This is a genomic window from Pseudomonas sp. Z8(2022), assembly GCF_025837155.1.
Classification (GTDB): domain Bacteria; phylum Pseudomonadota; class Gammaproteobacteria; order Pseudomonadales; family Pseudomonadaceae; genus Aquipseudomonas.
Window position 1 is genome coordinate 2,989,512 of sequence record NZ_CP107549.1, and the last position, 223,480, is coordinate 3,212,991.

A 223,480-nucleotide genomic window follows, 5' to 3' on the forward strand; every position below is an offset into this window, starting at 1 on the left:
AGTTAGGGGGATGGCATATTGCCCACATCCTGACGTCAAAAAAATAGCGAAATGCAAAAACTGGTCGGACCAGCTGGAAATTGCCGACGAACAATCAACAAAAAACCCGCCGTAGCGGGTTCTCTGGTTTCAGCAGGCGGTCACTTCTTGCCCAGCTTCTTCAGTTCTTCGTCACGCAGCTCGCGGCGCAGGATCTTGCCGACGTTGGTGGTCGGCAGTACGTCGCGGAACTCTACAGCCTTGGGCACCTTGTAGCCGGTGACATTGGCGCGCATGTGCTCGACCACCTGCTCCTTGGTCAGGCTCTCGCCCGGCTTGACCACGACGAAGACCTTGATCGCCTCACCGGATTTTTCGTCCGGCACACCAATGGCCGCGCACTGCAGCACGCCCGGCAGGGTCGCCAGCACGTCTTCCAGTTCGTTCGGATAGACATTGAAGCCGGACACCAGAATCATGTCCTTCTTGCGGTCGACGATACGCAGGTAACCGTCTTCCTGAATAAGGCCGATGTCACCGGTCTTCAGCCAGCCTTCAGCATTGAGGATTTCATCGGTGGCTTCCTGGCGCTGCCAGTAGCCCTTCATCACTTGCGGGCCCTTGATGCACAGCTCGCCGATCTCACCGATAGGCAGTTCCTGGCCGTCATCACTGATGATCTTGGCCTGAGTCGAGGGCAGCGGAATGCCGATGGTGCCGAGCTGGATGGCGCTGAACGGGTTGACCGTGGCCACCGGGCTGGTCTCGGTCATGCCGAAGCCTTCGCAGATGGCGCAGCCGGTGACTTCCTTCCAGCGCTCGGCCGTGGCCAGCTGCAGCGCCATACCGCCGGAGACGGTGAGTTTCAGGCTGGAGAAGTCCAGCTTGCGGAAGTCCTCATTGTTGCACAGGGCGACGAACAGGGTGTTGAGGCCGACGAAGCCGGTGAAGCGATACTTGGTCAGATCCTTGACCACCGACGGCAGGTCGCGCGGGTTGGTGATCAGGATGTTGTGGCCACCGATCAGCATCATCGCCATGCAGTGAAAGGTGAAGGCGTAGATGTGGTACAGCGGCAGCGGCGCGATCAGGACTTCGCAGCCCTCCTCGAGGTTGGCACCCATCAGCTCCTTGACCTGCAGCATGTTGGCGACCAGGTTGCGATGGGTGAGCATGGCACCCTTGGCCACGCCGGTGGTGCCGCCAGTGTACTGCAGCACGGCGACATCGGAGTTGTTCGGGTTGGCCTCGCTGAAGCTCTGGCCGCGACCCTGCGCCAGGGCGTCATTGAGCTTGATGGCCTGCGGCAGGTTGTAGGCCGGAACCATCTTCTTCACGTGCTTGATCACGGCATTGACCAGCAGGCGCTTGAAGGTGGGCAGCATGTCGCCAACTTCGGTGACGATCACGGTCTTGACGCCGGTCTTAGGCACCACCTGTTCGGCCAGGTGGGCCATGTTGGCCAGGCAGATCAGCGCCTTGGCGCCGGAGTCATTGAACTGGTGTTCCATCTCCCGCGCGGTGTACAGCGGGTTGGTGTTGACCACCACCAGGCCGGCGCGCATGGCACCGAAGACCACGACCGGATATTGCAGGACGTTGGGCAACTGCACGGCGATGCGATCGCCGGGCTTGAGATCGGTGTGTTTCTGCAGGTAGGCGGCAAAATCACCGGAGAGCTTGTAGACCTCGCCATAGGTGAGCGTCTTGCCCAGGTTGCTGAAAGCAGGCTTGTCGGCGAAACGTTGGCAGGACTCCTTCAGCACCGCGAGGATATTCGGGTACTGATCGGGATTGATTTCGGCAGCAACGCCAACGGGATATTTGTCCTTCCAGAAGTTTTCGGTCATGGAAGCCCACTCCTAAGCAACAGCTGATCTTCACCGCGCCAAGGCGGTTGTTTGTTTTGTGTTTAGCTCGCTTTACCGCTGGCCCAGGGCCCGGAAGCGCGCCGAGAGTAGCAGCTTTGCCAAAGGCTAACCAGCACCAAACATGGCCGTAACAGTCGAAAAAGTGACCACAAAACACAGAAAAGTCACGAACGTGCTTTCCCGGCGAAGCCCCGGATAATGCCTCTAGCTCGCATATTGCAGCGTCTGCAGCCTAGCGCGTACGCGTGATCCACGCAGTGCAGTGGTGCATGAAACAGGCACCGGCGGTTACGAAATCACAACAATTGGGCTGCCGATGGCAGCGGGGACGGGAAAGCCCCTCCCCGGCAGCGGGAAGGGGCTTTGGAGTCAGGCGATGTCGCGCAGTTCGCGACGCAGGATCTTGCCGACCGGGGTCATGGGCAGCGAATCCCTGAAGACGATGTGCTTGGGTACCTTGTAGCCGGTGAAGTTTTCCTTGCAGTAGGCCTTCAGCTCTTCCACGGTCACGCCGCCATCACGCGGCACCACGAACAGCTTGACCACTTCCCCGGACTTTTCGTCCGGCACGCCGATGGCCGCGCAACTGGCGACCTTCGGATGAGCCATGACCACGTCTTCGATCTCGTTGGGGTACACGTTAAAGCCCGAGACGATGATCATGTCCTTCTTGCGGTCGACGATACGCACGAAACCGTCCGGGTCGATCACGGCAATGTCGCCGGTCTTGAACCAGCCTTCGGCGTCGAGCACTTCGGCAGTGGCTTCCTCGCGCTGCCAGTAGCCCTTCATCACCTGCGGCCCCTTGATGCACAGCTCGCCCCGTTCGCCGGTCGGCAACTCGTTACCGTCATCATCGATCACCTTGAACGCGGTGCCCGGCACAGGAATGCCAACCGTGCCCAGGCGCGCCTTGTCGCCGTAGGGGTTGGTACTGGCCACCGGCGAGGTCTCGGTCAGGCCGTAACCTTCCACCACGGTGCAGCCGGTCACTTCTTGCCAGCGTTCGGCGGTCGCCTTGACCAGCGCGGTACCGCCGGAGTTGGTGACCTTGAGGTGGGAAAAATCGAGGTTCTTGAAGTCCGGATGATCCATCAGCGCGACGAACAGGGTGTTCAGGCCCAGCAGCGCGGAGAACTTCCACTTACCCAGCTCCTTGACGAAGCCCGGGATATCGCGCGGGTTGGTGATCAGCACGTTGTGGTTGCCGTTGACCATCATGCACATGCAGTTCGCGGTGAAGGCATAGATGTGGTACAGCGGCAGCGGCGCGATCATGATCTCCTGGCCCTGCTTCATCAGCGGCGTGCCGTCCGGGCCGAGCTGCGACAGGCAGGCGTCTACCTGCAGCATGTTGGCCACCAGGTTACCGTGAGTGAGCATCGCGCCCTTGGCCACGCCGGTGGTGCCGCCGGTGTACTGCAGCACGGCGATATCGTCGTGACCGACCTTGACCGGTGCCAGCGCCTGACCCTGACCCTGCTTGAGCACCTGTTTGAACGGGATGGCCTGCGGCAGATGGTAGTCGGGCACCATCTTCTTGACCTTTTTCACCACGGTGTTGACCAGCCAGGCCTTGAGGCCCGGCAGCAGGTCACCCATCTTCGCTTCGATCAGGTATTCGATCTCGGTATCCGGCAGCACTTCCTGCACCAGCTTGCCGAACATGTTCAGGTACACCAACGCCCGCACACCGGCATCCTTGAACTGATGACGCATCTCGCGGGCGGTATACAGTGGGTTGGTATTGACCACGATCAGCCCGGCACGCATGGCACCGAACACCGCGATCGGATACTGCAGCACGTTGGGCATCTGCACCGCGATGCGGTCGCCCGGCTTGAGGTCGGTATGTTTCTGCAGGTAGGCAGCAAAGGCTGCGGAGAGACGATCCAGCTCAGCATAGGTCAGCGTGACACCAAGGTTGCTGAAGGCCGGGCGGTCGGCGAAGCGCTTGCACGAGCGCTCGAACACTTCGATCACCGACTTGTAGCTGGACAAGTCGATGTCGTTGGGCACGCCAGGGGCGCGTTTGTCGTTCCAGAAATCAGGTTGCATTGTTGTTATCCCCTTGACCTGAATATGCGATCCGGAAGCCTGAGAGTGCCACCGGGGCTGGGCCGGAACTTATCAGCTCGACAACGCCAGGCAAATACCCGAGGGCGGTCGATAGACCGCATGAATCTTTACCATGCTTTTCCACCGATTCGGCGGTATCTGGGCTATAAGATAGCCTCAGCCAATCAGGAAGGCCCCGCCATGCCCCGCATGCTGCTCGCTGCGCTACTCGCCTTGCTCGCCTCGCCGCTAGCCGCCGAGCCGCGCCTGGCTTCGGTGGAGTACCCGCCCTACAGCACCAGCGACCTCCCTGACGGCGGGGCCCTGGTCGAACTGACCCGGCGTGCCTTCGCCACCCAGGGCTACCAGCCACAGATCGACTTCAAGCCCTGGGCGCGGGTGCGCGCGGAGCTCGGCAGCGGTGATTTCCAGGGTGCCCTGGCGCTATGGCCAAAGGAAATAGAGGAAGAAGGCCTGATCGCCTCGCAGCCGCTGTTCTACAGCCGCCTCGGCGTGTTCGTACGCACTGACGCCCCACAACCGTTCCACAGCGTGGCCGACCTGCGTGGGCGGCGGATCGGCGCCGTGCGCGGCTACGGTTACCCTGACCACGTGCGCCAGGCAGGTCTGGATCTGGAGGAGGCGGTCAGTGACATCAACAACCTGCGCAAGCTGGCCGCCGGGCGCTTCGACATGGTGCTGGTGGAGCAGCAGGTCGGCGAGTACCTGGTGACCCGTGACGAACACTTGCGCGGCCGCCTGCAGTGGCAGGAGCCGGAGCTGGCAACCATCCCGCTGATGGTCGGCTTCGTTGCGCCACGCCCGGGCGAGCCGGACTGGGCTGCGGTATTCGAACGCGGCCTGCGCGAACTGCAGGACAGCGGCGAGCTCCGGCGCATCCTCGAGCGCCACGCCAGTTGGCGTTAACGGCCCTTTGCCTGGCTCCATCGGCCATGCACAATGCCGCGACTCCATCCGGGTACGAAGGATCGCCATGCACCAGCACACACTGTCGATAGCCGCCAGCGACGGCACCCCGCTGCACCTTTATCACTGGCACGCCGACGTTCCGCCCAAGGCGGTGGTGATGATTTCCCACGGTATGGCCGAGCACGCTGCGCGCTACGCCCGCCTGGCCGAGCAACTGGTGCGCGAAGGCTACGCGGTGTACGCGCTCGACCAGCGCGGCCACGGCCACACTGCCGAAAAAGGCGTGCTCGGCCACTATGCCGACGAGGATGGCTGGGACAAGGTGGTCGGCGACCTGGCCACGCTCAATCACCATATCCGCCAACAGCACCCGAGCGCGCCGATCTTCCTGCTCGGCCATAGCATGGGCAGCTACATCGGCATGGCCTATCTGCTGGGGCACAGTTGCAGCCTGCAGGGCGCCGTACTGTCGGGCTCCAACTATCAGCCCGTGGCGTTGTACAAGGCTGCCCGCCTGATCGCCGGTTTCGAACGCTGGCGCCTGGGTCCCAAGGGGCGCAGCAAGGTCATCGACTTCCTGTCCTTCGGCTCGTTCAACAAGGCCTTCAAACCCAACCGCACGGCCTTCGACTGGCTCAGCCGCGACCCGGCGGAAGTGGACAAATACGTGACCGATCCGCTGTGCGGCTTCGTCTGCACCACACAGTTGTGGTGTGACCTGCTCGATGGCCTGCAGTACATCACCCCGACGGCCAATCTGGCGCAGATCGATGCCGACCTGCCGCTGCTGGTGATCGGCGGCTCACGCGACCCGGTCAGCGACGGCAAGCGCCTGAGTGATCTGGCAGGCGCCCTGCGCGAGGCCGGCGTGCGCGACGTGCAACTGAAGATTTATCCCGAGGCCCGTCATGAGTTGCTCAACGAGAGTAATCGCGACGAGGTCACCACCCACCTGATCGACTGGCTGCAGCAGGCGCTGAGCCAGGATCGAAGCCCAATCAAGGAGTGTCCATGACCCAGGTAACCAACATCCCCTACGAGGCCCTCGAAGTCGGCCAGCAGGCGAGCTTCGAGAAACAAGTCGAAGAGCGCGACGTGCAACTGTTCGCCGCCGTCTCCGGTGACAACAACCCGGTGCACCTGGACGCCGCCTTCGCCGCCGAGACTATGTTCAAGGAGCGCATCGCCCACGGCATGTTCACTGGCGCCCTGATCAGCGCCGCCATCGCCTGCAACCTCCCCGGCCCGGGCACCATCTACCTCGGCCAGCAGCTCAAGTTCACCCGCCCGGTGAAGCTCGGCGATACCCTTACCGTGAAGCTGGAAGTGCTGGAAAAACTGCCGAAGAACCGCGTGCGCATCGCCACCCGCGTGTTCAACCAGGACGGCAAGCAAGTGGTCGACGGCGAAGCCGAAGTGCTCGCCCCGAGCGCCGAGCAGACCGTGACCATGCCGCCGATGCCGCAGGTGACCGTAAACTGATGCGCTGCAAGCTGGTGCGCGACAGCTCTGGCGCGCACCACTTTTGTTCTATGCTCACAAACCCTGAGCGACCTGGCGCTATATAAGTGCATTTCTTTGTGCGACTTGCACAAAACCCTTTGACCATCCCGCCAAGCAGCCTGCCGTGCTGAATTCTGGCACGCCCCCTGCTATCGCCAAGGCCTCACCCTCTTACCGGAGCCAGGTCCATGAGCAATGTCACCCCCGATAGCGACTACCCCCTGAGCGAGGTGCCCAACGGCGCGCGCAAGGGGCTGTTCTCCACCGCCATCCTGTTGTTCGGTTTCACCTTTTTCACCGCCACCATGTTCGCCGGCGGCAAGATCGGCATGGCCTTCGATTTCACCACGCTGATCTGGGCGGCAGTGATCGGCAACCTGCTGCTCGGCCTGTATGCCGCAGTGCTGGGCCTGATCGCCTGCCGCAGCGGCCTGAATTCGGTACTGATGGGGCGTTTCTGCTTCGGTGAGGTGGGCAGCAAGCTGTCCGATATGCTGCTGGGCTTCACCCAGATCGGCTGGTACGCCTGGGGCACGGCGACCATCGCCATCGTCCTGGTGAAGATCCTCGGCCTGCCCGAAGGCCTGACCATCCCGTTGATGGTGCTGTTCGGCTTCGGTTTCTGCCTGACCGCCTTCGTCGGCTACAAGGGTCTGGACCTGCTCTCGCGCATCGCCGTACCGGCCATGCTGGTAATGCTGGTGGCCTCGCTGTGGATCGCCACCCGTGATATCGGCGGCCTTGCCGGTCTGCTCGCGGTCGAGCCCTCGGAGAGCATGAGTCTGAGCGTGGCCATCACCCTGGTGTTCGGCACTTTCGTCAGCGGCGCCACCCAGGCCACCAACTGGACGCGCTTCGCCAAGAGCGGCCGGGTCGCGGTGCTGGCCAGCATGGTCGGCTTCTTCATCGGCAACGGCCTGATGATCATTGCCGGAGCCTATGGCGCGATCGTCTACCAGCAACCGGATGTGGTCGAGGTGCTGGTGCTGCAGGGGCTGTCCATGGCCGCCGTGGTCATGCTGTTCCTCAATCTTTGGACCACCCAGGACAACACCATCTACAACTTCGCTGCAGCCGGCTGCAACCTGCTGCGCACCGGCAAGCGCAAGACCGTGACCCTGGCAGGTGCCGGTATCGGCACGCTGCTGGCCATCGGCGGCATGTACGAGATGCTGATTCCCTTCCTGATCCTGCTCGGCTCGATCATTCCGCCGATTGGCGGCGTGATCATGGCCGATTTCTTCTACGGCCACCGGTCGCGCTATCCGAAACTGGCCGATGTGCGTCTGCCGGCGTTCAACTGGGTCGGCCTCGGCGCCTACCTGATCGGCGCGCTGAGCGCCTACTTCTCGCCCTGGATCGCCCCGCTGGTAGGTATCGCCGTGGCGGCCGTGACCTATGTCGTGCTGTTCGAGGCAAACAAGGCACTGGTTGGCCGTCAGCAGGTCGCTGGCGCGTGAGTCTGACCGTCGCCGACGTACTCGCCCTGCCCGGCCTGGCCAGCATGCACCTGCGTGCCGGCCAGGCCGGGCGCGACAATGCCGTGCGCTGGCCCTATGTGGCCGAGAACGAAGGCATCGCCGACTGGGTGATGGGCGGCGAACTGATCTTCGTCACCGGCATCAACCACCCGCGCGACGAAGCCAACCTGCTGCGTCTGGTACGAGAAGGCCATGAACGCGTGGTCGCCGGCCTGGTCATCCTCACCGGCGCCGAGTTCATTCAGAGCATCCCACCCAGCGTCATCGCCGAGGCCGAGCGCCTGAACCTGCCACTGATCGAGCAGCCCTACGCACTGAAGATGGTGGTGGTCACCCAGGCCATCGGCACCGCGCTGGTGCAGGCGCAGCAGCTCGGCCGCTCGCGCCAGCACGTGCTGGAACAGGTGCTCGACGGCGACTACCAGTCGCTCGAGGTGTTGCTGCAACGCGGCGACAGCCTCGGCCTGGCACTGCACGTGCCGCGTCAGGTGGCACTGCTGCGCCTCGACGGCAGCGAGCAACTGTTCGGCGACCTGCCGGACGAAGACGCCGAGCGCCAGCTGCAGAGTCGCCAGCAACTGCTGCAACGGCGCCTGGAACAATGCCTCGGCGAACTGGGTGACGTGCTGCCACTGGTCAGCCAGGGCCGCCACTGGATTGCCCTGCTGCCCTGCAGCGATGCCCACGCCGAAGCACGCAACCGTCAGGCCATGACCACGCTGCTCGATGAGCTGCGCCCGCAACTCGGCCCACTGCGCCTGTTCCTCGGTCTCGGCAGCGCCGGTTGCGATGCACCGCGCCTCGCCCAGGGGCTGGGTGAGGCACGCCAGGCCCTGAGCGTGGCGCAGCGCTTTCCCGAGCGCCTGGGCCTGTGCAGTTTCAATGAGCTGGGCGTATTGGAATTGCTCGGTGCGATTCGCGACCGCAGCCTGCTCGATCGCTTCGTCGAACGCGTGGTCGGCCCGCTGATCGGCGATGACTCGCGCCATCAGCCGGTACTGATGCCGACCCTGGAAGCCTGGTTCGCCGAGAACGGCAACCTGGCCCTGGCCGCGCAACGCCTCAATGTTCACCGCAATACCCTGAGCTACCGTCTGCAGCGCATCGAAGCGCTGACCGGCTGCTCGTTCGAAGACCCGCACGACCGCCTGAACATCAGCGTCGCGCTGTTGATCCGGCGCCTGTCGTCGCCTGCCTGAGAGGAACCAAGATGATCATCCACAACGCCCGCCTGCGCGGCCGCGATGGCCTGCACCGCATCACCCTGGACGGCGAGCTGATCGCCCGCATCGAGCCGCAGCAGAACGCCCCCGTCATCGCCGCTGGCGACCTGGACGCGGCCGGCAACCTGGTGGTGCCGCCCTTCGTCGAGCCGCACATTCACCTCGACGCCACCCTCACCGCCGGCGAGCCGGCGTGGAACATGAGCGGCACGCTGTTCGAGGGCATCGAGCGCTGGGCCGAGCGCAAGGCGCTGGTCACCCATGACGACACCAAGACCCGCGCCAAGAAGACCATCGACATGCTGGTCGACCACGGCATTCAGCATGTGCGCACCCACGTCGACGTCACCGACCCGACTCTGGCCGCGCTCAAGGCCATGCTCGAAGTGCGCGAGGAAACCCGCCACCTGATCGACATGCAGATCGTCGCCTTCCCGCAGGAGGGCATCGAGTCCTTCGCCAATGGTCGCGCGCTGATGGAACAGGCCATCGAGCTGGGCGCCGACGTGGTCGGCGGCATTCCGCATTTCGAGAACACCCGCGACCAGGGCGTGTCGTCGATCAAGTTCCTCATGGATCTGGCCGAGCGCACCGGCTGCCTGGTGGACGTGCACTGCGACGAGACCGACGACCCGCAGTCGCGCTTTCTCGAAGTGCTGGCCGAAGAAGCCCGCGTGCGCGGAATGGGCGCACGTGTCACCGCCAGCCACACCGTGGCCATGGGCTCCTACGACAACGCCTACTGCTCCAAGCTGTTCCGCCTGCTGAAGATGAGCGGCATCAGCTTCATCTCCTGCCCCACCGAGAGCATCCACCTGCAGGGGCGTTTCGACACCTTCCCGAAACGCCGCGGGCTGACCCGCGTGGCTGAACTGGATCGTGCCGGGATGAACGTGTGCTTCGGCCAGGATTCCATCGTCGACCCCTGGTATCCGCTGGGCAACGGCAACATCCTGCGCATCCTCGAAGCCGGCCTGCATATCTGCCACATGCTCGGTTACGAGGATCTCAAGCGCAGCCTGGACCTGATCACCGACAACTCGGCGCGTGCCCTGGCCCTCGGTGAGCGTTACGGTCTGGAAGCGGGCCGTCCGGCCAACCTGCTGATCCTGTCGGCGCCGGACGATTACGAAATGGTACGCAGCCAGGGCCACGCGCTGGTGTCGGTGCGCCATGGCAAGGTGCTGATGCGCCGCACCCCGGCCAGCATCGAGCGCGCCTGACGCTCAGATGAGGAAGGAGCTGTAGCCGCGATAACCTCCATACGGATCGCGGCTAAAGCCGCTCCTACACGTCTACTTTTCCGCATGCTGGGGTCACGTCGTCGCTCAAGCCATTCCTTGGCACATCGCCCAGTTTGATCCCCCATAAACGGCAGAAGAGCAAACAGCATAATCCTCATGCAAACAGCGACCGTGGGAGCGGCTTCAGCCGCGATTACCCATAAAAAGCTCGCGGCTGAAGCCGCTCCTACAGAAGCGAGGCGCCCTACTGCAGGCGCACGCTGGCGGTCATGCCGGCGCTCAGCACCGTACCCTCAGGGATCCGGTCGAGCCTGATACGCACCGGAATGCGCTGCGCCAGACGCACCCAGTTGAAGGTCGGCTCGACATCGGCCAGCAATTGCCCGTCCGGGCTGGCGTTGCGGTCGGTGATACCACGGCTGATGCTTTCCACCTCGCCGCGAATCTGCTGGTCCCCGCCCATCAGCCACACCTCCACCGGGGCGCCAACCTGTATGCGCGGCAACTTGGTTTCCTCGAAATAGGCCTGTACGTAGAACGACTGGGTGTCGACCAGCGCCATCACCGCCTGCCCGGCATTCACGTAGTTACCCTGCGCCAACACCAGATTGGTGATCTGCCCATCGCGAGGGGCGTGCACTTCGCTGCGTGCCAGATTCAGCTCGGCCATGCGCAGATCGGCCTGTGCTTCACGGTATTCGCTGCGCGCCATCTCGGCATTGATCTGCGCGTTCTCCAGCAGCTCGGCACTGATAGCCCGGGCACCCAGGCGGGAACGGCGCGAAGCTTCGTGCTCGCGCAGGCTCAACTGCTGGCGGCGAATGTCCGCGACCGCCCTGGCCTTCTCCACCGCCGCCTGATAGCGGTCGCGATCGATGGTCATCAGCAGATCGCCCGCCTTGACCTGCTGGTTGTCGCGCACCTTGAGCTCCACTACCCAGCCGGACACATCCGGGGCGATGGTCACAACATCGGCGCGCACACGAGCATCGCGCGTCCAGGGCGAGTACATGTATTGCTGCCAGATCCAGGAACCGGCGAAGATCGCGGCGGCAACCATGGCCAGGGTGACGCCGACGCGGATGGTCGAACGCATGCTTTTCTCCTTACCGTCCCAGCACAGCGATCACCGCCGCCAGGACACAGACATACAGGGCACAATCGAACAGGGCTTCGTGCCAGATCCAGCTCGCCAGCCCGACGCGCTGCAACCCCAGGCGCAACACACCGGTCAGCAGCAACGCCAAAAGCGCGTAAGCCGCCATCGGGCTGAGCAATACGCCGCCCAGCGACCATTCATGCAAACCCATGGGCTTCTCCCTTCAGATCACACCAGTGGCGCCAGCCGTTGTGCAGCTGCAACAGCGCTGCCTGGGCCAGACGCCTATCCACACTCTGGCTGCAGCTACGCAAGACCTTCAGCAACTCGGCCACCGGCTCGTCGAGTAACCGCTCGTGCGCAGGCGCCGGGCCTCGCGCCAACGCCTCCTCCAGGTGACGCAGAAAGCGCTGCTGAGCCTGCTGCAGGGCCTCATCGGCATTGGCCAGGCATTTGCGCAGGTGCAGCAGCTCGTCGCCCAGATCGAGACCGGCCACGCCATCGTCCCAGCGGTTGCGCGTCCGATCCGGCCGCGCCGGATAGTGTCGCGCCAGCTGGATCAGGCGATCGGCCATTCGCCCGCCGAACCAGTTTTCGGCACGCCCCGGATCGCGCCGGGTCAGACGCCCGAGATCGTCCAGAATCGCCTGCATCAAACGCCGGCCATGCCAGACCGGATCGCGCAGTACCACCAGCTTGAAGGCCATCACCGCGCAGCCCACTCCGATCAGCATGCCCGGGACCTCGTTGAGGAAGAACTCGACGTTGTAGCCGACTCCCGGTGCGGGCAGGCAGAGCACGATGAAATGCAGGCAGAACGAGGTCGAAGTCGCCGCCGTCGCCGGCCTGGCCATGCCCAGCACACCGACGAACAGCGGCACACCGAGCACCAAGCAGAGCATCACGAAGCCATCGATCTGCGGCATCAGAATCTGCCCGACGAAGAACGCCACCGGCAGTGCGAAGAAGATGCCACGCAGAAACATCATGCCGATCTGCGGCGCAGCTTCGAGCCGGGCAAACAGGCTGCACACCACACAGGCCAGCAGCAGTGCGCTAGTAGCATGAGGCCAGCCGGTAGCCAGCCAGAAGGCTGCCAGGACAAGAAAGGTCAGCGCACTGCGCGCCCCATACACCAGCGCACTTTGCCAGTCGTAATGCCAGGACAGGGCTCGCGGCGCATCCGCCGGCGCCCTGCCCTCCTCGACGGCACGCAGGGCACGGGTGGCATCCTCGATACGAATCAGCAGCACCATCAGCCTGTCCAGACACAGTTGCTGAGCGCTGCTCAGCGTATGCTCCTGGCCCGCCTGGCGCAGTTGCTCGACCAACACCTGCAAACCTTCCGGATGCTCCTGCTGCAGGCGCTCGCCCACCTCCTGCAGCCAGGGTGCGACGTCCTGCGTCTCGGCGCTGCTCAACTGCCGCGCCACACCACGGGCCAGGCGCAACATGCCGAGCAGATCGCGACTCAGCACCCGCAGTGCAACGGCGCGCTGACGACCACGCGCGCCCTCGAACCAGGCATGCTCTCGCTGGGCATCCACGGCGACGATGCGCGCCAGTACTTCCAGCAGACCTTGTCGCGTCTGGGTTTCCCCGGTCAGCGCCTGGCGCGCCGCCGTTACGCCAGCCTGCCAGGCGTCGCGAGCCTGCCGGACCAGCTGCCGTTCGACGCGCTGCGGCCAGAGCAGCGCACTACTCAGGGTCGCGCAGATGATGCCCAGGCAGATTTCCGTACAGCGGGCGATGGCTTCATCGAAGATCACCTGGGGCTTGCCAACAGCGGGCAAGGCAATGATCGCGACCGTGTAGCCGGCGAGCACGAAGGAATACGACCAGGCACTGCGCAACATGGTCGAGGAAGCCGTGCACAGTCCCAGCCACAAGGCGAATGCCGGCACGAACAGCAATGGTGCCTGGGCGAACAGCCCCATCATCACCACGGCCATGAAGGTTCCGACCAGAGTGCCGAGCAGTCGCGCCAACCCCTTTTGCACCACCATGCCGGACAACGGCTGGGCGACGATGAACGCTGTCATCAGCGCCCATTGCGGCTGCTCCAGACCGAAACGCAGTGCGCACCACAACGCCAGACCGCCGCCGAGCAGGGTCTTGATGGCGAACTGAATGGCTTGCGAGCTCGGTGCAAGGAACACCAGCAGGGAATCACGCACGACGGCTACCTGAATGAATCTCAGCTCTGAACATAGCTGCAGCGATTGGGTTACGCTTCCGTGTGAAGCGCAATTATTAGCTAGCTAACTATTTATGTCCAGCAGGTCTATTCGTAAAGACCAGCAGAGTGCTGGTGACCTAAAAGCCAACAGCCAGATCATGGAGACAAAAAAAGGGCGACCTAAGTCGCCCGAATTGCCTTGCGTGCCCAGTGAACTGGAAGGATCAGCTCTGCTTGCGCTTGTGAGCATCCTTCCAGATGAAGTAACCAACACCCCCGAAGAACGCGACCATCAGAAGAACGGTGCCGACTCCGGCGAGTACCACTGTATCGACGAACATGGCTGCCTCCTGTTGTGCCTGTCTGTCTGGGATGGCTTCAAGTTATCAGTGCTGACGGGCGAAAAATTGACCTGGATCAATGGCTGGCAAGCAGGCGCGACCGGGTCTGGGGGAATACTGACCCAGGTCAAGAAACGGAGGGGTACGGAGGCAGAAAGCGGCTGGGCAGCCGCACGAGACGGGAACTGCGGGGCGTTCAGCGCTTCTTCGGCTTGCCCTTGGACTTCTTCTTGGTCTTGCCCAGCGGCAGCACCTGCTCGAACACCTGGCGCATCTCGTTGAGGCGTTTGTCGTTGAGGTCGTGGATACGCTTGTCGCGCTCGGCGGCGAAGTCGATCAGCTTGTCGTCATTGCTCATAGCGGAAACCGGATCAGGCGAAAGGTCAGATTCAGGCGTGGCGCGCAGGCTTGGCGCGTCTTCGCCACTTGATGTTGCCAATGATGCTGGGTCGGCCCACGCATGACCAGTAGCGAGGCGTGTTCCAGCGTCAGCGAATGCTCGATACGCGTGCTGCCAACGCGGCGCAGGTCAAAACGCCGGTTGCCGCCCAGGTTGAGCGAGGCGATCAGCGGATCGCGCCCCAGCTCCGGCTCGGCATCGCTGTGCCAGCCCATGGAGTCCTGGCCGTCGCGGTAATAGTTGAGCAGCACGGCATTGAGCGGCTGGCCTACCTCCCGCACGATTCGCTGACGAATCTCGTCGAGCAGCGGCGTCCAGGGCAACGGCTCGTGCAACTTTCCGGAATAGCGATAGCGTGCCCCGCTATCGCCATACCAGGCGGTCAGCCGTGGCGTGCGGTGATAACGCCCGTGGATGAACAACTCCGGCTGTTGCCAGGGCGTCTGTTCGACCAGCGCGCGCAGCCAGCTGTCAGCCAGGGCGGTATCCACCCAATCGGGTAGATAGTCCAGCTCGGCATCGGCAAGTGCAGGCAAGGGGTCGGTGAACAGCATGGAGAGCTAGGAGCAGGAGAAAGAAAGGAGTGTCTCAGACTTCCACATCCACCCAAAGTCCCTGTCGCGGCAAATCCCCCAGGGCCTGCTCCACATCCTCCGGTTCGGCCTCGGCCAGCTGCTGCGGGGTGTAGCCTCGCCGTTGCCGACGGCGCTGCTCCTCGCGCAGCAATTCCTCGGTTTCCCGCGGGTGCCGCTTGTCCAGGCTCAGCGCACTCTCCTTGGCGCTCTCCTCGGCCGGTGTCACCGGAGGAATATCGGGCTTGGGCTTGATCACGTCCTGCGTGGCAGTGACCGGCGCCAGGCTGTGGGGAATAGGCGGCAGCACGTTTCAGCACCTCCTTTGGTCAGGCTGTCGGCCTTGTCACCCGCGACTTTAGCCTGCGCTCGCTACACTTTCGACTGATGAGCGCAACGATAGTGCCGTGACCGCTTTGGCCGCGGCTCGGCATCCGTTACCATAGCCGGCTTTTTCACGCGGGAGACAGGCATGGCGCAGTATCAACCGGGGCAACGCTGGATCAGTGACAGCGAAGCGGAATTGGGTCTGGGAACCATCCTCGCCGAGGACGGCCGACTGCTCACCGTGCTCTACCCGGCCACCGGCGAAACCCGCCAGTACGCAACGCGCAATGCCCCGCTGACCCGCGTGCGCTTCGCCCCGGGTGACGAGATCACCCATTTCGAGGGCTGGAAGCTCACCGTACAGGAAGTCGAGGATATCGACGGCCTGCTGGTCTACCACGGCCTCAATGCCCAGCATCAACCGGTCACCATGCCGGAAACCCAGCTATCGAACTTCATCCAGTTCCGCCTGGCCAGCGACCGCCTGTTCGCCGGCCAGATCGACCCGCTGTCCTGGTTCGCCCTGCGCTATCACAGCCTGGAGCACAACAGCCGTCTGCTGCAGTCCTCGCTGTGGGGTCTGGGTGGCGCGCGTGCCCAGCCCATCGCGCACCAGCTGCACATCGCCCGTGAAGTGGCCGATCGGATAGCCCCGCGCGTATTGCTGGCCGACGAAGTAGGTCTGGGCAAGACCATCGAAGCCGGTCTGGTGATTCATCGCCAGCTGCTCTCCGGGCGCGCCAGCCGCGTGCTGATCCTGGTACCGGAGAACCTGCAGCACCAGTGGCTGGTGGAGATGCGCCGACGCTTCAACCTCGACGTCGCGCTGTTCGACGCCGAGCGTTTCATGGAAAGCGACGCCAGCAACCCCTTCGAGGATTGCCAGTTGGCGCTGGTCGCCCTGGAATGGCTGAAGGACGACGAGAAGGCCCAGGACGCACTGTTTGCAGCCGGCTGGGACCTGCTGGTGGTCGACGAAGCCCACCACCTGGTCTGGCACCCGGGACAGGCCAGTGCCGAGTATTCGCTGGTCGAGCAGCTGGCCGAGGTCATCCCCGGCGTACTGCTGCTCACCGCTACCCCGGAACAGCTCGGCCAGGACAGCCACTTCGCCCGCCTGCGCCTGCTCGACCCGGCCCGTTTCCATGACCTGGAAGCCTTCCGCGCCGAAAGCAGCCAGTACCGCCCGGTGGCCGAAGCGGTGCAGGAGCTGCTCGACCTGGGCAAGCTCAGCACCCAGGCCCGCGACGCAATCGGCAGCTTCCTCGGCGATGAAGGCCGCGATCTGCTCGACGCCGTCGACAGCGGCGACAACGACGCCCGTGCCCGTCTGGTGCGTGAACTGCTGGATCGCCATGGCACCGGCCGCCTGCTGTTCCGCAACACCCGTGCTGCCGTGCAGGGCTTCCCCGAGCGTGAACTGCACCCCTACCCGCTGCCGAGCCCGGATGAGTACCTGGAGCTGCCGCTGGGCGACCATCCCGAGCTGTACCCGGAGGTCAGCTACCAGGCGCAGGACGAGCTCGACGACGAACAACGCTGGTGGCGCATCGACCCGCGTGTCGAGTGGCTGATCGACACCCTGAAGATGCTGAAGAAGTTCAAGGTACTGGTGATCTGCGCCCACGCCGAAACTGCACTGGATCTGGAAGACGCCCTGCGCGTGCGCTCCGGCATCCCGGCCACGGTATTCCACGAGGGCATGAGCATCCTCGAGCGCGACCGCGCGGCAGCCTACTTCGCCGACGAAGAGTTCGGCGCGCAGGTGCTGATCTGCTCGGAAATCGGCTCCGAAGGCCGCAACTTCCAGTTCGCCCATCACCTGGTGCTGTTCGACCTGCCGGCGCACCCGGACCTGCTCGAACAGCGCATCGGCCGTCTCGACCGTATCGGCCAGAAACACCGCATCCAGCTGCACGTGCCCTATCTGGAGAACAGCCCGCAGGAGCGCCTGTTCCAGTGGTACCACCAGGCGTTGAACGCCTTCCTCGCCACCTGCCCCACCGGCAACGCCCTGCAGCACCAGTTCGGCCCGCGCCTGCTGCCGCTGCTGGAAAACGGTGACGACGCCCAGTGGCAACAACTGGTGGACGAAGCCACCGCTGAACGTATTCGCCTCGAAGGTGAGCTGCACAGCGGCCGCGACCGCCTGCTGGAGCTGAACTCCGGCGGTGCCGGCGAAGGCGAGGCGCTGGTCGAGGCCATTCTGGAACAGGATGACCAGTTCACCCTGCCGATCTACATGGAGGAGCTGTTCAACGCCTTCGGCATCGACAGCGAGGACCACTCCGACAATGCCCTGATCCTGCGCCCCAGCGAGAAGATGCTGGACGCCAGCTTCCCTCTGGGCGACGACGAAGCGGTGACCATCACCTACGACCGCGAGCAGGCCCTGGCCCGCGAGGACATGCAGTTCCTCACCTGGGAACACCCCATGGTGCAGGGCGGCATGGATCTGGTGCTGTCCGGCTCGATGGGCAACACCGCAGTGGCACTGATCAAGAACAAGGCGCTCAAGCCCGGCACCGTGCTGCTGGAACTGCTCTACGTCAGCGAAGTGGTCGGCCCGCGCAAGCTCCAGCTCGGTCGTTTCCTGCCGCCGGCAGCGCTACGCTGCCTGCTCGACGCCAACGGCAACGACCTGGCACCCAAGGTCGGTTTCGAAACGCTCAACGATCAGCTCGAAAGCGTGCCGCGCGCCAGCGCCAACAAGTTCGTCCAGGCCCAGCGCGACGTGCTGGCCAAGCAAATCAACGACGCCGAAGCCAAGGTCATGCCGCGCCATATCGAGCGTGTGGCCGAGGCCAAGCGTCGCCTGATCGCCGAACTGGACGAGGAACTGGCACGCCTTATCGCCCTGCGCGCGGTCAACCCGAGCGTACGCGACAGCGAGATCGACGCCCTGCGCGAGCAGCGCGAACAGAGCCTGGCGATGTTCGACAAGGCTGCCCTGCGTCTGGAAGCGATTCGCGTACTGGTCGCGGGTTAAGCACGCCTGCCTTGTAGGCGCAGGCGCCACACGCAGCGATCGTTGGCACCGAAGAAACTGGTGCCAACGATCCAGGCAGCCTCGATAGCTGCAGATTCAGCGGCCACTGCGGCCCGAACAACACTCTCCTATCGGCCAAGGCCCCGCGCCACTTTCTTCTGCACGAACGCTCCGGCTTGCCCGGATGCTACCGGTGAGAGTGACGGCACGATCCGCCACTCGATTTGGCATCCCCCGCATTGGCAGCCGTACGGTCGCTGGGCATAGTCGCGCACTCGAACAAAAAGATGGAGTGTCGCTATGCGATGGTTGCTGCTCGGCCTGGCAGGTGCCGCGGTCTTTATCTACGGCCGGATCACTGGCGACGCACAGCTCAGCCTGCTGACCAAGGGTATCCCGGTAATCGCCATGCTGCTTTGGCTGCGCCAGGCGCCGGCCGGCACCTATCGACGCTGGATCGGTATTGGTCTGCTGTTCTCCCTGGCGGGCGATCTCCTGCTGGACTGGCCCGGAGACCTGTTCGTCTTCGGCCTCGGCGCGTTCCTGCTCGGTCACCTGGCCTATCTGCGTGCCTACTGCTCCGACAGCCGGCAGCCTGCCCTGCCAGCCCTGCTGCTGGCACTGGCTGCAGGCGGCACGATGTTCGCCGTGCTGGCCAGCAGCGGTCTGGGCGCCCTGATGATTCCGGTGGCCTGCTATGCCACGGCGATCAGTCTGATGCTCTGGCGCGCTCTGGCTCGCATCGGCGTTGCACATCTGCAGCCGCGCTCAGCCTGGCTGGCCGGCGGTGGCGCCGCCCTGTTCGTGCTGTCCGACAGCCTGATCGGCATCAACCGCTTCGTCGTCAGTTTCGATGCTGCCCCCTACGCCATCATCCTCACCTACTGGATCGGCCAGTGGGGCATCACCGCCTCGGCCTTCCAGCGCACCAGGGCCTGATCGGTGCGGCGGGCAGTCGGTAAAGCCTGACTATCACCCACTCCTGGCCAGGCCTTTTACGAAAAGTGCCTAGGCTCGGCCATGCTGCATTGAAAACAGGCACAGGATGCTCAACTTGTAAAGTCGGGCACGACTCCAGCCGCTTCTCGCCTGTTTTTGCCTTGCCCGACCTTCGCTCGACGGCTTTTCCTACAAAGCCTAAAATGCCGGCCTTTTCCGCTACCCGTTGCGACTGCCGTGAGCCAAGAACCCGATCGTCTATTCGCCCAGCCTCTGTCCGAGGTGCCCGACTTCGTCTTCAACGAGGACGTGGTAAGGGTCTTCCCCGACATGATCAAGCGCTCGGTACCCGGCTACCCGACCATCGTCGAGAACATCGGCGTTCTCGCCGGCCAGTTCGCCCAGCCGCACACCACACTGTATGACCTCGGCGCTTCGCTCGGCGCGGTAACCCAGGCGCTGCGCCGCCACGTGCGTGCCGATGGCAGCAAGGTGATCGCCGTGGACAACTCCCCGGCCATGGTCTCACGCTGCCGCGAATACCTGCATGCCCAGGACGCCATGTTTCAGGAGCTGCTCCCCGCAGAGGTGATCGAGGCCGATATTCTCGCCCTCGATCTGCAGCCCACCTCGCTGGTCACGCTCAACTTCACCCTGCAGTTCATCCCACCGGAGCGACGCCTGGAACTGCTCACGCGCATCCACCAGGCTCTGCTACCGGGCGGCGCGCTGATTCTCTCGGAGAAACTGCGTTTCGAGGACAGCGCCGAGCACGACCTGCTCACCGAACTGCATGTCGCGTTCAAGCGCGCCAACGGCTACAGCGAACTGGAAATCGCCCAGAAGCGCAGCGCCATCGAGAAGGTGATGTTGCCCGACAGCCTTGAGCAGAACCGCGAACGTCTGCTGGCCGCGGGCTTCAGCAAGGTTGTTCCCTGGTTCCAGTGCCTCAATTTCGCCTCATTGGTAGCTCTGCCATGATGCGTGATCTGGACCTCGATGCCCTGCTGGCACAACTGGCCGGCACGGCGCTGCAGGATTGGGCATCTGGTCTGCCCGGCCAGCTCGATGCCAAACTGGCTATCGGTCATGGCGACCTGGCGCGCTGGTATGGCGCCGTGCAGGCTCTGCCGGACCTGCCGGTGAGCGAGGTGGAACTGGCCCAGCGCTTCGCCTTCGGCGGTGCCTGCGACGAGGCCACACGCGCGCAGTTGAAAACCGCCCTGCAGGGGCTGATTCCCTGGCGCAAGGGCCCGTTCGAGCTGTTCGGCGTGCATATCGACACCGAATGGCGCTCCGACTGGAAATGGCAGCGCGTTGCACCGCATCTGGATCTGGCCGGCAAGCGCATCCTCGACGTCGGCTGCGGCAACGGCTACTACATGTGGCGCATGCTCGGTGCAGGCGCCGACAGCGTGGTCGGTATCGATCCCAACTGGTTGTTCCTCTGCCAGTTCCTGGCGATGAAACGTTATCTGCCGGATCAACCGGTATGGCATCTGCCACTGGCCTTCGAGGAGCTGCCGGCCAAGCTGCAAGGCTTCGACACGGTATTTTCCATGGGCGTGCTCTACCACCGCCGCTCGCCCATCGACCACCTGCTCGATCTGAAGGATGCCCTGGTCAGGGGCGGTGAACTGGTGCTGGAAACCCTGGTGGTCGAAGGTGATGCCGAGCAGGTTCTGGTGCCCGAAGACCGTTACGCGCAGATGCGCAACGTATGGTTCCTGCCTTCGGTACCGGCCCTGGAACGCTGGCTGCGCCGCGCCGGCTTCGAGGACGTTCGCTGCGTAGACGTCAGCACCACGTCGGTAGAGGAACAACGCGCCACCGAGTGGATGCGCTTCCAGTCGCTGCCCGAGTTCCTCGATCCGGCCGACCACAGCCGTACCGTCGAAGGTCTGCCGGCACCGACCCGCGCAGTGCTGATCGCGCGCAAGCCCTGAGCTGAATCAACTCGCCAAGGCTCGCATCAGGATATGCTCATGACTCGCGCCCACTTGCGAGTCAGATGATGAGGACGGCCACCCTACTCCTGCTGTTTTCATGGATGTTCCCCAGCCCGGTACTGGCCTTGCAGCTCTACACCGAGGAATATCCGCCCGTCAGCTTCAGCCATCAGGGCCAGCCCTCCGGCATGGCCGTCGAGGTGGTTGAGGAGCTGCTGCGCCGCATCGACCAGAAAGCCAGCCTGCAGGTAGTGCCCTGGGCCCGTGCCTACCACATCGCCCGGACGACGCCCGGCACCGCCATCTTCCCTACCATGCGCACCAGCGAGCGTGAGCCGCTGTTCAAGTGGGTCGGTCCGATCATTCTGGCGCGCGACAACTTCTATGCTCTGCGGGGCTCGGGCATCGTCATCCATAGCCGCGAAGAACTGGCCGCATTTCGGGATATCGCCGTCCCGCGCGACTGGTTCAGCTATCAGGAGCTGAAGGCCGCCGGCATGCGAAACCTGCTGGGGGTGAATGAGCCGGCGCAGATGTTCCGCCTGCTGCGCAGTGGTCGGGTGCCCCTGATCGTGGCGGACAACCTGAGTTTCTACGCACGTGGCGAAGCCGCGGCACAGGTCGACTATCTCGGTCTGAACGAGGTCGAGGTGGCCTTCCCCTACCGCGAATCCTACGGCTACATCACCTTCTCGCTCGAAACCGACGACGCGCTGATCCGCCGCTGGCAGGATGCCCTGGATGAAATGAAGCGCGACGGCAGCTTCAGCCGTATCCACCACCATTGGCTACCGGGCGCAGAGGAACCGGGGCTGCGCGAACCGGACTGGCCAACAATCGCACCAGCGTTCAAGGCGCCCTGAAAGGTCCTGGTCGCGGTAGGCAGCGGCCATGATCAGCACCTTCGTCTGGCCACTGCCTGCGTGAAACCGACAAACAGCGCATTGCCCATTACGGCCAATGGACATTACCGCCCGCGCAACCAGTAAGCCCGCCGCCGTGCGATCAGTCGCAGCGGCTCACTTGCGCCCTGCGTCACCACCGCACGGGCACTACCCAGGCGAATGCGCCCCTCCATATCCTGCCTCAGTAGACGACGCATACGCCGGCGCCAGAACCAGGCCCCGACCCAGTCGACGATGGCGTTCTGCAGGTCCAACGGCCACATGGCCGGCATGTAGAACTCAGGCATGGGCGGATGCGATTTGTCGTGCTTGCTCGAACTGTTCATGACCTTTCCTCCATTTCGCTGCCGGCCTTTACCGACTTGCGATCAGGATGAAACGCGCCTATCGTTTAAACAAACGACAAATATCAAACCAACAGTTAATTAATATTTAACAACAATGAATATGACAACCTCCCTGCCACTTCTCGAAAGCGATGTGCTGCGCACCTTCGTCGCAATCGCCGATAGCGGCAGCTTTACCCGTACCGCTGTGCAGGTATTTCGCAGCACGGCTGCCGTCAGCCTGCAGATCAAGCGCCTGGAGGAGACCCTCGGTCAGCGCCTGTTCACCCGCGAAGCCAGGCGCGTGCAACTGACTGCCGAGGGCGAGGTACTACTGTGCTACGCCAGGCGTCTGCTCAAGCTCAACGAGGAAGCGGTGGCACACTTTCTAACCCCGACGCTGAGCGGCCGCGTGCGCTTCGGCACACCGAACGATATCGGTGACCGCGTGCTACCTGGCGTACTGACCCTGTTCGCCCGTAGTCATCCAGCCGTGGAAGTGGAGGTCAACGTGGGGCGCAGCGTGGACCTGGTGGCCAAGCTGGATGCCGGCGAACTGGATCTGACCCTGATCAATGCCGGCAATGACGGCCTGGACGACGCGCGCGGCGAAGTGATCTATTCCGAAGAACTGGTCTGGGCCGGCCGCGATGGCGGCCTGGCCATGCACCGATCACCACTGCCACTGGCGCTGGCCAACCCGGGCTGTGCCTGGCGCCGCACCGCCCTCGATGCGCTGGATCGCCAGGGCCTGAGCTACCGCGTCGCCTATTCCTGCGAACAGTGTGCGGGACAGGAAGCGGCGATGACCGCCGATCTGGCGATCGCGCCCTTCCCACGCAGTCTGGTCAAGCCACCGTTACGTCGGCTCGGTGCGGAACAAGGTCTGCCCGCGCTCGGTGAGTACCATATCAAGCTGATTCGTGGTCACCGGAGTGACGATGCCATCGAGGCGCTCGCCACACAGATGACTCAGGCGTTCGCGCAGGGCTGAGAGCACCGCGCTGTGGGAGGCGCTTCAGCGGCGATGCGTTACAGGAAAGTCGCGGCTGAAACCCCTCCCACAAGGTCTGCTAACCGCGATCGGCCGCCGCCACGATCAGCGCCTTCATCTCGGCGACGGCCTGCTTGAAACCGACGAACAGTGCATGGGCGACGATGGCGTGGCCGATGTTCAGCTCGTTGATACCGGGAATCGCCGCGACGGCCTCGGCGTTGTGGTAGTGCAGACCATGCCCGGCGTTGACGATCAGCCCGTGGTTCAGACCGCAGGTGACGCCATCGCGAATACGCGCCAGCTCCTGCGCAGCTTCTTCGGCGGTATGCGCATCGGCATAACGACCGGTGTGCAGTTCGATGGCCGGTGCTCCGACGCGCATGGCCGCCTCAATCTGCCGCTCTTCGGCGTCGATGAACAGCGACACTTCGCAGCCTGCCAGGGACAGACGCTCCACCGCTGCCGCGATGCGCGCCTCCTGCCCGGCGACATCCAGACCGCCCTCGGTGGTCAGCTCCTGACGAGTTTCCGGCACCAGGCAGACATGCGCCGGGCGAATCTGCTCGGCGAAACCGAGCATGAAATCGGTGACGCCCATCTCGAAGTTCATCCGCGTCTGCAACACATCGGCCAGTACGCGCACGTCACGATCCTGAATGTGGCGACGGTCTTCGCGCAGGTGCACGGTAATGCCGTCGGCACCGGCCTCTTCGGCGTCCAGCGCGGCCTTGACCGGGTCCGGATAGCGCGTACCGCGAGCCTGGCGCAGGGTGGCGACGTGGTCGATGTTCACGCCGAGCAGAATACGATTGGCCTCAGTCACGCTTGGACTCCTTGAGCGTCATGAAAAGTTCGCGGCTGACCAGGGGCCTGCCGCCGAGATGGGGTGCCAGAGCCTGGCGCATCAGGCGCTTGGCCGCGGCCAGCGCACCCGGCGTCTGCCAGTCGGCTTCGGCCATGGCCAGCAGTTCGCGCCCCTGAAACACGCCAGGCTGCAGTTGTACCACCGGCACCAGACCGATGTCCTGCTGCCAGCGATACAGCGCCGTAGGGTCGATGGGTTGTTCATGCTGGTCACGATCCAGGGCGAAACCATAGCCCAGCTCGTCCAGCAGGCGCCATTCGAATGCACGCAGCAGCGGCTCCAGCGCTCGGCCGGCCGCCAGCGCCTGCAGGGTCAGACCGTAGTGTTCGAGCATTGCAGGGTGCGGATCTTCGGCCGGCAGCAGGCGAATAAGCAGTTCGTTGAGATAGAGACCGGAGAACAGCGCCTCACCGGACAGCAGCAGCGGGATACCGGCGCTTTCCAGACGGCCGACGGTCTTCAACTCACCGCGCCCGCGCAGCTCCAGTTCCAGCGGGGCAAAAGGCCGGGCAATGCTGCCTACCTTGCCGCGTGCTGCGCGCAGCACCGCACGGACGCGCCCCTGGGCGGTGAAGAAATCCACCAGGGCACTGCTTTCCTTGTACGGGCGACTATGCAGAACGTAGGCGGCAGAGGTCATGTGGATAACCGCCAGAATGCGCCATGAGCAACGTTGGAGGTGCGCACGGCGCCCCGATCAGTCCAGGTAACCCAGCGAACGCAACGCGCGTTCATCGTCGGACCAGCCACCTTTGACCTTGACCCAGAGATTGAGCATCACCTTGGAGTCGAACATGGTTTCCATGTCCTTGCGCGCATCCTGGCCGATGCGTTTGATGCGCTCGCCCTTGTCGCCGATGATGATCTTCTTCTGCCCGTCGCGCTCCACCAGGATCAGGCCGTGGATATGCAGGATGCGACCCTCCTGCTTGAACTCCTCGATCTCCACGGTGATCTGGTACGGCAGCTCGGCACCGAGCTGGCGCATGATCTTCTCGCGAATCAGCTCGGCCGCCAGGAAGCGACTGGAACGGTCGGTGATCTGGTCTTCCGGGTAGAAATGTTCGGATTCCGGCAGACGCTCACCCACCAGTTTCTCCAGGGTGTCGAGGTTCTGCCCCTGCAGCGCGGAAATCGGCACGATCTCGGCCTGCGGCAGCTGCTCGGCCAGCCAGTTCAGGTGCGGCAGCAGTTCACTCTTGTCTTCCAAGCGATCGGCCTTGTTCACCGCCAGCAGGATCGGGCACTTGACGTGCTGGACCTTCTCCAGCACCAACTGGTCCTCGTCGGTCCAGCGCATGCGGTCAACCACGAACACCACCACGTCGACGTCCTTCAGCGCGGTGGATGCGCTGCGGTTCATGTAGCGGTTGAGCGCCTTGTCGTTGTGCTTGTGCAGGCCGGGCGTGTCGACGTATACGGCCTGAACCTCGCCCTCGGTCTTGATCCCGAGCATGTTGTGGCGGGTGGTTTGCGGCTTGCGCGAGGTGATCGCCAGCTTCTGTCCGAGGATGTGGTTGAGCAGCGTCGACTTGCCCACGTTGGGCCGGCCGACGATGGCGACGTAGCCGCAGCGGGTCACAGGTGCATCAGTCATTGCCATTCTCCACCCCGAGGGCGATCAGTGCCGCAGCCGCAGCGACCTGCTCGGCGATACGCCGGCTGCCGCCCTGGCCCAGGGTCTTTTCATTGAGCAGGGCCACCTGGCACTCGACCATGAAGGTACGGCAGTGCGGCTCGCCCTGAACGTCCACTACCTCGTAACGAGGCAGTTCGCAGGCACGTGACTGCAGGAACTCCTGCAGTCGCGTTTTCGGATCCTTGTTGGTGTCGACCAGGGTCAGGCCGTCCAGCTCGCCGGTCAGCCAGTCCAGCACACGCTCGCGCGCCGCATCCATCCCGGCATCCAGATAGATGGCTCCGATCAGCGCCTCCAGGGCATCGGCCAGGATCGACTCACGGCGAAAACCGCCGCTTTTCAGCTCACCGGAGCCCAGGCGCAGGTACTCGCCCAGCTCGAAGCCACGAGCCAGCACGGCCAGCGTCTCACCTTTGACCAGGCGTGCGCGCAGACGCGACAGCTGGCCCTCACGGGCCTGCGGGAAGCGCTGGAACAGCGCCTCACCGGCTACGAAATTGAGAATGGCATCACCGAGAAATTCCAGCCGCTCGTTGTTGCGGCCAGCGAAACTGCGATGGGTCAGGGCCAGGACCATCAGGTCCTGATCCTTGAAGCTATAACCGAGCTTGCGCTCGAGGCGGGACAGATTGGGGCTCACGGCATCCGTACACGAAATTCTTTGTCGAAATTCACCACCAGATCGAGGTTCTCGATCAGCGGCTCGCGTTTTTCATATTTGAGGTGGACGCGGAACTCGTTGTTTTCCACCTTGACCTCCAGAGCGTCGCGCATGTTCAGGTCACGAATGTTGTTGACCTGCATACCCTTGCTGACGTGGTTGTAAAACTCGCCGACGGTGCGTACATCCGCCGCCTTGTCGGTTTCCACCGATGTAATGATCTTCTCCATGGACATGTAGTCCAGGTAATGCGGCAGCACCTTGAAGCCAGTACTGGCGAAGAATGCCACCACCGCCAGAACCACCAGCCAACCCAGAATGGAAAGCCCCTGCTGCGAGCGCGCGAAAGTCATGTATATCCCCAATAGACAGTCTTGTTGAAAAGCCTTGCGGCTAGACTATTTATAGCCTGCGGCGCTGTGTTGAACAGCGCGCCAGTGCTCAATGAATCACGCCGACACGAGAGAAATTGGGCAGATTGCCGGTCTTGGGCTCCGGCCAGCTCATCCAGATGGCGAAGGCCTTGCCGACGATATGATCGTCCGGGACCATGCCCCACAGCTCCTGAGGGATATGACGATCACGCCAGTAACGGCTGTCGTTGGAGTTGTCACGGTTGTCGCCCATCATGAAGTAGTGCCCTTCCGGCACCACCCACTGGCCACCGGGCTCGCGGCGCATGCGAGTCATTTCCTTGCGGATGGTGTGCTCGACCTGGCCCAGACGCTCCTGATAGAGCATCGCGCTACCCAGGCTGCCAGCTTCTTCGCCGATCAGCTTCTCGGCCACCGGCTCACCATTGACCAGCAGGCGCTTGCCCTGGGTGTACTCGATACGATCACCCGGCAGACCCACCACCCGCTTGATGTAGTTGATGGTCGGATCGCTGGGGTAGCGGAACACCATCACATCGCCGCGCTGCGGGTTATCCACCTCGATCACCTTGGTATCGATCACCGGCAGGCGAATGCCATAGGCGAACTTGTTCACCAGGATGAAATCACCCACTTCCAGGGTCGGCTTCATCGAACCGGAAGGAATCTGGAACGGCTCGACCAGGAAGGAACGCAGCACCAGCACGATGGCCAGTACCGGAAAGAAGGATTTGCCGTACTCGACTAGCAACGGCTCCTTGCTCAGGCGCTCCAGCACCCGGTCATCAGGATCGTCGACCCGCCCCTGGTAGGCTGCAATCGCCGCACGGCGGCGCGGAGCCAGCAGAATCAGATCGATCAGGGCCAGGAAGCCGCAAACGGCAACCGCGATAACCAACAGGAGCGGGAAATTGATCGACATAGAGCCTTAGCTATCCAACCTGAGCACAGCGAGGAAGGCTTCCTGTGGAATTTCCACGTTGCCGACCTGCTTCATGCGTTTCTTACCGGCCTTCTGCTTCTCGAGCAGCTTCTTCTTACGGCTCACGTCGCCACCGTAACACTTGGCCAGTACGTTCTTTCTGAGCGCCTTGACAGTGGTCCGCGCGATGATCTGGCCGCCAATGGCTGCCTGGATCGCCACGTCGAACATCTGCCGAGGAATCAGTTCCTTCATCTTCTCGGTCAACGCGCGGCCCTTGTAGGCCGCGTTGTCACGGTGAACGATCAATGCAAGGGCATCGACCTTGTCGCCGTTGATCAGCACGTCCAGCTTGACCAGATTGGCCGACTGGTAGCGGTCGAAATGATAGTCCAGCGACGCATAGCCACGGCTGGTCGACTTCAGGCGATCGAAGAAGTCCAGCACCACTTCGTTCATCGGCAGGTCATAACGAACCTGAACCTGAGAACCGAGGAACTGCATGTCGCGCTGCACGCCGCGTTTCTCGATGCACAGGGTGATGACGTTACCCAGGTGTTCCTGAGGCACCAGGATGGTCGCGGTGACGATCGGCTCGCGGAAGTCGGCCACGGACGAAACGTCCGGCAACTTGGAGGGGTTGTCTACCGTGATGGTTTCACCCGTTTTGAGCTCGATCTCGTAGATCACGCTCGGCGCGGTGGTGATCAGATCCAGGTCGTACTCGCGCTCCAGGCGCTCCTGGATGATCTCCATGTGCAGCATGCCGAGGAAGCCGCAACGGAAGCCGAAGCCCAGAGCGTCGGAGCTTTCCGGCATGTACTGCAGCGACGAGTCGTTGAGGGTCAGCTTCTGCAGAGCATCGCGGAAGTCCTCGAAATCGTCGGAGCTGACCGGGAACAGGCCGGCGTAGACCTGCGGCTGGATCTTCTGGAAGCCCGGCAGCACTTCAACCTCGGGAGTCGAGGACAGGGTCAGGGTATCGCCGACCGGCGCGCCGTGAATGTCCTTGATGCTGGCGATGATGAAGCCCACTTCGCCGGCCTTGAGGTCTGCGGTGGCAGTGTGTTTCGGAGTGAATACACCGACGCTGTCGACCAGGTGCACCTTGCCAGTGGACTTGACCAGAATCTTGTCGCCCTTCTTGACGCGCCCCTGGCGTACACGCACCAGCGAGACAACGCCCAGATAGTTGTCGAACCAGGAGTCGATGATCAGAGCCTGCAACGGAGCGTCGATCTCGCCCTCGGGCGCAGGGATGGTATGCACCAGACGCTCGAGCACCTCGTCCACGCCCATGCCGCTCTTTGCGCTGCAGGCCACGGCGTCGGTAGCGTCGATGCCGATGATCTTCTCGATCTCTTCCTTGACGCGGTCCGGGTCGGCCTGGGGCAGGTCCATCTTGTTCAGCACGGGCATCACTTCCAGGCCCTGCTCGATGGCGGTGTAGCAGTTGGCAACCGACTGGGCTTCCACGCCCTGACCTGCGTCCACCACCAGCAGCGCGCCCTCGCACGCCGCCAACGAGCGCGAAACCTCGTAGGTGAAGTCGACGTGGCCGGGGGTATCGATGAAGTTCAGCTGATAGGTCTTGCCGTCCTTCGCCTTGTAGTGAAGGGTGACGCTATGGGCCTTGATGGTGATGCCGCGCTCACGCTCAAGATCCATGGAGTCCAGTACCTGAGCCTCCATTTCACGCGCGGCAAGACCGCCGCACATCTGGATGAAACGGTCAGCCAGGGTGGACTTGCCGTGGTCGATGTGGGCAATGATGGAAAAATTGCGGATATGACTCAGGTCACTCACGGATCAACACTCAAAGAAGGCACAGGCAAGACGCTTGCCGAAAATAGCCGCGGATTGTACCCGATCCCTCGCGACCGCGTCACGCCTGCTCAGCACTGGTGCAGAGACGAAGAAGGGCGCCCGAAAGCGCCCTTCTTCAACATCCGCCGGATTACTCAGCCAGCTTGAAGGTGATGAAGCTGGCTCGCCCCTGACGCAGCACACGCATGGATACCGAACGGTTCTTCGGCAGCTCCTGCGCCACCTGAGTGAAGGTGCGAGTGGAATCGATAGCCTGATTGTTCAGGTGAGTGATCACGTCGCCAGGACGCAGGCCGATCATGGCCGCAGGACCATTCAGCACCTCCTTGACCACGACGCCGCCCTTCAGGTCGAGACCTTTCTTCTGCTCGGCCGTCAGTTCGACCACCGTCACACCCAGGCGATTGCTGCTGCGCTCACCGCCCTGCGCCGGACCCGACGCGGCCAGCTCCTGTCCCTCTTCCGGCAACGTGCCGACGGTGACGCTGAGTTTCTTGCGCGAACCGTCACGCACCACATCCAGCTCTGCCTTCTGTCCCGGCTTCAGTCCGCCGACCAGATGCGGCAGATCGGCGGACATGATGATCGGCTTGCCATTGAGGTTGAGAATCACGTCCCCCACCTGCAGGCCACCTTTGTCTGCCGGACCGTCTTCCAGCACCTGGGCAACCAGTGCGCCGGCCGGCTTGTCCAGACCGAAGGATTCGGCGAGGTCCTTGTTCACTTCCTGAATCACCACGCCAAGCCAGCCACGAGTGACCTTGCCGTCGGCCTTGAGCTGATCGGCCACCTGCATGGCCACTTCCATCGGAATGGCGAAGGACAGCCCCATGAACCCACCGGAACGGGTGAATATCTGCGAGTTGATGCCCACGACTTCCCCTTGCAGATTGAACAGCGGGCCGCCGGAGTTACCCGGATTGATCGCCACATCGGTCTGGATGAACGGCACGTAGCTGTCGCTCGGCAGGTTACGCCCCTTGGCACTGACGATACCGGCGGTCACCGAGTGATCGAAACCGAACGGCGAACCGATAGCCAGCACCCATTCGCCAACCTTCAGGTCATCGGCCTTGCCCAGGCGCACTACAGGCAGGTTCTTGCCTTCGACCTTGAGCAGCGCGACGTCGCTGCGCGGATCGGCACCAATCAGCCTGGCTTCCAGCTCGCTGCGATCGGACAGACGCACGATGATCTCGTCGGCATCGGCAACCACGTGGTTGTTGGTCATGATGTAGCCATCCGGCGAGATGATGAAGCCGGAGCCCAGTGACTGCGCTTCGCGCTGGCGACCGCCCGGATTGCGCGGCATCTGCGGAATGCTGCGCTCGAAGAACTCGCGAAACATCGGCGGCAGACCTTCGAGATCAGGCAGGCCCGGCTGGCCGGCAACGGCACGCTCGGGCATCTTCTGCCGGGTACTGATGTTGACGACCGCAGGCGAAGCTTCCTCTACCAGATCGGTAAAATCAGGCAGGCTGGCCTGGGCCAGCAGGCTCTGCCCCCAGAGCAAGGCAACCGCCAGCAGCAGTGCAATGGACTTGAGTTTTCTCATCGAACTACGACTCCCCATGTAAAAACTCGGACACTCTCAACCCGCCGCTGATACAGGCACCAGCAGCGTACGTAGGACAACAGGTTGCAAGAAGGGGTTCTCGGCGACGCGAGCAGCACGCCAGCGGACCATCAGCCAAGTGGCGGACAGGCCCAGCAGGCCACAGAGAATCACCTGCGGCTCGGAAAGGCCCAGGCCGTCCGCCAGCAGTGCAGCAGCGAACAGGCCGAGAAGCGGAAGCAGATAAACCAGCAGGGAACTGCGCACCAGCAGATCTTCGCGCACACCAATGATCACGGTATCGCCAACCGCCAGCTGCATCTGACTGAGCGCGCGGACGTAACCGCGCTGCCGCCCCACACCCAGGCGATCCATCAGCCCCTGGCCACAGGCGGCATTGGCCGAACAGCTCGAACAGGTGCTCTTGCGCAATGTCTCGACCCAGACAGCGCCGGGCTCGAGCGCCACTACACGCCCCTGTTCTTCGATCATTGGCTGGCCTGTTCAGGCACTCCGGCACGCATGGACAGCGCGATACGCTCTGCGGTTCCCAGAGGAATTTCACCGACCACGGTCACCATCACGTCACCGGTATTGGTACTCATCCGCCGCGAGACGGCCACGGTCGGACCCAACTGGCTGCGCGCATCGTCGACAACGCTGCCGTTGAGGGGCTCGATGAAAACCGAAAAACGCGCCAGACCATCGCCATACATCAGGTAGGCGACAGCTTCTTCGGAAGCAGGATCCCGACGCAGCTGCGCCGTAGCGAGGGTAAAGCCCGGCGGCAGCCAGTCCGAGCGCCAACTGCCCTCAGCCATGCTGTCGGCTGCACGCAAGCGCACCGCACGACAGGCAGAACTGGGCTGCATGGCGTTCTCAACAGGGGTAGACGTGTCCAGCTGGGCGAACTGAAAGCGCTCCAGAAGCTGGCCACGCTCATTCAGCAGCAGGGATTTGAGAGGCAGGCCGGCTTCCCGGTCGAGGTAAAGTTCGAAGCCGTAACGATGCTGATCCTTGGGCTCAAGCACCAGTACATCAGCCGGGCGATTGGCAATGCGCGACTGGCCGGCAACACGCATGTTGTACCAGTTGCCCAGCTGCTCTGCGTCCAGCTGACGGGCAGGCCAGGCCTGCCCTTCACTGACCTGGTCGGCCAGCGAGCCCGTGACGCACTGCGCCTGACCATCGACTTTGAGTACTTCCTGCGCCGGGCCGTCGAGCTGCAGAAGACGCTCGCGAATCTGCCCCCCCTCTTCCACCCGATGCCATACGGCATGAGTGGAGAAACTGCCATTACGCTCATAGATGAACGTGCCCTGAAAACTTTGCTGACGCTCCGCCGCGGCAAGGCGTCCAAGCAAGTCCTGCACTTCAGAGGCCTGCACCGGCAATACCAGCAGACCTCCAAGCAGGCAGAGGGGAATCGCGCGCATGTGACTCCTTAGCGCTTAGCGGTTTTCCAGGCTCGCAGCACGAGCATAAGGCAGAGCGGTTTCACCGGTACCCATCACGGCTTCCTGCGCATGCTGGCGCAGATAGTTCGGCAGGCGCTGCTCATGCCAGCTGGCAGTGCCGACCTGGGCAGGTTCACCAGCTTCTTCGCTGCTGCGATAGCCGGCGAGCAACGCTGGCCCCTGCACCTGCGGTACCGAGAGTACCGGAGAAGCATCCTGTTGAGCCAGCTGAGCGCCGCTCAGGTCATCCTGATTGTAAAAACGCACCCCAGCCAGCACAGCAACGGTCACCGAGGCCGCCACGGCTACTCGCCCGACGCTGCGCCAGATCGGCGTCTTGCGCGCCGGAATGGCTTCGTCGGCCAATGCCGCGGAAACCGCAGATGCGATGTCCAGTTGCGGTACCAGCAACTCACGGTGCATGGCTGCACGGGCGATCTGGTAACGCGACCAGGTGCCACGCAGCTCGCCATTCTCGCTGGCTGCGAGCACACGTCGCAGTTCCAGTTCGTCCGCTTCGTTATCCATCACCGCGGACAGCGATTCCTGCAGGGTTTCACGACTCATGGTGTTCCTCTCTTGGCTGTCGCCGCTGCCTTAGGCTTCCTGCAACAGAGGTTGCAGGGACTTATCAATAGCCTCACGTGCACGGAAAATCCGCGAACGTACCGTACCTACCGGACACTGCATGACGCTGGCAATGTCCTCGTAACTCAACCCTTCGAACTCGCGCAAGGTCAACGCCGTACGCAGGTCGTCCGGTAGCTGGGCGATAGTTCGATGCACAGTGGCTTCGATCTCGTCGCGCAGCAATGCCCGTTCCGGTGATTCGATGTCCTTGAGGGCATGATCGCCGTCATAGAACTCCGCATCATCGCTACTGACATCACTATCTGGCGGCCGCCGACCGCGGGACACCAGATAATTCTTCGCCGTGTTGATGGCGATGCGGTACAGCCACGTATAGAACGCACTATCACCGCGAAAGTTTCCAAGCGCCCGGTAGGCTTTTACAAACGCCTCCTGAGCGACATCCTGTGCCTCGTGAGTGTCGTGCACGAATCGCACGATCAAACCAAGGATCTTGTGCTGATACTTCAGCACCAACAGATCGAAGGCACGCTTGTCGCCACGCTGCACTCGCTCGACCAGCTGCTGATCATCTTCCTGGGTTAGCATGCATTCTCCTCGTTACGCCTGGAGAAGGTTTGCACCCGTAAGCGAATCAGCTTGCCAAGATAGACTCGGGCCTTACGCAAAAGTTCTCCCCTCCAAGCAAGCTTCCTGCAGAGTTTTCATTTCTCTGGCTGGAATGGCCTCAGCGAAACCCTTCGCTGACGCAGATAATCTTATCGCCGCTCATTTCCACATCTTCCGCTGACTTCAGATGCAGGCACGCGCAGGCGCTCTCCCTTATATGGGCGACCTTCTATGGAACCTTAAAGACTAAAAAAGTTCCCGAGCACGGCGGTCGGTCATAAGCTGGCTATTGTGCCGGTGCCCCTCTCTATATACTAGGGCTCGCTTTCACGCGGAAAACGGACATGAGCCACCACTTCCAGCACGATGTTCTGGTCATCGGCAGCGGCGCTGCCGGCCTGACCCTCGCCCTCACGCTGCCGCCCCACCTGCGCATTGCGGTCTTGAGCAAAGGCAACCTGGCCAATGGCTCGACCTATTGGGCACAGGGCGGCGTGGCAGCAGTGCTGGACGACACCGACACGGTCGAATCGCACGTTGCCGATACCCTCAATGCCGGTGCCGGGTTATGCCGTGAGGACGCCGTGCGCTTCACGGTAGAACACAGCCGCGAAGCCATCCAGTGGCTGATCGATCAGGGCGTGCCCTTTACTCGTGACGATGAAACGGCACGTGAGGACGGCGGCTTCGAGTTTCACCTGACTCGTGAAGGTGGTCACAGCCATCGGCGCATCATTCATGCCGCCGATGCCACTGGCGCGGCGATTTTCAATACGCTGCTGGAACAGGCCCGCAAGCGCCCCAATATCGAGCTGCTGGAACAGCGCGTTGCCGTCGACCTCATCACCGAGCGCAAGCTGGGGCTCGATGGTGACCGCTGCCTGGGCGCCTACGTGCTGGATCGCAGCTGCGACGAAGTGGACACTTTCAGCGCGCGCTTCGTGATTCTCGCCACCGGTGGTGCGGCCAAGGTCTACCTCTATACCAGCAACCCGGACGGCGCCTGCGGGGATGGCATTGCCATGGCCTGGCGCGCCGGCTGCCGCGTCGGCAATCTGGAATTCAACCAGTTTCATCCCACCTGCCTGTATCATCCGCAGGCCAAGAGCTTTCTGGTCACCGAAGCCGTTCGCGGTGAAGGCGGCCTGCTCAAGCTACCCAATGGCGAACGCTTCATGCAGCGCTTCGACGAACGCGCCGAACTGGCGCCACGCGATATCGTCGCTCGTGCGATCGACCATGAGATGAAGCGTCTGGGGATAGATTGCGTCTACCTGGACATCAGCCACAAACCGGCCGACTTCATCAAGAGCCACTTCCCTACCGTTTACGAACGCTGCCTGGGTTTCGGCATCGACATCACCAGGCAGGCCATTCCGGTCGTGCCCGCGGCGCACTACACCTGCGGCGGCGTAGTGGTCGATCAGCAAGGCCGCACGGATGTGCCGGGGCTGTATGCCATCGGTGAAACCAGCTTCACCGGCCTGCATGGTGCCAATCGCATGGCCAGCAACTCGCTGCTCGAATGTTTCGTCTACGCCCGTTCGGCCTGCACCGACATCGTCGCCCGGCTGGACGAAGTAGCGATGCCCACTGCCCTGCCGAGCTGGGACGCCAGCCAGGTGACCGACTCCGACGAGGACGTGATCATCGCCCACAACTGGGACGAGTTACGGCGGTTCATGTGGGACTACGTCGGCATCGTGCGGACCAACAAGCGCCTGCAGCGCGCGCAGCATCGGGTACGTCTGCTGCTGGACGAAATCGACGAGTTCTATTCCAACTACAAGGTCAGTCGCGACCTGATCGAGCTGCGCAACCTGGCACTGGTGGCCGAGCTGATGATCCGCTCGGCCATGCAGCGCCATGAAAGTCGCGGCCTGCACTACACCCTCGATTATCCCGAGCAACTGACCGAGGCACGCGACACTATTCTGGTGCCGACGCCCCAGGCTCAGCCCAGCGTCGCCGGCTGAACTTCAGGCGCAAGCGCAGGCGCCGGTGCTGCTCCGGCGCCAATGCGTCGCGAGCGATGCACACCCCGCGACTGAACCTTTGCCCCGGCAGTCGATAGCGCAGCACCACTGCCAGCGGCAACGCCAGGCTGTCCGGGTGCAACTGCACCGCCTGCCAGCCGGCTTCAGCACTGTACAGATGCCAACCGAAGGCATCACGACGCAGCCCGGTGATGGCGCGTGGCGCAGTCAGCAAGAGGTGGCGCGGCAACACCCAGGCCGCATGCATCAGACAGGCCAGGGATAACAACAGCTGCAACCAGAGGGGAATGTCGGCCAGCCAGGGCGCCGGCAAAGCCAGCGCCAGGACCGATAGATAGAGCCTCAGCAGCCAGCGTGATGGCTGCCAGCGGCACTCGAAGGCATCACTTGGGTTGGACACGATCCAGAATCATGCGCACGATGTGGCGCAGGTCGGCATCCTCGGGCTCGCCGCGCTGCATGAACCAGCCGAACATGTCCTGATCCTCGCACTCCAGCAGCTTGCGGTAGCGCGCCTGATTCTCTTCATCCAGGGTCGGGTACACCTCCTGGACGAAAGGCACCAGCAGTACGTCCAGCTCCAGCATGCCACGACGGCTATGCCAGAACAGGCGATTCAGTTCACTTTGCTCAACCATGCAACGGACTCCTCGAACGAGGGCCGCAGTATAACGGCGAATTGCCTCGCTGTTGACCATGACGCAGTGCAATTGCGCTGACAAGCCCCTATCGCGCCCACTATGATGACGCCCCTGACCTTTATTCAGTGATTCGATTTGCATCATGGCCGATAGCGCTTACTTCACCCTTCTCGATCACGAAGGCCTGCTCGCCGTACGCGGCGTGGATGCGGCCAAGTTTCTGCAGGGCCAGGTAACCTGCAATCTCAATTACCTGAGTGCCAGTCAATCCAGCCTCGGCGCCCGCTGCACCCCCAAGGGCCGCATGCTGTCCAGTTTTCGTATCGTCCCGGTGGAGGACGGCTACCTGCTGGCCATGGCCCGCGAGCTTGTCGAGCCGCAGCTGGCCGACCTGCAAAAGTACGCCGTGTTCTCCAAGTCCAGGCTCACTGATGAAAGCGCCGCCTGGGTACGTTTCGGCCTGTCAGGCGGTGATGCCGCGCTGAACGAGCTCGGCCTGCAACTGGACACCACCGGCGATGCTCTGACCAGCACCGGCCAATTGCTTGCAGTGCGGCTGAGCGACGGCCGCGCCGAACTCTGGGCGCCGGGCACCGAAGCCGAGACACTGCAAAGCCGCCTGGCTACGCTGCTGCCGCAGGCGCCGCTTAACGACTGGCTGCTGGCTCAGGTCCGCGTAGGTGTCGGCCAGGTGTTCGGCGCCACGCGAGAGCTGTTCATTCCGCAGATGATCAACCTGCAGGCCCTGGGCGGTGTGAGCTTCAAGAAAGGTTGCTACACCGGCCAGGAAATCGTCGCGCGCATGCAGTACCTGGGCAAACTCAAACGCCGACTGTACCGCCTGTGCCTGCCCGGTACGGCACTGCCGGCTGTCGGTGTCGAGTTGTTTTCCCCCGTTCATGGTTCCAGCGTCGGTGAAGTGGTGCTGGCGGCCCAGGCCGGCGAGGCCATCGAGCTGCTCGCAGTCCTGCAAGAGGATGCCGTGAACGACGGTCGCATTCATCTGGGCAGCAGCGATGGCCCGACGCTGACCCTGCTCGATCTGCCCTACCAGCTGGATGCCGACAAGGAAATCCAGCGCTGACTCCCCCCGGCGCCGCTTCGAATCCCTAAGAGAATCACTCATGAGCAAGCTTGCTGAAAAAGTCCAACAGGAACTGATCCACGCCATCGAGAACGATGAGCTGGTGCTGCCCACACTGCCCGAGGTGGCACTGAAGGTTCGCGAGGCCGCCGAAGACCCGGATGTCGGCATCCCGCAGATCAGCAAGGTGATCGGCAACGACGCCGCTCTGACCGCACGCATCATCAAGGTGGTCAACAGCCCCCTGCTGCGCAGCAACAAGGAAATCACCGACCTGCAGATGGCCGTCAGCCGTCTGGGCATCAACTACACCTGCAACCTGGCCACCGGCCTGGCCATGGAGCAGATGTTCCAGGCCACCAGTGACGTGGTCGACCGCAAGATGCGCGAAGTATGGAACAAGAGCACCGAAATCGCCGGTATCTGCCACGTACTGTGCCGCCACTACACCCGCCTGATGCCGGATCAGGCCACCCTCGCCGGCCTGGTCCATCAGATTGGCGTGCTGCCGATCCTGACCTATGCCGAAGAGCACAACGAGTTGCTGGCCGACTCCATCAGCCTCAACCATGTGATCGAACAGATCCATCCGATCATCGGCGACAAGATCCTGCGCACCTGGGAATTCCCCGAGCCCATCGCCATCGTGCCCAGCCAATACCTGAACTTCGCCCGCGACTCGGCCAAGGTCGACTACGTCGACATCGTCCAGGTCGCCACCCTGCAGAGCTATCTGGGCAGCGAGCACCCCTACACCCAGCTGGACTGGAGCACCGTGCCGGCTTTCGCCAAGCTCGGTCTGGACCCGCAGGTCGACATGCAGGCCGATGAAGATCTCTCCGCCGCCATGGAAGCGGCCATGAGCATGCTGCAATAAAAGCACCGCACCAGGGATAGCAGATGCCTCTATTCAGGTCATGCGCCTGAGCAAGTAGAGGCCATGCGTTATGCATTCGTCCTGTTCGGCAGCACGCAAGCGGCCGAACAGGGATGCCTGACGCTTGACTGGAAGGCTGCCCAAGACCTGCGCATTGCCGGTATACGAGCCACTATGGCTCGCCCGCTGCGGGGGGAAACTCGACACGCACCCGCAGACCGTGCGGCAACGCCTGATGCAGGCTGACCCGGGCCTGATGCGCTCGACAGATCTCGCCAACGATGGCCAGGCCCAGACCGGCACCGCTGCCCTGGTTACTGCGCCTGTAGAAACGCTCGAAGACCTTCTCGTGCTCGGCCTCGGGAATGCCCGGACCATCGTCCTCGACCTCCAGCACGGCCGGCGCCAGAGTGCGGATGACCAGATTGCCTCCGGCCGGCGTATTCGCCAGCGCGTTATCCAGCAGATTGTTCAGCAGCTCGTTGAGCAGCGTCGGCTCACCGTCTATCCATACGGATTGATCAGCCTCCAGCGCCAGCGCGACGCCACGGGCATGCGCCAGCGGCGCCATGGCCAGGCCCAATTCGCGAGCCAGCTGGCTTAGGTCGATGCGCTGCGCTCCACCTTCGGCAATGGCCCGCGCCCCGCTTTCGATCCGAGCCAGGGAAAGCAATTGATTGGCCAGCGAAGTCAGGCGATCGCCTTGCTGCGCTACCTGCTCCAGCGTGCTGCGCCACTCCTCGGGCTGTTCGGCACGCAACCCCAGGGCGATCCGCGCCTTGAGCGCCGCCAGTGGGGTGCGCAGTTCATGGGCCGCATCGGCAATGAACTGCGATTGCCGCTCGAACAACCCTCGCAAACGTTCGTTGAACTGATTCAGGGTTTCCACAAGAGGCAACACCTCACGCGGCAGGCCGCTGTCCGGCAGCGGCTGCAGGTCGTCGCTGGCTCTTTCGGCCACCTCCCGGCGCAATGCCTCCAGGGGGCGCAAGGCCAGGTTCACGGCCAGCCATACCAGCAACAGTGAGCTGATCGACAGCAACCCCATACGCCACAAGGTGCCAACCAGTAGCTCGCGCGCCATGCGTTCGCGCGCCCCCTGGGTTTCCGCCACGCGAATCTCGGCAATGCCGTTGAGCTGCGGCTCGCTGACTGGCTGCAGCAGACTGACCACCCGCACCCCCTGATTGCGATACTCGGCATCGTAGAAGTGCGCCAGGGCCGGGTAATCGTCGGTGCGCGGTGTCCCCGGCGGAGCAGGCGGCAGATCTTCGTAGCCGGACATCTGATTGCCCTGCAGATCGAGCACCTGATAGTAGATGCGCCCGGCGCTGTCGTAGGCAAAGGTATCGAGTGCCACGTAGGGAATATTCGCGCGCAGCCGGCCGTCATCGGCGTGCAGGCCATCCGCCACGGCTCGCGCCGACGCCAGCAGCGTACGGTCATAAGCCGTATCAGCTGCACGACGGGCGCTCCAATAGGCGGTGAGACTGCTCAGCAACAGGATCAGCGACAGCAGCAGTGCCAGGCGCCGCAACAAACGCCCGCGCAGGCTGACGCCACGGCTCATGCCTCGACCGTCTCCAGCAGGTAGCCAAGCCCGCGGAAAGTGACGATACGCACGGTACTGCCTTCGAGCTTCTTGCGCAGGCGATGAATGTAGATCTCGATGGCATCAGGGCTGGCGTCCTCGTCCAGGCCGAACACCTGCGCCGCCAGCTGTTCCTTGCTCATCACCCGACCCGGCCTGGCGATAAGCGCCTCCAGCACGGCCTGCTCACGGGCCGTCAGACCGAGCGCTTCGCCGCGCAGACTGAAGCGGCGCGCACCGAGGTCGTAGACCAGATCGCCACAGCGCTGCACCTGCTCGCCACCGAGCACGCTGCGCCGAAGCAACGCCTTGACCCGCGCTTCCAGCTCGGTCAGCTCGAAGGGTTTGGCGAGATAGTCATCGGCGCCGAGATTGAGACCATGCACCCGATCCCTGACCTCGCCGCGCGCGGTCAGCATCAGTACCGGCAGGGTCTGACCACGGTCACGCAGGCGCGCCAGCACGGCGAAACCATCCAGACGCGGCAGGCCGATATCGAGAATCGCCAGCGCATAGTCCTCGCTGGAAAGTGCCAGATCGGCGGCCACGCCATCGTGCAGCACATCCACCGTCCAGCCGGCCCCCTTGAGCGCCTGGGCCACGCTTTCCGCCAATTGCGGGTGGTCTTCGACCAGCAGAATCCGCACCACCACCTCCAGCTGCACCATCCTCAGATGGCGCGCAGTTTAGCGCCGTAACCGCGACTGTGAATTGCCCAAGTGCCAAAGCAGGTCCTGTGCGCCGCTTTCGGTGGGCCAGTCCGCATCCCTGAAATCTGCCACGGAAAACTTTCACAGGTGAAAGGCTAGTGAAAGCTTGCCCTCATAGCATCGCTGCCAGGTGGCTCGATCCACCCGCTCGAGCGACCTGGCAGTGGTGCCAGGCCGTTACAAGAACAAGAATGGAGACCACATGATGCACGCAGCCTCACGCCAGGCCCTGCCGCCTGTACGCCTGCTCTGCCTGGCCATCGCCGCTACCGGCGCAGCCCCTCTGGCCAATGCAGCCTTCATCGAAGACAGCAGCGCCAGCCTCACCGCTACCAACATCTATTTCAACCGCGATTTCCGCGAAGATCCGGGTCAGAACAAGCGTGAAGAATGGGGCCAGGGCTTTCGCCTCGACCTGCAGTCCGGCTTCACCGAAGGCACCGTCGGCTTCGGTGTCGATGCCATGGGCCTGCTCGGCATCAAGCTCGATTCCGGCCGCGGCCGCACCGGCACCGACCTGCTGCCTGTGCATGACGACGATCGCTCCGCTGACGAGTTCAGCCGCCTGGGGCTGACCGCCAAGGTCAAGGTCTCGGCAACCGAATTCCGCTATGGCTCGCACGTTCCCGAGCTGCCCGTGGTCAAGGCCAGTGACAGCCGCCTGCTGCCACAGGTCTTCGAAGGCGGACTGCTGACCTCCTCCGAACTCAAAGGCCTGACCTTCACCGGCGGCCGCCTCGACAAGGTCATCGACCGTGCGTCGACCGACGACGAGGACATGGTGCTCAACAGCAAGAACCGCCGCTTCGCCGGCGGCATCAGCGCTGACCACCTTGACCTCGCAGGTGTCGACTACAAGTTCGCCCCGGGGTTTACCGGCCGTTACTACTTCGCCGACCTGGACGACATCTATCGCCAGCACTTCCTCGGCCTGCTCACCAGCCACAAGCTCGGCGCCGGCACCCTGAGCAGCGACCTGCGCCTGATCTACAGCCGCGACAGCGGCGCAGCCAAAGCCGGCAAGGTCGACAACCGCGCGGTCAACGCCATGGTCAGTTACGGCATCGGGGCGCACAAGTTCGGCCTGGGTTTCCAGGACATGAGCGGTGACACCGGCTTTGCCTATATCGATGGCAGCGATCCGTTCCTGATCAACTTCGTGCAGATCAACGACTTCGCCAACGCTGACGAACGTTCCTGGCAGGCCCGCTACGACTACAACTTCGCCAGCATCGGCGTTCCCGGCCTGACCTTCATGACCCGTTACATCCGCGGTGACGACGCCCGGATCGCCGGCTCCAACGAGCGCGGTGGCGAGTGGGAACGTGACATCGAATTCAAGTACGTGGTGCAGAACGGGCCGCTCAAGGACCTCTTCGTACGCGTACGCAACGCCAGCTTCCGCTCCGACTTCGCCCGCGATGCGGACGAAAACCGTGTCATCGTCGGCTACACGCTGCCGATCTGGTAACCCACAATAAGATTCGCGAGGAGAACCCAACCATGAAAACTGCCATGATCCGCGCCGCTGTCGCCGCCTCCTGCCTGGCCTTCACCGGCCAGTTGCTGGCCGCCGAACCAAAGCGCCCCGAATGCATCGCCCCGGCAGCCCCAGGCGGTGGTTTCGACCTGACCTGCAAGCTGGCGCAAAGCGCGCTGGTGGACAGCAAACTGCTGTCCTCGCCGATGCGTGTGACCTACATGCCGGGCGGCGTTGGCGCCGTGGCCTACAACGCGGTGGTCGCACAGCGCCCGTCCGAAGCCGGCACCATCACCGCTTTCTCCAGCGGCTCCCTGCTGAACCTGGCGCAAGGCAAGTTCGGCCGTTTCGATGAGAACGCGGTGAAATGGCTGGCCGGCGTTGGCACCAGCTATGGCGCCCTCGCCGTGCGCAGCGATTCGCCGTACAAGTCCCTCGACGATCTGGTCGCTGCCATCAAGGCGGAACCCGGCAAGGTGGTGATCGGCTCCGGCGGTACCGTTGGCAGCCAGGACTGGATGCAAACCGCGCTGATCGCCCGCGCTGCCGGTATCGATCCGCGCCAACTGCGTTATGTGGCAATGGAAGGTGGTGGTGAACTGGCTACCGCCCTGCTCGGCGGTCACATCCAGGTCGCCAGTACCGATATCTCCGACTCCGTGCCGCACATCGAAAGTGGTGACATGCGCATCCTCGCGGTGTTCTCCGACGAGCGCCTGCCGGGTGAAGTGGTCTCGAAGATACCGACCGCCAAGGAACAAGGCTACGACGTGACCTGGCCGGTGATCCGCGGCTTCTACGTTGGCCCGAAAGTCAGCGACGAAGCCTACGCCTGGTGGAAGAACGCCTTCGACCAGCTGCTGGCCTCGGAAGACTTCGCCAAGCTGCGTGAACAGCGCGAGCTCTACCCCTTCGCCATGACCGGCGATGAACTGGATGTCTACGTCAAGAAGCAGGTCGTTCAGTACAAACAACTGGCTCAGGAATTCGGCCTGATCCAGCAGTAACCCGCCAGGGCGCCAACACCTAGCGGTGTTGGCGCTCTGGCAGTTTCCGCAACCCGCAAATCACCAACCGCCTGGAGCTTCGTGCTCACGGGCTGGCGTCGTTCACGCCAGGAAACCCGGCAGGCAACACAACACCACGAGGATTTCCTCATGTACCAACGCATCTTCGGCATCATGCTGTTGCTCTGCTGCCTGGGCCTGGCCGCCACCGCCTGGGGCTATCACGCGCCGTTCTCCTACGAACCTGTCGGGCCTCGCGCCTACCCGCTGCTGCTGCTGGCGCTGATGGGGCTCGGCGCCCTCTACCTGATCGCCAAGCCAGCCAGCGCAACGGTGGAGCATGACGAGCCGCCGCTGGATCGCCACGTACTGAGCAAGGTCGTTGGCTGCGTGGTGATTCTCAGCATCTACGCCGCCGTGTTCGAACTCCTCGGGTTCATTCCGGCAAGCATCATCTTCGCCATCGCCATGGCCCGCCTGTATGAAGGCTCCTGGAAGGTCAGCGTGATCGCTGGCGTGGCACTCGGCGTCGGTCTGTATCTGCTGTTCGACAAAGCCCTCGACGTACCCCTGCCGCTCGGCATCCTCGCCGCGCTGGAGAATTAATCATGGATACCCTCAGCTATCTCGGTCAGGGCTTCGGCGTCGCCCTGAGCCCCTACAACCTGCTCACTGCCCTGTGCGGCACCCTGATCGGTACGGTCGTCGGCCTGCTTCCCGGCCTGGGCCCGATCAACGGCGTGGCGCTGCTGATCCCCATCGCCTTCGCCCTCGGTCTGCCGCCGGAAACCGCGCTGATCCTGCTGGCGGCCGTGTATCTGGGCTGCGAGTATGGCGGCCGTATTTCCTCGATTCTGCTGAACATCCCGGGCGAAGCCTCGGCCGTGATGACCACCCTCGACGGCTACCCGCTGGCACGTCAGGGTAAAGCGGGCGTTGCCCTGTCCATCTCCGCCTGGAGCTCTTTCGTCGGCGGCCTGATCGCCACCTGCGGTGTGGTCATCTTCGCCCCGCTGCTAGCCAAGTGGGCGGTAGCGTTCGGCCCTGCGGAATACTTCGTGCTGATGGTGTTCGCCATCACCTGTCTGGCCGGCATGGCCGGCAACAAACCGATGAAAACCGCCATTGCCTGCTGCATCGGCCTGTTCCTGTCCTGCGTCGGCATCGACTCCAACAGCGGCGTGTATCGTTTCACCTTCGGCAGCCTCGGTCTGGCCGACGGCATCCAGTTCGTGGTGCTGGTGCTTGGCCTGTTCTCGGTCAGCGAAATCCTCGTCCTGCTCGAGCGTAGCCACCATGGCCAGAAAGCCATCGAAGCCAGCGGTCGCATGCTGTTCAATCTCAAGGAAGGCGCTTCGGTACTGGGCACCAACCTGCGCAGTGGCAGCCTCGGTTTCATCCTCGGCATCCTGCCGGGCGCAGGCGCTACCCTGGCCAGCGCCGTAGCCTACATGAGCGAAAAACGTCTGGCGCACAAGGACAACAAGTTCGGCAACGGCGATCTGCGAGGCCTGGCTGCTCCGGAAACCGCCAACAGCGCTTCGGCCTGCGGCTCCATGGTGCCAATGCTGACCCTCGGCGTACCGGGCTCGGGTACCACTGCGGTGATGCTCGGCGCGCTGACGCTGTACAACATCACTCCCGGCCCGCTGCTGTTCCAGAACCAGCCGGACATCGTCTGGGGTCTGATCGCATCGCTGTTCGTCGCCAACGTCATGCTGATCGTGATGAACATTCCGATGATCAAGATCTTCACCAAGATCCTTGCCGTGCCTTACTGGGCACTGGTACCGGCCATCGCCATCATCACCTCGATCGGTGTCTACGCAGTACACGCCACCACCTTCGACCTGTTCCTGATGATCGCCATCGGCGTCGCCGGCTACATCCTGCGCAAGCTGGATTTCCCACTGTCGGCCATTCTGCTGGGCTTCATCCTCGGCGGTCTGATGGAGCAGAACCTGCGTCGTGCACTGTCAATCTCCAACGGCGAGCTTGGCATCCTGTTCGCCAGCCCGATCACCTGGGGCGTGTGGACCCTGATCGTCGGCATGATCGCCCTGCCCTTCTACCGCAGCTGGCGCAAGCGCAGCCAGCATCAGGCAGAAGTGGCTGACGCCGCCTGAGGAAGATGCGTGTCCCTGAGCATCGCTTCCTTTAACCCACGCGGCTGGTGGCCTACGCCACTGGCCGGCGCGTTGGGTGGTTATCTGGCCAGCCTGGCCGGCTGGCCTTTGCCGTGGATGGTCGGCTCGCTGCTGGCAGTGATCGGCTTGCGCTGCCTGGCCAATCGCGCCTTCAGTGAACTGCCGGGCGGACGCAAGGCCGGACAATGGCTGATTGCCAGTAGCATCGGCCTGCACTTCACCAGCGACGTGCTGCAACAGGTCGTCAGCCATCTGCCGGTGATCGTGATGGGCGCATTCGGCACGCTCCTGCTCAGCCTGATCGGCATTGCGATCCTGCGCCGTTCCGGCGTCGACCGCGCGACCGCCTTCTTCGCCAGCATGCCTGGCGGCGCCAGCGAAATGGTCAACCTGGCCCTGCGCCACGATGCGCAACCCGCACGTGTGGCGGCGGCTCACAGCCTGCGCCTGCTGCTGGTGGTACTGCTGATTCCGGCGCTGTTCACCTGGGGCCTGCCCGAGGTCAGCGCTCCCCCTCGCGCCCCAACGGACTGGAGCTGGCTGCTCGGCCTGCTCGCTGCCGGCGCCGTGCTGGCGGTGTTCTGGGGACGACTGAAACAACCCAACCCCTGGATGCTCGGTCCGCTGGTCACCTGTGCCGTGGCCAGCGCCAGCTTCGACCTGCGTCTGGGTCTGCCACAGGGCGTGGGCCAGCTTGGCCAATGGCTGATCGGCTGCGCCTTGGGCTGCCACTTCGATCACGCCTTCTTCCGCAGCGCACCGGGCTTTCTCGCCCGCGTGCTGGTTTTCACCCTGCTCGCCATGCTGGCAGCCGCCATGCTGGGTGAAGTCATGGGCTGGCTGGCCGGCGAAGATCACCTTTCACTGATGCTCGGCATGATGCCCGGCGGCATCACCGAACTATGCCTGACCGCCGAAGCCCTCCAGCTGTCGGTCGCGCTGGTAACTGCCCTGCAGGTACTACGGTTGTTTCTGGTGATGTTTCTCGCCGAGCCCTTGTTCAGGCTCTGGTGCAAGAGCCACGCTTAGCCCGCCTCGTGCGGGCTTTTTCATGGCAGGCTGTGGCGCCGACATACGCTGCCAGGGAGCAGCACAGAGCCGGCGGCTGTCGTCTACCAGGAACGAGCTTCTACCACTGCAGTTGCAGCTGGCTGGCAAACTCGCGCGTCTGGTGATTGAGCGGATCGACGAAGCGCAGACCACGCGCCAGCAACTTCAGCGGCTTGCTGTAGTCATCCGGCAGGTTGCGTGACTCCAGCAACTGCGGATAGAAGTCGTCGCCGACTATGGGCGCGCCGAGCCCGGCCAGATGCACACGCAGTTGATGCTTGCGCCCGGTTACCGGCGACAGGCCGTAACGCCACAGCTCGCCACGCTGCTCGATGACCTCGATCAGCGTCTCGCTATTGGCCTCCCCGGCCACCTGCTGCATGCGGAAGAAGGGCTCTCCGTCGACCATTCGTGAACGGTGCAGGTAGGGAAACTGCAGCTGCGGCAACGCGGGTGCGATGGCTTCGTAGCGTTTTTCCACGGCACGCTGGCGAAACAGCGCCTGGTACTGGCTGCGGCTGGCCGGGTTGACCGAGAACAGCACCAGACCGGCAGTCAGCCGGTCGATACGGTGGATCGGTACCAGGTCCGGATTGCCGGTGCGCTTGATCAGCCGGGCCAGCAGGGTCTGCTCGACATACTCACCCGCCGGCATCACCGGCAGGAAATGCGGCTTGTCGGCAACCAGCAGATGCTCGTCCTGCCAGAGCACCTGCTCGACGAACGGAATTGGCGTCTCGTTGGGCACCTCGCGGAAATAGCGCACCTTGAGCCCGACGCGATAGGGATGCGCGGCATCGATGGGCGCGCCAGCCGCGTCCAGCACACGCCCGCGCACCATACGCTGCAGCCAGGTAGCGCGATCAATGGCGGGAAAGTGATCGCAAAGACAATCGAGCACCGTGTCCCAGTTGCCCTGTGGCAGATGAAGGGTGCTGGGGCGCATGACGGAACTGGGCATCGCAGAAGGAGCTCGATCGGACTGGAGGGGCGAATTAGGCCGCACTCGCGGTACTCAGTCAAAGCAAACGGCTTGAGCCAGGGCCGCGCTGTGGCTATGGTGGCCGCTCGAATCCGGAGAGACCCATGTCCATCACCCGCTCCCTGCTCACCAGCGTTGCCCTACTCCCGCTACTGGCCGCCTGCCAGGTCTACACCGGCAAACCGGAAGGCCCGCCCGCTGCCACACGTCTGCAGGGCCAGGTACAGGTCGAGAATGGCCAACTGGTCTTCATGCCCTGTCAGGAGCAGCGCCGCTTCGTGTTGCTCAATGGCGAGGCTGGCACTGTCGAGCGTGAGGCCAGGCAGCTCGCCCGTGATGGCCAGAGCAGCCTGTTCGCCGACCTGGCCGGGCAACTGGGCGGCAGTCAGGGCAAGGGCAGCGATGGCAGCTTCGGGGTCAGCCAGGTCTATCGCCTGCAGGGTGAAGGTCTCGGCTGCGACGACCTCAACTTCAAACGTCTGACCCTGCGCGCCAGTGGCAACGAGCCGTTCTGGCAGCTGGAAGTCGGTAGCAAGGGCCTGGTACTCAACCGCCCCGAGCATGAGCCGCTGGCGCTGCCCTATCTGGAAGAGCAGCTACCGGACGGCCGCCTCAACTTCAGCAGCGAAGCCAACGGCCAGCGCCTCGATCTGTGGGTTGCCCCGCAGCGCTGCGTCGACGACATGAGTGGCGCCGTCAATCACCTCAGCGCCGAGCTGCGTCTCGACGGCCAGGTGATGCGTGGCTGCGCACACTTCGGCGGCGCGCGTAACTGACCGTTGGTCTGTGGGTGATCCTGCGCAGGGTCACCCGCACGAAGCGTGCGACCGCGCTAACCGCTAGCCCAGACTGCCGGCGAAACGCCGCGCATAATCTTCCCGCTCGAAGGCCTCGACCACGAAGTCGATGAAGCTGCGCGTCTTGCCCGGCAGCAACTGACGGCTGGGGTAATACAGCGACAACGCGCCGGCATCCGCCCACCAGCGCGGCAGCACCCGCACCAGCTCGCCCGACTCCAGCCAGGGCAACACATCGGGCACGGCAAGCATCGCCACCCCCAGGCCCAGCAGCGCCGCTTCTCGCACGGCCGTAGGATCATTGACCACGATGGTTTCTCGCATCGCGGCGGCCACCTCATCGCCCTGCACGGTGCGCATGTTCCAGGTGCGGATACGCCCCGAAGAAAGGGAGCGCATGACGATGCCATCCAGCTCGATCAACCCCGAAGGATCGGCTGGCAACGGGTTACGGGCCAGATAAGCGGGCGAAGCGAAGGCGATGACATGCAGCGCAGCCAGCGTTCGGGCAACCACGCCAGTTGCCAGTTCGAAGCCACCGCCAATGGCCGCATCGTAACCTTCGGCAATCAGATCGACCGCACGGTTCTCGAAGTGCCACTCGGGCCTTACCCGGGGATAGCGCTGGAGAAACTCGGGCAATAGCGGTAGCAGGTAATCGAGCCCGAAAGATGGCGCCACGCTGATCTTGAGCACACCGGCCGGCTGGCCATCATCGGCGGATACTGCGGCGATGGCGTGCTGCAGGGACTCCAAGTTGTCGCCGATGGCATTGAGGAACGTCTCCCCGGCCTCGGTCAGCGTCAGCTTGCGTGTCGAGCGCTGGAATAGCCGTACGCCCAGGTTGCGCTCCAGCATGGCGACGTTGCGGCTCACCGCTGCCGGTGTCAGAGCAAGGCGGCGTGCAGCCGCCGAGAAGCTGCCGCTCTCGGCGCTGCGCACGAAGGATTCAAGATTGGTGAGCGTTTCCATCAGCCGATCTTAAATAGATACTTGAAGATAATCCAAATGATTAGCCGCTAATCAAAGAGAAATGAAAACGCGATAGTCACTCCACCGAATTTCTCGGCAATCAAACGGAGTGAACCATGAGCAACGTAACTTCTTCCCCAACCCTTCCCCTGTCCGGCAAGACGGCTCTGGTAACAGGCGGCTCTCGCTCAATCGGCGCGGCTATCGCCAAACGCCTGGCCGCCGACGGTGCCCAGGTTGCCTTTACTTACAATGGCTCGCCCCAACAGGCCAAGGAAACCGCAGCGGCCATCGAGTCGACAGGGGGGCGCGTGCTGGCGATCCAGGCAGACGCAGCCGATCCCGAGGCCGTGCGTGCCGCCGTCGCGCAGACGGTAGAAGCCTTCGGCGGCCTCGACATTCTGGTGAATAACGCCGGTGTCGGCGTGTTCAGTCAGTTCGAAGAAACCAGCTTCGAGGATTACCAGAAGATGCTCGCGGTCAACGTGACCGGTGTCTTCGTCGCCACCCAGGAAGCGGTAAGGCACATGCAGGCAGGCGGTCGTGTCATCCACATAGCCAGCTCGGTCACCAAGTACGCAGGTGTGCCCGGACTTGCCGCATACAGCCTGACCAAAGGCGCCGTCGCCGGTTTCAACCGCAGCCTGGCACATGATCTGGGGCCACGCGGTATCACGGTCAACAGCATCCACCCAGGGCCAGTGAACACCGACATGAACCCGGCCGATAGCGAGGTTGCCCAGCTCCTGACGTCTCGCATGGCAGTGGGTCGCTATGGAGAGCCACACGAAATTGCCAGCCTCGTGGCATTCATCGCCAGCCCGCAAGCCTCGTTCATTACCGGTGCGGACATCCTCGCTGATGGCGGGTTGACCTCCTGAGTGCGCCGGGGCAGGCCACTCAGCCTGCCCCATGGTTTACGACACCTCAGTCTCAAGGAGCCCCGGCATGAGCAAATTGTCCTCTATCGGCATCATCGGTGCCGGTCATATCGGCGTGGCCTTCGCTCGCGCCCTGGCGCGTCGGAACATTCCGGCAATCCTCGCCAACAGCCGCGGGCCAGAGAGCCTGCAAGGCCTGGTACAATCCATCGGCCCGAGCATCCGTGCCGGCACCCGTGAGCAGGCGGCAGCGCAGTCCATCGTGTTGGTCGCGGTGAACTGGTCGAAGCTGCCAGCCGCGCTGTCCGGGCTGGCGAACTTCGCCGGGCGTATCGTCATCGACAGCAATAACCCGATCGAAGCTCCGCTGTTCAACCCTATCGATCTGCATGGCCGCACCTCAAGCGAAGTGTTTGCCGACCTGGTGCCGGGCGCCCATGTGGTGAAGGCGTTCAATCACCTGAACCCCAGACTGCTCATCGCCGATCCCGCCGAGCGCGGCGGCCGGCGTGTGCTGTTCCTGGCGGGTGACGACAATTGCGCGAAAAACCAGGTCAGCGCACTGATCAATGAGCTGGGCTTCGTCGCTATCGACCTTGGCAAGCTGGTCGAAGGTGGGCGCCTCACGCAATTTCCCGGTGGACCGTTACCCTCGCTCGAACTGGTGCAGTTCGGCTGAGCTAACCGGAGACGAAAAAGAAGGATTCCATCATGCCCCATACCGATTCATCCGCTACTGACATCCGATCCATGTCAGCTGCGTGGTGGGCCGTCATCTCTCTTGCCCTGGGCGCCTTCGGGCTGGTGACGGCGGAATTCCTGCCGATCAGCCTGCTTACGCCCATGGCGACCGAGCTGGGGACGTCCAACGGCATCGTCGGCCAGACCATTACCGCTACGGCGGTGGTCGCGGCATTTGCCGGCCCGCTCGTGGTGCTGGGTGCCGGCCGGCTGGATCGCCAGAAGATCGTCTGGGGACTGATGGTGGTGCTGGTGCTTTCGAGCATTCTTTGCGCCTGTGCCTCGACCGTCGCCGACCTGCTGATCGCACGCGGCCTGCTGGGCTTCGCCCTGGGCAGCTTCTGGGCCATGATGACCGCACTGGCCCTGCGTCTGGTGCCGCCTGACAAGGTGCCGAAGGCCATCTCGATCATCCTCATGGGCATCTCGTTCGCCACGGTGTTCGCTGCGCCGCTAGGGGCCTTTCTCGGAGATCTGTGGGGCTGGCGGATGACCTTTCTCGCCGCATCCGGCATCGGCGTGGTGGCGCTGGTGATCCAGATGCTGACCCTGCCCAGACTGCCGACTGACACCGCGCCGAACCTGGCTTCGTTCCGAGCCGCATTGTCGCGCCCCTCGGTCGCCACCGGCCTCGCTTCGGGATTGCTGATCATTTCCGGGCACTTCGCCGCACTCACCTTTATTCGCCCCTTTCTCGAGGAAGTACCGCGCCTGGACGTGGCCACCGTTTCGCTGGCTCTGCTGGCATTCGGTGTCTGCGGTTTTCTCGGCAATCTGGTCGGAGGCTTCGTCGCTGCGCGCAGTCCGGCCTGGGCCGTTACCAGTTGCTCGTTCATGATCACCATCATGGCGCTCGCCCTGGCACTGTTCGGCACACAGGCGGAAGTCGCACTCGTGGCGACCGCCCTCTGGGGCTTCGCCTTCGGTGCCTTCCCGGTGTCGATCTCGGTGTGGAATGCGCGCGCAGCCGCCGATAACGCCGAAAGCGCCGGCGCATTGCTGTCCTGCACCTTCCAGGTGGCCATCGCTGCGGGCGCCGTGCTGGGAGGGCTGATTATCGACGCTCTCGGCGCACGGGCGGTGATTCTCTATGCCGCGGTCGCCACCCTGGCCGGCGCCACCCTGATGTTCACCCGCGGCCGGGCGCTGGAAAGACGCTAGCGCAACGCCCTGACTGACCTACTATCACCGGGCCTACTGCTCGACGAGCCAGCCCCTTTCCTCCAGTGAATCCCGTACAATCGCCGCCCTTCTTTACCTTGCCGGATCACCACCGGCCAACCAGGACACTGCCATGATTCGTCTGACCGAACTGAAACTGCCCCTCGACCATGCCGATGACGCCTTGCGCCCGGCCATCGCGCAGCGCCTGGGCATCGCCGATGCCGACCTGCTGGACTTCAGCGTGTACAAGCGCAGCTACGATGCGCGCAAGAAGTATGGCGACATGCCGTTCATCTACACGGTCGACTGCGAGGTAAAAGACGAAGCGGCACTGCTGGCTCGCCTGGGCGCTGACAAGCATGTCGGCCCGGCGCCGGACATCACCTACAAGCCGGTCGGCAAGGCCGACCTGCCGCTGGACGAGCGTCCCATCGTGGTCGGTTTCGGCCCCTGCGGCATCTTCGCTGCGCTGATCCTGGCTCAGGCCGGTCTGCGCCCCATCGTGCTGGAGCGCGGCAAGGAAGTGCGCCAGCGCACCAAGGACACCTGGGGCCTGTGGCGCAAGAACGTGCTCGACCCGACTTCCAACGTGCAGTTCGGTGAAGGCGGCGCCGGCACCTTCTCCGACGGCAAGCTGTACAGCCAGATCAAGGACCCGAACCATTACGGGCGCAAGGTGCTGGAAGAGTTCGTCAAGGCCGGCGCACCGGACGAGATCCTCTACGTCAGCAAGCCGCATATCGGCACCTTCCGTCTCACCGGTGTGGTCGCCACCATGCGCGAGGAAATCAAGGCCCTGGGCGGCGAAGTGCGCTTCCAGCAGCGCGTCAGCGACCTGCTCATCGAAGACGGCCAGCTCACCGGCGTCGTGCTGGAAAATGCTGAACAGCTGCTCAGCCGTCACGTGGTGCTGGCCCTCGGCCACAGCTCGCGCGACACCTTCCGCATGCTCCACGCCCGTGGCGTGTATCTGGAAGCCAAGCCCTTCTCCGTGGGTTTCCGTATCGAGCATCCGCAGTCGCTGATCGACCGTGCACGCCTGGGCAAGTACGCCGGGCACCCGAAACTCGGCGCCGCCGACTACAAGCTGGTGCACCACGCCAGCAACGGCCGCTCGGTCTACAGCTTCTGCATGTGCCCGGGCGGCACGGTGGTCGCGGCCACCTCCGAACCCGAGCGCGTGGTCACCAACGGCATGAGCCAGTACTCGCGCAACGAACGCAACGCCAACGCCGGCATCGTCGTCGGCATCACTCCCGAACAGGACTACCCGGGCGGCCCGCTGGCCGGTGTGGAACTGCAGGAGCGCCTGGAGTCGCACGCCTACGTGCTCGGCGGGCGCAACTACGAGGCGCCGGGGCAGCTGGTCGGAGACTTCATCGCAGGCAGACCGTCTACTGCTCTGGGTGAGGTGCAGCCGTCCTACAAGCCGGGGGTGAAACTGGGTGATCTGGCGCCGTCGCTGCCGGACTTCGCCATCGAAGCCATCCGCGAGGCCCTGCCGGCCTTCGGCAAGCAGATCAAGGGTTTCGACCTGGCCGATGCGGTGCTCACCGGCATCGAGACGCGTACTTCCTCGCCAGTGCGCATCACCCGTGGCGATGACCTGCAGAGTCTGAATCTCAAGGGCCTGTATCCGGCCGGCGAAGGTGCGGGCTACGCCGGCGGCATTCTGTCGGCCGGGGTCGACGGCATCCGCGTGGCCGAAGCCGTGGCCAAGGACATGCTCGGGCTGAATCGCTAAGCAGCGCTGCCCGGCCGGACGTCAGCGACCTGGCCGGGCCCTCTGAAGCGAAGCGGCAGCACTATCGCGGCGAACGCCACGCTGTAAAGCACCCATGCAAACAGCATCTGCGCAGCAGCGAGCAGGATAATGGCTATCCGCCGCCGCGCCATCAACGAACACGCTCGAACGTGTCGGAAATTACCTGACAGTGAATCAGTGATCATCCTCCCACGGCTGACCACGGGTCTGCTCGGTCAGCTCGACCTTCTGCTGCATCGCCGCCCTGGACAGGATATGCGCGCTGACCGGTGCGGTGATGAACAGGAACAGGGTGATCAACAGCTCGTGAATGCTGATGTTGCCGGTATGCTGAGCGAAGAACAGTATGGATGCGATCAGCGTACTGCCGACGCCCAGCGTGGTGGCCTTGGTCGGGCCATGCAGGCGGGTGAAGAAATCCGGCAGGCGATACAGACCGATGGCACCGATCAGGGCGAACAGGCTGCCCAGGATCAGGCAGGCGCAAATCAACAGTTCCAGCCAGAACGGCATGGTCATTCCCCCTTAATCGATGATGTCGCCGTGCAGCAGATGTTTACCTACTGCAACCGTGCCAACGAAGCCCATCACCGCGATCAGCAGCGCTGCCTCGAAGAACAGATCCGATGCCAGCCAGATGCCGAATAGCACGATCAGCGCCAGCGCGTTGATGTACAGGGTATCCAGGGCCAGGACCCGGTCGACGATGCTCGGACCTTGCACCAGGCGCGCGACATTGAGCAGCATGGCCAGCGAGAGGATGCCCATGCACAGAAAGACTACGTTCTCGAGCATTCGAAAATCTCCAGCAGCGGCGTTTCGTAACGGCTCTTGACCTCGGCAATCAGCACGTCGCGGTCCGGTACGTCGAGCCCATGCAGCAATAGTGTCTTGTGGTCGGAGCTGAGGCCGGCAGAGACCGTGCCCGGGGTCAGCGAGATGATGCAGGCCAGCGCAGACAGGACAAACTCATCCTCGATCTCCACCGGCACTTCGACGAACGCAGGGTTCAGTCGCGATTTGGGGCCCAGCACCAGCCTCACCACCTGCAGATTGGCTACGACGATGTCGTAGAACACCTTGCCGATGAACAGCAACAGCCCCAGCGGTTTGCGCACCCGCGGTACGCTCAGCAGAAAATCACCACACAGGTTGACGATGGCCCAGGCAAGAAACAGCCCGAGCAGGAGCTGCCCCAGGCTGAAGGTGTTGACCAGAAACAGCCAGAGCACGGCCAGCACCAGGATCATCCGCGGGTGGGGGAAGAAACGCCTCATGCTGCACCTCCGGCGATGATCGACAGATAGGGTTGCAGATCGAGCAATTGCGCCGCGGCCGCCTCCAGATAGGCAAGGATGGGCCTGGCAGCAATCAGCAACAGCGGGCTGGCCAGCAACAGGCCCAGCGCAGCCAGCAGGCTGATGCGGTCAGCCGGCTCGGCTTGGGACGGCGAGGCATCCGCGCCATGCCCCAGCCAGAACAGGCTGGTACCGGCACGACTCAGTGCCACCAGCGTCAGCAAGCCGCCAATCAGTACCACCGGCCACAGGCTCCAGGCCTGCCAACCCGGCTCCACTGCCTGCAGCAACAACATCTTGCCGAGGAAACCGGAGAAAGGCGGCAACCCGGCCACGGAAATGGACGCGAAGAAGAACATGCAGCCCAGCGCCAGCGGCTGACGCAGCACGCGCTCCTGCTGCAGATCACCGCCTGCGCTGTCGCGCTGGGCAACCACCAGGCCGGCCAGCAGGAACAGCGCACCGCTAACCAGCGTGCTGTGCAGCATGTAATAGAGCGCAGCACTCAGCGCCGCGGCATTGCCGATGGCGAAGCCGGCCAGCAGAGTACCCACCGAAACCACCACCAGATAAGCCAGCAGCGCCTGCAGTTGTCGCGCACCCAGAGCGCCAATCACGCCGAAGGCAATGGTCGGCAGTGCCAGCCACCAGAGCAGTTCGTGGCCGAAATTGGCCAGCGGCCCGGCCTGCTCACCGAATATCAGGGTGAACACGCGGACGATGGCGTAGAAGCCGACCTTGGTCATGATCGCGAACAGGGCCGCCACCGAAGCGGGCGCAGAGGAATAGGCCCGCGGCAACCAGAAGCACAGCGGCAATACCGCGGCCTTGAGACCGAAGACGATCAGCAACAGGTAGGCGGCAGCCTTGATCAGTGGCGCGTCGGCGACATCGACGCTGACCACCTTCAGCGCCAGGTCCGGCATGTTCAGGGTCCCGGTCAGGCCGTACAGCAGACTGACGCCGATCAGGAAGAACGACGACCCCAGCAAGTTCAGCACCACGTAATGCACGCCCGCCCTGACCTGACTGGCACGGTTGCCATGCAGCAACAGCGCGTAGGAAGAGATCAGCAGGATCTCGAAGAACACGAACAGGTTGAACAGATCCGCGGTGAGGAAGGCACCGTTGATGCCCAGCAGCTGGAACTGGAACAGGGCATGGAAGTTCGGCCCGCGCTCGTCCTCGCCACGGCAGGCGTAGATCAGCGCCAGGCTGGCCAGCAGCGCGGTAACCAGAAGCAATGCAGCATTGAAGCGGTCGAGCAGCAGCATGATGCCGAATGGCGCTGCCCAGTTGCCCAGAGCGTAAACCTGCAACTGCCCTGCCCCGGCCAGCACCACCAGGTACGCAGATACCGGCAGCTGGGCCAGGCAGCCCACCAGCGAAATACCCCGCCGGACCCCGCGCGACCAGCCATGACCAATCAGCAGCAACGCGCCGAAGAACAGCGGCAGGAGAATGGGAAGGATGATGGCGTGACTCATGCGCGCGGCTCCTCGCCATCGACGTGATCGGTTTTCAGCTCACCCAGCCCACGCAGGGCCAGCACCACGACGAACGCCGTCATGGCGAAGCCGATAACGATCGCGGTCAGCACCAGCGCCTGCGGCAGTGGGTCACCGTACTCGGCACTCTTGCCGATCACTGCCGGCACGCCCGTACCGAGGCGGCCCATGGAGAAGATGAACAGATTGACCGCATAGGAGATCAGGGTCAGCCCCATCACCACCGGGAAGATCCGCGCGCGCAGCAGCAGGTAGACGCCGCTGGCAGTCAGCACCCCGAGGGTGATTGCAAATAATGCCTCCATATCAGATGACCTCCTTGCACGACTCGTCCTGACTGACATGGCCGATGTTGGAAAGAATCAGCAGGGTCGCACCAACGACCGCCAGGAATACCCCGAGATCGAAGAGGATGGCGGTAGCCAGTTCGATTTCGCCGATCAGCGGAATATGGAAATGGCCGAACGCCGAAGTCAGGAACGGCGAGCCGAACGCCCAGCTGCCCAGACCGGTCAACCCGGCGATCAGCACACCCCAGCCGGCGGTGGCGTGATAGCTGAACCTCAGGCGCTCCTGGGTCCAGGTCACGCCGTGAGAGATGTATTGCAGAATCAACGCCACCGAGGTGATCAGACCGGCGATGAAGCCGCCACCCGGCAGGTTGTGGCCGCGCAGGAAGATGAATGCCGAAATCAGCAGTGCCATGGGCAGCATCGCACGCGACAGGTTGTCGAGAATCATCGGGTGGGCATCGGTCGACCATGGCCGACCATTCTTGTCGTGGGTCGGGTGCGGCAGATGCAGACCATGCAGTAGCGCGTAAATGCCGATGGCGGCGATCGCTAGCACGGTGATCTCGCCCAGGGTATCGAAGCCGCGGAAGTCCACCAGAATCACGTTGACCACATTGGTACCGCCACCGCCGGAGACGCTGTTCTCGAGGAAGAACGACGAGATGCTCTGGTAGGGACGGGTCAACACCGCATAGGTCAGCATCGCCACCATGGTACCGCTGCCCAGTGCCAGAACCAGATCGCGCAAGCCACGCAGGCTGCTGGACTCGGCCGGGGTGCGGTCGGTCATGAAATACAGGGTGAGGGTCAGCAGGATAATGGTCACCACCTCGACCGACAGCTGGGTCAGCGCCAGGTCCGGGGCGGAGAAACGGGCGAAGGCCAGCGCCACCATCAGCCCCGCGCCGCTGAGAATCATCAGAGCGACCAGGCGGCGACGGTGGAAGACCACGGTGAGCACTGCCGTCACCATCAGAATCAGCATGCCGGTGACAGTCAGCAGATCGATCGGCGTCATCGGCACACTGCCGCTCAGTTGCTCCAGCGGCGACAAGGCGATCACCGTCAGGGTCAGGGCACTGCCGAGCATCCAGGCCAGGTAGCGCTGCAGCGAGCCGCTTTCCAGGCGGCTGGTGATGCGCACGGATAGGCGGGTCGCGTAACGCACCACCTGATCGAAGACATCCTTGGCATCCAGATTGGGCAAGCCTTCATACCAGCGGAACAGCGGCTTGCGGCAGATATAGACGATGATGCCGCCGAACAGTGCGATGAAGCTCATCAACAGCGGCAGATTGAGGCCGTGCCAGATGGACAGGCTGTACTCAGGCACTTCGCCGCCCAGTGTCGCAGAGACAGCAGCGGCCAGCAGCGGCGCCACCGTATAAGCCGGCACGACACCCACCAGCAGGCAGAGGAACACCAGCACCTCTACCGGCACCTTCATGTAGCGCGGCGGCTCGTGCGGTGGGTACTTGGGCAGGTCGATCGGTTCCCCGTTGAAGAACACGTCATGGATGAAGCGCAGCGAGTAGGCGACCGAGAACACGCCGGCCACGGTCGCAGCCGCCGGAATTACCCAGTTGAAACCACCCAGCAGGTGCTGGTGCAGGGTTTCGGTAAAGAACATTTCCTTGCTCAGGAAACCGTTGAGCAGCGGTACGCCAGCCATGGCCGAAGCCGCTACCATCGCCAGCACCGCCGTATGCGGCATGTACTTCCACAAGCCGTTGATGCGCCGCATATCGCGAATGCCGGTCTCGTGGTCGATGATGCCCGCCGCCATGAACAGCGAGGCCTTGAAGGTGGCGTGGTTGATGATATGGAACACCGCAGCCACCGCAGCCAGCCGGGTATCCAGGCCGAACAGCAGGGTGATCAGGCCCAGGTGGCTGATAGTCGAATAGGCCAGCAGGCCCTTGAGATCATGCTGGAACAGGGCCATGCAGGCGCCCACCAGCAGTGTGGCCAGGCCGGTCAGGCTGACCATGTAGAACCACCACTCGGAACCAGCCAGCGCCGGGTACAGGCGCGCCAGCAGGAATACCCCGGCCTTGACCATGGTCGCCGAGTGCAGATAGGCCGACACCGGCGTAGGCGCCGCCATGGCGTGCGGCAGCCAGAAGTGGAACGGGAACTGCGCCGACTTGGTGAACACCCCCAGCAGCACCAGCACCAGCGCTACCGGATACAGCTCGTGCGCCCGGATCGCATAACCGGCCGCCAGCACCTGGGACAACTCGAAGCTGCCGACGATGTGACCGATCAGCAGGATGCCGGCGAGCAGCGCCAGACCGCCACCGCCGGTGATTGCCAGGGCCATGCGCGCGCCCTTGCGGGCCTCGGAACGCGAACCCCAGAACCCGATCAGCAGGAACGACGACAGGCTGGTCAGTTCCCAGAACATCAGCATCAGCAGCAGGTTTTCCGACAGTACCACGCCGAGCATGGCGCCCATGAATAGCAGCAGGAAGGCGAAGAAGCGCCCCATCGGCTCGGTCTTGGCCAGATAATAGCGGGCGTAGAGGATGACCAGCAGACCGATGCCGAGAATCAGCAGCGCGAACAGGAAGCCGAGGCCATCGAGACGCAGGCTGAGGTTCAGCCCCAGATGCGGCAGCCACTCCAGCTTGACCCGCAGCACCTCTCCGGCGAACACCGCGGACTGCTGGTTGAACAGCAGTACCAGCGCCACGATGGGCGCGAGAGCCGCAGCAGCGGCACAGGCCGAGCGTCCGAGCCGGTCGGCAAGCACCGGCAGAAACAATCCAAGAAATGGCAAGGCGACAATCAGCGCAAGCGCCATCGGAAAACCCCTTATGCAGGCACGTCAGGTGATGCGGTTTCATCCACAGGATTGGAGTCGAGACTCCCTGACGGTGATATTCCATGCACCACAACGAATCAGCTAAGTCGTTGTCGGCACAAGCATAACGGGCGATTATCCATAACTATCAACGCAACGTCATGCATTGAGTTATCGTCACACACACTTGGTTACGCATGTCCATAACGCGATGCCGACAATCGCCCCACCACTATAGCCGGACAAAAAAAAGCCGGAGCAGCATCGACTGCTCCGGCTCCTGTACGAGGATCAGTGAGAGACGCGGCTGGTACCGTTGACGGTCATGACGCGCACGCGCTCACCGACGCGGAACACCTGGTTCGGCTCGACTTCCTGCACATAGGCACGCATGGTGCCATCGTCCTCACGTACGGTGATTTCCACACCCTGGGTACGGGTCAGGCCTTCCTCGGCTGCGGCACCCAGCAGGCCACCGGCGACGGCACCGACCACCGCCATCACGGCGCTGCCTCGACCACCGCCCAGCCCGCTACCGCCTACCCCGCCGATCACCGCACCGGCGCCAGCTCCGATCGGAGTCTTGGTACCTTCGATCTTCACCGGACGCAGCGACTCGATGGTACCCATGCGTACCGTTTGCACCGCTCGGGCCTCGTCACGACTGTAGGTGTCACCAGTCAGACTGGACTGGCAACCGCCGAGGGCCAGCAGCGCGGCCAGCGAGGTAATGAGCAGAGTAGGTTTACGCATAGCAATTCCTCCTGAAGTGTCGTAATCCATTAGACGCCGGACGCGCGCAACTGTCACGACAGAACCTTAACAATTGTTAAGTCAGACAGACCGAGTTCAGCCGGGTTCGTCCCGTCAGCCCCGGGCGAGACGCCAGAGCCTGGCGATATCCGTGGCGCGCGCCTGCAGTTCGCCCGCCGCGCCGGCCATCGCCTGCTCCAGCGACAGCGGTCCCGGCGCCAGGCTGAACGCGGCTTCGATACCTGCCTCGTACAACGCCTGATAGTTGTCGCCCAGGCTACCGGCCAGGGCGATAACCGGCACCCCGGCCTCGCGCGCCACACGCGCGACACCGACGGGGGTCTTGCCGTGCAGGGTCTGGGCATCCATGCGCCCTTCGCCGGTGATCACCAGATCTGCATTCTCCACCGCCGCGGCCAGGCCAGAGAGTTCGGCTACCAGTTCGATACCGGAACGGAAGCTAGCCTTGAGAAAAGCACGGGCTGCGAAACCCAACCCGCCAGCTGCACCGACACCCGGAAACTCAGCGTGATCCTCGCCCAGCGTGGCAGCTGCGACACGGGCGAAACGTCCGAGCGCCATGTCGAGCTGGGCGACATGTTCAGGCGTCGCCCCCTTCTGCGGGCCGAACACGGCAGAAGCGCCGCGAGGGCCGCACAGAGGGTTGTCGACATCGGCGGCGACCTCGATCTGCACCTTCAGCAGGCGCGCATCAAGACCGCTCGGGTCGAGCTGATCGAGATTCGCCAGGGCAGCACCGCCTGGCGATAGCGGGTTTCCCTGAGCATCGACAAAGCGCATGCCCAGCGCCTGCAGCAGACCGAGGCCGGCATCGTTGGTAGCACTGCCGCCCAATCCGAGAATGATGCGTGTGGCGCCGGCGTCCAGTGCCTCGCGAATCAGCTCGCCTGTGCCGAAGCTGCAGGCCCGGCGAGCGTCGCGCTGCTCACGCGGCACCCAGTGCAGGCCGCTGGCGGCCGCCATCTCGACCACCGCAGTGCCCTGCCCCAGCCAGCCCCAGTGCGCCGTCACCGGTTCACCCATGGGGCCGCGTACCCGGCATTCGCGACGCTCGCCACCCACGGCGGCCAGAACCGCATCCACCGTTCCCTCGCCACCGTCGGCCATGGGCCGGAGCAGGCACTCGGCATCGGGGAACACCTGCAGCCAGCCTCGGGCGATGGCAGCAGCCACGTCGGGTGCGCTGAGGCTCTCCTTGAAGGAGTCGGGAGCGATGACGATTTTCATGATCGGAACCTCGAAAGGAGGCAGGCGACCTCTGGTCGCCTGCCGATATAGCGGATTACAGCAGAATCAGGCTGAGCAGCCAGACGGTGATCATGCCGGCGACACCCTGGATCAGGGTCGCGACGGTTTGCGCACGGTAAGCCGTGGAAACCTTCATGCGGCTGAACTGGGTAACCACCCAGAAGAAGCTGTCGTTGGCGTGGGAAACGGTCATCGCGCCGGCCCCGATGGCCATCACGGTCAGCACGCGGCCCATCTCGCTGTCCAGGCCCAGTTGACCCAGCAGCGGCGCCACCAGCGCCGACGTGGTGACCAGCGCCACCGTCGTCGAGCCTTGCGCGCTCTTCAGTGCGGCAGCCACCACGAACGGCATGAACAGGCCGATACCCAGCGCCGACAGCGTGGTCCCCAGATAGTCGCCAAGCGGAGTGATCTTGAGGATCGCACCGAAGGCACCACCGGCGCCGGTGATCAGCAGAATGGGCGCGGCGGATACCAGGCCCTCGGCCACGAAGTCGTGGAATTCCTGACGTTTGTCAGCGCTCTTGAGCAGCGTGCAGGCCAGCGCCAGGCCGACCAGTAGCGCAGCAATCGGCTGGCCGAAGAAGTTCAGCAGAGCGAACAGGATGCCCTCGCCGAACGGCTTGCTGGGGAACACGGCGATGGAACCCAGGCAGATCAGCAGGATCGGCACGAAGATCGGCGCAAAGGCCTGGAAGGCACTGGGCAGCTTGCCGTAGCGCGCCTTCAGCGCATCGAAGTCAACCTCGTCGGCGAGCAGCTCGCTCGGCGCCTCTTCCAGCAGGTCGTGATCGTTCTGCTTGAGGAAACGGTTGGCCCACAGCATACCGGCCAGCGCCGTGACCAGCGCGACCACCAGACCCACGGCGATGACCAGACCCAACGAGGTTTCCAGCCCCAGGTTGCCGGCAGCAGCAATCGGCCCGGGCGTCGGCGGCACGAAGGTGTGGGTGGCGTACAGGCCCGTGGCCAGAGCCACGCTCATGGCCACCACGGAAACCTTCATCCGCGCCGCCAGTGCATTCTTCAGCGAGTTGAGAATGACGTAGCCGGAATCGCAGAACACCGGAATGGAAACCAGGTAGCCGATGATCGACATGGTCAGCGTCGGGAAGCGCTGGCCCAGCAGGCGGATAACCGTCTCGGCCATGGTAATGGCGGCGCCACTGCGCTCCAGGATCACGCCGATGATGGTACCCAGCGCGATCACGATACCGATGTAACCAAGAATGCCGCCGAAGCCAGAGGCGACGGTCTTGAGAATTTCACCGGCAGGCAGTTGATAGGCGAAACCGGCGATGATCGCGGCGCCCAGCAAGGCAAGGAAGGGATGCAGCTTCAAGCGAGTGGTGGACAACACGATGAACGCGATAAGCGCCACCAGAATCAGGACCAGGCTCATGACCAGTCTCCTCGTTGTTGTTATGACCGGACGCAGTATCCGGCGGGAAATGCCGACAGGCAGGCCATTGTGGCTCAGGCTCCGCCAGCAGACCCTGTGCGGCCGCACCAAAAGATAAGAGGCCCGAACGAGCCGTTTTGTTCAGGCGCACAACGCCGAGAATCAGGAATACTCGTCACCCTGCACATCCAGCAGGCCGAGTCCGAGCGATAACTGCAGGCGCTGCTCGAAGCTGTTGAGGTCGAGCCCGCTCAGTTCGCCGATGCGCTCCAGGCGATAACGCAGGGTGTTGCGGTGGATACCCAGCGCCCGGGCGCAACTCTGCACCTGACCGTCGTACGCGCACCAGGCCTCCAGGGTGGCACGCAGACTGCCTTGCACATCCTGGGCGAGCACCTGGCGTAGCGGCGCCAGCCAGCCCTGCAACAGCCAGCTGTGGCGCTGGGCATACAGCAGCGTCGGCAGACGCAGCTCTTGCAGATAGAGCAGACGACGCAGGGGAAAACGGGCCTGGCCGTAGGCCTGCAAATCACGCAGCACCAGGCTCGCCTGGCGTAGTTCGGCAAGATCGCCCAGCGGGTCACTCAGCGCCACAGAACCTATCCCCCAGTCACGCTCATCGGCCTGACTCAACCAGGCCTGATCGTCGCGGCTGATGCTGTAGGGCCGGCACCAGAGCAGCTCGTGACGCCCCAGCGGGGCCACCAGGTGTTCGCCCTTGCCACCGAGCGCAGCCAGCAGACGGGCCTGGCGCGGCAGCGGATCACCCTCTTCCGCCAGCCGCAGCAGACACATCTGCCTCGGCCAGCTCAGATTCAGTCCCAGACGCTCGGCTTCCGCCTCCAGGCCGGACAAGCTCTGTTGCGGGTCGAGCAGTTGGCGCAACCAGGCTTCCTGCTGATGCCGCTGCCAGTGCCGCTCGGCCTGCAGCACGCGGTGCTCGACCAGCATTTCTGCGGCCATGCGCACCAGTTCGGCATAGGGTCGTACCACTTCGGGATCGCCTGTAATGCCGAGTACGCCGATCAGTTGCTCGGCATGGCGCAACGGCAGGTTGACCCCGGGTTTGACACCACGCAGGCAGGCCGCGGCCTGGGCATCGATCTCCACGACGCGACGATTGGCCAGCACCAGCTGCGCGCCCTCATGGCGGGTATGCAGCCGACTGGGGTCGCCACTGCCGATGATCATGCCCTGCGCATCCATCACGTTGATGTTGTACGGCAGGATAGCCATGGCGCGGTCGACAATATGCTGCGCCAGGGTGGAGTCGAGTTCGAGCATCGGGAACGGCCTCGCGAATGAGGTCGCCATTGTAGGCCGTTGGACAGGCCAATGCGCTGGAGAGCCCGAGCAATCCTCGGGCTACTGCAGACGTTTCACTCGGCGCTTGGTTGCTCGACGCTGCCTACGGCCGTGTCATTCGCCGGCACTTTCGCCTTGGCCTGGTTACGCCGGGCTTCCATGCGATGCCGCCTGGCCTGCTGCCGGGCGTGCAACGCCTGCCCGGCCGTCACCACACCAACGGGTTGGCCTTGCAGGTCCAGACGCGGCGCGTTCTCGGTCATCGCAGACCAGTAGCGCCCGCCGCGACACCAGGCGGCAATACCCAGCTTGAGCTGCTCAAGGCTGATGCCGAGCAGCGATAGATGCTGCTCGGCATCCTTGAGGATGCCCTCTTTCAACGGCACCTTGGGCGCGGGGTTGACCGGGAAAGCCAGAGGGAAATGCTTCTGCAGCCGCCAGATCGCTTCGACAGCCGGATCCTGCTCGCGCGCCTTGGCTTTTTGCGGCGGCTTGGACTTGCGCTTTGGCGGCTTCGCGTTTTCGGTCTTTACCTGCTCTTTTTCAGCCCGCAGGCGGTCACGTAGCTCGGCTAGTTGTTCAAAACCCATTGTTCGATTCACAGCATCCCGGTTGATTCGTGGCGCAAGGGTATCTTATGTGCTGGTTTCGTACAGCCCTATTGCTAGCTGGCTTGCCCGACGGTTGTTAAGAGCAGGGGCCGCAAAGCTTGTTGCCGTGCGCCTTCCAGACAACGCAGGCATCCCGACACACCCTGCCAATCGCCGCTCAGAAGGCCTGGTGGAAGCCCGCGAACCGCTGTCCGCTATCTCCGCCAGAGATTAAGGCGCCAGCCGTTCGCGAATCCAGGCTTCGCCCTGCAGCCGATAGTTGAGGCGGTCATGCAGGCGGCTCGGCCGGCCCTGCCAGAACTCGATGCGGTCCGGCAGCAGGCGATAGCCGCCCCAATGTGGCGGGCAGTGCGGAGCCTGATTGAGGAAGCGCTTTTCGGTCTCCACCATCAGGTCTTCCAGCTCGGCGCGGTCCCGGATCACCCTGCTCTGCGGCGAGGCCCAGGCACCGATGCGGCTGCCCAGCGGGCGGACCTGGAAATAACCGTCGGATTCGGCAGCTGTGACGCGCTCCACGCGCCCTTCAATGCGCACCTGGCGCTCCAGGCTGGGCCAGAAGAAGGTCATGGCGGCAAACGGACAGGCCGCCAGCTGACGGCCCTTGGCGCTGTCGTAGTTGCTGAAGAAGGTGAAACCGCGTTCGTCGAGGCCCTTGAGCAGCAGGACACGACAGTGGGGGCGCCCCTGTTCGTCGACGGTGGCCAGGGTCATGGCGTTGGGTTCGACCGGCAGTTGCTCGGTCTTCACTGCGTCATCGAACCACTGACGAAACAGGGCAAAGGGATCCAGCGGCGCCTGGGCTTCGCTCAGACCGTCGCGGGTGTAGTCACGGCGCATATCGGCCAGGGTTTGGGTCATGGCAGTTCCTCAGAACAGGGCCGGAAACCAATCCGTCTGGTTACCGGCGCCTGCCCTCGCAATGTGGAAATGCCTGCAAGCTTACTCCGACTTGCCCACTTTTCCTTGATCTGCAGCAGCTACCTTGGGTGCGTCCTTGAGCTCCGCCTTGGCCGGCTGGCTGTACTTGGCGACCAGGCCCTGCATGGTGTCACGCGAAGTCAGGAGAATTTCCACACGGCGGTTCAGCGCACGACCGGCGGCGCTGTCATTGGCGGCACGCGGCATGTCGGACCCCAGGCCCATGACCTGCAGGCGGTTCTGCTTGAGGCCGCTCAGGCGGAAGATCGAGGTCACGGCGCGCGCGCGCTGCTGGCTCAGATCGCGGTTCAGCGCTGCATCGCCACTGCTATCGGCATGACCGAGAACCACCACCGCGATATCTTCATCGGCTTCCAGCAACTTGGCGACGCGGGTGATCGGACCCAGGCTGGCCGGCAAAAGCATATGCGGACGGTCCGGATTGAAGGAGCTCTGCACCGGAGCCGTCACCACCAGAAGATTTTCCCGACGCTCGAACTCGAACTGGCTGCCCTTGACCGCGTCGCGCAGTTTCGGCTCGTACTCGTCCAGCCAGGCGCGAGTGACCTGAGGCGGCGGCATGACGGCCGGTTTGGCGACTCCCTTCTTTTCCGAGCCGGCGCAACCTGCGATCAGCAGGCAGCAGGTAAAGGCAAAAATCTTGTTGGCACGCATGTAGCCCCCGAGGTCACACAGATCTAATGGTCGATTCGTTATGGTTGCAACTGAACGATTGGCGCGAGTTTAGCCGTTCAATCAGATACAGTCCGCAATCTGGCGCGCAAGTTTCTGCGCACGGGGGTCCATCAAGACGAACGGTCCTAGATTGTTGATCACAAAGCCGAATGCCACATCCCTTTCGGGGTCGGCAAAGCCGCTTGAGCCACCTGCACCAGGGTGGCCGAAGGCTTTTGCTCCCATGCCATAGGTGGCGTTGGCAACGTCGGCCTGATCGAGCATGCAGCCGAGGCCGAAACGCGTACGGGTCAGCAGGGTCCTGTCATCGCCGACGCTGTGCTCACGGGTCATCTCGTCGAGCAGATCACCATCGAGCAGGCTGCCATCGAGCAGACCGGCATAGAAACCCGCCAGGCTCCGCGCGTTGCCATGGCCGTTGGCGGCCGGCTGCTGCATGCGTCGCCATTCCGGTTTGTTGGTGCTGGTCATGATCGATGGCGGATTGGTGAACGAGCGCGTGCTCATGGCGCTGGCGTCGGTCATCATCACCTTGAGCAGGCGCTGCGCGGCAGCATCACCGAGATTGCCCTTGCCGCGGGCGATATGGGCGACGCGGTGAAATTCGCCATCGGCCAGGCCGACATGAAAATCCAGCCCCAGCGGCCTGGAGATGCGCGCCGCGATGCTGTCGCCCGGGCCGCGACCCTCGACCCGGCGGATCAGCTCGCCGATCAGCCAGCCGTAGGTGATCGGCGCGTAGCCATGGCCCTCGCCCAGCGGCCACCAGGGTTCTTCGGCCGCCAGCGCGCCAGTCATGGTCTGCCAGTCGTACAGTGCCTCGGCAGGCAGCATCTGACGTAAAGCCGGCAAGCCTGCCTGATGGCAGAGCAGATGACGCACGCTGATGCGCTCCTTGCCGGCAGCGGCGAACTCGGGCCAGTAGCGCGCCACGGGAGCGTCCAGATCGAGCTTGCCCTCGCCCACCAGTTGCAGGGCCACGACCGCCGCAAAGGGTTTGGTACAGGAGAACAGATTGGCGATGGTGTCGCTGTGCCAGGGCTGCTGGCCATCCTTGTCCATCACCCCGCCCCACAGGTCGACCACGGTTTCACCGCCGACCTTTACGCACAGGGCCGCGCCCCGCTCCTGCGCATCGTCGAACAGTGCGGCGAATGCATCTCTCACCGCTTCGAAGCGCAAGTCGAAATAGCCCTGAATCTGCACGCTGTTCTCCCGTTTCACTGCTTGGCCAAATGCGGCCGATGATAGTGGCCGCTTATCATGCAGTGTTCTTGAACCTCATGAAATAGCGCCCCGCCTGGCTCACCACACGGGAATCCTCATCGACGCGACCATTGGCACGGGTACCGGCCTGCACCTGCCGCCCGGGCTACAGCCTGGCGCAGCAGGGGCAGCGAACAGCAGCGTCAGTCGATCTGCCGCCGAAACGGCGGCAAGGCATTGAGGATGGCCTTGCCATAACGCTGGGTCACCACGCGCCGGTCCAGCAGGGTGATGGTGCCGCGGTCGGCCTCGGTACGCAGCAGACGGCCACAGGCCTGCACCAGGCGCAGAGAGGCGTCCGGCACGGCGATTTCCATGAAGGGGTTGCCGCCGCGAGCCTCGATCCACTCGGCCAGCGCCGCTTCCACCGGATCGTCCGGGACGGCAAAGGGAATCTTGGCGATCACCACATGCTCGCAATAGGCGCCGGGCAGGTCGACACCCTCGGCGAAACTGGCCAGGCCGAACAGCACGCTTTCCTCGCCCGAGTCGACACGCGCCTTGTGCTTGTTCAGGGTTTCCTGCTTGGACAGGCTGCCCTGGATGAACACCCGTTTGCGCCAGTCACGGTCGAGGCCATCGAATACGTCCTGCATCTGCTTGCGTGACGAGAACAGCACCAGCGAACCACGGCTGCCGGTCACCAGATCCGGCAGATCGCGGATGATCGCCGCGGTGTGCGCCGCAGCCTCACGCGGATCGGCCTTCAAGTCCGGCACTCGCAGCAGGCCTGCATCGGCGTGATGGAAGGGGCTCGGCACGATGGCGGTAACCGCCACCTTGGGCAGACCGGCGCGCATGCGGTAACGATCGAAGGTGCCCAGCGCGGTCAGTGTGGCGGAGGTCACCAGGCAGCCATGGGCGACGTTCCACAGGTTGCGGCGCAAGGTCTCGGCGGCCAGGATCGGGCTGGCATTGACCTCGATATCGAACAGCGCGCCGCTCTCGGCCAGGGTCAGCCAGCGCGCCATGGGCGGGCTCTCTTGCGGATCTTCGGCGGTGAAGGCCTGCCACAACTCCCAGTTGCCCTTGGCGCGTGCCATCAGGCTCCCGAATAGCGGATACCACTCCTCGGCCTGGTGACTGGCAATGCCCACGGCACCCTCGCCGTCCATTGCCTCCTTGAGGAGCTCGGTAACGCCGGTGAACAGATCGTTGAGCTTGGAGAAGCCCTTTTTCAGCTCCAGCCCGAGCTCGGTCAGATGTTCCGGCACCACGCCCCCGACGAAGCGATGGCGCGGCCGCTCGCGCCCTTCCATGTCCTCGCCGGCCTTGAAATCGGCGATCTCTTCACAGGCAGTGAACATGAACTGCTGCTGGGTCTTCAGTTCGCGTGCCAGCTCCGGCACCTGCTCGATCAGCCGGCCGAGATCGCCGGGCAGCGGATTCTGCGCTAGCAACTTGGTCAGGTTCTTGTCGATCTGGGTCAGCCAGTCAGCGGTCGAGCGCAGCCGGGTGAAGTGGGCGAAATGGCCGATCGCCTTGTCCGGCAGGTGGTGACCTTCGTCAAACACGTAGATGGTCTCGCGCGGGTCGGGCAGCACGGCGCCGCCGCCGAGCGCCAGGTCCGCCAGCACCATGTCGTGGTTGGTGACGATCACGTCGACCTTGCCCATGCCCTCGCGGGCCTTGTAGAAGGCGCACTGCTGGAAGTTCGGACAATGGCGGTTGGTGCACTGGCTGTGATCGGTGGTCAGTTGCGCCCAGCGGCTGTCTTCCAGCTCCTCCGGCCAGCTGTCGCGGTCGCCGTCCCATTTGTTGCCGGCGAGTTTCTCGATCATCGCGGTGAACAGCTTCTGGCCCTGCTCATCGACATCGATGCGAAAGCCTTCTTCCTCGAACAGTTGCGCGGTGGCGCTCTGCGCGGCTCCGTCCTGCAGCAGATGGTCGAGCTTGGACAGGCACAGGTAGCGACCACGGCCCTTGGCCAGGGCGAAGCTGAAGTTCAGCCCGCTGTTGCGCAGCAGATCCGGCAGATCCTTGTGCACAATCTGCTCCTGCAGCGCCACGGTGGCCGTGGCGATCACCAGGCGCTTGCCGGCGGCCTTGGCGGTGGGAATGGTGGCCAGACTGTAGGCCACCGTCTTGCCGGTACCGGTGCCCGCCTCCACCACCACCACAGCGGGGTCGCCGAGGCGCTTGCCCTCGTCGTCGCTCCGGATGGTTCCGAGCACCTTGGCGATCTCGGCGATCATCAGGCGCTGGCCGTAACGCGGCTTGAGCGACTTGGCCTCGAGAAAGCGCGAATAGGCGCCCTGGATCTGGGTCTTGAGTTCGGTACTGAGCATGGATTCTGAAACGAAAAAGGCTGGATAAATTTTCAGTATTCGCGGAGCGGCCGCTATCATAGCGCGCCAATCGATCCGGCGCAGACTCGCGTACCGATCGAACGCAATGAACTGCCAAACGGCCCGATGGAGACGCCACATGACACCCTACGCACCGCTCTATGCCTTACACCTGCTGGCCGCCGTGATCTGGGTCGGCGGCATGTTCTTCGCCTGGATGATCCTGCGCCCGACCGCGGTCGAAACGCTGGAGCCGCCCGCACGGCTGCGCCTGTGGCTCGGTGTGTTCAAGCGCTTCTTCGTCTGGGTCTGGCTGGCGGTAGTGGCCCTGCCGGTGACCGGCTTTGGCATGGTGCACATGAGCTACAGTGGCTTCGACGCAGCACCGCGCTACGTGCACATCATGATGGGGCTGTACCTGGTGATGCTTGCCCTGTTCCTGCGTATTCAGGCGCTGCAACTGCCGGAACTGCGGCGCGCCGTGGAGGCCGAAAACTGGCCGGCAGGCGGCGAAGTATTGGGGCGGATTCGCAAGGTAGTGGGCAGCAACCTGCTGATCGGCCTGGCACTGATCACGCTGGTGGCCATGCGTCCTTCATTCTGAGTGGACGGCCTTCGTCTGCTCCGGGCAAACGAAGGCCGCTGCGATCTAGAAGCGCAACACCTGCATGGCGCCACTGCGCCCCGCGGTCCCCTCACGTCCAGGCTGGCCAGGTTTGCCGTCCGGGGCACCCTCTACGCCGTAAAGCAGACAGCCCTTGGCTGCGCCGCCACGACCGGGCCGACCCGCCGAACCGGCTGCGCCGCCAGCGCCGCCATCGAGCAGCACCTGCAAGCGTTCGACCTCGACATAATGCGGCACTTCCAGCGTTACCTTGCCGCCGGCAGCCCCATCCTGGCCATCGGTGCCATCCTGCCCGTCGTAGCCCGCGCTGGCCTGGCCCCAAGTGCAACCGCCCGGCTGACCATGCGCACCATCAAGGCCGGCGTAGCCCGGTGTACCCTGACCACCTCGCACGTCCAGCGTCAACGACTCGAACGTCAGCTTGTGCAGCTTGAGGCTGATCTCACGCCCCGGCGTCGCTGGCCGGGTATAGGTACCGGCGGCGCCCTTGGCGCTGATCCAGGCACCGGCACCGATATCGGCGTCGGCGATTTCCAGACGCAGCGGCTGCTCGCTCGGCGCTACACCGATACGGGCCTCACGCCCCATCAGCAGCTCGCCGATACGTAACTCCGTGACCGTGGCGGGAATCATCAGGGTTGCCTGATCCGCCACTTCCAGGCGATCGAGCTGCAGGCTGCTGCTGGCAACGGGCAGACGCATCAGGGTATTGGAAGGCACCTGCACCTGGGTACCGGCCAGCGCGGTACCGGCACACAGACAAAGCAGCAGAGCGAGATTACGCATGTGCAGCCTCCCCGACGGACGCTGCAGCCGCACTATCAGGCTGTTGCACGACCTTCAGCGGATACAGGTGAAAAATGCCGAACAGCAATACCTGCACACGGTCCAGCCAGGGACTGGCGCGACCAGACAGAACGCTGGAGAACAGCCACAACTGCACGCCATGCAGTAGCGAAAGGAAGGCTGCGAGCACGTAGACAAGCTGCTCGAATGGCGCCCCCAGGCGTTTGGCCAGCGCCGCGCCGAACACCAGCCAGAAGACCAAGGCCAACGCCTTGCCCATGATCAACAATGCTTTCATCCCCGCCCTCGCACCTGGTTTTTCTAATAGCGCAGCACGTTAACCGGTCGCAGCGTGGACCACCAGAGTGGAAGACCATTTTCATGATTCAACGTATCACCACTGAAAAGGGCGCACCCCAGGCCGAATGGCCAGGGGCACGCCGCCCTGCGTCAACGGGAAACGTGCAACTCCACACGGCGATTCTGAGCGCGTCCGGCGTCGCTGCCATTGTCCGCCACGGGTTGACTCTCACCCCGCCCTTCGGTGCTGAGCTTGTCGGCAGGTACGCCCTGGGCAACCAGAAAGTCGGCAACACTGCGTGCACGGCGCTCGGACAGCCCCTGGTTGTAGGCATCAGAGCCAACGCTGTCGGTATGCCCGACCACCTTCACCGCGACCAGGCTGGCACCGGTCAGACGCGTACTGACATCGGCAAGCAGGCGCTGCGCATCGGCTGTCAGATCAGCAGAATCGAAGGCGAACAATACGTTGCCGAGATCGCTCAGGACGATGACCTCATTCTGCACCGGCGTCTCCATAACCGGCTCGGTCGCGACGCTGGCGGGGTACTGCGGTAACGGACAGCCGTTATGACCGACCGAGGTCCCGGCAGGCGTGCCGGGGCAGCGGTCACGACGGTCGAACACTCCGTCGCCATCCTCGTCGCCGTCCTGCGCATAGCAGATGATGGTGCCCAACAGAGCGCCGGCGACCGCGCCGCCTGCCGCCCAGGTAGAACTCTCGATTGCACCGAGGCCGCCACCGGCCAAGGCTCCAATCGCACTGCACAGGGGCCAGTTCCCCTGGTTGAGCGGCGCGTCTCCCGTACTGGAAGTCGTGGCACAACCCGAGAGAACACTGCTGACCAGGAGAAAGGGTAGAAGCTGGATTCTCATGGTGGTGTCTCCTGTGATACCGGCATGTTGCCGGTATCACAGGAGTAAAGACGGCGGCTGGAATTCACACAAGAAAAGGCCCGGCCGGTGAGAACCGGCCGGGCCTGCGTCGTTGATGCGGTAAGGCAGAAGCGCCTTACGGCTGAGCTTCGACCTCGGCCTCTACACGACGGTTGATTGCGCGACCCTCGGCAGTGGCGTTGTCGGCAACCGGACGGCTCTCGCCATAACCCACTGCCTGCACACGACCGGACTCGACACCGTACTGATTGACCAGAACGTCGCGAACGGCGCTGGCGCGGCGCTCGGACAGGCCCTGGTTGTAGGCATCGCTACCGACGGAGTCGGTGTGACCTTCAACCACGGTGCTGGTCTGCGGGTACTGTTTCATGAAGTCAGCCAGGGCCTTGATATCGCCATAGCTTTCCTGTTTGACCTGAGCCTTGTCGAAGTCGAACTTGACGTCCAGCTCGACGCGAACGGCCTCGGCCGGCTCGGCCACGGCGACTTCCTCGACCACGACTTCTTCGACAGCAGCAACCTGTTGCGCTTCGGCACCATGTACCCAGCAGTAAGCGGCGCCAAGACCGGCACCCAACAGTGCACCACCACCAGCCCAGCTGGAGCTTTCGATTGCCCCTAACGCTGCACCACCTACACCGCCTACCGCCGCGCAAGTGGGCCAGTCGGTTTTCTGCAGACCGGCGCAGCCGGTCAGCAAGGTACTAGCCAGAATCAGGGGGACTGCGTTCCTTGTGATACTCATAACTTTAGGTCTCCAATGTTCATCGGCCCATAACCGACTCGATAGTAGTAAAGACTGGAGTTGTTCAATCCGCCAGTTGTAAGAACTTCTGCGGATAATTTTCTATCACTCTAGGCCTGATACTGACGCCACGTTAGTCTTTGCAGACTTTTCGAGGAAGTTCGATGACCGCCAGCCTTAGCACCCGTACTCCACAGCAGGCAATTGCCGCACTGCTTGCCCGCTACACGCCCGAGAAACTGCTGTTGCTCGGTGCCAGCGAACTACCCGCAGTCAGCGCTTTTCGCAATGCCCACCCGCAGTGTCAGGTCACCACTGCACCTGCTGCTCCCCTGGCGCCGGAACTGGCCGCACAGCGCTTCGACCTGGCACTGCTGGTCGACTGCCTGGAGCACTTACCCAAGCGCGATGGTCTGCAACTACTGGGCGGTATCCGCAACCTCAACGCCAGCCGGGTCGCCGTATTGCTCGACCTCAAGGCGGGTGATTGGCAGGAAACCGACCTGTTCGCACTGGCCATGCAGGCCAGTGAGCAGTTCCAGCGCGAGGGACAGACCCTGCATCTGTTCACCTATGATCTGCTCGATTACAAGCAAGTTCCCGACTGGTTGAATGCAAAGTTCTGGGCCAATCCACAAAACTTCGGCAAATACTGGTGGTAACGAGATGAACCCACTTGATCCCCACTGCCCCTGTGGCAGCGGCAATCCGCTCAGCCAGTGTTGCGGCCACTACCACGCAGGCACACCCGCGCCCAGCGCGGAGTTGCTGATGCGCTCGCGTTACAGCGCCTATGTTCTGGGCCTGGTGGACTATCTGGTGGCCACGACCCTGCCCGCCCAGCAGCAGGCGCTCGACCGTGAAGCGATGGCCGTCTGGAGCGCACAAAGCACCTGGCTGGGGCTGGAAGTGGAAGGCAGTGAAGTCTTCGGCGGCAAACCCGAACATGCCCAGGTCAGCTTCGTCGCCCACTGGCATGACGAGCATGGCGAACATCGTCATCGCGAATGCTCCGCCTTCGTTCAGGTGGATGGACGCTGGTATTTCCTCGATCCGACCGTATCAATGAAGGTTGGGCGCAATGACCCCTGCCCCTGTCAGGGCGGGCAGAAGTTCAAGAAGTGCTGCGCGCCCCATCTGAAGGGCTGACTGGCGTCGGACGCACTTTCTGCTTGAGTTGAATCGTCCTTCGGGGACACTCGACAAGGAGAAAGCCATGCACAAGAAAAGTGGTATCGCTCTCGTTTTGGCCAGCCTGCTGACTGGTTGCGCCAGTCAGCCTGGAGGGCTGCAGGGAGAGGCACTGGATCTGGGGGACAGCCAGCGCGTCAGCCGTCTGTTTGCCTACCCCAACAACTGCAGCGTGATCTGCTACCGCGACTGGACGCTGGAGCAGACGGTGGAGCACTACCTGCAACAAAGTCTGACCCGCGACGGCTACCCGCAGGCCAGCGTACGCGTCAAGCGCGATGGGAAACGCGTACACGCTTACTTCGAAGGTGTACCTGCCGAGTACGCCAAGCCCCTGCGGCAATTGCTCGACACCGGCGATCTGGCCTATCAGGGCGCCAGCCAGCTCAACCGTGACGGCAAGTGGCAGTACAACTGGTACTTCTTCCTGCCACTGGGCATGGCCCTGGAGAACCGCAAGAGTGTCGAACTGCTGCATTTTCCGCCGGACTACTCGCTGACCCAGGCTCAGGACTACCTGCGCTCGAGCACCACCGATCGCTGGGCCGACCTGCTCAGCTACAACGGCATTGCGCCGGAGCAGACACCGGCCTACCAGACCATCGTCGACATCGCCCCCATTGCCGCCCCGGCCAGTGCCGGCAGCGCTCTGGAAGGCGTGTACGGTTATTTCAGCGACTACCAGCGGCGTATGGTCGCTGAGCTCAGCGCCAGCTCGGACGGTACCAGCCTGCCGATGGTGGCCTTCGGCAGCCCAGTGCGCAGCTGGATCAAGCAGCAGTACGGGGTGAACCTTTCCGTCCTGGGCCTGGGTCAGGTCGATGCGACATCCGAACGGCAGGTTGCCGTACTCGGCGCCAACCACCCCAGCTACATCTGGTATGCCGCCGACCCGGCCAACAACAATGGCAGCGAGGATGCCGCCAACGCGGCGGGGATCAAGGTCATGGGGCAGGATCTGAGCGCCGCCTGCTGGCAGGCCGGCATGGGCCGGCAACCAACGCGTGATGCGCAGCAACTGCTCAGCGCCTGCACCCAGAAATGGCAGATGACGGAAAAACTGCAAACCTGCGAGCTGTTCTTCACCAGCGTACGCCATCTCAAACCGGAGCAGGCGCAAGACAAATGCAAGGCGGGCTAACCGCACCCGATGCAACAACGCCGTGGCTACCTGCGTAGCTCACGGCGCAGCTTCCCTGCGCGCGGTCAGTCCTGCAGTTTCAGATGCGAGGTATCCGGCGCGGGAGCCGGAGGCGCTGCCTTCGCCTGGCCCATGTCGCTGCCCACCGGCGCCAGGCTGAACTGCGAAAGGTCGACCCGCGGCGCTTCGGCCTCGGGCCTGGCGTCCTGCAGATCACTGCCCACCGGGGCGATACCGAAATCCGGTGCATCCACCTCGCTGAAAGCAGCCATGTACTCATCACGCGGTGCGACCTGCAATCGCCCCGGGCTGGCCGCAACCGGCTTGGGCAAAGGGGCCGACGGAGCCGGTACCGGGTCGGCTGGCGGTGGGGGTGCCAGTTCGACCTCCTCGATCAGCATGTCCATATCGACAACCTCGACACGCGCACCGGCCCGCTCGAGGGTCGCACGGTATTTTTCTGCCGCAGCGGCGTCGAGGTTGTTCTTGATCACGATGCGACGCCCGGAGAACAACTGGGCGATACGCTGAGTATCGGCCTGGAACAACTTGGCCAGATTGGCCTTGACCAGCTCCGGCTGTGCCCCCGGCACCAGTTGCCCGGAGAAGGCGATCTCGTAGCGACTCATGGTCACACTCCTGTCCTATTCGCCGCTCAGTATGGCGCAGGTTCCCTCGCCCTGACACTGCAGGCTTCTCATCCATGCCATTGCGATCAACCAATATGCCGAGCCATGAAGCTGTCATCAGGAAAATAATGCCTGCCCACCCGTTGCAGCCAAGCGCTTGCTTGTTACACTGGGCCGCAACGGGGGTATGAAATGTTTTATCAGGCGCAAATGATAAGAATTACCAGCCTATTGATGCTTTTCGGCCTGTTTTCGGGCCTGACAGGATGCTCCACCTGGATGACAGGTGGCTTCAAGGACCCGGACGTCCAACTCATCAAAGTTGATGTGATCAAGGCCAGGCTGCTCGAACAGGAGTTCAGCCTGCGCTTTCGGATCGACAATCCCAACGGGGTCAGCCTGCCTGTGCGCGGGCTGAACTATAACGTGCACCTCAACGGCATCCAGCTGGCCGAAGGTCACTCCAGCGAGTGGTTCACGGTGCCCGCTCACGGTCATCACACCTTCGATGTGCCGGTACGTACCAATCTCTGGCGCCATGTGCGGCAGATCGTCAAGGCGCTGGAAAAACCCGATGTACCGATTCGCTACAGCCTCAAGGGAGAAGTGAAAACCGGCATGTTGTTCGGCCGCAGCGTGCACATGGCGCGCAATGGAGAGATAATTCCCGGCGATTTCATCCCCGAATAACCTGCACGAGTAACACCATGAGCAACGAACCTCACGTCCACGGCCCCGACTGCAACCATGACCACGATCATCACGATCACGGCCATGTGCACGGCCCGCACTGCAATCACGGCCATCAGGAGCCGGTACGCAACGCGCTGAAGGATGTCGGCCGCAATGACCCATGCCCATGCGGCAGCCAGAAGAAATTCAAGAAATGCCACGGTGCCTGAACCGCACATGGATGCTCTGCCCCTCCTCCTGCTACTGACCGGCCTGCTGCTGATCGCAGCCCTGGCGGCCTATGCCTGGCACCTGTGGCGCCGGGTGTGGGCCAATCAGCGTGCCCGCGACGAAGCGCAACAGGAGCGCCAGCAGCGCATCGGCGGCGACCTGAACATCCTGGCCAGCAGCCTGCTCGACGAGCAGCTGCCGCTGATCGAGGGCGCCATTCGCATCAAGGTCCTGCTCGACAACTTTGACAGCACCCTGAGCAACGACAGCCGCTGCCAGGTCTTCCATACGCTGTTCGAAGCCACGGCCGACGTGCCCACCCACGCGGCCTGGAAGGCATTGGACAAGTCGCAGCGGCGCCGCTTCGAGAAGCGCTTCAATGAGCTGGAGCTGCAACACAAGGCCGCCGCGCGTACAGCAGCTCGCTGGCTGCTGGATGAAGGGCTGAAGGGGTCTCAGGCGATCGGCTGAGGGCTCTTGCCAGGCACCAGCCGCCTCATTACCTTGGCGCCTTTGTGACCGGTTGCTGCGCGACCGGCCTCGCCTGTTCGCATACCAAGGATATTCGCCATGCGCACGCTGGCCTGCCTGACTCTCGCTGCCTCCCTGACCGGCCTCGCCGGCTGTCAGTCCCTGCTCAACAGCCGTTACGCCGACAGCGTGCCACCTACCCGTGGCGTCGAACGCATTCAGGGCGTGGCTGAAAGCGCATCGGTAAGGCGCAATGCGCTTGGCATGCCGCTGATCGAGTCGGGCACCTTCCACGACGCCCTGTTCACCCTGGGTTATGTGCATGCCGGTGATCGTCTCAGTCAGATGGTCGGCATGCGCCTGTTGGCCCAGGGTCGTCTGGCGGAGATGACCGGTCCGGGCGCACTGGAAATGGACCGGTTCATGCGCGCGGTCAATCTGAAGAAGAGCGCGGACATTCTCTACGCCGACGCCTCGCCCCGCCTGAAACGCTTCTTCGAAGTGTATTCGCGCGGTGTCAACGCCTACCTGTTCCGCTACCGCAATCGCCTGCCGATGGACCTGGCCGAATCCGGCTACCGTCCCGAATACTGGAAACCCGAGGATTCGGTTCTGCTGTTCTGCCTGCTGAATTTCGGCCTCGCGGTGAACCTGCAGGAAGAGATCGCTGCGCTGACCCTGGCCCAGCAGGTGGGCACCGACAAACTGCCCTGGCTGCTGCCGATCTACCCGGACGAACCACTGCCCTTCGTCGAAGCAGAGAAGCTCGCTGGGCTCGACCTCAAGGGGCAGTTGCCAGGCCTGCAGGCGATTTCCCGTACGGCGGCGCAGATCGCCGAACAGCACATGCTCGGCGTCGCCGCCTCGAACAACTGGGCTATCGCACCGCAGCGCAGCCGTGGCGGCATGAGTCTGCTGGCCAACGACACCCATCTGCCACTGAGCATGCCGTCGCTGTGGAATTTCGTACAGATCCGCTCGCCCAAGTACCAGGCTGCCGGTGTCTCCCTCGCAGGCGTACCGGCGGTGGTGGCCGGCTACAACGGCAAGCTGGCCTGGGGCATGACCATGGTCATGGGCGATAACCAGGACATCTATCTCGAACGCATCAGACGCGAGGGCAGCCGCCTGATGTACCAGGCCGACGGCAAGTGGCTGCCGGTCACGGAGCGTCAGGAAACCTTCTTCATCCGCGGCCAGCGCCCGATCCGCGAAACGCTGTACGAGACCCGCAACGGCCCGCTGCTGAATTCGGTGGTCGGCGAACGCAAGCACATGCTGCAACCTCTACCGTTGCAGAGTGGTTACGGCCTGGCGCTGAAGACCACGCAGTTCGAGCGTGATAAGAGCCTCGACGCCTTCTTCGATCTGTCGCGCGCACAATCGGTGGATCAGGCCTTCGAGGCGACTCGCGAGATCCGCGCCATGCCGCTCAACATCGTATTCGCCGATGCCCAGCACATCGGCTGGCAGGTTACCGGCCGCTACCCGAATCGGCGCGAAGGACGCGGCCTGCTGCCTTCCCCAGGCTGGGACGAGCGCTACGCCTGGGACGGCTTCGCCGATCCGATGCTGCATCCCTACGACCAGGACCCGCCGCAAGGCTGGCTGGGCACCGCCAACGAACGCAGCGTGCCGCCAGGTTACGGCATGCAGCTGTCCAGCTCCTGGTATTACCCGGAGCGCGCTGAGCGTATTGCCGAACTGGCCGGCACCGGCCGACACGATGGCCGCAGCATGATCGCCATGCAGTACGACCAGACCTCTCCTTTCGTAGCCAAGCTGCAGGCCATGCTCAACGACCCGGCCATGCATGACCCGCTGCGCCAGGCCATAGCTGCTCTGCCCGCCGGCCAGCGCGAGCGTGCAGACGAAGCCCTGAAGCGTCTGCTCGCCTTCGACGGCAAGCTCACAGCCAGCTCGGCCGACGCCGCCATTTACGGCGCCTTCCTGCATGAAAGCGCGCGACAGATCTTCCTCGACGAACTCGGCCCGGAACGCAGCCCGGCCTGGCAAGCCCTGGTGGAAACCGCCAATACCTCGTACTCCGCGCAGGCCGATCACCTGCTCGGTCGTGTCGACAGTCCGTTCTGGGACGACATCCGCACCCCAGAGCAGGAAGACAAGCCGACCATCCTGGCGCGCAGCCTGGCCGCCAGCATCGAGCTGCTGGAAAAGCGCCTGGGTACGGAGCGTCGCAACTGGCAGTGGGGCAAGCTGCATACCTACGAATGGGTGACCGACACCACTCGCATGGCGCCCTACATGAGCGCCAGCCAGCGCACCAGCATCAACGCCCTGAAAGGCTATCTGGATCGCGGCCCCTATGCGGCCGGCGGCGACCACAGCACGCTGAACGTCTCGGCTTACGCCTGGGGCCAGGATTTCAATACCTTCCTGATCCCGGCAATGCGCATCGTGGTGGACTTCTCCGCCGACGAACCGCTGATCGGCGTCAACAGCTCAGGCCAATCGGGCAATCCAGCCAGCCCGCACTATGCCGACGGCATCGAGTCCTGGCTCAAGGGCGGCTATATGAGTTTCCCGTTCAAGTCGGAAAACCTGGACAAGGTCTATGGCAACCAGCGCCTGCTGCTGATGCCAGGCAAATGATGACCGTTCGTCGGGAAGCGCTGAACCTTTCGCTCAGCGCTCGACTCTGAGCAATGGACTTACTCCATAGATCATCGTTTAAGGCGCCTCTGGCGCCTTTTCTTTTGCCTGTAGAAAAAGATGGCATTTTGCATTACGGACTGAACTTTCTCCTCGAAGCCGGTTCAGAACCTGTGCATCGATTGAAATGCTCCCCTGGCGCCTCTGGCGCCTATTTTTTTGCCCGCATTATTTCCAACCACACGTTCGAGCACTTGCTGCCGGCAAATCGCAAGGTTGTCAGGCCAGCAGATTGCGGTCGAAAACGAACACTTCGGCCGCCAAAGGCCGATGCTCCAGCAGATTCTGCGGCCTTCCCATCTTCGGGTAGTTCTTCTCGCCAGTCTCGCCGATCCAGCCCTGGGTCTTCATCCGCTCCAACCGCCCCCGCAGGGTGGTGTGCTGTACCGGCTCGCCCAGGCAGGCCTGGAATGCCGCCAACGCTTCGGTCACGGTAAAGCGTGGAGCCAGCAGATACAGCGGCAGCGAGCTGTACACCGACTTGCCACGCAGACGCTCGACCGCCAGGCGCACCAGATGCGCATGGTCGAATGGCAATGCCTGCTGCCCGGAAGTCACAGCGGCCAACTCGACAAACTCCAGGTTTTCATCCTGCGGCACAACGTCAGGCGCCAGCAGCGCCAGGTAGCAGATACTCAGCGACCAGCCACGCGGATCACGTACTCCATTGCCCACAGTTGTCACCTGCTCCAGATATTGCGGTTGCAGGCGCGCCTTGTCCGCCAGAGCACGAGCGGCGGAGGCATCCAGGCTGGCATCGGCGCAACGACCGTTGACCAGCACGCCCGGCAGCGCCCGTTGGCCCATGAAGGGTTCGCGCTGCCGGCGCAGCAGCAGCACCTGCAATATCCCCTCTTCACTCAGACGCAGGGCGACGATATCCACCCCGGCCAGCACCTCCACTGAACTCATCCTTCCATTCGCCTCCATCACGGACTTATTTCATCTTGACCAATAATTCATCTTTGTTCACGCCTGAATTGGCAGAAAAGGCTTGACTACATATTTCATCAGATGAAATATGTAGTCATTCCAAGCGCAACAAGGAGGCGCACCATGAAGATCGCAAGCTTCGACGTCGACGCCCAGAAAGGCTTTACGCCGCTTTGCCCCAATGAACTGCCCGTACCCGAGGGCGATACCATCGCCCCAGCACTGAATCTGCTGGCAGCCCGTGCTCAGCTGCGCGTTGGCAGCAAGGACGCCCACAGCCCGCAGGCGGCCTGGGTGGTAGCCGACCACACGCAGATGCTGCAACCGCTGGCGCTGGCCAATGCCGATCTGACCTGGGTCAGCCACTGCGTACCCGGCACGCCCGGCTTCGAACTGCTCGACGGTCTGCCCGCCCCGCTGGACTACGACTATTTCGTATGGAAGGGCGTGGAACCGGACCTGCACCCCTATGGCGCCTGCTACCACGATCTGGCCGAGAAGCGCAGCACGGGCGTGATCGAATTTCTTCGGCAAAATGGCGTCGACCTAGTATTGGTCGGCGGCCTGGCACTGGACTACTGCGTCAAGACCACCGCCCTGCAACTGCGCCGCGCCGGCTTCGAGGTGATCGTGTATCTGCCAGCCTGCCGGGCCATCGCCAGCGAAACCGCCGAAACTGCCTGTCTCATCATGGGCGAGCACGGCATCACTCTTGTCGCCAGCCTAGAACAGCTGGACCGCGTCTTAGCCAAGGAGAACCTGCGATGAGCGAAAGCATCTTCGCCGAACGCACCGTGCAGAACCTGCTGGATACCGATTTCTACAAGCTGACCATGATGCAGGCGGTACTGCACAACTACCCCAACGCCGAGGTGGAATGGGAGTTTCGCTGCCGCAGCAGCGAGGACCTGACGCCTTACCTGGCCGAGATCCGCTACCAGATCGAACGCCTGAGCGAACTCAGCCTGAGCGTCGATCAGCTGGCCTTTCTCGAACGCATCCCCTTCCTCAAACCGGACTTCATTCGTTTCCTCAGCCTGTTCCGCTTCAACCTGCGCTACGTGCACACCAGCATCGAGGACGGCCAGTTGAGCATCCGCCTGCGCGGCCCCTGGTTGCACGTGATTCTCTTCGAAGTGCCGCTGCTGGCTGTGGTCAGCGAGGTACGCAACCGCTATCGCTACCGCGAAGTGCTGCTGGAGCAGGCCGCCGAACGCCTGTACGAAAAGCTCGACTGGCTCAAGGCTGAGGCGACGCCACGCGAACTGGCCGGTTTTCAGCTTGCCGACTTCGGCACCCGTCGTCGCTTCTCCTACCGCGTGCAGGAACAGGCGGTGCACATCCTCAAGCGCGACTTTCCCGGGCGATTCGTCGGTACCAGCAATGTGCACCTGGCGCGTGAGTTCGACCTCAAGCCCATCGGTACCATGGCCCACGAATGGCTGATGGCACACCAGCAGCTCGGCCCGCGTCTGATCGACAGCCAGATCGCCGCGCTCGACTGCTGGGTGCGCGAATACCGTGGCCTGCTCGGCATCGCCCTGACCGACTGCATCACCATGGATGCCTTCCTGGCCGACTTCGACCTGTACTTCGCCAAGCTGTTCGACGGCCTGCGCCACGATTCCGGCGACCCGCTGGTATGGGCGGAAAAGGCCATCGCCCACTACGAGAAACTCGGCATCGACCCGATGAGCAAGACCCTGGTGTTCTCCGACGGGCTCGACCTGCCCAAGTCGCTACAGCTCTACCGTGCACTTTCCGGGCGAATCCACGTAAGCTTCGGAGTCGGCACCAACCTGACCTGCGACATCCCTGGCGTCGAGCCGATGAACATCGTGATCAAGATGATCGCCTGCAACGGTCAACCGGTAGCCAAGATTTCCGACACCCCCGGCAAAACCCAGTGCCGCGACGAGAACTTCGTCCATTACCTGAAACACGTCTTTCGCGTGACCCAGTGAGGAGCCAGACATGAGCAACCGCCAAGCCGAAATCGCCGCCGCCCTCGACGTGGTGCCGCCGTTTGCCGACGACGCCGCGTTGAGCGCCGAAATCGAACGCCGCAAGACCTTCATCAAGAACACCCTCAGACAGTCCGGCCTCAAAGTGCTGGTGCTGGGCATCAGCGGTGGCGTGGACTCGACCACCGCCGGGCGCCTGGCCCAACTGTCGGTCGAGGAGCTGCGCGCCGAAACCGGCGATGCCGGCTATCGCTTCATCGCCGTACGCCTGCCGCACAACACCCAGCATGACGAGCACGATGCCCAGGCCTCGCTGAACTTCATCCGTGCCGACGAGAACGTTACGGTCAACATCGCCGACAGCGTCAACGGCCTGGTCCAGCAGGTCAGCCATCTGCAACAGCTGAACGATGCCCGACGCGATTTCGTGATCGGTAACGTCAAGGCGCGCATTCGCATGGTCGCCCAGTTCACCATCGCCAACGCCAACAACGGCCTGGTGATCGGCACCGATCATGCCGCCGAAGCGGTGATGGGTTTCTTCACCAAGTTCGGTGACGGTGCCTGTGACCTCGCTCCGCTGTCGGGCCTGGTAAAGCACCAGGTACGCGCCATCGCGGCGCACCTGGGCGCGCCGGAACATCTGGTGCAGAAGACGCCCACTGCCGACCTGGAGGAACTGCGTCCCGGCAAGCCGGACGAGGAAGCCCACGGTGTCACCTACGCCGAGATCGACGCCTTCCTGCATGGCCAGAAGGTCAGCGACGAGGCCTACGCCACCATCGTGCGCACCTATGACGCCTCGCGTCACAAGCGCGAGCTGCCGCTGGCGCCCTGACTTCTGCTGCTAAAAAAAAGAAGCCGGGCATTGCCCGGCTTCTTCGTCTGCGTACCTGCTCAATGCCACTCGCCGGCGATGCGCTCTGCTGGCGCCACACAGCGCTCGAAAATCTCCCGAGGCCGACACTGCGCCACTGGCGCCGGTGGCGGTTGATCCGGCAGCGTCGGCTCGCCCGGCTCCTGCGGCGGCACGGGTTTACCTGGCTGATCGGGAATATCAGGTTCGGGCTGGCCGGGAATGCTTGCCATGTTGAGGTCGAGCAAAGGCATGGGGCGTCTCCTGTGCATGGGGTTACCGGTGGAGCCCCATACAGGAAGTAAATTCAGCCTATCCGACCAAACGCTCGCGCTCATGAAAAAGCCGGGCATTGCCCGGCTTCTGATACTCGCATTATTGATCAGGCTTTCGGCAGGGTTACGCCCGTCTGCCCCTGATACTTGCCGCCGCGGTCGCGGTAGGAGACCTCGCAGGCCTCATCGGACTGCAGGAACAGCATCTGCGCCACGCCTTCGTTGGCGTAGATCTTCGCCGGCAGGTTGGTGGTGTTGGAGAACTCCAGGGTCACGTGGCCTTCCCACTCCGGCTCCAGCGGCGTGACGTTGACGATGATGCCGCAGCGCGCATAGGTGCTCTTGCCCAGGCAGATGGTCAGCACGTCACGCGGAATGCGGAAGTACTCGACGGTACGGGCCAGGGCGAAGGAGTTCGGTGGAATGATGCAGACGTCGCTCTTGATGTCGACGAAGCTCTTCTCGTCGAAATTCTTCGGGTCGACCACAGCCGAGTGGATGTTGGTGAACACCTTGAATTCGTCGGCGCAGCGCACGTCGTAGCCGTAGCTGGACACGCCGTAGGAAATCACCCGACTGTCGTCGGCGCCACGCACCTGGCGCTCTACGAACGGCTCGATCATGCCGTGTTCCTGGGCCATGCGGCGAATCCACTTGTCCGATTTGATGCTCATGGCGGGGGTGTCCTGAGTGGGCGGTTACTGGAAAAGTGAGCGCATCTTACCGATGCGAGGGCCACGCTTCAAAGCTTGCCAGCGCACCCGCTAGTCATTATTTGCAAAAAAGCTGCATCGACTATTCGCACTTGGCGATAAAAACACGTATGGTGTCTCCACTGTGCTGCATGTGTCACCGCGAATCGCTACTAGATGCCCAGATTTCGATCCAAACATCGTCCGACTCCTAGTACTCGTTGCACTCAGTCCCGGCCTGGGCTTTTCCAGGGCTGTTATTACTTTTGTTAGGAGACATCACATGTCCAATCGTCAGACTGGCACCGTCAAGTGGTTCAACGATGAGAAAGGCTACGGCTTCATCACCCCGCAATCCGGTGACGACCTGTTCGTACACTTCAAAGCCATCCAGAGCGACGGTTTCAAGACCCTGAAGGAAGGCCAGCAGGTTTCCTTCGTGGCTACCCGTGGCCAGAAAGGCATGCAGGCTGAGGAAGTTCAGGTTATCTAACCTGCGCTACCCCGCTTGAAAAAAGCCCCGCCTAGTGCGGGGTTTTTTTATGGCTGTTTGCACGCCTTTGCAGGAGCGGATTTATCCGCGATTCGCGGCTGAAGCCGAATGCCGCCCAGCCGCTCCTACAGAAGCGTGTTCTGACTGGGCTTCGCCCAGCCAGGACCGGGTCGCCTGCATTGCCCACTCCCGCCCTTCGAGCACCCTCGGCTTTGGCGTCCTGCGTCGCCCTGCCTCCTGCATCCATGCAGACGTCTCCCCAAGCGGCAGAGAATCAGCATCGCAGTCGTCCATCGCCCTCTCCCGCCCTTCGGGCACCCTCTCCCATAAATGGGAGAGGGTCATCAGAAGGCCGCGTCGCGGCCGCTCTTAGTCCTCGCTGATCTCGATGCTCGGCATCGCCGGTTTGCCGGCCAGGGCGATACGCGCGCCGACCTTGCGCGCCAGGTCCTGATAGATCATGGCGATCTGGCTTTCCGGATCGGCGATGGTGGTCGGTTTGCCATCATCGGCCTGCATGCGGATGGCCATCGACAGCGGCAACGACGCCAGCAGCTCCACGCCGTATTGCGCGGCGAGCTTCTCGCCCCCGCCTTCGCCGAACAGATGTTCGGCATGGCCGCAGTTGGAGCAGATGTGCACGGCCATGTTCTCCACCACGCCCAGCACCGGGATATGCACCTTGCGGAACATCTCCACGCCCTTCTTGGCATCGAGCAGGGCCAGGTCCTGCGGGGTGGTGACGATCACGCTGCCGGCCACCGGCACTTTCTGCGCCAGAGTCAGCTGTATGTCGCCGGTGCCCGGTGGCATGTCCACCACCAGATAATCCAGATCGTTCCAGGCAGTCTGGGTGATCAGCTGCAGCAAGGCGCCGCTGACCATAGGCCCGCGCCAGACCATCGGCGTGTTGTCGTCGGTGAGAAAGGCCATGGACATCACCTGCACGCCATGGGCCTCGAGCGGCACGAACCACTTCTGATCACGAACCTGTGGCCGCGTACCCTCGGCGATACCGAACATGATGCCCTGGCTGGGGCCGTAGATATCGGCGTCGAGAATGCCCACGCGTGCGCCTTCACGGGCCAGCGCCAGCGCCAGGTTGGCCGCCGTGGTGGACTTGCCCACGCCGCCCTTGCCCGAGGCCACGGCAATCACGTTTTTCACCCCGGCCAGCGCCGGCACCTGTGCCTGGCCCTGATGCGACTCGATCACGCAATCGACCTGCACCCGCGCGCTGTCGACACCGCCAAGGTTCTCCAGCGCCATCTGCAGCATCTGCGCCCAGCCGTTCTTGAACAGGCCGGCAGCGTATCCCAGCTCCAGGCGCACGGCGACGCGCCCGCTTTGAATATCGACCTCACGCAGGCACCCGGCGCTGACCGGGTCCTGATCGAGATGGGGGTCGGTGAACTGACGCAGGCAGGCTTCGACCGCTTCGCGGGTGACGGCACTCATGCAAGGACTCCAGAAGGCAGGCAGAAAAACAGGCCCTCATCATAACAGCAGCCTTCCAATGCAATGCAGCATGCGCTTTTCCTTGCCGCAGGTAGCTTGAAGCTTGTCGCTTCCCTTATAGTTGCCGACTTCCCTCGTTTTACCAGTGCAGCCGATCACCATGACCGAAGCCCGCAAGATTCTCGTTACCAGCGCCCTCCCCTACGCCAACGGCTCCATCCACCTCGGCCATATGCTCGAGTACGTGCAGACCGACATGTGGGTGCGCTATCAGAAACTGCGCGGCAACCAGGCGATCTACGTCTGCGCCGACGACGCCCACGGCTCGGCCATCATGCTGCGCGCCGAAAAGGAAGGCATCACGCCCGAGCAACTGATCGACAACGTGCGCGCCGAGCACATGGCCGACTTCGCCGGCTTCGGGGTGGACTTCGATAACTACCACTCCACCCACTCGGAGGAGAACCGCGAGCTGTCCGCGGCCATCTATCTGAAGCTGCGCGATGCCGGGCATATCGCTACCCGTTCGGTAACCCAGTACTTCGATCCCGAGAAGGGCATGTTCCTCGCCGACCGCTTCATCAAGGGCACCTGCCCGAAATGCGCGGCCGAGGACCAGTACGGCGACAACTGCGAAAAATGCGGTGCCACCTACGAGCCGACCGAGCTGAAGAACCCGCGCTCGGCCATTTCCGGTGCGGTGCCGGTGCTCAAGGATTCCAAGCATTTCTTCTTCAAGCTGCCCGACTTCGAGGCCATGCTGAAGAGCTGGACCCGCAGCGGCACCCTGCAGGACGCCGTGGCCAACAAGATCGCCGAATGGCTCGATGGCGGCCTGCAGGAGTGGGACATCAGCCGCGATGCGCCGTACTTCGGCTTCGAGATTCCGGATGAGCCGGGCAAGTACTTCTACGTCTGGCTGGACGCGCCGATCGGCTACATGGCCAGCTTCAAGAACCTGTGTTCGCGGCGCCCGGAGCTGGACTTCGATGCGTTCTGGAACAAGGACTCGACTGCCGAGCTGTACCACTTCATCGGCAAGGACATCGTCAACTTCCACGCCCTGTTCTGGCCGGCCATGCTCGAAGGCGCCGGCTACCGCAAGCCGACCGGGGTCAACGTGCACGGCTACCTGACCGTGAACGGGCAGAAGATGTCCAAGTCCCGCGGCACCTTCATCAAGGCGCGCACCTACCTGGATCACCTGAACCCGGAATACCTGCGCTACTACTACGCCTCCAAGCTGAGCCGTGGCGTGGACGATCTCGACCTGAACCTCGAAGACTTCGTGCAGAAGGTCAACTCCGACCTGGTCGGCAAGGTGGTCAACATCGCCAGCCGCTGCGCCGGTTTCATCCACAAGGGCAACGCCGGCCTGCTGGTTGCCGCCAACCCCGAGCCGGAACTGTGGGAGGCCTTCCAGGCCGCCGCGCCGAGCATCGCCGAGGCCTACGAAGCACGTGATTTCTCCCGCGCCATGCGCGAGATCATGGCGCTGGCCGACCGCGCCAACGCCTGGATCGCCGACAAGGCGCCCTGGGCTCTGAACAAGGTCGAAGGCAAGCAGGCCGAGGTGCAGGAAATCTGTGCGCTGGGTATCAACCTGTTCCGCCAGCTGGTGATCATGCTCAAGCCTGTGCTGCCAAAACTGGCTGCCGACGCCGAAGCCTTCCTCAACGTGAAACCGCAAACCTGGGCCGACCTCGTGCTGCCGCTGGCCAACCACCAGCTCAACCCGTTCAACCCGCTGCTGACCCGCATCGAGCCGGCGAAGATCGACGCCATGGTCGAAGCGTCCAAGGAAGACCTGGCCGCCGAGGCCACCAAGCCCACCGGCAACGGCGAACTGGTGAAAGACCCGCTGGCCCCCGAGATCAACTTCGATGCTTTTGCCGCCGTCGACCTGCGCATCGCCCTGATCGAGAAGTGCGAGTTCGTCGAAGGGGCCGACAAGCTGCTGCGCCTGTCGCTGGATATTGGCGACGAGAAACGCAACGTGTTCTCCGGCATCAAGTCCGCCTACCCGGACCCGAGCAAGCTGGAAGGCCGCCTGACCCTGTACGTGGCCAACCTGGCACCGCGCAAGATGAAGTTCGGCGTCAGCGAAGGCATGGTCCTGGCCGCCGGCCCCGGTGGCGAGGAAATCTACCTGCTCAGCCCGGACAGCGGCGCCAAGCCGGGCCAACGCGTCAAGTAAGCCAAACGCCAGGAGGCGAGGATGAAGCCATGGATGGTAGTGGCGCTGCTGGCAGCACCGGCCGGTTGTTCCGAGCAATCGGCCTACCCTTCCTCAGCCTGATGCGCTGGGGCCGCGCAAACTGTGGAAACGCCTGACCAGTCGTTGAACGAGGCGTGACGAAAGGTCGCCAACGGCAGGCAAATCGGCGCATCCGGCTTGTATGGCCAGGGCCGCTTCCCGATAATAGGCGCCCTTTTCCTAAGGCCTTTGGGCATTCGACGGCAAACCGATGACCGAACTCGTCCTGATCATGGTCAGCGCCATCCTGGTCAACAATTTCGTGTTGGTGCAGTTCCTCGGCCTGTGCCCGTTCATGGGCGTGTCGAAAAAGATCGAAACCGCCATCGGCCTGTCCCTGGCGACCACCTTCGTGCTGACCCTGGCGGCGATGTGCAGCTACCTGGTGCAGCAATACGTCCTCAAGCCGCTGGATCTGGAATTCCTGCGCACCATCAGCTTCATCCTGGTGATCGCCGTGGTGGTGCAATTCACCGAGATGGTGGTGAACAAGACCAGCCCGCTGCTCTATCGAGTGCTGGGCATCTTCCTGCCGCTGATCACCACCAACTGCATCGTCCTCGGCGTCGCCCTGCTCAACGCCAACAAGGCCGAATTCACCTTTATCACTGCCACCGCCAATGGTTTCGCCGCCGGACTGGGCTTCTCCCTGGTGTTGGTGCTGTTCGCCGCCATGCGTGAACGCATCGCCATCGCCGACGTGCCGAAATCCTTCCAGGGCGCAGCCATCGGCATGATCACTGCCGGCTTGATGTCGCTGGCATTCATGGGCTTCTCCGGGCTGATCAAGCTATGAGCCTGGTTCTGGTCGCGGTCCTTGCCCTGCTCGCGCTGTGCCTGATCGCCGGCGCCATCCTCGGTTTCGCCGCCGTACGCTTCAAGGTCGAGGGCGACCCGATCGCCGAGCAGATCAACGCCCTGCTGCCGCAGACCCAATGTGGCCAATGCGGCTATCCCGGCTGCAAGCCCTACGCCGAGGCCATCGCCGGCGGCGACAAGATCAACAAATGCCCGCCCGGCGGCGAAGCCACCATTGCTGCGCTGGCCGATCTGCTCGACGTCGAGCCCGAACCACTGGATGCGGTGGAAGGCGAGAAGCCGCAGATGGTCGCATTCATCCGCGAAGCGGAATGCATCGGCTGCACCAAGTGCATCCAGGCCTGCCCGGTGGATGCCATCGTCGGTGCGGCGCGGCAGATGCATACGGTGATCGTCAGCGAGTGCACCGGTTGCGACCTGTGCGTCGAACCCTGCCCGGTGGACTGCATCGACATGATCGAAGTCGGCAGCACGGTGCAGAGCTGGAAGTGGGACAAACCGCTGCCACCCGGCCAGTTGATCGCCAGTGACCGGGAGCAGGCCGCATGAGTGTCATGTCGAAGGACAACATGGGCGCAGCGCAGGCAAACCAGGCTGACGCCATGAAAATCTGGGACATTCCGGGCGGGATTCATCCGGCCGAACGCAAGGAACTGTCCAACCGCACGCCGATTCGGCAGGTGCCGCTACCCAGGCGCCTGATATTGCCGCTCGGCCAGCATATCGGCGCGCCCGCCGAGCCCTGCGTCGGCGTTGGCCAGCGCGTGCGCAAGGGCGAGAAGATCGCCAATGCCAGCGGCTTCGTCAGCGTGCCGTTGCACGCGCCGACCTCCGGCACCGTCACCTTCATCGGCGAACAGCCTTATCCACATGCTTCCGGCATGCTGGCGCCAGCCATCGTCATCGACAGCGACGGCCTCGACGAGTGGATCGAGCTGACGCCACCAGCCGACTACCGCAGCCTGGAGCATGGCGACCTGCTGACGCTGATCCGCGAGGCCGGCATCAACGGCCTGGGCGGCGCCGGTTTCCCCACGGCGGTCAAGCTCACTGCACGGCCGACGCAGAAAATCCACACGCTGATCATCAACGGCACCGAATGCGAACCCTATATCACCGCCGATGACCTGCTGATGCGCGAACGCGCCGCCGAACTGGTAGCCGGTATCGACGTGCTGACTCACCTGATCCAGCCGCAGCAGGTGCTGATCGGCATCGAGGACAACAAACCCGAGGCCATCGCCGCCGTGCGCGCTGCCTGCGCTGGCCGCGACTATCAGGTGCGCGTGTTCCCGACCAAATACCCGTCCGGTGGCGAAAAACAGCTGATCCAGATTCTCACCGGCGTCGAGGTTCCGAGCGGCGGCCTGCCGGCGGATATCGGCATTCTTTGCCAGAACGTCGGCACCTGCGTGGCCATCCACGATGCCGTACTGCTAGGCAAGCCGCTGATCTCGCGCATCACCACCCTGACCGGCGAAGCGCTGGCGCGCCCCGGCAACGTCGAGGCGCTGATCGGCACGCCGGTCGGCGAGCTGCTGAGCTTTGCCGGGCTCGACCAGAACAAGCTCAACCGCCTGATCATGGGCGGGCCAATGATGGGCTTTACCCTGCCCAGTCTCGATGTGCCGCTGATCAAGACCAGCAACTGCCTGCTGGCCAGTACCGCTGCAGAACTGCCAACGCCAGCGCCGGCCATGCCGTGCATCCGCTGTGGCGAATGTGCCCAGGTCTGCCCGGCCAGCCTGCTGCCACAGCAACTGCACTTCTTCGCCCTAGGGCAGGAGCATGAGCAGCTCAAGGCGCACAACCTGTTCGACTGTATCGAGTGCGGCGCCTGCGCCTATGTCTGCCCCTCGAGCATTCCGCTGGTGCAGTACTACCGCGTGGCCAAGGCGGAAATTCGCGAGCTGGAACAGAAACAGCTCAAGGCCGAACATTCCAAACAGCGCTTCGAGCAACGCCAGGAACGCCTGCGCCGCGCCGAAGAGCAGAAGGAAGCCGAACGCAAGGCCCGCGCGGAAAGAGCCGCCCGAGCCAAGGCAGCGCAGGCCGAAGCCCCTCCTGCAACAGCAGCTTCGCCAGCCGACGAAGCCCTGAAGAAGCTCAAGATCGAAGCCAGCATGGCTCAGGTCGCGCTGAAGAAGGCAGAAAAACAGCTGGCCGCCCACGATACGCCCGAACTGCAGGCGCAGGTCAGCGAACTGCGCGCCGCTGCCGAAGCTGCACAAAAGGCCCTGGCCGATGCCCAGGCGGCAGCCCCCGCTCCCGCGCCCAAGCCGGCGGGAGACGAAGCGCTGAAAAAGGCCAAGATCGAGTCCGCCATGCTCAAGGCCCAGTTGCGAAAGCTGGAGAAGATCGAAGCGCCGGACGACGATCAGCAAGCCGAAATCGCCCGCCTGCGCCAGCAACTGGAAGAAGCCGAGAAGTCCCTGACCGAGCTGCAGAACCAGGCCCCCGCCCCTGCTGCCAAACCTGCCGGTGACGAAGCGCTGAAAAAGGCCAAGATCGAAGCTGCCATGCTCAAGGCCCAGTTGCGAAAGCTGGAGAAGATCGAAGCGCCGGACGACGATCAGCAGGCCGAAATCGCCCGCCTGCGCCAGCAACTGGAAGAAGCCGAGAAGTCTCTGGCCGAGCTGCAGAGCCAGGCCCCTGCACCAGCAGCCAAACCCGCCGGCGAAGAGGCATTGAAGAAGGCCAAGATCGAACTGGCAATGAAACGCGCCGAGTTGAAGAAGGCGGAGAAGGCCGGCAGCGACGAAGCCGCACTGCAACCGTTGCGCGCGGCCCTGGCCGCCGCCGAGCAGGCCCTGCATGCCGCCGAGGCTGCCTCGGGCAAGCCGGCACCGGAGCTGGTACGCACCGAACGCCCGGGGGTCGACGCCGAGCTGAAAGCCCTGAAGACCGAAGTGGCCTTCGCCCGTGCCGACCTGCGCAAGCTGGAGCGTGACGAAAGCGCCGCCGCCGACGCATTGGAACAGGCGCGTACCCGCCTGGCCGAAGCCGAACGCAAACTGGCCGAGTACCAGTCGTAACAACCGTTCGGATTGCATCCGGGCGACACAGACAACCGTAGCCCGGATGCAATCCGGGGAATGAACACCACTGCGATCACCACGGACGCAGTAACAGAACCACCGGAGCGCCGATGGCCCTGCCCCGCATCACATCGCCCCACGCCACGGGCAGCAACCGTACCCAGCAGGTCATGCTGCAGGTGCTGCTGGCCACCGTGCCCGGCATTATCGCGCTGACCTGGCTGTTTGGCGCCGGCACCCTATTCAACCTGATCTGGGCCTGCGCCTGTGCGCTGGGCTTCGAAGCTGCGCTGCTGGCTGCGCGCAAACGCCCAGTCGCATTCTTTCTCAAGGACTACAGCGCCCTGGTCACCGCCGTGCTGCTGGCGCTGGCCCTGCCGCCCTACTCGCCCTGGTGGCTGACACTGATCGCCTGCGGCTTCGCCATCGGCTTCGGCAAACAGCTCTATGGCGGTCTCGGGCAAAACCCGTTCAACCCGGCTATGGTCGGCTACGTAGTGGTGCTGATCTCCTTCCCGGTCGACATGACCAGCTGGCCCGCACCACATGGTGTCGCCGCACTGGACGGCATCAAGCACATCCTCGGGATTGCCAGCCTGCCCGACGGCTGGGCCCAGGCCACTGCCCTGGACGCGTTGAAGGTCAACAAGAGCCTGACCATAGATGAACTGCACGCCAGCAACCCTGCCTTCGGCCATTTCGGCGGTGCCGGCAGCGAGGCGATCAACCTGGCGTTTCTCGCCGGCGGCCTGTACCTGCTGCACAAGCGCCTGATCACCTGGCACGCGCCGGTGGGCATGCTTGCCGCCCTGTTCGTCATGAGCCTGCTGTTCTGGAATGGCAGCGGCTCGGATTCCAACGGCTCGCCACTGTTCCACCTGCTGACCGGCGCCACCATGCTCGGCGCCTTCTTCATTGTCACCGACCCGGTATCCGGCGCCACCAGCAATCGCGGCCGCCTGGTGTTCGGCATCGGCGTCGGGGTACTGGTCTACGTGATCCGCACCTGGGGCGGTTACCCGGATGCTGTGGCCTTCGCCGTGCTGCTGATGAACCTGGCCGCGCCGACCATCGACTACTACACCCGGCCGCGCAGCTACGGCCACCGCAAGCCCAATAGTGGCTTCAAGCTGGGAGAATGAGCATGCTGCCGGAAATCAGCCGCTCGATGCTGAAGAACGCCCTGGTGCTCGGCCTGTTCGCCATCGGCACCGTCGGCACAGTCGCCCTGCTGCAACAGGGCACAGCCGAGCGCATCGCCCATGCCGAGCGCGAAGCGCAGGTGCGCGCCCTGGCGGAGATCCTGCCGGACGGCAGCTACGACAACCACCTGCTGGATAACCGCATCGAGCTCAACGCCCCCGAGCTGGGTCACCGCAGCCCGCAGTCGGCCTACCTGGGATTCAGGGACGGTCAGCCCAGCGCACTGATCCTGCCGGTGACCGCGCCGGACGGCTACAGCGGCGCCATCCACCTGCTGGTGGGTATCTTCGCCGATGGCCACCTGGCTGGCGTGCGTGTGCTCGGCCACAAGGAAACACCCGGCCTGGGCGACAAGATCGAACTGGCCAAGAGCGACTGGATACGCAGCTTCGAGGGCAAATCCCTGAACGATCCCGGCGAAGACGGCTGGGCGGTGAAGAAGGATCGCGGCGACTTCGACCAGTTCGCCGGTGCCACCATCACCCCACGCGCCGTGGTCAGGGCCGTGCACGGCGCCCTGCGCTACTTCGACACGCATCGCGCCCAGCTGCTGGGCCAGGCGGAGGGAGAACAATGACCAGCTACCGCGAAATCAGCCTCAACGGCCTGTGGAAGAACAATCCGGCGCTGGTGCAACTGCTCGGTCTCTGCCCGCTGCTCGGGGTGAGCAACTCCACGGTCAACGCCCTGGGCCTGGCACTGGCCAGTGCGGTAGTGCTGGTGTGTTCGAACACCGCCGTGTCGCTGGTGCGTGGCGTGGTCAACACTGCCGTGCGCCTGCCGGCCTTCGTCATGATCATCGCGGCGCTGACCACCTGCATCGAGCTGCTGATGCAGGCCTACACCTACGAGCTGTATCAGATCCTCGGCATCTTCATCCCGCTGATCACCACCAACTGCGTGATTCTCGGCCGCGCCGACGGCTTCGCCGCCAAGCATGACCCGGCCCGCGCCGCCTATGACGGGCTGATGATGGGCCTGGGCTTCGGCCTGGTGCTGGTGCTGATCGGCGCCATCCGCGAGCTGCTCGGCACCGGCGCGCTGTTCGCCAACATGCACCTGCTGTTCGGCCCCATTGCCGCAGACTGGAAACTTACCCTGGCGCACGACTACCGCGGCTTCCTGCTGGCCATCCTGCCACCGGGCGCCTTTATCGTTCTGGGCCTGCTGATCGCCGGCAAGAACCGCATCGATCAGATTGCCGCCGAGCGGGCCAAGGCGGCCGCGCCCGAAGTACCAGCGCAAAGCCGTCGCGTTCGGGTTACCGGAGTCATTGAATGAACGCCGCGAAACGCCTGGAAATCTTCCGCCGTCTGCACGAAGACAACCCAGAGCCGAAGACCGAACTGGCCTACAGCACACCTTTCGAGCTGCTGGTGGCGGTGACGTTATCGGCCCAGGCCACCGACGTCAGCGTCAACAAGGCCACGGCCAAGCTGTTTCCGGTGGCCAATACGCCGGAGGCCATCTATGCCCTGGGCGTCGAGGGCCTTTCCGAGTACATCAAGACCATCGGCCTGTACAACAGCAAGGCGAAGAACGTCATCGAGGCCTGCCGCATCCTGATCGAGAAACATGGCAGCCAGGTCCCGGACAACCGCGAGGACCTCGAAGCCCTGCCCGGCGTCGGCCGCAAGACCGCCAACGTGGTGCTCAACACGGCGTTTCGCCAGTTGGCCATGGCCGTCGACACCCACATCTTCCGCGTCAGCAACCGCACCGGCATCGCGCCGGGCAAGAATGTGCTGGAAGTGGAAAAGAAGCTGCTCAAGTTCGTGCCCAAGGACTACCTGCTCGATGCCCACCACTGGCTGATCCTGCACGGGCGCTACGTCTGCACCGCGCGCAAACCACGCTGCGGCGCCTGCCGCATCGAGGATCTGTGCGAGTACAAGGCGAAAACCTCCGACGATTGATCGACCATAGAATCTGGCGATCTTCTGATTGAAAAAATCTTTTTTACCCGCTCAATTTTTGCCGCTATAAGGTGCGCAAATGGCCCCCGGTAGCTGGCCTGGAGTGGAATAGATGAGCACTGACAAAGAAGATCTCGAACTGGACGAAGACTTTGTCGCGGACGATGCAGACGATGCCGAGCCTGTGGTGGAAGTCGCCAAGACCAACCTGACCAAGCGCCGTATCATCGACAATTTTCTCGAAGAGCGTCGCCTGCACAAGCAGCTGGCCGAATACGACTTCGATATCTGAATACGTCGCAAGAAAAAGCCCCGCAATCGCGGGGCTTTTCATTTCTACTCAGTCGCTGCGCGACGGCGAGAGCAGTTCGATCTTGTAGCCGTCCGGATCCTCGACGAAGGCCAGAATGCTCGTGCCGTGCTTCATCGGGCCGGGCTCGCGGGTGATCTTGCCACCGCGCCCACGAATGTCCTCGCAGGCCTTGTAGACGTCCTCGACCTCCAGAGCGATATGGCCGTAGCCGGTGCCCAGCTCGTAGTGATCGACGCCCCAGTTGTGGGTCAGCTCGATCACGCTGTTGTGCGCTTCGTCGCCGTAGCCGACGAACGCCAGGGTGAACTGGCCGTCCGGATAATCCTTGCGCCGCAGCAGGGTCATGCCCAGCACTTCGGTGTAAAAGGCGATGGACTTTTCCAGATCGCCGACGCGCAACATCGTATGCAGCAGTCTCATCAGGTTGTGCTCCCGTAATAATGCAGAACCCCGGCACATGGGCCGGGGTTCCGGTGACGCAACAGCTCAGCTTAGACCAGCTTGCGGCCCTTGCCGGCGGCAATGCGCATGCGCAGGGCATTGAGCTTGATGAAGCCCGCCGCGTCCTGCTGGTTGTAGGCGCCGCCATCTTCCTCGAAGGTCGCGATGTTGGCGTCGAACAGCGAATCGTCGGACTTACGGCCAGTGACGATGACGTTGCCCTTGTACAGCTTCAGGCGTACCACGCCGTTCACGCTGGCCTGGGAGGCGTCGATCATCTGTTGCAGCATCAGACGCTCAGGGCTCCACCAGAAGCCGTTGTAGATCAGGCTGGCGTATTTCGGCATCAGCTCGTCTTTCAGGTGAGCCACTTCACGGTCGAGGGTGATCGACTCGATGGCACGGTGGGCCTTGAGCATGATGGTGCCGCCGGGGGTCTCGTAGCAGCCGCGGGACTTCATGCCGACGAAGCGGTTCTCGACGATGTCCAGACGACCGATGCCGTTCTCGCCACCGATGCGGTTCAGCTCGGCCAGCACCTGCGCCGGGGTCATGGCCTTGCCGTCGATGGCGACGATGTCACCGGCCTTGTAGGTCAGCTCGATGTAGGTCGGGGTATCCGGCGCCGCTTCCGGCGACTTGGTCCAACGCCACATGTCTTCTTCGTGCTCGGTCCAGGTGTCTTCCAGCACGCCGCCTTCATAGGAAATGTGCAGCAGGTTGGCGTCCATGGAGTACGGCGACTTCTTCTTGCCGTGGCGCTCGATCGGGATGGCGTGCTTCTCGGCGTAGTCCATCAGCTTCTCGCGCGAGAGCAGATCCCACTCGCGCCAGGGGGCGATCACCTTCACGCCCGGTTTCAGCGCATAGGCGCCCAGCTCGAAGCGAACCTGGTCGTTGCCCTTGCCGGTGGCACCATGGGAGATGGCGTCGGCGCCGGTCTCGTTGGCGATCTCGATCAGGCGCTTGGCGATCAGCGGACGGGCGATGGAAGTACCCAGCAGGTACTCGCCTTCGTAGACGGTGTTGGCGCGGAACATCGGGTAGACGAAGTCGCGGACGAACTCTTCGCGCAGGTCATCGATATAGATTTCCTTGACGCCCAGGGCCTGAGCCTTGGCGCGGGCCGGCTCGACCTCCTCGCCCTGACCGAGGTCAGCGGTGAAGGTCACCACCTCACAGTTATAGGTATCTTGCAGCCACTTGAGGATCACCGAGGTGTCCAGGCCACCGGAATAGGCCAGAACTACCTTTTTGACGTCCGCCATGCCATCCACTCCACGGGTTGTACGGAAAGCCGGTAATTCTACTGGCCAAGCGGTCCAATTTACAGGGGTGCGACAGACGGAGCTGACCAGGCGACGCCAAAGTCGCTCAGCTGGGCTCGCTACCTGACGCCTCGACCGGCGTGGTGGCGGGATCGGGAACGCTCTGCTGCGGCACACGATCCAGACGCAAGGTTGCGCGGCGGTTCTTGGCACGATTGGCTTCGCTGTTGTTCGGCACCAGCGGGTAACGCTCGCCATGAAAGCGCATGGTGATCTGCTCGGCCGGAATACCCCCGGCTATCAGATACTCCTGCACGGCCAAGGCACGGCGACGGGAAAGATCACGATTGGTCAGGCGATTGCCGCTGTTGTCGGCGTGACCGTCGATCTGAAAGCTGTTGATGCTCGGGTCAGCCTTGACGAAGTCGAGGATGATATCGAGCTTGGCCTTGGCCATTGGGTCGAGATCGATGCCGCCACCGGGAAAGCCGATCTGCGCCTGGCGAATTTGATCGAAATTGACCGGCAGCAGCTTGGCGGTGCACGCCTGGTAATCGTCATAGGCCTTGTGAAACTTCACCGGCAGCAACCGCACTTCCAGATTGTCGCCGCCATTGAGCGTGCGATGGCGCACCACCGGGCTGCGCCCTTCCAGCAGACCGGTGAGCAGGCGTGCACCCTGCTCCTGCGAGCTGTTGAACGGCACCTCGCCATTGCCGACGCTGACCACACCCAGATTGATGTCGCCGCGCCCTGGCTGCCAGGGCGCCGCTGCCGCCAGCAGGGTCGCCGAACCCGCGCCCATCCAGCGCTCACGGGCCTTGAGGCGGAAGGTGACCTGCTCACCCGCGCGGCGCACGAACTCGCCGCTGCCAAAGTTGCTGATCGGCTGGCTCAGGCGGCATTCGAACTGATCGCCCTCCACCGTCCACTCCACCTTCTCCAGCCGGGTCTGGAAGCTGATGGCGTGCGCTGGCAGGCACAGAGGCATGCCAGCCAGCAGGCTGATCAGGAGGTAATTAGGCGCACGCACGACAGGCTCCACGGCGGTTCAGGGCATTTTTACAGGGTATCGGTCAGGCGCGCGGAAACTTGACCCCCTGCGTTCGATTGTCGCGTCGGCGCGAGCGCGAGCAGACGCTTTTCAGTTAACATGCGGCCACGTTTTACCCGCCTGGAACCCTTCATGTCCGACCGCCTGACTCTTCTGCGTCCCGATGACTGGCACATTCACCTGCGCGATGGCGCGGTGCTGCCACACACCGTCGGCGATGCCGCGCGCACTTTCGGCCGCGCCATCATCATGCCCAACCTGGTACCGCCGGTACGCAATGCCGCCGAGGCCGACGCCTATCGCCAGCGCATTCTCGCTGCGCGCCCGGCTGGTAGCCGCTTCGAGCCGCTGATGGTGCTTTACCTCACCGACAACACCAGCCCCGAAGACATACGCGCGGCCAAAGCCAGCGGTTACGTGCATGCCGCCAAGCTCTACCCGGCCGGTGCCACCACCAACTCCGACTCGGGCGTGACCAGCATCGACAAAATCTTCCCGGCGCTGGAAGCCATGGCCGAAGTCGGCATGCTGCTGCTGGTGCATGGCGAAGTGACCCGCAGCGAAATCGACGTATTCGACCGCGAGAAGACCTTTATCGACGAACACCTTACTCGCGTGGTCGAGCGTTTCCCGACGTTGAAGGTGGTGTTCGAGCACATCACCACGCGTGATGCGGTGCAGTTCGTCGAAGCGGCCTCGGCCAACGTCGGCGCCACCATCACCGCTCACCACCTGCTGTACAACCGCAATCACATGCTGGTCGGTGGTATTCGCCCGCACTTCTATTGCCTGCCGATTCTCAAGCGCAACGTGCACCAGGAGGCCCTGCTCGACGCCGCCACCAGCGGCAACGCCAGGTTCTTCCTCGGCACCGATTCGGCACCGCATGCCAAGCACGCCAAGGAAGCCGCCTGCGGCTGCGCCGGCTGCTACACCGCCTATGCCGCCATCGAGCTGTATGCCGAAGCCTTCGAACAGCGTGGTGCACTGGACAAGCTGGAAGCCTTCGCCAGCTTCCACGGCCCGGACTTCTATGGCCTGCCGCGCAACACCGACTCCATCACCCTGGTGCGTGAAGAATGGACCGTGCCGGCTACCCTGCCGCTGGGCGAGAACAGCGTGGTACCGCTGCGCGCCGGCGAAACCCTGCACTGGAAACTGCTGGAGGGCCAGGCGTGAGCGAAGACAACTACGAAGACGAACTCGAACCCAGCCTGCCGTCCGGGCCGCGCACGCCCATGGCAGCGCGCTTTCGCGGCTATCTGCCGGTGGTTGTGGACGTGGAAACCGGCGGTTTCAACTGCGCCACCGACGCCCTGCTGGAGATTGCGGCGACCACCATCGCCATGGACGAGAGCGGCTTCCTCTATCCGGATCACACCCACTTCTTCCGCGTCGAACCCTTCGAGGGCGCCAATATCGAAGCGGCTGCACTGGAGTTCACCGGCATCAAGCTCGACCACCCACTGCGCATGGCGGTGAGCGAGGAGCATGCCCTGGGGGAAATCTTCAAGGGCCTGCGCAAGTCGATCAAATCGGCCGGTTGCAAGCGCGCGATCCTGGTCGGGCACAACAGCAGCTTCGACCTGGGTTTCCTCAACGCCGCTGTGGCTCGCTGTGGCATCAAGCGCAACCCCTTCCATCCCTTCTCCAGCTTCGATACGGCCACGCTGGCAGGCCTCGCCTACGGCCAGACCGTGCTGGCCAAGGCGTGCCAGGCTGCCGGCATCGAGTTCGATGGCAAGGAAGCGCACTCGGCGCGCTATGACACCGAGAAGACCGCCGAGCTGTTCTGCGGGATCGTCAATCGTTGGAAGGAAATGGGCGGCTGGGACGAGTTCGATCAGTGAGTTCCGTCAGCTACACCTGCGCATAAAAAACCGGCTGACGCCGGTTTTTTTATGCCTGCTCAGGTCCCGGACCGTTCGTCAGTAGCTGCGAACATTCGCAATCGATCTTTGACAAGCATTCTCATTAACATTAGTATCCGTCCCATCGAACAGAACCACCAAGACGAGCCTTGCTTATGTACGTCTGCCTCTGTGAAGGTGTCACCGATACTCAAATCCGCGATGCGGTCTATGAGGGCTGCTGCAGCTACCGCGAAGTCCGCGGCAGCCTGGGCATCGCCAGCCAGTGTGGCAAATGCGCCTGTCTGGCCAAGCAGGTGGTTCGCGAAACCATTGCCGAAGTGCAGAGCAGCCAGGCCTCGCTGGCCTATCCTGCCGGCTTCGTCGCCGCCTGAATCGCGACGCGAACCCACAAAAAACCGGATCTCTGAATCCGGTTTTTTTATGCCCTCATGTCTGACATCGAGCCGCTGCCTATAGACCGTCACGCTCCAGGTGATCGAGATCTACCGAGTCTCCCGGCCTGGCGTGCAGCTTGGCACGAATATCCTCGAAGATCGCGTCGTACTCGGCATGCGCCGACATGATCAGGCTATGGTTGGCGGGCAGACCATGCCTGGCCGTCAGCCGTGAAATCACGCTGGCGAAGTTGAATGCGGTATCGCGATGCATCTCGAAGACTTCTTCGAACGCCTTGCCTTCGATCTCGCCTACCAGGCGCCCGTGCAGCATGGGGCCCTCCTGCGGGTCCTCACGCACTTCATAGTAGAAATCGATGCTGTAACCGGGTTGGCCGCTCTGGCCGGGAGGATTGCTGCGATGCAGATGGCCGGGTTCGAACATGGGTTCACTCCTTTGTCTTGATGCTGCGCGCACCCTGACGGGCGGATCCGCAGAGTCTAGCCCGCGACCCGCAGCCCTGCATGCATCATTTCAGTGCAAAGCCGAACTACCTGCCCTCTCCTGTACCAGCACCCAGGGCGCCACCACCACTGCCCACAGTTGCGGATCACGCGCGAGCAGATCTTCGGCACGTGAATCTTCGAACTTGCACAGCAGGCCCTGGTTCATCCACTGCGCGACACGCGTCTGATCGTTCTCGGCCACGGCCTGTGCGACCGCCACCAGATCCTGATTGCCCTCGACCCAGAGCAGCGCGCCACGAGCGAAGAATGGCTGCAGTTCCTGCCAGCGAATCGGCGCTGTCTCGCCGAGCAGCTTGGCATAGAGGGTGCTAGATTGATCCGTCATGGTGTGTCCCGTGTCGATGACTTTGAATGATGGCGCGCAATGATAGCGCCGGCGGCATCCCAGGCAACCGCACGACGTTCAGCAGCCAGCCCAGGACACGCCGTATTTCTATACATTCCTTGCAATTTAGCGACACCCCCGTGTTTCGCCTCCAACTGCCGGCTTTTCAAGGCGCAAATGCGCGCTCTACACTGTTCCGGTACAGTTGCCGGAGGCACTACCGGGGTTACAGACCCGGTTCTGCAGCTTCGGCCGCAAGAACTACAACAACGAAAAACATAAGAGTGGAGCACTCATGAACAAGGCTAAGCAGATTTCCAAGCTGTTCGCGGCAATGGCACTGGCGGGGGCGGCCAGTTATTCGATGGCAGCCGACAACATCAAGATCGCCCTGGCTGGCCCGGTAACCGGCGCAGTTGCCCAGTACGGCGAAATGCAGTTCATCGGCGCCAAGATGGCCATCGAGCAGATCAACAAGGCTGGCGGCGTGAATGGCGCCCAGCTCGAAGGCGTGGTCTACGACGACGCGTGCGATCCGAAACAAGCCGTTGCCGTTGCCAACAAGATCGTCAACGACGGCGTCAAGTTCGTGGTTGGCCACCTGTGCTCCAGCTCCACTCAGCCGGCTTCGGACATCTACGAAGACGAAGGCATCCTGATGATCACCGCGGCTTCCACCAGCCCGGACATCACCGCTCGCGGTTACGAACTGGTGTTCCGCACCATCGGCCTAGACAGCCTGCAAGGCCCGACCGCAGGCAACTTCATCGCTGACCACATCAAGCCGAAGACCGTTGCCGTCATCCACGACAAGCAGCAGTACGGTGAAGGCATCGCCACTGCAGTCAAGCAGACCCTGGAAGACAAAGGCGTGAAAGTCGCCATGTTCGAAGGCATCAACGCCGGCGACAAGGACTTCTCCGCACTGATCGCCAAGCTCAATCAGGCGGGCGTCGATTTCGTCTACTACGGCGGCTACCACCCGGAACTGGGCCTGCTGCTGCGCCAGACCAAAGAACGCGGCCTGAACGTCAAGTTCATGGGTCCGGAAGGCGTCGGCAACTCCGAAATTTCCGCCATTGCCGGCCCGGCTTCCGAAGGTCTGCTGGTAACCCTGCCGAAGTCCTTCGACCAGGATCCGAAGAACCAGGCACTGGTAGAAGCCTTCAAGGCCAAGAACGAAGACTCCAGCGGTCCGTTCGTGTTCCCGGCCTACGCTGCCGTTCAGGTTATCGCCGAAGGCATCGAGAAAGCCGGCGACACCGATACCGCCAAGGTAGCAGCTGCGCTGCGCTCCAACAGCTTCGACACTCCCACCGGCACCCTGGCCTTCGACGAGAAGGGCGACCTGAAGGACTTCAGCTTCGTGGTGTACGAGTGGCACCAGGACGGCACCAAGTCCGAAGCCAAGTAAGACCCGCCGAAGGCACTTATTCATGAGCTAGCGAGCTAGCGCCATGCAGCAGGAACAGGCGAGGAAGCGCAGTGTACTTTCGTACATGAGCATTCCGAGCCTGTTCTTGGCAGCAGGGCCGACGCGCAGCAGATCATGAACGAGTGTTCTGAACCCAGAGCCCACTGCAGAAGTGGGCTTTGCTTATTAGAAGAATTCCGGCCTCGCGCTGCGCCACAAGCGCCGCTTTACGCAAGCGCCCAGGAGTTAGGCAATGCCTGATCTTTATCACTACCTGCAACAGTTGCTCAATGGCCTGACCATTGGCAGCACCTATGCCCTGATCGCCATCGGCTACACCATGGTCTACGGCATCATCGGCATGATCAACTTCGCCCACGGCGAGGTTTACATGATTGGCTCGTACGTAGCCTTCACCGTGATCGCCGGCCTTGCCATGTTCGGCCTGGAAGCCGTGCCTTTCGTGATGATCGCGGCCTTCGCCGCCACCATGATCGTCACCAGCGCCTACGGTTACAGCATCGAACGGGTGGCCTACCGCCCCCTGCGTGGCGGCAACCGACTCATCCCGCTGATCTCCGCGATCGGTATGTCGATCTTCCTGCAGAACGCGGTACTGCTTTCGCAGGACTCCAAGGACAAGGCCATCCCCAGCCTGCTGCCCGGCAACTTTATCTTCGGAGAAAGCGCAGCCAACGGCGTGGTGGTGTCCTACATGCAGGTGCTGATCTTCATCGTCACCTTCGTCACCATGGTCGGCCTGACCCTGTTCATCTCCCGTTCTCGCCTGGGCCGCGCCTGCCGCGCCTGCGCCGAAGACCTGAAGATGGCCAACCTGCTCGGCATCAACACCAACAACATCATCGCCCTGACCTTCGTCATCGGCGCGGCGCTGGCCGCCATCGCCTCGGTACTGCTGGGCATGAACTACGGCGTGATCAACCCGCACCTGGGCTTCCTCGCCGGCATCAAGGCCTTCACCGCAGCGGTACTCGGCGGTATCGGCAGCATTCCCGGCGCGGTGCTCGGCGGCCTGCTGCTGGGCGTAGCCGAAGCCTTCGGCGCCGATATCTTCGGCGATCAATACAAGGACGTGGTGGCGTTCAGCCTGCTGGTGCTGGTGCTGCTGTTCCGTCCCACCGGCATCCTTGGCCGCCCGGAGGTGGAAAAGGTATGAGCCGCAACATCAAATCCGCGATTTTCAGCGCCCTGCTGGTGCTGATCATCTCTTATCCCGTATTGGGCCTGAAACTCAGCACCTCCGGCATCAGCCTGCGGGTCGACGGCGCCACTGCCTTCGAACTCTGGTGCATCGGCGGCGCCGCTGTGCTGATCTTCCTCTGGCAGCTGCTGCGCGACCAGATCACCCCGGCCTGGGCCAAGCTGCCCAAGCTGCCCAAGCTGCCAGGCGGCTCCGGCCAGCTCGGCAACTTCCTCACCCTGCCCTCCACCCAGCGCTGGATCATTCTGGCGATGGTCATGGTGGCGCTGGTGTGGCCGTTCTTCGCCAGCCGCGGCGCGGTGGATATCGCCACGCTGATCCTGATCTACGTGATGCTCGGCCTTGGCCTGAACATCGTGGTTGGCCTCGCCGGTCTGCTCGATCTGGGCTATGTCGGCTTCTACGCCGTCGGTGCCTACAGCTACGCCATCCTCTCGCACTACTTCGGCCTGGGCTTCTGGATCTGCCTGCCGATCGCCGGGATGATGGCCGCGCTGTTCGGCTTCCTGCTGGGCTTCCCGGTGCTGCGCCTGCGTGGCGACTACCTGGCCATCGTCACCCTCGGCTTCGGCGAGATCATCCGCATCCTGCTGCGCAACCTGACCGATCTGACCGGGGGCCCCAACGGCCTGAGCATCGCCAACGAGAACAAGCCGACTCTGTTCGGGTTGTCCTTCGAGCGCCGCGTGCCGGCAGACATGCCGACCTTCCACGGTTACTTCGAGCTGGCCTACAACTCGCAGTACAAGGTGATCTTCCTCTACCTGATCGCCCTGCTGCTGGTGCTGCTGACCCTGTTTTTGGTCAACCGCCTGCTGCGCATGCCGATCGGCCGTGCCTGGGAAGCCTTGCGTGAAGACGAGATCGCCTGCCGCGCGCTGGGTCTGAACCCCACCGTGATCAAGCTCTCGGCCTTCACCCTCGGCGCCAGCCTGGCCGGTTTCGCCGGCAGCTTCTTCGCCGCCCGCCAGGGTCTGGTGACACCGGAGTCGTTCACCTTCATCGAGTCGGCCATGATCCTCGCCATCGTGGTACTGGGTGGCATGGGCTCGCAGCTCGGCGTGATTCTCGCCGCCATCGTCATGGTGATGCTGCAGGAGATGCGAGAACTCAGCGAGTACCGCATGCTGATCTTCGGCCTGGTCATGATCTTCATGATGGTCTGGCGCCCGCAAGGGTTGCTGCCGATGCAACGTCCCCACCTGGAGCTGAAGCGATGAGCCGCACGATTCTCGAAGTAAGCGGCCTGTCCATGCGTTTCGGCGGCCTGCTGGCCGTCAACGGGGTGGGCCTGAACGTCAAGGAAAAGCAGGTGGTCTCGATGATCGGCCCGAACGGCGCCGGCAAGACCACCGTATTCAACTGCCTGACCGGTTTCTACCAGCCAAGCTCGGGCAGCATCCGTCTCAATGGCGAGGCCATCGAAGGCCTGCCGGGGCACAAGATCGCCCGCAAGGGTGTGGTACGGACCTTCCAGAACGTGCGTCTGTTCAAGGACATGACCGCGGTGGAAAACCTGCTGATCGCCCAGCACCGCCATCTGAACACCAGCTACCTGGCCGGCCTGTTCAAGACGCCGGCCTTCCGTCGCAGCGAACGCGAGGCGATGGAATACGCCGCCTACTGGCTGGAGCAGGTCGATCTGGTGGACTTCGCCAATCGCAACGCCGGCACCCTGGCCTACGGTCAGCAACGCCGCCTGGAAATCGCCCGCTGCATGATGACGCGCCCGAGCATCCTGATGCTCGACGAGCCGGCCGCCGGCCTCAACCCGCGCGAAACCGAAGACCTCAAGGCGCTGATCAGCGTGCTGCGTGACGAGCACAATGTCACCGTGCTGCTGATCGAGCACGACATGAAGCTGGTGATGAGCATTTCCGACCACATCTACGTGATCAACCAGGGCACTCCCCTGGCCGACGGCACGCCGGACGACATCCGCAACAACCCGGACGTGATCAAAGCCTATCTGGGGGAGGCGTAAACCATGCTGAGCTTCAACAACGTCTCAACCTTCTACGGCAAGATCCAGGCGCTGCACGATGTCAGCATCGAAGTGGAGAAAGGCGAGATCGTCACCCTGATCGGCGCCAACGGTGCCGGCAAGTCGACCCTGCTGATGACCCTGTGCGGCAACCCGCGCGCATCCAGCGGCAGCATCCGCTACCTGGGTGAAGAGCTGGTGGGTATGGATACCCCGGAGATCATGCGCAAGAGCATCGCCATCGTGCCGGAAGGCCGTCGCGTGTTCGCCCGCCTGACCGTCGAGGAAAACCTGGCCATGGGCGGCTTCTTCGGTGACAAGGCGGACAACCAGGAGCAGCTGGACAAGGTCCTGCACCTGTTCCCGCGTCTGAAGGAACGCTTCGCCCAGCGTGCCGGCACCATGAGCGGCGGCGAGCAGCAGATGCTCGCCATCGGCCGTGCACTGATGAGCAAGCCCAGCCTGCTGCTGCTCGACGAACCGTCGCTGGGTCTGGCGCCGATCATCATCCAGCAGATCTTCGACATCATCGAACAACTGCGTAAGGATGGTGTGACCGTGTTCCTGGTCGAGCAGAACGCCAACCAGGCGCTGAAGCTGGCCGACCGTGGCTATGTGCTGGAGAACGGCCATATAGTCATGCAGGGCAGCGGCGAAGAGCTGCTCAGTGACCCCAAGGTACGCGACGCCTACCTCGGCGGCTAAGCGCAGACCGCGAGATCGGAACCGCCCTTCGGGGCGGTTTCTTTTTGCCCGCGACTCGGGCGCCCGAATCGCCTGAACCCCAAACGGTTGCTCCGACGATGGCTCTGCTCGCGAGACGGTGCGATCGGGCGGTGGTGGAGCGCTGACGCGCCCCTCAGAGCGGCGGCAGTTGCCAGTCGATGGGCGTCATGCCGTTCTGGCTGAGGAACTGGTTGCAGCGACTGAAGTGGCCATTGCCGATGAAACCGCGATGCGCTGACAAGGGTGACGGATGCGGCGAGCGCAGCACCAGATGCTTGGTCGGGTCGATCAGGCGCTGCTTGCTCTGCGCGTGACTGCCCCAGAGCAGGAACACCAGCCTGGGCTGATGCTCGCTGACCACTTCGATCACCCGGTCGGTGAAGAACTGCCAGCCCTTGCCCGCGTGTGAGCCTGCGTTGGCACGCTCGACGGTCAGCGAAGTATTGAGCAGCAGCACGCCCTGATCGGCCCAGCTCTGCAGGTAGCCGTGCGCGGGGATGTCGATGTTCAGGTCGCGCTTGAGTTCCTTGTAGATATTCACCAGCGACGGCGGCGTCTGCACGCCCGGTTGCACCGAGAAACACAAGCCATGTGCCTGCCCCGGACCGTGATAGGGGTCCTGGCCGATGATCACCACCTTGACCTGATCCAGCGGCGTGGAGTTGAGCGCATTGAAGATCAGCGGGCCCGGCGGATAGATCTCCTTGCCAGCCGCCTTCTCGGCCCGCAGGAACTCGCGCAGCTCCTTCATGTAGGGCTTGTCGAACTCCTCGCGCAGCGCTTGCTTCCAGCTGGCTTCGAGCTTGATGCGATCATCGGTCATGCGGCTTTCCTGCAGGGTCGAAACATGTGCGGGCACGCTAGTGAAGGGAGCCAGGCAAGTCAAGGCAACTCCATGCTTCGGCTTTGGCTCAAGGCTCTGCTAGCATTGCCGCAACACCACCCCGGTTCCAACGAAAGTCCCTGTCATCATGTCGCCGTCCCCCGAAGCAATCCGCTTCGCCCTGCTCACCCGTTTTCTCAAAGGTCAGGCCAAGGTACCGCAAATGCCGGAGGCGGCCATGCGTATCCGCCAGTTGCTGGAGGACCCTCGTACCTCGCTGGAACAGCTGGCCAGGGTGATCAACAGCGATCCGCCGCTGGCGGCCTATCTCATGCAGTTTGCCGAAAGCCCGCTGATCCGCGGCGCCCGGCCGTGCGTTTCGATGCGCGATCTGCTCGCCCGTATCGGCACCCGCCAGCTCGGCACCCTGGTACTGGGGTTTACCGCGCGAAATCTCTTCGCCAGCAAGGAGAAGGCCCTGCAACAGGCCTTTCGTCAGCGTTGGCGCAAGGCCCGCGAACGTGCCGCTTTCTGTGCCGCCCTGGCGCAGCGCTGCGACCAACCGCTCGACGAGGCCATGCTCGCCGGGCTGCTGCAGGATATCGGCAGCCTGCCGCTACTGGCGGAGCTGGAGCACTGGCCGGACGTACCGCGGGATGCCGAACATCTGGATCAGCTCTGCGACTACCTGTCCGGGGATATCGGTGCCCTGGTGCTGACGCGCTGGCAGGTGCCGACCACGCTGATCGAGTGCGCGCGCCACCGTAACAAATGGCGGCACGAGCCTGAGGGCGTCGCCGATCTGGTCGACCTGGTGTTGCTGGCCAGCGCCTTGCAGATTCAGCTGGCCGATCTGCCGGAACCTCTGCCCGCCCAGCGACGACTGGGGCTTGAACAACCATTGGGCCAACTGCGCGAAGAATTGCTGAACGAACAGCAATTGTGGCTGCGCCTGCTGGCCTGAACGCCTCCACGACCGCCCTGCCGCACAGTCCTGCGCCCAGGGGAAAGGCTTTTTTCTGACCGTTCGGGCAGTGCGCCGCACGGCATGCCCTACCCCTGGTGCAACGCCCGGTAATGGCTGGGCGCCATGCCCACCACCTTGCGAAACAGTCGCGAGAAGTAATAGGGGTCTTCATAACCCAGTTGCTCGGCGACCTGGCGTACCTCGAGATCACCACGATCGAGCAGGCGACAGGCCAGGGCCATCTTCAACTGAATGAAGTCCTGAATCGGCGCATGGCCGGTCAGTGCGCGGTAGGTCTTGGCGAAGTGAAAGCGTGAAATCCTGAACTGCCCGGCCAGTTCGTCGAGATTGAGGCTGCCGTGCAGATGTTCGCGCATCACCGCCTGCACCGCCTCGATATCCAGCACCCGCCCGGACTTCAGATTGATCCGTGCCGGCAGCACCGCCAGTGAGCTGAGCATGGCCTGCAAACGGTGCGCGGCGTGAATGAAGGGCAACGCGTTGAGCCCCTGTCGCTGCAGCCCCAGCAGCGCCTCGAAGTCGCCAATAAGGCGTGGTTGCAGGCCGATACATCGCAGCGTCTGCGTGCCCGGCAGGCGCAGGAAGTCCTCGCTGAGAGCACCGTCGAAGTGCACCCAATAGATCGTCCAGGGGCTTTGCCCATCGGCTCCGTAGCTGTGCGGCAATGCCTTGGGCAACATCAGCAGATCTCCGGCGGCGACCTCGAATCGTCCATCCACTGTTTCCAGCCAGCCCTTACCGGAACGGCAGTAGATCAGCAGATGATCCTCCGGCTGCAAACGCCGCATCTGGTGGCCAGCGGCATCAGGATAAAAGCCTACGGCCAGCGGAAAGCAGCCCGAGCTCAGCGCATTGCGCGCCAGCAAGCGACGTAGACGCGGCGGAGTGGTGAAGCGTTGCCCGCCAAGCGGCAGCGGCCAGTTGGAGGTTTCGACTCGTGCGCCCATGCCTGTCACACCCGATCATGATGAACTGAATGACAAGATCGTCCATCCCAAGACCAAGATCGTCAATCCACAAGCCCACATGGAGTGGCTATAAAGACGCCATACAAAAACAACAGGAGGCGCCCATGCCCCGCACGCTCCCGCAACTGATCAACGGCCAGTGGCAGCAAAGCCAGGCCACCGACCTGATCGAAGTCACCGATCCGGCTACCCAGGACGTGATCGCCCTCGCCCCCAAGGCTACTGCCGATGAGATCGAGGCCGCGGTAGCCGGCGCGCAGCAGGCCTTCCTGACCTGGCGCGAGGTGCCGGTATCGGAGCGCGCCCGACTGATGCTGCGCTATCAACACATGCTCAAGGAACACCACGACGAGCTGGCCGAGATTCTCGCAGCGGAAACCGGCAAGACCTTCGCCGATGCCAAGGGTGACGTCTGGCGTGGCATCGAGGTGGCCGAGCATGCGGCCAACATCGCCAGCCTGATGATGGGCGAGACGGTCGAGAACGTCGCCCGCGAGATCGACACTGCCAGCTGGATCCAGCCGCTGGGCGTTTGCGTCGGCATTACCCCGTTCAACTTCCCGGCGATGATTCCGCTGTGGATGTTTCCGCTGGCGATCGCCTGTGGCAATACCTTCATCCTCAAACCGTCCGAACAGGACCCGATGACGCCCAATCGTCTGGCCGAGCTGTTCCTCGAAGCCGGCGCGCCGGCCGGGGTGCTGCAGGTGCTGCATGGCGGACGCGAGCAGGTCGATGCGCTACTGGTGCATCCGCTGGTACGCGCGGTGTCCTTCGTCGGCTCGGTCACGGTGGGTCAGCATGTCTACCGCACCGGCACTCAGCATCTGAAGCGCGTACAGGCCTTCGCCGGGGCCAAGAACCATATGGTGATCATGCCGGACGCGCCCAGGGAGCAGGTCATCAGCAATCTGCTCGGTGCCAGTTGTGGCGCGGCAGGCCAACGCTGCATGGCCATCAGCGTGGCGGTGTTCGTCGGCGAGTCGAAACAGTGGATCGACGAACTGGCCGAGCAGATGGCCGCGCTGCGCCCCGGCCACTGGCAGGACAGCGGCGCCGCTTATGGGCCCTTGATCAGCCCGCAGGCGCGCCAGCGCGTGCTGCGCCTGATCGATGAGGGCAAGGCTGAAGGCGCAGAGTGCCTGCTCGACGGCTCGCAGTGCTCGGTCGAGGATTACCCGAATGGCAACTGGGTCGGCCCGACCCTGTTCCGCGGCGTGACAACGAAGATGAGCCTGTACCGTGAGGAGATCTTCGGCCCGGTGCTGGTGTGCATGGAGGTGGACAGCCTCGAAGAGGCCATCGAACTGGTCAATGCCAGCCCCTACGGCAACGGCACCAGCCTGTTCACCCGTTCCGGCGGCGCTGCGCGGCACTTCCAGCATGCGGTTGAAGTCGGCCAGGTGGGCATCAACGTGCCGATTCCGGTACCGCTGCCGTTCTTCTCCTTCACCGGCTGGAAGGGCTCGTTCTATGGCGATCTGCACGCCTACGGCAAGCAGGCCGTACGCTTTTATACCGAGACCAAGACCGTGACCAGCCGCTGGTTCGACGACGCTCCGCTGGGCGATGGGCCGAACATGACGATTCAATTGAAATGAAGACGAAGTTCTCATTAGACGAAAAGACGATCACAGGAACTGGACAAGCGGCGTAAAAGACTCTCTGCAGAACAACAATAAGGAGAAACTCATGCGTCAAATGTCTGTCATCCTGGCCCTGTGGGCCGGGTTAACCGCCTGTGCGCAGGCAGCCGAGCCCATCACCCTCGGACTCAACTACCCGCGCACCGGACCATACAAGGAGGAGGGACTGGCGCAGATGCGCGGAGCCTTGCTGGCCATCGACGAGATCAACGCCCAGGGTGGGGTCCTGGGACGGCCTCTGCGCCTGTCCAGCAAGGACACCGCTTCGCGTCCGGGCAAGGCCGAGAAGAACGTCGACAAGCTGGCTTCCGAAGGGGCGGCAATGCTGTTCGGGGGATCGTCAAGCGCAGTCGCGATTGCCGCCGGCAAGCGCGCCAAGGCCCACGGCCTGCTGTACTTCGGCACTCTTACCTACTCCAACGACACCACCGGCAAAGATGGCCACCGCTACATGTTCCGCGAGTGCAACAACGCCTGGATGAGCGCCAAGGTGCTCGGTCAGTACCTGAGCAAGTCGCTGCCGAACAAGCGCTACTTCTATGTCACTGCCGACTACACCTGGGGCCACACCACCGAAGCTTCGCTGCGCCAGGCCACAGGCAGCGAAAATGCCGGCCAGCATGCCGGCGTACGCATCCCCTTCCCCGGGGCACGTCTGGCCGACTACACCGACGCCCTGACCCAGGCGGCATCCAGCAGTGCCGACATTCTTGCGCTGGTGCTGTTCGGTGAGGATCTGGTACGCGCCATGCGCATCGCCCACGACCTGGGCCTGACCTCGCGCATGCAGATCGTCGCACCGAACCTGACCCAGAGCATGGTCGAGCAGGCCGGCCCCGGACTGATGCAGGGCGTGATCGGCACCGAACCCTGGACCTGGCGCGTACCGGCACTGGAAAAATCCGCACGCGGCCAGGCCTTCGTCGAAGCCTTCAAGACCCGCTACGAAATGTACCCCTCCAGCTCCGCCGCGTCGGCCTACAGCATCGTCCAGCAGTGGGCCGATGCAGCCAAACGTGCCAACAGCCTCGACAGCGAAGCCCTGATCAAGGCACTCGAAGGGCATCGCTACACGCTGCTCAAGGACGAACAGCAATGGCGTGCCTTCGACCACCAGAACCTGCAGACCGTTTATGCAGTAAAGGTAAAAACCCGCGAGGAGGTGCTCAAGGACCCGCTCAAGCAGGACTACTTCGAAATTGTCGACCGTCTCGACGCCAGCGCCGCGCTGCCCAGCCTCAACGAGTGGCAGGCCGAGCGACGGGCCGGCGGCCAACCCCTGACCTTGCAATGAGATGCCATGGACTTCGAACTCAGTGATGAACAACGCCTGCTCACCGACAGCGCCCGCGCCTTCGCCGCGCGGGAACTGGCGCCCCATGCCGCGGACTGGGACCGTGAACACCACTTCCCGCTGGAGGTGATTCGCCGCGCCGCAGAACAGGGCTATCTGGCCCTGTATCTGCGCGAGGAAGATGGCGGCCTGGGGCTCTCGCGTCTGTCCGCCTCACTGATATTCGAACAACTGGCGGCCGGCTGCGTGGCCACCACCGCCTATCTGACCATCCACAACATGGCCACCTGGATGCTCGCCAGCTTCGCCGACCAGGCGCTCAAGGACGCCTGGCTGCCGGGGCTGATCAGCGGCCGGTCACTGGCGTCCTACTGCCTGACCGAGCCGGATGCCGGCTCCGACGCCGCCAACCTGCGCACCCGCGCGCGACGCGACGGTGACGACTACGTCATCGACGGCAGCAAGTGCTTCATCTCCGGTGCCGGCAGTACCGACGTGCTGATCGTCATGGCCCGCACCGGCGAAGACGGCGCCAAGGGCATATCCTGCCTGCTGGTGCCCGCCGATGCGCCGGGTGTGCGCTACGGACGCAACGAGGACAAGATGGGCTGGAAGGCGCAGCCGACCCGCACCATCACCTTCGAGGGTGTGCGCATTCCTGCCAGCAACCGTATCGGCCCCGAGGGCGAAGGCTTCGTCTACGCCATGAAGGGCCTGGACGGTGGCCGTCTGAATATTGCCAGTTGTTCGCTCGGCGCCGCCCAGGCGGCGCTGGAGCAAAGCCTGCGCTATGTGGAAGAACGCAAACAGTTCGGCAAGGCCCTCAGCGAATTTCAGGCCCTGCAATTCAAACTGGCCGACATGCTCACCAGCCTGACCGCCAGCCGGCAGATGGTGCGCCTGGCGGCGCACAAGCTCGACCATGGCCACGGCGAAGCAAGCCTCTACTGCGCCATGGCCAAACGCTTTGCCACCGACCATTGCTTCGCTGTCTGCAACGAGGCGTTGCAGCTCCATGGCGGATACGGCTATCTGAATGACTACCCACTGGAACGCTGGGTACGCGATGCACGCGTACACCAGATACTGGAAGGCACCAACGAGATCATGCGGGTGATCATCGCCCGCCGCCTGCTCCTGCAGGGCGGCATGCTCGATCGCCTGTTGTAACGACTGTATTCCCCTCCCTCCTCCACCTCTGCCATGAGTGGAAGCAGGGAGATACTCGACGAGGTCTGTCATGAGCACTGCAATCGAAACCTACAAGTCCGGCATCTTCGACCTGACCCACAAGCTCACCGTGGAAAAGCACGGGCACACCGCGCTGATTACCATCAACCACCCACCGGCCAACACCTGGGACCGCGACTCGCTGATCGGCCTCAAGCAGGTGGTCGAACATCTCAACCGCGACGACGAGGTCTACGCCTTGGTGGTGACCGGTCAGGGAGCGAAATTCTTCTCTGCCGGCGCCGACCTGAACATGTTCGCCGACGGCGACAAGGCCCGCGCCCGCGAGATGGCGCGGCGCTTCGGTGAAGCCTTCGAGACACTGCGCGACTTCCGTGGCGTATCCATCGCCGCGATCAACGGTTACGCCATGGGTGGCGGCCTGGAATGCGCCCTGGCCTGCGACATCCGCATTGCCGAACGCCAGGCGCTGATGGCCCTGCCGGAAGCAGCCGTGGGCCTGCTGCCCTGCGCTGGCGGCACCCAGGCGCTGCCCTGGCTGGTCGGCGAAGGCTGGGCCAAGCGCATGATCCTCTGCGGCGAGCGCGTCGACGCCGAAACCGCCCTGCGCATCGGCCTGGTCGAACAGGTGGTGGATACCGGCGAAGCACGCGGCACCGCCCTGCTGCTGGCCGCCAAGGTGGCGCGGCAGAGCCCGGTGGCGGTACGCACCATCAAGCCGCTGATCCAGGGCGCCCGCGAACGCGGCCCGAACACCTGGCTGCCGGAAGAACGCGAGCGTTTCGTCGACCTGTTCGATGCCGACGACACCCGTGAAGGCGTCAATGCCTTCCTGGAAAAACGCGACCCGCAGTGGCGTAACAAATAACCCAAGGGGCGTGGCGCCACCCGGGCCACGCCTGGCAGGAAACCGAACGATGAATGTCACCTTCGAAGAACGTCCGAGTCTGCACGGCTACCGCATCGGCATCGCCAGCCTGGACGCCGAGAAGAGCCTCAATGCCCTCTCCCTGCCGATGATCGAGGCGCTCGCTGCGCGTTTAAAGGCCTGGGCCGAAGACCCGGGCATCGTCTGCGTGATGCTGCGCGGTAACGGCCCGAAAGCCTTTTGCGCCGGCGGCGACGTGGTGCAGCTGGTGCAGCAATGCCGTGAACACCCCGGTGAAGTGCCGCCTCTGGCACGAAACTTCTTCGCTGACGAATACCGTCTCGATCACCGCATTCACACCTACCCCAAACCGTTCATCTGCTGGGCGCACGGCCATGCGCTGGGCGGCGGCATGGGCCTGATGCAGGGTGCCGGCATCCGCATCGTCACACCGAGCAGCCGCCTGGGCATGCCGGAAATCAATATCGGCCTGTATCCGGATGTCGGCGGCAGCTGGTTCCTCGCCCGTCTGCCCGGACGCCTGGGTCTGTTCCTCGGCCTCACCGCAGCCGGCATCAATGCCCGCGATGCGCTCGACCTGAATCTGGCCGATCGTTTTCTGCGCGACGACCAGCAGGAGGCCCTGCTCACCGGTCTTGTGCAGTTGAACTGGCGCGAGCAGGCCGACCTGCAGCTGCACAGTCTGCTGCGCGCGCTGGAGAACGAAGCCAAGTCCGATCTGCCCGCTGCACAGTGGCTGCCGCGTCGCGAGCGCATCGACGCGCTGCTCGATGTCGCAGACCTGCCGGCTGCCGTGCAGGCGCTCAGCGCCCTGCAACAGGACGACGACGCCCTGCTCGCCCGCGCCGCCAAGACCCTCGCCACCGGCTGCCCGCTGACCGCGCATCTGGTCTGGCAGCAGATCCGTCGCGCGCGCCACCTGTCGCTGGCCGAGGTTTTTCGCATGGAGTACGCCATGAGCCTGAACTGCTGTCGCCACCCGGAATTCCTCGAAGGCGTACGCGCCCGCCTGATCGACAAGGATCAGACGCCGCACTGGCACTGGCCGGATGTGGCGACGATTCCGGCCGCAGTGATCGAAGCGCACTTCGCCCCTGTGTGGGAGGGCGAACATCCGCTGGCGGATCTGTAGAACGCCCGCGACTCAGCCCGTAGCCCGGATGCAATCCGCGGAAACCCGGAACCAGTCCCCCGGATTGCATCCGGGCCACCAACAATCGGTGCGCCCAGGCGCCCCCGCGACACTCGACAGGAAGGAGAGCAGCAATGACCCAGATCGCCTTTATCGGCCTAGGCCACATGGGCCTGCCCATGGCCCGCAACCTGCTCAAGGCGGGCTACCCGCTGAAAGTCTTCGACCTGGTGCGTAGCGCCGTCGATACCCTGGCCGGAGAAGGCGCGGTGGCGGCGGCAAGCGCTGCAGATGCCATCGAACAGGCCCAGGTGGTAATCAGTATGCTGCCGGCCAGCCGTCATGTGGAAAACCTGTATCTGGGTGATGAAGGGCTGCTCGCGCGACTGCCGGCCGGCACGCTGGTGATCGAGTGTTCGACCATCGCCCCGGAGTCCGCACGCAAGGTACACGCCGCAGCCCGCGAGCGCGGCATCGCCCTGCTCGATGCACCGGTATCCGGTGGTACGGGCGGCGCGGCAGCCGGCACCCTGACCTTCATGGTCGGCGGCGATCAACAGGCACTGGAGAAAGCCCGGCCGCTGCTCGCTGCCATGGGCAAGAACATCTTCCACGCCGGCCCGGACGGCGCAGGCCAGGTGGCCAAGGTGTGCAACAACCAGGTACTCGCTGTACAGATGATCGCCACCGCCGAAGCCATGGCCATGGGCGTGGCCAACGGCCTGGATCCGGCCGTGCTAGCGGAGATCATGCGACAGAGCTCCGGGGGCAACTGGACGCTGGAGAAATACAACCCCTGGCCCGGCGTTATGGAGAACGCGCCGGCATCCAAGGGTTACAGCGGTGGATTCATGGCCGAGCTGATGGCCAAGGACCTCGGCCTGGCTCAGGAAACTGCCAGCCACAACGGCAACAGCGCACCGATGGGCGCCCTGGCCCTGCAGCTCTATCGTCTGTTGCTGAAACAGGGCAAGGGCAAGCAGGATTTCTCGGTGGTGCAGCAGCTGTTCATCTAAGCGAAGTGGCGGGCACTAAGCCCGCCACCTGGCTGCACCACCAGCACTTGCTCAACTGGGGTACGCACAGCTCAGCGGTGGGCAGGCCGCGTGCAAGTCATCGTGGATTTTTCCCGCTACGACGCTGGTCGTTGTGCTGGCGACCATTGGAAAAGCGTAGCTGGGTACTGCGGCCTGTATCCCAGCCACGTTGTTGAACCTTCCCGCCACGATGCTCCTGACGCTGCGGGTCACGGCGATAGTCATGCCGGGGTTGTTGATGACGCTTGTCGACGTTGCGATGGTGCTGCTGCCCGTAATGGTGGCTGGGCGGCGGCGGCGCCGGCACATGGCGCGGCGGCGCCGGGTGGTAATAACGCGGACGACGATCATCGTAATAGTAGCGGGGCGTCGGGTAGTAATCGCGCCGGTAAGCGTCGTGGTAACGATAGCCATGGCCATTGTGATAGCCACGGTCGTAACCACCGCCATAGACGGCACAACCGGAAAGAAGCAGGAACAGAGCAGAAAGAAGCATCTTGTGGGGCATGGCGGCCTCCTGTGACCGCTGGGACGACGCCGACCGATGTCGGCCTCCGGGATGTTGATCCCTGCGCCATCAGACAACGCCAACCGCCACAGGTGCCATTCACTTCGTCGGCTGTGACCGACGGCGCAAAACCACTACAGCACAGGGCCATTGCCGCCCCTCTGGCATGGCCTTCGCTAGCCCAGGCTCGCCGAAAGCCGCGGACTTTCACGGTGGGAGCAAAGCCCCGGGAACCCGTGCAGCCGGCTGCCAGCTTTCGCGCCTTCGTCCAAAACCCGAGGTATTCATGACCATTCGCTCCCTGCTTATCGCCCTGCTCTGCGTCTGCCTGCTCGGCACCCCGTCTGCCCTGGCCGCGCCGAAATCCTTCAAGCTTTGCTGGTCGATCTTCGCCGGCTGGATGCCCTGGGGCTACGCCGCCGAACAAGGCATCGTGAAGAAGTGGGCGGACAAGTACGGTATCGACATTCAGGTGCAGGAAGTGCCGGATTACGTCGCTTCCATCGAGCGCTACACCGCCGGCCAGTTCGACGCCTGCACCATGACCAACATGGACGCGTTGACCATTCCCGCTGCCGCCGGCAAAGACAGCACTGCGCTGATCATCGGCGACTTCTCCAACGGAGCCGACGGTGTGCTTCTGCGCGGCAGCGGCAGGAAGATCCAGGATCTGAAGGGCAAGACCGTGCTGCTGGTGGAAAACTCGGTGTCCCATTACCTGCTCAGCCGGGCGCTGGAACGGGAGCTGCTGAAAGAAGACGACGTGACCATCCAGCACATCTCCGATACCGAAATCGCCGAGGCCTTCCTCGCCGGCAAGGGCGATGCGGTGATTACCTGGAACCCGATTCTCTCGGAAATTCGCCGCACAGCCGATGTCAGCCAGGTGTTCAGCTCCAACCTGATTCCCGCCGAGATCCTCGACCTGACCGTAGTCGACAGCCAGACCCTGGCCAAGCATCCGGAGTTCGGCCGCGCGCTGACCGGTGCCTGGTTCGAGACCCAGCGCCTGCTGGGCCTGCCTACCGCTGCCGGGCGTGAGGCCAGGGCGAAGATGGCCGCCGCTGCCGAAACCACTCCGGAAGACTTCGAGGCGCAACTCAGTACCCTGCGCTCGTTCTACTCGCCGCGCTCGGCGCTCAACTTCACCCGCACCGGCAAGCTGCCGGACCTGATGCGACGCGTCGCCCGCTTCGCCGACACGCACGGCCTGCTGGGCAAAAGCGGCATGGGCCTGACCAATCTGGGTATCTCCTTCACCGGTGAACAAGCCGTCGGCAGCCCGCAGCGCATCCTCCTGCGTTTCAATCACGACTATATGAGGCTGGCCGCCGACGGCGCACTCTGACGCCCCAGCAGGCGCATCGAGGAGAGCGAACTGGCCCTGGCCGACTACCAGCAGTTCCTCGCTGACGAAGCCGAGGGCATCGCCGCCTTCCTCGATCAGCAGCGCACCGCGTTCGCCGCCGAGCGCCAGCGCTGGATCGACTCCGGTCAGGCGCATTTCGAAAGTGACGAAGGCGTGACCGAGGTCAGCGAGGACGCGCCGCTCCAGGCCGGCCGGCACAGCGTCGATAGCCATATCGCCGGCAACCTCTGGCAGGTGCAGGTCGAGGAAGGTGCCAGCGTCGAAGCCGGTGACGTACTGGTGATTCTGGAATCCATGAAAATGGAAATCCCGCTGACTGCGCCGGTCGCCGGTACCGTGCGCGAGGTTCGCGTACAGCCAGGTTCGCCCGTACGTGCCGGGCAGCGCGTGGTGGTGCTGGAGCAAGCATGAAAAAGTGCCTCCCATGAGGGCCCGCAGGTCCCCTGTGGGAGGCACTCTGTCCTCATACACCCAGGTCGGGACAACCGGCCATCCGGTCTGAGTTGCATCAAACCTCATTACAGCGCGAACTGGCGCTGTCCCCGCACAAGCGGATAGCATCACGCCATCAGCCCACCCCCGGATTCATCCATGTCCCTGCGCCCCAAATGGCAAACGCAAACGTCGCTGGTGTTAGTGCTTCTGTTTCTCCTGGGCAGCGGTTTCCTCACCACTTCACTGCTGAGTTATTACGCCTCACGCGATTCGATTCGCAACAGCATCATCAACACCGAGCTGCCGCTGACCTCCGATACCGTCTACTCGGAAATCCAGAAAGACCTGGTACGCCCGACCCTCATCTCCTCGATGATGGCCCGCGATACCTTCCTGCGTGACTGGGTGCTGGCCGGCGAGCAGGACACCGGGCAGGTGACCCGCTACCTGCGCGAGGTGCAGGAGCACTACGGCGCCTTCACCAGCTTCTTCGTCTCCGACAGGAGCAGCACCTACTACCAGGCCAAGGGTGTGCTCAAGCAGGTCAGGCCAGACGCGACGCGTGACATCTGGTATTACCGGGTGCGCGACATGGCCGAGCCTTACGAGATCAACGTCGACGTCGACCTGGCCAACGCCGATATCCTGACCATCTTCATCAACTACAAGGTGCTCGACTACGACGGCAACTTCATCGGAGCGACCGGCGTCGGCCTTGCCGTCGATACGGTGGTCAAGCTGATCGACGACTACCAGCAGCGCTATGAACGCAGCGTCTACTTCGTCGACACCACGGGGCGCATCACCCTCACCGGCACCCACGGCGGGCCGCAGGGCGCGCGGGTCGGCGACAGGCTGGCCGACATTCCCGGCCTGGACAACCTGATGGAGAAACTGCCAACCCCGCAGAGTGGCCAGTTCGAATATCAGCAACAGGGCCGCGAACACTTCCTCAACGTGCGCTATATCCCCGAGCTGGAGTGGTACCTGTTCGTCGACAAGCAGGACAAGGCGCTGGCCGGCATCCGTCAGGGGCTCTACATCAACCTGCTGCTCTGCCTGCTGGTCACCCTCATCGTTCTCGTGCTGGTAAGCCTGGTATTTCGTCGCTATCGACAGCGCATCGCCGCACTGGCCACCATCGACAGCCTTACCGAGCTGCCCAACCGCCGCGGTTTCGACATCCTCGCCGAGCAGGCCATGCAGGAGGCGCAACGCGACAGCAGCCCGCTGTGCGCTGTCATGCTGGACCTGGACCACTTCAAGCAGGTCAATGACCGTCATGGCCACCTGACCGGCGACGATGTGCTGCGCCGCTTCGCCGATCGCTTGCGCGCTAAGCTGCGTCAGTCCGACATTCTCTGCCGCTGGGGTGGCGAAGAATTCATCCTGCTGCTGAAGAACACCGCCCTTCACACCGCCCACGAGCTCGCCGAAAAGCTGCGGCAGCATTGCGCCGACCAGCGCTACCCGGTGGGCGGTGAGACATTGCAGGTCACCGTCAGCCTGGGGCTCAGCCAGTACCAGGCCGGCGAAAGCCTGCACACCCTGCTCGGCCGAACCGACCGCGCCCTGTACCGTGCCAAGCAGGCCGGGCGTAACCGCGTCTGTGAAGAACACTGATGGACACCGACCGCTGCCCGCTATGCGGCAAGGCCAACCAGTGCAGCATCGCAGCCGGACGCAGCGATGAACCCTGCTGGTGCTTCGGCGCGCAGATCGACCCCGCCGCGTTGCAGCGCCTGACGCCCGAGCAGCGTAACCAGGCCTGCCTGTGCCCGGCCTGCGCCGTTGCCGTACAAACTGCCGAACGCCGCGGGCCCGACTGAGTCATGCGCCTGGATCGCTTTCTCAGTAACTTCCCGCGCTTCAGCCGTCAGGACAGCCGCCTGCTGATCAGCGCCGGCCGTCTGCGTGTGGATGGAGAGGTCATCGTTGATCCACGCTTCGACATCCGCGACTTCCAGCGCGTGGAGCTGGACGACGAACTGCTGCAGGCCGGGCACAGCGCGCGCTACTGGATGCTGCACAAGCCGGTCGGTGTGGTCAGCGCCACCGAACACGATGAACACCGCACCGTGCTCGACCTGCTGGATGAGCCGGACAAGCACGACCTGCACCTGGCCGGACGCCTCGACCTGAACACCAGCGGCCTGCTGCTGATCACCAACGACGGGCGCTGGTCGCGGCGCATCACCCAGCCGCAGCAGCGCAAACCCAAGGTCTACCACGTCACCACCGAGCAGCCGATCACCGGGGAATACGCCGAGGTCTTCGCCCGTGGCCTGTACTTCGCCTACGAGAATCTCACCACCCTGCCCGCCCATCTCGAACTGCTCAGCAGCCACGAAGCGCGCCTGACCCTGTTCGAGGGCCGTTACCATCAGGTCAAGCGCATGTTCGGCCACTTCCGCAATCGTGTGATCGCCTTGCACCGCGAAAGCATGGGCGAAATCGTCCTCGACCCGCGGCTCGCCCCTGGCCAGTACCGCGCCTTGACCGCAGCGGAAGTTGCCAGCGTCTGAACGCCCGAGTACAACGCCAGAACCCGACCAACGGTCGGCCCAAACCGCGATAAAGATGTGACTCGCGCTTGCGTGGCTGCAAGGCAGCTGCTTGAATCGAACCATAAGCCGCGAAATGACCGAATGGTCACTACGAGGTAACTAAGCCTTCTTCAGTTGCTGGCGCCCTGCGCCGACTGGATTCCTGCCTGGTAACACCGTCCTCTCCAATGCCCTGAAAAGCCCTGGAGCGCTCGTCTGTTTCGATCCTGACTGTTTGAAATTCAATACGTATAAAAACCTCCAGTCTGACATCAAGCTGTCACGCTCAGGCGCTTTTCTGACTGCTCAAACCAACGCGAACGGCCACCCGCTCGCCTTGCTCATTTGCGCCAGGAGGAAACGACATGAGGCCAGAAACCGCAGTCGTCGAGATCAACAGGAAGCACAAGGTCCATACGGAGTTCTACGGCAACCCGGCAGCAAGCAAGACCATCATCCTGGTCAATGGCTCCCTGGCGACCACCACCTCGTTCGCGCAAACGGTCAAGTACCTGCAACCGCAGTTCAACGTCGTGGCCTTCGACCAGCCCTATGCCGGCCAGTCGAAGTCGCACAACAGCGACTTCACCCCCATCAGCAAGGAAGACGAAGCGGCCATTCTGCTCAAGCTGATCGACCACTACGGCGCCAACTACCTGATGTCCTTCTCCTGGGGCGGCGTCGCCTCCATGCTCGCCCTGGCCCAGCGCCCGGCGACGCTGGAAAAGGCGGCGATCTGCTCCTTCTCGCCGATCCTCAACGTGCCGATGCTAGACTATCTGCACAAGGGCCTGCGCTTCCTGGGCGCGGTGGATCGCGACAACATTGCCCTGCTGGTCAACAGCACCATCGGCAAACACCTGCCATCGCTGTTCAAGCGCTTCAACCACAAGCACATCAGCACCCTGGACGAGCACGAGTACCGGCAGATGTACGCGCACATCAAGCAGGTACTGAACATGGAGGCGCACTGCCGCATGGAGTGCCTGCAGGCCATCGACATCCAGCTGCTGTTCGTCAACGGCGAGCGCGACGAATACACCTCGGTGGAAGACGCCTGCCTGTTCGCCCAGCACATCGACAGCGCCCAGTTCGCCGTGATCGACGATGCCGGGCACTTCCTCGACATGGAACACAAGGCCGCCTGGCTGCAGACCCAGAGCGTGCTGCTGGACTTCTTCAACGCGCCTAGCAAACGCCTGCAACTGCCGGTCAAAGGCGACCTGCGCGAGCTACAGGCGATGGCGGTATGAGCCTGCCCAAAGGCGAACCGGCTGAACGACCAGCTCCGGTTCGCCCTTCATTTTCGCCGCAGCTTCCGGTATAAAGGCACCCGCTGCGGGTGTCGTATAATGGTAATACCCTAGCTTCCCAAGCTAGAGCCGTGGGTTCGATTCCCATCACCCGCTCCAGACAGCCAAGCAAAAGCCCCGTCATCACTGACGGGGCTTTTTCGTTTCTGCTGGGTGAACCTCTGCACATCTCCGGATTGAGGTGGCGTACTGAAGTTGTGACATCACGCTGAGGTGCGTACTCTGCGGCGCGGCCAGGGTGGCCTCAGTTGGAAAAGGATGTCTCATGCTCAAACCTATCTATCGAATCTTCGCGCTGTCCGTTCTCGTGAGCGCGGTCGCCGGTTGCGGCACGCTGTTCGGGCGAAATGGCAGTTACTACGGTCCCGATTACTACTCTGGCACTGCATACGACTTCGGCGTTCTGTTCGGGTCTGACGAAGTCAATCGCGGGTACTTTCCGGCCACGGCCTGGTGCTGGCTATCAGTCGTTTGCCCGGTACTGACGGTTTTCTCACTGCCTGTGGACGCCGCTGTCGATACCGTCATGCTCCCGCATGACATCCATCAGGCGAACAAACCAATCCAGTAATCCCAGGTCCGAAGAAGCCCATGCCGTCTTGTGCTGTCAGCACGCAAATCCAGGCAGCTCTTCGCCTTGCATAAAAGGCCACCCACGCAAGGCCGACATTCTCAGCGGGCCAAAGCCAGGACCACTCGCCCTTTCCCCGGAACTTCTCCACCTCAACACCGCCAGAAACCTATATGCATCTTTCTGGAGGCCCATAGCGATGGAACAGTGGAACATCTGGCTTGACCGCAATCTCTGGCTCAACGTGGCAATCGTGGTGGTGGCCACGGCGCTGATTTACAGCGTGTTGCGGGCTGTGGTCGGTGCTGTGCATAGGCGGCTGATGGCCTGGTCGAAGGATCAGGACGGCAGTTGGCCGCACTTCGTCGCCGTGGTGATCGGTCGTACCAGCCGGCTGTTGCTGCTGGCGTTTTCCCTGTTGCTGGCGCTGCGCCTGCCAGAGCTGCCCGGCAGCTGGCAAAGCGCGTTGAGCCATACCTGGTTCGTTGCCCTCGCCCTGCAGGTCGCGCTATGGGTCGACAGTGGTGTGCGCCTATGGTCGCGCAGCCTGGTGATGGGCAAGAGCGGCGGCGGTCACTACAACCCGGTAATGACCACCATCATCAGCATCATGATCCTGATCGTGGTGTGGTCAGTGATGCTGCTGTCGATCCTGGCCAACCTGGGCGTGGATATCACCGCGCTGGTGGCCAGCCTGGGGGTCGGCGGTATCGCCGTGGCGCTGGCGGTGCAGACGGTGCTCAGCGATGTGTTCGCCTCGCTGTCGATCGGCGTCGACAAGCCCTTCGAGATCGGCGATTTCGTGGTATTCGGCGAGGTGGCCGGGACCATCGAGCATATCGGCCTGAAGACCACGCGCATTCGCAGCCTCAGCGGCGAGCAGGTGGTGTGCGCCAACGCCGATCTGCTGCGGCAGATCGTGCACAACTACAAGCGCATGAATACCCGCCGCATCGTCTTCAAGTTCGGCATCAACTACGACACGCCAAGCGACAAGGTTCGCCAGGTTGCCGAACGAGTCGGCGACATCATACGTGCCACGCCGAAGACGATTTTCGACCGTGCGCACTTCCTCGGTTTTGACGAGAGTCAACTGACCTTCGAGGTCGTGTATATCGTGCAGAGCTCGGACTACAACCAGTACATGGACATTCAACAGGAGATCAACCTGCAGTTGCTCGACGCCCTGCGCGAACTGGATGTGCGCTTCGCCCTGCCCCGCCGCGACCTGCGCCTGGTAGGCGAGAGGATGCCTACCATCAAGGTTGCCGGCCTGCCGTCGCAGACCGAGCCCGAGCACAATGAGCAGGATCAACGCTTGCCGAAGTTCAGCTAGCGGCCGGTCCGGCCTTGCGCAGCCGATTCGCTCGGTTTTCGCAACAAAGCCGTGACCGTTACGCCGTATATCCGCGCATAACGCAACGATAGAGTGGGCGTAAAGGAGACTCGCCCATGTCTACGACAACTCTCGAACTGCAATACTTCTTCGATCCGCTCTGCGGCTGGTGCTACGCAAGCGCCCCCGCGCTGGCAGGCCTGGCCAAACAGCATGGCGCTGCACTGCGGATGATGCCGACAGGCCTGTTCATGCAGCCTCGCCCTACGGCGCTGATTGCCGAATATGCCTGGCAGAACGATCAGCTCATCACCACGCTCACCGGCCAACGCTTCAGCGAGGCCTATCGGCTACAGGTTCTGGAAGCAGCCAATGGCGTATTCGATTCGACGCCGCTTACTCGGGCACTGACCGCACTGGGCGAGCAGAATGCCGTGTTGCAAGCGCAGGTGTTGCACGTCGCACAGCACACCCGTTACGTCGATGGTGTGGATACCAGCCAGGCGGAGGCAGTCGCGCAGATTGTCGCGGACGCGGCCCACAGCGCCGGGCGAGACCTGAACCCTGACGAGTTCGCCGCACGTCTGCGCGAGGATGAATTCCTGGCCGAAGCTACCGCGCGCCGCGTTGACCTGGCCCAACAGGCGATGCGCGCTCTGCCGCCCGGCGGCGTGCCGCAATTGCTGGCCCGGGTCGATGGCGAACCTCATGTCTTCGCCGGGCAGCAGCTGTATGGCGGCCCGCAACGGCTGCTGGAACGGATCCAGTCATTGCTCTGACGACTCATGGGCCCCTCCACAGGCTGGCCACCAAAGCAGTCATGCAGCCGAAAACTATCCAACACGCTCAACATCCACGCGCTTGCCAGAGGGGCTATTCGCCGTTTTATACGTCCCCCTCTGCATCGCTTGTCGCCTGCCAGGCGATTGCGCTGTCTATTTGACAGGTTTTACGTCCTTGACAGGCTGCTCGCCCTTTGCGGCAGGTGACCGTGAATCCGGCATCGCCCACGCCGGACGATGGGCGAGCCTGCGAACGTGGCCATAGTGCGCAGACCATCACCGCCTCGTCTTCCGGCAACGCTTGAGAGTCGGCGCCCTGGCTCTCTGCCAAGGGCGCTTTGCCACCATATAAGCCGTTGAAAAACATGAATTTTCCATCTTCACACAGGGAGCGGTGACAGCTACCCTGCCGCCCCATGATTCGACGCCTCCTGCCCCTGCTCTGCTGTTTCACAGCCCTTTCCCTGCACGCCGCACCCTCCACCTTCGCCGAGGCCAAGCGCCTGGCCTGGCCGCTGTACGCGCAGCAATCCACCGAGTTCTATTGCGGCTGCAAGTACAGCGGCAATCGGGTCGACCTGCGTTCCTGTGGCTATACGCCGCGCAAGAATGCCAATCGCGCCCAGCGCATCGAGTGGGAACATATCGTCCCGGCCTGGGTGATCGGCCATCAGCGCCAGTGCTGGCAGAAAGGCGGACGCAAGAACTGCACAGCCAACGATGCGCAGTTCCGCAAGGCCGAGGCCGATATGCACAATCTGGTGCCGAGCATCGGCGAGGTGAATGGCGACCGCAGCAACTACAGCTTCGCCTGGCTGCCGCAGAAACCGCATCAGTACGGACGCTGCGAGACGGTGGTGGACTTCAAGGCGCGCAAGGTGATGCCGCGCCCGGCCATCCGCGGGATGATCGCGCGCACCTATTTCTACATGGCCGACCGCTACAAGCTGCGCCTGTCGAAACAGGACCGCAAACTCTATGAAGCCTGGAGCAAGGCCTATCCACCCAAGGCCTGGGAGCAGCAGCGCAACCAGCAGGTGGCCTGCGTGATGGGCTGGGGCAACCCCTATGTGGGCAAGGTGGACATGAGCCGCTGTACCCGCAAGCGCGCGTAGGCAGCCCGGCAATCCGGGAATGGCTAGGAAAGACGCTGCAGCTCGCGCCGCACCATATTGACGAACTCCGGCGGGCTGAGCTGGTACAGCTCCTGCGCCACCCAGGGTAGCCAGCGCCCCTGCAGCTCGGCCTTGCGCGCCAACAGGCGCCGGGCCTCGGCTTCGGCGCGGGGCTGGTGCTCGCGGTGGTAGTCCGCGCGGCTCGGTTTTACTGTGCTCACGGTGTTGCCCTTTTCCTCATGTGCGGCAGAGCAGGCATAATCGCCGCCTGTTCGCTCATTTCGACCATCATCAATGCGCATCCACGTCAGCTTCATCGACCGCGTCGGCATCACCCAGGAAGTCCTGGCGCTGCTTGGCGGGCGCAATCTGAACCTCGATGCGGTGGAGATGGTACCGCCAAACGTCTACATCGACGCACCGACCCTGAGCGCCGATGTACTCGAAGAGTTGCGCGGCGCACTGTTGCAGGTGCACGGCGTACAGAGCGTTGAAGTGGTGGACATTCTTCCCGGCCAGCGCCACCGCCTGCAGCTCGATGCCCTGCTCGCGGCCATGCCCGACCCGGTGCTGGCGGTGGACAATCGCGCCACGGTGCTGCTGGCCAACCCGGCACTGATCGACATCTGCGAGCGTCAACCCGAGGGGCTGAGCATTGCTGCGTTGTTCGCCGATGATGCGCTGCAGGACTCGCTGCTTGCCGCCGGCTTTCATCAGCCGCTGCGCGAGGTGCATTTTGCCGGCCAGCCGCTGCTGCTCGATGCCCAGCCGATCACCGAAGACGGCCGCCTGACCGGCGGTTTGCTCACCCTCTACGCACCGAGCCGTATGGGCCAGCGTCTGGCGGCGCTGCACCATGACCATGCCGAGGGCTTCGACTCGCTGCTCGGCGAATCCGCGCCGATCCGCGCACTCAAGGCCCGCGCCCTGCGCGTGGCCTCGCTCGATGCACCACTGCTGATCCACGGCGAAACCGGTACCGGCAAGGAACTGGTGGCACGCGCCTGTCATACCGCCAGCGTGCGCCGCACCGCGCCGTTCCTGGCGCTTAACTGCGCCGCCCTGCCGGAGAACCTGGCCGAGAGCGAGCTGTTCGGTTATGCCCCCGGCGCCTTTACCGGCGCCCAGCGCGGCGGCAAGCCGGGGCTGCTGGAGCTGGCCAACCAGGGCACGGTGTTTCTCGACGAGATCGGCGAAATGTCGCCCTATCTGCAGGCCAAGCTGCTGCGCTTTCTCAGCGACGGCAGCTTCCGCCGCGTCGGGGGCGACCGTGAGGTGAAGGTGGACGTGCGCATCCTCAGCGCCACCCACCGCGACCTGGAAAAGATGGTGGCCGAAGGCAGCTTCCGCGAGGACCTGTTCTACCGCCTCAACGTCCTCAACCTGGAAGTGCCGCCACTGCGCGAGCGCGGCCAGGACATCCTGCTGCTGGCACAGCATTTCATGGCCCAGGCCTGCGCGCAGATCCAGCGCCTGCCCTGCCGCCTGGCACCGACCACTTTCCCTGCGCTGCTGGCCGGGCGCTGGCCGGGCAACGTGCGCCAGTTGCAGAACGTGATCTTCCGCGCCGCCGCAATCTGCGACAGCAACTGGGTGGAAATAGACGACCTGGATATCGCCGGCACCGAAGTGGCGCCGAGGGTGGAAGGGGAAATCGTCAGCCTGGAACAGGCCATGGACGAGTACGAGAAGGCGCTGCTGGAGAAGCTCTACGACAGCCATCCATCCAGTCGCCAGTTGGCCGTGCGCCTGGGCACCTCGCACACGGCCATTGCCAAGCGCCTGCGCAAGTACGGAATACCGGGCAAGCACTGACACTCGCCCGGCTGCAGGCCTCAGATCGGCGTGGTGCTGGTCGGCACCTTGATCACTCCACAGGCCACGCGGGCACCACCGCCGCCCAACGGCTGTGGATGATCGGCATGGTTGTCACCGCCGGCATGAATCATCAACACACGGTTGTGCAGGTCCTGCAGACGCTTGAGTCGCGGCGCCAGCACGGGCTGGCTGGCCTTGCCGTCCCCGCTTACCAGCAGTGCGGGCAGATCCCCCAGATGGGCATCGTCTTCCCAGGGAAAACCGTGGCGCCCGGTTTTTTCCGGGTCCCAGTGACCACCCGCCGCGCCGGCCGGAGTCAGCTTGCCGTCCACTTCTGCCGCGGCGCAATTGGCTTCGGTGTGCACGTGAAAACCATGGATACCGGGTTCCAGCCCCTGCAGGTCAGGAGTGAACACCAGTCCGTAGGGCGACTGACTGATGGTTACGGTGCCGACCGATGCGCCAGTACCTTTCTCGGAAGCCTGCTCGAGCGTAACGGTAAGCGTCTCGCTGGCCTGCAGACTGGTGGCACCAAGCAGCGCGAACGCCAGGGGAATCAGGGGTTTCATGATTGTTCCATCTCCTTGTCGATAAAGCCTTCCTGTTACCGACCGCCATAATGTCTGAGCGGTTCCCAATGCCGACTGTATCGTTTTCATTCCACCGTAACGATATGACAACAAAGACTCCCAAGCCGCGTCCCGCCTCGCACGACCTCGACTTTTCCATTTGCGACGCATTGTTTCGTATCGATATCGTTCCAGGTAATTGCATACAAGCGTCATAATTATATTTAACTTATTGATTTAATTAGTTTTTTTACCATTGGCACTCGCATTGCAAACGCCTCCAGACCTGCCCGCCACCCAGAAGCGGACACCTTTACCCCTGAGGAGTTGACATGAGCGAGTTGCGTTTCACTGCCGATCACGAATGGCTGCGTCTGGACAACGATGGTCTGGTCACCGTCGGCATCACCCACTACGCCCAGGATGCTCTCGGCGACGTGGTTTATGTGCAACTGCCGGAAGCCAAGTCCTACGCCCAGGGCGAGGAAGTGGCCGTACTGGAATCGGTCAAGGCTGCCAGCAACATCGTCATGCCGCTGGACGGCGAGATCGTCGAGGTCAACTCCGAGCTGGAAGGCAGCCCGGAGCTGGTCAACGAATCGCCGCTGGACAAGGCCTGGTTCTTCCGCATGCGCCTGGCCGACAACGCCGTGCTCGCCGACCTGCTCGACCAGAGCGGCTATGATCGTCTGTTGAACGCCAACGCCGACGCCTGAGTGATCGCCATGACCAAGCTCGATACCCAGAACGAATTCATCGCCCGCCACATCGGTCCGCGCGATGCCGACACCGCAGCCATGCTGCAACTGCTCGGCTACGACTCGGTCGATGCGCTGACCAATGCCGTGATCCCCGAGAGCATCAAGGGCACCAGCATCCTCGGCGAGCAACTGGGCCTGTCGGAAGCCGACGCCCTGGCCAGGATCAAGGCCATCGCAGCCAAGAACAAGCAGTTCAAGAACTACATCGGCCAGGGTTACTACGGCACTCACACGCCGAGCCCGATCCTGCGCAACCTGCTGGAAAACCCGGCCTGGTACACCGCCTACACTCCGTACCAGCCGGAGATTTCCCAGGGTCGCCTGGAAGCGCTGCTGAACTTCCAGACCCTGATCAGCGACCTGACCGGCATGCAGATCGCCAACGCCTCGCTGCTCGACGAAGCCACCGCTGCTGCCGAGGCCATGACCTTCTGCAAGCGTCTGTCGAAGAACAAGGCCGCCAACACCTTCTTCGTTTCCAAGCACTGCCACCCGCAGACCCTCGACGTGCTGCAGACCCGTGCAGCGCCCCTGGGCATCGACATCGAAGTGGGCGACGAAGCCGCCATCGGCGACGCCAGCGCCTACTTCGGCGCTCTGCTGCAGTACCCGGCGAGCAACGGTGACATCTTCGACTACCGCGCCCTGGTCGAGCGTTTCCACGCCGCCAACGCTCTGGTCGCCGTAGCCGCCGACCTGCTGGCCCTGACCCTGCTCACCCCGCCGGGCGAGTTTGGCGCAGACGTCGCCCTGGGCAGCGCCCAGCGCTTCGGTGTTCCGCTGGGCTTCGGCGGCCCGCACGCTGCCTACTTCGCCACCCGCGACGCGTTCAAGCGCGACATGCCGGGCCGCCTGGTCGGCATGTCGGTCGACCGTTTCGGCAAGCCGGCCCTGCGCCTGGCCATGCAGACCCGCGAGCAGCACATCCGCCGCGAGAAGGCCACCAGCAACATCTGTACCGCGCAGGTACTGCTGGCCAACATCGCCAGCATGTACGCCGTGTATCACGGCCCGAAAGGCCTGACCGAAATCGCTCAGCGCGTGCACAGCTTCACCGCCATCCTCGCCCTGGGTCTGACCAAGCTGGGCCACAGCGTCGAGCAGCAGCACTTCTTCGACACCCTGAGCATCAAGACCGGCGCGAAGACCGCCGAACTGCATGCCAAGGCCCGTGCCGCCGGCATCAACCTGCGCGAGATCGACGCCGAGCGCCTGGGTCTGTCGCTGGACGAAACCACCGACCAGGCTGCCGTCGAGGCGCTGCTGGCACTGTTCGCCGGTGATCAGGCGGCCCCTGCGGTCAGCGACCTCGCTGCGCAGATCGCCAGCCGTCTGCCGGAAGGCCTGCGGCGTCAGTCGGCGATCCTGCAGCACGAAGTGTTCAACCGCTATCACAGCGAAACCGAGCTGATGCGCTACCTGCGCAAGCTGGCCGACAAAGACCTGGCGCTGGACCGCAGCATGATCCCGCTGGGCTCCTGCACCATGAAGCTCAACGCCGCCAGCGAAATGCTGCCGATCACCTGGCCGGAATTCGGCAACCTGCACCCCTTCGCTCCGGTCGAGCAGGCTGCCGGCTACACCCAGCTGACCAGCGAACTGGAAGCCATGCTCTGCGCCGCCACCGGCTACGACGCCGTGTCGCTGCAGCCCAACGCCGGTTCCCAGGGCGAGTACGCCGGCCTGCTGGCCATTCGCGCCTACCACCTGAGCCGTGGCGACGATCAGCGCGACATCTGCCTGATCCCGCAATCGGCCCACGGCACCAACCCGGCGACCGCCTCCATGGCCGGCATGCGCGTAGTGGTGACCGCCTGTGACGCACGCGGCAACGTCGACATCGCCGATCTGAAGGCCAAGGCCGAAGAGCACAAGGATCGTCTGGCGGCGCTGATGATCACCTACCCGTCCACCCACGGGGTGTTCGAGGAAGGCATCCGCGAGATCTGCCAGATCATCCACGACAACGGTGGCCAGGTTTACATCGACGGCGCCAACATGAACGCCATGGTCGGCCTGTGCGCCCCGGGTCAGTTCGGCGGCGATGTCTCGCACCTGAACCTGCACAAGACCTTCTGCATCCCGCACGGCGGTGGCGGCCCGGGCGTCGGCCCGATCGGCGTCAAGTCGCATCTGGCGCCGTTCCTGCCGGGCCACAACCAGATGGCACGCAAGGAAGGTGCTGTCAGCGCCGCACCGTTCGGCAGCGCCAGCATCCTGCCGATCACCTGGATGTACATCACCATGATGGGCGGCAACGGCCTCAAGCGCGCGTCGCAGATGGCCATCCTCAACGCCAACTACATCGCCCGTCGCCTGGAAGAGCACTACCCGGTGCTGTATTCCGGCGAAGGCGGCCTGGTGGCGCACGAGTGCATCCTCGACATCCGTCCGCTCAAGGACAGCAGCGGCATCTCCGTGGACGACGTGGCCAAGCGCCTGATCGACTTCGGCTTCCATGCCCCGACCATGTCCTTCCCGGTTGCCGGTACCCTGATGATCGAGCCGACCGAGAGCGAGTCCAAGGAAGAGCTGGACCGCTTCTGCGACGCCATGATCGCCATCCGCGAGGAAATCCGCGCGGTCGAGCAGGGCCGTCTGGACAAGGACGACAACCCGCTGAAGAACGCGCCGCACACGGCCCTGGAACTGGTTGGCGAATGGCATCACGCCTACAGCCGCGAACAGGCCGTGTACCCGCTGGCAAGCCTGATCGAGGCCAAGTACTGGCCGCCGGTCGGTCGCGTGGACAACGTCTACGGCGACCGCAACCTGGTCTGCGCCTGCCCGTCCATCGAGGCGTATCAGGACGCGTAATGAGCCTCCCCTCTCCCGCTTGCGGGAGAGGGGCCGGGGGAGAGGGTAAAGCGGTTGTCTACGCCGCCCCCTCTCCCTAGCCCTCTCCCCAAGGGGAGAGGGAACCGTTCTTTCGCTTCACCCAGTTTTCTCGGCTCACCCCTTTCACCGGGGCGGGCCGAATGCATCCCGAGAAAAACGATAAAGAGGGCCTCACCATGTTCAGCAAGCACGATCAACTGCAGGGCTATGACGACGCGCTGCTCGCGGCAATCCAGGCCGAGGAACAACGCCAGGAAGACCATATCGAGCTGATCGCTTCGGAGAACTACTGCAGCCAGCGCGTCATGCAGGCGCAAGGCAGTGGCCTGACCAACAAGTACGCCGAAGGCTATCCGGGCAAGCGCTACTACGGTGGCTGCGAGCATGTGGACAAGGTCGAACAACTGGCCATCGAACGCGCCAAGCAGCTGTTCGGCGCCGACTACGCCAACGTCCAGCCGCACTCCGGCTCTTCCGCCAACAGCGCGGTGTACCTCGCGCTGCTCAATGCCGGTGACACCATCCTCGGCATGAGCCTGGCCCACGGCGGTCACCTGACCCACGGCGCCAAGGTCTCCTCCTCGGGCAAGCTGTACAACGCCGTGCAGTACGGCATCGACGAGAATGGCCTGATCGATTACGACGAGGTCGAGCGCCTGGCCGTCGAGCACAAGCCGAAGATGATCGTCGCCGGTTTCTCGGCCTACTCGCGGGTGCTGGACTTCCCCCGTTTCCGCGCCATCGCCGACAAGGTCGGTGCCCTGCTGTTCGTCGATATGGCCCACGTCGCCGGTCTGGTGGCGGCCGGTCTGTATCCGAACCCGATTCCCTTCGCCGACGTGGTCACCACCACCACGCACAAGACCCTGCGCGGTCCGCGTGGCGGCCTGATCCTGGCGCGCAAGAACGAGGAGATCGAGAAGAAGCTCAACTCCGCCGTGTTCCCGGGTGCCCAGGGCGGCCCGCTGATGCATGTGATCGCGGCCAAGGCGGTGTGCTTCAAGGAAGCGCTGGAGCTGGGCTTCAAGGCCTACCAGCAACAGGTAATCGACAACGCCCGCGCCATGGCCGAAGTGTTCGTGGAACGCGGCTATGACGTGGTTTCCGGCGGCACCGACAACCACCTGATGCTGATCAGCCTGGTCAAGCAGGGCCTGACCGGCAAGGCGGCCGACGCGGCACTGGGCGATGCTCACATCACCGTGAACAAGAATGCCGTGCCGAACGACCCGCAGTCGCCGTTCGTCACTTCCGGCATCCGTATCGGCACCCCGGCCGTGACCACCCGCGGCTTCAAGGAAGGCGAATGCCGCACCCTGGCCGGTTGGATCTGCGACATCCTCGACGATCTGGAAAACCCGGCCGTGATCGAGCGCGTGCGTGGTCAGGTCGCAGACCTGTGCACCCGCTACCCGGTCTACGCTGACTGACACCCGACGATCAACGGGCCGCACGTCGGCCCCAACCGGTGCACGCGACGCACCCAACAGGAAATCGACATGACCACTGAAAATCTCGCCAAGACTCCACTGCATGCCCTGCACATCGAACTCGGTGCGCGCATGGTGCCCTTCGCCGGCTACGACATGCCCGTGCAGTACCCGCTGGGCGTGATGAAGGAACACCTGCACACCCGCGAGGCTGCCGGCCTGTTCGACGTCTCGCACATGGGCCAGATCCTGCTGCGTGGCGAGAACGCCGCGCGCGCCCTGGAAACCCTGGTGCCGGTGGATATCATCGACCTGCCGGTTGGCATGCAGCGCTACGCCATGTTCACCGATGCCCAGGGCGGCATCCTCGACGACCTGATGGTCGCCAACCTGGGTGACGACACCCTGTATCTGGTGGTCAACGCCGCCTGCAAGGATCAGGATCTGGCCCACCTGAAGAAGCACATTGGCGAGCAGTGCCAGATCGAGAGCCTGTTCGAGGAGCGCGCCCTGCTCGCCCTGCAGGGCCCGAAGGCCGCCGAGGTGCTGGCCCGCCTGGCGCCGGAAGTGAGCAAAATGACCTTCATGCAGGTCGCCCGTGTACGCCTGCTGGGCAACGAATGCATCGTCAGTCGCAGCGGTTACACCGGCGAAGACGGCTTCGAGATTTCCGTCGCCGTCGACCAGGCCGAAGCCCAGGCTCGCAGCCTGCTGGCCGAAGCGGAAGTCGAGGCCATCGGTCTGGGTGCGCGCGACTCGCTGCGCCTGGAAGCCGGCCTGTGCCTGTACGGCCACGACATGAGCAGCGCCACCACGCCGATCGAAGCCGGCCTGCTGTGGGCCATCTCCAAGGTGCGCCGCGCCGATGGCGAGCGTGCCGGCAACTTCCCGGGCGCCGAGCGCGTGTTCGAGCAACAGCAGAAGGGCGTGGCGCGCAAGCGCGTCGGCCTGCTGCCGCAGGAGCGCGTACCGGTACGTGAAGGTGCGGAAATCGTCGATGCCGACGGCACCGTGATCGGCCAGGTGAGCAGCGGTGGCTTCGGCCCGACCCTCGGCGCACCGGTTGCCATGGGCTACGTCAATGCCAGCCATACCGCCATCGACAGCGACGTCTGGGCCGTGGTGCGCGGCAAGCACGTGGCCATGAAAGTGGCCAAGACGCCGTTCGTACCGCAGCGTTACTACCGCGGCTGATCTCCCTGCTCAGCCGGTCTTGCGCGCAGCTCCCCTCTCCCTTTCAAGGGAGAGGGGCCGGGAGAGAGGGCAGGAGACTCAGCAGATCTCAGCTATCCCCTGATCCGCTCGTAGGGCACCCGCTCGCGACCGGCGCGCAACGTCTGCGCCCACCAGTTCAACTGCACCAGCGTGTGCGCCAGCGCCGAGTTGGCCCGGCGCGGCTCGCTCAGTTGCCCCCGCTCATCGAACTGTTCCCAGGCATTGGTGAAGCTCACCGAGCCGCGTACCGTCATGGCATGCAGTTCGGCCAGCACCTGTCGCAGTTGCTCCACCGCGCGTAACCCGCCGGATACTCCGCCATAACTGACGAATCCCACTGGACGTGCCTCCCAGGCGGCCGGGACCTCGTCGATGAACTGCTTGAGCGCCGCCGGATAGCCGTGGTTGTACTCCGGAGTGACGATCAGGAAAGCGTCTGCACGCAACAACTGTTGCTGCCCACGATGGCGTTGCTCGGCCACCTCGCGTACCTCGTCTGGCTGACGGAACATCACGGCCGGATCGACCAGGCTCAGCTCGAACTCGCTGCGCTGCTCGATCTGCTCACGCGCCCAGGCCACCACCCGGTCGCAGAAGCGCTCTTCACGCACGCTGCCGTAAATCAGTACCAGTCGAATGCGATCCTGCATGGAAATGCCCTCGGTGTTGTCGATCAAGGCCAGCGAGGGTAAAACCTCAACTTAACTTGAGGTCAACAGGATTTTTCATGGACACGCATCGCGCCCTTCAAGAGCGCCCGCTGAGCGTCGGCCAGGTCGCCGAGCGCAGTGGCCTAGCAGTTTCCACGCTGCACTTCTACGAATCCAGGGGCCTGATCCAGAGCCAGCGCAATGCCGGCAATCAGCGGCGGTATCGACGTGATGTGCTGCGCCGCGTGGCGATCATCAAGGTGGCGCAGCGCCTGGGCATTCCGCTGGCCGATATCGGTGCCGCGCTGGCCACCCTGCCCTGCGATCACACCCCCACCGCCGCTGACTGGCAGAAACTGTCGGAGCAATGGCAACGCGATCTGGACGCCCGCATCGAGCAGATGACCCGGCTGCGTGACCAGCTCACCGGCTGCATCGGCTGCGGTTGTCTGTCGATGCAGGACTGCCCGCTGCGCAACCCCAGCGACGAACTTGGCGAACAGGGCAGCGGAGCACGCCTGCTGGGTAGGGATTAACCGTCCAGGCAGTTGCGCCTGTTGCTGAACACCTCACGACGAATATCGCGCACGTCCAGGGAAATCGCCGACACCTGAGGCAGGCGCTGAACCAGCGCTCGTACGATACGCCGTGACAGCGCTCGCTTGTCGTCATCGCTGCGGCCGGCCAGTACGTAGAAGATCAGATGGACGAACAGGCCCGGTTCGCCACCGACGCAATGATGCTCGTACAGGCTCAGGCGCACCTTGACCTCGCCGGGCTGGAACAGACCGCTGCCGGCAGCCTGGTCATGCACCAGCTGCAGCAACTCCCGCGGCGCGATCAGCTCACACACTTCACGGGCGGCTTCGATCAGGCAATGCGGCATGGTTAAGCCCTTGATGTCGGTGGATTTGTCATACGTTATCACACAACAACTCATATTCCAGAAGCCTGGTTCACCGACTGCAACCCTCGCCAGAGCAAAGGCCCTCCGCCCCATACACCCCACACCACGCAGAATATCGCTCAGACTTTCGTCTAGCCATGCATTGACAAGCTATAAAAATGCTGTCGATAATCCAACAAGTTGTATGACGACATATGACAAAGATAACAACAAGAATCAGGGCCAGAACATGACTATCCTCGCCTCTTCCCCAGCGCAGCAGCCCCTCGCCTGCTCGACACCCATCGCCGCCACACGCCATCGACCCGGATTCGCCGGAGGCTGAAACCAGCCACCGGCAATGACCGGTCAGGTTCGGCCGGACAGCCCCGCGGGGCAACCAACACCTTCTCCACTATGCCGGCTGCCAACAGGCCGGCAGGGGATGGTTCGTTCAAAAAATGGGAGCACAACAACAATGACCGCACGCAACATCGTTCCACTGGCTCTGCTCGGCAGCACCGCCCTGGCATTGGTTATGCCGACCGCCACGCACGCTGCCGGCTTCGTCGAAGACGCCAAGGTCACCCTCGGCCTGCGCAACTACTATTTCAACCGCAACTTCCTCAACCAGACCCAGGGCGGTCAGGGCCAGGCAGCCGAATGGACCCAGAGCTTCATTCTCGATGCTCGCTCCGGTTACACCCAGGGCACCGTTGGTTTCGGTCTCGATGTACTGGGCCTGTACGCGGTCAAGCTCGACGGCGGACGTGGCACCACCGGTAGCGGCCTGCTGCCGACTCATGACGATGGGCGTGCCGCCGACGATTACGGCCGTGCTGCCGTCGCCGCCAAGGCCAAGTTCTCCAAAACCGAGTTGAAGGTCGGCGAATGGTTCGCCGTGCTGCCGATCCTGCGTGCCGATGACGGTCGTGCGCTGCCGCAAACCTTCCAGGGCGCACAGCTGACTTCCAACGAGATCGACGATCTGACCCTGTATGGCGGTCAGTTCTGGAAGAACAGCCAGCGTAACGACGCCAGCCGCGAAGAGATGTCGTTCAACGGCATCGATGGCGATGATTTCAACTTCGCCGGTGGCGAATACCGCTTCAACGGCAACAACACCATGGTCGGCGTCTGGCACGCGCGCCTGGAAGACGTCTACAAGCAGAGCTTCGTGCAGCTGACTCACAGCCAGCCGGTGGGCGACTGGGTACTGGGTGCCAACCTCGGCTACTTCAATGGCAAGGAAGAAGGCGCGGCCAAGGCCGGTGAGCTGGAGAACAAGGTCTATCAGGCAGCGCTCAGCGCCAAAACCGGCAACAACACCTTCATGGTCGCCTACCAGAAGCTCAGCGGTGATACCAAGTTCCTGCGCATCGACGGCGCCAGCGGCGGCACCCTGGTCAACGACGGCTTCACCTCCAGCTTCGACAACCCGGAAGAGCGTTCCTGGCAGATCCGTCATGACTACAACTTCGCCGGCCTCGGCATTCCGGGCCTGACCCTGATGAACCGCTACACCAGCGGCTCCAACATCCACACCGGCGGTCGCACCGATGCCGAGGAATGGACCCGTGAGTCGGAGCTGGCCTACACCTTCCAGGAAGGCACGCTGAAGAACCTCAGCGTTCGCTGGCGCAACTCCGACGTGCGCCGCGATGTCGGCACCGACGCCCACGAGAACCGTCTGATCATCAACTACCCGCTGTCGATCCTGTAATACCGGACGCTTCACTACGTCCTATTGACTCCTGTGTGTTAACGGCACTTATGCCCGTCCTCGCGACGGGCTTTTTTTGTCTACTCCTTGTGCCTTTTGCAGCACCACCGCGGATCGAATATGGCTGCGACTCAGCGCAGCCGCCCGACCATCTGCGCCAGCACCGTCAGCACGTCCTGCCCCAGCTTCTGCGAACGCGCGCCGTTCCAGCCGGTGCGTGGCTGCGGGTTGTCGTCGTGATCCTTGAACGGCATCTCGATGGTGAACGCCAGACAATCGAAGGCCTGGCCAACGGCGTTGCACGCCAGAGTCAGGTTGGCCTTGCCCGGTTCATCGCGCGGATAACCGAAGCGGGTCTGAAATTCCGCACCGATCCCCACCAGACGGTTGCGGAAGTCCTCCTCCAGCTCGGCCAAACGCGGTGTATAACCCGGGTTGCCCTCACAGCCGGCAGTGAACACATGAGGAATTTCCTCATCGCCATGGATATCGAGAAACAGGTCGACACCGATGCGCTGCATATGTTGCAGCACGAACAGCACTTCCGGGCTGCGCTCTGAGCTGGCCGACTGCCAGGCGCGATTGAGGTCCTGCCCGGCGTAATTGGTGCGCAGATGCCCCCGACAGGCACCGTCCGGGTTCATGTTCGGCACCAGATAGAACTCGGCCTCACGCAGCAGGGCAGCGACCTCGGCATCCTGCGGATTCTGCAGGCGCTCGATCAGCCCCTCCATGAACCATTCGGCCATGTGCTCACCGGGATGCTGCTGGGCGATGATCCACAGCTTGCGCGCCGCGCCAGCCTGACCAGCGATACGCAGCAGCTGAATATCGCGCCCCTCCAGGCTACGCCCACAGGCCACCAGCTCGGCGCCACGTTCCAGCGCCCTGGCGATCAGGCGCTCATGCCGCGCCCGCGGGTAAGGCTCGAAATAGGCGAAGCGCACGCTCTGCTGCTCGGCCTGCAGGCGGAAATGCAGTTGACCGTCCTGATAACGGGTGGGCACGCGAAACCAGTCCTGCTGATCGTAACTGGCCACGGCCTGGTAACCGTCCCAGGCATGGCTGTAGGCCGACTGCCCGGCATTGGTCAGGCAGAAGCCGTATTCTTGGCCGGGCTGCAGGCCATCGACCTGAAAGTGGAACCACTGAAAGTGATGACTGTTGAGGTCCGGGCGCATGGCCAGCAACACCTGTTGCGGGTCACTGGCGTCGATGACCTGGATATTGCCGCTGTCGAAATCCGCACTGATCTTCATGGCTGCCTCTTGAGCGAAATCAGTGCTCAGGATTGCAGCTCATGACGCCAGTGTGAAGTCGGCACTGCACGGAAGAAGCAGAGCGAACTAAGGTGAGCGTGGCAGGCCTAACAGCAACTTGCCTCGTTTTCTCGCTCAGGGAGCCCACCGCCATGCCCAATCCACGGAACCTGCTTCACGCTACCACCGCCCTGCTTGCGCTCGTCCTGCTGGCAGGCTGCGCCGGACGTGAGCCTGCCACCGACGAGTCCGGCCAGCAGGCCGAATACCCCGTCACCCAGACCGAACAGGATCAGCTGCGCGAACAGGCCCAGCGTGGCGATCTGGACAGTCAGTTTCAGCTCGGCAGCAGCTACTTCGTCGGCCAACCCGAGAAGAACCTCAGGCAGGCCGAGTACTGGTGGAAGCAGGCCGCCGACAAGGGCCACGCCATGGCCGCGGTAAGCCTGGCCTACCTCTATACGGGGCGTGACGCGCCGGAGTTCGCCAACCAGCGCGACATGCTCAAGTACCTCAACCAGTCAGCCGCTGCGGGCAACCCCATGGCCCAGCATGTACTGGGCAATCTCTACCGTCGCGGTGAGGGCGGCGTCCCGCGTGATCCCGACCAGGCCCAGCGTCTGTACCAGAGTGCCTGCCAGCAGAATTACGAGCCGTCCTGCACGGCGCTGGGCCGCCAGTAGGTCGGAGTTCCAGTCTCAGAGCCGGAGCCTTTCCGCCATGCATGGGCACGGTGGCGACGCCCTCTACTCGGGGACTTCGACACTGACGTGAATGGCGTCGTGGCGCCAGAACTCCAGGTCGCAATCGATGATGCGCCCGTGCTGGTCACGGTTGACCCGGGTGATGCGCAGCGCCGGGCTGCCGGGCGCCACGCGGAGGCTGGCGGCTGCTTCGGCATGCAGGGCGGTGGGCACCATGTCGAAACGCACACGGCCATAGCGAATGCCATATTCGTCGGCATAGAGGTCGGTCAGCGAGCGTGTCAGGTCGAATTCGAGAATGCCGGGAAAGTAGGCGGGGTTGAGGTAGTGCTCGACATACAGCACCAGGCGCCCGTCGATGCGCCGCGCCCGGCACACCTGATAGACGCTGGACAGCGCCGGCAACGCCAGCACCTGACAGATCTGCGCACTGGCCGGTATCAGCCGTGCGCTGAGAACCTCGGTTGCCGGCACCCGCCCCTGCCCGGCGACCATGGCGTGGAAGTGGGTACGAACCAGAGGGTTGTAGGCCACCCGCGCGGGTGAAACGAACCAGCCACGGCGCTCCTCGCGGTAGACCAGCCCTTGCGCCTCCAACTGCCCCAGGGCCTCACGCAGGGTGATGCGCGTGGTGTCGAACAATTCGCTGAGCTTGCGCTCGGCCGGCAGCTTGCTGCCGGAGGGCAGCAATCCACGGTCGATCTGCTCCTGCAGGGCGCGGCAGATCACGGTGACGGCCCGAGGCGCTTCTTCGCGCATCAATTTCTCCCCTTTTGGACTAGTCCAGCCCCATGACAGGGCAAAAATCGCTCGCCCGGACGGGTTACAAGACTAGGCAGTCTAGATGACTGATCGATGACAGCTATGCTGCAAGCACGGCGCATGCCACCGTTCACCGCTCTCGCCGCCCCCGCAAATCAACTACTTATCCATGGTCTACGCTTGTGAAGCGCACCGACCGGTTACGCCCAGACATCTGCCAGCTGGGGCCGGACATGAAACTGTCATCGAAGGTGCCTAGATTGGCTCGGGTATTGCTGATCTAGACCAACACTCTCTCACTGCAAAGGAGTTTCCGATGAAACAACTGCTGCTGGCTTCACTGATGGGCTCTGCCATTGCCCTGGCGACCTCCGCCATGGCCGAAGGTACCGACCTGGAGGCACTGGAAAAGGCTGCACGCGCCGAAGGTGCGGTCAATAGCGTGGGGATGCCCGACAGTTGGGCCAACTGGAAAGACACCTGGGCCGACCTGGCCAGGCTCTACGGCCTCAAGCATCAGGACACCGACATGAGCTCGGCGCAGGAAATCGCCAAGTTCGCCGCCGAGAAGGATAACGCCACCGCCGATATCGGCGATGTCGGCGCCGCCTTCGGCCCCATCGCCGTGCAGCAGGGCGTGACTCAGCCGTACAAGCCGAGCACCTGGGATCAGATTCCGGACTGGGCCAAGGATCAGGACGGCCACTGGTTGCTCGCCTACACCGGCTCGATCGCCTTCATCGTCAACAAGCAACTGGTCAAGGACGTGCCACGCTCCTGGGCCGACCTCAAGACCGGCACCTACAAGGTCGCCGCCGGTGACGTCAGCACCGCCGCACAGGCCACCAACGGTGTACTGGCTGCGGCCATTGCTCTGGGCGGTAACGAAAGCAACATCCAGCCTGCTCTGGACCTGTACGCGGACCTGGCCAAACAGCGCCGCCTGTCGCTGGCCAACCCGACCATCCAGACCCTGGAGAAAGGCGAGGTGGAAGTCGGCGTGGTGTGGGACTTCAACGGTCTGTCCTACCGCGACCAGATCGACCCCGAGCGCTTCGAGGTGCTGATCCCGTCCGATGGCTCGGTGATCTCCGGCTACAGCACCATCATCAACAAATGGGCGAAGAACCCCAATGCGGCCAAACTGGCCCGCGAGTACATCCTCAGCGACGCCGGCCAGATCAACCTGGCCAAGGGTCACGCCCGTCCGATCCGCGCCGAGCATATCGACATGCCGGCCGAGGTACAGGCCAAGCTGCTGCCGCAGGAGCAGTACGCCAAGGTTCAGCCGGTCAAGGACGCCGCTGCCTGGGAAGCCACCTCCAAAGCCCTGCCGCGCCTTTGGCAGGAGCACGTGATCATCAACATGAACTGATGCGCGCCTCCCCGTCATTGATTTGTAGTCCGGATGAAATCCGAGGGTATGTTCACATAAGAGTGACTGAACACGATCAGTCCCCTCGCCCCTCAGGGGAGAGGGTTAGGGAGAGGGGAAAACGGGCGACCTCGCTATGTTCTGCCCTCTCCCCCAGCCCCTCTCCCATAAATGGGAGAGGGGAGCTGATCGCGCACAGGTTAAGTGAGTAGCGTCAGGGGCAATTGCAGAAAATGCCCCGGATTGCATCCGGGCTACGACCGAACGAGAGAAATCCATGAAGCACAACGTCATCCTGGTGGTACTGGATGGCCTGAGCTATCAGGTGGCCCAGCACGCGCTGGGCCACCTGTTGGCTTACTGCCAGGCCGGACGCGCCGTGCTGTACAAGCTCGACTGCGCACTGCCGGCACTGTCCCGCCCGCTCTATGAATGCATCCTCACCGGCGTGCCGCCCATCGAAAGCAGCATCGTGCACAACGATGTGGTGCGCCTGTCGAATCAGCGCAGCGTCTTCCATTACGCCCGTGATGCCGGTCTGACGACAGCCGCCGCGGCCTATCACTGGGTCAGCGAACTGTACAACCGAGCGCCCTTCCAGGCCGCACGCGACCGCCACACCAGTGACGAGTCGCTGCCAATCCAGCACGGCCACTTCTATTACGCCGACCACTATCCGGATTCGCACCTGTTCGCCGATGCCGACAGCCTGCGCCAGCGCTACCAGCCGAACCTCTTGCTGGTGCACCCGATGAACATCGACGACGCCGGCCACAAGCATGGCCTCGACAGTCCGCAGTACCGCAACTCGGCGCGCATGGCCGACGTATTGCTGGCCGAATACATCCAGACCTGGCTCGACGCCGGCTACCAGATCCTGGTGACGGCCGACCATGGCATGAATGCCGACCGCAGCCACAACGGCCTGCTGCCGGAAGAGCGCGAAGTGCCGCTGATCGTCATCGGCGATGCCTTCAGCCTCGATCCGGCAGCCCGCCCGCAGCAGACCGAGCTATGCGGCACAGTCTGCCAGCTGCTCGGCGTGGCCCATGACAAACCCTGGTGCAGAGAGTTGCTCGCATGAAGTCGTCCATCTCCAGCAAGGGCTGGGCACTGCTGTGCCTGGTGCCCTTCGCCGTGTTCTTCTTCGCCTTCCAGATCGCGCCGCTGGCTTGGGTGGCGAGCAACAGCCTGAACACCAGCGCCGGCTGGGGCCTGGGCAACTTCCAGCAGGCCTTTTCCTCGCCCTTCTACCGCCAGGCCATGCGCCACAGCCTGGAAGTTGCCTTCTGGTCGAGCCTGTTCGGCATCGTCATCGCCATCATCGGCAGCTATTCGTTGCGCCAGGTCAGCAGCCGCCTGCGCGATTTCGTCATGGCCTTCTCCAACATGACCAGCAACTTCTCCGGCGTGCCGCTGGCCTTCGCCTTCATCATCCTGCTCGGCTTCAATGGCGCGCTGACCATCCTGCTCAAGCAGATGGGCGTGATCGAGGACTTCAACCTCTATTCCAAGACCGGTCTGATCGTTCTCTACACCTACTTCCAGATTCCGCTGGGCGTGCTGCTGCTCTACCCGGCCTTCGACGCCCTGCGTGAAGACTGGCGCGAGTCGGCCGAGCTGCTCGGCGCCAGCAACTGGCAGTTCTGGCGCCACATCGGCCTGCCGGTGCTGACCCCGGCGCTGCTCGGCACCTTCGTCATCCTGCTGGCCAATGCACTCGGCGCCTACGCCACGGTGTATGCGCTGACTACCGGCAACTTCAACATCCTGCCGATCCGTATCGCTGCGATGGTCTCCGGCGACATCTTCCTCGACCCGAACATGGCCAGCGCACTGGCGATGGTGCTGGTCGGCCTGATGACCCTGATCACCATCGTCCACCAATGGCTGCTGCGCCGGAGCTACCATGTCGCCCGCTGAAAAACGCTCGCCGCTGTTCCACCAGCTGGTGGTCTACCTGCTGTTTCTGATCCTGCTGCTGCCGCTGCTCGGCACCCTGGTGTATTCGCTGTCCACCAGCTGGTCGGCAACCATCCTGCCCAGCGGATTCACCTTCAAGTGGTACGTGGCGCTGTGGAGCGATGCGCGCTTTCTCGCCGCCTTCGGCCGCTCGCTGCTGGTGTGCTTCGGCGCCCTGGCCCTGGCGCTACTGCTGATCCTGCCGCTGCTGTTCGTGGTCAACTACCACTTCCCCAAGCTCGATGGCGTGATGAACGTGCTGATCCTGCTGCCGTTCGCCATTCCGCCGGTGGTGTCCTCGGTGGGCCTGATGCAGCTGTTCGCCGCCGGCCCGCTGCCGATCCTGGGTACACCGTGGATCCTCATCGGCTGCTACTTCACCATCGCACTGCCCTTCATGTACCGGGCGATCACCAACAACCTGCAGGCGATCAACCTGCGCGATCTGATGGATGCCGCCCACCTGCTCGGTGCCAGCACCTGGCGCGCGGCGTTCATGGTGGTGCTGCCGAATCTGCGCAAGGGCCTCATGGTTTCGGTGTTCCTGTCCTTCAGCTTCCTGTTCGGCGAGTTCGTCTTCGCCAACCTGCTGGTGGGTAGCCGCTACGAGACACTGCAGGTGTACCTGTACAACATGCGCAACGACAGCGGCCATTTCACCAGCGCCCTGGTGATCTCCTATTTCATGTTCGTGCTGCTGATGACCTGGGCAGCCAACCGCCTGAACAAGGACAAGTCATGAGTTTTCTGCATATCCGTAACCTGCACAAAAGCTACGGTCCGACGACGATTTTCACCGACATCAACATCGAGATCGGCCAGGGCCAGTTCATCACCCTGCTCGGCCCTTCCGGCTGCGGCAAGTCCACCCTGCTGCGCTGCATCGCCGGTCTGACGGCGGTAGACAGCGGACAGATCCTTCTCGACGGCCAGGATCTGGTACCGATGCCGCCGCAGAAACGCGGCATCGGCATGGTGTTCCAGAGCTATGCGCTGTTCCCCAACATGACCGTGACACAGAACGTCGCCTTCGGCCTGCGCATGCAGAAGGTGCCTGGCGCCGAAGCCAGCAAGCGGGTCGCCGAAGCACTGGAACTGGTGGAGCTGAACGACTATGCCGCGCGCTATCCGCACCAGCTTTCCGGCGGTCAGTGCCAGCGCGTGGCCCTCGCCCGCTCCCTGGTTACCCGCCCGCGCCTGCTGCTGCTCGACGAGCCGCTATCGGCGCTGGATGCGCGCATCCGCAAGCACCTGCGTGAACAGATTCGCGCGATCCAGCGCGAGCTGGGCCTGACCACCATTTTCGTCACCCACGACCAGGAAGAAGCCCTGGTGCTGTCCGACCGCATCGTGCTGATGAACGGCGGCCAGATCGTCCAGAGCGGCGACGCCGAAACCCTCTACACCGCGCCGGCCGATGCATTTGCTGCCGGCTTCATCGGCAACTACAACCTGCTCGACGCCGAGGCTGCCAGCCGTCTGCTGCAGCGCCCGGTGAACAGCCGCGTGGCAATTCGCCCGGAGGCCATCCAGATCGGCGGCCTCGGCATCGAAGGCACCATCCTCAGCCATAGCCTGCTGGGCAACGTCGTGCGTTACCGGGTCGAGGCGCGCGGCGTCGAACTGCTGGTAGACGTGCTCAACCGCTGCGCCGCCGACCTGCACCGCGACGGACAGAGCGTCAGCCTGGCCATCGGCGCCGATGCGATCCGGGAGGTGGCGTAATGGCCCTGGCGATTTTCGACCTCGACGAGACGCTGATCCACGGCGACTGCGCGAGTCTGTGGACACTGGAAATGGTGAAGATCGGCTGGGCCGATGGTGAATCCTTCATCGCCCACGAGCAGGAGCTGATGCGCCAGTACTCCGCCGGCACCCTGGCCATGGAGGATTATATGGCCTTCACCCTGTCGCCGCTGGTCGGTCGAACGCCCGAGGAAGTCGCCCATGTGGTCGAACCCTTCGTCGAGGACGTGATCGAGCCGATCTTCTACAGCGACGCCAGCCGCACTCTCGCCGCGCATCGCGCCGCCGGCGACCGCCTGCTGGTGATCTCTGCCTCGGCGCATTTCCTGGTCAGCGCCATCGCCGAACGCTTCGGCATCGACGAGGTGCTGGCCATCGACCTTGAGCAGCAGCACGGCTTCTATACCGGGCGCACCCAGGGCGTACTGACCTACCGCGAGGGCAAGGTAATCCGCCTGCAAAACTGGCTGGCCGAGCAAGGGGAGAGTCTGGACGGCGCCAGCTTCTATTCCGATTCACGCAATGACCTGCCCTTGCTGCAGCTGGTGGACAAGCCCTTCACCGTCAATCCCGATTCAACCCTGCGCGCCCATGCCGAACAGGCCGGCTGGCCGATACTCAGCTGGAGCTGAAGGGCGTGCCGAGCACATCTCCAGCGCAGCTCGGCGCTGCCTCATCCGCCCATGATTCCTTCGCAGGCCTCGATCAACGCCGCAGCCAGTTCCCGCGCATAGCCGGGCAACTGGTTGCGTGCGTGCAGCGCCACTTCCACCGGGGCTACCGGGGCGAAGCCTTCGGCCTCGCCCAATTCACGATGCGCGGCGGTGATCAGCCGGCGCGGCAACAGAGTCAGTCCCAGACCGCCCTCGGCCGCGGCGCTGACACCGGGCAAACTGCTGCTGACATAGGCGATGCGCCAGGGCTTGCCCATGGCATCCAGCGCGTGCGTCATTTCCAGGCGATACAGCCCGTTGGGCGGAAACACCGCCAGCGGCACCGGGTTGCGCACCAGCACCGGACGCGCACGGCTGTCCAGCCAGGCCACCGGCTCCGCCCAGCTGGCCAGCCCCTTGGCGCTACCGGCGCGCTGTTTGATCAACGCCAGGTCCAGTTCGCCCGCATTGAACGCGCGCCATACGTCATGGCTGAGGCCACTGGTGATCTCCAGACGAATGCCCGGATGCGCATCGGCGAAATCGGCCAGGTAGGGGGTCAGGCTGTTGGCGGCGAAATCATCCGGCACGCCGAGACGCACCTCCCCCTCCACCGCGCTCTGCCCAAGTGCCAGCATCGCTTCGTCCATCAGCGCGACGATGCGGTTGGCATAACCCAGCAGGCGCTCGCCTTCGGTAGTGGTCACCACATAGCGGCCACTGCGGTCGAGCAACTCGGCGCCAAGTTGCTCTTCCAGACGCCGTACCTGCTGACTGACCGTCGACTGCGTCAGGTGCAGGCTGGCCGCTGCACGGGTGAAACCACCAGTCTGCACCACGGTGAGAAAACTGCGTAACAGCACAGGATCAAGCATGTCGCCACCCATCATGAAATCCACTGATAGGCATTCTACTATTTAATTTCCGAATCCATGCACAAGTTCCTATAGTGCATGGGAGTCAATTTTCCGCGCCGGGACCGATCCCTGCGCCATTCACCCGCCGAGGCAATCTCTCGATGAGCAAATCGCCCTACTATTACGCCCCGCATGGCGGTCACCCGGGTCAGGAACAGCTGCTGACCGACCGCGCCATGTTCACCGAAGCCTACGCCGTGATCCCCAAAGGCGTGATGCGTGACATCGTCACCAGCCACCTGCCGTTCTGGGACAACATGCGCATGTGGGTCATCGCCCGCCCGCTGACCGGCTTCGCCGAAACCTTTTCGCAGTACATCGTCGAAGTCGGCCCGAACGGCGGCAGCGAAAAGCCCGAGCTGGACCCGACCGCCGAAGGCGTGATCTTCGTCGTCGAAGGCACCTGCGACCTGACCCTCAACGGCACCCAGCACGCCCTGCGTCCGGGCAGCTACGCCTTCATCCCGCCGCAAAGCGACTGGTCACTGCGCAACAACGGCAGCGAAGCCGTACGTTTCCACTGGCTGCGCAAGGCCTACCAGCCGGTAGAAGGCGTGCCCTACCCGGAAGCCTTCGTCACCCACGAGCAGGACATCGAACCGATCGTCATGCCAGGCACCGAAGGCCGCTGGAGCACCACACGCTTCGTCGAAATCAGCGACATGCGCCATGACATGCACGTCAACATCGTCAACTTCGAGCCGGGCGGCGTGATCCCCTTCGCCGAGACCCACGTCATGGAGCACGGCCTGTACGTACTGGAAGGCAAGGCGGTGTATCGCCTGAACCAGGACTGGGTCGAAGTGGAAGCCGGCGACTTCATGTGGCTACGCGCCTTCTGCCCGCAAGCCTGCTATGCCGGCGGTCCGGGTCGCTTCCGCTACCTGCTGTACAAGGATGTGAACCGTCAGATGCCGCTGACCCTGGGCGGCCTGAAACGCTGAAGCCGCACATGAAAAAGGCCATCCCTCGGGATGGCCTTTTTCGTTGCAGCGAGTCGATCAGCTGTTGCGGATCAGGTGATCGAAGGCAGAGAGCGATGCCTTGGCACCTTCGCCTACGGCGATCACGATCTGCTTGTATGGCACAGTGGTCACGTCACCGGCCGCGAACACGCCGGGGATGTTGGTCTGGCCCTTGGCGTCTACCACGATCTCGCCGAAGCGGTTCAGCTCCACGGTGCCCTTCAGCCAGTCGCTGTTGGGCAGCAGGCCGATCTGCACGAAGATGCCCTCCAGCTCGACGGTGTGCAGCTCCTCGGTGGTGCGGTCCTTGTAGACCAGGCCGGTGACCTTCTGGCCATCACCCTTGACCTCGGTGGTCTGCGCGCTCTTGATCACGGTGACGTTCGGCAGGCTGTTCAGCTTGTTCTGCAGCACCTGGTCGGCGCGCAGGGTGTCGGCGAACTCCAGCAGGGTCACGTGTGCCACGATACCGGCCAGGTCGATGGCCGCTTCGACGCCGGAGTTGCCGCCGCCGATCACCGCCACGCGCTTGCCCTTGAACAGCGGGCCGTCGCAGTGCGGGCAGAAGCACACGCCCTTGGCCTTGTATTCCTGCTCGCCCGGTACGCCCATTTCACGCCAGCGGGCACCGGTGGAGAGGATCACGGTCTTGGCCTTGAGGCTGGCACCGTTGTCGAACTTCACTTCGTGCAGGCCACCTTCGCTGCTGGCCGGAACCAGGGCCGAAGCGCGCTGCAGATTCATGATGTCCACTTCGTATTCGCGGACATGCTCTTCCAGGGCGCGAGCCAATTTCGGACCCTCGGTTTCCTTCACCGAGATGAAGTTCTCGATGGCCATGGTGTCGAGCACCTGACCGCCGAAACGCTCGGCCGCCACGCCGGTACGGATACCTTTACGCGCTGCGTAGATCGCAGCTGCGGCACCAGCCGGGCCACCGCCGACCACCAGCACGTCGAAGGCGTCCTTGGCGGACATTTTCTCGGCATCGCGGTTGGCGGCACCGGTGTCGATTTTGGCGAGGATTTCCTTCACTTCCATACGGCCGGAAGCGAACACCTCACCGTTCAGGTAGACGCTCGGCACGGCCATGATCTGGCGACGCTCGACTTCTTCCTGGAACAGCGCACCGTCGATGGAAACGTTGCGGATATTGGGGTTGAGCACCGCCATCAGATTCAGCGCCTGGACCACGTCCGGGCAGTTCTGGCAGGAGAGCGAGAAATAGGTCTCGAACTCGAACTTGCCTTCGATGCTCTTGATCTGCTCGATGGTTTCGGCATCGAGCTTGGACGGGTGACCGCCCACTTGCAGCAGGGCCAGTACCAGCGAGGTGAACTCGTGGCCCATGGGGATACCGGCAAAGGTAACGCCGATGTTCTCACCCGGGCGGTTCAACGAGAACGAAGGACGACGCGCGTCGTTGCCATCGGTCTTCAGGGTGATCTTGTCGGTCAGACTCACGATGTCCTGGAGCAGACCCAGCAATTCCTGGGATTTTTCGCCGTCATCGAGGGAGGCAACGATCTCGAACGGCAGGCTCACCCTTTCGAGGTAGGCCTTCAATTGGTCTTTAAGATTGGCGTCCAACATGACGGTGATATTCCTCTAGCGAATTTCGGACAAACGAACGCCCGGACGGATTGCGCCCGGGCGTTCGGGCACTTGCGGCTAAGATTCAGCCGTCGAAGCGCAAGGCGGTAGGGGCTCTTCGGCCCCTGGGCAGATCCTTAGATCTTGCCAACCAGGTCCAGCGAGGGAGCCAGGGTCTTGGCGCCTTCTTTCCACTTGGCCGGGCAGACTTCACCCGGGTGAGCGGCGGTGTACTGGGCAGCTTTCAGCTTGCGCAGGGTCTCGGAGACGTCACGGGCGATCTCGTTGGAATGGATTTCCAGAGTCTTGATCACGCCTTCCGGGTTGATGATGAAGGTACCGCGCAGAGCCAGACCTTCTTCAGCGATGTGCACGCCGAAAGCGTTGGTCAGTTGGTGAGTCGGGTCACCGATCAGCGGGAACTGAGCCTTGCCAACGGCCGGCGAAGTTTCGTGCCATACCTTGTGCGAGAAATGGGTGTCGGTGGTAACGATGTAAACCTCGGTACCAGCGGCCTGGAACTCGGCGTAGCTGTTGGCGGCGTCTTCGATTTCGGTCGGGCAGTTGAAGGTGAAGGCAGCCGGCATGAAGATCAGAACGGACCAATGGCCTTTCAGGGATTCTTCGGTGACTTCAATGAACTTGCCGTTGTGGAAAGCGTTGACCTTGAACGGCTGAACTTGAGTATTGATGAGGGACATCTCTGACTCCTTCTGAGGTTTCTGTGAGGGTTGAAATCTACGGTTGCTATATTAGCCACCTAACAAAAAAAAGCTTATTGATTAGTGACATGATATCGATTGAATGCACCAATCGATGATTCAGCCCGCACCACATGCGGGCTGCAGCCTGCCTCAGAGCAGACTGGGGTCGATCAGCAATGCCAGTTTACCCGCGACCTGGTTACCCGCGAGTGCCTCGAACGCCGATTCATGATCTTGGATAGCATAACTACGCTCCAGTTGCGGCTTTAATCGCCCCTCGGCAAAAAGCGGCCACACCTGCTGCTGCAGATCGCGCAGCAGATCGGCCTTGAACTGATCATCACGATTGCGCAGGGTCGAGCCGATCAGCTGGATACGCTTGCCGAGCACCTGAGCCAGGTCCAGCGTGGCCTCGCGTCCGCCCATCAAACCAATATTGACCCAACGCCCGTCACGCGCCAGCAGCTCGAGATTGAGCGCCGCGTATTTGCCCCCGACCGGATCGAGAATCACATCGAACGGGCCGAAATCACGCAATGCCTGCAGATCTTCACCACGCAACGCGCCACCCTGCGCCCCCAGCGTCTCGCAATAGGCCAACCGCTGCGGCGAACCGACGCTAACCCAGCAAGGGCTGCCGAATGCCTTGCACAGCTGGATGGCGGCCGAACCGACACCGCTGGCGCCGGCATGCAGCAGGACCTTTTCACCGGGACGCAGCGCTCCGAGCTGGAACAGATTGAGCCAGGCAGTGGCATATACCTCGGGCACCACCGCCGCCTCGAGCAGACTCAAGCCCTCCGGCACCGGCATGGCATGACGGGCATCGAGCACCACTTCCTCGGCCATACCGCCAGCGGCGAGCAGGCAGCAAACGCGATCCCCCACCTGCCAGGCGCTGCCTGCTCCCACCTCGACGACCACCCCGGAGCATTCCAGGCCCAGCGCCTGGCTGGCACCTGGTGGCGGCGGATAGAGCCCGGCCCGCTGCAGCAGATCCGCCCGGTTGAGCCCGGCAGCCGCTACCTTCACGCGAATCTGCCCTGCATCACAGGACTGGGCCGGTTGCTCCAGCCACTCTGCGCGCCCTTCGACGCCTTGCAATGCCTTCATGCTGCCTCCATAGTGCAAGTGAACCGAGCCCGGCGCTGACCGTCGGGCTTTTGCATAGCGCCAACGGAACCTGGCGCCCTCAGATACGGCCTAATATGCGTTATCACCTGCCACTACGTCGAATCAGCATGAAGCGCTCTCTTGCAAGTACTGCCCTCGCCCTCGTTCTCGGCCTCAGTGCCCTGCCGCTGGCGGCCAAGACCACCACCGTGACCAGTTGGGACTATTTGCAACCGGACCGGGACCAGGTGATCGCCAGCCTCAACGTAGTGGAGCTGCTGCGCCGCCATCACTACAACAAGCCGCCGCTCAACGATGAACGCTCGATCCAGATCTACGACAACTACCTGAAGTTGCTCGATCCGTCTCGCAGCTATTTCACCGCGGCCGATATCAGCGAATTCAACCAGTGGCGCACCAGGTTCGACGATCTGCTGAAAAGCGGCGACCTCGAGCCGGGCTTCACCATCTATCGCCGCCATCTGACCCGCCTGGAAGAGCGCCTGAACTTTGCACTGGCTGAGCTGGGCAAAGGCGTCGACAAGATCGACTTCAGCATCGACGAAGACCTCCAGGTAGACCGCGAGAAAGCCCCATGGGCCAAGGATCGCGCCGAGCTCGACGACCTCTGGCGCAAGCGCGTCAAGGACGAAGTGCTGCGCCTGAAGATCGCCGGCAAGGAAACCAAGGACATCCAGGAGCTGCTGACCAAGCGCTACAAGAACCAGCTGACGCGCCTCAAGCAGACCCGTGGTGAGGACGTGTTCCAGGCCTATATCAATGCCTTCGCCACCACCTACGATCCGCACACCACCTATCTGTCGCCGGACAACGCGGAAAACTTCGACATCAACATGAGTCTGTCGCTCGAAGGCATCGGTGCCGTTCTGCAAAGCGACAACGAGCACGTCAAGGTGGTACGTTTGGTACCGGCCGGCCCGGCCGAGAAGAGCAAGCAGATCGCACCAGCCGACAAGATCGTCGGCGTCGCCCAGGGCAACGATGAAATGGTCGATGTGATCGGCTGGCGCCTGGACGAAGTGGTCAAGCTGATCCGTGGTCCGAAAGGCTCCACTGTACGCCTGGAAGTGATCCCGGCCAGCAACCCGCCCAGCGACCAGACCAGCAAAGTGGTCACCATCACCCGCGAAGCGGTCAAGCTGGAAGAGCAGGCCGCCAAGAAGAAGGTGCTGGAGCTCCAGCACGAAGGTCGTGACTACAAGCTCGGCGTGATCGAACTGCCGGCCTTCTACCTCGACTTCAAGGCCTTCCGCGCTGGTGACCCGAACTACAAGAGCACCACCCGTGACGTCAAACGTCTGCTCGACGAACTGCAGAAGGAGAAGGTCGACGGCGTGGTCATCGACCTGCGCAACAACGGCGGTGGCTCCCTGCAGGAAGCCACCGAGCTGACCAGCCTGTTCATCGAACAAGGGCCCACCGTGCTGGTACGCAACGCCGATGGCCGTGTCGACGTGCTGGCCGACGAGAACAAGGGCGTCTACTACTCGGGCCCGCTGGCCGTGCTGGTCAACCGCCTGTCCGCCTCGGCCTCGGAGATCTTCGCCGGGGCCATGCAGGACTACCACCGCGCGCTGATCCTCGGCGGCCAGACCTTCGGCAAGGGCACGGTGCAGACCATTCAGCCGCTCAACCATGGCGAACTGAAACTGACCCTGGCCAAGTTCTACCGGGTTTCCGGGCAGAGCACCCAGCATCAGGGCGTGATCCCCGACATCCTCTACCCGGACGTCATGGACACCAAGGACATCGGCGAAAGCGCCTTGCCCGCCGCTCTGCCGTGGGACAGCATTCGCCCGGCGATCCAGCCCGAACTGGACCCGATCAAGCCTTTCCTGAGCGAGCTGAAAGCGCGCCATGATCAACGCACGGCCAAGGACCCGGACTTCGTCTTCACCCGCGACCGCCTGACCCTGGCCAAGAAGCTGATGGAGGAAAAAACCGTCAGTCTCAACGAGCAGACCCGCCGCGCTCGTCAGGCCGAGGTCGAAGCCAAGCAGTTGGCCCTGGAAAACAACCGCCGCGTGGCCAAGGGCGAAGAACCGCTCAAGGAACTGGAAAAGGAAGACGAGGATGCACTGCCGGTGGCCGACGAGAAGAGCACGCCGGAAGACGATGCCTACCTCGCAGAAAGCGGACGCATCCTGCTCGACTACCTGGGGCTGAATCCGTCGCTCGCGCTGCACTATTGAGGCGACTTCCAGCCAGCCAATCCTCATCGAACTGTCGTGAAATGAAAGGGCCGGTCAAAACCGGCCCTTTTCGTTTTCCTGCAAGTCGAGAAGGCCATGATAGCCACCTGACAGTTGATCACTGCGACCTCAGGGCCCGTCGTCTCACTCCCGGCCAAGCTGGCTTGAGCAGCCAAACGCCCGACCAGGGCGACACCTCTGCTTACAGCCTCGGTCTGCACGTTCGGCTCAGCGTTCTGAGCGGCGGGCACCCTCTGCCAGCGCGGCGTAACGCTCGGCGGCCAGCGGATCTGCTTGCAAGCCGGGAGCACCCTCGCCATAGAGCTGACTCAGGCGACCAGCCGCCAGTGGGTGCCCGGCAGCCAACGCCATCTCCCACCAGTGCACTGCCTGCACGGCGTCCGGCGCCTGCCGGGTGTCGCCCTGCAGCGCCTGCACGCCCAGCTGGTACGCGGCCTTGCCGTCGCCACCCTGGGCCGCCAGACGCAACAGCCTCAATCCCTCCTCACGCGCGCCAAGACCCTGGCCGCGAAACAGCAGGATATGACCGTAGAAACTCTGCGCCGAGGTGTCGCCCAGGTTGGCCATGCGTCCGTACTGGCCCTGCATCCATTGCCACAATCGTGGCTGGCGCAACGCCGCAGGCCAGTGGAACAGCCGCCGGGCCAACCAGTATCCCAGGCGCGCACGGATCTGCCAGAGCCACCTAGACATCGGCGGGATACTCGAATTCGAACACCCTGGCGACCTCGGCTGCATGCCATGAGGCGGCGGCCACGCCATCGGAAGCGCCACTGAAACGCCCCAGACGCGTCACGCAGTCGAAGAAGCCGGTACGCGGCAGACGACTGGCGCCCTGGCTGATGACCAGGGCGCTGCGCAACGGACGTTCCGCGCGAGCATCCAGCGCGGCCAGATGCTCCAGGGCGGCGGTCAGGGTCTGCATGGCCGGTGTCGGCAGGTCGAGTCGCTCGATCAGCGCACGATAGGTGAGCAGATGACGCTGGCGGCGAGCATCGTCCAACTCGCCCAACAATGCCTGCCAGTGCTGGCGACTGATACGCACGCTCAAGACCAGCCCTCCAGCCCCAGCTCCCAGGCCAGCGAGCGCAGGATGGCAGCATCAGGTTGACGCTCGCCGCTCTCGATCATGGCCAGATAATGAGGGCTAATGCCGACACTGCGTGCCAGTGTTTCCGGGCTCAGGCCCTTGGCTTCGCGTAGCGCCTGCAACTGCGAAAGAGGCGCGCGACTGGCTGCGGGAGCCGGCGCAGATAACATGGCCGCCGCAGCGTCCTGACGGCCCGCCGCCTGCAACAGGGCCTGATAATCGGCCCAGGGCAGCACTGCATATTCCGGTTCGCCGTCACGGGCAATGATTTGCACACTCATGAGTCTCTCCGTTGGAAAGCAGGGACGACGGCCTCGCCCCCTTCCTTGCATGCGGCCATCTTAACAGGCGTCTGCCGCCGGGGCGTCATCCATGCTGCCAGGGTAGCAAGATGTGCTATCGCTTCCCCAGGCATATGACCCCACACGATACTCTCTGGCGGAGATGGCGCAGGATGGCCCGAAATGGCCGAACAAGGCGTCAGGAATGCAGCGGATCGGCCCGCTCCGCAGGCGGTAGCCGTTCGATCAGCTCCATACGCGCCGGGTTCTGCCTGTCACGCCAGGCCCTGAAGGCCTCCAGTTCGCCATGCCAGGTACGCATTACCCAGGCCAGTACGGCCAGATCATCGACAAAGCCAACACCCACCAGCCAGTCGGGAATTGCATCAAGCGGAGCGATGAAGTACAGCAGCGCCGCCACCACCATCAGCAGCGCCTGATTACTGATCTGCCGGTATTCACCCTTGAACCAGGCAATACTGAGCGCACGCAATAGCAGCAGATCCTCCTTGAATTCGGCGAAACGCTGCCCCTGCGGCGTACGCTTGTCAGCCAGCGCGCGCAACAGCTCGGGCAACCTGCCTTCACGAAGAAAACGGGCAGCCAGTGGCAGGTAACGCGCCAATTTCCACGGAGTTTTCATGCGGCCTCCTCGGCAAGCCAGGCACTCTCCGGGCTTGCCTCGCTTATCCACCGAAGCTGTGGATAAATCTGTGCAAATTCTTTCGACAAGCTTATCAAAGCCCCGTGCCATGGGGCCTTGGCTTAGATCGGATATTTTTTATACAGCAAATAAAATCCATGAAAATCAATAAGTTGCTGATTGACATGGAAGCTGCTCAGCTGTAACGCGAGGGTGTCGGGAGTGTTTCTCGAAATGTGCATAAGCGTAACACCGCGCTCCCCGTGCAAGATCTTTCCCCCTTCAGAAACGACAACGCCCCGTCAAGACGGGGCGTTGCACGTACGTACCAAGTGTTACTCTTCGATCGGTTCGTCCGACTGCCCCTTGATACCGATCAGCTCCAGATCGAATACCAGTACCGAGTTGGCCGGAATCGCCGGCGACGGGCTCTGCTCGCCATAAGCCAGCTCGCTGGGGATGTACAGCTTGTATTTCTCGCCCACGTGCATCAGTTGCAGACCTTCGACCCAACCCGGGATCACGCCACCAACCGGCAGATCGATGGGGCTGCCGCGCGCGACGGAGCTGTCGAACACGCTGCCATCGGTCAGCTTGCCTTCGTAATGAACGGTAACGACGTCGCTTTCCTTCGGCTGCTCGCCGTCGGTCTTCTTGATCACTTCGTACTGCAGACCGGAATCGGTGGTAACGACACCTTCACGCTTGCCGTTCTCTTCGAGAAATTTCTTGCCGGCTTCTGCTGCTTCCTTGTTCAGTGCGGTCATGCGCTCTTCGGCACGGTTCTGCAGGAAGGAAAAGGCCTCGATCATGTCTTCATCCTTGATGCGCGGCTCCTTTTTCGCCAGCGCGTCTTCGATGCCCTGAGCGACGGCCTTGGAATCCAGATCGTCCATGCCCTCTTCGGACAGGCTGCGCCCCATGTTCAGGCCGATGCCGTAGGAGGCTTTCTGCGCCGGGCTCTTGAGTTCGACTTCGCTGGTTTGCGAATCGCAACCGGCAAGCACCAGGCCCACCAGGGCAACCGCCGCCGCCAAACGATGCTGTTTCATGCTTGTTCCTTGTAGATGCGCCCGAAGGCCGTCGTGTGAAAGCGCGAGCTTAGCAGTACGCTGCGATCACTGGCTACGGCATAGGAGCCACGCAGTGTGCATAAGTTCAAGCAGGCAAAGGATTTTTCGAAGATTTCGGCGAATGCCGAAGCATTGTCACAGGAGAGGGGATGAAGCGAGGAGAAGAATGGCGCAGCGGACGGGACTCGAACCCGCGACCCCCGGCGTGACAGGCCGGTATTCTAACCGACTGAACTACCGCTGCGCGTAACTGCGAGATTGGTGGGTGGTGACGGGATCGAACCGCCGACCCTCTGCTTGTAAGGCAGATGCTCTCCCGGCTGAGCTAACCACCCCATTCACTCTCGAAGTGGGGCGCATTCTAGAGAGCGATTCAGACCTTGGCAAGCCCTCTTCAGAAAAAAATTCATCGCCGCAGCAAGAACTTAGGCGACACCAGCGAATTTCCTCAACGGTTCGTTGTCAGGGTTGGCGCTGAGCACGCCAGCAGAGAATAATGCGCGCTCTGTGCCGGCGGATCGATCAGCCTGCTGCCGATCGCCCGCCACGTTCACCCGTCGCAGCGCGCCGGCTTTCCACATGCAGGAAGGCCATCGATGGCGCCACCCAGCGACCCTACATCATCAATGGAGAATCACCCGCTCATGTGGTTTCGTAACCTGCTGGTCTACCGCCTCACCCAGGACATCCCTTTCGACGCCGAGGCACTGGAAACCGCACTGGCCAGCAAACCGGCCCGCTCCTGCGCCAGCCAGGAACTGACCACCTATGGTTTCACCGCCCCCTTCGGCAAGGGCGCCGATGCACCACTGGTACATGTCAGTGGCGACTTCCTGCTGATCGGCACGCGCAAGGAAGAACGCATCCTGCCGGGGTCGGTGGTGCGCGATGCGCTGAAGGAAAAGGTCGACGAGATCGAAAACACCCAGATGCGCAAGGTGTACAAGAAAGAACGCGACCAGATCAAAGACGAGATCGTCCAGGCTTTCCTGCCACGCGCCTTCATCCGCAAATCCGGCACCTTCGCCGCCATCGCACCGAAGCAGGGCCTGATCCTCGTCGACAGCGCCAGCGCGAAGAAGGCCGAGGACCTGCTTTCCACCCTGCGCGAGGCCATCGGCTCGCTGCCGGTACGCCCGCTGTCGGTGAAGATCGCGCCGACCGCCACCCTCACCGACTGGCTGAAGAACCAGAGGGCTGCCGAAGGCTTTTTCGTGCTCGATGAATGCGAACTGCGTGATACCCACGAGGACGGCGGTGTGGTGCGTTGCAAGCGCCAGGACCTGACCAGCGAGGAAATCCAGCTGCATCTGTCCACCGGCAAGCAGGTCACCCAGCTGTCACTGGCCTGGCAGGACAAGCTGTCGTTCGTACTCGACGACAAGCTGACCATCAAGCGCCTGCGCTTTGAAGACGTGCTGCAGGAGCAGGCCGAACAGGACGGTGGTGACGATGCCCTGGCTCAGCAGGACGCCAGCTTCGTCCTGATGATGATGACCCTGGTGGAATTCCTGCCGGAGCTGTTCACCGCACTGGGCGGCGAAGAGATTCCGCAAGGTATCTGATCACCCTTACGGGCTACGCACCGATACGGCAGCGTAGCCCGGAGCAGCCCGGACCATCGTTCCGGGCCGCCAAAGCCTCAGACCAGCGATTCGAGGCTCTCGGTAAAGGCACTGGCGCCCTGCTCCGCCGTGCTGAAGTTGTGGCGCATGAAGGCGAACAGCTCGCGTCCGCAGCCCATGGCCGGAGCCGGCCTGGACGCAGGCTCACGCTTGGCGAATTCGGCCTCGTCGACCTGCAGCACCAGCTGTCCGCTTTTACCATCGACACGAATAAGGTCGCCATCGCGCACCCGCGCCAGCGGCCCGCCATCGAAAGCCTCCGGACAGACATGAATGGCCGCCGGGATCTTGCCCGAAGCACCGGACATGCGCCCATCAGTGACCAGCGCCACCTTGAAACCGCGATCCTGCAGCACGCCCAGATAGGGCGTCATCTTGTGCAGCTCGGGCATGCCGTTGCTACGCGGGCCCTGGAAGCGCACCACGGCAACGAAATCACGCTCCAGCTTGCCGGCCTTGAACGCCTCGACCAGCTCCAGCTGGTCCTCGAATACCAGCGCCGGCGCCTCAACAACCTGGTGCTCGGGCGCCACCGCCGACACCTTCATCACCCCACGGCCGAGGTTGCCCTGCATCAGACGCAAGCCGCCCTCGGCCGAGAACGGCCGCACCACCGGGCGCAGCACGCTTTGCTCGAGGCTCTCGGTCGGCCCGTCGCGCCAGACCAGCTTGCCATCCTCGAGGAATGGCTCACGGGTATAACGCGACAAGCCGCGTCCTGCCACGGTATTGACGTCCTCATGCAATAGCCCGGCTTCCAGCAGTTGGCGGATCAGGAAGGCCATGCCACCAGCGGCCTGGAAGTGGTTGATGTCCGCCTTGCCGTTGGGATAGACGTGGGCCAGGGTCGGCACCACTTCGGACAGATCGGCCATGTCCTGCCAGGTCAGCAGGATGCCGGCGGCGCGGGCAATGGCGGGCATGTGCAGGGTGTGATTGGTGGAGCCACCGGTGGCGTGCAAAGCAACGATGGAGTTGACCAGGCAGCGCTCGTCGACGATCTCGCCGACAGGCATGAAATTTCCGCTCTGCTTGGTCAGGCGGGTGACCTGTTGCGCTGCCTCGCGGGTCAGGGCCTCACGCAGCGGCGTGCCCGGATTGATGAAGGAAGCGCCCGGCAGATGCAGGCCCATCACCTCCATCAGCAACTGGTTGGTGTTGGCGGTGCCGTAGAAGGTGCAGGTGCCCGGCCCATGGTAAGCGGCCATCTCGGCAGCCAGCAGTTCGTCGCGGGTTGCCTTGCCTTCGGCGTAGCGCTGACGCACATCGGCTTTTTCCTTGTTGGACAGGCCCGAGGTCATAGGCCCCGCGGGCACGAACAGCGCCGGCAGATGACCGAAACGCAGTGCCCCCATCACCAGGCCCGGCACGATCTTGTCGCACACACCCAGGTACAGCGCTGCGTCGAACATGTTGTGCGACAGCGCCACAGCCGTGGACATGGCGATCACCTCGCGACTGGCGATACCCAGTTCCATACCCGGCTCGCCCTGGGTAACGCCATCGCACATGGCCGGCACACCACCGGCGAACTGCCCGACCGAACCGAGTTCGCGCAGGGCCTGCTTGATCTGCTCGGGAAATGCCTCGTAGGGTTGATGCGCCGACAACATGTCGTTGTAAGCAGAAACGATGGCCACATTGGCCGCATCCATCAGGCGCAGAGCCTGCTTGTCATGACCGCTGCATCCGGCCACGCCGTGCGCGAAATTCGCGCATTGCAGCTTGCCCCGCTGCGGGCCTTCACTGGCCGCCGCACGGATCATCTCAAGGTAGCGCTGGCGCGTGGCGCGGCTGCGTTCGACAAGACGTTCGGTCACTTCGACAACGCGGGGATGCATGAGATATCTCCAGGCTAGCTGTTAGCTTATGTTCGTATTTACAACAAAAAATATTGCCACCTCAGACGCTTGATTTCCATAGCAATGGGAATAATCTTGTAATTACAACAACAAATTTACGAGAGCCTCACCATGACACTACGAATCGCCATCAACGGTTTCGGCCGCATCGGCCGCAACGTGCTACGCGCACTCTATACCCAGAATTATCGCCAGCACCTGCAGGTTGTGGCGATCAACGACCTGGGCGACAGCGCGATCAATGCCCACCTTCTGCAATATGACAGCGTCCACGGCCATTTCCCCGAAGAAGTGATAGTCGATGGCGAGAACCTGTGGATCAAGGGTGACCGCATTGCCGTCAGCGCCATTCGCAACCCGGCGGAACTGCCGTGGAAAACCCATCAGGTGGATGTGGTGCTGGAATGTACCGGGCTGTTCACCGACCGCGAAAAGGCTGCCGCGCATCTCGCCGCAGGTGCGCGCAAGGTGCTGATCTCCGCCCCGGCCAAGAGGGCTGACGCCACGGTGGTGTATGGCGTCAACGAGCAGGTGCTGACTGCAGACATGCAAATCATCTCCAACGCCTCCTGCACCACCAACTGCCTGGCGCCGGTCGCGCAGGTGCTGCAGCGCGAGCTGGGCATCGAGCAGGGGCTGATGACCACCATCCATGCCTATACCAACGACCAGAACCTGTCCGACGTCTACCACAGCGACCTGTACCGCGCCCGCTCGGCAACCCAGTCGATGATCCCGACCAAAACCGGCGCCGCCGAGGCCGTCGGCCTGGTGCTGCCGGAACTGGCCGGCAAGCTCACCGGCATGGCCGTGCGGGTACCGGTGATCAATGTGTCACTGGTCGACCTTACCGTGCAGGTCAGGCGCGAAACCGATGCAGAGGAAGTCAACGCACTGCTCAAAACAGCCAGCGAGCAATCCCCGGTTCTCGGTTACAACGCGCTGCCGCTGGTGTCCTGCGACTTCAACCACAACCCGCTGTCGTCGATCTTCGACGCCAACCACACCAAGGTCAGCGGCAGGCTGCTCAAGGTCATGGCCTGGTATGACAACGAATGGGGCTTCTCCAACCGCATGCTGGACAACTGCCTGGTGCTGGCCCGCTTGAACTGAACAGGAGGCTCGATGAGCCGTATCGCCTTTACCCGCGCCCAACTGCCGGCGCGCAAGCGCATCGCCCTGGTGGCGCACGATCACTGCAAGGGCTTTCTGCTGGACTGGTGCGAACGTCAGCGCGAGCGGCTGGCCAACCATCAACTGCTGGCCACAGGCACTACCGGCCTGCTTCTGAGCAAACGCCTGGATCTGCCAGTGGAGAGCATGATCAGCGGCCCGCTGGGCGGCGACCAGCAGATCGGCGCACGCATCGCCGAGCAGCGCGTGGACATGCTGGTGTTCTTCTGGGACCCGTTCGAGCCGCAGCCACACGACCCGGACATCAAGGCCCTGCTGCGCGTAGCTGCGGTATGGAACATCCCGGTGGCCTGCAACGAAAGCAGCGCCGACTACCTGCTCAGCAGCAGCCTGCTGGAGCAACAGCACGAGTACCGCATCCCCGACTACCCCGCCTATCTGGCGGCGCGCGGCTAGAAATCCACCTTGCCCCGCCCCGCCTTGATCGCCCCGCGCTTGCTCTTGCCGTCCAGGCGACGCTTTTTCGAGCCCAGGGTCGGCTTGGTCGGGCGGCGCTTCTTTTCCACCTTGCCAGCCGCGCGGATCAGTTCGGCCAGACGCTCGAGGGCGTCGGCGCGGTTCTGCTCCTGGGTGCGGTACTGCTGCGCCTTGATCACCACCACACCGTCAGCAGTGATGCGACTGTCGGCAAACGCCAGCAAACGCTCCTTGTAGAACGGCGGCAAGGACGAGGCCTGACTGTCGAAACGCAGATGCACGGCGCTGGAGACCTTGTTGACGTTCTGCCCGCCAGCGCCCTGGGCGCGGATGGCGGTCAGTTCGATTTCATCATCCGGAAGGTGGACGCTGTTGGAGACGATCAGCATGGAGATTGTTTCTTGGCAGTGTTGAACATCAGGATACCCGTCACAGTTGTAATCTTTGCTTGAAATTTCCCCGCCGCATTCGCCGGACGCCTCGGCTAACGTAGCGACCTGTTTTTATCCGGAAGCATGCGATGGACTCGATAACCCAGGCGGTACTCGGCGCCAGCATCCAAGGCGCCTTGCTCGGCCGCTGGCAGGGACGCAAGGCTCTGCTCTACGGCGCCATGCTTGCCACCGTGCCCGATCTGGACGTGGTCATGGACTACGGCGACGCCGTGGCCAACATGACCTACCATCGCGGCTTCAGCCATTCACTGTTCGTCCTCAGCGGCCTGGCCCTGCTGCTGACCTGGCTGGCCAGGCGCTTTCGCCCTCACCCCGGCTACTCGGCCAACCGTCTGCTGCTGACGTTATGGCTGGTGCTGATCACCCATCCCCTGCTGGACGCCTTCACCAGCTACGGCACCCAGCTGTTCTGGCCGCTGATGCCGACACCCGCCGCCTGGTCCAGCCTGTTCATCATCGACCCGCTATACACCGTGCCACTGATCGCCGCCGTTGTGATCAGCCTGTTCAACGGGCTGCGCGAGCAGAGCTGGCGCATACCGGCCGTGGCACTGACGGTATCGACGCTGTATATCGGCTTCAGCCTGGCCGGCAAGTTCATGGCCGAGCAGCGCGTGGAGCGCGAGCTGGCGCGCCAGGGCATCCAGGCCGAGCAACTGTTCGTCACCCCGACGCCCTTCAATACGCTGCTGTGGCGGGTCATAGTGCTGGACGGCGAGGACTATCACGAAGCCCTGACCGGCTGGCTGGACGACGAACCGCCGCAACTGCAGCGCCTGTCACGCGGTACGCATCTGCGCGGATTGCTGGCGGACTCGCCCATGCACCAGCGCCTCGAGTGGTTCACTGACGGCGTGCTGCGCTACGACCAGGTCGATGATCGCCTGATCGTCACCGACCTGCGTCTGGGCATGACCGGTTTTCATCCCTTCCGCTTCGACTTCGCCCAGTTGCAGAACGGCCAATGGCAGGTGCACCAGCGCATCGATCGTCTGCCTTTCGAGCGCGGTGAAGTCGAGCACCTGGCGCTACTGTTCAAGCGTATCGGGCAGCCCGGGCTGGAGGTTCCGTTGCTGGCCTGGGCCAGCGAGTTGCAGAAACCGCTTCTGACGGAGTCCCGCTCGCAATGAAAGATTGCTGCAGCCCGTATGCAGGCCTGTGGCGGCAAAAGACCGGGGTCGTTGCCGGAGTGGAGTGAACCTGCAGGAGGGCTTCAGCCGCGAATCGCCGCCAAAGCGCCTCCTGCAGTACTACGGTTGTCTGTTATTCCGCTGCAGGCTTCTTGCGCTTGAGCGGCGCACTGCCGTCGGCACTGACCAGCGCAGAGGGCTTTCCAGCCGGACGCGGGCCACTCTTGCGCTTTGCTGCAGCTTTCTTCGGGTCCTTCTTCTCGACCTTTTTCTTCTTGCTGCCAGCAGCCTTGCCGGAGGCCTTGAGGTTTTTCGGGCCCTGGTAGGCGCCCTTGAGTTCCTTGACGGTGCGACGCTCGAAACGCTGCTTGAGGTAGCGTTCGATACTCGACATAAGGTTCCAGTCGGTATGGCAGATCAGCGACACCGCCAGACCTTCAGCACCGGCGCGACCGGTACGCCCGATGCGATGCACGTATTCGTCGCCGGAGCGCGGCATGTCAAAGTTGATCACCAGATCCAGACCCTCGACATCCAGGCCACGCGCGGCCACATCGGTGGCGACCAGTACACGAACCGCACCTTGGCGCAGGCGCTCGATGGCCAGCTTGCGATCCTTCTGGTCCTTCTCGCCATGCAACACGAACGCCTTCACCCCGGCGGCGACCTGCTTGCCGTAGAGGCGGTCGGCCTGCACACGGGTATTGGTGAAGACGATGGCCTTGTCATAGGTCTCGTTGGCCAGCAGCCAGTCGACCAGCTGCTCCTTGTGGTGATTGTGGTCGGCGGTGATGATCTGCTGACGGGTACCTTCATTCAGCTGGCTGACGCTGTTGAGCATCAGGTGCTGCGGATCCCTGAGCACCTTGGCGACCATCTCGCGCAGACCGTTGCCGCCGGTGGTGGCGGAGAACAGCAGGGTCTGGTGCGGCCCGCAGGCTTCGGCCAAACGCTGGGCGTCTTCGGCAAACCCCATGTCGAGCATGCGGTCGGCCTCGTCGAACACCAGCACCTCGACCTCATCCAGAGGCAGGTTGCCGGCATTGGCATGTTCGATCAGGCGCCCAGGCGTACCGATGAGGATGTCGATCTTGCGCATCAGTGCCGCCTGCACCTTGAAGTCTTCGCCACCGGTTACCAACCCCGCCTTGAGGAAAGTGAACTGGGCGAAACGCTCGACTTCCTTGAGCGTCTGCTGCGCCAGCTCGCGGGTCGGCAGCAGGATCAGCGCGCGAATGCTCAGGCGCTGCCTGGAGTTGCCATCACCAAGCAGGCGATTGAGCAACGGCAGGACGAACGCGGCGGTCTTGCCGCTGCCGGTCTGGGCGATCACACGCAGGTCCTTGCCCTCCAGCGCAGGCGGAATCGCTGCCAACTGCACGGGCGTCGGCTCGACGAAGTTAAGCTCGGTCACGGCTTTGAGCAGGCGTTCATGCAGGGCGAATTGGGCAAACACGGGGGCACTACCTCGAAAGATCGACAAAACGGTGCATAGCCTAACGGTTTCCGGCGTCGGGGCCGAGTTTCTTTATTTCCTGGCGCCGACAGACGGCCGCCAGTTGACGCCTTCCGGTAGAGGCGACCAGGAACCGGAACGGCTCGTATGATATCCAACAGACATTACCGACCGAGGAGTACCGAGCCATGCTCAGCAAATCCCAGACTACCCTCAGCATTGGCCTGTGCGTCCTGCTGGCCGCCTCACCGGCGCTGGCCAATCCACCGCCCGGCAAAGGCCAACCGGGCCACCACGATGGCGGCGTGCAGATCGACCTGCGCGGCCCGACCGTGGATATCGGCAAGGTACGCGTCATCCTCGGCGAGAATCGGCAACTGATCGGTCCCGCCTCCGCCCTGCCGCCGGGCATCGCCAAGAACCTGGCTCGCGGCAAACCGCTGCCTCCCGGCATCGCCAAGAACTTCGACAGCCGCCTGATATCTCGCCTGCCCTATTACGAGGGATACGAATGGAAGCAGATCGGCCGTGACGTCGTTCTGGTCGCCATCGCGACCGGAATCGTCCATGAAATTCTGCGCAACGTTCTGGACTGAGCGCCGACGAGTGGTACGAGGCACAACGAACTTGTTTCGCCCGAACCACTCCATATCTCAGGTGGACCGTCCGAGGTGCATGATGAATCCGTCCCTGATCTACCACGTCACCTCCAGTCTCGATGGCTACATCGCTCGCCCCGATGGTCGTCTCGACTGGTTCGATTCGCTGCGCCAGGCCGACGAGGAGTACAACTTCCAGTACTTCTACTCCGGCATCGACGCACTGCTGATGGGCCGTGTCACCTACGAAGCGTTGCTCCAGCGTGGTGGTCCCTGGCCCTATCCCGGCAAGCCCTGCGTAGTGCTGACTCGCCTGGCTCTGCCTCGCGCCAGCGATGAGGTTCAGCTCACTCACTGCACGCCTGCCCAGGCCGTCGCGGCCTTGAACGAAGCCGGTTTCCAGCGTATCTGGCTGGTCGGCGGCAGCCTGCTCGCCGGCAACTGCTACACCGCCGGACTGATCGACGAAGTGGTGATTAATCTGGTGCCACACCTGCTCGGCGCCGGAATTCCACTATTGGCCACCGGCATGGAGCGCAGCCTGACGCTGAGCCAGCAGCGCCGTTTCGACAGCGGCACGATGCAGTTGCATTACCAGGTTCAGAAGCAGAGCAATGCTGTAATGCAGATCCCCAGCCCGCGCATCAGCGCGGCCTGAGGTTCTCACGCTGCTTGCGCAGCAGCCGTGCGCTATCCCAACCGACCAGCAACACTGCCGCCCAGATCGGCAGGTAGGTTAGCCATTGCCCGGCATCGAAACGTTCGCCCAGCACCAGCAATGCCACGCCGAACAGCAGCACCGGCTCGACATAGCTGAGTATGCCGAACAGCCCCAGCGGCAGCAGCCGGCTCGACGCCATGTAAGCGGCAAACGCCAGGGTACCTATCAGGGCCATTACCGGCACCAGCAGCCACAGTTGCGGGCGATCGGCAAATGCACCATCGGGGCCAAACGTGACTATCAGCCAGATCGCCAAGGGCGCCAGCATCAGCATTTCCACAACGAAGCCGGACAATGCATCCAGGCGCATCCAGCGACGCAGCATGAAATAGGGCGGATAGCCCAGCGCGGTGACCACCGTCAGCCAGGAAAACGCCTGTGTGCGCCAGAGTTCATGCAGCACGCCAAGCATGGCGCACGCCACCGCCAGTTGCTGCAAAGGGCGCAGGCGCTCGCCATAGAACAGGCGTCCGGTCAGCACCATGGCCAGTGGCAGCAGAAAGTACCCCATCGACACTTCCAGCATGTGCCCGGCCAGCGGTGCCCAGAGAAACAGCCCCCACTGCACGCCGATCAGCGCCGCTGCCAAGGGACAGGCGGCCAGCAAAAGCGGCTCGCGACGCAGGCGCGCGAAGGTTTCGCGCAGCGAGGCGGTCTGCCGCGCCAAGACGACCAGCAGCAGGACCAGCGGAATCGACCAGAGCACGCGCTGCGCGAACACCTGCACGCCGTCGAGCGGGGTCAGCCACTGCACATAGCCGGGCAACACGGCAAACAGCATCGAGGCGCCAACAGATAGCGCCACACCACGTCCGGACAGATGCATCAGCGCACCTCGACAGGCGTGTGGCGCACCAGTCTGAGCAATGGCAGCGAAGCGGCTATCACCGCCCCGCCCAGAGCCAGCCGCAGCAGATCGGCATCGTGATTCCAGATCAGCAGATTGACCAGCAAACCGGCAGGCACCAGCGCGTTGTTCATCACCGCCAGCGTACCGCCCTCGACCATGCTGGCGCCCTTGTTCCACCAGTACAGCCCCAGACCAGACGCCACCACGCCGAGCCAGACCAGCACGCCCCATTGCAGCGCGGAGCTCGGCAGGCGCTCACCATTGCCCAACAGCAGAAAGGCCGGCAGCGCGATCAGCAGCGCGCCCACGTAGAAGAAACCGAAACGCCTGTACTGCGGCTCACTCGAGGGATGCTTGAGCAGCAGGTGCTTGTAAAGCACCTGGCCGGCAGCGAAAGTGAAGTTGGCCACCTGCAACAGCAAGAAGCCCAGCATGAAGCCACTGCTGATGCCGTCATAACGGATGATTCCGGCGCCCAGCACCGCCACCAGCGCAGCCGCCAGGGCCCAGGGGTTGAATCTGCGGTTCAGCGCGTCCTCGATCAGCGTCACATGCAGCGGCGTGAGGATGGTGAACAGCAATACCTCCGGCACCGTCAGCACCGAGAAGCTCAGGTACAGACAGACGTAGGTGACGCCGAACTGCAGCGCGCCGATCAGCAGCATGCCGCGCACGAAAGCCGGAGCGTGACCACGCCAGCGGGTCAGCGGCACGAACAGCAGACCGGCGATGACGATACGCGTCAGCACCGCAAAATAGCTGTCGACCCGACCAGCCAGGTATTCACCGATCAGGCTGAAGGAAAAGGCCCACAGCAGCGTCACTATCAGCAGATATCGCACAGCCACCTCCGAAGGAAGGCGGCGACCTTAGCGCGTTCCCCCGCGGCGGACAATCCGTGCTGCAGAGACAGCCGTTCGAGCCAATAAAAAAGCCGACCACCTCAAGCGAAGCGACCGGCATAGTGCGCCCGCTAGCGGGCACCCAGGAGAGTCGGATCAGGCCACTTCAGCGAGCCTGGCCTTGGCCTGGGCCAGACCTTTTTCGCTGAATTCGGCGCCCATGTTCAGGCCTTCGGCGTGGATGAACTGGACGTCATGGATACCGATGAAGGCCAGCGCCTGGCGCAGGTAGGGTTCCTGATGGTCCAGGCCGCTACCGGCATAGATACCGCCACGAGCAGTCAGTACGAACGCGCGCTTGCCAGTCAGCAGGCCCTGCGGGCCGGTTTCGGTGTACTTGAACGTCACCCCGGCACGCAGCACGTGGTCCAGCCAGGCTTTCAGGGTGCTGGGGATGGCGAAGTTGTACATCGGCGCGGCCAGCACCAGCACATCGGCAGCCAACAGCTCGTCGGTCAGTTGATTGGAACGCGCCAGCGCGGCTTTCTCCGCCTCGCTCTGCTGCTCGCTCGGGGTCATCCAGCCACCCAGCAGCGTGGCATCGAGGTGCGGCACAGGTTCTGCCGCCAGGTCGCGGACCTGAATCTGGTCGCCGGAGTGCGCAGCCTGCCAGTTGGCGATGAACTGCTGAGTCAGTTCGCGGGAAACAGAACCTTGCTGGCGGGCGCTGCTTTCGATAACGAGAACACGGGACATGTCTGAGGCTCCATCGAGGTGGTTGAGAGTCGATGGAGCACAGAATAGAGATGCAAGATTCGATTAAAAAGCGTAAATATCCGCTTACATATATCGACTAAATTGATTTATCAGGGAGCCGCGTCTAGGCTTTCGTTACCTCAGGCCGCAGGTCAGGCTGATGCGCAGGCGAATCACGCTGCGGGTGAACTTGACCGTCATGTTGTTGCTCGCCCCCGGCGCCAGCACGGTGCGCCGGGTTCGCGGTGCCTCGGGGCCGTTGCGAAACACGGCACTGCATTCGGCCTCGCTCTGGCCATAGTTGTAGAGGCGCAGCGCAGCCATGTTGTGGTCGATTTCCTGGGTGGAGGCCGAAACCTCGGCGCCATTGAGCTGTTTTTCCACTTCGATGGGATAGGCATGGGCAGCCAGCGGCAGGAAGGCGAACAGCAGGCAGATTATTTTTTTCATAGATGCTCTCCAACATGAGAGTGCCAGTGTAACAGGCCGAATCAGGCAGGATGATGTGATGAAAGCTCCTCGCGTAACCCTGGATCAATGGCGCACGCTGCAAGCCGTGGTGGATCAGGGCGGTTTCGCCCAGGCAGCCGAAGTGTTGCACCGCTCGCAGTCCTCGGTCAGCTATACCGTGGCGCGCATGCAGGAACAGCTCGGTGTGCCGCTGCTGCGCATAGACGGGCGCAAGGCGGTGCTTACCGAAGCCGGCGATGTGCTGCTGCGCCGCTCGCGGCAACTGGTCAAGCAGGCCAGCCAGTTGGAGGACCTGGCCCACCACATGGAGCAGGGCTGGGAAGCCGAAGTGCGCCTGGTGGTGGACGCCGCCTACCCCACGGCCAATCTCGTCCGCTCCCTGACCGCCTTCATGCCGCAAAGCCGCGGCTGCCGCGTACGCCTGCGCGAGGAAGTGCTGTCCGGGGTCGAGGAGGTGCTGCTCGAAGGTACCGCCGATCTGGCCATCAGTGCGCTGAACATCACCGGTCACCTGGGCATCGAACTGAACGAAGTGGAGTTCGTCGCCGTCGCCAACCCGGAGCACCCGTTACACCGCCTGCAACGTGAGCTGAGCTTTCAGGATCTGGAAGGCCAGATGCAGGTGGTAACCCGCGACAGCGGTCGCCTGCAGCCACGTGATGCCGGCTGGCTGGGCGCCGAACAACGCTGGACGGTTGGCAGCCTGCCCACCGCGCGCACCTTCGTCAGCAGCGGCCTGGGCTTCGCCTGGCTACCGCGCCACCTGATCGCCAGGGAGCTGGAGGAAGGCCTGCTCAAACCATTGCCCCTGGCTCAGGGCGGTGTGCGCAAACCGCGGTTCTTCCTCTACAGCAACAAGGAGCGCGTCCTCGGCCCGGCGACGCAAATTCTCATCGAGCTGATCAAGAACTTCGACGCGGCCCCACTGGACGCTCCCTTCGCCGCGCCGCAGTCGGCCAACTGAGAATCCCGCCATGGCCTATTTCGACAATGATGGCTGTCAGCTGCACTACGAGGACTATGGCCACGGCGAGCCGCTGCTGCTGGTGCATGGTCTGGGCTCGAGCACGCGCGAATGGGAATACCAGATTCCGGTACTGGCGCAGCACTATCGGGTGATAGCCCTTGACGTACGCGGTCACGGTCGCTCGGACAAGCCGCGCGGCGCCTATCGCATCGCCGACTTCGCCGCGGACGTGGCCGCGCTGATCGAATACCTGCAACTGCCACCGGTGCACCTGGTGGGCATTTCCATGGGCGGCATGATCGGCTTTCAACTCGGCGTCGACCGCCCAGAGCTGCTACGCAGCCTGACCATCGTCAACAGCGGTCCGGAGGTCAGGGCCCGGAGCGCGCGCGACTGGCTGGAGATCGGCAAGCGCTGGACGCTGTCGCGCCTGCTCAGCCTGGAAACCATCGCCAAGACGCTGGCCAAGCTGCTGTTTCCGAGACCGGAGCAGGCCGAGCTGCGCCGCAAGGTCGAAGAGCGTTGGCCGCAGAACGACAAGCGCGCCTACCTGGCCAGCCTTGACGCCATCATCGGCTGGGGCGTGCGGGAACGCCTCGAACGCATCACCTGTCCTACTCTGGTGATCAGTGCCGACCGCGACTACACGCCAGTTGAACGCAAACGTGAATACGTGGCAGAAATGCCGGATGCGCGCCTGCTGGTAATCGAAAATTCGCGCCACGCCACACCACTGGATCAACCCGAACGCTTTAATAGCGCCCTGCTCGCCTTTCTCGGCGAAACTGCCAACAAGGAAAACTGACCATCATGCTCAAGCAACTCGTTCTCGCCACCGGCGCCCTGCTGCTTTCGTCCAGCCTGCTGGCCGCAGAAAATCCCAAGGTGCTGCTGACCACCAGCCAGGGGGAAATCGAAGTGGAGCTGGCTGCCGACAAGGCGCCAATCAGCACACAGAACTTTCTCAAGTACGTCGACAGCGGCTTCTACAACGGCACCCAGTTCCATCGGGTGATTCCGGGCTTCATGATCCAGGGCGGCGGTTTCGATGCCGACATGCGCCAGAAGGACACCGACGCGCCAATCAAGAACGAAGCCGACAACGGCCTGCACAACGTGCGCGGCACCCTGGCCATGGCGCGTACCCAGGTACGCGATTCGGCCACCAGCCAGTTCTTCATCAACCACAAGGACAATTCCTTCCTCGACCACGGCTCGCGCGACTTCGGCTATGCCGTATTCGGCAAGGTGACCCGCGGCATGGACGTGGTGGACAAGATCGCCCAGGTACCTACCAGCAACCGTGGCATGCACCAGAATGTTCCCCGCGAGCCGGTGCTGATCATCGACGCCAAGCGCCTGTAAAACGCGGAGGAAATTCGGGGATACCCCGGATTGCTTCCGGTTACGATGCGTGAATCGCCTGAAACGACAAAGCCGCCCGTTGGGCGGCTTTGTCGTTGAACACAGGCTTATTTTTCCACGAAGGCACGCTCGATCAGATAGTCCCCCGGCTCACGCATGCGCGGGGAAATCTTCAGGCCAAAGCTGTCGAGCACCTGGCTGGTCTCGTCGAGCATGCTCGGACTGCCGCAGATCATGGCGCGGTCATCCTGCGGATTGATCGGCGGCAGGCCGATATCGGCGAACAGCTTGCCACTGCGCATCAGGTCGGTCAGGCGGCCCTGATTCTCGAACGGCTCGCGGGTGACCGTCGGGTAGTAGATCAGCTTGCTCTTCAACGCGTCGCCGAAGAATTCGTTCTGCGGCAGGTGCTCGGTGATGAACTCGCGATAGGCGACTTCGTTCACGTAGCGCACGCCGTGCACCAGAATCACCTTCTCGAAGCGCTCGTAGGTTTCCGGATCCTGAATCACGCTCATGAAGGGCGCCAGGCCAGTACCGGTGGACAGCAGGTACAGATGCTTGCCGGGGTTGAGGTCATCGAGCACCAGGGTGCCGGTGGGCTTCTTGCTGATGATGATCTCGTCGCCTTCCTTCAGATGCTGCAGCTGCGAAGTCAGCGGACCGTCCGGCACCTTGATGCTGAAGAACTCCAGATGCTCTTCCCAGTTCGGGCTGGCGATGGAATAGGCGCGCATCAGCGGGCGGCCGTTGTCCTGCTGCAGGCCGATCATCACGAACTGACCATTCTCGAAGCGCAGCCCCGGGTCGCGGGTGCACTTGAAGCTGAACAGCGTATCGTTCCAGTGGTGGACGCTGAGCACGCGCTCGACGTTCATATTGCTCATGATGACTTCCTCGAAAAACTTCGGCGCCGAGGGCGCGATTGCGCGGCATTCTATTCGCGGCAACAATATCTGTTAAGCGGATTATCAAGATATAGGTTATCGGTTATATAGATATGCGATTCACTCTGAGACAACTTCAGGTGTTCGTGGCCGTGGCTCAACATGAGAGTGTCTCGCGCGCGGCGCAATCACTCGCATTGTCGCAGTCGGCCACCAGTACCTCGCTGGCCGAACTGGAGCGACAGTCCGACTGCCAGTTGTTCGACCGCGCCGGCAAACGCCTGGCACTCAACGCCCTGGGCCGGCAATTGCTGCCCGAAGCGGTGGCGCTGATCGATCAGGCACGCGAGATCGAACGCCTGCTGGGCGGCAAGAGCGGTTATGGCTCGCTGAACGTCGGGGCCACCCTGACCGTGGGTAACTATCTGGCCACGCTGCTGATTGGCGGCTTCATGCAGCGCCACCCCGAATGCCGGGTAAAGCTGCAGGTGCACAACACGGCCCATGTGGTGCAGCAGATCGCGCATTACGAACTGGATCTGGGCCTGATCGAAGGTGACTGCCAGCACCCGGATATCGAAGTGCATCCCTGGGTCGAGGATGAACTGGTGGTGTTCTGTGCACCGCAGCATCCGCTGGCCCGGCGCGGCAGTGCCAGCCTGGAGGAACTGACCCACGAAGCCTGGATTCTGCGCGAACAGGGCTCGGGCACACGGCTGACCTTCGATCAGGCCATGCGCCATCATCCGCGCAATCTCAACATCCGTCTGGAGCTGGAACACACCGAAGCGATCAAACGCGCCGTGGAGTCCGGGCTGGGTATCGGCTGCATTTCACGCCTGGCGCTGCGCGACGCCTTCCGCCGTGGCAGCCTGATGCCGGTGGAAACCCCGGAGCTGGACCTGCGCCGGCAGTTCTACTTCATCTGGCACACGCAGAAGTATCAGACGGCAGCGATGCGCGAGTTTCTCGAGCAGTGCCGCGCGCTGACCGCCGGAGTCGACCGCAGCGATCAGATCGTCCTGCCGCCGATCGTCTGAGCCTCACTGAAATGCCGCAGGCCAGCGAGCAAGCCAATAGCTGGTGTCGTTGAGAGAGATCGCGAGCAGGAAGGATGCAAGCGAAACAGGTGAAGCTGCAGAGTTCACTGACTGCATATGAGCGAGCCGAGCCTGCTTTAGACGCAGCAGCACCAGGACGAAGCAGATCGCAGACAGATTCTCACTGCGCCGGGATCGACTCCATCTGCTGCAACAGCAGGGCCGCCTGCGTGCGGGTGCGTACACCCAGCTTGCGGAAAATCGCCGTGACATGCGCCTTGACCGTCGCTTCCGAGACGCTCAGCTCGTATGCGATCTGCTTGTTCAGCAGACCTTCACAGACCATGGTCAATACGCGGAACTGTTGCGGCGTCAGGCTGGCGAGACCGGCGCCGGCGGCCTTGGCCTCTTCGGATACCGGCGCACTGTCTTCGGCCAGTGGCGGCCACCAGGTATCGCCATCGAGTACCTGACGCACGGCTTGCTGCAAGGTTTCCAGCGGGCTGGACTTGGGAATGAAACCGCTGGCACCGAACTCACGGGAGCGGTTGACCACGGAAGCCTCTTCCTGAGCGGAGATCATCACCACCGGAATCTGCGGATACTGACCGCGCAGCAGCACCAGGCCGGAAAAACCGTAGGCGCCCGGCATGTTCAGATCGAGCAGGACCAGATCCCAGTCGCTCTTCGCGGCCAGATGGCCTTCGAGTTCGGCAATGCTGGCAGCTTCCACCAGACGGACTTCAGGGCCCAGCCCCAGGGTCAATGCTTGCTGCAGCGCGCTGCGAAACAGCGGGTGATCGTCGGCAATCAGGATTTCATAGGCGGCCATTGGCAGATCCTGTTCTTGTTATGAGTAGCACCGAGACAAGTATGGCAGTGCTTTTCGCCTGAAGACCCGCTCAAGCCTGTTCATTCGATATCACAGACTCCCCACTCGGCCCAACGGCGGCGCTCAGCATGCCGAGCTGGGACGGGGTGGTCAAGCTCAATGCTTTGCGGCAGGATGCGCAGCTTTCCTGTCGAGACATCCGAATGCGAAGCCAAGCCCTGCGCGCCGACCTGTTGATGCTGATTACCGCAATGATCTGGGGTAGCGCCTTCGTTGCCCAGCGCCTGGGCATGGATAACATCGGCCCCTTCCTCTATACCGGCTTGCGTTTTGCTCTCGCCTGCCTGGCCCTGCTGCCGGTACTGGCCCTGCTGCAGCGTCGCCAGCAACGCCCCGCCGTACCGCTGAACCGCAACCTGCTGATCGGCGGCGTGGTCATGGGCCTGGCGCTGTCGCTGGGCATCAACCTGCAGCAGGTGGGCCTGCTGTTCACCACGGTGACCAACTCCGGGTTCATCACCGGGCTGTATGTGATTGTAGTGCCGATTCTCGGCCTGCTGATTGGTCAGCGCAGCAGCGCAGGCATCTGGCTGGGTGCCAGCCTGGCAGTGGTCGGCATGTTCCTGCTCAGCGTCGGGGAAGGCTTCACCGTGGCGTCCGGCGACTGGCTGCAACTGGCAGGCGCCTTTGTCTGGGGTATTCATGTGTTGCTGGTGGGTTTCTTCGCCAGCCGCCACGACCCGCTGCGCCTGGCCTTCATCCAGTTCGCCACCTGCGCAGTGATCAGCCTGCTGCTGGCGGCCGTTTTCGAAACCACGACGCTGGACGGCGTCATTGCCGCCGCCCCGGCCATTCTCTATGGCGGCCTGTTCGGCGTAGCGGTCGGTTTTACCCTGCAGGTGGTGGCGCAGCGGCATGCCATTGCCTCCCACGCGGCGATCATCCTCTCGCTGGAGGCGGTGTTCGCCGCCATTGCCGGCGCCCTGCTGCTGGGCGAAGTGCTGGCGCTGCGCGGTTATCTGGGTTGCGCACTGATGTTCGGCGGCATGCTGCTGGCTCAGTTGTGGCCCAAGCCCTTGCCTGCCGAACTCAGCGATACGCCTGCAGACGCTGGTGCAGAGCGTCGTTGAGGTCCAGAGGCAGGCGCCGTTTGGCCGCCAGATAGTGCTGGCTGAAAGCGTCCAGATAGTCATCCAGCGCTTCGCCGGCGCGCAGATCGCCGGCCAGCTCGAGACACATGGCAGCCACTTCGGCGGTGCACAGGTGCTCACCGCGGGTGGAACGACGCAGGCGATAGCGTGACAGTTGCGCAGGCGTCAGGCTGAGCACCGGCAGGCCGTCCAGATAGGGACTCTTGCGAAACATCTTGCGCGCCTCGGTCCAGGTGGCATCGAGCAGTACGAACAAGGGCCGCTTGCCCGGCGCCAGCCGCACCTCCTCCACCACGCGCTGCGGCGCCACATACTCGCCGGGAAAGACCAGATAAGGCTGCCACTGCGGATCGGACAGCAGTTCCAGCAGCGCCGGATCGACGGCGGTACGCGACCACCCGAAGGCGTGGGTTTCAGGCACCACATCAGCGATCAGCCAACCGGTATTGCTCGGTTTCAGCGCCTCGATATCGTGCATCACCAGGCACATGCCGGCACTGGCCTGCACCTGCGGACGCCAGGCACACAGGCAATGGGTCGGCTGTACCCGGCAATGCGGGCAGCGCTCGGCACGCGAACCGCGGGCGATGAAGGGTTTGACGCTGCGCGCCAGGCGTTCTGCGCGCAAACGGGCGACGGCATGTGGAGCTGGATGGGTCATGGCGGGGGCAACTGCGAACGGGGGCGGGATTCTACCACCCGTTCGCAGCCCGGACGGGTCAGAACGTGTGGTTCAATGCCAGACCGATGAAGTGGATGCGGGTGTTGTACTCCCCGGTGTAATTGCCACCGTTACCGGTGCAACGCTCGCCACTGTCCTGGTACATGCCGCCAGATCCGGGCACCCAGCCGGCCGGGGAGCAGCCATCGCGGTAGTCCATTTTGCCGCTGGAGAACTGCACGAAGCTGTAGGCGAAGTCCAGCGAGGTGTCGCGCGTCACCTTGTAGTTGGCGCCGAAGGACAGCCAGTAGCGATCCGCATCAGGGAAGGCCGGATGGCGCAACTGCGCCGAGTTGACCGGCGAGCGGTCGTAGGCCACGCCGGTACGCAGCAGCAGATCATCGCTGTACTGGTAGTTCATGCCCAGAGAGATTTTGTAGCTGTCCTTCCAGTCCTGTTTGACGGTCAGGTCGCCCTCGGTCACCCCATTGAAATAGGGATAGCCGGCGACCTGGTCGATACCGATGCGCACCTCGTCGAGCCGTGAATGACGAGTGAAGGTCAGATCCGCCATCAATGCCACCTTGTCGTTGAGCTGGTGGAAGGCATTGAAGGAGAGCATTTCCGGGGTATCGATGGCGGTCTTGCCCTTGGATTTGGGGTGCAGACGTGTGGCCGCGAACTCACCCGGGTTGACCCAGTTGCTCTCGTCGAACAGCTCCTGCAGGGCATCGGTCGGCGGAACGTAGATGTCCACGATGGGGATGGTGATACCGCCCTCGAGCGAAGTGTCCGGTGAAGGAACGCCGCCCTGCACACCGGCGAAACTCCATTTCGTCTCGCCCTCCATGGTATGGCGAATATTGGAGCGATAGGACACGCCAAAGCGCGTCGATTCGGTCGGCTCCCACATGTAGCCAATGTTCCAGCCGAACCCCCAATCGTCGCCCTTGACCCGGAAATAGCCGTCGCCCTGAACGTTGTCGGCGAAGTTGCCGGCGACGCAGTCGACAAAGCCGTCCCTGTCCGCGATGCCGCCGCAGGAGGTGATTTCTTCCGGTACCGGCACACCGGCGATGCCCCCCACGATAGGCCCGAGAATGGGGTCCGCGGCATTGCGGGTACTGTCGTAGTTGGCATCGACGAACTGCCCGGCCAGCTGCCGCGACGCACCTTTGACATCGGCCGCACCACGCTGCACCGACTTGATGTACTGCGCCGACACACCGAAGCCGATGCTGTGATGTTCGTTGAAGCGAAAGGCAATGCTCGGATTGAAGGTCACGGTCTCCAGGCTCGCCGACTGGATGCCGTAGCGCCCGGCCCAGTCCTCCTTGTAGTCGAGCTTGGCGCCGAACGGGGTGAAGATGCCCAGGCCAATCGTCACCCGGTCATTGATCTCGTGGGAGAAGTAGAAGTTGGGGGCGGCAGCAACATCGGGCAGAAACTCGCCCGCATCCCCCGAGACAGGGTTGCCGAATGCGTCACGACTCCCCTTGTCCTCGTAATCGCCATCCGGCAGCAGAATGCTCAGTCCGGACGTTACCTGTGTACCCTTGAGCCGAGTCAGGCCAGCCGGGTTGTAGAAAATGGTCGAAGGATCGGCCGCCTCGGCACCGTTGGCATGGGCCGATCCCTGCGCCGCCACCGATTGCGAACCAAAGTGATAACCGGATGCCTGCACCTGCGCGACGGGCAAAACCAGTAGACTGCCGACCATCACGCGTGATGGCCAGCGCCGAAAGAGCATTGTCATTGTTATTCTCCTGCACGCTGCTTGGACACCGCGCAACCCGGCGATCACCTGCAGACTTCCGTCAGGTCTTCACTTCGCTGGCAATATGGGCTGCGACGGCGGCTCAATACGTATGACGTGCAGGTTTGCTCGACGATCCCCGGCCTTTGGTCGTGGTGACGAATGAAGGCAAAAGGCCGCCATGTCCCCATCGGTAACACTTTGTTTCACGCGAGCAAAAGGCCATCGCCACGAACATTCTCTGCCAGCTTCTGTCCAACCCTCGTTCACGCTTTCAGGAGTCCCCCACATGCTGCGTTACATCCTCCCCGCTCTCGCGCTCGGCCTGTTGCTTCCCACTGCCCAGGCAGCGTCGCTGAAGGAGATGGAGCTGACCCGCACCCTGGAGCAGGTCGCCCGACAGAGCAGCGAAGGCACGCCGCGAGCGATCAACGAGGACATCCTCGATCAGGGCTACACGGTGGAAGGTCACACGCTGATCAACCACCTCAGCGTACGGGAGGCGCACGCCGCAAAAATGCGCGGCAACCCCGACACCGTGCGCACCCAACTGGCTGCCAGCGTCTGCCGCAACCCGGGCTATCGCAGCCTGCTGGCTAAAGGCGCGCAACTGCGTTACCAGTTCAGCGAATACCGCAGCAATCGCCCAGTGACCGTCGAGGTCTTTGACAAGAGCGACTGCGGCCTCTGATCAGAAGCCGACGTCAGACCCGCTACGCGCCATCGGCGCTACTGAACGCGCAAGCCTGCATGCAGTCGGAACGTCGCCCCGTGGGGCGCCGCACGGCTCTCCCCCTGATTCGCCTGCCTTCCACAGCATGCGAGACAGGCCCGTTTCGAGCCTCCGCAATCAACTTGCGCTTCAGCGCAGAATGCGCGGATCCCCCGTGCCGGCCAGCGCCGCCCGTTCCTCGGCCGTCAGCCAGGCATCGGCCGATACGCCAAGCACCTCGGCGACACTCTGCAGCACATGTGCCCATGTGCTGCCGTTGGTGAATAGCATTCCGGCCTCGTCGAACGTGCCGCCACGATTGCGGTAACCCAGCGCACGACAGGTCACCCCCTCGCCCAGTACCGTGGACAGATGCCCCCGGGCTACCTCAGGACGCATGTGACTGAGCAGTACGCGCCTCCGGTACGCAGCGGGGAACAGCGCCTCATGCTCGGCAGCCGTAGCCAGAGACGGCGCCTCCCAGGGATCACGCGGCGCACGAAAACGTCCTGGTTCCTGCAGATAAATCAGGCGCCAGGCCACCGCATGCTGACTCAGACGGGCAGCGGCACGGCGCATCTCGTGCAGTTGATAACTGCCGCTGGCGATCAGCAGCACCGGCTCACCCTCGCCCTCGGCAGCCACCAGCAAGGCGCCCTCACGAGCCAGCTGCTGCGCCTGTTCGGCGGTGAAGCTGCAGGGCTGCTCACGCTTGGCGACCACCAGACAGGCCAGTCGGCCGCGCTCCTGGTAGATGCCAGGCAACAGGGCCAGTAGTGAATTGTGATCGGCCGGCAACAGCACGCGCATGACGTCATGCATCTCTCCCAGCAGGGCCTCGCAGAAGGTAGTGTCCTGGTGCGATTGCTGGTTCTTGCCGTTCTCCCAGGTGTGCGAAGTCGCCACCAGTGGCCAACCCAGCCAGCCTGCCGGGCGCCCTGCTTCTTTCTGCTGGCGGGCGAAGATCAGGGTCTGGCGCACGGCGCCGAGCATCTTCACGCAGAAAGCCTCATAGCTGGCCACCAGATTCAGGCCACCCTGATTGGCCAGACAGGCCGATACCACCGCCTCCTCGTTGAGCGCGGTGATCACCGCCCCGTGCACCGCCTCCAGCTCGCTCTCCGGCTCGCTGACTCGATGCTTGAGCGCCTTCAGCACACCACTCAGACGGTTGCTGGCCAGTTCATCCGGGTTGCCCACACGGGGACGCAACTGCGGATTGGCCTGCACCAGGTCGACGAAGTAACGGTCCAGCGCACTCATCGGCGAGCAGGCCTGGTCATGAAAGTGCAGCGCCGGCTGCACCGGCAGCGCAGGCTCGCGTCGGGCCAGGACATTGTCACGCTCGGGGGCACGTCCGGTTCGTGCGGCAAACAACCGGCAGGCTTCGGTCAGGGCCTGTGGCTCGACCCACAGGGCGGCTGCATGCTGGTTGAACAGCTTGCGTGCATGGGTGTCGTGCGCCGGGCTGGCTGGTAGCGGCAAATTGTGCGCGGCATTGCTGCCGGCGCCGTAGAAACCATAGCCCTTGATGGTTTCGGCAATGCCGTAGGGCATGGGCAAGGGATAGCTGATCAACTCATCGTGCAGCTCACTCACCCGATGCGACAGGCGCTGCTCCATCTCCCACAGAGCACAGACGAAAGCGGCAGGGTCGCGCCCGTCGAAACGCACAGGATCGAAGCCGCAACCACGCAAGTGCCGGCAAAAGCCTTCCAGTCCCTCCAGAGTGCCCAGTTCGGTTCGCTGCTCGATACGCCGCCCGTTGGCGATCATCACCGGCAGCGCCACGCCACAATCCTCGGCACGCCACCAGCGTGGCATCCAGTCACTGCCACGCTGCTCCTCGGCGGCGCCGTCGGACAGGAAGGCCACCAGCTTCTCGCCCGGCAACGGCAGATGCGCATACTGCAGTTCGGCGAAGCCCAGATACCCCCCCTCGGCAATACCGCCGGCGGTGTGCGGGTTGACGTGGCTGCCCAGTGGCACACCAGGGCTGCCGTCCGCCGCCTGGGCGTAGCTGTAGAAGTCTGCCGCCAGGCGGCTCATGCCTGCTTCATCGCACGCATAACGAGCGGCCTGCTCCGGATGCTGGTTGCCGGTCAGCAGATTCAGAGCCTCGATCGCGGCGACGCAGTGCCCCTGCCCCATCAACCAGCCCCGAGTTTCACCTGTCAGAGCATTGAGGGCCAGGTAACCGGCGTAGGCAGGCACCATGTTCAACGCGCCACCGGTGTGGCCCTCCGGCACCAGCTTGAAGTCATCGGCCTGCAATGGCTGACCATCGAGCCGTACACGCCGGGCATAAGTCATGTGCACCACCAGCCAGAGTCCGGCCGCTGTCAGCGAATCCAGCGCGCGAAACAGCCGATAGACACTGGGCAGATCCGCCTGCAAACCACTCTGTACCAACTGATGAGCGAGGCGATAGACCGCAGCACTGGTCTGCGGGCTATGTTGGATAGGCCCATGACCCGCTTGCCAGCTGGCGAAATCGGGATACTGTCGGGCATGCTGAGCCAGAGTCGCGGCATCGGGCAGTAGCTGAGGCATGAGTCTTCTCCTTTGTGTTCACCCCCAGTTTAGGCACGGGGAGCCATGCATCGACTGACCTGCATCAAACCACGCGGCGCTCCAACGCGGCAAACTCGTTCCATCACCAAAACAAGGATAGAACCATGGCCCTGCTCACTTTTATCGGTGCAATCCAGCAAGTCACCGGCTCCTGCTATCTGATCGAGAGCCGCGATGGCGCCAGGGTTCTGCTCGAATGCGGCATGCACCAGGGACGTCGCCAGGAGGAGGACCAGAACCGCATCGCCTTCCCCTTCGACCCACGCAGCTTGGATGCAGTGGTGATTTCCCACGCCCACCTCGACCACAGCGGGCTGCTGCCCCGGTTGGTCGCTGAAGGTTATCGCGGCCCGATCCACGCCACCGAGGCGAGCTGCGAACTGCTCGAACTGATGCTGCTGGATGCCGCCTTCCTGCAGGAGAAGGACGCCGAGTGGGAAAACCGCTGGCGCGCGCGCCAGGGCAAACCGGCGATCAGTCCGCTGTACACGATTGCCGATACCGAACAGGCACTCAGCCAGCGCCGCGCCCACCCCTATGGTGCTCAGTTCGAGGCGGCCAAGGGCGTGCAGGTGACCTTCCACAATGCCGGTCATATCCTTGGCTCGGCCATCGTCGAGATGCAGGTGGAAGACCACCACCTGCATCGCCATCTGGTGTTCTCCGGAGATCTGGGCAATACCTGCTCGCCGCTGATGCAGGCACCCACGCAGTTGAACAAGGCCGATGTGTTGTTGATGGAGTCGACCTATGGCGACCGCGACCATCGCGCCAGCGACGAGACTCTGGAAGAACTGGCCGACATCCTGCAGCAGGCCCATCGTGATGGCGGCAACGTGCTGATTCCGTCCTTCGCCGTCGGCCGCACACAGGATCTGATCTACTACCTCGGCCGCTTCTACCAGGAAGGCCGTCTGCCGCAACAGGCGGTGTTTCTCGACAGCCCCATGGCCATCCGCGCCAACGCCATCTACAGCCGCTTTCATGATCAGTTCGCGGCAGGAGATCGCGCCGCGCTGGCGGCAAAGGGCGTGAAACGCGTCGAGGACTGGTTGCCGATCCTGCGCTGCACGCCGACAGCCGAAGACTCGATGGCGATCAACCGGATCAAGAGCGGGGCGATCATCATCGCGGGCGCCGGCATGTGCAATGGCGGGCGTATCGTCCATCATTTCAAGCACAACCTCTGGCGCGAGGACTGTCATGTGGTGTTCCCCGGCTTCCAGGCCAAGGGGACCCTGGGCCGGCTGATCGTCGACGGCGCCGATACGGTCAAGGTGCTGCACCAGCGCATCGCCGTGAAAGCCAAGATACATACGCTGGGCGGCTTTTCCGCGCATGCCGGGCAGACCCAGCTGCTCGACTGGGCCAGCCAGTTCGAACATCACCCGGAGCTGCATCTGGTCCACGGCGAACTGGAAAAGATGCAGGCGCTGCAACAGGTCTTGCATGAACGCCTGAACTGGATCGCCAACATCCCCGAGCCCGGCGAGCAGATCGCTCTGTAATCTGCACTGACAACGAAGTGGCAACGAAACGGCAGCCTGTCTGTGGCAAGCTGCCGGGCACTCCATAATCAGGGAACCGGCCCAGGTGGAACGCCTCGCGCCAGCCACCGGCCAAGAAGAGGAGAGTTTCCATGCCCTTTGAATCGGACGACTACCTGTCGCGCCACGTGCAGACCAGCGAGGTCGACCTCAGCAGCAAGGTGGACGAACTGGTGGCACTGGCCGCCCCGAGCAGCAGTCCCAACCTGTCGCTGTACCGCGAAATGCTCAGCACCGTGATCCATATGGCTCAGGCGGATCGCAACCGCTGGGACGCCAAGATCATGATGCAGACGCTGCGCGAGATGGAGCATGCCTTTGGCGTGCTGGAGCAGCTCAAGCGTCGGCGCAAGGTCACGGTATTCGGCTCGGCACGCACACCGGCCGATCACCCCCTCTACCAGCAGGCCCGCGAGCTCGGTGCACTCCTGGCGCACCGCGACCTGATGGTGGTCACCGGTGCCGGTGGCGGCATCATGGCGGCCGCGCATGAAGGCGCCGGCGTGGAAAACAGCCTGGGGTTCAATATCACCCTACCCTTCGAGCAAGCCGCCAATGCGACGATGCGTGGCAGTCATCACCTGCTGTCGTTTCACTTCTTCTTCCTGCGCAAGCTGTTCTTCGTCAAGGAGGCCGACGGCCTGGTGCTCTGCCCCGGAGGTTTCGGCACACTCGATGAAGCCATGGAAGTGCTGACGCTGATCCAGACCGGCAAAAGCCCGCTGGTGCCCGTGGTGCTGCTCGATCAACCGGGCGGCAGCTACTGGGAAGATGCGCTGGGGTTCATCCGCCGCCAGCTCGGCGATAACGGCTATATCCTGCCCACCGACCTGAACCTGATGCATCTGGTCTACAGCGCCGAAGAGGCCGTGGACGAAATCGCCCGCTTCTATCGCAACTTCCACTCCAGCCGCTGGCTCAAGGATCGCTTCGTGATCCGTCTCAACCATCCGCTTAACGAGGCGGCGATGGCCAAACTGCACGCTGACTTCGCCATGCTGTGCAAGGAAGGCGGTTTTACCCAGCAGCCTCATTGCGAGCAGGAGTATGACGAGCCGGAGCTCTGCGACCTCACGCGCCTGGCCTTCACCTTCAACGGACGTGACTATGGTCGCCTGCGCGCATTGCTCAATGTGGTCAATGACCCGGATAACTGGGCGGCCTGAGCCGGACCATGAAAAGCAAGAAGCCCGGCATGTGCCGGGCTTTTTGCTACTGGCTGATCAGGCGTTACCTGCGACTTTCATCCGCGCCGCCTGGGTGAAGTCGAGCATGCGCTTGAGCGGCTTGATCGCCTTGGGAATCAGCGCCGGGTCGACATGAATCTCACCGGAACCCTCGCGCAGCCCGGTCAGCACGCGCTCGAGGGTATTCATCGCCATCCACGGGCAGTGTGCGCAGCTGCGGCAGGCAGCCCCATTGCCGGCAGTCGGTGCCTCGATGAAGGTCTTGTCCGGGCACAGCTGCTGCATCTTGTAGAAGATGCCGCGGTCGGTAGCGACGATGAAGGTGGAGTTCGGCAGAGTCTGCGCGGCCTTGATCAGCTGGCTGGTGGAGCCCACCGCATCGGCCAGTTCCACCACGCTTTGTGGCGATTCCGGGTGTACCAGGATGGCGGCATCCGGATACAGCGCCTTCATGTCCAGCAACTGCTTGGACTTGAACTCCTCGTGGACGATGCAGGCGCCATCCCAGAGCAGCATGTCGGCGCCGGTTTCGCGCTGGATGTAGTTGCCCAGATGCTTGTCCGGCGCCCAGATGATGGTCTCGCCGTTGTCCATCAGGCTCTCGACGATTTCCAGCGCGCAACTGGAGGTCACCACCCAGTCGGCTCGCGCCTTCACCGCAGCCGAGGTATTGGCGTAAACCACCACGGTACGCTCAGGGTGCTGATCGCAGAAGGCCGAGAATTCATCCACCGGGCAGCCAAGATCCAGCGAGCAGGTGGCCTCCAGCGTCGGCATCAGCACGCGTTTTTCCGGGTTGAGGATCTTCGCTGTCTCGCCCATGAAGCGGACCCCTGCCACCACTACGGTCTGCGCCGGGTGCTGATTGCCGAAGCGGGCCATTTCCAGGGAGTCGGAAACGCAACCTCCGGTTTCCTCGGCCAGCGCCTGGATGACCGGATCGCAGTAATAGTGCGCCACCAGCACTGCATTCTGCTTCTTCAACTCGGCTGCGATCTCGCGGCGATAGAAAGCCTCTTCCTCGGCAGTCAGCGGCTTGGGCTGCTTGGCATCGAGATGAGCCTGGACAAGAAGGCGTTCGGAAATCTGCGTCATATCATCCAACCTGCGGCGCTCTTGAGCGAGCTGGGAGTATACCCCCTGGTTTACCCATCGCCACAGGCGGGCAACAGCAGCCAGAGGACTTTTCCGAGAGCAAAAAAAAGCCAGTCTCACGACTGGCTTTTGCGATCTGGTGGGTCGTGTAGGATTCGAACCTACGACCAATTGGTTAAAAGCCAACTGCTCTACCAACTGAGCTAACGACCCAACGCGAGGCGCATGATACTGATTTAATTCAGGAAATCAACACTTCGCGAAAACTTTTTCAAAAGTAGCGAGTTGCATCGGGCACACCCGCAGCGACGAAACCGGCAGCGCGCAGACGGCAACTGTCGCACCTGCCACAGGCGCGACCGTCATCGTCGGCCTGGTAACAGGAAACGGTCAGCGCGTAATCAACACCCAGGCGCACCCCGGCCTGGATGATTTCGCCCTTGCTCATCCACTGCAGCGGCGCCCGGATGCTAAAGCCCTGCCCTTGCACACCCGCCCGGGTCGCCAGGTTGGCCATGCGCTCGAAAGCCTCGACGAACTCGGGGCGGCAGTCGGGATAACCCGAGTAATCCACCGCGTTGACGCCGATGAAAATATCACGCGCCTCGAGCACCTCAGCCCAGCCCAGTGCAAGCGACAGGAACACCGTATTGCGCGCCGGCACGTAGGTGGAGGGAATCCCTTCGGAAGGCGCCTCGGGCACGGCGATACTGCTATCGGTCAGCGCCGAACCACCGATGCCGTTGAGGTTCAGCCCGATCACCTTGTGCTCGACCACGCCCAATTGTCGTGCGATGCGCTCTGCTGCCTGCAACTCGGCGCGATGCCGCTGCCCGTAGTCGAAACTCATACTGTAGCAGGCGTAGCCCTCGGCCCTGGCCATGGCCACCACGGTGGCCGAATCCAGCCCGCCGGAAAGAAGGATTACCGCTTTCTTGTCGTTCATGATCAGTGTCCCGGTTCGTCGTTCCAGAGAATCTTGTGAAGCTGCAGTTGCAGGCGTACCGGCAGGTTGTCCGCGACTATCCAGTCGGCCAGCGCGCGTGCATCCAGCTGCTGGTGGCTGGGCGAGAACAGCACCTCGCCGACCCGGGACGCCAGGTCATGCTCTATCAGCTTGGAGACCGCCCAGTCGTAGTCCTCGCGTGAGCAGATGACGAACTTGACCTGATCGTTGCGCGTCAGCCAGCGGAGGTTCTCGTAGCGGTTGCGCTGCACTTCGTCCGAACCTGGTGTCTTCAGATCGAGCACCTTGCTGACTCTGGGATCGACCATCGAGACGTCGAGTGCCCCACTGGTTTCCAGCGACACTTCGTAGCCGGCGTCGCACAGACGCGTCAGCAGAGCGATGCAGTTGGGTTGAGCCAGCGGCTCTCCGCCGGTCACACAGACGTATCCTGGCCGGTAGGCCGCCACCTGTTGAAGGATGGTGTCCAGGGTGACGATGTCGCCGCCACTGAAGGCGTAGGCGGTGTCACAGTACTGACAGCGCAGGGGGCAGCCGGTCAGGCGCACGAATACCGTCGGCAGGCCGGCGGTACGCGTTTCCCCCTGCAACGAGAAGAAGAGCTCGGTGATGCGCAGGGTTTCTAGCATGGTAGCCACGGGCGTGATGACGAAACAGGTCATCCGCCTCCGTTGCGTTGATAGACAGGAATACAGGCCGGGCCTGCATTCGGCAAATCGTCCCGGCGAAGACATCAGCCGAGCTGAAACCCCGCCGTAGACGACCGGCATTCTAATGGACAAAGCAGAATCACAGACAATAAAAAACCCGCGACAAGCGCGGGCTCTTCGATAGCGGCGTACTTACAGGCGCTGCAGGTCGCGCTGGGCCAGTTGCGCAGCCGAGCTGCCCGGATACTGGGCGATCACCTGTTGCAGGATACCGCGCGCCTTGTCGTTGTGCCCCAGACGGCGCTCGACATCGGCCAGCTTGAACAGCGAATCCGGCACCTTGGCATGACTCGGATAGGCCTGACTGACCTTGGCGAAGGCCTGGCCGGCCGCCTGCAGATCACCCTTGGCCAGATTCACCTCACCCAGCCAGTACTGAGCGTTTCCGGCGTACTGGCTGTTGGGGTAACGATTGAGAAAGGCGGTGAACGCCTGCGATGCCTTGTCGAAGTCCTTGGCCTTGATCAGGTCGAAGGCGGCATCGTAGTAGAGTTTTTCCTTGGCCGGGTCACCCGGCTCGGCGCTGCTCTGCTGCTGTGCGGCAGGTGGCGTCGGGGTGCCGTTGGCGTTTACCGCGCCATCGGCTAAATTCTGTGCGGAAGCTCCGCCGGCAGCAGCGCCGGACGAAAGGCGTTGATCCAGATCCTGGTAACGCTCCAGGCCTTCCTGCTTGAGGCGCTGGATTTCATTCTGCTGTTCTTCGAGCATGCCGCGCAGCTGCGCAATTTCCTGCTGCATCTGCTCGAGCTGGTTGAACAGCATGCCCTGCGCAGAAGCAGGTGCTTGCGCACCCGCTCCGGCGTAGGCGCCGGCCGTACCATATCCCGCCGGTGGATAGCTGCTGCCCTGTTGCATGGAGCTGCTTTCCAGTACGGGAACCTCCGCCACTGCCGCAAGCGGCAGGGCGAGTGTCAGAAGGGTCAGGATACGGCGGCAATCACGCATGGCAGCTTACTTACGCAGCTCTACGCGACGGTTCTGAGCCCAGGACTGCTCGTCGTTGCCAGTAGCAACCGGACGCTCTTCGCCGTAGGAAACCAGTTCCAGCTGAGCCGGGGAAACGCCCTGCAGAACCAGGTAGCGTTGAACGGCCTTGGCACGACGCTCGCCCAGAGCCATGTTGTACTCGCGGGTACCGCGCTCGTCAGCGTGGCCTTCCAGAACGACGCGAGCGCCGTTGCCTTTCAGGTCCTTGGCGTGTACGTCCAGAGCGCGCATGGCTTCGGCCTTCAGGTCGGAGCTGTCGTACTCGAAGTAGAAAGTGGTGATAGCGCGCAGAGCCGCTTCTTCGCTCAGGCTGCCATCAACAGCGCCAGTGTCGGCACCGTAGCCTGCGTTCGGGTCAACAGCACCTTCGCCAGCAGCGTCGCCGCCTTTGGAGGAGCAACCTACAGCAACGGCGAGAGCCAGGGATAGTGCAGCGAACTTACCGAATTTCAGCATTTCCATCATGTAACTCCTAAAGAACCCCAGTTGTGTTAAAGCATAGAAGGTGAAGCACCGCATCAGTTCAGGTAAGGGGACCAAGAAGGCTCTCGAACTTCGCCTTGAGCGGTAGGAAGAGGGAGCCTCACACGTCCGTTCGTGGACGCTAACATCAAGACTCCCCGGCCCTGCTGGCGGGTGGCGTAGATTAGCATGGTGCCATTGGGCGCAACAGTGGGCGACTCATCCAAACTTGTGTCTGAAAGTATGCGCAAACGGTTGGTTTCCAGGTCCTGTGCCGCCACCTTGAACACGGTAAAGCCATCCTGGCGATGGATCATCACCAGGGTCTTTTCATCAGCTGACAATTTCGGGTTGGCGTTGTAGTTACCGACGAAGGTCACTCGCTCCACTGCCCCGCTATTGATGTTGGTCTTGTAGATCTGCGGTTTGCCCGCGCGATCCGACGTGAAGTAAAGGGTCTGACCATCCTTGCCCCAGAAGGGTTCTGTATCGATGGCATAGTGATTGGTGACACGGCGCATCTGCCGGCTGCCCATGTCCATCACGTAGATTTCCGGATTGCCGTCACGCGACAGCACGAAGGCCAGGCGATTGCCGTCCGGCGACCAGGCCGGTGCGCCGTTGAGGCCTTCGAAATTGGTGATCTGTTCGCGGCGACCGGTATCGATGTGCTGCACGAAGATACGCGGACGACGCTGCTCGAAGGACACATAGGCAATGCGACGGCCATCGGGCGCGAAGGACGGCGACAGGATCGGCTCACGCGACTGCAGCAAGGTCACAGCACGGGCACCGTCGTAGTCGGAGCGCTGCAGGGTGTAGCGGGTGTTGTTGGCCCCCATGCGCTCGGCAGTGACGTAGAGCAGTCGCGTGGAAAACGCGCCCTTGACGCCGGTGAGCTTCTCGAACGACTGGTCGGCGATATGGTGGGCCATGTCACGCAGTTGATCGGTGCCACCACCGACGTTACCGGTCATCACCTGCTGTTCGGTGCTGACGTTGAACAGTGCGTACTGCACCTGCAGGCGGCCACCGTTGGGCACGATGTTGCCGACCAGCACGTACTGGGCGCCGAGGGCCTTCCAGTCGCGGTAGATGACTTCGCTGGCCTGAGTCGGCAGGCTGATCATGTTCTGCCGCGGAATCGGCTCGAAATAGCCGGAGTTGCGCAGGTCGTTGCCGATGATCTGCGACATGTCCTCGGGCAATACCGAACCGCCCTGCCAGCCGAAAGGCACCACTGCGATAGGCGTGGCGCGGTCGGCGCCTTGGGAAATCACCAGCGGATCGGCCGCCTGGACGCTACCGACCAGCATGACCAGCCCCAGCAGGGCGATACGAATCAGGTTGTTCACAGAGCTCAATCCTCCGGTTTGAAAATCACGCGGCGCTGCCTGTACAGACGATCGAAGGTAGCGCGATCCAATTGTTGCATCTCGGGAATACGCCCGACGTTACGCACAGCGGCAACTGCGGAACTGTCGAACGGCGCATCGCCACTAGAGCGCGATACGCTGGCGTTGGTCACGGTGCCGTCGGGCAGCATCTGAATCAGCAGTTCGACACTCATGCCTCGACGCGCCGACATCGGTCGCTGCCAGTTCTCGGTGATCAGCTTGATGATCAGATCGTCGAGGTTGCCGGCAACCTGGTCACCATGGGTTTCAGCCAGCGCCTGCTGGTTCTGCACATTGTCCGAAAGCAGATCGGCCAACGCTGCAGCCTTCTGATCTTCGGCAGCCTTGCGTCGGGCCTCCTCCGCCTTGCGTTTGGCGTCCTCGGCAGCTTTCTTTTTCGCGGCCTCGGCAGCAGCAGCCTTCTTCTTGGCCTCTTCCGCCGCTTTCTTCTTGGCGTCCTCGGCGGCTTTCTTCTTCGCCTCTTCCTCGGCACGCTTCTTGGCAATATCAGCCTGACGCTTCTGCTCGGCCGCCTTCTCGGCCTCGGCCTTCTTCGCCGCTTCGGCCTTTCGAGCCTCCTCAGCCTTCTTTTGTTCCTCGGCTTTCTTGGCCGCAGCGACCTTCTGCTCCTCGGCCTTCTTCTGCTCCAGACGCTCGGTCTCGAATTGCGGAGCGGAAGTCTTCTGGGCTTCCCCGGCAATCTTCTGGGTGGTCTGAGTGGTGGCCTGACTCTGCGACTGCAATTGGTACAGCGTAGCCTGTACCACCGGACGCGCCGGCGGCAGTTCCGGAGTGAAGGCGAAGCTGACGAACAGCATGGCGAACATCAGGACGTGCAGACCCACGGCCCAGACGATGGGCCAGAAGTAGCTTTCCGACTGCGAACGCTCGGTTTGCTGCATCAGGGAGCCTCGGTAATCAATCCGACATTGCCGACGTCGGCCTGCTGCAGGCCTCCCATGGCCGCCATCACGGTGCCATAGTCCACCGACTTGTCGCCGCGCACGAACACCTGCACCTTCTTACCCTGACGACGGTTCTCGGCGATGATCGCCGTTACTGCCTGAGTCATCTGCTCCAGCGTGGAGGCACGCTCCTGCTCGGTGTCCACGTCGACCTCGCTACCCATGTTCCAGTAGTAGGTCTTGTCGGCCTTGATGGAGATGGTCAGCACCTGGGCGTCGTTGTCCTGCGGCAGCGCTTCGCTGCTGACCTTGGGCAGGTCGACCTTGACGCCCTGATTGAGCATGGGCGCGGTAACCATGAAGATGACCAGCAGCACCAGCATCACGTCGATGTAGGGCACCACGTTCATCTCGGCGACCGGTTTGCGTCTGTTGCGAATTCTCGCCATGGCTAGAACCTATCCTGTGCGCGCGTCTTAGTCTTCCGAGGTGTGCACCTTGCGGTGCAGGATGGCCTGGAACTCGTCGGCGAAGGTGTAGTAGCGGCCGATCAGCATTTCGCCGCGGGCAGAGAAGCGGTTGTAGGCGATGACCGCCGGAATCGCGGCGAACAGACCGATGGCGGTGGCGATCAGCGCTTCGGCGATACCCGGGGCCACGGTGGCCAGGGTAGCCTGCTGAACCTGGGCCAGACCGCGGAAGGAGTTCATGATGCCCCATACGGTGCCGAACAGACCGATATACGGGCTGGTGGAGCCTACGGTGGCCAGGAAAGGCAGCGCGGTTTCCAGCTTCTCTTCCTCGCGCGAGATGGCTACGCGCATGGCACGCGCCACGCCGTCCATCACCGCATCCGGGTCGACCCCCTGCTGCTGGCGCAGGCGGGAGAATTCCTTGAAGCCGGCACGGAAGATCTGCTCCAGGCCGGAGTCCGGATCAGGATTGCTGCCAGCCTGACGATACAGCTTGGACAGATCGATACCGGACCAGAAACGATCCTCGAAGTTGTCCAGCGCACGCTTGGAGGCGCGCAGGGCATTGCTGCGCTGGAAGATCATCACCCAGGAAATGACCGAAGCGGCCACCAGGGTCAGCATCACCAGTTGAACCACCAGACTGGCGTTACTGATCAGACTCCACATCGACATATGGTCAACGGCGTTAGCTTCCACGCTTACTCTCCTGCTGCAATTAAACCCGGTGCCTGCGTCCCGGCGAACGCGTGTCGCAGGGTTTCGGGTATGGCCCGGGGTTTCAAGTTGTCGGCGCGCACACAGGCCACCAGGAACCGCCCCTCGCAGAGCAGCACATCATCCGCAGCCCGCCTGACCTGTTGACGAAAACGCAGGCTGGCACGGTTCAATTCGATCACATCGGCGCTGATCAGCAGTTCGTCATCCAGTCGTGCCGGCGCGTGGTAACGCGCTTCGGCCGAATGCACAACGAACAACAGGCCCTCACCGGCAAGCGTCGACTGGGCATAACCCAGTTCGCGCAGGCGCTCGGTGCGAGCCCGCTCCATGAATTTGAGATAGTTGACGTAGTAGACGATGCCGCCCGCATCGGTGTCTTCGTAATAGACTCGGCAATGGTGGCTGAACGGCAGGACTCCGTTTTGCGCGCGCATACTCTAGACCCCGGCCTGTCGCTTGCCAATCCGGCCCGGCAACAATTTTTTCGTCATTCGTCACCTGCACTGAAAAGGTCGCCACCGGGTTGCTCACCGGAGCGCTTGGGAATATTCAGCCCGAAGTGCAGATAGGCATGTCGGGTGACCACGCGTCCGCGCGGCGTGCGCATCATGTATCCCTGCTGAATCAGATAGGGTTCGAGTACATCCTCGATGGTATGGCGCTCTTCACCAATGGCTGCGGCAAGACTGTCCAGGCCCACCGGCCCGCCGTCGAACTTCTCGATCATGGCCAGCAGTAGACGTCGGTCTGAGTGGTCGAAGCCACGTTCGTCGACATCCAGCAGGTTCAGCGCCTGATCGGCAATCGACTGGGAAATATCGCCAGTACCGCGCACTTCGGCAAAATCGCGCACGCGGCGCAGCAGGCGGTTGGCGATACGAGGCGTACCACGCGCACGACGGGCGATTTCGTAAGCGCCCTTAGCTTCGATGGGCAGGCCGAGAATCCCGGCGGAACGCGAGACAATGGTAGCCAGATCATCGATGCCGTAGAACTCCAGGCGCTGGACGATACCGAAGCGGTCACGCAAGGGGTTGGTCAGCATGCCCGCACGCGTTGTGGCGCCAACCAGGGTGAATGGCGGCAGATCCAGCTTGATCGAGCGCGCGGCCGGCCCTTCGCCGATCATGATGTCGAGCTGGAAGTCTTCCATGGCCGGATACAGCACTTCTTCGACCACTGGCGAAAGACGATGAATTTCATCGATGAACAGCACATCGCCACTTTCCAGGTTGGTCAGCAGCGCGGCCAGATCTCCCGGTCGCTCGAGGACCGGACCGGACGTGCTCTTGATCGAGCTGCCCATTTCCTCGGCGATGATATTGGCCAGCGTGGTCTTGCCCAGGCCGGGCGGGCCGAAGATCAACGTATGGTCGAGCGCTTCCGCCCTGCCCCGTGCTGCCTGGATGAACAGTGCCATCTGCTCGCGCACCACGGGCTGACCGATGTAGTCGGCCAGGCGCAACGGGCGAATGGCTCTGTCCTGCTGTTCTTCGCGCTCACGCGGGCTGGCGGTAATCAGGCGATCGGCTTCGATCATCGCAATACTTCCATCGACAAGGTGTTGAAGAACGTCAGCGAGGCAGCCGAGGCTAGGCAAAAACAGGCGAGAAAGCGGAGTTTACGAGTGTAAATGAGCATTTTGAGCCTGTTTTTTACAACGCATCGGCAACGCAGGTAGTTATTCAACACCTTGTCACGCCATGCCGCGCAACGCGCGACGAATTAAATCTTCACTGCTCAAACCATCCTCCTTGACGGCGGCAACGGCTCGGCTGGCCTCCTGCGGCTTGTACCCGAGGGAGATCAACGCACTGACGGCGTCATTCTCCGCGCTTGAGACTGCCTGAGCCAGTTGAGGTTCAACCACCAGGGGAGCAATGGACGGTATCGACTCCCAGGCCTTGAAGCGATCCTTGAGCTCGACCAACAGACGCTCGGCGGTTTTCTTGCCTACACCCGGCACCTTGACCAGCGCGGCGGTGTCCTGCGCCTGCACGCAACGCACCAGCTCATCGACCTCCAGCCCGGACATCAGCGCCAGCGCCAGCTTGGGCCCGACGCCATTGAGACGAATCAGCTCACGGAACAGCTCACGCTCACGCTTTTCGAAGAAGCCGTAGAGCAGATGCGCATCCTCACGCACCACCAGGTGAGCGTGCAGGGTTACCGGCTCACCCACCGCCGGCAGACGATAAAGGGTCGTCATCGGTACTTCCAGCTCATAACCGACGCCATTCACATCCAGAAGCAAATGCGGCGGCTGCTTCTCCGCCAGGGTGCCGCGCAAACGTCCGATCACCGCAGTGTTCCTTTGATCCGATTACAAACGAAGACGGCCGCCGCGACGCTTGGCGCCGGCCAGTCCATGAGGAATGAGACTCTGCCGATGGTGGGCATGGCACAACGCGATACCGAGCGCGTCAGAGGCGTCGATCTGTGGCTTCTGCACCAGTTTGAGCAGGTGCATGACCATCATCTGTACCTGCTGCTTGTCCGCTGCACCGGTGCCGACCACCGCCTGCTTGACCTGGGTGGCGGTGTACTCGCTCACCTCAAGCCCCGCCTCCACCGCCGCGACTATGGCCGCACCACGGGCCTGTCCGAGCTTGAGGGCGGAGTCGGCGTTACGCGCCATGAACACCTGCTCGATGCCCATGGTCACCGGGCCATAAGTGCGAATCACCTCGCTGACGCCGCGAAAGACGATCTGCAGACGCTCGGCCAGCGGTCCGTTGCCGGTACGAATGCAGCCGGAGGCCACATACTCGCAGCCACGACCGGTGTCACGCACCACACCGTAGCCGGTGATGCGCGAGCCGGGGTCGATTCCTAGGATCAGGGTCATATCGGCAACTGTCTATTTATCCAGTTGGCGAGTATACGGGGCGCCCTCTGCGGCGTCATCCGCCACCGCTCGCCCTGAAGAAAAAAGCCGGAAGCGCCATGCAGCACTTCCGGCCCTGTCCATATCTGGAACCAGCTCAGGCCTGAGTATCAGCTCAGCTGCTCCATGATCTCATCAGCCACTTCGGCGTTGTGATAGACGTTCTGCACATCGTCGAGGTCTTCGAGCATGTCGATCAGCTTGAAGACCTTTTGCGCGGTCTCCAGATCGGTGATCGGCGCACTGATCGAGGGAATCATGGCGATCTCCGCCTCCTCCCCCTTGAAGCCGGCAGCACTCAGCGCCTCGTTGACGGCATGGAACTCGGTGAAGCTGGTCGACACCAGGGCCGAGCCGTCTTCGCCCATTTCCACGTCATCGGCACCGGCCTCCAGTGCCGCTTCCATCAACGCGTCCTCATCGACACCCGGGGCGAAGCTGATCTGCCCCTTGCGATCGAACATGTAGGCGACCGAACCATCGGTACCGAGGTTGCCGCCGCACTTGGTGAAGGCATGACGCACTTCGGCTGCGGTACGGTTGCGGTTGTCGGTCATTACTTCAACGATGATCGCCACGCCACTCGGTGCGTAGCCCTCGTAGCTGAACTCGACGACGTTGTCGGCTTCGTTGTTGCCGGCACCACGGGCGATGGCGCGATCGATCACCTCGCGTGACATGTTGTTGGTCAGCGCCTTGTCCACTGCCAGGCGCAGACGCGGGTTGTCCGCCGGAACCGGGCCGCCATGCTTGGCGGCAACCGTCAGCTCGCGAATCAGCTTGGTGAAGATCTTGCCCCGCTTGGCGTCCTGACGCCCCTTGCGGTGCTTGATATTGGCCCATTTGGAATGACCAGCCATAACTCACTCCATCTTTTCCACATAAAATTGCAGGGGGGCCACGAACCGGCGCCCCCATAACGAAGAAGCCTGGAAAACCAGGCTTCTTGTACAGGCTTATTCGGCCTTGGGTTGCTCGCGCAGGCGAATGTGCAGCTCGCGCAGCGACTTGCCATCCACCACCCCTGGCGCCTGGGTCATGACGCAGGCCGCGCTCTGGGTCTTCGGGAAGGCGATCACTTCGCGGATCGACTGCGCACCGGTCATCAGCATCACCAGGCGATCCAGGCCGAAGGCCAGGCCACCATGGGGCGGCGCACCGTACTTCAGCGCGTCGAGCAGGAAGCCGAACTTCTCCTGCTGCTCATCTTCGCTGATGCCGAGCACGCGGAACACGGTCTGCTGCATGGCCTTGTCATGGATACGGATAGAACCGCCACCCAGCTCGGTGCCGTTGAGCACCATGTCGTAGGCACGCGACAGCGCAGCGGCCGGATTGGCTTCCAGCTCCTCGGGGGTGCACTTCGGCGAGGTGAACGGGTGGTGCATGGCGGTCAGGCTGCCATCGTCGTTCTCTTCGAACATCGGGAAGTCGACGACCCACAGCGGTGCCCACTCGCAGGTAAGCAGGTTCAGGTCATGACCCAGCTTGATGCGCAGCGCGCCCAGAGCCTCGCTGACGATCTTGGCCTTGTCGGCGCCGAAGAACACGATGTCGCCATCGACCGCACCGACGCGGTCGAGGATGACGTTGATATTGTCCAGCGGGATGTTCTTGACGATGGGCGACTGCAGACCTTCGACACCGGCAGCGCGCTCGTTGACCTTGATGTAGGCCAGACCCTTGGCACCGTAGATGCCGACGAACTTGGTGTAGTCGTCGATCTGCTTGCGCGGCATGCTCGCCCCGCCCGGTACGCGCAGCGCGGTGACACGGCATTTCGGGTCGTTGGCGGGACCGGCAAAGACCTTGAATTCGACGTCCTTGAGCTGATCCTCGACGTCCACCAGCTCCAGCGGAATACGCAGGTCCGGCTTGTCCGAACCGAAGCGGCGCATGGCTTCGGCCAGCGTCATGTGCGGCAGCTCGCCGAACTCGACGCCTAGGACTTCCTTGAACAGGTTGCGCACCATGGTCTCGGTGATGTCCATGATGTCTTTTTCATCGAGGAAGCTGGTCTCGATGTCGATCTGGGTGAATTCCGGCTGACGGTCGGCACGCAGGTCCTCGTCGCGGAAGCACTTGGCAATCTGGTAGTAGCGGTCGATGCCGGCCACCATCAGCAGCTGCTTGAACAGCTGCGGCGATTGCGGCAGGGCGAAGAAGCTGCCGGCGTGGGTACGGCTCGGCACCAGGTAGTCGCGCGCGCCTTCCGGAGTGGCACGGGTCAGGATCGGCGTCTCGACGTCGAGGAAGCCATTGTCGTCCAGGTAACGGCGGATGCTCGAAGTGATGCGCGAACGCAGCTTGAGCTTCTCGGCCATTTCCGGGCGACGCAGGTCGATGAAGCGGTAGCGCAGGCGGGTTTCCTCGCCAACGTCAGTGTACTCGTTGAGCGGGAACGGCGGGGTTTCCGCTTCGTTGAGCACATCCAGCTCATAGCCCAGCACTTCGATGGCACCGGACGCCATGTTCGGATTGACCGCACCGGCCGGACGCAGGCGCACCTTGCCGGTAATCTTCACCACGTATTCGCTGCGCACGCGGTCAGCCTTGGCGAAGGTATCGGCGCGATCCGGGTCGAACACCACCTGGGCCAGGCCTTCACGATCACGGATATCGAGGAAGATCACCCCGCCATGGTCGCGACGACGGTGCACCCAGCCGCAAAGGGTAATTTCCTGGCCATCCAGGCTCTCGTTCAGTTGGCCGCAATAGTGGCTGCGCATCATGATCGTGTTTCGCTTCTCTAAGGTCTTGGATAGGTCAGGCAGCCCCCAACGCCCTGGGCAGGAGCCACACCGCGGCAGACGTCCAACCGCACGCCGCGCTTCGATAAAGAGCGGGATTATATAGCGTAAATCGTCATCACGCAGCCGCCCGGCAGATAGCTTCTATAATGGACAGCGACTCCTGCCTGGAGAACGAGCATGGCCCTCTCCCATCGCAGCGACCTGCCCAGTGATCTGCTGGAAGACTTTCGCCTCGACGCTGCCGAGCAGTTCCCCCGCTGCGAACAACTGCTGATCGAACTGGAACGAGCACCGAAGAGCACTGAACGGCTGCGCGAGCTGTTTCGCCTGATCCACACTCTCAAGGGCAACCTGGGTTACGTCGAGCTTAACGAGCTGATGCCGCTGCCTCAGGCCATGGAAGATGTACTCGATGCGCTGCGTTCAGGCCGCCTGACTTTCGACAGCCTGCTCGGGGACATCCTGCTACTCAGCCTCGACGAGCTACGTGCACTGGTGAATAAGGCACTGGACGGCGCCACCTCGCCCCGTACCAGCGGGCAGATCGACGAGCTATGCAGCTCTCTGCAGGCCCTGGCTGTTGCCCCATCCGGGCGGCAGACCGAGGCCCGCCTTGCACTGCTGCAGCAGCTGGACCCCAGTACCCGCTTGCAGCCGCTTGAAGAGACTGAGCCGAACCGCACACAAGCCCTGCTGGCGCGACATGGAATACCACCCCAGGCCGACCTGCAGTTTTTCTGCGCACTGGCGGAAGCCACCGAACTGCGCTCTCCTTATTGGCAGGGCCGAAATCTGCGCCTGTTGGAGCTGGTACTGAGCATCAATGCAGCAGGCGGATACGCCGAGCAGCCGGAGCAACTGGTAGCAGCCGTCTGCCTGCATGATCTGGGCATGGCCTTTCTGCCACTGGAGATGTTGCACAAGCAGAGTCGCTTCAGCCGCGAAGAACGACGCATGATGCAGGGCCACCCACGCCTGGCTGGTGATCTGCTTAGGCGAATGCCAGACTGGACTGCGGCGATGGAGATCATTCTGCAGCATCAGGAACACGCCGATGGCAGCGGCTATCCCAAGGGCCTGACAGAAGCAGAGATCGCCCCTGGCGCCCTGATCCTGCACATCGCCGACACCTTCGAGGCCAGAACCCATGAGCGCGCTCATCAGACATTGAGCAAACGCCCATTGCTTCGCGCCATTCTGGAAATCAACAACCTTGCCGGCCAGCAATTCAGCACGCACTGGGTTAACGTGTTCAATCGCACCCTGCAGCAAATGCCCAGCCTGGCGCACGGGTGAGCAGATATAAAGACCACTGGCGCGCGTTCAGCAATCCCGGTTGAAAATGAACCGCAGGTTATCTATAGCCTCTAACCATGGCTTTTATTGACATAAGCCAGGCTCATCCCGTTACTCTGCGTGTTAGGCTTTTTCCTAACGCTGCGGGATTGAGACCTAAGGCCACCTGAAAGGAGACAAACCATGGAAATCAATATCGGAATCGCCGAGCAGGATCGCGCCGCCATCGCTGATGGCCTCTCGCGCCTGCTGGCCGACACCTACACGCTGTATCTGAAGACCCATAATTTCCACTGGAACGTCACCGGCCCGATGTTCAACACCCTGCACCTGATGTTCGAGGGTCAGTACACCGAGCTGGCTCTGGCGGTCGACGCCATTGCCGAACGTATCCGCGCACTGGGCTTCCCCGCTCCGGGGACCTACGCCGCCTACGCTCGCCTGTCCTCGATCAAGGAAGAGGAAGGCGTGCCCAGCGCCGAGGAGATGATCAAGCAACTGGTACAGGGCCAGGAAGCAGTGACCCGCACCGCACGCGGCATCTTCCCGCTGCTCGACAAGGTCAGCGACGAGCCGACTGCGGATCTGCTGACCCAGCGCATGCAGATACACGAGAAGAACGCCTGGATGCTGCGCAGCCTGCTTGCTGCCTGACCCTCCCCCAAGAGGCCCGGTTATCCGGGCCTTTTTTTCATCAGGCAGCGTTCCCTGCGCTGATCTATGCTCAGGCCATTCGCCACTGAGTCGTCGCCATACATGAGTCAAATCAGCAAGCCGCCCAGCCTCATCGACCTGTATCCGGAGGAAACCCGCGAGGCGGCCGAACTCCTGAAACACGCCGTTCCACTGATGATGCGTCACGATATTCCGCCCAACCCCGTGCATTATGCGCTGTGGTACACCTACAGCCGGGGCAGCGAGCCGGAACTCAACCGCCGCATGGACAAGGCGGTCGAGGACTTCGACGTATTCCCGCCGGAAACCGCCTGCCGGCTGTTTCGCGACTACATCATTCGCGGAGAACTGGAAGAGGCCCGCGCAGGCCAGCAACAGGTCATCGAACTGGTCGACGACATCGAAGGTGACGTTTCACGCAGCGTGATCGGCAGCCAGCATTATCAGCAGAGCCTGAACCAGGGTCTCAGCGCGCTTCGGGAACCCACCATCGACGACCTGCCCAGCGTGCTCAGCGAACTGCAGGAAAGCACCCTGCTCATGCAGGATCAGCAGGAAAAATTCCTCTATCGCCTACGCGCCGCTCAGCAGGAGATCACTCATCTGCGCAGCCAGTTGGAGCGCGCGCACCTCGCGGCAACGCTCGACAGCCTGACCCGCGTATTCAACCGCCATGCGTTTACCCGCTTGCTGGAACGTGCCCTGAACGAGTCGCACCAGGGCCTGGCATTGGTAATTCTGGATATCGACCACTTCAAACAGTTCAACGACCAGTACGGCCACCCTCTGGGTGACCGCGTGCTGCAACACGTCGGTCAGCTTCTGCGCGACCTGCTGCCACCGGATGCCTTCGCGGCGCGCTACGGCGGCGAGGAGTTCTGCGTAGTGCTGCGCAACTGCAACGATCTCAACGAGGCACTCGATTTCGCAGAACAGCTGCGCAACAAGATCCAGGCCCTGAGAGTCAAGGTACGCCGCACCGACCAGATTCTGGACAGCATCACCGCCTCATTCGGCTGCACCGTGGCCGAAGAAGGTGACACCTTCGAATCGCTGCTGACCCGTGCCGATGACGCCCTCTATCAAGCCAAACGCGCGGGCCGCAATCAGGTTCACCCGATTGCCAGCGAAAAGATGCTAACTGCTTGATTTGAGAAGCCCCCGCCTTTGCTGTTAAATAGGTTCGCGCGCCGCGTTACCATCCCGCGGCGTCGCCAACCTTGTATATCGGCGCGCGCCATGGCCGTTCATCTGGCCGAAAGCGAAGCGCGCTCCCTCCGCAACACCTTGAGTCATCATTCAATCAGTGAGTTCATCAAAGATGCTGAAGATTGCCCATCTCGTGACAGGCTTCGTCACCCTGCTGCTGTCTGCCGTACCCGGTATTTCCACTTCCTTCCTTGCCACACCGGACGCCATCTACCTGGCATTGGCCGGCCTGCTGAACCTGCTCGCAGCCACGCAACAGCCGAATCTGCCAGGCGCACGCCAACAGGTGCTCGGTCTGGCCTCCGCCCTGCTGATCCTGGCAGCCGTGGTCCAGGGTCTGATTCTGCTGGCACCGCTGCCCAACATCGGTGGCCAACCGGCCATCTGGCTGCCGCTGCTGACCGCAACCGTTGCCGTGATTCTGAGCCTTGCTGCCCAGTTGAGCGGACAACCGCGTGCAATTGAGCAAAAGCCCTCTGCACAACCCCTCTCCAGCGCCCCCCAGGAAGATCGCGAGACCGGAACGGTCAAGTGGTTCAACACATCCAAGGGGTTCGGCTTCATTTCCCGTGACTCGGGCGAAGACATCTTCGTGCACTTTCGCGCCATTCGCGGCGAGGGCCATCGCGTACTGATCGAAGGCCAGCGCGTGGAGTTTTCGGTCATGCAGCGGGACAAAGGCCTGCAAGCGGAAGACGTTATCGCTGCGCCGCCTGCGCGACGCTGAGCGATACACAAAGAAAAGCCCGGGAAACCGGGCTTTTTCGTATCAATAGTGCGGTGGCGGCACTTCGTCCTCGGCGATTCCCGCCAAGCCGTTCAACTCTTCCTGACGCCGCGCCAGCGCGGTCAGCTGCAACTGCATCCGCTCGATACGGCGGTTCTGCTCGACCAACTCATCGCTCAGCGCCTGAATGGTGTCGTCCTGAAAAGCCAGGCGACTCTCCAGCTCCATGATTCGCGACTCAAGGCTCATGCGATGTCTCCTGCGAAGTGAAAGTCCTCGGTCAGCACCAGACGCAGTTTGCCGACGATCTGCTCCACCTGCTGAGCAGAATAAGGCTGCGCGGGGTGGCGCCCCCACACTGGCGCAGGCCAGGCAACATCTTCACGGCGGCGCACGATCACATGCATATGCAGCTGACTGACCACATTACCTAGCGTGGCCACGTTCATCTTGTCAGCGGAAAAGGTGTCCTTGAGGGTTTCGGCCAGCCAGGTGGTTTCATGCCAGAGCTGGCGCTGATCATCAGCGTCGAGCTGGAACAGTTCACTGACCTCCTCACGTCGAGGCACGAGAATGAACCAGGGATAGTTGGAATCATTCATCAGTAGCAGGTGACAGAGGGGAAAGTCCCCGACCAGCAGGCAATCCTGCTGCAGCCGTGAATCCAGGGTGAACATCGCACTCTCCTCCTTCAATACGGATCATTAAAGCGTAAGGCCATAGGGGCCAGCGCCATGGCGCGCAGCATACGCGGGCTCAGTGGACAATTCACCCGGCTACCACGCACCAACCCGGTACAGGCCGAATGAGCACGCACCACAGGCGTGCACCATTATGTTTCTTCCCGTAATAGACGGTTCCAGGCGTTACCGACGAGGTGACGAACTACCAGTTATGGGCGCCTGCCGGCTATTGAAAGCAAACATCAGGCATCGTTCCCCCAACCCGCGCCGACAGCAGCACCTGCACATTAATGAGCATTGCTTCGCTTCTGAAAATCAGGGTTTTAGAGCAGACAATGGATTTTGAGCACGACTTTTGCTATCTGTGACAGCAATGCTCGGCAAGCCGTGCAGTCGATCAATAACAGCGGCCCCAGGCACCTGAAGCCGCGAAAACGTTGGCGCCACAAAACGCAAGTACGGAACTATAGATTTGCGACATTCTCATTCACGCGATGCGACACCAGCCTGAACGAAGCCGCAATGAATAGGCTGCAACTATCGCCAATATTGGCTGCGTGCTATAAGTTAGCGCCGACACAAAAAGAAAGAGCCGCCCATATAACAAAACAGTGGGCAGCGCAACTCTTCTAAACCCAAGGAGCAATCACGATGCAAGTGATGAAGTGGAGCGTAATCGCCCTGGCAGTAGCCGCGGGCACCAGCCAACTGGCATTCGCCAGCGCGCAATCCGAGTCCAATGGCTTTGTCGAAGACAGCAGCCTGAACGTTCTGAGCCGCAACCTGTACTTCTACCGCGACTTCCGCAATACGGACCGTGATGATGACCCACAAGAGTGGGGTCAAGGTTTCATTGCCACCTACGAGTCCGGTTTCACTCAAGGCACCATCGGCTTCGGGGTAGATGCCATCGGCCTGCTGGGCATCAAGCTCGACAGTGGCAAGGGCCGCTCCGGTTCCGGTTTGTTCCCCACCGGGAGCGACGGTCGTTCGCAGGATGATTACTCCGAAGCTGGTGGTGCAGTAAAACTGCGCCTGTCCAACACGGTTCTCAAATATGGCACCCAGTTCACTGCCCTGCCGGTTCTAAGCACTGACGATAGCCGTCTGTTGCCAGAGACCGCAGAAGGCTTCCTGGTTACCAGCAACGAAATCGAAGGGTTGGAGCTGCACGCCGGCCACTTCACTGCGATCAATGCCCAGGACCAAACCTTCCATGACAGCATTGGCTTGAAAGGCGCTGACGTACTCGGCGGCTCCTACAGCTTCACCGACGACCTGTCCGCTGCTTTGTACTACTCCGACGTCGAAGACTCCTTCAAAAAGTACTATGGCAACCTGAACTACACCTTTGGCATCGCTGAAGGTCAGTCGCTGAACTTCGACTTCAATATCTACAAGACCGATTACGACAAAGAGTACACCGGCACCGGCAAGAGCGAAGACAACACCATCTGGAGTCTGGCTGCAGCCTATAACTTCGGCGCTCACACTGTTACTGCTGCCTATCAGAAATCCCATGGTGGCTTTGACGGCATCGGCTATGACTACGGCGTCGACGGTGGTGGTACTGTTTGGCTTGCCAACTCCGTGCAGCGCTCTGACTTCAACGCTGAAGACGAAAAATCCTGGCAACTGCGTTACGACCTGGACTTCGCTGACTTCGGCGTGCCAGGTCTGAAGTTCATGACTCGCTACATCAGCGGCTCGGGTGCTAAAACCGCCACGACCGACAATGGCAAAGAGTGGGAACGCGACATTCAGGTTGGTTACACCATCCAGAGCGGCCCAGCCAAAGACCTCAACATGCGCGTTCGCCAGGCCACCTATCGTAGCAGCGATGGCGTATATTACGGCTCTGGCTCTATCGACGAAGTGCGTGTAATCCTCGAGTACCCTCTGAGCATCCTGTAATTTCAGGACTCTGTTAGCACTCGAATAAGAAAGGCCCGGGAAACCGGGCCTTTCTTTCTTATTCAAGATTTACAATGGAAGAGCATAAGTCCCGGTCACATGGGCAACCAGTTCATTCTCGTTACCAGCCGAATATAAAGAAACTTCGCAAACGGCCTGGCGTCGACTCAGGCGCAATATGCGCGCCTCGGCCAGCAAGTCCACCGGCCTGGGTTTGACCAGGAAGTTGATATTGAGATTGGAGGTCACGGCCATCTCCACGCGCCCCAGGCGCCCCAGTACTACTGCGTACATTGCCGCATCCCCCAGCGCCATGATGGTAGGACCTGACAAGGTGCCGCCCGGGCGCACCAGTTTGGCATGAAAGGGGACACGCGCCAGCACGCCCTCTTCGTCGAGCCTGTCGATCTGCAGATCGATATCCTCGGCCATCGGCAGTCCGTCCCGAATCAGGGTTTGGACTTCAAGCGCAGTCAGTCCCACTATTATTCCTCCCGATGAATGCAGCCGCATTCGTGCCGCTGCACCTGTCCTGTACGCCACTGTACAGGCACCGTACAATGCCGGCCTATCCCAAGCCCTAGCAACCGACAGAACGGCCAAACATGCGTACCAGTCAGTTCCTGCTCTCGACCCTGAAAGAAACCCCTTCCGATGCCGTGGTGATCAGCCACCAGCTGATGCTGCGTGCCGGCATGATCCGCAAGCTGGCCTCCGGCCTGTACACCTGGCTACCGATGGGCCTGCGTGTGCTGCGCAAGGTCGAGAAGGTGGTGCGCGAGGAAATGAACGCCGCCGGTGCGCTGGAAGTGCTGATGCCTGCCATCCAGCCGGCCGAACTGTGGCAGGAGTCCGGACGCTGGGTGCAATACGGCCCCGAGCTGCTGCGTCTCAAGGATCGCCATGACCGCGAGTTCTGCGTCGGCCCGACCCACGAGGAAGTGATCACCGAACTGGCACGCAACGAGCTGAACAGCTACAAGCAGTTGCCGATCAACTTCTATCAGATCCAGACCAAGTTCCGTGACGAGATCCGTCCTCGCTTCGGCCTGATGCGCGGTCGCGAATTCCTCATGAAGGACGCCTACTCCTTCCATGTCGACCAGGCCTCCCTGCAGGAAACCTACGACCGCATGCATCAGGCGTACTGCAACGTATTCACCCGCCTGGGCCTGAACTTCCGTCCGGTGCAGGCCGATACCGGTTCCATCGGCGGTACCGGCTCGCACGAGTTCCACGTGCTGGCCGAATCCGGTGAAGACGATATCGCCTTCAGTGACAGCTCCGATTACGCCGCCAACATCGAGAAGGCCGAAGCCCTGCCGCGCGAAAAGGTACGCCCGGCGCCGACCGAAGAGCTGCGCCTGGTCGACACCCCGGATGTCAAAACCATCGCAGCTCTGGTCGAAGGCTTCAACCTGCCGATCGAGAAGACCATCAAGACCCTGATCGTCCATGCCGCCGAAGAGGGCAAGCTGATCGCCCTGGTGGTGCGCGGCGATCATGAGCTCAACGAGATCAAGGCCGCCAATCTGGAGCAGGTCGCCAGCCCGCTGACCATGGCTACCGATGCCGAGCTGCGCGCAGCCATCGGCGCTGGCGCCGGTTCGCTCGGCCCGCTGAACCTGCCGCTACCGGTGATCATCGACCGCTCCGTGGAGCTGATGAGCGACTTCGTCATTGGTGCCAACATCGACGACAAGCACTACTTCGGCGTCAACTGGGAGCGTGATCTGCCGGTTCCAACCGTGGCCGACCTGCGCAATGTCGTCGAAGGCGACCCGAGCCCGGATGGCCAGGGCACCCTGGTAATCAAGCGCGGCATCGAAGTCGGGCACATCTTCCAGCTCGGTACCAAGTACAGCGAAGCGATGAACTGCCAGGTACTGGGCGAGAACGGCAAGCCGGTCACCCTGACCATGGGCTGCTACGGCATTGGCGTTTCCCGTGTGGTGGCTGCGGCCATCGAGCAGAACTTCGACGAGCGCGGTATCCGCTGGAACGACGCCCTGGCCCCGTTCCATATCGCCCTAGTGCCACTGCGTTACGAAACCGAGCAGGTTCGCGAAGCCACCGACAAGCTGTACGCCGAGCTCACCGCAGCCGGTTTCGAAGTGCTGCTGGACGACCGTGACAAGAAAACCAGCCCCGGTATCAAGTTCGCCGACATGGAGCTGATCGGTATTCCGCACCGCGTGGTCGTCAGCGACCGTGGCCTGGCCGAGGGCAACCTCGAGTACAAAAGCCGTGCCGAGACCGAGGCGCAAGCCGTACCGCTGACCGAGATCCTGTCTTTCCTGCAAGCCCGTATCAAACGCTGATCACGCCCTACCGAGACATCATGTACACGAGCAGCAACCTTTGCCTCATCGGCGCCGCCCTGTGCGGCGCCCTCTTCCTCAGCGGCTGCGCCAACCAGCTGCCGCAACGCAGCGAGCATGAGGAGCGAGTCGAACGCAAATTGCTGGATCACCAGCTACGGATCGACGCTGGCGAATCCAAGGTGCTGGAGCTGCCGCAACGCCATGTCCGCGTGCATGATCAGAAGAGCTACGAGGTCACGGCTTTCGAAGTGACGCGCCGCTACGACCGTTACACCCCCTACCAGGCCTGGCGCGAAGTCTATGAAGTGCCGATGGGGGCAGTTGCGGTAGTTGCCGGTGTGGGCGCCAACATCCTCAACGTCGCGCTGCTCGGCAGCCTGCCGGAAAGCGCGACTCGAGGCTGGATCAGCTACGGCATGGCCGGTCTCAACCCGTTCATGAACGTCGAATCCAACGGCCGCGCCGAGCAGAACCTGGCCAGCATCGACGAGGTGCAGCGTGATCGCCGCATGGAATACACCAACCTGCCCTGGGCCGAGCGCCCGGTTCAGGTCAAGGCTGGCGATCAGCAGTTCGAACTGCTCACCGACAACGCCGGCGTCCTGCGCCTCAATCTGCTGGACAGCCCCTTCACCGAACAGGACATCGCCCGCCTCAACGTGTTGCAACTGAGTGTGGAAGATCGCCTTGGCAATGACGTCACTCGCGCCGAAACGACGTTGATGGTCAGCCACTCCCTTCGTGGCAAGCTGCATGAAGCACATGACCTGATCTTCGATGACCTCGAAGGGGATGACGTGGCCCAGTGGGTGCACCGGGTCAAGCGCCTGTCCGACCTGGGCCTGGAGGAGGAAGCCAGCGAGCTGGAACAGAGCCTGATCGAACTGACACGCAACGATCCCGAGCTGCAGGACGCCTTCCTCAAGGCCCTGCTCAAGAACGCAGGACGCCTGGCCGCCGACCCGGCCAACTGACTGCGCATGGCGCGCGGCAGGCCCAGGATCCTGCCAGCGGTTCGGCGGCTACCTTTCAGACCATCTCCAGCGGCCGCTTGCTACGCGGCGGCGCAAAGGCCTCGTCCAGCAGGGCCAGATCATTCACATCCAAAGCAATGGCAGCCGCCGCGGCGTTATCGCGCAGATGCGCACTACCCACGGCCTTGGGAATGGCAATCACACCGTCCTGCCTGAGTGTCCAGGCCAGCGCTACCTGGGCCGGCGTAGCCCCGTGTCGCTCAGCCACCTGGCGCAGGACCGGTTCATGCAGCAGTGCACCCGCCTGGCTGAGCGGGCAGTAGGCCATCAGCGGCATGCCCATCCGCTGCTGCCAGGGCAGCAGGTCATACTCGATGCCTCGCGCCTCGAGGTTGTACAGCACCTGATTGGTCCCGCACGCCGGGTGATCCAGTTCCAGCAGATCGTCCAGATCGAAATTGGATACGCCCCAGGCAGCGATCTTGCCCTGTTCGCACAGCCGCTCGAAGCCCTCGACCGTCTCCGCCAGCGGATAGCGGCCGCGCCAATGCAACAGGTACAGATCGATATGCTCGCAACGCAGACGTTTCAGGCTGCGCTCGCAGGCAGCCTGAACGCCCTCCAGGCTGGCGTTGTGCGGATACACCTTGCTGACCAGAAACACCTCTTCCCGGCGACCGCCAATGGCCTCACCCACTACCTGCTCCGCTCCGCCCTCGCCATACATTTCGGCGGTGTCGATCAGAGTCAGGCCCAGGTCGAGCCCCTCGCGCAACGCGGCAACCTCACGCGAGCGCTGCCGTTCGTCCTCCCCCATGTGCCAGGTTCCCTGACCGATCACCGGCACCTGTCTGCCGGCCAGTTCAATCGTGCGCATCGCTATGCTCCGCATAAGTTGTGTTCTGGTCAAACGCCTCACCGCACCATTGCACCAGGTACAGTCCAAGTGCCTGCTGACCGATCGAAAACGTCGAGGTTGAGCAGCAGCGACATGATCAGAGCGGTTTGAGCAACAGCAGCAGGGATACCGGCTGGACGCTCTCCGGATGCAGCGGCTCCTGCAACCATTCGAGTCGCCAGCCGGTTTCACCGATGAGTTTCAGCCAGGATTGCAGGGTGCGGAAAAACCAGGGCATGGGGGCCTGAAAACCCTCGCCGAAGCCGACGAAGTCCTCGACCCGCCAGCCATCCTGATAAGGCTCGCCATGGCTGGCACGCCAGGGATGCAGGGTCTGGATCAGCAGGCTGCCGCCAGGTGCGAGCAATGTGTGCAAGCTGCGCAAAATTGGCTGCAACGGCTCTTCGAGCAGGGCGAAATTGCACACCAGTACCTCGAAACGCCCTAGCTGCTCGGCGTGCTTCTCAAGTTCGGCATATCCACAGACGCGATACTGGCTCCGTCCATCGCACGCTGCGCGGGCCGCCTCGATCAGCGGCGCGGAGGCATCCACCCCGACGGGTTCGATGCCATGCTCGGCCAGGCCCCGGCACAACCAGCCCTCGCCGCAGCCGATATCCAGCACTCGCCTGGGCTGCAATGCCAGCACGGCCTGGATGATGGCGGCGTCGGTGACCAGCCGCCGGCTTTCAATACGCTGTTCGCGCACGGCGGCGGCCCAGGCATCGGCGTTGGCCTGCCAGCTTTGCTGAAGCTGTTCACGATGGTCGCGCTGCATGGTGCCTGCCTGCATCGTTGCGATCCCGCGAGTCTAGCAGGCCTTCCCGTTAACGCGGTACAAGCCGCACAACCGGCAAAAAACCGCCAGCCAGACGGCGTGCAAAGGTCTACGCTGATAGTGAGAAAGACGAGACGACCGCAGCCCGGCCGACCCAGGGTCAGCATCCGGCAAGAGGCAATCTCGCGGTTCATATGATGCTGACAGGCCAGGCCGGTGATTTATGGGCGCAGCATGGCAAATGAATCAGCAGCAGCGTGAGCAGCCCTCGACGGCAGCCACGCAGGCTCAGCGAAAGCCGGCTTCGGCCGGGCGTCACTGGCGCCTCACCTTCTATCTGCTGCTGGTATCGCTGGTGCTGGCGGCCACTGCACTTGTGGTGTTCGAGTCGCGCAGCGCGCATTTCCAGTCGCGCGAACTGAGCCGCTATGCCGCCAGCCTCACCTACCAGGTCGAGCCCGGCCCCAGTGAACGAATCATCTACCCGACCGATGGTCCATTCGACAAGCGCCAGGGCTACGCCTACCTGCCATTGATGCTGGAGCGCCTGCAGCAGCACGAATATCGGGTTACCGAGCAGTCGCGGTTCTCCGATGAACTGATGGCCTACAGTCGCCGTGGCCTTTTCCCACCCTTTACCGAGAAGAGCCAGAGCGGTCTGAGCATCAGTGACTGCCGCGGTACGCCGTTCTACGAGTTTCGCTACCCGCAACTGGGTTATGCCGACTTCGCCAGCATTCCGCCGCTGGTGGTCAACAGCCTGTTGTTCATCGAGAACCGTCAGTTGCTCGACCCCGCGCAGCCGCTGGCCAACCCGGCGGTCGACTGGCCACGCTTCGCCATGGCGGCGCTATCGCAGCTTGGCAAGATGCTCGATGTGCAGGACCAGTCCGCTGGCGGCAGCACCCTGGCCACTCAGCTGGAGAAATACCGCCACTCCCCCGACGGGCTGACGCTGTCTGCCGGAGAAAAGCTGCGACAGATGATTTCCGCCAGCGTACGCGCCTATCAGCAGGGACCACAGACGCTGGAAGCGCGCCAGCGCATCGTGCGCGACTACCTCAACAGCGTGCCGCTGTCCGCCGCGCCGGGCCATGGCGAGGTGCACGGTTTGGCCGATGGCCTGCGCATCTGGTACGGCGCCGATTTCGAGCGCAGCAACGCCCTGCTCGATCCACGCCGCTCGCCGGATGCCAACCTCGCCGAGCGCGGTCTGGCCCTACGGCAGATGCTGTCGCTGATGATTGCCCAGCGCCGCCCCTCCTATTACCTCGCGCAGGGGCGGCACGACATGGAGGCGCTGACCGAAAGCCATATTCGCCTGCTCGCCAGCGCCGGCCTGATCGATGCCGACCTGCGCGATGCGGCGCTCACGCAGAAGCTGCAATACCGCGACTGGCAACAGGAACCCAACCTGCGCGCGGTGGAAAGCGACAAAGGCATCAGCGTGGCACGCTCGCGCCTGTCGAATCTGCTGGGCATGCCACTCTACGACCTGGACCGCCTCGATCTGGCCGCACGCAGCACGCTGCAGCGCGATCTTCAGCAGCAGGTCAGCAGCTACCTGCAGAACCTGGCCGCCCCGGAGTTCGCCGGACAGATCGGCCTGTTCGGCGAACGCCTGCTATCGCCGCAGAAAACAGCGGAAGTACGCTACAGCTTCACCCTGTTCGAGCGTACCCCGACCGGCAGCCGGGTACGGGTACAGACCGACAGCACCGACCAGCCCTTCGACATCAACGAGGGCAGCAAGCTGGAACTCGGCTCAACCGCCAAGCTGCGGGTGCTGGCCACCTATCTGGAAATCATCGCCGAGCTGCATCAACGCCACGCTGGCAAGAGCCCGGCCGAACTGGGTCAGGTAGACATTGCCGAGCAGGATTACCTCAGCCGCTGGGCCATCGGTTTTCTACGGGCCAACCCCGAGGCGGATCTGGCCCGCATGCTGGAAGCTGCACTGGAACGACGCTATTCCGCGAGCCCGCATGAGCGCTTCTTCACTGGCGGCGGGCTGCACACCTTCGGCAACTTCCGCCGCGAGGACAACGGCCGCAACCCGACCCTGCGCGAAGCGCTGCGCGAATCGATCAACCTGCCTTTCGTGCGTCTGATGCGTGACCTGGTGCGCTACAGCACCTACCAGAAGAGCGCCGAACTGCTCAAGGACGACAAGGACCCGCGCCGCCAGGAATACCTGCAGCGCTTTGCCGATCAGGAAGGGCGGACGTTTCTGCTGCGGTTCTGGCGCAAGTATCAGGGGCAGGCGGAACAGCAGCGCCTGGAAACCTTCATCAGCGGCCTGCGCCAGACCTCGGTGCGCCTGGGTGCCGTGCACCGCTACCTGCTGCCGCAAGCCGACGAGGCGACCTTTGCCGCGTTCCTGCGGGCGCACTTGCCGCAGGAGAAACTCACCGACCAGCGGATCGCCCGCCTGTACAAGGATTACGGCCCCGGCGCCTACAGCCTGCCGGATCAGGGCTACATCGCACGCGTGCATCCGCTGGAGCTGTGGCTGCTGGGTTACCTGATCAGCAATCCCCAGGCAACCTTCAGCGACGCAGTGGCCGCCAGTGTGAACGAACGTCAGGAGGTCTATGGCTGGCTGTTTCGCAGCCGACACAAGAGCGCACGTGATAGCCGCATCCGCATCATGCTTGAGGTGGAGGCCTTCTCCGATATTCACCGCCGCTGGAAGAACCTCGGCTACCCCTTCCAGCATCTGGTTCCGTCGCTGGCCACCGCCCTAGGCAGTTCCGGTGACCGGCCGGCAGCGCTGGCCGAACTGATGGGCATCATCCAGAACGACGGTATCCGGCAGCCGGTGCTGCGCATCGACGAACTGCACTTCGCCGCCGGTACACCTTATGAAACGCGGGTCGAGCACGATATCCAGGGCGGCAAGCGGGTGATGCAGCCTGAAGTCGCCGCGGCGCTGCGCGAGGCACTTTCCCAGGTCGTCGAAGGCGGTACCGCGAGGCGCCTGCAGGGTACCTTCCAGTTGCAGGACGGCCATAGTCTGACCCTCGGCGGCAAGACCGGCACTGGCGACAACCGCATCGAGAGCGTGGGACCGGGTGGCCGGGTGATCAGCTCCCGCGCGATGAACCGTACGGCCACCCTCGTGTTCTTCCTCGGCCCGCGGCACTACGGCACTCTCACCGCGTTCGTGCCGGGACGTGACGCCGAGCGCTTCACCTTCACCTCGGCGTTGCCGGTGCAGGTACTCAAGGGCATGGCGCCCATACTGGCGCCCTATCTCGAACCGGGCAGCTCAACGCTCTGTGGCACACCGTCAAGCGCCGGGCACATCAGCCTTCGGTAATACCCGGTAACCACAACGCTCCGGTAGCGGCGAACCCGACGTCGGCTGCGTAGTCCATGGCAATCATCCGCTGTCGCTTGTGAGCTTATCCATGCCCTCGTCCTGGTTCGCCCTGCTGCGCCGCCGTCGCCTGAGCCTTCTGCTCCTCGCGTGTCTGCTGGTATTGCTGCCGATCGGCTGCGCCAAGCTGGAACAGACCGAACGCGAACTGGTGTTTCGCATCGAGCCAGGCACCGCCCGCTGGTTCAATGGCCTGCCCGCCGGCCTCGAGGAGGTGCATCTGCAGTCACCGGCTCTCGGTACAGATGAAAGCCTGCACGCCTGGTGGTGGCCGGCAGCACGCAAGGACGCCCCGGCCCTGCTCTACCTGCATGGTTCGCGCTGGAATCTGACCGGCCAGCTGTTTCGCATCGAGCAACTGCACGCCTTGGGCTTCTCGGTACTGGCGGTGGACTATCGTGGTTTCGGTCACAGCCGTGGCGCCCTGCCCTCAGAACGCAGCGTCTATCAGGATGCACTGATCGCCTGGGAACACCTGGCCCGACTGCAACCCGAAGCGGACAAACGCTTCATCTACGGTCATTCGCTTGGCGGCGCGGTGGCGGTGAACCTGGCCCACGAACTGGCTGGCGACGATCGGGCACAGGCCGCTGGCCTGATCGTCGAATCCAGCTTCACCAATCTGGGCGATGTGGCGGCGGCGGTGACCAACACCTCGCTGCCGGTACGCTGGCTGTTGTCGCAGGAGTTCGATTCGCTGAGCAAGATCGGTGAGGTCGGCATTCCGGTATTGATCGCCCATGGGCGCGACGACCGCTATGTACCTTCACGCTTCAGCGAGGCGCTGTTCGAGGCGGCCAGCGAGCCCAAGCAGTTGCTGCTGATCGAGGGTGCCAACCACAACAACGGCCTGCGCATGGCCGGTAGCAGCTACCGACAGGCGTTGCAGGCGCTGGGATTCGCGACCAACTGAACGCTCAGCCCTTGAATTGCTGCAGGTAGAGCTGCTCGACCTTGGCCCGCGCCCATGGCGTCTTGCGCAGAAAGGTCAGGCTCGACTTGATGCTGGGCTCATGCTTGAAACAGCGCACATCGACCTGATGCGCCAGCCCCTGCCAACCGATACGCTCCACCAGAGCGGTGAGTATTGCCTGCAGGGTCAGGCCGTGGAGCGGGTCGTTGCTGGTCATGAAGGCATCCGTCGCAGAGTGAGGAGCATATCTTAGAGCCGGAAACGAAAAAGGCGATGACTGCCGGGCAGTCATCGCCTTCAGATCAAGCCGGCAGCATCAGGCCGACTTGTATTCGCTCTCGGCCTTGTCGAAGCGATTGAGCATCGATTGACTCGGAGCCTGACCGATACGGCTGAAGATGACGATGGCCAGGGTGGCGAAGATGAAGCCTGGAATGATCTCGTACAGACCCAGACCGATCCAGTTCTTCCATATGATCACGGTGGCCGCACCGACCAGCATACCGGCCAGCGCGCCGTTGCGGGTCATGCCCTTCCACAGCAGGGAGAGGATGACCACCGGACCGAACGCAGCACCGAAACCAGCCCAGGCGTACGACACCAGGCCGAGTACGCGGTTTTCCGGGTTGGCTGCCAGGGCGATGGCGACCAGCGCGACCAGCAGCACCATGGCGCGGCCGACCCAGACCAGCTCGGTCTGCGAGGCGCCCTTGCGCAGGAAGGCCTTGTAGAAGTCCTCGGTCAGCGCACTGGAGCACACCAGCAACTGGCAGCTCAGGGTACTCATCACCGCAGCCAGGATGGCGGACAGCAGGATACCGGCGATCCAGGGGTTGAACAGCAGCTTGGCCAGTTCGATGAACACGCGCTCCGGGTTTTCGCTGACCGGACCGGCTACATCCGGGTTGACCGAGAAGTAGGCGATACCGAAGAAGCCCACCGCGACGGCACCACCGAGGCACAGAATCATCCAGGTCATGGAGATGCGACGCGCAGCAGGAATGGCCTTGACCGACTCAGCCGCCATGAAGCGCGCCAGGATGTGCGGCTGGCCAAAATATCCCAGACCCCAGGCCATCAGCGAGATCACGCCAACGAAAGTCGCGCCCTTGAGCATGTCGAAGTTGGTCGGGTCGACCGCCTCGATGGCGACCATGGCCGGATCGAAGCCGCCGGTGGCGATCATCACCACGACTGGCGTCAGGATCAGCGCAAAGATCATTAGGGTGGCCTGCACGGTGTCGGTCCAGCTCACCGCCAGGAAGCCACCGATGAAGGTGTAGGCGATGGTCGCCGCAGCACCGGCCCACAGCGCCGTCTCATAGGACATGCCGAAGGTGCTCTCGAACAGACGAGCGCCAGCCACAACGCCGGAAGCGCAGTAAATGGTGAAGAACACCAGAATCACCAGCGCGGAAAATATGCGCAGCAGGCGACTGTTGTCCTCAAAGCGATTGGTGAAATAGTCCGGCAGGGTCAGTGCATTGCCGTTGTGCTCGGTCTGCACGCGCAGGCGACCGGCAACGAACAGCCAGTTGAGGTAGGCACCGACTATCAGACCGATGGCGATCCAGCTTTCCGAGATGCCGGCAACGAAGATCGCGCCAGGCAGGCCCATGAGCAGCCAGCCGCTCATGTCGGAAGCACCGGCGGACAGCGCCGTGACGAAGCTGCCGATACTGCGACCGCCGAGGATGTAGTCGGAAAGGTTCTTGGTGCGCAGATAGGCCACCAGGCCGATCAGCACCATCGCTGCGATGTACACCACGAAGGTGACGAGCATTGGAGTACTAGCTGTCATTTGGGGGGCTCCCCTCTCGTTTGTTGTTCTCGGGTACCGTGCCCAGCTTGGCAAAGGCACCCGCTTTGCGGATGCGGGCTCCGGTCTCTCTACCTCGTCACACCGACGTCGGATGGGCACGATCAGCAGTTACCGGCGCAGTGAAATCTCCACCACCTCGTCACTGCATCGGTCAGCGCGTGAGCGCTTTTCCTGATCTCACAGGCTTGCGCCTGCGGCCACCGAATCGCGTTACCACCTTCCACTGCAGGAATCTCTATTTATTGGGTCTAGTCCAGCAAGGCTGGTCTGACCAATCCGTGCAGCTAAAAACGGTCGTAACGAAAGTGAAGGGCGGAATTTAGTGGCAGAAGTGAACGGGCTTCTTGCTGAAAGCTCTGGAGTTTTTACAAAAATCTCCAACGCGGGGAACTTCCGGCAACAGCTGTTTCGGTCCGCATTCTACAACCTGATCGATTGGTCAGTCCTCGATGGACTGGCGAAAAGGCAGATAACTGCGCGCGTCTTCAGCATAAGCCCGCACGCCAGAGCGCTCCTGCTCGAGGAACTCGGCAACCGCGGCATGCAGTCCCGGGTGGCAGAGATAATGCCAGGAACGGGTAATCACCGGCTCGAAACCACGAATCAGCTTGTGCTCCCCCTGAGCGCCGGCATCAAAGCGGGCGAGGCCTTCGGCGATAGCCAGTTCCATACCCTGGTAGAAACAGGTTTCGAAATGCAGCCGGTCGAACTCGGCGAGGCAGCCCCAGTAACGACCGTAGAAGGTATCGCCATCGACCAGACTGAATGCCATCGCCAGTGGCCGCCCGTGTTGCCGGGCGAACACCACGCGGAGCATTTCCGGCATGCGTTCGGCCAGCAGACTGAAGAAATCCCGTTTCAGGTAGGGCGCCTGGCCGCGCGCATGGTAGGTGTTGGCGTAGCAGTGGTAGACGAAATCCCAGTCCGCCTCGCTCAACTCATGGCCGCCACGCCAGTCGAAGTCGATGCCCTGCCCCGCAACCTGCTCCCGCTCCTTGCGCATCTGCTTGCGTTTGCGCGAGCTGAGCGCATCGAGAAAGTCCTGAAAATCACGATAACCGCGATTGTGCCAGTGGAACTGGCAACCGAGGCGCTCCAGCCAACCCTGCCGCTGCGCCATCACGGCGTCGCAGGCCAAGCTGGTGAAGTTGATATGCAGGCTCGATAGGCCTTCGTCGGTCAGCCCACTTGCCAGTGTGTCGATCAGCTCGGCAGCCGCGCGGGCGTCACCAAGCAAACGCGTTCCGGTTACCGGAGAGAAAGGCACGGCGCCCAGCAGCTTGGGGTAGTAGCCGATACCGGCGCGCCGGCAGGCATCGGCCCAGCCGTGATCGAACACGTACTCGCCGTAGGAATGCTGCTTCACATAAGCCGGAAGCGCCGCCTGCACCCTACCCTGCTCATCGCAGCAGAGACGGTGCGAAGGCTGCCAGCCAGTGCGGCCGCCGACACTGCCGCTGTCTTCCAGCGCAGTGAGAAAGGCATGCCGCAAGAAGGGTTGGGGCTGCGCCTGCAAACCGTCCCAGACGTCGGCCGGCAATGCGTGAAGCGAGTCGATGATGGTGACGGGCATGAACTGAACCCCGGAAGTCAGACTGCAATATATCTCTAACAATGCACCCGCAATATGAGGAGGCCAACCCTTATAACCTTGAGTTCTGCAAAGGAGTTACTCATGCGAAAGTCCCTTCTCGCCCTTGGTATCGCAACGCTGCTGGGCAGCACCTGCGCCCTCGCCCAGCAGTCGATCACCCATCCGTTTCACGCAACCCAGGCGAAAGACGCACCCAACAACGTGTATATGGCGGTGGAAATCCCGGCGGGCAGTTTCACCAAATACGAGATCAGTGAAGAAGGCCTGGTTTTCGTCGACCGCTTCCAGTCCATGCCTGTCGTTTATCCGGCCAACTACGGCTCCCTGTCTCGCACTCTGGGTGGCGATAACGATCCGCTGGACGGTCTGGTGCTGACGCGTGAGCCTCTTCACCCGGGCGTACTGATCAAATTCCGGCCGATCGGCTATCTGAAGATGATCGACGGCGGCGAAGCGGATGAGAAGATCATCGGTGTACCCAGCAGCGACATCGACCCGACCTACGACAACATCAGGGACGTCGACGACCTGCCGTTGATCGAGCGCCAGCGCATCGAGGCGTTCTTCCGTGTTTACAAGCAACTGCCCGAAGGCAGAAAGAAAGTGGAACTCGATGGCTATGGCAACGCCGCCGAAGCACGCCAGATGATTCAAAAAGCTTTGGATAACTACAAGAAGAACAACTAAGTACGTGCAAGAAAGCCCGGCCAAATGCCGGGCTTTTCGATAGTAGCCATCAACCTTTCTCGGCCAGCGCCTTCTTGTAGCTGGTGGCGTAGTTCAGCTTGCGGCCAGCAACCTTGTTCAGCTCCTTGCGGTCGATCGACGAGTAGCCTCCCAACTCACGAGCCGTGAAGCCACTGTCACCAACCTCATCCTCAGATGCGAGTGCCACCATCTTCTTCGCCGCAGCTTCGACAGCATCACGGTAATCGCCGCGGTCGCTCAGGTCATATCTGTCCAGCGGCATCACCGAGCGTAGCCAGTTACCCCAATAAAATTCCAGAAATTCCGGGGCTACATTACCGGAACGCGGCTTGTCGTAACCGACCTCTCGGGTGAAGTACACCAATGCGCGATAAGGATCGTCGACCAGATTCTGCAGGCCGAGTTGACTCGGTATCTGCAGAGGCTCGATAACCTGGCCATTGCCATCCTTTAACCAGACCTTGCGCGCCAAATTCATACGCTGCCAGAAGCTGGCCATGTCCGGACTGTCACTGAAGTTATCGGTCACCCGTACCCACATGTTCAGATTTTCGCCCCCCTTGGGGTGTTCCACCAACACGGTGAAGGTGTGATGACCATCGGTGAGGAACAGCTTGCCCTCGGGCCCGACGACCACGGTCTTCATTTCGCTGCTCCGAGTACCAACCTCGTCCTGGCAGGCGAAGCTCTCGGGCTGGTGCAGGTCGGCGTCACTCGGCACCTTGGTACTCTCACCTTGCCCATTGACCTCGCAATATTCGTCGAACAGCTTGTTGCGCTCCTGCGCGAAGCGGCCGAGCTTGTAGTAGATCTGGTCATAACCGACTGCAGCCTGAGTCGGATGCAAGGCCTGCAGTGGCACCTGAAGCAACTGGCCGGGTTTGGCTGCGCTGTAGTCCTGAGCCAGGATGGCCGAGCTCAAGCTGACTGAAATAAAAAAAAGGGGGATTTGACGCATCGAAAACACCTTTAAAAGGGCTTGGCGATAAAAAAGCCCCACCAGTGGCGGGGCTCAATCAGGAGCAACGGATGAAGGTGTCGCTTAGAAGACGTACTGCAGGCGACCTACGATGGCCTTGCCGTCGTCCTGCACGCTCTTGCCGCCGACCTGGTTGGCGGTGTTGATGTTGTCCACCTGATAGTCGATGTAGTTCAGGCTGGTGCGTACTGCCGGCGTAACGAAGTAGTTCACGCCCACAACCATGGCCTTGGTCTGGAACTCGTCATTGACGTCATCGGCGACGATGCCGGCCAGTCCCAGGTTGCCCGGAATGGCTCCGGCATCGGAGTCGATGGTGGAGCTCTCGTAGCGGGCAAAGATTTCCCAGGAGCCTTTCATGTTGTCCGGCTTGTCCCACTTGCCATCGGCAGCCTTGTACTGGCGTACGCCGTTGAACATGTAGGAAACCTGGGCGTAGTAACCGCTGAGGTCGACGTCGGATTTGGCGCCGGCCAGAGTCTCACCGCTGATCTGGCGCTGGAAGTATTCGGCCTGAGCACGGAATGCACCGAACTGAGCGCCGGACTCCAGTACCCACTCGACATCCTTGTCAGCCACGCGCACGTCGCCGAAGGTCAGACGAAAATCGTTGTCGCTGCGAATGCCCATCCGGGTACGCGCACGCGCACGGTTATCGTCGGACTCGCTGTTGTGGTAGTTGGCGGCGAGGTGAATGACATCGGTACCATTCAGGTATGGCGCCCAGTGGGCGCGCAGGGTGTAGCCGTACAGCTCATCGTTGTCATCGCCCTTGTAGTTGTTGTCGCCCTCGTAGGTGGCAACCTGAGCCATCAGGCCGTAGTTGTCGCCGGAGTGCTTGAAGTTCACCCCGAACTGGGTGTCTTCGTCACCGTTCAGGAAGTCGTACATGAACGGGCGCTCGATGGCAGTGATCCAGGAGGAGCTGGTGGTGTTCTCCAGACCGTAGTCGACGCCAAAACGCCCCACGGTAAAGGTACCGATATCCAGACCGGTGTAGGCGATGAAGGCGCGGTCGACGCTGGTGTCGTCACCTTCGTCGTAGCTCAGGCGCAGGCCCCAGTCCCAATCACTGTAGGCAGTACCTTCCAGACCGAACTCACCGCGGCGGATGAAGGTATTGAAGGTATCGTCGAACGGCTTGTTCTGATCGGCAGCCATCAGGCCATCGAACTGGGTGGCGTCCCACTGCAGCTTGCCGCTCAGCTTGAAGCTGAAGGCCTTGTCGGTGGTGGCGACTTCCAGGCCACCTTTGGTCTTGATCACGAGGTCGGCGCCGTCGGTGGTGACGGTACCGGCGAAAGCCTGGGCGGAAACGGCCAGAGCCAGAGCGCTGGCTGCGAAACCGGCGAAGTGCTTACGGATCATCGAGAAATTCCCCTGTTGGACTTTTAGTGTTGAAAACACCCGAGCGAGTGGCTCGTTCGTGCCGGAGGAATCTTGGCGAGGGGTTATTTCAGAGCAGTTGCCGATAGATAAAGATTTGATTACAGCGGAACTTTTTTACTTCTACTGCTTATAAGCCATCAGGAGGAATGCAGGCGGGGGATCAACAGGGCACCTGCCAGGCAGAGTGCTGCCCCCTCCAGCCAGTCGCTGAGCATCGGCCAGGTCTTTTCTATCAGCGCCAGCCAGGCCAGCGAAGCGACGATGTAAACGCCACCATAGGCGGCATAGGCACGGCCAGCGAAGGATGCCTCGACCCAGGTCAGAATCAGAGCGAAGAGCGCGGGACTCAACAGCCCGGGCGCTATCCACCAGGCGCTGCGATCGAGCCGCAACCACATCCAGAATGCGTAACAGCCGGCGATCTCGAACAGCGCCGCCAGCAGAAACCACAAATAATTGCTCATGCTGGCGCCCTAGCCACGCAGGGCACCTTCACGTTCCCAGGCGCAGCGCACACGCAGCGCGCCCTCCTGCGGGCTGTGAAAGCCGCTGTCGGACTCCCAGCGGAAGGTATGCATGCCATTGAGCTCGGTTTCCAGGTGCACCACGGCACTGGCCCAGTAGAGGCGCTTGAGTAACGTCTCGAAGGCTTCGATCCACAGGTTCCACTCATACTCCACCGCGCCATAGCTGGCACCGAAGTGGATTACCTGGGTCTGGTAGAGGCCCGCCCCCGGCAACTCGCAGAACGAAAACATCTCGCGACCGAGAAAGGGCCAGAGATCGCCCGACGGCAGCTCGGCGAGCACGCAATGATTGGTTTCACGGCGCAGGCGACGCTGCTCGGGGTCATCCGAGGGCCAGTCGCGGATGCAGCCATAAACGATGGATTCGGACTCCACACTGGCACTCCTGAAAAAGCAGAATGCCTTCTAACACAGCACGCCAGGGCAAGAAAGGAACTGGTGCGAATTCTTCAACGAGTCTGACTGCGGCCTCGCCCCAGCAGCCAGGCCACCAGCGTCATCAGCAGGGCCAACCCGGTCAGCACCGCAAACGGCAGGCGGTAACTGCCGGAAAGATCGCGGGCCAGGCCGGTCAGAATCGGCGTCAGGCAGCCAATGCAGTAGCCGGTGAACAGCATCATTGCGGTCCAGCGACTCACGGCCAGCGGCGAACCGGCTTCGTACAAGGGCAGCACCAGCGACAGGGCGAAGGATCCACCCAGCGAAAATCCCAGGATCAGCGCCCACAATTCGGGAACGAAGCGCGGCACGAAGGTGACCATTGCCAGACAACCACAGGTGATTGCCCCGCAAGCCAGCAGCAGTGAATAACGGGCGTTGTAACGCTGCACCAGCCAGGGCAGCAGGAAGGAGCTTGGCAGGCCCATGAGCATGGACAGACTGAGCAGCGAGTTGCTGCGCAGCATGCTCAGCCCGGCTTCGTGGTAGCGCGCCACGGCCCAGGTGGCAATGGCATAGAACAGACCCGCCTGAAGGGCAAAGAAGCAGCTGATCAGCCAGGCACGCGGCTGCCGCCAGGGCAGACCACCACTTTCCTGCCCTTCGGCAGCACCGGCCTGATTGGGCAGCCACAACCAGAGCATTACCCCAAGCAATGCCGGTATGGCCCAGACGGCAAGCCCCAGATGCCAGGCATCGCCGAACAGTGCCGTGGCCGGTGCGGTGAGCACCGCACCGCCGGCGCCGCCGATGGTCATACCCAGCGAGTACCAGCCCACCACCTGGCCCATCTGGCTGGCGAAGTGGCGTTTGATGAAGCCCGACAGCAAAGGTCCGGCAACCGCGATGGCAGCCCCCAGCGCGATGGCACTGCCGATCAGCACCCCACTCTGGTGCGCAGCCAGACGCGCCAACAGCGCCAGGCCGATCAAACCGAGGCAGAGCACGATGGTGCGTTCGAGCCCCCAGCGCATGGCCAGACGTGGCGCCAAGGGGGCCAGCAAGCCCATGCACAGTACCGGCAGCGCAGT

General features: G+C 62.8%; 224 protein-coding genes, 4 tRNA genes and 3 pseudogenes (1 of these 231 running past the window's edge). 113 read left to right on the plus strand and 118 right to left on the minus strand.

The annotated features are described in order from the left end of the window. Positions 1–140 precede the first annotated feature (140 nt). On the minus strand, positions 141–1,829 hold the full coding sequence (gene fadD1 / locus OEG79_RS14215) for a long-chain-fatty-acid--CoA ligase FadD1 (protein ID WP_264145637.1): 1,689 nt from the start codon (positions 1,827–1,829) through the stop codon (positions 141–143). A gap of 390 nt (positions 1,830–2,219) precedes the next feature. Then, on the minus strand, positions 2,220–3,908 hold the full coding sequence (gene fadD2, locus OEG79_RS14220) for a long-chain-fatty-acid--CoA ligase FadD2 (protein WP_264145638.1): 1,689 nt from the start codon (positions 3,906–3,908) through the stop codon (positions 2,220–2,222). A 201-nt stretch (positions 3,909–4,109) separates the two neighbouring features. On the opposite strand from fadD2, the gene OEG79_RS14225 reads away from it, so the two are divergent. The 6 genes from OEG79_RS14225 (at position 4,110) to codA (ending at position 10,268) form a co-directional block, all read left to right on the plus strand. Next, positions 4,110–4,835: a substrate-binding periplasmic protein gene (locus OEG79_RS14225; protein ID WP_264145639.1), complete on the plus strand. Its 726-nt coding sequence runs from the start codon at positions 4,110–4,112 to the stop codon at positions 4,833–4,835. Between the two features lie 67 nt (positions 4,836–4,902). Next, on the plus strand, positions 4,903–5,853 hold the full coding sequence (locus tag OEG79_RS14230; protein WP_264145640.1) for an alpha/beta hydrolase: 951 nt from the start codon (positions 4,903–4,905) through the stop codon (positions 5,851–5,853). After that, positions 5,850–6,320 (plus strand): MaoC family dehydratase, encoded by a 471-nt coding sequence (locus OEG79_RS14235; protein ID WP_024307460.1) that lies wholly within the window; start codon positions 5,850–5,852, stop codon positions 6,318–6,320. Before OEG79_RS14230 ends, OEG79_RS14235 begins: the two co-directional genes overlap by 4 nt. A gap of 209 nt (positions 6,321–6,529) precedes the next feature. Then, positions 6,530–7,801 (plus strand): cytosine permease, encoded by a 1,272-nt coding sequence (gene codB / locus OEG79_RS14240; RefSeq protein ID WP_264145641.1) that lies wholly within the window; start codon positions 6,530–6,532, stop codon positions 7,799–7,801. Beyond that, positions 7,798–9,021, plus strand: coding sequence for a PucR family transcriptional regulator (locus tag OEG79_RS14245; protein WP_264145642.1), 1,224 nt, complete (start codon positions 7,798–7,800; stop codon positions 9,019–9,021). The genes codB and OEG79_RS14245 overlap by 4 nt, the downstream gene beginning before the upstream one ends. A gap of 11 nt (positions 9,022–9,032) precedes the next feature. Beyond that, positions 9,033–10,268 (plus strand): cytosine deaminase, encoded by a 1,236-nt coding sequence (codA, locus tag OEG79_RS14250; RefSeq protein WP_264145643.1) that lies wholly within the window; start codon positions 9,033–9,035, stop codon positions 10,266–10,268. Positions 10,269–10,533: 265 nt separating this feature from the next. Here codA and OEG79_RS14255 read toward each other — a convergent pair whose 3' ends face one another. The 7 genes from OEG79_RS14255 to OEG79_RS14280 all read right to left on the minus strand — a co-directional run bounded on the left by OEG79_RS14255 (position 10,534) and on the right by OEG79_RS14280 (position 15,190). Continuing rightward, entirely contained in the window at positions 10,534–11,385 is an 852-nt protein-coding gene (locus tag OEG79_RS14255; RefSeq protein ID WP_264145644.1) for an HlyD family secretion protein, read from the minus strand. A gap of 10 nt (positions 11,386–11,395) precedes the next feature. Further along, entirely contained in the window at positions 11,396–11,599 is a 204-nt protein-coding gene (locus OEG79_RS14260) for a DUF1656 domain-containing protein (protein ID WP_264145645.1), read from the minus strand. Beyond that, positions 11,586–13,565 (minus strand): FUSC family protein, encoded by a 1,980-nt coding sequence (locus tag OEG79_RS14265; protein WP_264145646.1) that lies wholly within the window; start codon positions 13,563–13,565, stop codon positions 11,586–11,588. Before OEG79_RS14265 ends, OEG79_RS14260 begins: the two co-directional genes overlap by 14 nt. A gap of 226 nt (positions 13,566–13,791) precedes the next feature. Then, positions 13,792–13,908 (minus strand): cytochrome c oxidase subunit CcoM, encoded by a 117-nt coding sequence (ccoM, locus tag OEG79_RS21210; RefSeq protein ID WP_017361612.1) that lies wholly within the window; start codon positions 13,906–13,908, stop codon positions 13,792–13,794. A gap of 196 nt (positions 13,909–14,104) precedes the next feature. Continuing rightward, positions 14,105–14,266 carry a hypothetical protein gene (locus tag OEG79_RS14270; protein ID WP_264145647.1) on the minus strand — a complete coding sequence of 54 codons (162 nt, stop codon included), beginning with the start codon at positions 14,264–14,266 and terminating at the stop codon, positions 14,105–14,107. Further along, a complete protein-coding gene (locus OEG79_RS14275) occupies positions 14,263–14,862 on the minus strand; it encodes an alpha-ketoglutarate-dependent dioxygenase AlkB family protein (protein ID WP_264145648.1) in 600 nt (199 codons plus the stop codon). The genes OEG79_RS14270 and OEG79_RS14275 overlap by 4 nt, the downstream gene beginning before the upstream one ends. 34 nt (positions 14,863–14,896) lie before the next feature. After that, positions 14,897–15,190 carry an aspartate-semialdehyde dehydrogenase gene (locus OEG79_RS14280; RefSeq protein ID WP_264145649.1) on the minus strand — a complete coding sequence of 98 codons (294 nt, stop codon included), beginning with the start codon at positions 15,188–15,190 and terminating at the stop codon, positions 14,897–14,899. A gap of 162 nt (positions 15,191–15,352) precedes the next feature. Between OEG79_RS14280 and rapA the strand changes: the two genes are divergently transcribed. The 5 genes from rapA (at position 15,353) to OEG79_RS14305 (ending at position 21,947) form a co-directional block, all read left to right on the plus strand. Continuing rightward, positions 15,353–18,196 carry an RNA polymerase-associated protein RapA gene (gene rapA, locus OEG79_RS14285; protein ID WP_264145650.1) on the plus strand — a complete coding sequence of 948 codons (2,844 nt, stop codon included), beginning with the start codon at positions 15,353–15,355 and terminating at the stop codon, positions 18,194–18,196. Between the two features lie 300 nt (positions 18,197–18,496). Then, positions 18,497–19,135, plus strand: a complete 639-nt coding sequence (locus tag OEG79_RS14290) for a lysoplasmalogenase (protein ID WP_264145651.1) — start codon at positions 18,497–18,499, stop codon at positions 19,133–19,135. 237 nt (positions 19,136–19,372) lie between these two features. Then, positions 19,373–20,116 carry a carboxy-S-adenosyl-L-methionine synthase CmoA gene (gene cmoA / locus OEG79_RS14295; RefSeq protein ID WP_264145652.1) on the plus strand — a complete coding sequence of 248 codons (744 nt, stop codon included), beginning with the start codon at positions 19,373–19,375 and terminating at the stop codon, positions 20,114–20,116. Further along, on the plus strand, positions 20,113–21,081 hold the full coding sequence (gene cmoB, locus OEG79_RS14300; protein ID WP_264145653.1) for a tRNA 5-methoxyuridine(34)/uridine 5-oxyacetic acid(34) synthase CmoB: 969 nt from the start codon (positions 20,113–20,115) through the stop codon (positions 21,079–21,081). The genes cmoA and cmoB overlap by 4 nt, the downstream gene beginning before the upstream one ends. A gap of 68 nt (positions 21,082–21,149) precedes the next feature. Beyond that, complete coding sequence (locus OEG79_RS14305) at positions 21,150–21,947, plus strand: substrate-binding periplasmic protein (protein ID WP_264145654.1); 798 nt, start codon at positions 21,150–21,152, stop codon at positions 21,945–21,947. A gap of 104 nt (positions 21,948–22,051) precedes the next feature. Here OEG79_RS14305 and OEG79_RS14310 read toward each other — a convergent pair whose 3' ends face one another. Then, complete coding sequence (locus OEG79_RS14310) at positions 22,052–22,315, minus strand: hypothetical protein (RefSeq protein ID WP_264145655.1); 264 nt, start codon at positions 22,313–22,315, stop codon at positions 22,052–22,054. Between the two features lie 115 nt (positions 22,316–22,430). On the opposite strand from OEG79_RS14310, the gene OEG79_RS14315 reads away from it, so the two are divergent. After that, positions 22,431–23,309: a LysR substrate-binding domain-containing protein gene (locus OEG79_RS14315; RefSeq protein ID WP_264145656.1), complete on the plus strand. Its 879-nt coding sequence runs from the start codon at positions 22,431–22,433 to the stop codon at positions 23,307–23,309. A gap of 79 nt (positions 23,310–23,388) precedes the next feature. Here OEG79_RS14315 and pdxJ read toward each other — a convergent pair whose 3' ends face one another. The 12 genes from pdxJ to rpoE all read right to left on the minus strand — a co-directional run bounded on the left by pdxJ (position 23,389) and on the right by rpoE (position 33,791). After that, positions 23,389–24,135, minus strand: a complete 747-nt coding sequence (gene pdxJ, locus OEG79_RS14320) for a pyridoxine 5'-phosphate synthase (RefSeq protein ID WP_264145657.1) — start codon at positions 24,133–24,135, stop codon at positions 23,389–23,391. After that, entirely contained in the window at positions 24,128–24,817 is a 690-nt protein-coding gene (gene recO / locus OEG79_RS14325) for a DNA repair protein RecO (protein WP_264145658.1), read from the minus strand. The genes pdxJ and recO overlap by 8 nt, the downstream gene beginning before the upstream one ends. Before the next feature lie 57 nt (positions 24,818–24,874). Further along, positions 24,875–25,774 carry a GTPase Era gene (gene era / locus OEG79_RS14330; RefSeq protein WP_264145659.1) on the minus strand — a complete coding sequence of 300 codons (900 nt, stop codon included), beginning with the start codon at positions 25,772–25,774 and terminating at the stop codon, positions 24,875–24,877. Then, positions 25,767–26,456 carry a ribonuclease III gene (gene rnc, locus OEG79_RS14335; RefSeq protein ID WP_264145660.1) on the minus strand — a complete coding sequence of 230 codons (690 nt, stop codon included), beginning with the start codon at positions 26,454–26,456 and terminating at the stop codon, positions 25,767–25,769. The genes era and rnc overlap by 8 nt, the downstream gene beginning before the upstream one ends. Continuing rightward, positions 26,453–26,830 (minus strand): DUF4845 domain-containing protein, encoded by a 378-nt coding sequence (locus OEG79_RS14340; protein WP_264145661.1) that lies wholly within the window; start codon positions 26,828–26,830, stop codon positions 26,453–26,455. The genes rnc and OEG79_RS14340 overlap by 4 nt, the downstream gene beginning before the upstream one ends. A gap of 88 nt (positions 26,831–26,918) precedes the next feature. Next, entirely contained in the window at positions 26,919–27,773 is an 855-nt protein-coding gene (lepB, locus tag OEG79_RS14345; protein ID WP_264145662.1) for a signal peptidase I, read from the minus strand. A 6-nt stretch (positions 27,774–27,779) separates the two neighbouring features. Beyond that, positions 27,780–29,579, minus strand: a complete 1,800-nt coding sequence (lepA, locus tag OEG79_RS14350) for a translation elongation factor 4 (protein WP_264145663.1) — start codon at positions 29,577–29,579, stop codon at positions 27,780–27,782. Between the two features lie 151 nt (positions 29,580–29,730). Further along, on the minus strand, positions 29,731–31,155 hold the full coding sequence (locus OEG79_RS14355; protein WP_264145664.1) for a DegQ family serine endoprotease: 1,425 nt from the start codon (positions 31,153–31,155) through the stop codon (positions 29,731–29,733). A gap of 36 nt (positions 31,156–31,191) precedes the next feature. Then, a complete protein-coding gene (locus OEG79_RS14360) occupies positions 31,192–31,647 on the minus strand; it encodes a SoxR reducing system RseC family protein (protein ID WP_264145665.1) in 456 nt (151 codons plus the stop codon). Then, the gene (locus OEG79_RS14365; RefSeq protein ID WP_264145666.1) at positions 31,644–32,591 is read right to left on the minus strand and encodes a MucB/RseB C-terminal domain-containing protein; all 948 of its coding nucleotides are present in this window, start codon (positions 32,589–32,591) and stop codon (positions 31,644–31,646) included. The genes OEG79_RS14360 and OEG79_RS14365 overlap by 4 nt, the downstream gene beginning before the upstream one ends. 15 nt (positions 32,592–32,606) lie before the next feature. Continuing rightward, complete coding sequence (locus OEG79_RS14370; RefSeq protein ID WP_264145667.1) at positions 32,607–33,179, minus strand: sigma-E factor negative regulatory protein; 573 nt, start codon at positions 33,177–33,179, stop codon at positions 32,607–32,609. 30 nt (positions 33,180–33,209) lie between these two features. Beyond that, positions 33,210–33,791, minus strand: coding sequence for an RNA polymerase sigma factor RpoE (rpoE, locus tag OEG79_RS14375; protein ID WP_003245473.1), 582 nt, complete (start codon positions 33,789–33,791; stop codon positions 33,210–33,212). Between the two features lie 365 nt (positions 33,792–34,156). Here rpoE and nadB point away from each other — a divergent pair, with 365 nt between their 5' ends. Then, positions 34,157–35,788: an L-aspartate oxidase gene (gene nadB / locus OEG79_RS14380; protein ID WP_264145668.1), complete on the plus strand. Its 1,632-nt coding sequence runs from the start codon at positions 34,157–34,159 to the stop codon at positions 35,786–35,788. Here nadB and OEG79_RS14385 read toward each other — a convergent pair. Further along, on the minus strand, positions 35,742–36,209 hold the full coding sequence (locus tag OEG79_RS14385; RefSeq protein ID WP_264145669.1) for a protein YgfX: 468 nt from the start codon (positions 36,207–36,209) through the stop codon (positions 35,742–35,744). The two genes, nadB and OEG79_RS14385, sit on opposite strands and share 47 nt — an antisense overlap. Next, positions 36,193–36,447 carry a succinate dehydrogenase assembly factor 2 gene (locus tag OEG79_RS14390; protein ID WP_264145670.1) on the minus strand — a complete coding sequence of 85 codons (255 nt, stop codon included), beginning with the start codon at positions 36,445–36,447 and terminating at the stop codon, positions 36,193–36,195. The genes OEG79_RS14385 and OEG79_RS14390 overlap by 17 nt, the downstream gene beginning before the upstream one ends. Before the next feature lie 145 nt (positions 36,448–36,592). Here OEG79_RS14390 and OEG79_RS14395 point away from each other — a divergent pair, with 145 nt between their 5' ends. Beyond that, positions 36,593–37,534: a YgfZ/GcvT domain-containing protein gene (locus tag OEG79_RS14395; protein WP_264145671.1), complete on the plus strand. Its 942-nt coding sequence runs from the start codon at positions 36,593–36,595 to the stop codon at positions 37,532–37,534. A 40-nt stretch (positions 37,535–37,574) separates the two neighbouring features. Further along, entirely contained in the window at positions 37,575–38,411 is an 837-nt protein-coding gene (locus tag OEG79_RS14400) for an HDOD domain-containing protein (RefSeq protein WP_264145672.1), read from the plus strand. A gap of 172 nt (positions 38,412–38,583) precedes the next feature. Here OEG79_RS14400 and OEG79_RS14405 read toward each other — a convergent pair whose 3' ends face one another. Next, positions 38,584–39,981 (minus strand): sensor histidine kinase, encoded by a 1,398-nt coding sequence (locus OEG79_RS14405; protein WP_264145673.1) that lies wholly within the window; start codon positions 39,979–39,981, stop codon positions 38,584–38,586. Continuing rightward, complete coding sequence (locus tag OEG79_RS14410) at positions 39,978–40,649, minus strand: response regulator (protein WP_264145674.1); 672 nt, start codon at positions 40,647–40,649, stop codon at positions 39,978–39,980. The genes OEG79_RS14405 and OEG79_RS14410 overlap by 4 nt, the downstream gene beginning before the upstream one ends. 268 nt (positions 40,650–40,917) lie before the next feature. Between OEG79_RS14410 and OEG79_RS14415 the strand changes: the two genes are divergently transcribed. From OEG79_RS14415 to OEG79_RS14435, 5 genes are all read left to right on the plus strand, one after another. Beyond that, positions 40,918–42,183 (plus strand): OprD family porin, encoded by a 1,266-nt coding sequence (locus tag OEG79_RS14415; RefSeq protein ID WP_264148724.1) that lies wholly within the window; start codon positions 40,918–40,920, stop codon positions 42,181–42,183. A 44-nt stretch (positions 42,184–42,227) separates the two neighbouring features. Then, entirely contained in the window at positions 42,228–43,199 is a 972-nt protein-coding gene (locus tag OEG79_RS14420) for a Bug family tripartite tricarboxylate transporter substrate binding protein (RefSeq protein ID WP_264148725.1), read from the plus strand. A 150-nt stretch (positions 43,200–43,349) separates the two neighbouring features. Then, entirely contained in the window at positions 43,350–43,805 is a 456-nt protein-coding gene (locus OEG79_RS14425) for a tripartite tricarboxylate transporter TctB family protein (protein ID WP_264145675.1), read from the plus strand. 2 nt (positions 43,806–43,807) lie between these two features. Further along, the gene (locus OEG79_RS14430) at positions 43,808–45,325 is read left to right on the plus strand and encodes a tripartite tricarboxylate transporter permease (protein WP_264145676.1); all 1,518 of its coding nucleotides are present in this window, start codon (positions 43,808–43,810) and stop codon (positions 45,323–45,325) included. Positions 45,326–45,340: 15 nt separating this feature from the next. Next, positions 45,341–46,375, plus strand: coding sequence for an AbrB family transcriptional regulator (locus tag OEG79_RS14435; protein ID WP_264148726.1), 1,035 nt, complete (start codon positions 45,341–45,343; stop codon positions 46,373–46,375). Between the two features lie 100 nt (positions 46,376–46,475). Here the strand turns inward: OEG79_RS14435 and OEG79_RS14440 are convergent, their stop codons facing one another. Then, positions 46,476–47,357 carry a pseudouridine synthase gene (locus OEG79_RS14440; protein ID WP_264145677.1) on the minus strand — a complete coding sequence of 294 codons (882 nt, stop codon included), beginning with the start codon at positions 47,355–47,357 and terminating at the stop codon, positions 46,476–46,478. A gap of 125 nt (positions 47,358–47,482) precedes the next feature. Here OEG79_RS14440 and OEG79_RS14445 point away from each other — a divergent pair, with 125 nt between their 5' ends. Next, positions 47,483–48,154, plus strand: a complete 672-nt coding sequence (locus OEG79_RS14445; protein WP_264145678.1) for a COG3650 family protein — start codon at positions 47,483–47,485, stop codon at positions 48,152–48,154. Between the two features lie 63 nt (positions 48,155–48,217). Here the strand turns inward: OEG79_RS14445 and OEG79_RS14450 are convergent, their stop codons facing one another. Next, a complete protein-coding gene (locus tag OEG79_RS14450; RefSeq protein ID WP_264145679.1) occupies positions 48,218–49,147 on the minus strand; it encodes a LysR family transcriptional regulator in 930 nt (309 codons plus the stop codon). A gap of 116 nt (positions 49,148–49,263) precedes the next feature. Between OEG79_RS14450 and OEG79_RS14455 the strand changes: the two genes are divergently transcribed. The 4 genes from OEG79_RS14455 to OEG79_RS14470 all read left to right on the plus strand — a co-directional run bounded on the left by OEG79_RS14455 (position 49,264) and on the right by OEG79_RS14470 (position 53,677). Further along, entirely contained in the window at positions 49,264–50,028 is a 765-nt protein-coding gene (locus tag OEG79_RS14455; RefSeq protein ID WP_264145680.1) for an SDR family NAD(P)-dependent oxidoreductase, read from the plus strand. 76 nt (positions 50,029–50,104) lie between these two features. Then, positions 50,105–50,707, plus strand: a complete 603-nt coding sequence (locus tag OEG79_RS14460) for an NADPH-dependent F420 reductase (RefSeq protein ID WP_264148727.1) — start codon at positions 50,105–50,107, stop codon at positions 50,705–50,707. A gap of 71 nt (positions 50,708–50,778) precedes the next feature. After that, on the plus strand, positions 50,779–51,930 hold the full coding sequence (locus OEG79_RS14465) for an MFS transporter (protein WP_264145681.1): 1,152 nt from the start codon (positions 50,779–50,781) through the stop codon (positions 51,928–51,930). A gap of 133 nt (positions 51,931–52,063) precedes the next feature. Beyond that, complete coding sequence (locus tag OEG79_RS14470) at positions 52,064–53,677, plus strand: NAD(P)/FAD-dependent oxidoreductase (RefSeq protein WP_264145682.1); 1,614 nt, start codon at positions 52,064–52,066, stop codon at positions 53,675–53,677. Positions 53,678–53,872: 195 nt separating this feature from the next. Here OEG79_RS14470 and OEG79_RS14475 read toward each other — a convergent pair whose 3' ends face one another. From OEG79_RS14475 to dinG, 15 genes are all read right to left on the minus strand, one after another. After that, the gene (locus OEG79_RS14475; protein ID WP_264145683.1) at positions 53,873–54,211 is read right to left on the minus strand and encodes a Na+/H+ antiporter subunit G; all 339 of its coding nucleotides are present in this window, start codon (positions 54,209–54,211) and stop codon (positions 53,873–53,875) included. Between the two features lie 12 nt (positions 54,212–54,223). Next, positions 54,224–54,493: a K+/H+ antiporter subunit F gene (locus OEG79_RS14480; RefSeq protein ID WP_264145684.1), complete on the minus strand. Its 270-nt coding sequence runs from the start codon at positions 54,491–54,493 to the stop codon at positions 54,224–54,226. Next, complete coding sequence (locus OEG79_RS14485) at positions 54,478–54,975, minus strand: Na+/H+ antiporter subunit E (protein ID WP_264145685.1); 498 nt, start codon at positions 54,973–54,975, stop codon at positions 54,478–54,480. Before OEG79_RS14485 ends, OEG79_RS14480 begins: the two co-directional genes overlap by 16 nt. Further along, positions 54,972–56,483, minus strand: a complete 1,512-nt coding sequence (locus OEG79_RS14490; RefSeq protein ID WP_264145686.1) for a monovalent cation/H+ antiporter subunit D — start codon at positions 56,481–56,483, stop codon at positions 54,972–54,974. The genes OEG79_RS14485 and OEG79_RS14490 overlap by 4 nt, the downstream gene beginning before the upstream one ends. Further along, a complete protein-coding gene (locus tag OEG79_RS14495; protein WP_264145687.1) occupies positions 56,480–56,809 on the minus strand; it encodes a Na+/H+ antiporter subunit C in 330 nt (109 codons plus the stop codon). The genes OEG79_RS14490 and OEG79_RS14495 overlap by 4 nt, the downstream gene beginning before the upstream one ends. A 1-nt stretch (position 56,810) precedes the next feature. Next, positions 56,811–59,603 (minus strand): monovalent cation/H+ antiporter subunit A, encoded by a 2,793-nt coding sequence (locus tag OEG79_RS14500; protein ID WP_264145688.1) that lies wholly within the window; start codon positions 59,601–59,603, stop codon positions 56,811–56,813. A gap of 291 nt (positions 59,604–59,894) precedes the next feature. Continuing rightward, positions 59,895–60,356, minus strand: coding sequence for a hypothetical protein (locus tag OEG79_RS14505; protein ID WP_264145689.1), 462 nt, complete (start codon positions 60,354–60,356; stop codon positions 59,895–59,897). 114 nt (positions 60,357–60,470) lie between these two features. After that, positions 60,471–61,604 carry a glycerate kinase gene (locus OEG79_RS14510; RefSeq protein ID WP_264145690.1) on the minus strand — a complete coding sequence of 378 codons (1,134 nt, stop codon included), beginning with the start codon at positions 61,602–61,604 and terminating at the stop codon, positions 60,471–60,473. A 55-nt stretch (positions 61,605–61,659) separates the two neighbouring features. Further along, on the minus strand, positions 61,660–63,027 hold the full coding sequence (locus tag OEG79_RS14515; RefSeq protein ID WP_264145691.1) for a GntP family permease: 1,368 nt from the start codon (positions 63,025–63,027) through the stop codon (positions 61,660–61,662). A 162-nt stretch (positions 63,028–63,189) separates the two neighbouring features. Then, positions 63,190–64,311 (minus strand): sugar diacid recognition domain-containing protein, encoded by a 1,122-nt coding sequence (locus tag OEG79_RS14520; protein ID WP_264145692.1) that lies wholly within the window; start codon positions 64,309–64,311, stop codon positions 63,190–63,192. 95 nt (positions 64,312–64,406) lie between these two features. After that, complete coding sequence (locus OEG79_RS14525) at positions 64,407–64,922, minus strand: ProQ/FinO family protein (RefSeq protein WP_264145693.1); 516 nt, start codon at positions 64,920–64,922, stop codon at positions 64,407–64,409. 231 nt (positions 64,923–65,153) lie between these two features. Continuing rightward, positions 65,154–65,801, minus strand: coding sequence for a pyridoxamine 5'-phosphate oxidase (pdxH, locus tag OEG79_RS14530; protein ID WP_264145694.1), 648 nt, complete (start codon positions 65,799–65,801; stop codon positions 65,154–65,156). Positions 65,802–65,882: 81 nt separating this feature from the next. After that, positions 65,883–66,536 carry an OmpA family protein gene (locus OEG79_RS14535; protein WP_264145695.1) on the minus strand — a complete coding sequence of 218 codons (654 nt, stop codon included), beginning with the start codon at positions 66,534–66,536 and terminating at the stop codon, positions 65,883–65,885. Positions 66,537–66,617: 81 nt separating this feature from the next. After that, positions 66,618–67,763 carry a serine hydrolase domain-containing protein gene (locus tag OEG79_RS14540; protein WP_264145696.1) on the minus strand — a complete coding sequence of 382 codons (1,146 nt, stop codon included), beginning with the start codon at positions 67,761–67,763 and terminating at the stop codon, positions 66,618–66,620. Between the two features lie 203 nt (positions 67,764–67,966). Continuing rightward, a complete protein-coding gene (dinG, locus tag OEG79_RS14545; protein ID WP_264145697.1) occupies positions 67,967–70,111 on the minus strand; it encodes an ATP-dependent DNA helicase DinG in 2,145 nt (714 codons plus the stop codon). A 139-nt stretch (positions 70,112–70,250) separates the two neighbouring features. Between dinG and OEG79_RS14550 the strand changes: the two genes are divergently transcribed. Next, positions 70,251–70,715 (plus strand): DUF2269 family protein, encoded by a 465-nt coding sequence (locus tag OEG79_RS14550; RefSeq protein ID WP_264145698.1) that lies wholly within the window; start codon positions 70,251–70,253, stop codon positions 70,713–70,715. A 45-nt stretch (positions 70,716–70,760) separates the two neighbouring features. Here the strand turns inward: OEG79_RS14550 and OEG79_RS14555 are convergent, their stop codons facing one another. The 4 genes and pseudogenes from OEG79_RS14555 to OEG79_RS14570 all read right to left on the minus strand — a co-directional run. Next, on the minus strand, positions 70,761–71,522 hold the full coding sequence (locus tag OEG79_RS14555) for a collagen-like protein (protein WP_264145699.1): 762 nt from the start codon (positions 71,520–71,522) through the stop codon (positions 70,761–70,763). Then, positions 71,515–71,820, minus strand: coding sequence for a DUF1145 domain-containing protein (locus OEG79_RS14560; protein WP_264145700.1), 306 nt, complete (start codon positions 71,818–71,820; stop codon positions 71,515–71,517). The genes OEG79_RS14555 and OEG79_RS14560 overlap by 8 nt, the downstream gene beginning before the upstream one ends. Positions 71,821–71,972: 152 nt before the next feature. After that, entirely contained in the window at positions 71,973–72,698 is a 726-nt protein-coding gene (locus tag OEG79_RS14565; RefSeq protein ID WP_264145701.1) for an OmpA family protein, read from the minus strand. A 136-nt stretch (positions 72,699–72,834) separates the two neighbouring features. Beyond that, positions 72,835–73,188 (minus strand): annotated as a pseudogene (locus tag OEG79_RS14570) (OmpA family protein); the annotation flags it as partial. A 440-nt stretch (positions 73,189–73,628) separates the two neighbouring features. Between OEG79_RS14570 and OEG79_RS14575 the strand changes: the two are divergent. The 3 genes from OEG79_RS14575 (at position 73,629) to OEG79_RS14585 (ending at position 75,796) form a co-directional block, all read left to right on the plus strand. Continuing rightward, positions 73,629–74,126, plus strand: coding sequence for a DUF6231 family protein (locus tag OEG79_RS14575; protein WP_264145702.1), 498 nt, complete (start codon positions 73,629–73,631; stop codon positions 74,124–74,126). A 4-nt stretch (positions 74,127–74,130) separates the two neighbouring features. Next, on the plus strand, positions 74,131–74,613 hold the full coding sequence (locus tag OEG79_RS14580) for a YchJ family protein (RefSeq protein WP_264145703.1): 483 nt from the start codon (positions 74,131–74,133) through the stop codon (positions 74,611–74,613). Between the two features lie 67 nt (positions 74,614–74,680). Further along, entirely contained in the window at positions 74,681–75,796 is a 1,116-nt protein-coding gene (locus OEG79_RS14585) for a hypothetical protein (protein WP_264145704.1), read from the plus strand. Positions 75,797–75,861: 65 nt separating this feature from the next. Here the strand turns inward: OEG79_RS14585 and OEG79_RS14590 are convergent, their stop codons facing one another. Continuing rightward, positions 75,862–76,425 carry a hypothetical protein gene (locus OEG79_RS14590; RefSeq protein WP_264145705.1) on the minus strand — a complete coding sequence of 188 codons (564 nt, stop codon included), beginning with the start codon at positions 76,423–76,425 and terminating at the stop codon, positions 75,862–75,864. Positions 76,426–76,617: 192 nt separating this feature from the next. On the opposite strand from OEG79_RS14590, the gene OEG79_RS14595 reads away from it, so the two are divergent. The 4 genes from OEG79_RS14595 (at position 76,618) to OEG79_RS14610 (ending at position 80,412) form a co-directional block, all read left to right on the plus strand. Further along, positions 76,618–77,115, plus strand: coding sequence for an LEA type 2 family protein (locus OEG79_RS14595; protein ID WP_264145706.1), 498 nt, complete (start codon positions 76,618–76,620; stop codon positions 77,113–77,115). Positions 77,116–77,132: 17 nt separating this feature from the next. Then, complete coding sequence (locus tag OEG79_RS14600) at positions 77,133–77,327, plus strand: SEC-C metal-binding domain-containing protein (protein WP_013714608.1); 195 nt, start codon at positions 77,133–77,135, stop codon at positions 77,325–77,327. Between the two features lie 7 nt (positions 77,328–77,334). Then, positions 77,335–77,799 carry a DUF2489 domain-containing protein gene (locus OEG79_RS14605; protein ID WP_264145707.1) on the plus strand — a complete coding sequence of 155 codons (465 nt, stop codon included), beginning with the start codon at positions 77,335–77,337 and terminating at the stop codon, positions 77,797–77,799. Positions 77,800–77,898: 99 nt separating this feature from the next. Further along, positions 77,899–80,412, plus strand: coding sequence for a penicillin acylase family protein (locus tag OEG79_RS14610; protein WP_264145708.1), 2,514 nt, complete (start codon positions 77,899–77,901; stop codon positions 80,410–80,412). A gap of 279 nt (positions 80,413–80,691) precedes the next feature. Here OEG79_RS14610 and OEG79_RS14615 read toward each other — a convergent pair whose 3' ends face one another. Beyond that, positions 80,692–81,384, minus strand: a complete 693-nt coding sequence (locus tag OEG79_RS14615) for an NUDIX hydrolase (RefSeq protein ID WP_264145709.1) — start codon at positions 81,382–81,384, stop codon at positions 80,692–80,694. A gap of 102 nt (positions 81,385–81,486) precedes the next feature. Between OEG79_RS14615 and OEG79_RS14620 the strand changes: the two genes are divergently transcribed. Genes OEG79_RS14620 through nadE form a run of 3 tightly spaced genes read left to right on the plus strand, consistent with a single transcriptional unit; the run spans position 81,487 to position 84,207 of the window. Beyond that, positions 81,487–82,173 carry a nicotinamidase gene (locus OEG79_RS14620; RefSeq protein WP_413247509.1) on the plus strand — a complete coding sequence of 229 codons (687 nt, stop codon included), beginning with the start codon at positions 81,487–81,489 and terminating at the stop codon, positions 82,171–82,173. After that, on the plus strand, positions 82,170–83,369 hold the full coding sequence (gene pncB, locus OEG79_RS14625) for a nicotinate phosphoribosyltransferase (RefSeq protein WP_264145711.1): 1,200 nt from the start codon (positions 82,170–82,172) through the stop codon (positions 83,367–83,369). The genes OEG79_RS14620 and pncB overlap by 4 nt, the downstream gene beginning before the upstream one ends. 10 nt (positions 83,370–83,379) lie before the next feature. Continuing rightward, positions 83,380–84,207: an ammonia-dependent NAD(+) synthetase gene (gene nadE, locus OEG79_RS14630; protein ID WP_264145712.1), complete on the plus strand. Its 828-nt coding sequence runs from the start codon at positions 83,380–83,382 to the stop codon at positions 84,205–84,207. A gap of 59 nt (positions 84,208–84,266) precedes the next feature. Here nadE and OEG79_RS14635 read toward each other — a convergent pair whose 3' ends face one another. Continuing rightward, a complete protein-coding gene (locus OEG79_RS14635; protein WP_264148765.1) occupies positions 84,267–84,479 on the minus strand; it encodes a hypothetical protein in 213 nt (70 codons plus the stop codon). A gap of 128 nt (positions 84,480–84,607) precedes the next feature. Then, the gene (dcd, locus tag OEG79_RS14640) at positions 84,608–85,174 is read right to left on the minus strand and encodes a dCTP deaminase (protein WP_264145713.1); all 567 of its coding nucleotides are present in this window, start codon (positions 85,172–85,174) and stop codon (positions 84,608–84,610) included. Positions 85,175–85,475: 301 nt separating this feature from the next. Between dcd and OEG79_RS14645 the strand changes: the two genes are divergently transcribed. Further along, on the plus strand, positions 85,476–85,685 hold the full coding sequence (locus OEG79_RS14645; RefSeq protein ID WP_013714598.1) for a cold-shock protein: 210 nt from the start codon (positions 85,476–85,478) through the stop codon (positions 85,683–85,685). Between the two features lie 369 nt (positions 85,686–86,054). Here the strand turns inward: OEG79_RS14645 and apbC are convergent, their stop codons facing one another. Next, on the minus strand, positions 86,055–87,143 hold the full coding sequence (gene apbC / locus OEG79_RS14650; RefSeq protein ID WP_264145714.1) for an iron-sulfur cluster carrier protein ApbC: 1,089 nt from the start codon (positions 87,141–87,143) through the stop codon (positions 86,055–86,057). Positions 87,144–87,303: 160 nt separating this feature from the next. On the opposite strand from apbC, the gene metG reads away from it, so the two are divergent. The 9 genes from metG (at position 87,304) to OEG79_RS14695 (ending at position 96,668) form a co-directional block, all read left to right on the plus strand. Then, positions 87,304–89,340 (plus strand): methionine--tRNA ligase, encoded by a 2,037-nt coding sequence (gene metG, locus OEG79_RS14655; RefSeq protein WP_264145715.1) that lies wholly within the window; start codon positions 87,304–87,306, stop codon positions 89,338–89,340. A 271-nt stretch (positions 89,341–89,611) separates the two neighbouring features. Beyond that, the gene (gene rsxA / locus OEG79_RS14660; protein ID WP_037001303.1) at positions 89,612–90,196 is read left to right on the plus strand and encodes an electron transport complex subunit RsxA; all 585 of its coding nucleotides are present in this window, start codon (positions 89,612–89,614) and stop codon (positions 90,194–90,196) included. After that, positions 90,193–90,768: an electron transport complex subunit RsxB gene (gene rsxB / locus OEG79_RS14665; RefSeq protein WP_264145716.1), complete on the plus strand. Its 576-nt coding sequence runs from the start codon at positions 90,193–90,195 to the stop codon at positions 90,766–90,768. Before rsxA ends, rsxB begins: the two co-directional genes overlap by 4 nt. Next, a complete protein-coding gene (gene rsxC / locus OEG79_RS14670; RefSeq protein WP_413247510.1) occupies positions 90,765–93,254 on the plus strand; it encodes an electron transport complex subunit RsxC in 2,490 nt (829 codons plus the stop codon). Before rsxB ends, rsxC begins: the two co-directional genes overlap by 4 nt. Positions 93,255–93,367: 113 nt before the next feature. After that, entirely contained in the window at positions 93,368–94,399 is a 1,032-nt protein-coding gene (locus OEG79_RS14675) for an RnfABCDGE type electron transport complex subunit D (protein ID WP_264145717.1), read from the plus strand. A 2-nt stretch (positions 94,400–94,401) separates the two neighbouring features. Next, positions 94,402–95,037 (plus strand): electron transport complex subunit RsxG, encoded by a 636-nt coding sequence (gene rsxG / locus OEG79_RS14680; protein ID WP_264145718.1) that lies wholly within the window; start codon positions 94,402–94,404, stop codon positions 95,035–95,037. Beyond that, entirely contained in the window at positions 95,034–95,741 is a 708-nt protein-coding gene (locus tag OEG79_RS14685) for an electron transport complex subunit E (protein WP_264145719.1), read from the plus strand. The genes rsxG and OEG79_RS14685 overlap by 4 nt, the downstream gene beginning before the upstream one ends. Next, the gene (nth, locus tag OEG79_RS14690; protein WP_264145720.1) at positions 95,738–96,376 is read left to right on the plus strand and encodes an endonuclease III; all 639 of its coding nucleotides are present in this window, start codon (positions 95,738–95,740) and stop codon (positions 96,374–96,376) included. The genes OEG79_RS14685 and nth overlap by 4 nt, the downstream gene beginning before the upstream one ends. 112 nt (positions 96,377–96,488) lie before the next feature. Then, positions 96,489–96,668: a PA3496 family putative envelope integrity protein gene (locus OEG79_RS14695; RefSeq protein ID WP_264145721.1), complete on the plus strand. Its 180-nt coding sequence runs from the start codon at positions 96,489–96,491 to the stop codon at positions 96,666–96,668. A gap of 48 nt (positions 96,669–96,716) precedes the next feature. Here the strand turns inward: OEG79_RS14695 and gloA are convergent, their stop codons facing one another. The 3 genes from gloA to OEG79_RS14710 form a co-directional block, all read right to left on the minus strand. Then, positions 96,717–97,109 (minus strand): lactoylglutathione lyase, encoded by a 393-nt coding sequence (gloA, locus tag OEG79_RS14700; protein ID WP_264145722.1) that lies wholly within the window; start codon positions 97,107–97,109, stop codon positions 96,717–96,719. Between the two features lie 71 nt (positions 97,110–97,180). Further along, a complete protein-coding gene (locus OEG79_RS14705) occupies positions 97,181–98,398 on the minus strand; it encodes an argininosuccinate synthase (RefSeq protein WP_264145723.1) in 1,218 nt (405 codons plus the stop codon). Positions 98,399–98,504: 106 nt separating this feature from the next. Further along, positions 98,505–99,431, minus strand: a complete 927-nt coding sequence (locus OEG79_RS14710; RefSeq protein ID WP_413247511.1) for a flagellar protein MotY — start codon at positions 99,429–99,431, stop codon at positions 98,505–98,507. Between the two features lie 153 nt (positions 99,432–99,584). Here OEG79_RS14710 and pyrC point away from each other — a divergent pair, with 153 nt between their 5' ends. The 3 genes from pyrC to OEG79_RS14725 all read left to right on the plus strand — a co-directional run bounded on the left by pyrC (position 99,585) and on the right by OEG79_RS14725 (position 101,697). Next, positions 99,585–100,631, plus strand: coding sequence for a dihydroorotase (pyrC, locus tag OEG79_RS14715; RefSeq protein WP_264145724.1), 1,047 nt, complete (start codon positions 99,585–99,587; stop codon positions 100,629–100,631). Further along, entirely contained in the window at positions 100,628–101,302 is a 675-nt protein-coding gene (rnt, locus tag OEG79_RS14720) for a ribonuclease T (protein ID WP_264145725.1), read from the plus strand. The genes pyrC and rnt overlap by 4 nt, the downstream gene beginning before the upstream one ends. Before the next feature lie 176 nt (positions 101,303–101,478). Further along, entirely contained in the window at positions 101,479–101,697 is a 219-nt protein-coding gene (locus OEG79_RS14725) for a bacterioferritin-associated ferredoxin (RefSeq protein ID WP_037055480.1), read from the plus strand. A 79-nt stretch (positions 101,698–101,776) separates the two neighbouring features. Here OEG79_RS14725 and OEG79_RS14730 read toward each other — a convergent pair whose 3' ends face one another. Beyond that, positions 101,777–102,145, minus strand: coding sequence for a DUF5064 family protein (locus OEG79_RS14730; RefSeq protein ID WP_264145726.1), 369 nt, complete (start codon positions 102,143–102,145; stop codon positions 101,777–101,779). Positions 102,146–102,235: 90 nt separating this feature from the next. After that, positions 102,236–102,553, minus strand: a complete 318-nt coding sequence (locus OEG79_RS14735) for a DUF2288 domain-containing protein (RefSeq protein ID WP_264145727.1) — start codon at positions 102,551–102,553, stop codon at positions 102,236–102,238. A 295-nt stretch (positions 102,554–102,848) separates the two neighbouring features. Here OEG79_RS14735 and OEG79_RS14740 point away from each other — a divergent pair, with 295 nt between their 5' ends. The 5 genes from OEG79_RS14740 (at position 102,849) to OEG79_RS14760 (ending at position 107,878) form a co-directional block, all read left to right on the plus strand. Continuing rightward, complete coding sequence (locus tag OEG79_RS14740; protein WP_264145728.1) at positions 102,849–103,967, plus strand: branched-chain amino acid ABC transporter substrate-binding protein; 1,119 nt, start codon at positions 102,849–102,851, stop codon at positions 103,965–103,967. A gap of 253 nt (positions 103,968–104,220) precedes the next feature. Further along, the gene (gene livH / locus OEG79_RS14745; protein WP_264145729.1) at positions 104,221–105,144 is read left to right on the plus strand and encodes a high-affinity branched-chain amino acid ABC transporter permease LivH; all 924 of its coding nucleotides are present in this window, start codon (positions 104,221–104,223) and stop codon (positions 105,142–105,144) included. Continuing rightward, positions 105,141–106,409 (plus strand): high-affinity branched-chain amino acid ABC transporter permease LivM, encoded by a 1,269-nt coding sequence (locus OEG79_RS14750; RefSeq protein WP_264145730.1) that lies wholly within the window; start codon positions 105,141–105,143, stop codon positions 106,407–106,409. Before livH ends, OEG79_RS14750 begins: the two co-directional genes overlap by 4 nt. Continuing rightward, complete coding sequence (gene livG / locus OEG79_RS14755) at positions 106,406–107,173, plus strand: high-affinity branched-chain amino acid ABC transporter ATP-binding protein LivG (protein ID WP_264145731.1); 768 nt, start codon at positions 106,406–106,408, stop codon at positions 107,171–107,173. The genes OEG79_RS14750 and livG overlap by 4 nt, the downstream gene beginning before the upstream one ends. Positions 107,174–107,176: 3 nt before the next feature. Then, positions 107,177–107,878 (plus strand): ABC transporter ATP-binding protein, encoded by a 702-nt coding sequence (locus tag OEG79_RS14760; protein ID WP_264145732.1) that lies wholly within the window; start codon positions 107,177–107,179, stop codon positions 107,876–107,878. A gap of 154 nt (positions 107,879–108,032) precedes the next feature. Here OEG79_RS14760 and ung read toward each other — a convergent pair whose 3' ends face one another. Next, positions 108,033–108,722, minus strand: coding sequence for a uracil-DNA glycosylase (gene ung, locus OEG79_RS14765; RefSeq protein ID WP_264145733.1), 690 nt, complete (start codon positions 108,720–108,722; stop codon positions 108,033–108,035). Positions 108,723–108,870: 148 nt separating this feature from the next. Here ung and OEG79_RS14770 point away from each other — a divergent pair, with 148 nt between their 5' ends. After that, entirely contained in the window at positions 108,871–109,686 is an 816-nt protein-coding gene (locus OEG79_RS14770; RefSeq protein ID WP_264145734.1) for an HDOD domain-containing protein, read from the plus strand. Positions 109,687–109,775: 89 nt separating this feature from the next. Here the strand turns inward: OEG79_RS14770 and OEG79_RS14775 are convergent, their stop codons facing one another. Beyond that, positions 109,776–110,657 (minus strand): AraC family transcriptional regulator, encoded by an 882-nt coding sequence (locus OEG79_RS14775; protein WP_264145735.1) that lies wholly within the window; start codon positions 110,655–110,657, stop codon positions 109,776–109,778. Between the two features lie 125 nt (positions 110,658–110,782). Here OEG79_RS14775 and OEG79_RS14780 point away from each other — a divergent pair, with 125 nt between their 5' ends. The 6 genes from OEG79_RS14780 (at position 110,783) to mmsB (ending at position 117,846) form a co-directional block, all read left to right on the plus strand. Beyond that, positions 110,783–112,279 (plus strand): CoA-acylating methylmalonate-semialdehyde dehydrogenase, encoded by a 1,497-nt coding sequence (locus OEG79_RS14780; protein WP_264145736.1) that lies wholly within the window; start codon positions 110,783–110,785, stop codon positions 112,277–112,279. A 91-nt stretch (positions 112,280–112,370) separates the two neighbouring features. Continuing rightward, complete coding sequence (locus OEG79_RS14785; protein ID WP_264145737.1) at positions 112,371–113,618, plus strand: substrate-binding protein; 1,248 nt, start codon at positions 112,371–112,373, stop codon at positions 113,616–113,618. A 6-nt stretch (positions 113,619–113,624) separates the two neighbouring features. After that, the gene (locus OEG79_RS14790) at positions 113,625–114,788 is read left to right on the plus strand and encodes an isobutyryl-CoA dehydrogenase (RefSeq protein ID WP_264145738.1); all 1,164 of its coding nucleotides are present in this window, start codon (positions 113,625–113,627) and stop codon (positions 114,786–114,788) included. Between the two features lie 70 nt (positions 114,789–114,858). After that, positions 114,859–115,677 carry an enoyl-CoA hydratase gene (locus tag OEG79_RS14795; RefSeq protein ID WP_264145739.1) on the plus strand — a complete coding sequence of 273 codons (819 nt, stop codon included), beginning with the start codon at positions 114,859–114,861 and terminating at the stop codon, positions 115,675–115,677. 49 nt (positions 115,678–115,726) lie between these two features. Continuing rightward, positions 115,727–116,830: an enoyl-CoA hydratase/isomerase family protein gene (locus OEG79_RS14800; RefSeq protein ID WP_264145740.1), complete on the plus strand. Its 1,104-nt coding sequence runs from the start codon at positions 115,727–115,729 to the stop codon at positions 116,828–116,830. A gap of 134 nt (positions 116,831–116,964) precedes the next feature. Next, on the plus strand, positions 116,965–117,846 hold the full coding sequence (gene mmsB / locus OEG79_RS14805; protein WP_264145741.1) for a 3-hydroxyisobutyrate dehydrogenase: 882 nt from the start codon (positions 116,965–116,967) through the stop codon (positions 117,844–117,846). 97 nt (positions 117,847–117,943) lie between these two features. On the opposite strand, the gene OEG79_RS14810 is transcribed toward mmsB, so the two are convergent. Next, the gene (locus OEG79_RS14810; protein WP_264145742.1) at positions 117,944–118,375 is read right to left on the minus strand and encodes a hypothetical protein; all 432 of its coding nucleotides are present in this window, start codon (positions 118,373–118,375) and stop codon (positions 117,944–117,946) included. A 286-nt stretch (positions 118,376–118,661) separates the two neighbouring features. On the opposite strand from OEG79_RS14810, the gene OEG79_RS14815 reads away from it, so the two are divergent. From OEG79_RS14815 to OEG79_RS14865, 11 genes and pseudogenes are all read left to right on the plus strand, one after another. Then, on the plus strand, positions 118,662–119,723 hold the full coding sequence (locus tag OEG79_RS14815) for a putative urea ABC transporter substrate-binding protein (RefSeq protein ID WP_264145743.1): 1,062 nt from the start codon (positions 118,662–118,664) through the stop codon (positions 119,721–119,723). Between the two features lie 12 nt (positions 119,724–119,735). After that, a pseudogene (locus OEG79_RS14820) lies at positions 119,736–120,155 on the plus strand (acetyl-CoA carboxylase biotin carboxyl carrier protein subunit); the annotation flags it as partial. A gap of 180 nt (positions 120,156–120,335) precedes the next feature. Then, positions 120,336–121,802, plus strand: coding sequence for a sensor domain-containing diguanylate cyclase (locus tag OEG79_RS14825; RefSeq protein ID WP_264145744.1), 1,467 nt, complete (start codon positions 120,336–120,338; stop codon positions 121,800–121,802). Next, positions 121,802–122,008 (plus strand): cysteine-rich CWC family protein, encoded by a 207-nt coding sequence (locus tag OEG79_RS14830; protein ID WP_264145745.1) that lies wholly within the window; start codon positions 121,802–121,804, stop codon positions 122,006–122,008. Before OEG79_RS14825 ends, OEG79_RS14830 begins: the two co-directional genes overlap by 1 nt. Before the next feature lie 3 nt (positions 122,009–122,011). Then, entirely contained in the window at positions 122,012–122,704 is a 693-nt protein-coding gene (locus tag OEG79_RS14835; RefSeq protein WP_264145746.1) for a pseudouridine synthase, read from the plus strand. Positions 122,705–123,090: 386 nt separating this feature from the next. Beyond that, a complete protein-coding gene (locus OEG79_RS14840) occupies positions 123,091–123,978 on the plus strand; it encodes an alpha/beta fold hydrolase (protein ID WP_264145747.1) in 888 nt (295 codons plus the stop codon). Between the two features lie 85 nt (positions 123,979–124,063). Further along, positions 124,064–124,137: transfer RNA gene (locus tag OEG79_RS14845), tRNA-Gly, on the plus strand. A 166-nt stretch (positions 124,138–124,303) separates the two neighbouring features. Continuing rightward, complete coding sequence (locus OEG79_RS14850; RefSeq protein ID WP_264145748.1) at positions 124,304–124,609, plus strand: YceK/YidQ family lipoprotein; 306 nt, start codon at positions 124,304–124,306, stop codon at positions 124,607–124,609. Positions 124,610–124,808: 199 nt separating this feature from the next. Continuing rightward, positions 124,809–125,945 carry a mechanosensitive ion channel family protein gene (locus OEG79_RS14855; RefSeq protein WP_264145749.1) on the plus strand — a complete coding sequence of 379 codons (1,137 nt, stop codon included), beginning with the start codon at positions 124,809–124,811 and terminating at the stop codon, positions 125,943–125,945. Between the two features lie 116 nt (positions 125,946–126,061). Further along, a complete protein-coding gene (locus tag OEG79_RS14860; RefSeq protein ID WP_264145750.1) occupies positions 126,062–126,724 on the plus strand; it encodes a DsbA family protein in 663 nt (220 codons plus the stop codon). Between the two features lie 419 nt (positions 126,725–127,143). After that, entirely contained in the window at positions 127,144–127,842 is a 699-nt protein-coding gene (locus tag OEG79_RS14865; RefSeq protein WP_264145751.1) for an endonuclease I family protein, read from the plus strand. Between the two features lie 23 nt (positions 127,843–127,865). Here the strand turns inward: OEG79_RS14865 and OEG79_RS14870 are convergent, their stop codons facing one another. After that, on the minus strand, positions 127,866–128,063 hold the full coding sequence (locus OEG79_RS14870) for a hypothetical protein (RefSeq protein WP_264145752.1): 198 nt from the start codon (positions 128,061–128,063) through the stop codon (positions 127,866–127,868). 73 nt (positions 128,064–128,136) lie between these two features. Between OEG79_RS14870 and OEG79_RS14875 the strand changes: the two genes are divergently transcribed. Continuing rightward, positions 128,137–129,657, plus strand: a complete 1,521-nt coding sequence (locus OEG79_RS14875; RefSeq protein ID WP_264145753.1) for a sigma-54-dependent transcriptional regulator — start codon at positions 128,137–128,139, stop codon at positions 129,655–129,657. Positions 129,658–129,677: 20 nt separating this feature from the next. On the opposite strand, the gene sodC is transcribed toward OEG79_RS14875, so the two are convergent. Next, positions 129,678–130,229 (minus strand): superoxide dismutase [Cu-Zn] SodC, encoded by a 552-nt coding sequence (sodC, locus tag OEG79_RS14880; RefSeq protein WP_264145754.1) that lies wholly within the window; start codon positions 130,227–130,229, stop codon positions 129,678–129,680. Between the two features lie 332 nt (positions 130,230–130,561). Here sodC and gcvH point away from each other — a divergent pair, with 332 nt between their 5' ends. From gcvH to gcvT, 4 genes are all read left to right on the plus strand, one after another. After that, a complete protein-coding gene (gene gcvH / locus OEG79_RS14885; RefSeq protein WP_264145755.1) occupies positions 130,562–130,945 on the plus strand; it encodes a glycine cleavage system protein GcvH in 384 nt (127 codons plus the stop codon). A 9-nt stretch (positions 130,946–130,954) separates the two neighbouring features. Further along, the gene (gcvP, locus tag OEG79_RS14890) at positions 130,955–133,807 is read left to right on the plus strand and encodes an aminomethyl-transferring glycine dehydrogenase (RefSeq protein ID WP_264145756.1); all 2,853 of its coding nucleotides are present in this window, start codon (positions 130,955–130,957) and stop codon (positions 133,805–133,807) included. A gap of 197 nt (positions 133,808–134,004) precedes the next feature. Beyond that, positions 134,005–135,258 (plus strand): serine hydroxymethyltransferase, encoded by a 1,254-nt coding sequence (gene glyA / locus OEG79_RS14895; protein WP_264145757.1) that lies wholly within the window; start codon positions 134,005–134,007, stop codon positions 135,256–135,258. A gap of 69 nt (positions 135,259–135,327) precedes the next feature. Next, on the plus strand, positions 135,328–136,452 hold the full coding sequence (gene gcvT / locus OEG79_RS14900) for a glycine cleavage system aminomethyltransferase GcvT (protein WP_264145758.1): 1,125 nt from the start codon (positions 135,328–135,330) through the stop codon (positions 136,450–136,452). A 92-nt stretch (positions 136,453–136,544) separates the two neighbouring features. On the opposite strand, the gene OEG79_RS14905 is transcribed toward gcvT, so the two are convergent. Next, positions 136,545–137,123, minus strand: a complete 579-nt coding sequence (locus OEG79_RS14905; protein WP_264145759.1) for an NADPH-dependent FMN reductase — start codon at positions 137,121–137,123, stop codon at positions 136,545–136,547. A gap of 77 nt (positions 137,124–137,200) precedes the next feature. On the opposite strand from OEG79_RS14905, the gene soxR reads away from it, so the two are divergent. Next, positions 137,201–137,659, plus strand: coding sequence for a redox-sensitive transcriptional activator SoxR (gene soxR / locus OEG79_RS14910; RefSeq protein WP_264145760.1), 459 nt, complete (start codon positions 137,201–137,203; stop codon positions 137,657–137,659). Here the strand turns inward: soxR and OEG79_RS14915 are convergent. Further along, positions 137,656–138,051 carry a 5-carboxymethyl-2-hydroxymuconate Delta-isomerase gene (locus OEG79_RS14915; protein ID WP_264145761.1) on the minus strand — a complete coding sequence of 132 codons (396 nt, stop codon included), beginning with the start codon at positions 138,049–138,051 and terminating at the stop codon, positions 137,656–137,658. The two genes, soxR and OEG79_RS14915, sit on opposite strands and share 4 nt — an antisense overlap. A gap of 436 nt (positions 138,052–138,487) precedes the next feature. Here OEG79_RS14915 and OEG79_RS14920 point away from each other — a divergent pair, with 436 nt between their 5' ends. After that, on the plus strand, positions 138,488–139,732 hold the full coding sequence (locus OEG79_RS14920) for an OprD family porin (protein WP_264145762.1): 1,245 nt from the start codon (positions 138,488–138,490) through the stop codon (positions 139,730–139,732). 131 nt (positions 139,733–139,863) lie between these two features. Here the strand turns inward: OEG79_RS14920 and OEG79_RS14925 are convergent, their stop codons facing one another. Then, on the minus strand, positions 139,864–140,991 hold the full coding sequence (locus tag OEG79_RS14925; RefSeq protein WP_264145763.1) for a M14-type cytosolic carboxypeptidase: 1,128 nt from the start codon (positions 140,989–140,991) through the stop codon (positions 139,864–139,866). A gap of 152 nt (positions 140,992–141,143) precedes the next feature. Here OEG79_RS14925 and OEG79_RS14930 point away from each other — a divergent pair, with 152 nt between their 5' ends. Continuing rightward, the gene (locus tag OEG79_RS14930) at positions 141,144–141,674 is read left to right on the plus strand and encodes a tetratricopeptide repeat protein (protein WP_264145764.1); all 531 of its coding nucleotides are present in this window, start codon (positions 141,144–141,146) and stop codon (positions 141,672–141,674) included. A 63-nt stretch (positions 141,675–141,737) separates the two neighbouring features. On the opposite strand, the gene OEG79_RS14935 is transcribed toward OEG79_RS14930, so the two are convergent. Next, complete coding sequence (locus OEG79_RS14935; protein WP_264145765.1) at positions 141,738–142,454, minus strand: UTRA domain-containing protein; 717 nt, start codon at positions 142,452–142,454, stop codon at positions 141,738–141,740. Positions 142,455–142,773: 319 nt separating this feature from the next. Here OEG79_RS14935 and OEG79_RS14940 point away from each other — a divergent pair, with 319 nt between their 5' ends. The 6 genes from OEG79_RS14940 (at position 142,774) to OEG79_RS14965 (ending at position 148,172) form a co-directional block, all read left to right on the plus strand. Then, on the plus strand, positions 142,774–143,832 hold the full coding sequence (locus tag OEG79_RS14940; protein WP_264145766.1) for an ABC transporter substrate-binding protein: 1,059 nt from the start codon (positions 142,774–142,776) through the stop codon (positions 143,830–143,832). A 277-nt stretch (positions 143,833–144,109) separates the two neighbouring features. Continuing rightward, positions 144,110–144,916 (plus strand): alkaline phosphatase family protein, encoded by an 807-nt coding sequence (locus OEG79_RS14945; protein ID WP_264145767.1) that lies wholly within the window; start codon positions 144,110–144,112, stop codon positions 144,914–144,916. Next, positions 144,913–145,755 (plus strand): ABC transporter permease, encoded by an 843-nt coding sequence (locus OEG79_RS14950; RefSeq protein ID WP_220804703.1) that lies wholly within the window; start codon positions 144,913–144,915, stop codon positions 145,753–145,755. Before OEG79_RS14945 ends, OEG79_RS14950 begins: the two co-directional genes overlap by 4 nt. Next, positions 145,742–146,536, plus strand: a complete 795-nt coding sequence (locus tag OEG79_RS14955) for an ABC transporter permease (protein ID WP_072422732.1) — start codon at positions 145,742–145,744, stop codon at positions 146,534–146,536. The genes OEG79_RS14950 and OEG79_RS14955 overlap by 14 nt, the downstream gene beginning before the upstream one ends. Further along, positions 146,533–147,519 (plus strand): ABC transporter ATP-binding protein, encoded by a 987-nt coding sequence (locus tag OEG79_RS14960; RefSeq protein WP_264145768.1) that lies wholly within the window; start codon positions 146,533–146,535, stop codon positions 147,517–147,519. The genes OEG79_RS14955 and OEG79_RS14960 overlap by 4 nt, the downstream gene beginning before the upstream one ends. Further along, entirely contained in the window at positions 147,519–148,172 is a 654-nt protein-coding gene (locus OEG79_RS14965; protein WP_264145769.1) for an HAD family hydrolase, read from the plus strand. The genes OEG79_RS14960 and OEG79_RS14965 overlap by 1 nt, the downstream gene beginning before the upstream one ends. Before the next feature lie 41 nt (positions 148,173–148,213). On the opposite strand, the gene OEG79_RS14970 is transcribed toward OEG79_RS14965, so the two are convergent. Further along, the gene (locus OEG79_RS14970; protein WP_264145770.1) at positions 148,214–149,068 is read right to left on the minus strand and encodes a LysR substrate-binding domain-containing protein; all 855 of its coding nucleotides are present in this window, start codon (positions 149,066–149,068) and stop codon (positions 148,214–148,216) included. Between the two features lie 143 nt (positions 149,069–149,211). Here OEG79_RS14970 and OEG79_RS14975 point away from each other — a divergent pair, with 143 nt between their 5' ends. Beyond that, complete coding sequence (locus OEG79_RS14975) at positions 149,212–150,054, plus strand: bifunctional allantoicase/(S)-ureidoglycine aminohydrolase (RefSeq protein WP_264145771.1); 843 nt, start codon at positions 149,212–149,214, stop codon at positions 150,052–150,054. Between the two features lie 57 nt (positions 150,055–150,111). Here the strand turns inward: OEG79_RS14975 and ahpF are convergent, their stop codons facing one another. The 3 genes from ahpF to OEG79_RS14990 all read right to left on the minus strand — a co-directional run bounded on the left by ahpF (position 150,112) and on the right by OEG79_RS14990 (position 153,485). Further along, a complete protein-coding gene (gene ahpF, locus OEG79_RS14980) occupies positions 150,112–151,668 on the minus strand; it encodes an alkyl hydroperoxide reductase subunit F (protein WP_264145772.1) in 1,557 nt (518 codons plus the stop codon). A gap of 137 nt (positions 151,669–151,805) precedes the next feature. Continuing rightward, positions 151,806–152,369 (minus strand): alkyl hydroperoxide reductase subunit C, encoded by a 564-nt coding sequence (ahpC, locus tag OEG79_RS14985; protein WP_264145773.1) that lies wholly within the window; start codon positions 152,367–152,369, stop codon positions 151,806–151,808. 153 nt (positions 152,370–152,522) lie between these two features. Next, on the minus strand, positions 152,523–153,485 hold the full coding sequence (locus tag OEG79_RS14990) for a zinc-binding dehydrogenase (RefSeq protein WP_264145774.1): 963 nt from the start codon (positions 153,483–153,485) through the stop codon (positions 152,523–152,525). A gap of 128 nt (positions 153,486–153,613) precedes the next feature. Here OEG79_RS14990 and OEG79_RS14995 point away from each other — a divergent pair, with 128 nt between their 5' ends. Beyond that, the gene (locus OEG79_RS14995; RefSeq protein ID WP_264145775.1) at positions 153,614–155,698 is read left to right on the plus strand and encodes a carboxy terminal-processing peptidase; all 2,085 of its coding nucleotides are present in this window, start codon (positions 153,614–153,616) and stop codon (positions 155,696–155,698) included. 228 nt (positions 155,699–155,926) lie between these two features. Here OEG79_RS14995 and OEG79_RS15000 read toward each other — a convergent pair whose 3' ends face one another. From OEG79_RS15000 to OEG79_RS15030, 7 genes are all read right to left on the minus strand, one after another. Further along, on the minus strand, positions 155,927–156,412 hold the full coding sequence (locus OEG79_RS15000) for a sel1 repeat family protein (RefSeq protein ID WP_264145776.1): 486 nt from the start codon (positions 156,410–156,412) through the stop codon (positions 155,927–155,929). Then, on the minus strand, positions 156,405–156,770 hold the full coding sequence (locus OEG79_RS15005) for a hypothetical protein (RefSeq protein WP_264145777.1): 366 nt from the start codon (positions 156,768–156,770) through the stop codon (positions 156,405–156,407). The genes OEG79_RS15000 and OEG79_RS15005 overlap by 8 nt, the downstream gene beginning before the upstream one ends. After that, the gene (locus OEG79_RS15010; protein ID WP_264145778.1) at positions 156,767–157,090 is read right to left on the minus strand and encodes a helix-turn-helix domain-containing protein; all 324 of its coding nucleotides are present in this window, start codon (positions 157,088–157,090) and stop codon (positions 156,767–156,769) included. Before OEG79_RS15010 ends, OEG79_RS15005 begins: the two co-directional genes overlap by 4 nt. A 199-nt stretch (positions 157,091–157,289) precedes the next feature. Next, positions 157,290–157,733, minus strand: a complete 444-nt coding sequence (locus OEG79_RS15015; protein ID WP_264145779.1) for a YkvA family protein — start codon at positions 157,731–157,733, stop codon at positions 157,290–157,292. A 335-nt stretch (positions 157,734–158,068) separates the two neighbouring features. Continuing rightward, positions 158,069–158,785 (minus strand): FKBP-type peptidyl-prolyl cis-trans isomerase, encoded by a 717-nt coding sequence (locus tag OEG79_RS15020; protein ID WP_264145780.1) that lies wholly within the window; start codon positions 158,783–158,785, stop codon positions 158,069–158,071. 188 nt (positions 158,786–158,973) lie between these two features. Further along, a tRNA-Asp gene (locus OEG79_RS15025) sits at positions 158,974–159,050 on the minus strand. 15 nt (positions 159,051–159,065) lie between these two features. Next, positions 159,066–159,141: transfer RNA gene (locus tag OEG79_RS15030), tRNA-Val, on the minus strand. A gap of 309 nt (positions 159,142–159,450) precedes the next feature. Between OEG79_RS15030 and rdgC the strand changes: the two genes are divergently transcribed. Next, a complete protein-coding gene (rdgC, locus tag OEG79_RS15035) occupies positions 159,451–160,371 on the plus strand; it encodes a recombination-associated protein RdgC (RefSeq protein WP_264145781.1) in 921 nt (306 codons plus the stop codon). Positions 160,372–160,448: 77 nt separating this feature from the next. Here the strand turns inward: rdgC and edd are convergent, their stop codons facing one another. Next, positions 160,449–162,272, minus strand: coding sequence for a phosphogluconate dehydratase (edd, locus tag OEG79_RS15040; protein WP_264145782.1), 1,824 nt, complete (start codon positions 162,270–162,272; stop codon positions 160,449–160,451). A gap of 132 nt (positions 162,273–162,404) precedes the next feature. Here edd and gap point away from each other — a divergent pair, with 132 nt between their 5' ends. Together gap and OEG79_RS15050 are read left to right on the plus strand one after the other, a co-directional pair. Continuing rightward, positions 162,405–163,406 carry a type I glyceraldehyde-3-phosphate dehydrogenase gene (gap, locus tag OEG79_RS15045; RefSeq protein ID WP_264145783.1) on the plus strand — a complete coding sequence of 334 codons (1,002 nt, stop codon included), beginning with the start codon at positions 162,405–162,407 and terminating at the stop codon, positions 163,404–163,406. Positions 163,407–163,418: 12 nt separating this feature from the next. Beyond that, positions 163,419–163,883: a methylglyoxal synthase gene (locus tag OEG79_RS15050; protein WP_264145784.1), complete on the plus strand. Its 465-nt coding sequence runs from the start codon at positions 163,419–163,421 to the stop codon at positions 163,881–163,883. Here OEG79_RS15050 and arfB read toward each other — a convergent pair. Further along, the gene (gene arfB / locus OEG79_RS15055) at positions 163,880–164,293 is read right to left on the minus strand and encodes an alternative ribosome rescue aminoacyl-tRNA hydrolase ArfB (protein WP_264145785.1); all 414 of its coding nucleotides are present in this window, start codon (positions 164,291–164,293) and stop codon (positions 163,880–163,882) included. The two genes, OEG79_RS15050 and arfB, sit on opposite strands and share 4 nt — an antisense overlap. A gap of 131 nt (positions 164,294–164,424) precedes the next feature. On the opposite strand from arfB, the gene OEG79_RS15060 reads away from it, so the two are divergent. After that, positions 164,425–165,489 (plus strand): metal-dependent hydrolase, encoded by a 1,065-nt coding sequence (locus OEG79_RS15060; protein WP_264145786.1) that lies wholly within the window; start codon positions 164,425–164,427, stop codon positions 165,487–165,489. A 133-nt stretch (positions 165,490–165,622) separates the two neighbouring features. On the opposite strand, the gene OEG79_RS15065 is transcribed toward OEG79_RS15060, so the two are convergent. Continuing rightward, positions 165,623–166,966 (minus strand): DEAD/DEAH box helicase, encoded by a 1,344-nt coding sequence (locus OEG79_RS15065; RefSeq protein WP_264148730.1) that lies wholly within the window; start codon positions 166,964–166,966, stop codon positions 165,623–165,625. 167 nt (positions 166,967–167,133) lie between these two features. On the opposite strand from OEG79_RS15065, the gene OEG79_RS15070 reads away from it, so the two are divergent. Together OEG79_RS15070 and OEG79_RS15075 are read left to right on the plus strand one after the other, a co-directional pair. Continuing rightward, a complete protein-coding gene (locus OEG79_RS15070; protein WP_264145787.1) occupies positions 167,134–167,541 on the plus strand; it encodes an RcnB family protein in 408 nt (135 codons plus the stop codon). A gap of 82 nt (positions 167,542–167,623) precedes the next feature. Further along, positions 167,624–168,202: a dihydrofolate reductase family protein gene (locus OEG79_RS15075; protein ID WP_264145788.1), complete on the plus strand. Its 579-nt coding sequence runs from the start codon at positions 167,624–167,626 to the stop codon at positions 168,200–168,202. On the opposite strand, the gene rarD is transcribed toward OEG79_RS15075, so the two are convergent. The 4 genes from rarD to OEG79_RS15095 all read right to left on the minus strand — a co-directional run bounded on the left by rarD (position 168,189) and on the right by OEG79_RS15095 (position 171,163). Next, positions 168,189–169,091, minus strand: coding sequence for an EamA family transporter RarD (rarD, locus tag OEG79_RS15080; RefSeq protein ID WP_264145789.1), 903 nt, complete (start codon positions 169,089–169,091; stop codon positions 168,189–168,191). The two genes, OEG79_RS15075 and rarD, sit on opposite strands and share 14 nt — an antisense overlap. Continuing rightward, positions 169,091–169,957 carry a carboxylate/amino acid/amine transporter gene (locus OEG79_RS15085; RefSeq protein ID WP_264145790.1) on the minus strand — a complete coding sequence of 289 codons (867 nt, stop codon included), beginning with the start codon at positions 169,955–169,957 and terminating at the stop codon, positions 169,091–169,093. Before OEG79_RS15085 ends, rarD begins: the two co-directional genes overlap by 1 nt. Before the next feature lie 156 nt (positions 169,958–170,113). Further along, positions 170,114–170,713, minus strand: coding sequence for an FMN-dependent NADH-azoreductase (locus OEG79_RS15090; protein WP_264145791.1), 600 nt, complete (start codon positions 170,711–170,713; stop codon positions 170,114–170,116). Positions 170,714–170,848: 135 nt separating this feature from the next. Further along, positions 170,849–171,163 (minus strand): 3-phosphoglycerate kinase, encoded by a 315-nt coding sequence (locus OEG79_RS15095; protein WP_264145792.1) that lies wholly within the window; start codon positions 171,161–171,163, stop codon positions 170,849–170,851. Positions 171,164–171,221: 58 nt separating this feature from the next. Between OEG79_RS15095 and OEG79_RS15100 the strand changes: the two genes are divergently transcribed. From OEG79_RS15100 to OEG79_RS15110, 3 genes are read left to right on the plus strand one after another with little or no spacing between them, the layout of a single operon-like run. After that, positions 171,222–172,148 carry a LysR family transcriptional regulator gene (locus tag OEG79_RS15100; RefSeq protein ID WP_264145793.1) on the plus strand — a complete coding sequence of 309 codons (927 nt, stop codon included), beginning with the start codon at positions 171,222–171,224 and terminating at the stop codon, positions 172,146–172,148. A 10-nt stretch (positions 172,149–172,158) separates the two neighbouring features. Beyond that, complete coding sequence (locus tag OEG79_RS15105) at positions 172,159–172,956, plus strand: alpha/beta fold hydrolase (protein WP_264145794.1); 798 nt, start codon at positions 172,159–172,161, stop codon at positions 172,954–172,956. 5 nt (positions 172,957–172,961) lie between these two features. Then, positions 172,962–173,516: a peptidylprolyl isomerase gene (locus tag OEG79_RS15110; RefSeq protein ID WP_264145795.1), complete on the plus strand. Its 555-nt coding sequence runs from the start codon at positions 172,962–172,964 to the stop codon at positions 173,514–173,516. A gap of 107 nt (positions 173,517–173,623) precedes the next feature. Here the strand turns inward: OEG79_RS15110 and fpr are convergent, their stop codons facing one another. Next, positions 173,624–174,403 carry a ferredoxin-NADP reductase gene (fpr, locus tag OEG79_RS15115; protein ID WP_264145796.1) on the minus strand — a complete coding sequence of 260 codons (780 nt, stop codon included), beginning with the start codon at positions 174,401–174,403 and terminating at the stop codon, positions 173,624–173,626. 113 nt (positions 174,404–174,516) lie between these two features. Between fpr and OEG79_RS15120 the strand changes: the two genes are divergently transcribed. Beyond that, the gene (locus OEG79_RS15120; protein WP_264145797.1) at positions 174,517–175,443 is read left to right on the plus strand and encodes a LysR family transcriptional regulator; all 927 of its coding nucleotides are present in this window, start codon (positions 174,517–174,519) and stop codon (positions 175,441–175,443) included. A gap of 181 nt (positions 175,444–175,624) precedes the next feature. Here OEG79_RS15120 and erdR read toward each other — a convergent pair whose 3' ends face one another. Further along, positions 175,625–176,275 (minus strand): response regulator transcription factor ErdR, encoded by a 651-nt coding sequence (erdR, locus tag OEG79_RS15125; RefSeq protein WP_264145798.1) that lies wholly within the window; start codon positions 176,273–176,275, stop codon positions 175,625–175,627. A 203-nt stretch (positions 176,276–176,478) separates the two neighbouring features. Here erdR and OEG79_RS15130 point away from each other — a divergent pair, with 203 nt between their 5' ends. Next, on the plus strand, positions 176,479–177,405 hold the full coding sequence (locus tag OEG79_RS15130; RefSeq protein WP_264145799.1) for a DMT family transporter: 927 nt from the start codon (positions 176,479–176,481) through the stop codon (positions 177,403–177,405). Here the strand turns inward: OEG79_RS15130 and OEG79_RS15135 are convergent. Both OEG79_RS15135 and OEG79_RS15140 read right to left on the minus strand, forming a co-directional pair. Further along, on the minus strand, positions 177,365–178,087 hold the full coding sequence (locus tag OEG79_RS15135) for a tRNA-uridine aminocarboxypropyltransferase (protein WP_264145800.1): 723 nt from the start codon (positions 178,085–178,087) through the stop codon (positions 177,365–177,367). The genes OEG79_RS15130 and OEG79_RS15135 overlap by 41 nt on opposite strands. A gap of 58 nt (positions 178,088–178,145) precedes the next feature. After that, positions 178,146–179,843 (minus strand): OmpP1/FadL family transporter, encoded by a 1,698-nt coding sequence (locus OEG79_RS15140; RefSeq protein WP_264145801.1) that lies wholly within the window; start codon positions 179,841–179,843, stop codon positions 178,146–178,148. Between the two features lie 289 nt (positions 179,844–180,132). Here OEG79_RS15140 and OEG79_RS15145 point away from each other — a divergent pair, with 289 nt between their 5' ends. Further along, positions 180,133–180,534: a quorum-sensing-regulated virulence factor family protein gene (locus OEG79_RS15145; RefSeq protein ID WP_264145802.1), complete on the plus strand. Its 402-nt coding sequence runs from the start codon at positions 180,133–180,135 to the stop codon at positions 180,532–180,534. A gap of 171 nt (positions 180,535–180,705) precedes the next feature. On the opposite strand, the gene OEG79_RS15150 is transcribed toward OEG79_RS15145, so the two are convergent. Further along, positions 180,706–183,108, minus strand: coding sequence for a xylulose 5-phosphate 3-epimerase (locus OEG79_RS15150; protein WP_264145803.1), 2,403 nt, complete (start codon positions 183,106–183,108; stop codon positions 180,706–180,708). A 125-nt stretch (positions 183,109–183,233) separates the two neighbouring features. On the opposite strand from OEG79_RS15150, the gene OEG79_RS15155 reads away from it, so the two are divergent. Next, positions 183,234–184,637: an MBL fold metallo-hydrolase RNA specificity domain-containing protein gene (locus OEG79_RS15155; RefSeq protein WP_264145804.1), complete on the plus strand. Its 1,404-nt coding sequence runs from the start codon at positions 183,234–183,236 to the stop codon at positions 184,635–184,637. Between the two features lie 131 nt (positions 184,638–184,768). After that, positions 184,769–185,842: a TIGR00730 family Rossman fold protein gene (locus OEG79_RS15160; protein ID WP_264145805.1), complete on the plus strand. Its 1,074-nt coding sequence runs from the start codon at positions 184,769–184,771 to the stop codon at positions 185,840–185,842. Between the two features lie 57 nt (positions 185,843–185,899). Here the strand turns inward: OEG79_RS15160 and nadA are convergent, their stop codons facing one another. From nadA to aspS, 16 genes are all read right to left on the minus strand, one after another. Beyond that, positions 185,900–186,958, minus strand: coding sequence for a quinolinate synthase NadA (gene nadA / locus OEG79_RS15165; RefSeq protein WP_264145806.1), 1,059 nt, complete (start codon positions 186,956–186,958; stop codon positions 185,900–185,902). A 137-nt stretch (positions 186,959–187,095) separates the two neighbouring features. After that, positions 187,096–187,171 (minus strand) — tRNA-Lys (locus OEG79_RS15170). Between the two features lie 58 nt (positions 187,172–187,229). Further along, complete coding sequence (gene queC, locus OEG79_RS15175) at positions 187,230–187,904, minus strand: 7-cyano-7-deazaguanine synthase QueC (RefSeq protein WP_264145807.1); 675 nt, start codon at positions 187,902–187,904, stop codon at positions 187,230–187,232. Between the two features lie 2 nt (positions 187,905–187,906). After that, on the minus strand, positions 187,907–188,554 hold the full coding sequence (gene queE, locus OEG79_RS15180) for a 7-carboxy-7-deazaguanine synthase QueE (protein ID WP_264148731.1): 648 nt from the start codon (positions 188,552–188,554) through the stop codon (positions 187,907–187,909). Positions 188,555–188,767: 213 nt separating this feature from the next. Beyond that, a complete protein-coding gene (ybgF, locus tag OEG79_RS15185) occupies positions 188,768–189,580 on the minus strand; it encodes a tol-pal system protein YbgF (RefSeq protein ID WP_264145808.1) in 813 nt (270 codons plus the stop codon). Between the two features lie 6 nt (positions 189,581–189,586). Next, on the minus strand, positions 189,587–190,084 hold the full coding sequence (gene pal / locus OEG79_RS15190; RefSeq protein WP_017677952.1) for a peptidoglycan-associated lipoprotein Pal: 498 nt from the start codon (positions 190,082–190,084) through the stop codon (positions 189,587–189,589). A 56-nt stretch (positions 190,085–190,140) separates the two neighbouring features. Next, entirely contained in the window at positions 190,141–191,439 is a 1,299-nt protein-coding gene (tolB, locus tag OEG79_RS15195; RefSeq protein WP_264145809.1) for a Tol-Pal system beta propeller repeat protein TolB, read from the minus strand. A 5-nt stretch (positions 191,440–191,444) separates the two neighbouring features. Next, positions 191,445–192,386, minus strand: coding sequence for a cell envelope integrity protein TolA (gene tolA / locus OEG79_RS15200; RefSeq protein ID WP_264148732.1), 942 nt, complete (start codon positions 192,384–192,386; stop codon positions 191,445–191,447). Continuing rightward, complete coding sequence (gene tolR / locus OEG79_RS15205) at positions 192,383–192,835, minus strand: protein TolR (RefSeq protein ID WP_264145810.1); 453 nt, start codon at positions 192,833–192,835, stop codon at positions 192,383–192,385. Before tolR ends, tolA begins: the two co-directional genes overlap by 4 nt. 27 nt (positions 192,836–192,862) lie before the next feature. After that, positions 192,863–193,558, minus strand: coding sequence for a protein TolQ (gene tolQ, locus OEG79_RS15210; RefSeq protein ID WP_264145811.1), 696 nt, complete (start codon positions 193,556–193,558; stop codon positions 192,863–192,865). A 2-nt stretch (positions 193,559–193,560) separates the two neighbouring features. Next, positions 193,561–194,013, minus strand: coding sequence for a tol-pal system-associated acyl-CoA thioesterase (gene ybgC, locus OEG79_RS15215; RefSeq protein WP_264145812.1), 453 nt, complete (start codon positions 194,011–194,013; stop codon positions 193,561–193,563). A gap of 53 nt (positions 194,014–194,066) precedes the next feature. Continuing rightward, on the minus strand, positions 194,067–195,119 hold the full coding sequence (ruvB, locus tag OEG79_RS15220; RefSeq protein WP_264145813.1) for a Holliday junction branch migration DNA helicase RuvB: 1,053 nt from the start codon (positions 195,117–195,119) through the stop codon (positions 194,067–194,069). Positions 195,120–195,275: 156 nt separating this feature from the next. Further along, complete coding sequence (ruvA, locus tag OEG79_RS15225) at positions 195,276–195,881, minus strand: Holliday junction branch migration protein RuvA (protein WP_264145814.1); 606 nt, start codon at positions 195,879–195,881, stop codon at positions 195,276–195,278. A 21-nt stretch (positions 195,882–195,902) separates the two neighbouring features. Then, positions 195,903–196,427, minus strand: coding sequence for a crossover junction endodeoxyribonuclease RuvC (gene ruvC / locus OEG79_RS15230; RefSeq protein ID WP_179590322.1), 525 nt, complete (start codon positions 196,425–196,427; stop codon positions 195,903–195,905). A gap of 149 nt (positions 196,428–196,576) precedes the next feature. Beyond that, entirely contained in the window at positions 196,577–197,326 is a 750-nt protein-coding gene (locus OEG79_RS15235; protein WP_264145815.1) for a YebC/PmpR family DNA-binding transcriptional regulator, read from the minus strand. A gap of 96 nt (positions 197,327–197,422) precedes the next feature. Continuing rightward, the gene (gene aspS, locus OEG79_RS15240) at positions 197,423–199,198 is read right to left on the minus strand and encodes an aspartate--tRNA ligase (RefSeq protein WP_264145816.1); all 1,776 of its coding nucleotides are present in this window, start codon (positions 199,196–199,198) and stop codon (positions 197,423–197,425) included. A 198-nt stretch (positions 199,199–199,396) separates the two neighbouring features. On the opposite strand from aspS, the gene OEG79_RS15245 reads away from it, so the two are divergent. The 5 genes and pseudogenes from OEG79_RS15245 to OEG79_RS15260 all read left to right on the plus strand — a co-directional run bounded on the left by OEG79_RS15245 (position 199,397) and on the right by OEG79_RS15260 (position 203,126). After that, positions 199,397–200,515, plus strand: a complete 1,119-nt coding sequence (locus tag OEG79_RS15245) for an HD domain-containing phosphohydrolase (protein WP_264145817.1) — start codon at positions 199,397–199,399, stop codon at positions 200,513–200,515. A gap of 183 nt (positions 200,516–200,698) precedes the next feature. Further along, positions 200,699–201,169 (plus strand): Dps family protein, encoded by a 471-nt coding sequence (locus tag OEG79_RS15250; protein ID WP_264145818.1) that lies wholly within the window; start codon positions 200,699–200,701, stop codon positions 201,167–201,169. A 102-nt stretch (positions 201,170–201,271) separates the two neighbouring features. Continuing rightward, a complete protein-coding gene (locus OEG79_RS15255; RefSeq protein WP_264145819.1) occupies positions 201,272–202,339 on the plus strand; it encodes a GGDEF domain-containing protein in 1,068 nt (355 codons plus the stop codon). 172 nt (positions 202,340–202,511) lie between these two features. Further along, positions 202,512–202,772: pseudogene (locus tag OEG79_RS21215) on the plus strand (cold shock domain-containing protein membrane protein); the annotation flags it as partial. 87 nt (positions 202,773–202,859) lie between these two features. Beyond that, on the plus strand, positions 202,860–203,126 hold the full coding sequence (locus tag OEG79_RS15260; protein WP_264148733.1) for a cold-shock protein: 267 nt from the start codon (positions 202,860–202,862) through the stop codon (positions 203,124–203,126). A 42-nt stretch (positions 203,127–203,168) separates the two neighbouring features. Here OEG79_RS15260 and OEG79_RS15265 read toward each other — a convergent pair whose 3' ends face one another. After that, positions 203,169–203,375, minus strand: a complete 207-nt coding sequence (locus tag OEG79_RS15265) for a SlyX family protein (protein ID WP_264145820.1) — start codon at positions 203,373–203,375, stop codon at positions 203,169–203,171. Next, on the minus strand, positions 203,372–203,803 hold the full coding sequence (locus OEG79_RS15270; protein ID WP_264145821.1) for an HIT family protein: 432 nt from the start codon (positions 203,801–203,803) through the stop codon (positions 203,372–203,374). The genes OEG79_RS15265 and OEG79_RS15270 overlap by 4 nt, the downstream gene beginning before the upstream one ends. A 657-nt stretch (positions 203,804–204,460) precedes the next feature. Between OEG79_RS15270 and OEG79_RS15275 the strand changes: the two genes are divergently transcribed. Next, positions 204,461–205,723, plus strand: coding sequence for an OprD family porin (locus OEG79_RS15275; protein WP_264145822.1), 1,263 nt, complete (start codon positions 204,461–204,463; stop codon positions 205,721–205,723). Positions 205,724–205,792: 69 nt separating this feature from the next. On the opposite strand, the gene OEG79_RS15280 is transcribed toward OEG79_RS15275, so the two are convergent. Then, a complete protein-coding gene (locus OEG79_RS15280; protein WP_264148734.1) occupies positions 205,793–206,200 on the minus strand; it encodes a PaaI family thioesterase in 408 nt (135 codons plus the stop codon). Between the two features lie 128 nt (positions 206,201–206,328). On the opposite strand from OEG79_RS15280, the gene OEG79_RS15285 reads away from it, so the two are divergent. Next, complete coding sequence (locus tag OEG79_RS15285) at positions 206,329–208,044, plus strand: proline--tRNA ligase (RefSeq protein WP_264145823.1); 1,716 nt, start codon at positions 206,329–206,331, stop codon at positions 208,042–208,044. 20 nt (positions 208,045–208,064) lie between these two features. Further along, positions 208,065–209,021: a hypothetical protein gene (locus OEG79_RS15290; RefSeq protein WP_264145824.1), complete on the plus strand. Its 957-nt coding sequence runs from the start codon at positions 208,065–208,067 to the stop codon at positions 209,019–209,021. 55 nt (positions 209,022–209,076) lie between these two features. On the opposite strand, the gene OEG79_RS15295 is transcribed toward OEG79_RS15290, so the two are convergent. Together OEG79_RS15295 and OEG79_RS15300 are read right to left on the minus strand one after the other, a co-directional pair. Further along, entirely contained in the window at positions 209,077–209,898 is an 822-nt protein-coding gene (locus tag OEG79_RS15295) for an aldo/keto reductase (RefSeq protein WP_264145825.1), read from the minus strand. A 118-nt stretch (positions 209,899–210,016) separates the two neighbouring features. After that, complete coding sequence (locus OEG79_RS15300) at positions 210,017–210,697, minus strand: class I SAM-dependent methyltransferase (protein WP_264145826.1); 681 nt, start codon at positions 210,695–210,697, stop codon at positions 210,017–210,019. Between the two features lie 223 nt (positions 210,698–210,920). Between OEG79_RS15300 and OEG79_RS15305 the strand changes: the two genes are divergently transcribed. Together OEG79_RS15305 and OEG79_RS15310 are read left to right on the plus strand one after the other, a co-directional pair. Beyond that, positions 210,921–214,019 carry a transglycosylase domain-containing protein gene (locus OEG79_RS15305; RefSeq protein WP_413247512.1) on the plus strand — a complete coding sequence of 1,033 codons (3,099 nt, stop codon included), beginning with the start codon at positions 210,921–210,923 and terminating at the stop codon, positions 214,017–214,019. Positions 214,020–214,110: 91 nt separating this feature from the next. Continuing rightward, positions 214,111–214,992 (plus strand): alpha/beta hydrolase, encoded by an 882-nt coding sequence (locus tag OEG79_RS15310; protein WP_264145828.1) that lies wholly within the window; start codon positions 214,111–214,113, stop codon positions 214,990–214,992. A 4-nt stretch (positions 214,993–214,996) separates the two neighbouring features. Here the strand turns inward: OEG79_RS15310 and OEG79_RS15315 are convergent, their stop codons facing one another. The 3 genes from OEG79_RS15315 to OEG79_RS15325 form a co-directional block, all read right to left on the minus strand. Beyond that, positions 214,997–215,209: a VF530 family protein gene (locus OEG79_RS15315; protein ID WP_264145829.1), complete on the minus strand. Its 213-nt coding sequence runs from the start codon at positions 215,207–215,209 to the stop codon at positions 214,997–214,999. A gap of 99 nt (positions 215,210–215,308) precedes the next feature. Further along, on the minus strand, positions 215,309–216,793 hold the full coding sequence (gene putP / locus OEG79_RS15320; protein WP_264145830.1) for a sodium/proline symporter PutP: 1,485 nt from the start codon (positions 216,791–216,793) through the stop codon (positions 215,309–215,311). Positions 216,794–217,253: 460 nt separating this feature from the next. Beyond that, a complete protein-coding gene (locus tag OEG79_RS15325) occupies positions 217,254–218,387 on the minus strand; it encodes a GNAT family N-acetyltransferase (RefSeq protein WP_264145831.1) in 1,134 nt (377 codons plus the stop codon). A 102-nt stretch (positions 218,388–218,489) separates the two neighbouring features. Here OEG79_RS15325 and OEG79_RS15330 point away from each other — a divergent pair, with 102 nt between their 5' ends. Next, positions 218,490–219,095, plus strand: coding sequence for an inorganic diphosphatase (locus OEG79_RS15330; protein WP_264145832.1), 606 nt, complete (start codon positions 218,490–218,492; stop codon positions 219,093–219,095). Between the two features lie 49 nt (positions 219,096–219,144). Here the strand turns inward: OEG79_RS15330 and OEG79_RS15335 are convergent, their stop codons facing one another. The 5 genes from OEG79_RS15335 to OEG79_RS15355 all read right to left on the minus strand — a co-directional run. After that, a complete protein-coding gene (locus OEG79_RS15335; RefSeq protein WP_264145833.1) occupies positions 219,145–220,074 on the minus strand; it encodes a ParB/Srx family N-terminal domain-containing protein in 930 nt (309 codons plus the stop codon). 84 nt (positions 220,075–220,158) lie between these two features. After that, positions 220,159–221,463 carry an OprO/OprP family phosphate-selective porin gene (locus tag OEG79_RS15340; protein WP_264145834.1) on the minus strand — a complete coding sequence of 435 codons (1,305 nt, stop codon included), beginning with the start codon at positions 221,461–221,463 and terminating at the stop codon, positions 220,159–220,161. A 158-nt stretch (positions 221,464–221,621) separates the two neighbouring features. Then, entirely contained in the window at positions 221,622–221,948 is a 327-nt protein-coding gene (locus OEG79_RS15345) for a YnfA family protein (protein WP_264145835.1), read from the minus strand. Between the two features lie 9 nt (positions 221,949–221,957). Then, positions 221,958–222,386, minus strand: coding sequence for a hypothetical protein (locus OEG79_RS15350; RefSeq protein ID WP_264145836.1), 429 nt, complete (start codon positions 222,384–222,386; stop codon positions 221,958–221,960). A 74-nt stretch (positions 222,387–222,460) separates the two neighbouring features. Next, positions 222,461–223,480: the 3' portion of a CynX/NimT family MFS transporter gene (locus OEG79_RS15355; RefSeq protein ID WP_264145837.1), read on the minus strand. The gene runs 144 nt beyond the window's last position; 1,020 of the gene's 1,164 nt are visible here — the last part of the coding sequence; its start codon lies beyond the right edge, outside the window; its stop codon occupies positions 222,461–222,463.

What these genes read in the sequence shown, in the direction of transcription:
- pyrC (WP_264145724.1), top strand. Translation starts at nt 99,585, where the DNA reads ATGTCCGACCGCCTGACTCTTCTGCGTCCCGATGACTGGCACATTCAC.
- OEG79_RS15155 (WP_264145804.1), top strand. Translation starts at nt 183,234, where the DNA reads ATGGCCCTGCTCACTTTTATCGGTGCAATCCAGCAAGTCACCGGCTCC.
- OEG79_RS14620 (WP_413247509.1), top strand. Translation starts at nt 81,487, where the DNA reads ATGAAATATGTAGTCATTCCAAGCGCAACAAGGAGGCGCACCATGAAG.
- OEG79_RS14750 (WP_264145730.1), top strand. Translation starts at nt 105,141, where the DNA reads ATGAGCCGCAACATCAAATCCGCGATTTTCAGCGCCCTGCTGGTGCTG.
- OEG79_RS14935 (WP_264145765.1), bottom strand. Translation starts at nt 142,454, where the DNA reads ATGCGCGAAGAAGCGCCTCGGGCCGTCACCGTGATCTGCCGCGCCCTG.
- ruvC (WP_179590322.1), bottom strand. Translation starts at nt 196,427, where the DNA reads ATGACCCTGATCCTAGGAATCGACCCCGGCTCGCGCATCACCGGCTAC.
- rarD (WP_264145789.1), bottom strand. Translation starts at nt 169,091, where the DNA reads ATGCATCTGTCCGGACGTGGTGTGGCGCTATCTGTTGGCGCCTCGATG.
- OEG79_RS14405 (WP_264145673.1), bottom strand. Translation starts at nt 39,981, where the DNA reads ATGAGCCGTGGCGTCAGCCTGCGCGGGCGTTTGTTGCGGCGCCTGGCA.
- OEG79_RS14970 (WP_264145770.1), bottom strand. Translation starts at nt 149,068, where the DNA reads ATGCTTGATCCTGTGCTGTTACGCAGTTTTCTCACCGTGGTGCAGACT.
- OEG79_RS14520 (WP_264145692.1), bottom strand. Translation starts at nt 64,311, where the DNA reads ATGCTCGAACTCGACTCCACCCTGGCGCAGCATATTGTCGACCGCGCC.
- OEG79_RS14725 (WP_037055480.1), top strand. Translation starts at nt 101,479, where the DNA reads ATGTACGTCTGCCTCTGTGAAGGTGTCACCGATACTCAAATCCGCGAT.
- OEG79_RS14830 (WP_264145745.1), top strand. Translation starts at nt 121,802, where the DNA reads ATGGACACCGACCGCTGCCCGCTATGCGGCAAGGCCAACCAGTGCAGC.
- OEG79_RS14290 (WP_264145651.1), top strand. Translation starts at nt 18,497, where the DNA reads ATGCGATGGTTGCTGCTCGGCCTGGCAGGTGCCGCGGTCTTTATCTAC.
- ybgC (WP_264145812.1), bottom strand. Translation starts at nt 194,013, where the DNA reads ATGCGCGCGCAAAACGGAGTCCTGCCGTTCAGCCACCATTGCCGAGTC.
- OEG79_RS14920 (WP_264145762.1), top strand. Translation starts at nt 138,488, where the DNA reads ATGACCGCACGCAACATCGTTCCACTGGCTCTGCTCGGCAGCACCGCC.
- queC (WP_264145807.1), bottom strand. Translation starts at nt 187,904, where the DNA reads ATGAACGACAAGAAAGCGGTAATCCTTCTTTCCGGCGGGCTGGATTCG.
- OEG79_RS14685 (WP_264145719.1), top strand. Translation starts at nt 95,034, where the DNA reads ATGACCAGCTACCGCGAAATCAGCCTCAACGGCCTGTGGAAGAACAAT.
- gloA (WP_264145722.1), bottom strand. Translation starts at nt 97,109, where the DNA reads ATGAGACTGCTGCATACGATGTTGCGCGTCGGCGATCTGGAAAAGTCC.
- OEG79_RS14865 (WP_264145751.1), top strand. Translation starts at nt 127,144, where the DNA reads ATGATTCGACGCCTCCTGCCCCTGCTCTGCTGTTTCACAGCCCTTTCC.
- OEG79_RS14965 (WP_264145769.1), top strand. Translation starts at nt 147,519, where the DNA reads ATGGCCCTGGCGATTTTCGACCTCGACGAGACGCTGATCCACGGCGAC.
- OEG79_RS14480 (WP_264145684.1), bottom strand. Translation starts at nt 54,493, where the DNA reads ATGCTCGAGAACGTAGTCTTTCTGTGCATGGGCATCCTCTCGCTGGCC.
- OEG79_RS14360 (WP_264145665.1), bottom strand. Translation starts at nt 31,647, where the DNA reads ATGATCGAAGAACAGGGGCGTGTAGTGGCGCTCGAGCCCGGCGCTGTC.
- rsxA (WP_037001303.1), top strand. Translation starts at nt 89,612, where the DNA reads ATGACCGAACTCGTCCTGATCATGGTCAGCGCCATCCTGGTCAACAAT.
- OEG79_RS14225 (WP_264145639.1), top strand. Translation starts at nt 4,110, where the DNA reads ATGCCCCGCATGCTGCTCGCTGCGCTACTCGCCTTGCTCGCCTCGCCG.
- OEG79_RS14515 (WP_264145691.1), bottom strand. Translation starts at nt 63,027, where the DNA reads ATGAGCCTGGTCCTGATTCTGGTGGCGCTTATCGCGTTCATCGTGTTG.
- nadE (WP_264145712.1), top strand. Translation starts at nt 83,380, where the DNA reads ATGAGCAACCGCCAAGCCGAAATCGCCGCCGCCCTCGACGTGGTGCCG.
- OEG79_RS14795 (WP_264145739.1), top strand. Translation starts at nt 114,859, where the DNA reads ATGAGCACTGCAATCGAAACCTACAAGTCCGGCATCTTCGACCTGACC.
- OEG79_RS14905 (WP_264145759.1), bottom strand. Translation starts at nt 137,123, where the DNA reads ATGCAGGATCGCATTCGACTGGTACTGATTTACGGCAGCGTGCGTGAA.
- OEG79_RS14565 (WP_264145701.1), bottom strand. Translation starts at nt 72,698, where the DNA reads ATGAGAATCCAGCTTCTACCCTTTCTCCTGGTCAGCAGTGTTCTCTCG.
- erdR (WP_264145798.1), bottom strand. Translation starts at nt 176,275, where the DNA reads ATGGCCGCCTATGAAATCCTGATTGCCGACGATCACCCGCTGTTTCGC.
- OEG79_RS15245 (WP_264145817.1), top strand. Translation starts at nt 199,397, where the DNA reads ATGGCCCTCTCCCATCGCAGCGACCTGCCCAGTGATCTGCTGGAAGAC.
- cmoB (WP_264145653.1), top strand. Translation starts at nt 20,113, where the DNA reads ATGATGCGTGATCTGGACCTCGATGCCCTGCTGGCACAACTGGCCGGC.
- OEG79_RS15275 (WP_264145822.1), top strand. Translation starts at nt 204,461, where the DNA reads ATGCAAGTGATGAAGTGGAGCGTAATCGCCCTGGCAGTAGCCGCGGGC.
- OEG79_RS14370 (WP_264145667.1), bottom strand. Translation starts at nt 33,179, where the DNA reads ATGAGTCGTGAAACCCTGCAGGAATCGCTGTCCGCGGTGATGGATAAC.
- OEG79_RS15335 (WP_264145833.1), bottom strand. Translation starts at nt 220,074, where the DNA reads ATGCGTCAAATCCCCCTTTTTTTTATTTCAGTCAGCTTGAGCTCGGCC.
- OEG79_RS15000 (WP_264145776.1), bottom strand. Translation starts at nt 156,412, where the DNA reads ATGTCTAGGTGGCTCTGGCAGATCCGTGCGCGCCTGGGATACTGGTTG.
- lepB (WP_264145662.1), bottom strand. Translation starts at nt 27,773, where the DNA reads ATGTCGATCAATTTCCCGCTCCTGTTGGTTATCGCGGTTGCCGTTTGC.
- OEG79_RS14395 (WP_264145671.1), top strand. Translation starts at nt 36,593, where the DNA reads ATGGCCGATAGCGCTTACTTCACCCTTCTCGATCACGAAGGCCTGCTC.
- OEG79_RS14525 (WP_264145693.1), bottom strand. Translation starts at nt 64,922, where the DNA reads ATGGGTTTTGAACAACTAGCCGAGCTACGTGACCGCCTGCGGGCTGAA.
- OEG79_RS14960 (WP_264145768.1), top strand. Translation starts at nt 146,533, where the DNA reads ATGAGTTTTCTGCATATCCGTAACCTGCACAAAAGCTACGGTCCGACG.
- aspS (WP_264145816.1), bottom strand. Translation starts at nt 199,198, where the DNA reads ATGATGCGCAGCCACTATTGCGGCCAACTGAACGAGAGCCTGGATGGC.
- OEG79_RS14770 (WP_264145734.1), top strand. Translation starts at nt 108,871, where the DNA reads ATGTCGCCGTCCCCCGAAGCAATCCGCTTCGCCCTGCTCACCCGTTTT.
- OEG79_RS15100 (WP_264145793.1), top strand. Translation starts at nt 171,222, where the DNA reads ATGAAAGCTCCTCGCGTAACCCTGGATCAATGGCGCACGCTGCAAGCC.
- OEG79_RS15310 (WP_264145828.1), top strand. Translation starts at nt 214,111, where the DNA reads ATGCCCTCGTCCTGGTTCGCCCTGCTGCGCCGCCGTCGCCTGAGCCTT.
- OEG79_RS14955 (WP_072422732.1), top strand. Translation starts at nt 145,742, where the DNA reads ATGTCGCCCGCTGAAAAACGCTCGCCGCTGTTCCACCAGCTGGTGGTC.
- OEG79_RS14800 (WP_264145740.1), top strand. Translation starts at nt 115,727, where the DNA reads ATGAATGTCACCTTCGAAGAACGTCCGAGTCTGCACGGCTACCGCATC.
- OEG79_RS14590 (WP_264145705.1), bottom strand. Translation starts at nt 76,425, where the DNA reads ATGAGTCGCTACGAGATCGCCTTCTCCGGGCAACTGGTGCCGGGGGCA.
- OEG79_RS14425 (WP_264145675.1), top strand. Translation starts at nt 43,350, where the DNA reads ATGTACCAACGCATCTTCGGCATCATGCTGTTGCTCTGCTGCCTGGGC.
- OEG79_RS14585 (WP_264145704.1), top strand. Translation starts at nt 74,681, where the DNA reads ATGCACAAGAAAAGTGGTATCGCTCTCGTTTTGGCCAGCCTGCTGACT.
- OEG79_RS14950 (WP_220804703.1), top strand. Translation starts at nt 144,913, where the DNA reads ATGAAGTCGTCCATCTCCAGCAAGGGCTGGGCACTGCTGTGCCTGGTG.
- ccoM (WP_017361612.1), bottom strand. Translation starts at nt 13,908, where the DNA reads ATGTTCGTCGATACAGTGGTACTCGCCGGAGTCGGCACCGTTCTTCTG.
- OEG79_RS14855 (WP_264145749.1), top strand. Translation starts at nt 124,809, where the DNA reads ATGGAACAGTGGAACATCTGGCTTGACCGCAATCTCTGGCTCAACGTG.
- OEG79_RS14675 (WP_264145717.1), top strand. Translation starts at nt 93,368, where the DNA reads ATGGCCCTGCCCCGCATCACATCGCCCCACGCCACGGGCAGCAACCGT.
- OEG79_RS14835 (WP_264145746.1), top strand. Translation starts at nt 122,012, where the DNA reads ATGCGCCTGGATCGCTTTCTCAGTAACTTCCCGCGCTTCAGCCGTCAG.
- OEG79_RS14415 (WP_264148724.1), top strand. Translation starts at nt 40,918, where the DNA reads ATGCACGCAGCCTCACGCCAGGCCCTGCCGCCTGTACGCCTGCTCTGC.
- OEG79_RS14575 (WP_264145702.1), top strand. Translation starts at nt 73,629, where the DNA reads ATGACCGCCAGCCTTAGCACCCGTACTCCACAGCAGGCAATTGCCGCA.
- OEG79_RS14785 (WP_264145737.1), top strand. Translation starts at nt 112,371, where the DNA reads ATGCGTCAAATGTCTGTCATCCTGGCCCTGTGGGCCGGGTTAACCGCC.
- rdgC (WP_264145781.1), top strand. Translation starts at nt 159,451, where the DNA reads ATGTGGTTTCGTAACCTGCTGGTCTACCGCCTCACCCAGGACATCCCT.
- OEG79_RS15250 (WP_264145818.1), top strand. Translation starts at nt 200,699, where the DNA reads ATGGAAATCAATATCGGAATCGCCGAGCAGGATCGCGCCGCCATCGCT.
- OEG79_RS14230 (WP_264145640.1), top strand. Translation starts at nt 4,903, where the DNA reads ATGCACCAGCACACACTGTCGATAGCCGCCAGCGACGGCACCCCGCTG.
- OEG79_RS14420 (WP_264148725.1), top strand. Translation starts at nt 42,228, where the DNA reads ATGATCCGCGCCGCTGTCGCCGCCTCCTGCCTGGCCTTCACCGGCCAG.
- livG (WP_264145731.1), top strand. Translation starts at nt 106,406, where the DNA reads ATGAGCCGCACGATTCTCGAAGTAAGCGGCCTGTCCATGCGTTTCGGC.
- tolR (WP_264145810.1), bottom strand. Translation starts at nt 192,835, where the DNA reads ATGGCGAGAATTCGCAACAGACGCAAACCGGTCGCCGAGATGAACGTG.
- OEG79_RS15135 (WP_264145800.1), bottom strand. Translation starts at nt 178,087, where the DNA reads ATGACCCATCCAGCTCCACATGCCGTCGCCCGTTTGCGCGCAGAACGC.
- OEG79_RS14780 (WP_264145736.1), top strand. Translation starts at nt 110,783, where the DNA reads ATGCCCCGCACGCTCCCGCAACTGATCAACGGCCAGTGGCAGCAAAGC.
- OEG79_RS15060 (WP_264145786.1), top strand. Translation starts at nt 164,425, where the DNA reads ATGGACTCGATAACCCAGGCGGTACTCGGCGCCAGCATCCAAGGCGCC.
- nadB (WP_264145668.1), top strand. Translation starts at nt 34,157, where the DNA reads ATGAGCCACCACTTCCAGCACGATGTTCTGGTCATCGGCAGCGGCGCT.
- rapA (WP_264145650.1), top strand. Translation starts at nt 15,353, where the DNA reads ATGGCGCAGTATCAACCGGGGCAACGCTGGATCAGTGACAGCGAAGCG.
- gap (WP_264145783.1), top strand. Translation starts at nt 162,405, where the DNA reads ATGACACTACGAATCGCCATCAACGGTTTCGGCCGCATCGGCCGCAAC.
- putP (WP_264145830.1), bottom strand. Translation starts at nt 216,793, where the DNA reads ATGACAGCTAGTACTCCAATGCTCGTCACCTTCGTGGTGTACATCGCA.
- mmsB (WP_264145741.1), top strand. Translation starts at nt 116,965, where the DNA reads ATGACCCAGATCGCCTTTATCGGCCTAGGCCACATGGGCCTGCCCATG.
- soxR (WP_264145760.1), top strand. Translation starts at nt 137,201, where the DNA reads ATGGACACGCATCGCGCCCTTCAAGAGCGCCCGCTGAGCGTCGGCCAG.
- OEG79_RS14635 (WP_264148765.1), bottom strand. Translation starts at nt 84,479, where the DNA reads ATGCCTTTGCTCGACCTCAACATGGCAAGCATTCCCGGCCAGCCCGAA.
- fadD2 (WP_264145638.1), bottom strand. Translation starts at nt 3,908, where the DNA reads ATGCAACCTGATTTCTGGAACGACAAACGCGCCCCTGGCGTGCCCAAC.
- OEG79_RS14940 (WP_264145766.1), top strand. Translation starts at nt 142,774, where the DNA reads ATGAAACAACTGCTGCTGGCTTCACTGATGGGCTCTGCCATTGCCCTG.
- nth (WP_264145720.1), top strand. Translation starts at nt 95,738, where the DNA reads ATGAACGCCGCGAAACGCCTGGAAATCTTCCGCCGTCTGCACGAAGAC.
- OEG79_RS14310 (WP_264145655.1), bottom strand. Translation starts at nt 22,315, where the DNA reads ATGAACAGTTCGAGCAAGCACGACAAATCGCATCCGCCCATGCCTGAG.
- arfB (WP_264145785.1), bottom strand. Translation starts at nt 164,293, where the DNA reads ATGCTGATCGTCTCCAACAGCGTCCACCTTCCGGATGATGAAATCGAA.
- OEG79_RS14510 (WP_264145690.1), bottom strand. Translation starts at nt 61,604, where the DNA reads ATGAAAATCGTCATCGCTCCCGACTCCTTCAAGGAGAGCCTCAGCGCA.
- livH (WP_264145729.1), top strand. Translation starts at nt 104,221, where the DNA reads ATGCCTGATCTTTATCACTACCTGCAACAGTTGCTCAATGGCCTGACC.
- OEG79_RS15010 (WP_264145778.1), bottom strand. Translation starts at nt 157,090, where the DNA reads ATGAGTGTGCAAATCATTGCCCGTGACGGCGAACCGGAATATGCAGTG.
- OEG79_RS14430 (WP_264145676.1), top strand. Translation starts at nt 43,808, where the DNA reads ATGGATACCCTCAGCTATCTCGGTCAGGGCTTCGGCGTCGCCCTGAGC.
- OEG79_RS15090 (WP_264145791.1), bottom strand. Translation starts at nt 170,713, where the DNA reads ATGTCCCGTGTTCTCGTTATCGAAAGCAGCGCCCGCCAGCAAGGTTCT.
- OEG79_RS15285 (WP_264145823.1), top strand. Translation starts at nt 206,329, where the DNA reads ATGCGTACCAGTCAGTTCCTGCTCTCGACCCTGAAAGAAACCCCTTCC.
- metG (WP_264145715.1), top strand. Translation starts at nt 87,304, where the DNA reads ATGACCGAAGCCCGCAAGATTCTCGTTACCAGCGCCCTCCCCTACGCC.
- OEG79_RS15305 (WP_413247512.1), top strand. Translation starts at nt 210,921, where the DNA reads ATGGGCGCAGCATGGCAAATGAATCAGCAGCAGCGTGAGCAGCCCTCG.
- pal (WP_017677952.1), bottom strand. Translation starts at nt 190,084, where the DNA reads ATGGAAATGCTGAAATTCGGTAAGTTCGCTGCACTATCCCTGGCTCTC.
- OEG79_RS14270 (WP_264145647.1), bottom strand. Translation starts at nt 14,266, where the DNA reads ATGAGCAATGACGACAAGCTGATCGACTTCGCCGCCGAGCGCGACAAG.
- fadD1 (WP_264145637.1), bottom strand. Translation starts at nt 1,829, where the DNA reads ATGACCGAAAACTTCTGGAAGGACAAATATCCCGTTGGCGTTGCTGCC.
- OEG79_RS14450 (WP_264145679.1), bottom strand. Translation starts at nt 49,147, where the DNA reads ATGGAAACGCTCACCAATCTTGAATCCTTCGTGCGCAGCGCCGAGAGC.
- OEG79_RS14695 (WP_264145721.1), top strand. Translation starts at nt 96,489, where the DNA reads ATGAGCACTGACAAAGAAGATCTCGAACTGGACGAAGACTTTGTCGCG.
- codA (WP_264145643.1), top strand. Translation starts at nt 9,033, where the DNA reads ATGATCATCCACAACGCCCGCCTGCGCGGCCGCGATGGCCTGCACCGC.
- dinG (WP_264145697.1), bottom strand. Translation starts at nt 70,111, where the DNA reads ATGCTCAGTACCGAACTCAAGACCCAGATCCAGGGCGCCTATTCGCGC.
- OEG79_RS14255 (WP_264145644.1), bottom strand. Translation starts at nt 11,385, where the DNA reads ATGCGTTCGACCATCCGCGTCGGCGTCACCCTGGCCATGGTTGCCGCC.
- OEG79_RS14505 (WP_264145689.1), bottom strand. Translation starts at nt 60,356, where the DNA reads ATGCGTAAACCTACTCTGCTCATTACCTCGCTGGCCGCGCTGCTGGCC.
- OEG79_RS15145 (WP_264145802.1), top strand. Translation starts at nt 180,133, where the DNA reads ATGCTGCGTTACATCCTCCCCGCTCTCGCGCTCGGCCTGTTGCTTCCC.
- OEG79_RS14275 (WP_264145648.1), bottom strand. Translation starts at nt 14,862, where the DNA reads ATGCTGTTCACCGACCCCTTGCCTGCACTTGCCGATGCCGAGCTGGAC.
- OEG79_RS15255 (WP_264145819.1), top strand. Translation starts at nt 201,272, where the DNA reads ATGAGTCAAATCAGCAAGCCGCCCAGCCTCATCGACCTGTATCCGGAG.
- OEG79_RS15075 (WP_264145788.1), top strand. Translation starts at nt 167,624, where the DNA reads ATGAATCCGTCCCTGATCTACCACGTCACCTCCAGTCTCGATGGCTAC.
- OEG79_RS14560 (WP_264145700.1), bottom strand. Translation starts at nt 71,820, where the DNA reads ATGAAAGCATTGTTGATCATGGGCAAGGCGTTGGCCTTGGTCTTCTGG.
- OEG79_RS15300 (WP_264145826.1), bottom strand. Translation starts at nt 210,697, where the DNA reads ATGCAGCGCGACCATCGTGAACAGCTTCAGCAAAGCTGGCAGGCCAAC.
- rpoE (WP_003245473.1), bottom strand. Translation starts at nt 33,791, where the DNA reads ATGCTAACCCAGGAAGATGATCAGCAGCTGGTCGAGCGAGTGCAGCGT.
- OEG79_RS15265 (WP_264145820.1), bottom strand. Translation starts at nt 203,375, where the DNA reads ATGAGCCTTGAGTCGCGAATCATGGAGCTGGAGAGTCGCCTGGCTTTT.
- OEG79_RS15295 (WP_264145825.1), bottom strand. Translation starts at nt 209,898, where the DNA reads ATGCGCACGATTGAACTGGCCGGCAGACAGGTGCCGGTGATCGGTCAG.
- OEG79_RS15235 (WP_264145815.1), bottom strand. Translation starts at nt 197,326, where the DNA reads ATGGCTGGTCATTCCAAATGGGCCAATATCAAGCACCGCAAGGGGCGT.
- pncB (WP_264145711.1), top strand. Translation starts at nt 82,170, where the DNA reads ATGAGCGAAAGCATCTTCGCCGAACGCACCGTGCAGAACCTGCTGGAT.
- gcvH (WP_264145755.1), top strand. Translation starts at nt 130,562, where the DNA reads ATGAGCGAGTTGCGTTTCACTGCCGATCACGAATGGCTGCGTCTGGAC.
- OEG79_RS15290 (WP_264145824.1), top strand. Translation starts at nt 208,065, where the DNA reads ATGTACACGAGCAGCAACCTTTGCCTCATCGGCGCCGCCCTGTGCGGC.
- OEG79_RS14610 (WP_264145708.1), top strand. Translation starts at nt 77,899, where the DNA reads ATGCGCACGCTGGCCTGCCTGACTCTCGCTGCCTCCCTGACCGGCCTC.
- OEG79_RS14235 (WP_024307460.1), top strand. Translation starts at nt 5,850, where the DNA reads ATGACCCAGGTAACCAACATCCCCTACGAGGCCCTCGAAGTCGGCCAG.
- OEG79_RS14595 (WP_264145706.1), top strand. Translation starts at nt 76,618, where the DNA reads ATGTTTTATCAGGCGCAAATGATAAGAATTACCAGCCTATTGATGCTT.
- OEG79_RS14840 (WP_264145747.1), top strand. Translation starts at nt 123,091, where the DNA reads ATGAGGCCAGAAACCGCAGTCGTCGAGATCAACAGGAAGCACAAGGTC.
- apbC (WP_264145714.1), bottom strand. Translation starts at nt 87,143, where the DNA reads ATGAGTGCCGTCACCCGCGAAGCGGTCGAAGCCTGCCTGCGTCAGTTC.
- OEG79_RS14305 (WP_264145654.1), top strand. Translation starts at nt 21,150, where the DNA reads ATGAGGACGGCCACCCTACTCCTGCTGTTTTCATGGATGTTCCCCAGC.
- OEG79_RS14340 (WP_264145661.1), bottom strand. Translation starts at nt 26,830, where the DNA reads ATGACTTTCGCGCGCTCGCAGCAGGGGCTTTCCATTCTGGGTTGGCTG.
- OEG79_RS14990 (WP_264145774.1), bottom strand. Translation starts at nt 153,485, where the DNA reads ATGAAGGCATTGCAAGGCGTCGAAGGGCGCGCAGAGTGGCTGGAGCAA.
- era (WP_264145659.1), bottom strand. Translation starts at nt 25,774, where the DNA reads ATGACTGATGCACCTGTGACCCGCTGCGGCTACGTCGCCATCGTCGGC.
- OEG79_RS15315 (WP_264145829.1), bottom strand. Translation starts at nt 215,209, where the DNA reads ATGACCAGCAACGACCCGCTCCACGGCCTGACCCTGCAGGCAATACTC.
- OEG79_RS14730 (WP_264145726.1), bottom strand. Translation starts at nt 102,145, where the DNA reads ATGTTCGAACCCGGCCATCTGCATCGCAGCAATCCTCCCGGCCAGAGC.
- OEG79_RS14995 (WP_264145775.1), top strand. Translation starts at nt 153,614, where the DNA reads ATGAAGCGCTCTCTTGCAAGTACTGCCCTCGCCCTCGTTCTCGGCCTC.
- OEG79_RS14775 (WP_264145735.1), bottom strand. Translation starts at nt 110,657, where the DNA reads ATGGGCGCACGAGTCGAAACCTCCAACTGGCCGCTGCCGCTTGGCGGG.
- OEG79_RS15120 (WP_264145797.1), top strand. Translation starts at nt 174,517, where the DNA reads ATGCGATTCACTCTGAGACAACTTCAGGTGTTCGTGGCCGTGGCTCAA.
- OEG79_RS14500 (WP_264145688.1), bottom strand. Translation starts at nt 59,603, where the DNA reads ATGGCGCTTGCGCTGATTGTCGCCTTGCCATTTCTTGGATTGTTTCTG.
- OEG79_RS15340 (WP_264145834.1), bottom strand. Translation starts at nt 221,463, where the DNA reads ATGATCCGTAAGCACTTCGCCGGTTTCGCAGCCAGCGCTCTGGCTCTG.
- fpr (WP_264145796.1), bottom strand. Translation starts at nt 174,403, where the DNA reads ATGAGCAATATGAACGTCGAGCGCGTGCTCAGCGTCCACCACTGGAAC.
- OEG79_RS15110 (WP_264145795.1), top strand. Translation starts at nt 172,962, where the DNA reads ATGCTCAAGCAACTCGTTCTCGCCACCGGCGCCCTGCTGCTTTCGTCC.
- ahpF (WP_264145772.1), bottom strand. Translation starts at nt 151,668, where the DNA reads ATGTTGGACGCCAATCTTAAAGACCAATTGAAGGCCTACCTCGAAAGG.
- ung (WP_264145733.1), bottom strand. Translation starts at nt 108,722, where the DNA reads ATGACCGATGATCGCATCAAGCTCGAAGCCAGCTGGAAGCAAGCGCTG.
- rsxB (WP_264145716.1), top strand. Translation starts at nt 90,193, where the DNA reads ATGAGCCTGGTTCTGGTCGCGGTCCTTGCCCTGCTCGCGCTGTGCCTG.
- ahpC (WP_264145773.1), bottom strand. Translation starts at nt 152,369, where the DNA reads ATGTCCCTCATCAATACTCAAGTTCAGCCGTTCAAGGTCAACGCTTTC.
- codB (WP_264145641.1), top strand. Translation starts at nt 6,530, where the DNA reads ATGAGCAATGTCACCCCCGATAGCGACTACCCCCTGAGCGAGGTGCCC.
- sodC (WP_264145754.1), bottom strand. Translation starts at nt 130,229, where the DNA reads ATGAAACCCCTGATTCCCCTGGCGTTCGCGCTGCTTGGTGCCACCAGT.
- OEG79_RS14825 (WP_264145744.1), top strand. Translation starts at nt 120,336, where the DNA reads ATGTCCCTGCGCCCCAAATGGCAAACGCAAACGTCGCTGGTGTTAGTG.
- OEG79_RS15070 (WP_264145787.1), top strand. Translation starts at nt 167,134, where the DNA reads ATGCTCAGCAAATCCCAGACTACCCTCAGCATTGGCCTGTGCGTCCTG.
- edd (WP_264145782.1), bottom strand. Translation starts at nt 162,272, where the DNA reads ATGCATCCCCGCGTTGTCGAAGTGACCGAACGTCTTGTCGAACGCAGC.
- OEG79_RS14705 (WP_264145723.1), bottom strand. Translation starts at nt 98,398, where the DNA reads ATGGCGGACGTCAAAAAGGTAGTTCTGGCCTATTCCGGTGGCCTGGAC.
- OEG79_RS14550 (WP_264145698.1), top strand. Translation starts at nt 70,251, where the DNA reads ATGACACCCTACGCACCGCTCTATGCCTTACACCTGCTGGCCGCCGTG.
- OEG79_RS14790 (WP_264145738.1), top strand. Translation starts at nt 113,625, where the DNA reads ATGGACTTCGAACTCAGTGATGAACAACGCCTGCTCACCGACAGCGCC.
- OEG79_RS14470 (WP_264145682.1), top strand. Translation starts at nt 52,064, where the DNA reads ATGATTCGTCTGACCGAACTGAAACTGCCCCTCGACCATGCCGATGAC.
- OEG79_RS14945 (WP_264145767.1), top strand. Translation starts at nt 144,110, where the DNA reads ATGAAGCACAACGTCATCCTGGTGGTACTGGATGGCCTGAGCTATCAG.
- OEG79_RS14535 (WP_264145695.1), bottom strand. Translation starts at nt 66,536, where the DNA reads ATGCGTGCCAACAAGATTTTTGCCTTTACCTGCTGCCTGCTGATCGCA.
- dcd (WP_264145713.1), bottom strand. Translation starts at nt 85,174, where the DNA reads ATGAGCATCAAATCGGACAAGTGGATTCGCCGCATGGCCCAGGAACAC.
- gcvP (WP_264145756.1), top strand. Translation starts at nt 130,955, where the DNA reads ATGACCAAGCTCGATACCCAGAACGAATTCATCGCCCGCCACATCGGT.
- pdxH (WP_264145694.1), bottom strand. Translation starts at nt 65,801, where the DNA reads ATGACCCAAACCCTGGCCGATATGCGCCGTGACTACACCCGCGACGGT.
- OEG79_RS15130 (WP_264145799.1), top strand. Translation starts at nt 176,479, where the DNA reads ATGCGAAGCCAAGCCCTGCGCGCCGACCTGTTGATGCTGATTACCGCA.
- OEG79_RS14580 (WP_264145703.1), top strand. Translation starts at nt 74,131, where the DNA reads ATGAACCCACTTGATCCCCACTGCCCCTGTGGCAGCGGCAATCCGCTC.
- recO (WP_264145658.1), bottom strand. Translation starts at nt 24,817, where the DNA reads ATGACCTCTGCCGCCTACGTTCTGCATAGTCGCCCGTACAAGGAAAGC.
- OEG79_RS14930 (WP_264145764.1), top strand. Translation starts at nt 141,144, where the DNA reads ATGCCCAATCCACGGAACCTGCTTCACGCTACCACCGCCCTGCTTGCG.
- OEG79_RS15345 (WP_264145835.1), bottom strand. Translation starts at nt 221,948, where the DNA reads ATGAGCAATTATTTGTGGTTTCTGCTGGCGGCGCTGTTCGAGATCGCC.
- OEG79_RS14605 (WP_264145707.1), top strand. Translation starts at nt 77,335, where the DNA reads ATGGATGCTCTGCCCCTCCTCCTGCTACTGACCGGCCTGCTGCTGATC.
- OEG79_RS15015 (WP_264145779.1), bottom strand. Translation starts at nt 157,733, where the DNA reads ATGAAAACTCCGTGGAAATTGGCGCGTTACCTGCCACTGGCTGCCCGT.
- OEG79_RS14440 (WP_264145677.1), bottom strand. Translation starts at nt 47,357, where the DNA reads ATGCCCAGTTCCGTCATGCGCCCCAGCACCCTTCATCTGCCACAGGGC.
- OEG79_RS14850 (WP_264145748.1), top strand. Translation starts at nt 124,304, where the DNA reads ATGCTCAAACCTATCTATCGAATCTTCGCGCTGTCCGTTCTCGTGAGC.
- OEG79_RS15160 (WP_264145805.1), top strand. Translation starts at nt 184,769, where the DNA reads ATGCCCTTTGAATCGGACGACTACCTGTCGCGCCACGTGCAGACCAGC.
- OEG79_RS14355 (WP_264145664.1), bottom strand. Translation starts at nt 31,155, where the DNA reads ATGAGAAAACTCAAGTCCATTGCACTGCTGCTGGCGGTTGCCTTGCTC.
- OEG79_RS14495 (WP_264145687.1), bottom strand. Translation starts at nt 56,809, where the DNA reads ATGGAGGCATTATTTGCAATCACCCTCGGGGTGCTGACTGCCAGCGGC.
- glyA (WP_264145757.1), top strand. Translation starts at nt 134,005, where the DNA reads ATGTTCAGCAAGCACGATCAACTGCAGGGCTATGACGACGCGCTGCTC.
- OEG79_RS15330 (WP_264145832.1), top strand. Translation starts at nt 218,490, where the DNA reads ATGCGAAAGTCCCTTCTCGCCCTTGGTATCGCAACGCTGCTGGGCAGC.
- OEG79_RS14875 (WP_264145753.1), top strand. Translation starts at nt 128,137, where the DNA reads ATGCGCATCCACGTCAGCTTCATCGACCGCGTCGGCATCACCCAGGAA.
- OEG79_RS14485 (WP_264145685.1), bottom strand. Translation starts at nt 54,975, where the DNA reads ATGAGGCGTTTCTTCCCCCACCCGCGGATGATCCTGGTGCTGGCCGTG.
- OEG79_RS14815 (WP_264145743.1), top strand. Translation starts at nt 118,662, where the DNA reads ATGACCATTCGCTCCCTGCTTATCGCCCTGCTCTGCGTCTGCCTGCTC.
- OEG79_RS14260 (WP_264145645.1), bottom strand. Translation starts at nt 11,599, where the DNA reads ATGGGTTTGCATGAATGGTCGCTGGGCGGCGTATTGCTCAGCCCGATG.
- OEG79_RS15270 (WP_264145821.1), bottom strand. Translation starts at nt 203,803, where the DNA reads ATGTTCACCCTGGATTCACGGCTGCAGCAGGATTGCCTGCTGGTCGGG.
- OEG79_RS14455 (WP_264145680.1), top strand. Translation starts at nt 49,264, where the DNA reads ATGAGCAACGTAACTTCTTCCCCAACCCTTCCCCTGTCCGGCAAGACG.
- OEG79_RS14490 (WP_264145686.1), bottom strand. Translation starts at nt 56,483, where the DNA reads ATGAGTCACGCCATCATCCTTCCCATTCTCCTGCCGCTGTTCTTCGGC.
- OEG79_RS15325 (WP_264145831.1), bottom strand. Translation starts at nt 218,387, where the DNA reads ATGCCCGTCACCATCATCGACTCGCTTCACGCATTGCCGGCCGACGTC.
- gcvT (WP_264145758.1), top strand. Translation starts at nt 135,328, where the DNA reads ATGACCACTGAAAATCTCGCCAAGACTCCACTGCATGCCCTGCACATC.
- OEG79_RS14760 (WP_264145732.1), top strand. Translation starts at nt 107,177, where the DNA reads ATGCTGAGCTTCAACAACGTCTCAACCTTCTACGGCAAGATCCAGGCG.
- OEG79_RS14475 (WP_264145683.1), bottom strand. Translation starts at nt 54,211, where the DNA reads ATGCCGTTCTGGCTGGAACTGTTGATTTGCGCCTGCCTGATCCTGGGC.
- OEG79_RS14465 (WP_264145681.1), top strand. Translation starts at nt 50,779, where the DNA reads ATGTCAGCTGCGTGGTGGGCCGTCATCTCTCTTGCCCTGGGCGCCTTC.
- queE (WP_264148731.1), bottom strand. Translation starts at nt 188,554, where the DNA reads ATGCTAGAAACCCTGCGCATCACCGAGCTCTTCTTCTCGTTGCAGGGG.
- OEG79_RS15140 (WP_264145801.1), bottom strand. Translation starts at nt 179,843, where the DNA reads ATGACAATGCTCTTTCGGCGCTGGCCATCACGCGTGATGGTCGGCAGT.
- OEG79_RS14860 (WP_264145750.1), top strand. Translation starts at nt 126,062, where the DNA reads ATGTCTACGACAACTCTCGAACTGCAATACTTCTTCGATCCGCTCTGC.
- OEG79_RS15050 (WP_264145784.1), top strand. Translation starts at nt 163,419, where the DNA reads ATGAGCCGTATCGCCTTTACCCGCGCCCAACTGCCGGCGCGCAAGCGC.
- rsxG (WP_264145718.1), top strand. Translation starts at nt 94,402, where the DNA reads ATGCTGCCGGAAATCAGCCGCTCGATGCTGAAGAACGCCCTGGTGCTC.
- OEG79_RS14400 (WP_264145672.1), top strand. Translation starts at nt 37,575, where the DNA reads ATGAGCAAGCTTGCTGAAAAAGTCCAACAGGAACTGATCCACGCCATC.
- rsxC (WP_413247510.1), top strand. Translation starts at nt 90,765, where the DNA reads ATGAGTGTCATGTCGAAGGACAACATGGGCGCAGCGCAGGCAAACCAG.
- ybgF (WP_264145808.1), bottom strand. Translation starts at nt 189,580, where the DNA reads ATGCGTGATTGCCGCCGTATCCTGACCCTTCTGACACTCGCCCTGCCG.
- OEG79_RS14390 (WP_264145670.1), bottom strand. Translation starts at nt 36,447, where the DNA reads ATGGTTGAGCAAAGTGAACTGAATCGCCTGTTCTGGCATAGCCGTCGT.
- OEG79_RS14365 (WP_264145666.1), bottom strand. Translation starts at nt 32,591, where the DNA reads ATGCGCGCGATTCCCCTCTGCCTGCTTGGAGGTCTGCTGGTATTGCCG.
- OEG79_RS14975 (WP_264145771.1), top strand. Translation starts at nt 149,212, where the DNA reads ATGAGCAAATCGCCCTACTATTACGCCCCGCATGGCGGTCACCCGGGT.
- OEG79_RS15020 (WP_264145780.1), bottom strand. Translation starts at nt 158,785, where the DNA reads ATGAAACAGCATCGTTTGGCGGCGGCGGTTGCCCTGGTGGGCCTGGTG.
- OEG79_RS14615 (WP_264145709.1), bottom strand. Translation starts at nt 81,384, where the DNA reads ATGAGTTCAGTGGAGGTGCTGGCCGGGGTGGATATCGTCGCCCTGCGT.
- OEG79_RS14740 (WP_264145728.1), top strand. Translation starts at nt 102,849, where the DNA reads ATGAACAAGGCTAAGCAGATTTCCAAGCTGTTCGCGGCAATGGCACTG.
- OEG79_RS14735 (WP_264145727.1), bottom strand. Translation starts at nt 102,553, where the DNA reads ATGACGGATCAATCTAGCACCCTCTATGCCAAGCTGCTCGGCGAGACA.
- OEG79_RS14925 (WP_264145763.1), bottom strand. Translation starts at nt 140,991, where the DNA reads ATGAAGATCAGTGCGGATTTCGACAGCGGCAATATCCAGGTCATCGAC.
- OEG79_RS14600 (WP_013714608.1), top strand. Translation starts at nt 77,133, where the DNA reads ATGAGCAACGAACCTCACGTCCACGGCCCCGACTGCAACCATGACCAC.
- OEG79_RS15095 (WP_264145792.1), bottom strand. Translation starts at nt 171,163, where the DNA reads ATGAAAAAAATAATCTGCCTGCTGTTCGCCTTCCTGCCGCTGGCTGCC.
- OEG79_RS14445 (WP_264145678.1), top strand. Translation starts at nt 47,483, where the DNA reads ATGTCCATCACCCGCTCCCTGCTCACCAGCGTTGCCCTACTCCCGCTA.
- OEG79_RS14555 (WP_264145699.1), bottom strand. Translation starts at nt 71,522, where the DNA reads ATGCGTAATCTCGCTCTGCTGCTTTGTCTGTGTGCCGGTACCGCGCTG.
- ruvB (WP_264145813.1), bottom strand. Translation starts at nt 195,119, where the DNA reads ATGATCGAAGCCGATCGCCTGATTACCGCCAGCCCGCGTGAGCGCGAA.
- nadA (WP_264145806.1), bottom strand. Translation starts at nt 186,958, where the DNA reads ATGACGCAGATTTCCGAACGCCTTCTTGTCCAGGCTCATCTCGATGCC.
- OEG79_RS14315 (WP_264145656.1), top strand. Translation starts at nt 22,431, where the DNA reads ATGAATATGACAACCTCCCTGCCACTTCTCGAAAGCGATGTGCTGCGC.
- OEG79_RS15105 (WP_264145794.1), top strand. Translation starts at nt 172,159, where the DNA reads ATGGCCTATTTCGACAATGATGGCTGTCAGCTGCACTACGAGGACTAT.
- OEG79_RS14810 (WP_264145742.1), bottom strand. Translation starts at nt 118,375, where the DNA reads ATGCCCCACAAGATGCTTCTTTCTGCTCTGTTCCTGCTTCTTTCCGGT.
- OEG79_RS14645 (WP_013714598.1), top strand. Translation starts at nt 85,476, where the DNA reads ATGTCCAATCGTCAGACTGGCACCGTCAAGTGGTTCAACGATGAGAAA.
- OEG79_RS15150 (WP_264145803.1), bottom strand. Translation starts at nt 183,108, where the DNA reads ATGCCTCAGCTACTGCCCGATGCCGCGACTCTGGCTCAGCATGCCCGA.